The 224,708-nt window shown below is 62.2% G+C and carries 218 protein-coding genes, 1 tRNA gene, 1 pseudogene and 1 riboswitch (2 of these 221 running past the window's edge); of the genes and pseudogenes, 108 read left to right on the top strand and 112 right to left on the bottom strand.

The features are described from left to right. Positions 1-2,673, bottom strand: the 5' portion of a protein-coding gene (locus AC07OE_RS06575; protein WP_495069759.1) for a M48 family metallopeptidase. The gene continues 1,113 nt to the left of window position 1, outside the view; 2,673 of the gene's 3,786 nt are visible here — the first part of the coding sequence; its start codon is at positions 2,671-2,673; the stop codon falls past the left edge of the window. A 314-nt stretch (positions 2,674-2,987) separates the two neighbouring features. Between AC07OE_RS06575 and AC07OE_RS06580 the strand changes: the two genes are divergently transcribed. The 3 genes from AC07OE_RS06580 to AC07OE_RS06590 all read left to right on the top strand — a co-directional run bounded on the left by AC07OE_RS06580 (position 2,988) and on the right by AC07OE_RS06590 (position 4,454). Next, complete coding sequence (locus AC07OE_RS06580; RefSeq protein WP_495069760.1) at positions 2,988-3,239, top strand: hypothetical protein; 252 nt, start codon at positions 2,988-2,990, stop codon at positions 3,237-3,239. A gap of 62 nt (positions 3,240-3,301) precedes the next feature. Continuing rightward, the gene (locus AC07OE_RS06585) at positions 3,302-3,886 is read left to right on the top strand and encodes a TetR/AcrR family transcriptional regulator (protein WP_495069761.1); all 585 of its coding nucleotides are present in this window, start codon (positions 3,302-3,304) and stop codon (positions 3,884-3,886) included. Between the two features lie 73 nt (positions 3,887-3,959). Continuing rightward, positions 3,960-4,454: a hypothetical protein gene (locus AC07OE_RS06590; RefSeq protein WP_495069762.1), complete on the top strand. Its 495-nt coding sequence runs from the start codon at positions 3,960-3,962 to the stop codon at positions 4,452-4,454. 57 nt (positions 4,455-4,511) lie between these two features. On the opposite strand, the gene AC07OE_RS06595 is transcribed toward AC07OE_RS06590, so the two are convergent. The 4 genes from AC07OE_RS06595 to hutU form a co-directional block, all read right to left on the bottom strand. Then, positions 4,512-4,907, bottom strand: a complete 396-nt coding sequence (locus AC07OE_RS06595; RefSeq protein WP_495069763.1) for a DUF1398 domain-containing protein — start codon at positions 4,905-4,907, stop codon at positions 4,512-4,514. Positions 4,908-4,918: 11 nt separating this feature from the next. Then, positions 4,919-5,389: a MarR family winged helix-turn-helix transcriptional regulator gene (locus AC07OE_RS06600; protein WP_495069764.1), complete on the bottom strand. Its 471-nt coding sequence runs from the start codon at positions 5,387-5,389 to the stop codon at positions 4,919-4,921. Positions 5,390-5,533: 144 nt separating this feature from the next. Next, positions 5,534-7,081, bottom strand: a complete 1,548-nt coding sequence (hutH, locus tag AC07OE_RS06605) for a histidine ammonia-lyase (RefSeq protein WP_495069765.1) — start codon at positions 7,079-7,081, stop codon at positions 5,534-5,536. A gap of 25 nt (positions 7,082-7,106) precedes the next feature. Continuing rightward, positions 7,107-8,801: a urocanate hydratase gene (gene hutU, locus AC07OE_RS06610; protein WP_495069766.1), complete on the bottom strand. Its 1,695-nt coding sequence runs from the start codon at positions 8,799-8,801 to the stop codon at positions 7,107-7,109. Between the two features lie 77 nt (positions 8,802-8,878). Here hutU and hutC point away from each other — a divergent pair, with 77 nt between their 5' ends. From hutC to AC07OE_RS06635, 5 genes are read left to right on the top strand one after another with little or no spacing between them, the layout of a single operon-like run. After that, positions 8,879-9,580: a histidine utilization transcriptional repressor HutC gene (gene hutC, locus AC07OE_RS06615; protein WP_495069767.1), complete on the top strand. Its 702-nt coding sequence runs from the start codon at positions 8,879-8,881 to the stop codon at positions 9,578-9,580. Then, positions 9,577-10,167, top strand: a complete 591-nt coding sequence (locus AC07OE_RS06620) for a HutD/Ves family protein (protein WP_495069768.1) — start codon at positions 9,577-9,579, stop codon at positions 10,165-10,167. Before hutC ends, AC07OE_RS06620 begins: the two co-directional genes overlap by 4 nt. Next, a complete protein-coding gene (hutI, locus tag AC07OE_RS06625) occupies positions 10,164-11,381 on the top strand; it encodes an imidazolonepropionase (RefSeq protein ID WP_495069769.1) in 1,218 nt (405 codons plus the stop codon). Before AC07OE_RS06620 ends, hutI begins: the two co-directional genes overlap by 4 nt. Further along, positions 11,378-12,187: an N-formylglutamate deformylase gene (gene hutG, locus AC07OE_RS06630; RefSeq protein ID WP_495069770.1), complete on the top strand. Its 810-nt coding sequence runs from the start codon at positions 11,378-11,380 to the stop codon at positions 12,185-12,187. Before hutI ends, hutG begins: the two co-directional genes overlap by 4 nt. Next, positions 12,184-13,563, top strand: a complete 1,380-nt coding sequence (locus AC07OE_RS06635) for a formimidoylglutamate deiminase (protein WP_495069771.1) — start codon at positions 12,184-12,186, stop codon at positions 13,561-13,563. Before hutG ends, AC07OE_RS06635 begins: the two co-directional genes overlap by 4 nt. 68 nt (positions 13,564-13,631) lie before the next feature. On the opposite strand, the gene AC07OE_RS06640 is transcribed toward AC07OE_RS06635, so the two are convergent. Next, a complete protein-coding gene (locus AC07OE_RS06640) occupies positions 13,632-14,537 on the bottom strand; it encodes a LysR substrate-binding domain-containing protein (RefSeq protein WP_495069772.1) in 906 nt (301 codons plus the stop codon). Positions 14,538-14,676: 139 nt separating this feature from the next. On the opposite strand from AC07OE_RS06640, the gene AC07OE_RS06645 reads away from it, so the two are divergent. Genes AC07OE_RS06645 through AC07OE_RS06655 form a run of 3 tightly spaced genes read left to right on the top strand, consistent with a single transcriptional unit; the run spans position 14,677 to position 16,238 of the window. Further along, positions 14,677-15,225 (top strand): carboxymuconolactone decarboxylase family protein, encoded by a 549-nt coding sequence (locus AC07OE_RS06645; protein ID WP_495069773.1) that lies wholly within the window; start codon positions 14,677-14,679, stop codon positions 15,223-15,225. 13 nt (positions 15,226-15,238) lie between these two features. Further along, on the top strand, positions 15,239-15,592 hold the full coding sequence (locus AC07OE_RS06650) for a CZB domain-containing protein (protein ID WP_495069774.1): 354 nt from the start codon (positions 15,239-15,241) through the stop codon (positions 15,590-15,592). A gap of 19 nt (positions 15,593-15,611) precedes the next feature. Continuing rightward, a complete protein-coding gene (locus AC07OE_RS06655; protein WP_495069775.1) occupies positions 15,612-16,238 on the top strand; it encodes a pyridoxamine 5'-phosphate oxidase family protein in 627 nt (208 codons plus the stop codon). Here AC07OE_RS06655 and AC07OE_RS06660 read toward each other — a convergent pair. The 4 genes and pseudogenes from AC07OE_RS06660 to AC07OE_RS06675 form a co-directional block, all read right to left on the bottom strand. After that, complete coding sequence (locus AC07OE_RS06660) at positions 16,235-16,630, bottom strand: response regulator (protein ID WP_495069776.1); 396 nt, start codon at positions 16,628-16,630, stop codon at positions 16,235-16,237. The two genes, AC07OE_RS06655 and AC07OE_RS06660, sit on opposite strands and share 4 nt — an antisense overlap. Before the next feature lie 11 nt (positions 16,631-16,641). Beyond that, positions 16,642-17,271, bottom strand: coding sequence for a protein phosphatase CheZ (locus AC07OE_RS06665; protein ID WP_495069777.1), 630 nt, complete (start codon positions 17,269-17,271; stop codon positions 16,642-16,644). 53 nt (positions 17,272-17,324) lie between these two features. Beyond that, positions 17,325-18,548: pseudogene (locus tag AC07OE_RS06670) on the bottom strand (HD-GYP domain-containing protein). 45 nt (positions 18,549-18,593) lie between these two features. After that, positions 18,594-20,363 (bottom strand): methyl-accepting chemotaxis protein, encoded by a 1,770-nt coding sequence (locus AC07OE_RS06675; protein WP_495069778.1) that lies wholly within the window; start codon positions 20,361-20,363, stop codon positions 18,594-18,596. 315 nt (positions 20,364-20,678) lie between these two features. Between AC07OE_RS06675 and AC07OE_RS06680 the strand changes: the two genes are divergently transcribed. The 4 genes from AC07OE_RS06680 (at position 20,679) to AC07OE_RS06695 (ending at position 25,123) form a co-directional block, all read left to right on the top strand. After that, complete coding sequence (locus AC07OE_RS06680; RefSeq protein ID WP_495069779.1) at positions 20,679-23,360, top strand: PAS domain S-box protein; 2,682 nt, start codon at positions 20,679-20,681, stop codon at positions 23,358-23,360. Then, on the top strand, positions 23,357-24,010 hold the full coding sequence (locus AC07OE_RS06685; protein ID WP_495069780.1) for a response regulator: 654 nt from the start codon (positions 23,357-23,359) through the stop codon (positions 24,008-24,010). Before AC07OE_RS06680 ends, AC07OE_RS06685 begins: the two co-directional genes overlap by 4 nt. A 97-nt stretch (positions 24,011-24,107) precedes the next feature. Further along, positions 24,108-24,533 (top strand): response regulator transcription factor, encoded by a 426-nt coding sequence (locus AC07OE_RS06690; protein ID WP_495069781.1) that lies wholly within the window; start codon positions 24,108-24,110, stop codon positions 24,531-24,533. Between the two features lie 59 nt (positions 24,534-24,592). Continuing rightward, entirely contained in the window at positions 24,593-25,123 is a 531-nt protein-coding gene (locus tag AC07OE_RS06695) for a chemotaxis protein CheW (RefSeq protein WP_495069782.1), read from the top strand. Between the two features lie 4 nt (positions 25,124-25,127). Here AC07OE_RS06695 and AC07OE_RS06700 read toward each other — a convergent pair whose 3' ends face one another. Both AC07OE_RS06700 and AC07OE_RS06705 read right to left on the bottom strand, forming a co-directional pair. After that, complete coding sequence (locus AC07OE_RS06700; RefSeq protein ID WP_495069783.1) at positions 25,128-25,856, bottom strand: Hpt domain-containing response regulator; 729 nt, start codon at positions 25,854-25,856, stop codon at positions 25,128-25,130. Continuing rightward, a complete protein-coding gene (locus AC07OE_RS06705; protein WP_495069784.1) occupies positions 25,849-26,505 on the bottom strand; it encodes a response regulator in 657 nt (218 codons plus the stop codon). Before AC07OE_RS06705 ends, AC07OE_RS06700 begins: the two co-directional genes overlap by 8 nt. 98 nt (positions 26,506-26,603) lie before the next feature. Between AC07OE_RS06705 and AC07OE_RS06710 the strand changes: the two genes are divergently transcribed. From AC07OE_RS06710 to AC07OE_RS06725, 4 genes are read left to right on the top strand one after another with little or no spacing between them, the layout of a single operon-like run. Beyond that, entirely contained in the window at positions 26,604-26,975 is a 372-nt protein-coding gene (locus AC07OE_RS06710) for a response regulator transcription factor (RefSeq protein WP_495069785.1), read from the top strand. Then, the gene (locus tag AC07OE_RS06715; RefSeq protein ID WP_495069786.1) at positions 26,972-27,745 is read left to right on the top strand and encodes an HD-GYP domain-containing protein; all 774 of its coding nucleotides are present in this window, start codon (positions 26,972-26,974) and stop codon (positions 27,743-27,745) included. Before AC07OE_RS06710 ends, AC07OE_RS06715 begins: the two co-directional genes overlap by 4 nt. Before the next feature lie 31 nt (positions 27,746-27,776). Then, the gene (locus AC07OE_RS06720) at positions 27,777-28,571 is read left to right on the top strand and encodes an ABC transporter substrate-binding protein (protein ID WP_495069787.1); all 795 of its coding nucleotides are present in this window, start codon (positions 27,777-27,779) and stop codon (positions 28,569-28,571) included. A gap of 2 nt (positions 28,572-28,573) precedes the next feature. Further along, on the top strand, positions 28,574-31,111 hold the full coding sequence (locus tag AC07OE_RS06725; RefSeq protein ID WP_495069788.1) for a sensor histidine kinase: 2,538 nt from the start codon (positions 28,574-28,576) through the stop codon (positions 31,109-31,111). A 25-nt stretch (positions 31,112-31,136) separates the two neighbouring features. Here AC07OE_RS06725 and AC07OE_RS06730 read toward each other — a convergent pair whose 3' ends face one another. From AC07OE_RS06730 to AC07OE_RS06745, 4 genes are read right to left on the bottom strand one after another with little or no spacing between them, the layout of a single operon-like run. Then, positions 31,137-32,087: a sterol desaturase family protein gene (locus AC07OE_RS06730; RefSeq protein WP_495069789.1), complete on the bottom strand. Its 951-nt coding sequence runs from the start codon at positions 32,085-32,087 to the stop codon at positions 31,137-31,139. Continuing rightward, positions 32,038-33,708 carry a ShlB/FhaC/HecB family hemolysin secretion/activation protein gene (locus tag AC07OE_RS06735; protein ID WP_495069790.1) on the bottom strand — a complete coding sequence of 557 codons (1,671 nt, stop codon included), beginning with the start codon at positions 33,706-33,708 and terminating at the stop codon, positions 32,038-32,040. Before AC07OE_RS06735 ends, AC07OE_RS06730 begins: the two co-directional genes overlap by 50 nt. Positions 33,709-33,743: 35 nt before the next feature. Continuing rightward, positions 33,744-37,394: a two-partner secretion domain-containing protein gene (locus tag AC07OE_RS06740; protein WP_495069791.1), complete on the bottom strand. Its 3,651-nt coding sequence runs from the start codon at positions 37,392-37,394 to the stop codon at positions 33,744-33,746. 11 nt (positions 37,395-37,405) lie between these two features. Then, positions 37,406-37,693, bottom strand: a complete 288-nt coding sequence (locus AC07OE_RS06745; protein ID WP_495069792.1) for an EF-hand domain-containing protein — start codon at positions 37,691-37,693, stop codon at positions 37,406-37,408. Between the two features lie 273 nt (positions 37,694-37,966). Between AC07OE_RS06745 and AC07OE_RS06750 the strand changes: the two genes are divergently transcribed. Beyond that, positions 37,967-38,689 (top strand): response regulator transcription factor, encoded by a 723-nt coding sequence (locus AC07OE_RS06750; RefSeq protein WP_495069793.1) that lies wholly within the window; start codon positions 37,967-37,969, stop codon positions 38,687-38,689. Beyond that, positions 38,686-39,999 (top strand): sensor histidine kinase, encoded by a 1,314-nt coding sequence (locus AC07OE_RS06755; protein WP_495069794.1) that lies wholly within the window; start codon positions 38,686-38,688, stop codon positions 39,997-39,999. Before AC07OE_RS06750 ends, AC07OE_RS06755 begins: the two co-directional genes overlap by 4 nt. Before the next feature lie 67 nt (positions 40,000-40,066). Here AC07OE_RS06755 and AC07OE_RS06760 read toward each other — a convergent pair whose 3' ends face one another. Continuing rightward, positions 40,067-41,011, bottom strand: coding sequence for a LysR family transcriptional regulator (locus AC07OE_RS06760; RefSeq protein WP_495069795.1), 945 nt, complete (start codon positions 41,009-41,011; stop codon positions 40,067-40,069). A gap of 116 nt (positions 41,012-41,127) precedes the next feature. Between AC07OE_RS06760 and AC07OE_RS06765 the strand changes: the two genes are divergently transcribed. Then, positions 41,128-41,802, top strand: coding sequence for a glutathione S-transferase family protein (locus AC07OE_RS06765; protein WP_495069796.1), 675 nt, complete (start codon positions 41,128-41,130; stop codon positions 41,800-41,802). A 56-nt stretch (positions 41,803-41,858) separates the two neighbouring features. Next, positions 41,859-42,812, top strand: a complete 954-nt coding sequence (locus tag AC07OE_RS06770) for a hypothetical protein (RefSeq protein WP_495069797.1) — start codon at positions 41,859-41,861, stop codon at positions 42,810-42,812. 28 nt (positions 42,813-42,840) lie between these two features. Here the strand turns inward: AC07OE_RS06770 and AC07OE_RS06775 are convergent, their stop codons facing one another. The 4 genes from AC07OE_RS06775 to AC07OE_RS06790 are packed head-to-tail and all read right to left on the bottom strand — an operon-like array spanning position 42,841 to position 45,125. Beyond that, positions 42,841-43,092: a hypothetical protein gene (locus tag AC07OE_RS06775; protein WP_495069798.1), complete on the bottom strand. Its 252-nt coding sequence runs from the start codon at positions 43,090-43,092 to the stop codon at positions 42,841-42,843. A 32-nt stretch (positions 43,093-43,124) separates the two neighbouring features. Further along, complete coding sequence (locus AC07OE_RS06780) at positions 43,125-43,760, bottom strand: DsbA family protein (protein WP_495069799.1); 636 nt, start codon at positions 43,758-43,760, stop codon at positions 43,125-43,127. Between the two features lie 24 nt (positions 43,761-43,784). After that, positions 43,785-44,225 (bottom strand): nuclear transport factor 2 family protein, encoded by a 441-nt coding sequence (locus AC07OE_RS06785; RefSeq protein ID WP_495069800.1) that lies wholly within the window; start codon positions 44,223-44,225, stop codon positions 43,785-43,787. Positions 44,226-44,258: 33 nt separating this feature from the next. Then, positions 44,259-45,125 (bottom strand): MBL fold metallo-hydrolase, encoded by an 867-nt coding sequence (locus AC07OE_RS06790; protein ID WP_495069801.1) that lies wholly within the window; start codon positions 45,123-45,125, stop codon positions 44,259-44,261. 129 nt (positions 45,126-45,254) lie between these two features. On the opposite strand from AC07OE_RS06790, the gene AC07OE_RS06795 reads away from it, so the two are divergent. From AC07OE_RS06795 to AC07OE_RS06810, 4 genes are all read left to right on the top strand, one after another. Beyond that, complete coding sequence (locus AC07OE_RS06795) at positions 45,255-46,145, top strand: LysR family transcriptional regulator (RefSeq protein WP_495069802.1); 891 nt, start codon at positions 45,255-45,257, stop codon at positions 46,143-46,145. Positions 46,146-46,215: 70 nt separating this feature from the next. Then, positions 46,216-47,130, top strand: coding sequence for an RNA polymerase sigma-70 factor (locus AC07OE_RS06800; protein ID WP_495069803.1), 915 nt, complete (start codon positions 46,216-46,218; stop codon positions 47,128-47,130). A 36-nt stretch (positions 47,131-47,166) separates the two neighbouring features. Continuing rightward, positions 47,167-47,625 carry a carboxymuconolactone decarboxylase family protein gene (locus tag AC07OE_RS06805; RefSeq protein ID WP_495069804.1) on the top strand — a complete coding sequence of 153 codons (459 nt, stop codon included), beginning with the start codon at positions 47,167-47,169 and terminating at the stop codon, positions 47,623-47,625. Between the two features lie 108 nt (positions 47,626-47,733). After that, positions 47,734-48,069, top strand: coding sequence for a histone protein (locus tag AC07OE_RS06810; RefSeq protein ID WP_495069805.1), 336 nt, complete (start codon positions 47,734-47,736; stop codon positions 48,067-48,069). A 54-nt stretch (positions 48,070-48,123) separates the two neighbouring features. Here AC07OE_RS06810 and AC07OE_RS06815 read toward each other — a convergent pair whose 3' ends face one another. Next, a complete protein-coding gene (locus AC07OE_RS06815) occupies positions 48,124-49,305 on the bottom strand; it encodes an FAD-dependent monooxygenase (RefSeq protein ID WP_495069806.1) in 1,182 nt (393 codons plus the stop codon). A gap of 86 nt (positions 49,306-49,391) precedes the next feature. Between AC07OE_RS06815 and AC07OE_RS06820 the strand changes: the two genes are divergently transcribed. Further along, the gene (locus tag AC07OE_RS06820; protein ID WP_495069807.1) at positions 49,392-50,849 is read left to right on the top strand and encodes a sensor domain-containing diguanylate cyclase; all 1,458 of its coding nucleotides are present in this window, start codon (positions 49,392-49,394) and stop codon (positions 50,847-50,849) included. 72 nt (positions 50,850-50,921) lie between these two features. After that, positions 50,922-51,113, top strand: a complete 192-nt coding sequence (locus tag AC07OE_RS06825) for a DUF802 domain-containing protein (RefSeq protein WP_495069808.1) — start codon at positions 50,922-50,924, stop codon at positions 51,111-51,113. A gap of 122 nt (positions 51,114-51,235) precedes the next feature. On the opposite strand, the gene AC07OE_RS06830 is transcribed toward AC07OE_RS06825, so the two are convergent. The 7 genes from AC07OE_RS06830 to AC07OE_RS06860 form a co-directional block, all read right to left on the bottom strand. Further along, positions 51,236-51,541, bottom strand: a complete 306-nt coding sequence (locus AC07OE_RS06830; protein ID WP_495069809.1) for a hypothetical protein — start codon at positions 51,539-51,541, stop codon at positions 51,236-51,238. A gap of 116 nt (positions 51,542-51,657) precedes the next feature. Continuing rightward, the gene (locus AC07OE_RS06835; protein WP_495069810.1) at positions 51,658-53,004 is read right to left on the bottom strand and encodes a sigma-54-dependent transcriptional regulator; all 1,347 of its coding nucleotides are present in this window, start codon (positions 53,002-53,004) and stop codon (positions 51,658-51,660) included. Between the two features lie 11 nt (positions 53,005-53,015). After that, positions 53,016-54,821, bottom strand: a complete 1,806-nt coding sequence (locus tag AC07OE_RS06840; protein ID WP_495069811.1) for a sensor histidine kinase — start codon at positions 54,819-54,821, stop codon at positions 53,016-53,018. 5 nt (positions 54,822-54,826) lie between these two features. After that, the gene (locus tag AC07OE_RS06845) at positions 54,827-55,624 is read right to left on the bottom strand and encodes an ABC transporter ATP-binding protein (RefSeq protein WP_495069812.1); all 798 of its coding nucleotides are present in this window, start codon (positions 55,622-55,624) and stop codon (positions 54,827-54,829) included. Between the two features lies 1 nt (position 55,625). After that, positions 55,626-56,447 (bottom strand): ABC transporter permease, encoded by an 822-nt coding sequence (locus tag AC07OE_RS06850; RefSeq protein ID WP_495069813.1) that lies wholly within the window; start codon positions 56,445-56,447, stop codon positions 55,626-55,628. 12 nt (positions 56,448-56,459) lie between these two features. Next, the gene (locus AC07OE_RS06855) at positions 56,460-57,431 is read right to left on the bottom strand and encodes an ABC transporter substrate-binding protein (protein ID WP_495069814.1); all 972 of its coding nucleotides are present in this window, start codon (positions 57,429-57,431) and stop codon (positions 56,460-56,462) included. Between the two features lie 237 nt (positions 57,432-57,668). Then, on the bottom strand, positions 57,669-58,313 hold the full coding sequence (locus tag AC07OE_RS06860; RefSeq protein WP_495069815.1) for an NAD(P)-dependent oxidoreductase: 645 nt from the start codon (positions 58,311-58,313) through the stop codon (positions 57,669-57,671). Positions 58,314-58,438: 125 nt separating this feature from the next. On the opposite strand from AC07OE_RS06860, the gene AC07OE_RS06865 reads away from it, so the two are divergent. After that, positions 58,439-59,341: a LysR family transcriptional regulator gene (locus AC07OE_RS06865; protein WP_495069816.1), complete on the top strand. Its 903-nt coding sequence runs from the start codon at positions 58,439-58,441 to the stop codon at positions 59,339-59,341. Here the strand turns inward: AC07OE_RS06865 and AC07OE_RS06870 are convergent. Next, a complete protein-coding gene (locus tag AC07OE_RS06870) occupies positions 59,338-62,262 on the bottom strand; it encodes an aconitate hydratase (protein ID WP_495069817.1) in 2,925 nt (974 codons plus the stop codon). The genes AC07OE_RS06865 and AC07OE_RS06870 overlap by 4 nt on opposite strands. 167 nt (positions 62,263-62,429) lie before the next feature. On the opposite strand from AC07OE_RS06870, the gene AC07OE_RS06875 reads away from it, so the two are divergent. Beyond that, positions 62,430-64,646 carry a molybdopterin-dependent oxidoreductase gene (locus tag AC07OE_RS06875; protein WP_495069818.1) on the top strand — a complete coding sequence of 739 codons (2,217 nt, stop codon included), beginning with the start codon at positions 62,430-62,432 and terminating at the stop codon, positions 64,644-64,646. Positions 64,647-64,686: 40 nt separating this feature from the next. Beyond that, entirely contained in the window at positions 64,687-65,880 is a 1,194-nt protein-coding gene (locus tag AC07OE_RS06880) for a GGDEF domain-containing protein (RefSeq protein WP_495069819.1), read from the top strand. A 27-nt stretch (positions 65,881-65,907) separates the two neighbouring features. Here the strand turns inward: AC07OE_RS06880 and AC07OE_RS06885 are convergent, their stop codons facing one another. Continuing rightward, positions 65,908-66,693, bottom strand: coding sequence for a flagellar brake protein (locus tag AC07OE_RS06885; protein ID WP_495069820.1), 786 nt, complete (start codon positions 66,691-66,693; stop codon positions 65,908-65,910). A 16-nt stretch (positions 66,694-66,709) separates the two neighbouring features. Further along, positions 66,710-66,940: a hypothetical protein gene (locus AC07OE_RS06890; RefSeq protein ID WP_495069821.1), complete on the bottom strand. Its 231-nt coding sequence runs from the start codon at positions 66,938-66,940 to the stop codon at positions 66,710-66,712. A 102-nt stretch (positions 66,941-67,042) separates the two neighbouring features. Between AC07OE_RS06890 and AC07OE_RS06895 the strand changes: the two genes are divergently transcribed. Next, positions 67,043-67,747 (top strand): hypothetical protein, encoded by a 705-nt coding sequence (locus AC07OE_RS06895; protein WP_495069822.1) that lies wholly within the window; start codon positions 67,043-67,045, stop codon positions 67,745-67,747. Between the two features lie 86 nt (positions 67,748-67,833). Here the strand turns inward: AC07OE_RS06895 and AC07OE_RS06900 are convergent, their stop codons facing one another. Beyond that, positions 67,834-68,469, bottom strand: a complete 636-nt coding sequence (locus AC07OE_RS06900) for a TetR family transcriptional regulator (protein WP_495069823.1) — start codon at positions 68,467-68,469, stop codon at positions 67,834-67,836. A 166-nt stretch (positions 68,470-68,635) separates the two neighbouring features. Here AC07OE_RS06900 and AC07OE_RS06905 point away from each other — a divergent pair, with 166 nt between their 5' ends. The 4 genes from AC07OE_RS06905 to AC07OE_RS06920 all read left to right on the top strand — a co-directional run bounded on the left by AC07OE_RS06905 (position 68,636) and on the right by AC07OE_RS06920 (position 75,701). Then, positions 68,636-69,895, top strand: a complete 1,260-nt coding sequence (locus AC07OE_RS06905) for an efflux RND transporter periplasmic adaptor subunit (protein WP_495069824.1) — start codon at positions 68,636-68,638, stop codon at positions 69,893-69,895. An 18-nt stretch (positions 69,896-69,913) separates the two neighbouring features. Next, the gene (locus AC07OE_RS06910; protein WP_495069825.1) at positions 69,914-73,069 is read left to right on the top strand and encodes an efflux RND transporter permease subunit; all 3,156 of its coding nucleotides are present in this window, start codon (positions 69,914-69,916) and stop codon (positions 73,067-73,069) included. Continuing rightward, a complete protein-coding gene (locus tag AC07OE_RS06915; RefSeq protein ID WP_495069826.1) occupies positions 73,062-74,504 on the top strand; it encodes an efflux transporter outer membrane subunit in 1,443 nt (480 codons plus the stop codon). Before AC07OE_RS06910 ends, AC07OE_RS06915 begins: the two co-directional genes overlap by 8 nt. A gap of 159 nt (positions 74,505-74,663) precedes the next feature. After that, entirely contained in the window at positions 74,664-75,701 is a 1,038-nt protein-coding gene (locus AC07OE_RS06920) for a choice-of-anchor A family protein (RefSeq protein ID WP_495069827.1), read from the top strand. Positions 75,702-75,839: 138 nt separating this feature from the next. Here AC07OE_RS06920 and cadR read toward each other — a convergent pair whose 3' ends face one another. Continuing rightward, positions 75,840-76,271 carry a Cd(II)/Pb(II)-responsive transcriptional regulator gene (gene cadR, locus AC07OE_RS06925; RefSeq protein WP_495069828.1) on the bottom strand — a complete coding sequence of 144 codons (432 nt, stop codon included), beginning with the start codon at positions 76,269-76,271 and terminating at the stop codon, positions 75,840-75,842. A 76-nt stretch (positions 76,272-76,347) separates the two neighbouring features. Between cadR and AC07OE_RS06930 the strand changes: the two genes are divergently transcribed. Continuing rightward, the gene (locus AC07OE_RS06930; protein ID WP_495069829.1) at positions 76,348-78,606 is read left to right on the top strand and encodes a heavy metal translocating P-type ATPase; all 2,259 of its coding nucleotides are present in this window, start codon (positions 76,348-76,350) and stop codon (positions 78,604-78,606) included. An 8-nt stretch (positions 78,607-78,614) separates the two neighbouring features. Here the strand turns inward: AC07OE_RS06930 and parC are convergent, their stop codons facing one another. Genes parC through AC07OE_RS06945 form a run of 3 tightly spaced genes read right to left on the bottom strand, consistent with a single transcriptional unit; the run spans position 78,615 to position 83,854 of the window. Next, positions 78,615-81,002 (bottom strand): DNA topoisomerase IV subunit A, encoded by a 2,388-nt coding sequence (parC, locus tag AC07OE_RS06935; RefSeq protein ID WP_495069830.1) that lies wholly within the window; start codon positions 81,000-81,002, stop codon positions 78,615-78,617. A gap of 6 nt (positions 81,003-81,008) precedes the next feature. Continuing rightward, positions 81,009-81,839, bottom strand: coding sequence for a lytic transglycosylase domain-containing protein (locus AC07OE_RS06940; RefSeq protein WP_495069831.1), 831 nt, complete (start codon positions 81,837-81,839; stop codon positions 81,009-81,011). A gap of 44 nt (positions 81,840-81,883) precedes the next feature. Next, a complete protein-coding gene (locus AC07OE_RS06945) occupies positions 81,884-83,854 on the bottom strand; it encodes a DNA topoisomerase IV subunit B (protein ID WP_495069832.1) in 1,971 nt (656 codons plus the stop codon). Positions 83,855-83,980: 126 nt separating this feature from the next. Between AC07OE_RS06945 and AC07OE_RS06950 the strand changes: the two genes are divergently transcribed. The 6 genes from AC07OE_RS06950 to bamC are packed head-to-tail and all read left to right on the top strand — an operon-like array spanning position 83,981 to position 88,757. Continuing rightward, a complete protein-coding gene (locus AC07OE_RS06950; RefSeq protein WP_495069833.1) occupies positions 83,981-85,195 on the top strand; it encodes an MFS transporter in 1,215 nt (404 codons plus the stop codon). 1 nt (position 85,196) lies between these two features. Then, on the top strand, positions 85,197-85,322 hold the full coding sequence (locus AC07OE_RS06955; RefSeq protein WP_495069834.1) for a hypothetical protein: 126 nt from the start codon (positions 85,197-85,199) through the stop codon (positions 85,320-85,322). Between the two features lie 22 nt (positions 85,323-85,344). Beyond that, positions 85,345-86,157 (top strand): SDR family oxidoreductase, encoded by an 813-nt coding sequence (locus tag AC07OE_RS06960; protein ID WP_495070082.1) that lies wholly within the window; start codon positions 85,345-85,347, stop codon positions 86,155-86,157. Continuing rightward, positions 86,154-86,702 (top strand): class I SAM-dependent methyltransferase, encoded by a 549-nt coding sequence (locus AC07OE_RS06965; protein ID WP_495069835.1) that lies wholly within the window; start codon positions 86,154-86,156, stop codon positions 86,700-86,702. The genes AC07OE_RS06960 and AC07OE_RS06965 overlap by 4 nt, the downstream gene beginning before the upstream one ends. A gap of 34 nt (positions 86,703-86,736) precedes the next feature. After that, positions 86,737-87,633, top strand: a complete 897-nt coding sequence (gene dapA, locus AC07OE_RS06970) for a 4-hydroxy-tetrahydrodipicolinate synthase (RefSeq protein WP_495069836.1) — start codon at positions 86,737-86,739, stop codon at positions 87,631-87,633. A 26-nt stretch (positions 87,634-87,659) separates the two neighbouring features. After that, complete coding sequence (gene bamC, locus AC07OE_RS06975; RefSeq protein WP_495069837.1) at positions 87,660-88,757, top strand: NlpB/DapX family lipoprotein; 1,098 nt, start codon at positions 87,660-87,662, stop codon at positions 88,755-88,757. An 80-nt stretch (positions 88,758-88,837) separates the two neighbouring features. Here the strand turns inward: bamC and AC07OE_RS06980 are convergent, their stop codons facing one another. The 3 genes from AC07OE_RS06980 to AC07OE_RS06990 all read right to left on the bottom strand — a co-directional run bounded on the left by AC07OE_RS06980 (position 88,838) and on the right by AC07OE_RS06990 (position 90,808). After that, positions 88,838-89,032: a hypothetical protein gene (locus AC07OE_RS06980; RefSeq protein ID WP_495069838.1), complete on the bottom strand. Its 195-nt coding sequence runs from the start codon at positions 89,030-89,032 to the stop codon at positions 88,838-88,840. A gap of 155 nt (positions 89,033-89,187) precedes the next feature. Further along, the gene (locus tag AC07OE_RS06985) at positions 89,188-89,685 is read right to left on the bottom strand and encodes a hypothetical protein (RefSeq protein WP_495069839.1); all 498 of its coding nucleotides are present in this window, start codon (positions 89,683-89,685) and stop codon (positions 89,188-89,190) included. After that, on the bottom strand, positions 89,678-90,808 hold the full coding sequence (locus tag AC07OE_RS06990; RefSeq protein WP_495069840.1) for a JmjC domain-containing protein: 1,131 nt from the start codon (positions 90,806-90,808) through the stop codon (positions 89,678-89,680). Before AC07OE_RS06990 ends, AC07OE_RS06985 begins: the two co-directional genes overlap by 8 nt. A 13-nt stretch (positions 90,809-90,821) precedes the next feature. Between AC07OE_RS06990 and AC07OE_RS06995 the strand changes: the two genes are divergently transcribed. Beyond that, the gene (locus AC07OE_RS06995) at positions 90,822-91,355 is read left to right on the top strand and encodes an FKBP-type peptidyl-prolyl cis-trans isomerase (protein ID WP_495069841.1); all 534 of its coding nucleotides are present in this window, start codon (positions 90,822-90,824) and stop codon (positions 91,353-91,355) included. Positions 91,356-91,376: 21 nt separating this feature from the next. Here the strand turns inward: AC07OE_RS06995 and dut are convergent, their stop codons facing one another. Continuing rightward, positions 91,377-91,823, bottom strand: a complete 447-nt coding sequence (gene dut, locus AC07OE_RS07000) for a dUTP diphosphatase (RefSeq protein ID WP_495069842.1) — start codon at positions 91,821-91,823, stop codon at positions 91,377-91,379. A gap of 9 nt (positions 91,824-91,832) precedes the next feature. Next, positions 91,833-93,050: a bifunctional phosphopantothenoylcysteine decarboxylase/phosphopantothenate--cysteine ligase CoaBC gene (gene coaBC, locus AC07OE_RS07005; RefSeq protein ID WP_495069843.1), complete on the bottom strand. Its 1,218-nt coding sequence runs from the start codon at positions 93,048-93,050 to the stop codon at positions 91,833-91,835. Between the two features lie 89 nt (positions 93,051-93,139). Here coaBC and pyrG point away from each other — a divergent pair, with 89 nt between their 5' ends. The 5 genes from pyrG to AC07OE_RS07030 are packed head-to-tail and all read left to right on the top strand — an operon-like array spanning position 93,140 to position 97,964. Beyond that, positions 93,140-94,807 (top strand): CTP synthase, encoded by a 1,668-nt coding sequence (gene pyrG / locus AC07OE_RS07010; RefSeq protein WP_495069844.1) that lies wholly within the window; start codon positions 93,140-93,142, stop codon positions 94,805-94,807. Then, positions 94,807-95,661: a 3-deoxy-8-phosphooctulonate synthase gene (kdsA, locus tag AC07OE_RS07015; RefSeq protein ID WP_495069845.1), complete on the top strand. Its 855-nt coding sequence runs from the start codon at positions 94,807-94,809 to the stop codon at positions 95,659-95,661. The genes pyrG and kdsA overlap by 1 nt, the downstream gene beginning before the upstream one ends. 60 nt (positions 95,662-95,721) lie before the next feature. Beyond that, positions 95,722-97,008, top strand: coding sequence for a phosphopyruvate hydratase (gene eno, locus AC07OE_RS07020; RefSeq protein ID WP_495069846.1), 1,287 nt, complete (start codon positions 95,722-95,724; stop codon positions 97,006-97,008). A 27-nt stretch (positions 97,009-97,035) separates the two neighbouring features. Continuing rightward, a complete protein-coding gene (locus AC07OE_RS07025; protein WP_495069847.1) occupies positions 97,036-97,311 on the top strand; it encodes a septum formation initiator family protein in 276 nt (91 codons plus the stop codon). A 17-nt stretch (positions 97,312-97,328) separates the two neighbouring features. Next, complete coding sequence (locus AC07OE_RS07030) at positions 97,329-97,964, top strand: AAA family ATPase (RefSeq protein WP_495069848.1); 636 nt, start codon at positions 97,329-97,331, stop codon at positions 97,962-97,964. Here the strand turns inward: AC07OE_RS07030 and hslO are convergent. Both hslO and AC07OE_RS07040 read right to left on the bottom strand, forming a co-directional pair. Continuing rightward, a complete protein-coding gene (gene hslO, locus AC07OE_RS07035) occupies positions 97,950-98,939 on the bottom strand; it encodes an Hsp33 family molecular chaperone HslO (RefSeq protein WP_495069849.1) in 990 nt (329 codons plus the stop codon). The genes AC07OE_RS07030 and hslO overlap by 15 nt on opposite strands. Positions 98,940-98,979: 40 nt before the next feature. Continuing rightward, positions 98,980-99,504 carry a gamma carbonic anhydrase family protein gene (locus AC07OE_RS07040; protein ID WP_495069850.1) on the bottom strand — a complete coding sequence of 175 codons (525 nt, stop codon included), beginning with the start codon at positions 99,502-99,504 and terminating at the stop codon, positions 98,980-98,982. A 40-nt stretch (positions 99,505-99,544) separates the two neighbouring features. Between AC07OE_RS07040 and AC07OE_RS07045 the strand changes: the two genes are divergently transcribed. Beyond that, positions 99,545-100,342, top strand: coding sequence for a ferritin-like domain-containing protein (locus AC07OE_RS07045; protein ID WP_495069851.1), 798 nt, complete (start codon positions 99,545-99,547; stop codon positions 100,340-100,342). A 46-nt stretch (positions 100,343-100,388) separates the two neighbouring features. Further along, the gene (locus AC07OE_RS07050) at positions 100,389-101,639 is read left to right on the top strand and encodes an EAL and HDOD domain-containing protein (protein WP_495069852.1); all 1,251 of its coding nucleotides are present in this window, start codon (positions 100,389-100,391) and stop codon (positions 101,637-101,639) included. A 13-nt stretch (positions 101,640-101,652) separates the two neighbouring features. Here the strand turns inward: AC07OE_RS07050 and xerD are convergent, their stop codons facing one another. Then, complete coding sequence (gene xerD / locus AC07OE_RS07055) at positions 101,653-102,561, bottom strand: site-specific tyrosine recombinase XerD (protein ID WP_495069853.1); 909 nt, start codon at positions 102,559-102,561, stop codon at positions 101,653-101,655. Then, on the bottom strand, positions 102,558-103,517 hold the full coding sequence (locus tag AC07OE_RS07060; protein ID WP_495069854.1) for a tripartite tricarboxylate transporter substrate binding protein BugE: 960 nt from the start codon (positions 103,515-103,517) through the stop codon (positions 102,558-102,560). The genes xerD and AC07OE_RS07060 overlap by 4 nt, the downstream gene beginning before the upstream one ends. A gap of 114 nt (positions 103,518-103,631) precedes the next feature. On the opposite strand from AC07OE_RS07060, the gene AC07OE_RS07065 reads away from it, so the two are divergent. After that, entirely contained in the window at positions 103,632-104,543 is a 912-nt protein-coding gene (locus AC07OE_RS07065) for an AEC family transporter (RefSeq protein ID WP_495069855.1), read from the top strand. Positions 104,544-104,547: 4 nt separating this feature from the next. On the opposite strand, the gene AC07OE_RS07070 is transcribed toward AC07OE_RS07065, so the two are convergent. Next, a complete protein-coding gene (locus AC07OE_RS07070; RefSeq protein ID WP_495069856.1) occupies positions 104,548-105,585 on the bottom strand; it encodes a M14 family zinc carboxypeptidase in 1,038 nt (345 codons plus the stop codon). 211 nt (positions 105,586-105,796) lie between these two features. On the opposite strand from AC07OE_RS07070, the gene AC07OE_RS07075 reads away from it, so the two are divergent. Together AC07OE_RS07075 and AC07OE_RS07080 are read left to right on the top strand one after the other, a co-directional pair. Further along, the gene (locus AC07OE_RS07075; protein WP_495069857.1) at positions 105,797-105,925 is read left to right on the top strand and encodes a hypothetical protein; all 129 of its coding nucleotides are present in this window, start codon (positions 105,797-105,799) and stop codon (positions 105,923-105,925) included. Positions 105,926-105,940: 15 nt separating this feature from the next. Then, positions 105,941-106,957 (top strand): MBL fold metallo-hydrolase, encoded by a 1,017-nt coding sequence (locus AC07OE_RS07080; protein ID WP_495069858.1) that lies wholly within the window; start codon positions 105,941-105,943, stop codon positions 106,955-106,957. On the opposite strand, the gene queG is transcribed toward AC07OE_RS07080, so the two are convergent. Further along, positions 106,950-108,014, bottom strand: coding sequence for a tRNA epoxyqueuosine(34) reductase QueG (gene queG / locus AC07OE_RS07085; protein ID WP_495070083.1), 1,065 nt, complete (start codon positions 108,012-108,014; stop codon positions 106,950-106,952). The genes AC07OE_RS07080 and queG overlap by 8 nt on opposite strands. 45 nt (positions 108,015-108,059) lie before the next feature. On the opposite strand from queG, the gene tsaE reads away from it, so the two are divergent. The 3 genes from tsaE to AC07OE_RS07100 all read left to right on the top strand — a co-directional run bounded on the left by tsaE (position 108,060) and on the right by AC07OE_RS07100 (position 110,890). After that, a complete protein-coding gene (gene tsaE / locus AC07OE_RS07090; RefSeq protein ID WP_495069859.1) occupies positions 108,060-108,569 on the top strand; it encodes a tRNA (adenosine(37)-N6)-threonylcarbamoyltransferase complex ATPase subunit type 1 TsaE in 510 nt (169 codons plus the stop codon). After that, a complete protein-coding gene (locus AC07OE_RS07095) occupies positions 108,566-109,978 on the top strand; it encodes an N-acetylmuramoyl-L-alanine amidase (protein WP_495069860.1) in 1,413 nt (470 codons plus the stop codon). Before tsaE ends, AC07OE_RS07095 begins: the two co-directional genes overlap by 4 nt. Before the next feature lie 132 nt (positions 109,979-110,110). Further along, the gene (locus AC07OE_RS07100) at positions 110,111-110,890 is read left to right on the top strand and encodes an N-acyl amino acid synthase FeeM domain-containing protein (protein ID WP_495069861.1); all 780 of its coding nucleotides are present in this window, start codon (positions 110,111-110,113) and stop codon (positions 110,888-110,890) included. 17 nt (positions 110,891-110,907) lie between these two features. Here AC07OE_RS07100 and AC07OE_RS07105 read toward each other — a convergent pair whose 3' ends face one another. The 4 genes from AC07OE_RS07105 to AC07OE_RS07120 form a co-directional block, all read right to left on the bottom strand. Then, positions 110,908-113,847 (bottom strand): putative bifunctional diguanylate cyclase/phosphodiesterase, encoded by a 2,940-nt coding sequence (locus tag AC07OE_RS07105; RefSeq protein WP_495069862.1) that lies wholly within the window; start codon positions 113,845-113,847, stop codon positions 110,908-110,910. Positions 113,848-113,954: 107 nt separating this feature from the next. Continuing rightward, positions 113,955-114,599 carry a VTT domain-containing protein gene (locus AC07OE_RS07110; protein ID WP_495069863.1) on the bottom strand — a complete coding sequence of 215 codons (645 nt, stop codon included), beginning with the start codon at positions 114,597-114,599 and terminating at the stop codon, positions 113,955-113,957. A gap of 70 nt (positions 114,600-114,669) precedes the next feature. Next, on the bottom strand, positions 114,670-115,131 hold the full coding sequence (locus AC07OE_RS07115; RefSeq protein ID WP_495069864.1) for a hypothetical protein: 462 nt from the start codon (positions 115,129-115,131) through the stop codon (positions 114,670-114,672). Between the two features lie 90 nt (positions 115,132-115,221). Further along, a complete protein-coding gene (locus AC07OE_RS07120) occupies positions 115,222-116,034 on the bottom strand; it encodes a sterol desaturase family protein (RefSeq protein ID WP_495069865.1) in 813 nt (270 codons plus the stop codon). Between the two features lie 108 nt (positions 116,035-116,142). Between AC07OE_RS07120 and mutL the strand changes: the two genes are divergently transcribed. From mutL to AC07OE_RS07135, 3 genes are read left to right on the top strand one after another with little or no spacing between them, the layout of a single operon-like run. Beyond that, positions 116,143-118,101, top strand: a complete 1,959-nt coding sequence (mutL, locus tag AC07OE_RS07125) for a DNA mismatch repair endonuclease MutL (protein ID WP_495070084.1) — start codon at positions 116,143-116,145, stop codon at positions 118,099-118,101. Between the two features lie 2 nt (positions 118,102-118,103). Then, positions 118,104-118,841 carry a DNA alkylation repair protein gene (locus AC07OE_RS07130; protein ID WP_495069866.1) on the top strand — a complete coding sequence of 246 codons (738 nt, stop codon included), beginning with the start codon at positions 118,104-118,106 and terminating at the stop codon, positions 118,839-118,841. A 2-nt stretch (positions 118,842-118,843) separates the two neighbouring features. After that, a complete protein-coding gene (locus tag AC07OE_RS07135; protein ID WP_495069867.1) occupies positions 118,844-119,347 on the top strand; it encodes a tetratricopeptide repeat protein in 504 nt (167 codons plus the stop codon). Between the two features lie 21 nt (positions 119,348-119,368). On the opposite strand, the gene AC07OE_RS07140 is transcribed toward AC07OE_RS07135, so the two are convergent. The 3 genes from AC07OE_RS07140 to AC07OE_RS07150 are packed head-to-tail and all read right to left on the bottom strand — an operon-like array spanning position 119,369 to position 122,322. Beyond that, complete coding sequence (locus AC07OE_RS07140; protein ID WP_495069868.1) at positions 119,369-120,418, bottom strand: cytochrome d ubiquinol oxidase subunit II; 1,050 nt, start codon at positions 120,416-120,418, stop codon at positions 119,369-119,371. Continuing rightward, positions 120,411-121,745 carry a cytochrome ubiquinol oxidase subunit I gene (locus tag AC07OE_RS07145; RefSeq protein ID WP_495069869.1) on the bottom strand — a complete coding sequence of 445 codons (1,335 nt, stop codon included), beginning with the start codon at positions 121,743-121,745 and terminating at the stop codon, positions 120,411-120,413. Before AC07OE_RS07145 ends, AC07OE_RS07140 begins: the two co-directional genes overlap by 8 nt. Continuing rightward, positions 121,732-122,322 (bottom strand): GbsR/MarR family transcriptional regulator, encoded by a 591-nt coding sequence (locus AC07OE_RS07150; RefSeq protein WP_495069870.1) that lies wholly within the window; start codon positions 122,320-122,322, stop codon positions 121,732-121,734. Before AC07OE_RS07150 ends, AC07OE_RS07145 begins: the two co-directional genes overlap by 14 nt. A gap of 159 nt (positions 122,323-122,481) precedes the next feature. On the opposite strand from AC07OE_RS07150, the gene AC07OE_RS07155 reads away from it, so the two are divergent. Then, positions 122,482-122,745, top strand: coding sequence for a ParD-like family protein (locus AC07OE_RS07155; protein ID WP_495069871.1), 264 nt, complete (start codon positions 122,482-122,484; stop codon positions 122,743-122,745). Further along, positions 122,745-123,536: a type I methionyl aminopeptidase gene (gene map, locus AC07OE_RS07160; protein WP_495069872.1), complete on the top strand. Its 792-nt coding sequence runs from the start codon at positions 122,745-122,747 to the stop codon at positions 123,534-123,536. Before AC07OE_RS07155 ends, map begins: the two co-directional genes overlap by 1 nt. 79 nt (positions 123,537-123,615) lie before the next feature. Here map and AC07OE_RS07165 read toward each other — a convergent pair whose 3' ends face one another. Continuing rightward, positions 123,616-124,410, bottom strand: a complete 795-nt coding sequence (locus AC07OE_RS07165) for a sigma-70 family RNA polymerase sigma factor (RefSeq protein WP_495069873.1) — start codon at positions 124,408-124,410, stop codon at positions 123,616-123,618. Between the two features lie 98 nt (positions 124,411-124,508). Between AC07OE_RS07165 and AC07OE_RS07170 the strand changes: the two genes are divergently transcribed. Continuing rightward, positions 124,509-125,108: an ATP-dependent Clp protease proteolytic subunit gene (locus AC07OE_RS07170; protein ID WP_495069874.1), complete on the top strand. Its 600-nt coding sequence runs from the start codon at positions 124,509-124,511 to the stop codon at positions 125,106-125,108. Between the two features lie 2 nt (positions 125,109-125,110). On the opposite strand, the gene AC07OE_RS07175 is transcribed toward AC07OE_RS07170, so the two are convergent. The 5 genes from AC07OE_RS07175 to AC07OE_RS07195 all read right to left on the bottom strand — a co-directional run bounded on the left by AC07OE_RS07175 (position 125,111) and on the right by AC07OE_RS07195 (position 129,087). Next, on the bottom strand, positions 125,111-125,428 hold the full coding sequence (locus tag AC07OE_RS07175) for a high-potential iron-sulfur protein (protein WP_495069875.1): 318 nt from the start codon (positions 125,426-125,428) through the stop codon (positions 125,111-125,113). Between the two features lie 63 nt (positions 125,429-125,491). Next, positions 125,492-126,133, bottom strand: a complete 642-nt coding sequence (locus AC07OE_RS07180; protein WP_495069876.1) for an SCO family protein — start codon at positions 126,131-126,133, stop codon at positions 125,492-125,494. 4 nt (positions 126,134-126,137) lie between these two features. Continuing rightward, positions 126,138-126,926, bottom strand: a complete 789-nt coding sequence (locus tag AC07OE_RS07185) for a formylglycine-generating enzyme family protein (protein WP_495070085.1) — start codon at positions 126,924-126,926, stop codon at positions 126,138-126,140. Between the two features lie 41 nt (positions 126,927-126,967). Further along, on the bottom strand, positions 126,968-128,437 hold the full coding sequence (nirK, locus tag AC07OE_RS07190; protein ID WP_495070086.1) for a copper-containing nitrite reductase: 1,470 nt from the start codon (positions 128,435-128,437) through the stop codon (positions 126,968-126,970). Between the two features lie 197 nt (positions 128,438-128,634). Further along, positions 128,635-129,087: an Rrf2 family transcriptional regulator gene (locus AC07OE_RS07195; RefSeq protein ID WP_495069877.1), complete on the bottom strand. Its 453-nt coding sequence runs from the start codon at positions 129,085-129,087 to the stop codon at positions 128,635-128,637. 144 nt (positions 129,088-129,231) lie between these two features. Here AC07OE_RS07195 and ccoG point away from each other — a divergent pair, with 144 nt between their 5' ends. Then, complete coding sequence (gene ccoG, locus AC07OE_RS07200) at positions 129,232-130,662, top strand: cytochrome c oxidase accessory protein CcoG (protein WP_495069878.1); 1,431 nt, start codon at positions 129,232-129,234, stop codon at positions 130,660-130,662. 9 nt (positions 130,663-130,671) lie between these two features. Continuing rightward, positions 130,672-131,880, top strand: a complete 1,209-nt coding sequence (locus AC07OE_RS07205) for an NnrS family protein (protein ID WP_495069879.1) — start codon at positions 130,672-130,674, stop codon at positions 131,878-131,880. A 21-nt stretch (positions 131,881-131,901) separates the two neighbouring features. Here AC07OE_RS07205 and AC07OE_RS07210 read toward each other — a convergent pair whose 3' ends face one another. After that, positions 131,902-134,694, bottom strand: a complete 2,793-nt coding sequence (locus tag AC07OE_RS07210; protein WP_495069880.1) for a bifunctional diguanylate cyclase/phosphodiesterase — start codon at positions 134,692-134,694, stop codon at positions 131,902-131,904. Positions 134,695-134,893: 199 nt separating this feature from the next. Between AC07OE_RS07210 and AC07OE_RS07215 the strand changes: the two genes are divergently transcribed. From AC07OE_RS07215 to AC07OE_RS07230, 4 genes are read left to right on the top strand one after another with little or no spacing between them, the layout of a single operon-like run. After that, complete coding sequence (locus tag AC07OE_RS07215) at positions 134,894-136,303, top strand: MATE family efflux transporter (RefSeq protein ID WP_495069881.1); 1,410 nt, start codon at positions 134,894-134,896, stop codon at positions 136,301-136,303. Further along, on the top strand, positions 136,300-137,271 hold the full coding sequence (gene miaA / locus AC07OE_RS07220) for a tRNA (adenosine(37)-N6)-dimethylallyltransferase MiaA (protein ID WP_495069882.1): 972 nt from the start codon (positions 136,300-136,302) through the stop codon (positions 137,269-137,271). The genes AC07OE_RS07215 and miaA overlap by 4 nt, the downstream gene beginning before the upstream one ends. Further along, complete coding sequence (locus AC07OE_RS07225) at positions 137,268-137,927, top strand: ABC transporter ATP-binding protein (protein WP_495069883.1); 660 nt, start codon at positions 137,268-137,270, stop codon at positions 137,925-137,927. The genes miaA and AC07OE_RS07225 overlap by 4 nt, the downstream gene beginning before the upstream one ends. A 59-nt stretch (positions 137,928-137,986) precedes the next feature. Then, entirely contained in the window at positions 137,987-138,814 is an 828-nt protein-coding gene (locus AC07OE_RS07230) for a substrate-binding periplasmic protein (protein WP_495069884.1), read from the top strand. Positions 138,815-138,873: 59 nt separating this feature from the next. Here AC07OE_RS07230 and AC07OE_RS07235 read toward each other — a convergent pair whose 3' ends face one another. The 10 genes from AC07OE_RS07235 to AC07OE_RS07280 form a co-directional block, all read right to left on the bottom strand. Beyond that, positions 138,874-139,635 (bottom strand): PEP-CTERM sorting domain-containing protein, encoded by a 762-nt coding sequence (locus tag AC07OE_RS07235; RefSeq protein ID WP_495069885.1) that lies wholly within the window; start codon positions 139,633-139,635, stop codon positions 138,874-138,876. Between the two features lie 104 nt (positions 139,636-139,739). Continuing rightward, a complete protein-coding gene (locus AC07OE_RS07240; protein ID WP_495069886.1) occupies positions 139,740-140,408 on the bottom strand; it encodes an ABC transporter ATP-binding protein in 669 nt (222 codons plus the stop codon). Continuing rightward, positions 140,401-141,981 (bottom strand): ABC transporter permease, encoded by a 1,581-nt coding sequence (locus tag AC07OE_RS07245; RefSeq protein ID WP_495069887.1) that lies wholly within the window; start codon positions 141,979-141,981, stop codon positions 140,401-140,403. The genes AC07OE_RS07240 and AC07OE_RS07245 overlap by 8 nt, the downstream gene beginning before the upstream one ends. 16 nt (positions 141,982-141,997) lie before the next feature. Beyond that, positions 141,998-143,092: a thiamine ABC transporter substrate-binding protein gene (locus tag AC07OE_RS07250; RefSeq protein ID WP_495069888.1), complete on the bottom strand. Its 1,095-nt coding sequence runs from the start codon at positions 143,090-143,092 to the stop codon at positions 141,998-142,000. Positions 143,093-143,152: 60 nt separating this feature from the next. Further along, positions 143,153-143,246, bottom strand: a riboswitch (TPP riboswitch). A gap of 41 nt (positions 143,247-143,287) precedes the next feature. Further along, positions 143,288-143,764 (bottom strand): DUF2269 family protein, encoded by a 477-nt coding sequence (locus AC07OE_RS07255; RefSeq protein ID WP_495069889.1) that lies wholly within the window; start codon positions 143,762-143,764, stop codon positions 143,288-143,290. Further along, on the bottom strand, positions 143,761-144,126 hold the full coding sequence (locus tag AC07OE_RS07260; protein WP_495069890.1) for a DoxX-like family protein: 366 nt from the start codon (positions 144,124-144,126) through the stop codon (positions 143,761-143,763). The genes AC07OE_RS07255 and AC07OE_RS07260 overlap by 4 nt, the downstream gene beginning before the upstream one ends. After that, on the bottom strand, positions 144,113-144,592 hold the full coding sequence (locus AC07OE_RS07265; protein ID WP_495069891.1) for an SRPBCC family protein: 480 nt from the start codon (positions 144,590-144,592) through the stop codon (positions 144,113-144,115). The genes AC07OE_RS07260 and AC07OE_RS07265 overlap by 14 nt, the downstream gene beginning before the upstream one ends. 31 nt (positions 144,593-144,623) lie before the next feature. Further along, positions 144,624-145,742 (bottom strand): saccharopine dehydrogenase family protein, encoded by a 1,119-nt coding sequence (locus AC07OE_RS07270; protein ID WP_495069892.1) that lies wholly within the window; start codon positions 145,740-145,742, stop codon positions 144,624-144,626. A gap of 4 nt (positions 145,743-145,746) precedes the next feature. Then, positions 145,747-147,225, bottom strand: coding sequence for a DUF1501 domain-containing protein (locus tag AC07OE_RS07275; protein ID WP_495069893.1), 1,479 nt, complete (start codon positions 147,223-147,225; stop codon positions 145,747-145,749). Positions 147,226-147,234: 9 nt separating this feature from the next. Then, the gene (locus tag AC07OE_RS07280; RefSeq protein ID WP_495069894.1) at positions 147,235-149,058 is read right to left on the bottom strand and encodes a DUF1800 domain-containing protein; all 1,824 of its coding nucleotides are present in this window, start codon (positions 149,056-149,058) and stop codon (positions 147,235-147,237) included. Between the two features lie 104 nt (positions 149,059-149,162). Here AC07OE_RS07280 and AC07OE_RS07285 point away from each other — a divergent pair, with 104 nt between their 5' ends. After that, on the top strand, positions 149,163-151,751 hold the full coding sequence (locus AC07OE_RS07285) for an ABC transporter permease (RefSeq protein WP_495069895.1): 2,589 nt from the start codon (positions 149,163-149,165) through the stop codon (positions 151,749-151,751). Here the strand turns inward: AC07OE_RS07285 and AC07OE_RS07290 are convergent. Then, a complete protein-coding gene (locus AC07OE_RS07290; RefSeq protein WP_495069896.1) occupies positions 151,735-152,943 on the bottom strand; it encodes a GGDEF domain-containing protein in 1,209 nt (402 codons plus the stop codon). The two genes, AC07OE_RS07285 and AC07OE_RS07290, sit on opposite strands and share 17 nt — an antisense overlap. A gap of 105 nt (positions 152,944-153,048) precedes the next feature. Continuing rightward, positions 153,049-153,588 carry a DUF2917 domain-containing protein gene (locus AC07OE_RS07295; RefSeq protein WP_495069897.1) on the bottom strand — a complete coding sequence of 180 codons (540 nt, stop codon included), beginning with the start codon at positions 153,586-153,588 and terminating at the stop codon, positions 153,049-153,051. Between the two features lie 114 nt (positions 153,589-153,702). Here AC07OE_RS07295 and AC07OE_RS07300 point away from each other — a divergent pair, with 114 nt between their 5' ends. The 9 genes from AC07OE_RS07300 (at position 153,703) to AC07OE_RS07340 (ending at position 162,468) form a co-directional block, all read left to right on the top strand. After that, positions 153,703-154,704 carry a LysR substrate-binding domain-containing protein gene (locus AC07OE_RS07300; RefSeq protein ID WP_495069898.1) on the top strand — a complete coding sequence of 334 codons (1,002 nt, stop codon included), beginning with the start codon at positions 153,703-153,705 and terminating at the stop codon, positions 154,702-154,704. A 40-nt stretch (positions 154,705-154,744) separates the two neighbouring features. Further along, positions 154,745-155,341 (top strand): SH3 domain-containing protein, encoded by a 597-nt coding sequence (locus AC07OE_RS07305; RefSeq protein ID WP_495069899.1) that lies wholly within the window; start codon positions 154,745-154,747, stop codon positions 155,339-155,341. Further along, positions 155,338-156,285 (top strand): M48 family metalloprotease, encoded by a 948-nt coding sequence (locus tag AC07OE_RS07310; protein ID WP_495069900.1) that lies wholly within the window; start codon positions 155,338-155,340, stop codon positions 156,283-156,285. The genes AC07OE_RS07305 and AC07OE_RS07310 overlap by 4 nt, the downstream gene beginning before the upstream one ends. A gap of 12 nt (positions 156,286-156,297) precedes the next feature. Continuing rightward, positions 156,298-157,386 (top strand): lipocalin-like domain-containing protein, encoded by a 1,089-nt coding sequence (locus AC07OE_RS07315; protein WP_495069901.1) that lies wholly within the window; start codon positions 156,298-156,300, stop codon positions 157,384-157,386. 145 nt (positions 157,387-157,531) lie between these two features. Further along, on the top strand, positions 157,532-159,310 hold the full coding sequence (locus AC07OE_RS07320; protein ID WP_495069902.1) for an ABC transporter transmembrane domain-containing protein: 1,779 nt from the start codon (positions 157,532-157,534) through the stop codon (positions 159,308-159,310). A 62-nt stretch (positions 159,311-159,372) separates the two neighbouring features. Continuing rightward, positions 159,373-160,332, top strand: a complete 960-nt coding sequence (locus AC07OE_RS07325; protein ID WP_495069903.1) for a bifunctional helix-turn-helix transcriptional regulator/GNAT family N-acetyltransferase — start codon at positions 159,373-159,375, stop codon at positions 160,330-160,332. 64 nt (positions 160,333-160,396) lie between these two features. Further along, a complete protein-coding gene (locus AC07OE_RS07330; protein ID WP_495069904.1) occupies positions 160,397-160,582 on the top strand; it encodes a hypothetical protein in 186 nt (61 codons plus the stop codon). A 42-nt stretch (positions 160,583-160,624) separates the two neighbouring features. Next, positions 160,625-161,038: a hypothetical protein gene (locus tag AC07OE_RS07335; protein WP_495069905.1), complete on the top strand. Its 414-nt coding sequence runs from the start codon at positions 160,625-160,627 to the stop codon at positions 161,036-161,038. Between the two features lie 104 nt (positions 161,039-161,142). Continuing rightward, positions 161,143-162,468 carry a Glu/Leu/Phe/Val family dehydrogenase gene (locus AC07OE_RS07340; protein WP_495069906.1) on the top strand — a complete coding sequence of 442 codons (1,326 nt, stop codon included), beginning with the start codon at positions 161,143-161,145 and terminating at the stop codon, positions 162,466-162,468. 37 nt (positions 162,469-162,505) lie between these two features. Here the strand turns inward: AC07OE_RS07340 and AC07OE_RS07345 are convergent, their stop codons facing one another. The 24 genes from AC07OE_RS07345 to AC07OE_RS07460 all read right to left on the bottom strand — a co-directional run bounded on the left by AC07OE_RS07345 (position 162,506) and on the right by AC07OE_RS07460 (position 184,809). Beyond that, positions 162,506-162,991 (bottom strand): DUF1178 family protein, encoded by a 486-nt coding sequence (locus AC07OE_RS07345; RefSeq protein ID WP_495069907.1) that lies wholly within the window; start codon positions 162,989-162,991, stop codon positions 162,506-162,508. 17 nt (positions 162,992-163,008) lie between these two features. Continuing rightward, positions 163,009-163,608, bottom strand: coding sequence for an NUDIX domain-containing protein (locus tag AC07OE_RS07350; RefSeq protein ID WP_495069908.1), 600 nt, complete (start codon positions 163,606-163,608; stop codon positions 163,009-163,011). Positions 163,609-163,623: 15 nt separating this feature from the next. Continuing rightward, positions 163,624-163,926 (bottom strand): DUF2818 family protein, encoded by a 303-nt coding sequence (locus AC07OE_RS07355; protein ID WP_495069909.1) that lies wholly within the window; start codon positions 163,924-163,926, stop codon positions 163,624-163,626. Between the two features lie 14 nt (positions 163,927-163,940). Further along, positions 163,941-165,428, bottom strand: a complete 1,488-nt coding sequence (nuoN, locus tag AC07OE_RS07360) for an NADH-quinone oxidoreductase subunit NuoN (RefSeq protein ID WP_495069910.1) — start codon at positions 165,426-165,428, stop codon at positions 163,941-163,943. Positions 165,429-165,452: 24 nt separating this feature from the next. After that, positions 165,453-166,928 (bottom strand): NADH-quinone oxidoreductase subunit M, encoded by a 1,476-nt coding sequence (locus tag AC07OE_RS07365; RefSeq protein ID WP_495069911.1) that lies wholly within the window; start codon positions 166,926-166,928, stop codon positions 165,453-165,455. A 13-nt stretch (positions 166,929-166,941) separates the two neighbouring features. Further along, a complete protein-coding gene (gene nuoL, locus AC07OE_RS07370; RefSeq protein ID WP_495069912.1) occupies positions 166,942-168,987 on the bottom strand; it encodes an NADH-quinone oxidoreductase subunit L in 2,046 nt (681 codons plus the stop codon). A gap of 5 nt (positions 168,988-168,992) precedes the next feature. Beyond that, positions 168,993-169,301 carry an NADH-quinone oxidoreductase subunit NuoK gene (gene nuoK / locus AC07OE_RS07375; RefSeq protein WP_138514852.1) on the bottom strand — a complete coding sequence of 103 codons (309 nt, stop codon included), beginning with the start codon at positions 169,299-169,301 and terminating at the stop codon, positions 168,993-168,995. Continuing rightward, on the bottom strand, positions 169,298-169,948 hold the full coding sequence (locus AC07OE_RS07380; RefSeq protein ID WP_495069913.1) for an NADH-quinone oxidoreductase subunit J: 651 nt from the start codon (positions 169,946-169,948) through the stop codon (positions 169,298-169,300). The genes nuoK and AC07OE_RS07380 overlap by 4 nt, the downstream gene beginning before the upstream one ends. A 25-nt stretch (positions 169,949-169,973) precedes the next feature. Further along, positions 169,974-170,498 (bottom strand): NADH-quinone oxidoreductase subunit NuoI, encoded by a 525-nt coding sequence (gene nuoI, locus AC07OE_RS07385; RefSeq protein WP_495069914.1) that lies wholly within the window; start codon positions 170,496-170,498, stop codon positions 169,974-169,976. An 11-nt stretch (positions 170,499-170,509) separates the two neighbouring features. Then, a complete protein-coding gene (gene nuoH, locus AC07OE_RS07390; RefSeq protein WP_495069915.1) occupies positions 170,510-171,586 on the bottom strand; it encodes an NADH-quinone oxidoreductase subunit NuoH in 1,077 nt (358 codons plus the stop codon). Next, the gene (gene nuoG / locus AC07OE_RS07395) at positions 171,583-173,721 is read right to left on the bottom strand and encodes an NADH-quinone oxidoreductase subunit NuoG (RefSeq protein WP_495069916.1); all 2,139 of its coding nucleotides are present in this window, start codon (positions 173,719-173,721) and stop codon (positions 171,583-171,585) included. The genes nuoH and nuoG overlap by 4 nt, the downstream gene beginning before the upstream one ends. A gap of 12 nt (positions 173,722-173,733) precedes the next feature. After that, positions 173,734-175,086 carry an NADH-quinone oxidoreductase subunit NuoF gene (gene nuoF / locus AC07OE_RS07400; protein WP_495069917.1) on the bottom strand — a complete coding sequence of 451 codons (1,353 nt, stop codon included), beginning with the start codon at positions 175,084-175,086 and terminating at the stop codon, positions 173,734-173,736. Then, positions 175,086-175,574, bottom strand: a complete 489-nt coding sequence (gene nuoE / locus AC07OE_RS07405) for an NADH-quinone oxidoreductase subunit NuoE (RefSeq protein ID WP_495069918.1) — start codon at positions 175,572-175,574, stop codon at positions 175,086-175,088. The genes nuoF and nuoE overlap by 1 nt, the downstream gene beginning before the upstream one ends. After that, positions 175,571-176,824: an NADH-quinone oxidoreductase subunit D gene (locus tag AC07OE_RS07410; RefSeq protein ID WP_495069919.1), complete on the bottom strand. Its 1,254-nt coding sequence runs from the start codon at positions 176,822-176,824 to the stop codon at positions 175,571-175,573. Before AC07OE_RS07410 ends, nuoE begins: the two co-directional genes overlap by 4 nt. 12 nt (positions 176,825-176,836) lie before the next feature. Further along, positions 176,837-177,445: an NADH-quinone oxidoreductase subunit C gene (locus AC07OE_RS07415; RefSeq protein ID WP_495069920.1), complete on the bottom strand. Its 609-nt coding sequence runs from the start codon at positions 177,443-177,445 to the stop codon at positions 176,837-176,839. Between the two features lie 8 nt (positions 177,446-177,453). Beyond that, positions 177,454-177,933, bottom strand: coding sequence for a NuoB/complex I 20 kDa subunit family protein (locus AC07OE_RS07420; protein ID WP_294764659.1), 480 nt, complete (start codon positions 177,931-177,933; stop codon positions 177,454-177,456). Between the two features lie 3 nt (positions 177,934-177,936). After that, positions 177,937-178,296, bottom strand: coding sequence for an NADH-quinone oxidoreductase subunit A (locus AC07OE_RS07425; RefSeq protein ID WP_310344383.1), 360 nt, complete (start codon positions 178,294-178,296; stop codon positions 177,937-177,939). A 64-nt stretch (positions 178,297-178,360) separates the two neighbouring features. Further along, a tRNA-Leu gene (locus AC07OE_RS07430) sits at positions 178,361-178,445 on the bottom strand. A gap of 117 nt (positions 178,446-178,562) precedes the next feature. Then, on the bottom strand, positions 178,563-178,925 hold the full coding sequence (secG, locus tag AC07OE_RS07435) for a preprotein translocase subunit SecG (RefSeq protein WP_310344209.1): 363 nt from the start codon (positions 178,923-178,925) through the stop codon (positions 178,563-178,565). A 34-nt stretch (positions 178,926-178,959) separates the two neighbouring features. Further along, positions 178,960-179,703 carry a triose-phosphate isomerase gene (tpiA, locus tag AC07OE_RS07440; protein ID WP_495069921.1) on the bottom strand — a complete coding sequence of 248 codons (744 nt, stop codon included), beginning with the start codon at positions 179,701-179,703 and terminating at the stop codon, positions 178,960-178,962. Beyond that, entirely contained in the window at positions 179,700-180,695 is a 996-nt protein-coding gene (locus AC07OE_RS07445) for an NAD(P)H-quinone oxidoreductase (protein WP_495069922.1), read from the bottom strand. The genes tpiA and AC07OE_RS07445 overlap by 4 nt, the downstream gene beginning before the upstream one ends. A 66-nt stretch (positions 180,696-180,761) precedes the next feature. Next, positions 180,762-182,879 carry a polyribonucleotide nucleotidyltransferase gene (gene pnp / locus AC07OE_RS07450; RefSeq protein ID WP_495069923.1) on the bottom strand — a complete coding sequence of 706 codons (2,118 nt, stop codon included), beginning with the start codon at positions 182,877-182,879 and terminating at the stop codon, positions 180,762-180,764. Positions 182,880-183,099: 220 nt separating this feature from the next. Next, complete coding sequence (gene rpsO, locus AC07OE_RS07455; RefSeq protein ID WP_094478006.1) at positions 183,100-183,366, bottom strand: 30S ribosomal protein S15; 267 nt, start codon at positions 183,364-183,366, stop codon at positions 183,100-183,102. Between the two features lie 129 nt (positions 183,367-183,495). Further along, positions 183,496-184,809, bottom strand: coding sequence for a branched-chain amino acid ABC transporter substrate-binding protein (locus AC07OE_RS07460; protein WP_495069924.1), 1,314 nt, complete (start codon positions 184,807-184,809; stop codon positions 183,496-183,498). 94 nt (positions 184,810-184,903) lie between these two features. Between AC07OE_RS07460 and AC07OE_RS07465 the strand changes: the two genes are divergently transcribed. Further along, positions 184,904-185,293 (top strand): Hsp20/alpha crystallin family protein, encoded by a 390-nt coding sequence (locus AC07OE_RS07465; RefSeq protein WP_495069925.1) that lies wholly within the window; start codon positions 184,904-184,906, stop codon positions 185,291-185,293. 3 nt (positions 185,294-185,296) lie between these two features. Here the strand turns inward: AC07OE_RS07465 and tsaD are convergent, their stop codons facing one another. Then, a complete protein-coding gene (tsaD, locus tag AC07OE_RS07470; protein ID WP_495069926.1) occupies positions 185,297-186,352 on the bottom strand; it encodes a tRNA (adenosine(37)-N6)-threonylcarbamoyltransferase complex transferase subunit TsaD in 1,056 nt (351 codons plus the stop codon). Positions 186,353-186,421: 69 nt separating this feature from the next. On the opposite strand from tsaD, the gene AC07OE_RS07475 reads away from it, so the two are divergent. The 7 genes from AC07OE_RS07475 to AC07OE_RS07505 all read left to right on the top strand — a co-directional run bounded on the left by AC07OE_RS07475 (position 186,422) and on the right by AC07OE_RS07505 (position 193,305). Next, positions 186,422-187,183, top strand: a complete 762-nt coding sequence (locus AC07OE_RS07475; RefSeq protein ID WP_495069927.1) for a GNAT family N-acetyltransferase — start codon at positions 186,422-186,424, stop codon at positions 187,181-187,183. Between the two features lie 7 nt (positions 187,184-187,190). Then, positions 187,191-187,838: an ANTAR domain-containing response regulator gene (locus AC07OE_RS07480; RefSeq protein ID WP_495069928.1), complete on the top strand. Its 648-nt coding sequence runs from the start codon at positions 187,191-187,193 to the stop codon at positions 187,836-187,838. A 65-nt stretch (positions 187,839-187,903) separates the two neighbouring features. After that, positions 187,904-188,353: a hypothetical protein gene (locus tag AC07OE_RS07485; RefSeq protein ID WP_495069929.1), complete on the top strand. Its 450-nt coding sequence runs from the start codon at positions 187,904-187,906 to the stop codon at positions 188,351-188,353. 439 nt (positions 188,354-188,792) lie between these two features. Further along, entirely contained in the window at positions 188,793-190,037 is a 1,245-nt protein-coding gene (locus AC07OE_RS07490; protein WP_495069930.1) for a CmpA/NrtA family ABC transporter substrate-binding protein, read from the top strand. Positions 190,038-190,067: 30 nt separating this feature from the next. Continuing rightward, positions 190,068-191,009 (top strand): nitrate ABC transporter permease, encoded by a 942-nt coding sequence (ntrB, locus tag AC07OE_RS07495; RefSeq protein ID WP_495069931.1) that lies wholly within the window; start codon positions 190,068-190,070, stop codon positions 191,007-191,009. Continuing rightward, complete coding sequence (locus AC07OE_RS07500; protein ID WP_495069932.1) at positions 191,006-191,845, top strand: ABC transporter ATP-binding protein; 840 nt, start codon at positions 191,006-191,008, stop codon at positions 191,843-191,845. Before ntrB ends, AC07OE_RS07500 begins: the two co-directional genes overlap by 4 nt. Before the next feature lie 245 nt (positions 191,846-192,090). Continuing rightward, positions 192,091-193,305 (top strand): MFS transporter, encoded by a 1,215-nt coding sequence (locus tag AC07OE_RS07505; protein ID WP_495069933.1) that lies wholly within the window; start codon positions 192,091-192,093, stop codon positions 193,303-193,305. A gap of 66 nt (positions 193,306-193,371) precedes the next feature. On the opposite strand, the gene AC07OE_RS07510 is transcribed toward AC07OE_RS07505, so the two are convergent. Beyond that, positions 193,372-194,121 (bottom strand): hypothetical protein, encoded by a 750-nt coding sequence (locus AC07OE_RS07510; RefSeq protein WP_495069934.1) that lies wholly within the window; start codon positions 194,119-194,121, stop codon positions 193,372-193,374. Positions 194,122-194,513: 392 nt separating this feature from the next. On the opposite strand from AC07OE_RS07510, the gene AC07OE_RS07515 reads away from it, so the two are divergent. Genes AC07OE_RS07515 through AC07OE_RS07525 form a run of 3 tightly spaced genes read left to right on the top strand, consistent with a single transcriptional unit; the run spans position 194,514 to position 195,800 of the window. Continuing rightward, positions 194,514-194,975, top strand: coding sequence for an SRPBCC family protein (locus AC07OE_RS07515; RefSeq protein ID WP_495069935.1), 462 nt, complete (start codon positions 194,514-194,516; stop codon positions 194,973-194,975). 32 nt (positions 194,976-195,007) lie between these two features. Further along, the gene (locus AC07OE_RS07520) at positions 195,008-195,343 is read left to right on the top strand and encodes an ArsR/SmtB family transcription factor (protein ID WP_495070087.1); all 336 of its coding nucleotides are present in this window, start codon (positions 195,008-195,010) and stop codon (positions 195,341-195,343) included. Continuing rightward, positions 195,318-195,800 carry an SRPBCC family protein gene (locus AC07OE_RS07525; protein WP_495069936.1) on the top strand — a complete coding sequence of 161 codons (483 nt, stop codon included), beginning with the start codon at positions 195,318-195,320 and terminating at the stop codon, positions 195,798-195,800. Before AC07OE_RS07520 ends, AC07OE_RS07525 begins: the two co-directional genes overlap by 26 nt. A 15-nt stretch (positions 195,801-195,815) precedes the next feature. On the opposite strand, the gene AC07OE_RS07530 is transcribed toward AC07OE_RS07525, so the two are convergent. After that, positions 195,816-196,304, bottom strand: a complete 489-nt coding sequence (locus AC07OE_RS07530; RefSeq protein WP_495069937.1) for a MarR family winged helix-turn-helix transcriptional regulator — start codon at positions 196,302-196,304, stop codon at positions 195,816-195,818. A gap of 51 nt (positions 196,305-196,355) precedes the next feature. Continuing rightward, positions 196,356-197,102 carry a 4-hydroxy-tetrahydrodipicolinate reductase gene (locus AC07OE_RS07535; RefSeq protein WP_495069938.1) on the bottom strand — a complete coding sequence of 249 codons (747 nt, stop codon included), beginning with the start codon at positions 197,100-197,102 and terminating at the stop codon, positions 196,356-196,358. Between the two features lie 110 nt (positions 197,103-197,212). Between AC07OE_RS07535 and AC07OE_RS07540 the strand changes: the two genes are divergently transcribed. Then, the gene (locus tag AC07OE_RS07540) at positions 197,213-198,529 is read left to right on the top strand and encodes a chloride channel protein (protein ID WP_495069939.1); all 1,317 of its coding nucleotides are present in this window, start codon (positions 197,213-197,215) and stop codon (positions 198,527-198,529) included. Positions 198,530-198,559: 30 nt separating this feature from the next. Here the strand turns inward: AC07OE_RS07540 and pal are convergent, their stop codons facing one another. From pal to AC07OE_RS07555, 3 genes are all read right to left on the bottom strand, one after another. Further along, positions 198,560-199,108 (bottom strand): peptidoglycan-associated lipoprotein Pal, encoded by a 549-nt coding sequence (gene pal / locus AC07OE_RS07545; protein WP_495069940.1) that lies wholly within the window; start codon positions 199,106-199,108, stop codon positions 198,560-198,562. Positions 199,109-199,272: 164 nt separating this feature from the next. Further along, a complete protein-coding gene (gene cynS / locus AC07OE_RS07550; RefSeq protein ID WP_495069941.1) occupies positions 199,273-199,716 on the bottom strand; it encodes a cyanase in 444 nt (147 codons plus the stop codon). A 56-nt stretch (positions 199,717-199,772) separates the two neighbouring features. After that, entirely contained in the window at positions 199,773-200,240 is a 468-nt protein-coding gene (locus AC07OE_RS07555) for a nuclear transport factor 2 family protein (RefSeq protein ID WP_495069942.1), read from the bottom strand. A gap of 98 nt (positions 200,241-200,338) precedes the next feature. On the opposite strand from AC07OE_RS07555, the gene AC07OE_RS07560 reads away from it, so the two are divergent. Further along, on the top strand, positions 200,339-200,995 hold the full coding sequence (locus tag AC07OE_RS07560; RefSeq protein WP_495069943.1) for a TetR/AcrR family transcriptional regulator: 657 nt from the start codon (positions 200,339-200,341) through the stop codon (positions 200,993-200,995). Here the strand turns inward: AC07OE_RS07560 and AC07OE_RS07565 are convergent. Then, entirely contained in the window at positions 200,916-202,676 is a 1,761-nt protein-coding gene (locus AC07OE_RS07565) for a bifunctional protein-serine/threonine kinase/phosphatase (protein ID WP_495069944.1), read from the bottom strand. The genes AC07OE_RS07560 and AC07OE_RS07565 overlap by 80 nt on opposite strands. A gap of 77 nt (positions 202,677-202,753) precedes the next feature. Then, positions 202,754-204,037, bottom strand: a complete 1,284-nt coding sequence (locus AC07OE_RS07570) for a type IV pili methyl-accepting chemotaxis transducer N-terminal domain-containing protein (protein WP_495069945.1) — start codon at positions 204,035-204,037, stop codon at positions 202,754-202,756. Positions 204,038-204,371: 334 nt separating this feature from the next. Here AC07OE_RS07570 and nirB point away from each other — a divergent pair, with 334 nt between their 5' ends. From nirB to AC07OE_RS07625, 11 genes are all read left to right on the top strand, one after another. After that, positions 204,372-206,810, top strand: coding sequence for a nitrite reductase large subunit NirB (gene nirB / locus AC07OE_RS07575; RefSeq protein WP_495069946.1), 2,439 nt, complete (start codon positions 204,372-204,374; stop codon positions 206,808-206,810). Positions 206,811-206,821: 11 nt separating this feature from the next. Beyond that, complete coding sequence (locus tag AC07OE_RS07580) at positions 206,822-207,613, top strand: type IV pili methyl-accepting chemotaxis transducer N-terminal domain-containing protein (protein WP_495069947.1); 792 nt, start codon at positions 206,822-206,824, stop codon at positions 207,611-207,613. Between the two features lie 78 nt (positions 207,614-207,691). Next, the gene (gene nirD / locus AC07OE_RS07585; RefSeq protein WP_495069948.1) at positions 207,692-208,075 is read left to right on the top strand and encodes a nitrite reductase small subunit NirD; all 384 of its coding nucleotides are present in this window, start codon (positions 207,692-207,694) and stop codon (positions 208,073-208,075) included. A 24-nt stretch (positions 208,076-208,099) separates the two neighbouring features. Beyond that, on the top strand, positions 208,100-210,907 hold the full coding sequence (locus AC07OE_RS07590) for a nitrate reductase (RefSeq protein WP_495069949.1): 2,808 nt from the start codon (positions 208,100-208,102) through the stop codon (positions 210,905-210,907). A gap of 18 nt (positions 210,908-210,925) precedes the next feature. Then, a complete protein-coding gene (ybiB, locus tag AC07OE_RS07595; protein ID WP_495069950.1) occupies positions 210,926-211,831 on the top strand; it encodes a DNA-binding protein YbiB in 906 nt (301 codons plus the stop codon). Beyond that, positions 211,828-212,634, top strand: a complete 807-nt coding sequence (gene cobA / locus AC07OE_RS07600; protein WP_495069951.1) for a uroporphyrinogen-III C-methyltransferase — start codon at positions 211,828-211,830, stop codon at positions 212,632-212,634. Before ybiB ends, cobA begins: the two co-directional genes overlap by 4 nt. 19 nt (positions 212,635-212,653) lie before the next feature. Further along, on the top strand, positions 212,654-213,778 hold the full coding sequence (locus AC07OE_RS07605; protein ID WP_495069952.1) for a sterol desaturase family protein: 1,125 nt from the start codon (positions 212,654-212,656) through the stop codon (positions 213,776-213,778). 71 nt (positions 213,779-213,849) lie between these two features. Then, positions 213,850-214,557, top strand: coding sequence for a methyl-accepting chemotaxis protein (locus AC07OE_RS07610; protein WP_495069953.1), 708 nt, complete (start codon positions 213,850-213,852; stop codon positions 214,555-214,557). Positions 214,558-214,716: 159 nt separating this feature from the next. Then, complete coding sequence (locus AC07OE_RS07615; RefSeq protein ID WP_495069954.1) at positions 214,717-215,961, top strand: BaiN/RdsA family NAD(P)/FAD-dependent oxidoreductase; 1,245 nt, start codon at positions 214,717-214,719, stop codon at positions 215,959-215,961. Between the two features lie 132 nt (positions 215,962-216,093). Then, positions 216,094-216,306: a 30S ribosomal protein S21 gene (gene rpsU / locus AC07OE_RS07620; RefSeq protein ID WP_094477962.1), complete on the top strand. Its 213-nt coding sequence runs from the start codon at positions 216,094-216,096 to the stop codon at positions 216,304-216,306. A gap of 108 nt (positions 216,307-216,414) precedes the next feature. Beyond that, positions 216,415-216,861 carry a GatB/YqeY domain-containing protein gene (locus tag AC07OE_RS07625; protein ID WP_495069955.1) on the top strand — a complete coding sequence of 149 codons (447 nt, stop codon included), beginning with the start codon at positions 216,415-216,417 and terminating at the stop codon, positions 216,859-216,861. A 9-nt stretch (positions 216,862-216,870) separates the two neighbouring features. On the opposite strand, the gene AC07OE_RS07630 is transcribed toward AC07OE_RS07625, so the two are convergent. Together AC07OE_RS07630 and pmbA are read right to left on the bottom strand one after the other, a co-directional pair. Beyond that, entirely contained in the window at positions 216,871-217,677 is an 807-nt protein-coding gene (locus AC07OE_RS07630; protein ID WP_495069956.1) for a DUF4399 domain-containing protein, read from the bottom strand. A gap of 18 nt (positions 217,678-217,695) precedes the next feature. Further along, a complete protein-coding gene (gene pmbA, locus AC07OE_RS07635) occupies positions 217,696-219,117 on the bottom strand; it encodes a metalloprotease PmbA (RefSeq protein ID WP_495069957.1) in 1,422 nt (473 codons plus the stop codon). A 23-nt stretch (positions 219,118-219,140) separates the two neighbouring features. Between pmbA and yjgA the strand changes: the two genes are divergently transcribed. The 3 genes from yjgA to AC07OE_RS07650 are packed head-to-tail and all read left to right on the top strand — an operon-like array spanning position 219,141 to position 221,239. Further along, complete coding sequence (gene yjgA / locus AC07OE_RS07640; RefSeq protein WP_495069958.1) at positions 219,141-219,803, top strand: ribosome biogenesis factor YjgA; 663 nt, start codon at positions 219,141-219,143, stop codon at positions 219,801-219,803. Then, positions 219,800-220,399: a molybdopterin adenylyltransferase gene (mog, locus tag AC07OE_RS07645; RefSeq protein ID WP_495069959.1), complete on the top strand. Its 600-nt coding sequence runs from the start codon at positions 219,800-219,802 to the stop codon at positions 220,397-220,399. The genes yjgA and mog overlap by 4 nt, the downstream gene beginning before the upstream one ends. 21 nt (positions 220,400-220,420) lie before the next feature. Continuing rightward, on the top strand, positions 220,421-221,239 hold the full coding sequence (locus tag AC07OE_RS07650; protein WP_495069960.1) for an alpha/beta fold hydrolase: 819 nt from the start codon (positions 220,421-220,423) through the stop codon (positions 221,237-221,239). A gap of 4 nt (positions 221,240-221,243) precedes the next feature. Here the strand turns inward: AC07OE_RS07650 and cysE are convergent, their stop codons facing one another. After that, on the bottom strand, positions 221,244-222,017 hold the full coding sequence (cysE, locus tag AC07OE_RS07655) for a serine O-acetyltransferase (protein ID WP_495069961.1): 774 nt from the start codon (positions 222,015-222,017) through the stop codon (positions 221,244-221,246). A gap of 10 nt (positions 222,018-222,027) precedes the next feature. Next, entirely contained in the window at positions 222,028-222,858 is an 831-nt protein-coding gene (locus tag AC07OE_RS07660) for an RNA methyltransferase (protein ID WP_495069962.1), read from the bottom strand. Positions 222,859-223,000: 142 nt separating this feature from the next. Here AC07OE_RS07660 and AC07OE_RS07665 point away from each other — a divergent pair, with 142 nt between their 5' ends. After that, positions 223,001-223,909, top strand: coding sequence for an inositol monophosphatase family protein (locus AC07OE_RS07665; protein WP_495069963.1), 909 nt, complete (start codon positions 223,001-223,003; stop codon positions 223,907-223,909). On the opposite strand, the gene AC07OE_RS07670 is transcribed toward AC07OE_RS07665, so the two are convergent. After that, positions 223,910-224,708, bottom strand: the end of a protein-coding gene (locus tag AC07OE_RS07670; RefSeq protein ID WP_495069964.1) for a sensor domain-containing protein. The gene runs 2,165 nt beyond the window's last position; only the last 799 of its 2,964 coding nucleotides appear in the window; its start codon lies off the right edge, out of view; it ends in the stop codon at positions 223,910-223,912.

The raw sequence follows: 224,708 nt of genomic DNA on the forward strand, positions 1-224,708 counted from the left end.
TGTACCGCCGCCGCCCTTGGTCTGGATGCTTTGGGGTGGCTCGGCCAGCACCACTTGCACGGAGGTGGGAAACCACCGCCCGTAGTCGACTTCGTGTGCCGGTGATCCGATGGAGGTGCCGTAGCCCACTGTCCACTCCAACAGAGGGCTGGCCTGGGCAATGTTGTAGACATACTGCCCGCTGATGATGTCGGGGGTCTCCTTGAAGGACTCGATCTCCTTGCCATCCTTGGTGCGGGCAGAAACCAGCAGGGCCTTGTCCAGATCCAGCTGAATACTATCGGTGCCCCCTGCGGGGAGCGACACCGCATGCTCGCCTACGTGTGCAATCACGCTGCGGTCCAGGCCGTTGTGAATCCACAGCGTCGCCGTGCCCACGCTGGCACTCATGCCCATCAAGCCGCCAATGATGCCGCCAGCCACCAGGAATCGGGCCGTCCCGGGGACCCAGCCATCGGCCACCTGGAAGCGCGACCACCAGTCCAGCTTGGTTTGCAGGGGCCGCTCTTGTCCCACCACAAAGGTCGAATAGTTGGCAGGCACACTGGGGGCTGCGGGTGCAGCGCCCAGTTGCTCGCGGTCACCCGCGGCGGCGTGCAGGCGGTTTTCGGTCACCAGCAGTTGGTCCAGCGCGGCGCGGCGCATGCGCCCCAAGGCTGGGTTGTACGATTGCACCCAGCCATCAATGACCTTGATCCACTCGCCGATATTTGTCTCCCCGGGGGCCCCCAGGGTGAAGGTCTCCAGCATGGACGTCCAGTCAGCCACACCTGCCAGCTTCAGAGTGGCTTCGTCCACGATGACGGAGCTACGGCCGTTGTCGATCTCCTGCAACAAGCGGTACAGATCGGCGGCTTTGTCCACGATGCGCTTGCGCTCGTCATCGTTGACCTTGCGTTTGGCCGTGACCATGGCGACCACATTGGCCAGCGCGCCGTGCGCATCAGCAATGTTGGCCTGCAGGTGTTCCGTGTAGTGCACCAGCGACAGCAGTCCGCGCAGGTAGGCATCCCAGTCCTCGCCTGCCTTGCGGGCCTGGGCACGGGCTGCTGCCCGGCACAGGGAGTCGTGGGCCACAAGCCGCGCATTCAGGGCATCTATTTCCTGCCCAATGGTGCGCAAGGTGGCGCTGATGTCTTTGCGCTTGATGGTGTCGCCGCGGAAGCGGATCAAACCGTCCACGCCCTTCGCCGTGCCATCCTTGATGGCAGTCAACTGCGCGCGTTCACCCAGCAGGACATCCAGCTGCCGCAGGTCCGACTGCAGCGAATCGGGATAGATGGCGGAGAAGGTAGCGCCCTCCTCTGCATACAGGTCATACACCTGCGCCGCATGCCGCGTGACGGAGCGGGACAGGTAGCAGCCCCGGTAGATGCGCTGGTAAGACTCACGGCCATATTCCACCTCCAGCGCAGCCAGCGACTCCTCCCGGCTGGCCACCGGCAACGGGGGATCGATGGACGCTGCCATGTCAGAGCACTGCTTCAACTTCAGCGCCTCGGGGTCGCGGAAGAGGCTCCATGCGGATTCTTCGTCCAATGGCACTGGCAGGTAGATCTGCTTGGCATTGGCCTCGCGCTCATGGTTGAGCGGGTGGCTTGCCCACATGCGCGACCCCTGCACGGCTTGCAGCTCGAAGACGCGATGCGCCGCCGGGTCACCGCTGGGGCGGGCAGGTTCACCGTAGGTCGGGTCGTCCAGGATGTCGCGCAACTTGGCGATGATGCGCGTCTGGATGTCGAACAGGTCGGCGGTTACACGGCCAGCTTTCAATTCAGCGTTGGCAAATGCCAAGGCCCTGTCCCACGCCGCATCGGCAGACTGGATTCGGTAGAGGGCGTTGATCAGGGCATCGCTGCCCGTGAGGCTGACCGACACGCGGTCGGCTTGGAATTCCATCTCGCGCGACAGTGCGCGCTCTGCTGCCAGAACCACCTTGAAGAAGGTGTCGACGATGGACCGGATGGCCCACACCACCACCGACAGAACCCAGCCCACCCAGGCAATACGCACATCAATCCTAGACAGGCTGCGAAGGAAATCGTCCAGGCTATCCCGCTTTGCCACCACATGCGCCGCAATCTGCTGGGCGATGTAGACCCAGCGGCCGACTGCCATGGAGCGCTGGGCGAAATGTCCAAATTCATGGGCCAGCACGGCCTTGAACTCCGAAGCATTCAATACGTTCACCAAAGGCAGGCCAATCTCCAGGTTCTTCTGCGACGGGAACACCAGGTTCAACAGGGTGAGGTCATAAAACACCGCTGCATTGACCCGGGACGACAGAAACACCTTGCGTGGCCGGGGGGCGCGCGCCTCATCTGCCAGGCGGTAGAGGAATGCAAACAGCTCAGGCTGTTCGTCCTGCTTGACCTCCGCAAGACCCTCGGTACTGTTGCGTTTGACGAACCAGATGGCCTTGAGCATGAAGAGCGCAACAAAGCCGGCTGCAAGACCGCCCAGAAAAAGCCAGACACCATCATTTGGTGACCGTGCACTGGCGCGTATTAGCGCATAGCACTTCCAGATAAACCAACCGGAGAGTGAAAAGTAAAACACGACAAAGGACAGCAGCGCAAGCAACGCAGCCCAGGCGTGTCGCCGGTAGGCCGGGGTGGCCTTGACCAGTTCTTCTGGATAGGCCTGTGGCCCGGCTGGATAGTTCAACTCCATGAAATCCTCTCCCTGAGTTTTTTATTAATGAATACCCAAAGCTAGTTTAGCCATGTCATCCAGCGGCACCGATGGCTGGCGCACGCCCATAGCAGGAGGGAAATTACGCGCAGCGACTACGAGAGTTTCTTATTGACGAAATGTGCCGTTAGCCCTCTTGGAATAAGCGCGCGCAGCTTCTGTTTTGATAGCAATCGTGCACGGCATCCATGATGCCGTGACCCCATCGCTACCCGGGGGAATCAGCGCCTAATCCGCCCACCGGTGCTGGGCGGACTACTAAAATCAGGCCACACCGACTCTTTAGACCTTTTATGTCTTCCCGCAACAGCTTGCCCCTGTCCGAACACGCAATGCAAATTGCCGAGCGTCGCTTCCCTGAGCTCGCAGCCAAGTCGGGACATGTGGCCTATAAGACTACGCTGCAACGCACCGGTGCCGTCGTCGTGAAGACGAGCCTGGGCCAAATGGTGGAGCGTCGTGCGGATGGCACCTCCATCGTCATCAAAAACCTGCCCTTGGGCAAACGCGTGAAGCCCGGCACTATTCTCAAACGTGCCAAGTAACAAGCTGCTGGTTCCGAGAAAACGCTTGACGTACCAATCTACTAGTTGGTAGACTACGCACCATGGACACCGAACTCTCCCCCAAAGCCGCCGAAATCGTTGCCTGCGCGCGTTCGCTGTTGGCGGCCGGGGGCTACAACGGGTTCAGCTATGCCGATGTGTCTGCGGCCGTCAACATCAGCAAGCCCAGCATCCACCACCACTTTGCCAGCAAGGCAGAACTGGTGCGCGTGGTGCTGGTGCGGTACCGCGCGGAGGTCCGCGCCGGGGTGGCTGCGCTGGAGCAGCAGGTGTCGGCCCCCGTAGCGCAGCTGCAGGCCTACACGGATTACTGGTCGGCCTGCATCCGCGAGGGCAGCCTGCCCTTTTGCGTCTGCGCCATGCTGGCGGCAGAGCTGCCCGCCATTCCGGCCGAAGTGGCGGATGAGGTGCGGGGCCATTTTTCAGAATTGAGCGCCTGGCTCACCGGGGTGCTGACCCGCGGCGCGGCGCAAAAGGCGTTCTTCCTGCAGACCACGCCCGAGGAAGAGGCCAAGACCTTTATGGCCACCGTGCACGGCGCGATGCTGTCGGCCCGCGCGTTTGGCGACCCAGACATGTTTCCCCGCATCGTTCAGCCGTTGCTGCGCCGGCTGACGTCTCCCTGAGCATTTCGCAGTTCTTCGTTCCCTCGTTTTTTTAACCTCTCAATCTACCAACTAATAGATAGGTAAACTCACCATGCCACATCCTCTCTCCGCCCTCGGTATCGCCCACACCGCCATCAGCCTGGTACCCGTGGTGGCCGGCCTCTACAGCTTTGCGCAATACCGCGCGATCCGCCCGTCCACCCGCTCGGGCAAGGTTTACCTGGTGGGGTTGCTGGTTTCGGTGCTGACCGCGTTTGGCCTTTCCAGCACCGGCGGTTTCAACCCCGGGCACGCCCTGGGCATCCTGGCGCTGCTGGCGGTTGGCGGCAGCCTGCTGATTCCCCGCCTTTCCTTTTTGGGCTGGGCGCGGCCTTACCTGGCCACGTTCGGGCTGTCGTTCAGCTTCTTCCTCACGCTGGTGCCGGGCATCAATGAGACGCTGACCCGCCTGCCCGCCTCGCAGCCCTTGGCCACCGGGCCGGAGCATCCGCTGGTGCAAAGCACCTTGCTGGCCTGGGTGGTGATCTTTCTCGCCGGCTTTGTCTTCCAGGCGTGGACGATCCGCACACGTTCACAAGCCAAATAGGCCTCTAGCCCCCGTGGAATGTGTGCTGGCAGCTTCTGTTTTGATAGCAATCAACCGCTAGTCGGGAAAGCGCTCTACGTGCGTCTCGCCGCGGCGGCCCAGGTAGACCACGTGGCGACCTGCGATCCAGACCGTGTAGGCCACGCAGCCTGCGCGCTGTGACAGCGTCTTGAACTCGGGGTACATCACGCGGCCCTGCTGTGCCCCCAGGATGGCGGCGCGCACGGCGTCGCCGTCAAAGGCATCGGCAATGCCGTGCTGCGGACGCTCGAAACTGAAATCTGCAGTGCTGCCGTCTGGCAGGTAGTAGGTGGTGTGGCCGCTGCGGTAGTCCACATGGTAGGACTCCACCCCGGCGCCCACCAGTTGGCCAATGACTTGGCCGAAGTGAATGCTGCCCCCGTTGGAGGCTTCAAAGGTGGACTGGATGGTGGCGCGGGTGGTTTCGTTCATGGGTTTGCTTCCTAGGCCGTGGGGATGTCTTTGAGCTGGTGGTGTTGCACCAGGGCTTGCATGGCCTGCGTCAGCGCATCACGCTCTGCAGCGGGCAGGTGGCCGAAGAAATGAGCGTCATTCGCGTCGGCCAAGGCCGCCAGCCTGGGTACCAGGGCCTTGCCCGCGGCGGTGAGACCCAGGCTTTGCTCGCGGGCGCGGCCATCGGCCAGCTGCCGCCCGGCCAGGCCTTTCTCTTCCAGGCGGGACACCACCTTGGACGCCGCGCCCTTGGTCATGCCCAGCGCGTCGATGAGTGCGGCGTGGGTGGTCTCCTCTTGCGACCAGAGCGTGCGCAGCGCCACCCATTCGGTGACGGTAACGCCCTTCTCTTCCAGCAACTGCTGGAAACGCATGGACACGTGGTTGGAGACAAAGCGCAACCAGAAGCCCAGGTGGGCTTCCAGCGGCGAGGGGGCGGTTTGTTTTTTGCGGTTGCTCATTAGGTTTCCCTGGAAACTACCTTGCAGTTTAGTTTCTAAGGAAACCAATGTCAAGCATCTCGAATGCAGCTGGGCAGCGGATATGAAAAAGGGAGCCAATGGCTCCCTTTTTTGCTGCGCGGCCGTCAACCCAATGCCGGCTGATTAGCCCTGAAACCACAACGTAGGTAATCCACCCAGCGGCTTGAGCAACCTGGCCACCGCGCCCTCGCGCACCAGCTGCGTGGCATGCGCAATGTCGGGCGCCAGGTAGCGGTCCACATGGTGGGCCGGCACGTCCTTGCGCAAGAGCGCATGCACCTCTTCCAACACGGGGGAACTCTTGAGCGGGCGCAGAAATTCAATGCCCTGCGCGGCAGCCAGCAGCTCGATGCCGAGGATGTGCGCGGTGTTGTGGATCATGCCCTGCAGGCGGCGCGCGGCGAAGGTGGCCATGGACACGTGGTCTTCCTGGTTGGCACTGGTGGGCAGGCTGTCCACGCTGGCCGGGTGGGCCATGGACTTGTTCTCCGACGCCAGCGCAGCGGCGGTGACGTGCGCAATCATGAAGCCGCTGTTCAGGCCCGCATCAGCCGTGAGGAAGGGCGGCAAGCGAGACACGCCGCTGTCGATCAGCATGGCAATGCGGCGCTCGGCAATGGCACCCACTTCGGCGATGGCCAGGGCCATGCCGTCGGCAGCCAAAGCCACGGGCTCGGCGTGGAAGTTGCCACCGGAAATCATGGCGCCATCATCGGGGAACACCAAGGGGTTGTCGGTCACCGCATTGGCTTCGATGAGCAACACACGCGCCGCGTGGCGCAGCTGGTCCAGGCAAGCGCCCACCACCTGGGGCTGGCAGCGCAGGCAATACGGGTCTTGCACGCGGTCATCGTTCTCGGCATGGCTGGCGCGGATGGCACTGCCCTTGAGCACCTCGCGGTAGTACTGGGCCACATCGATCTGGCCAGGCTGGCCACGCACGGCGTGGATGCGCGGGTCAAACGGGCCGTCGCTGCCACGCGCGGCGTCCAGCGTGAGCGCGCCGATGAGCAGTGCGGCTTCCAGCACCGGCTCAAACGCCAGCAGGCCATGCAGCGCCAGTGCCGTCGATGTCTGCGTGCCGTTGATCAGGGCCAGGCCCTCCTTGGCTTCCAGCTCCAGCGGCGTGATGCCGGCCTTCTGCAGTGCCTGCAGCGCAGGCACGCGCACGCCATCCACCAGCATATCGCCCTCACCCATCAGCGCCAGCGTCATGTGGGACAGCGGCGCCAAGTCACCCGACGCGCCCACCGAGCCTTGTGCGGGAACAAAGGGCACCAGGCCCGCGTTGTGCACGGCCAAGAGCGTGTCCACCACCAGCTCGCGGCAACCCGAGTAGCCGCGCGCCAGGCTGGCGGCCTTGGTGGCCATCATCAGCCGCATGATGGGAGCGGCCAGCGGCTCGCCCACACCCACGCTGTGGCTGCGAATCAGATTGCGTTGCAAGGTGGCCAGTTGGTCTTTGCTGATGCGCTTGTTGGCCAGCTTGCCAAAGCCGGTGTTTACGCCGTACACCGGTGCGTCGCCATCGGCCGCAGCCTTCACCAGCGCGTGCGACGCCCGCATGGCCACGCGGGCGGACTCGGGCAGGCTGAGCTGGCACACGCCAGCGTGGATCAGGCCCAGTTCGTCCAGCGTGATCTTGCCGGGGTTGAGGATGAGAGAGGTCATGGGGCAGTCTTTCTTGTTGTTGTGATTATTGGGGAATCATGGGCAGGTTCATGCCTTGTTCTTTGGCGCATTGCACTGCAATGTCGTAGCCTGCGTCGGCATGGCGCATCACGCCGGTACCCGGGTCGTTCCACAGCACGCGCTCCAGGCGCTTGGCGGCCGCATCGGTGCCATCCGCCACGATAACGACACCGCTGTGCTGGCTGTAGCCCATGCCCACGCCACCGCCATGGTGCAGGCTGACCCAGGTGGCGCCGCCGGCGGTGTTCAGCAGTGCGTTGAGCAGCGGCCAGTCGCTCACTGCGTCGCTGCCGTCCTGCATGCTCTCTGTTTCGCGGTTGGGGGATGCGACGCTGCCGCTGTCCAGATGGTCCCGGCCAATGACGATGGGGGCTTTCAGCTCGCCACTCTTCACCATCTCGTTAAAGGCCAGGCCAGCGCGGTGGCGCTCGCCCAAACCAATCCAGCAGATGCGCGCGGGCAGGCCCTGGAAGGCAATGCGCTCACCGGCCATGTCCAGCCAGCGGTGCAGGGCTTTGTCTTCGGGGAACAGCTCTTTCATCTTGGCGTCGGTCTTGCGAATGTCTTCCGGGTCGCCACTCAGCGCCACCCAGCGGAATGGGCCCTTGCCGCGGCAAAACAGCGGGCGCACATAGGCGGGCACAAAGCCGGGAAAGTTAAACGCGTTGGCCACGCCCTGGTCCAGCGCCACTTGGCGGATGTTGTTGCCGTAGTCCACCGTAGGAATGCCCATGGCCTGGAAATCCAGCATGGCCTGCACATGCACGGCGCAGCCCTTGGCGGCTGCCAAGCGCAGCGCTGCGTGTTGGGTGTCGTCGGCCTGTGCAGCGCGCCACTGCTCTACCGTCCAGCCGCTGGGCAAGTAGCCGTTGACCAGGTCATGGGCGGAGGTCTGGTCGGTCACGATGTCGGGGCGAATGACACCATTCTTCACACGCTTGACCAGCTCGGGCAGGATGTCTGCCGCATTGCCCAGCAGGGCAATGGACACGGCTTTCTTCTCGGCGGTGTACTTGGCCAGGCGGGCCAATGCGTCATCCAAGTCGGTGGCCTGCTCGTCCACATAGCGGGTCTTGAGGCGGAAGTCGATGCGGCTTTGCTGGCATTCGATGTTGAGGGACGAGGCGCCTGCAAAGCTGGCCGCCAGCGGCTGCGCGCCACCCATGCCGCCCAGGCCTGCGGTCAGGATCCAGCGGCCCGCCAGGCTGCCACCGTAGTGCTGCTTGCCAGCCTCCACAAAGGTCTCGTAGGTGCCTTGCACGATGCCCTGGCTGCCGATGTAGATCCAGCTGCCGGCCGTCATCTGGCCGTACATCATGAGGCCCTTCTTGTCCAGTTCGTGGAAGTGCTCCCAGGTGGCCCACTTGGGCACCAGGTTGGAATTGGCAATCAGCACGCGGGGGGCGTCCGCATGGCTGCGGAATACGCCCACGGGCTTGCCGCTTTGCACCAGCAGGGTTTCGTCTTCGTTCAGCTTGCGCAGGCTTTCCAGAATCGCCTCGTAGCAGTCCCAGTTGCGCGCGGCCTTGCCAATGCCGCCGTACACCACTAGGGCGTCGGGGTTCTCGGCCACCTCGGGATCCAGGTTGTTTTGCAGCATGCGGTAGGCGGCTTCAATGAGCCAGTTCTTGCAATGCAGCTCGGTGCCGCGAGGGGCGCGCACGGGGTGGGCTTGGGCGGGTGTGATGGTGGATGCCATGGTCTTTTCTCACAAACAACAAAGAATGCGGCGAAGTCTACTTGTCTAGACATGTCTATGCAACTAGAATTTACACCATGGCTCAAGCACCCTATACCCGTGTCAAAGATTTTCTGAAGCAAGGACTGGCCGAAGGCCGCTGGACGCCGGGCGCGCAAATGCCGTCCGAATCGGAACTGGTGAGCCAGTTCCAGGTCAGCCGCATGACGGTGGGGCGCGCCATCCGCGAACTGCAGGCCGAAGGCCTGGTCACGCGCATCCAGGGGGTGGGCACCTTTGCCGCACACCTGGCGCGCGTGTCGTCCACGCTCACCATCAAGGACTTGCACGAAGAGATACTGGCCCGCGGCCACCAGCACCAGGCGCGGGTGGTGCTGTCCCGCGAGGAGCCCACGGCCGATGGCCTGGCGCAGCAACTCGGCCTGCCGCTGGGCGCGCCGGTGTTTCACACCCTCATCGTTCATTACGAGAACGGCGTTCCCCTGCAGTGCGAAGACCGTTATGTAAACCCCGCCTGCGCGCCCGACTATTTGAGCGTGGACTTCACCCAGACCACACCCACGCACTACCTGTTGGCCGTGGCCCCGCTGTGGGAGGCACAGTACTCCATCGAGGCTGGCCCGCCCAGCGCACAAGAGGCAGAGCTGCTGGGTATCACCCCGGCCGACCCGTGCCTTGTCATCGTGCGCCGCACCATGAACCGCGATGTGCCCATCACCCTGGCGCGCTTGGTGCACCCCGGTGCGCGCTACCAGATCCACGGGCAATTCAAGCCATGACACCGCTATTGGTTCTCGCCCAGGATTGCGCGCCCCAGCCCTGGCGCAACGGCGGCGGGCAAACGCGTGAGTTGCTGGCCTGGCCGCCGGTGGGCGAATGGCAGCTGCGCATCAGCCGTGCAGACATTGATGCTGATGGCCCGTTCTCGGCCTTCCCCGGCGTGCAGCGCTGGTTTGCCGTATTACAGGGCGCGGGCGTGGCACTAAAGCTGGGCAGCGAACGACGACTGCGGGCGGGCGACACACCACTGTGCTTTGACGGCGCCGCAGCGCCCGACTGCCGACTGCTGGACGGCCCCACCCAGGACCTGAACCTCATGGCGCGCAAGGGCAAGGGCCTGATGCAAGCCGTGAGGTCCGGCCAGGCCTGGTCTGCCACGTTGGGCGCCTGCGGCCTCTACACCTGCCAGGCAGGGCAATGGAGCGATGGCACACAAACCTTGAAACTGGCTGCACACACACTGCTGTGGGACAGCACGCCGCGCAGCGCCACGTGGCAGTTTGTGGCCGAGGACAACGCCCCTGCCCTGTGCGCCTACTGGCTGGGTTTTTCACCGTCCAGCGCCACAATTGGAGGCTACCCATGACCGCCCTCACCCTCTGGCGCAACGCCAAGCTGGCCACGCTGCATGGCAACACCCCTTGGGGGTGGATTGAAGACGGCGCGGTGCTTACGCAGGGTGAGCGCATCGTCTGGGTTGGCGAAGCGGCAGACCTCCTGGCGACCGCCAACAAGCAGGTAGAAGACGAATATGACCTGGGCGGCGCGCTGCTGACACCCGGCCTGGTGGACTGCCACACGCACCTGGTCTACGGCGGTCAGCGCGCTACCGAGTTTGAGCAGCGGCTGCAGGGCGCCAGCTACGAGGAGATCGCCCGCGCGGGCGGCGGTATCCGCTCCACCGTAGCCGCCACGCGCGCCGCGAGCGACGAAGCGCTGCTGGCCAGCGCAACCCGCCGCGCACAAAGCCTCATGGCCGAGGGTGTGACCACGCTGGAAATCAAGTCGGGCTATGGCCTGAGCGCACCCGACGAAGCGCGCTGCCTGCGCGTGGCACGCGCACTGGGCGACACACTCCCCTTGAGCGTGCGCACCACCTACCTGGGCGCACACGCCGTGCCGCCCGAGTTCGCGGGCCGTACCGATGACTATGTGGACGCTGTCTGCGCCTGGATGCCCGCACTGCAGGCCGAGGGCCTGGTGGACGCAGTGGACGCGTTTTGCGAGAACATTGGCTTCACACCCGCGCAAACGCGGCGCGTTTTCGAGGCCGCGCGCGCGCTGGGACTCCCGGTCAAGCTGCATGCCGAGCAATTGAGCGACCAGGGTGGAGCGGCACTGGCCGCCGAGTTTGGCGCCCTGTCATGCGACCACCTGGAGCACCTGAGCGAGTCCGGCATCCGCGCCATGCAAGCTGCCGGCACCGTGGCCGTGCTGCTGCCCGGCGCCTACTACTTTTTGCGCGATACCAAGTTGCCGCCCGTCAACGCCCTGCGCGCGCACGGCGTGCCCATGGCTATTGCCACCGACCACAACCCCGGCACCTCGCCCGGCCTGTCCCTGCTGCTCATGCTCAACATGGCCTGCACGCTGTTCCGTCTGACGCCCGAAGAAGCGCTGCGCGGCGCCACGGTGCACGGCGCACGCGCGCTGGGCCTGCATGACCGCGGCACGCTGGCAGCCGGTCAGCGCGCGGACTTCTGCGTGTGGGACGTGGAACACCCCAATGAGCTGGCCTACTGGTTTGGCCACAACCCTTGCCGCCGCGTCATCCACGGCGGGCTGGAGCGCACCGCATGACGACTTCCATCACAGCCCCCGTCTTCACCCTCACACCCGGCAGCACACCGCTGCTGGTGAGTTTTCCGCATGTGGGCACGGAGATCCCGCCCGGGCTGCAAGACCGCCTGGTGCCGCGCGCCCTGGCCACCGAAGACACCGACTGGCACCTGGAGCCGCTGTACAGTTTTGTGCGCGCCATGGGGGCGGGCACCATCGTGCCGCGCTACGCGCGCTATGTGGTGGACCTGAACCGCCCGCCCGAGAACGCGCCCATGTACCCCGGCGTGAACAACACCGAGCTATGCCCCACGCGCTTTTTTAGCGGCGAGCCGCTGTACCGCGACGGCATGGCCCCCACCGAGCCCGAGGTAGCGGACCGGGTAGCGACCTACTGGCGCCCCTACCACGATGCCTTGAACTCCGAGCTGCAGCGCCTGCGCAGTGCACATGGCCACGCCGTGCTGTTTGATGCGCACAGCATCCGCTCCGTGCTGCCTTGGTTGTTCGATGGCCAGCTGCCGGACCTGAACCTGGGCACCGTCAACGGCAGCAGCGCCGCACCCGCATTGCGCGAGGCGCTATCAAAAGTATTGCAAAGCCAAAGCCATTTCAGCCAGGTGGTGGACGGCCGCTTCAAGGGTGGCCACATCACACGCCACTACGGCCGCCCGGCCGACAACGTGCACGCCATCCAGTTGGAGATGTGCTGGCGCTGCTACATGGCTGAGGAACCGCCCTATGTGATCGACCCCGCGCGCGCCGCCGCCGTGCTGCCCGTACTGCGGGCGCTGGTGCAGACCATGGTGAACTGGAGGCCCGCATGAGCGCGCAACTCTTGTGGACACCGCAGGCCTGGGTCAATGGTCGCTGGGAACACAACGTGTGCCTGGCGGTGGATGCGCAGGGCCACTGGGCCGACATCACACTGGGCATAACCACCCCACCCGCGCACGCCACCGTGCTGCCCGGCCCCGTGTTACCGGGCCTGGTCAATGCGCACAGCCACGCCTTCCAGCGTGCGTTTGCGGGCCTGGCCGAGCGGCGTGAATCGGCGGCGGACGACTTCTGGTCCTGGCGCGACCGCATGTATGGCGTGGCGCTGCGCATCACGCCCGCGCAGTTGCGCGCCGTGGCAGCCCAGCTGTATGTGGAGCTGCTGCAGGGCGGCTACACGCAGGTGTGTGAGTTCCACTACCTGCACCACCAGCCCGATGGCCAGCCCTATGCGGACGAGGCCACCATGGCCTGGGCCGTGGCCGATGCCGCCGCTGATGCCGGCCTGGGCCTGACCGTGCTGCCCGTGCTGTACGAGCGCGCAGGCTTTGCCCAGCCCGCGCTGCGGCCGGACCAGCGCCGCTTTGCCGGCACGCCGGATTTCATCGCCCGGCTGCAGACTACCGTGCAAGCCAGCGGCCGGCCGTTGTTGAATGCGGGCGTGGCCATCCACTCGTTGCGCGCTGCTTCGGCCGAATCCATCGACGCCCTGCTCGCCCAAGTGGGCGATGCGGACGTGCCCATCCACATCCACGTAGCCGAGCAGATGCAGGAGGTGCGCGACTGCTTGGCCTCTACAGGCCAGCACCCCATTGCCTGGCTGGGCCAGCGCTGGGCGATGGACGCACGCTGGCAGTTGGTGCATGCGACACATACCGAGCAGGCCGAGATAGACGCCGTGGCGCGCAGCGGCGCCGGCATCGTCATCTGCCCCAGCACCGAAGGCAACCTGGGCGATGGCTTTGCCGACCTGCCCGACTGGCTGGCTGCGGGCGTGCCCATGGCACTGGGATCAGACAGCCATGTGAGTCGCCACTGGGCAGAAGAACTGCGCTGGCTGGAGTACGGCCAGCGCCTGCGCCTGCAGCAGCGCAATGTGGCGGCAGCGCCCGAGCAGCAACCGGCCACCGCCGCGCGCCTGTTCGACGCCGCCTTGCAGGCCGGGGGACCAGCGGCGGGCCAGACACGATGGGGCCTCACACGTGGCGCACGTGCCGATGCGCTGGTGCTGGATGTGCAAACGCCCGGCTTGTTGGGCGTGCCGGCCAGTCACCAACTGGATGCGCTGGTGTTTGCCACCAACACGTCAGCACTGAGCGAGGTCTACGTGGCGGGCCGCAAAGTGGTGCACGGTGGGCGGCATGTGGACCAGAGCCGCATTGCCAGTGAATTTACGACGATCATGCAGGCGCTCTGGAATATTTGAACAAAATAGGCTGCTAGCCCCCGTATTCATTGCGCCAGCAGCTTCTCTTTTGATAGCAATCCACAACTCTACAAATCGTTCAAAGCCCTGTCTTGCCGCATGCGTTCAATGGCCAGGTCCAGAAAAGCGCGCACGCGCTGTGGGGCTTGGCGACCTTCGCGGTGTACCACGTGCACCGGCAGCGCGGGCGGCTCGTACGCGCTGAGCACCACCTTGAGGCGGCCGGCACGTACATGCTCCGCCACCTGGTAGGACAGCAAGCGCGTGATACCAAAGCCGCTCACGGCGGCGGCCATTGCCGCGTCATTGGTGCTGGTGATCAGGCGAGGCTGCAGCCGCACGGTGCGCGGCTGCCCCTGGTCCAACAGCTTCCACTCGGGGGTGGGCGTGACGCTGGTCGCCGACACCATGGTGTGCCCCTGAAGCGCCTCGGGGGTGGCTGGCACACCGTGCCGGGCCAAGTAGTCTGGCGCGGCGCAGATCACACGGCGCACCTGCCCCACGCGCACGGCCTGCATCGAGGAGTCGGGCAGCTCACCGATGCGCACAGCCACATCCACCCCCTCGTCCAGCAAATGGACCACGCGGTCCAGGAACAAGCACGAGGCGCTGACCTCCGGGTAGCGCGACAGGTACTCGGTAACGATGGGGGTGACATACAGCCCGCCAAAAAGGACGGGCGCCGTGATGGTGAGCCGTCCACGCGGAGAGGCATGCAGTCCGGTCACCGATTCGTCCGCCTCGCGCATCTCCGCCAGGATGCGCCGACAGTCCTGCACATAGCGCTCGCCGGCATCGGTCATGCGCAGTGTGCGCGTGGTGCGTGTCAGCAAGCGCAAGCCCAGGTGCGTCTCCAGCTCGTTGACGGCCCGCGTCACTGCGGGGGGCGACATGTTCAGCTTGCGCGCGGCGCCCGCAAAGCCCTGTGCGTCCACCACGGTGACAAAAACATTGATGAGATGAAACCGGTCCATATTGTTCCGTTAAATGGAATTATCAATTGATTTTATAGACCGTTCTCATATTGCGATGAACTAAATACAGTTCATCCATTCGCCAAACACCGGCGAATACCGGTCCCGAAAACCCATTCCAACCTTGAAGGAAATCACCATGTCCCGCATCAGCATCCCCACCGTCGACAACTCCCTGGAAGCGTCCAAGCCCCTGCTGGCCGCCGTGAACAAGCAACTGGGCATGGTGCCCAACCTGATGAAACTGGTGGGCCACAGCCCCGCTGCGCTGGAAGGCTATCTGTCACTCAGTGGCGCCCTTGGCAAAGGCAAGCTGAATGCCGCGCTGCGCGAACGCATCGCGCTGACGGTGTCCGAGTACAACGGCTGCGACTACTGCCTGTCGGCCCACGACTACCTGGGCCGCAATGTGGCCAAGGTGAGCGGTGCCGAACTGGCAGCCGCACGCGACGGCCACTCGGAAGACGCACGCACACAAGCGGCGCTGCAATTTGCACTGCGTGTGGCACAGTCGCGCGGCCGTGTCAGCGACGCGGACCTCGCTACGCTGCGTCTGGCGGGCTTTGACGAGGCCAGCACCATTGAAATTGTGGCCAACGTTGCCGTAAACGTGTTGACCAACTACATCAACAACGTGGCGCAAACGGACATTGATTTCCCCGTGGTGAACGCCAAGCTGGCTGCCTGAGGCACGACACACCATGAACCTCGACACTGCTGTTCAAACCCATGCGCAGTGGAAGACCAAGCTGCGTTCCGCCATCAGCAAGCGGGAGCAGCTGGACTTGGCAACGCTGTCACGCGACGACTGCTGCGAGCTGGGGCAGTGGCTGCACGGCGAGGGCCGTGCGCGCTACAGTGCATTGGGCGCACATGCAGACTGCGTGCACAAGCATGTGGTGTTCCACAGCGAAGTGACCAAGATTGCCCGCGCGGTGAACGCACAGCAGTTCGCGCAGGCCGAAAGCATGCTGGACGCGGGCACCTCGTACGCCAAGGCATCCAGTGCGCTCAGCGTGTCCTTTTTGCAGCTGCGCAAGGACGCGGGCATCTAACCCACAAGCAGGATTCGCCATGGACCAACACCGGCTCTATTCCAGCGACGTGGCCTTCACCCCTGCGGTGAAGGCCATCCAGCAACGCAAAGGTTCTCGCCACGGCTATGCCCGCATGGAGCAAGGCAGCGGGTGGGAGACGCGTATCACCCTGGAGCTGCGCAAATTCATTGCGGCGCAAACCAGCGTGTACATGGCCACAGCGAATGCCGATGGGCAACCGTACATCCAGCACCGGGGTGGACCAGCAGGTTTTCTGCGTGTGCTGGATGAACGCACGCTGGCGTTTGTGGACTATGCGGGCAACAAGCAGTACATCTCCAGTGGCAATCTGTCGGAGAACCCCAAGGCGCATCTATTCCTGATGGACTACGCGCACCGGCAACGCATCAAGATCTGGGGTGAGGCACGCGTGGTCGAGGGTGATGCCACGCTGGTGAGCCAACTCATGCCGGCGGACTACGCCGCCAAGCCCGAGCAAGTCATTCTGTTCACCGTGAGCGCATGGGACGCCAACTGCCCCCAGCACATCCCCGTGCGCTTTGACGCAGCCGATGTGCAGCAGGCCCTGGACCAGCGCGATGCCCGCATCCGTGAACTGGAGTTGCAGCTGGATCAGCTGCGATCCAAGCTATCCGGTGGCTAGGCCGGCTGCAACCCCATGCGGATGCAGATGGTGTTGACCTTGTCTTCCAGAATCGCCTTGGTAAATGGCTTGACGATGTAGCCGGAAGCTCCCTGCTGGGCGGCCAGCACGATGTCCTCCTTGCGCGCTTCGGCCGTTACCAGCAAGAACGGCAGGTGCTTCAAATTCGGATCCGCGCGTACGGCGGCCAGCAGTGCGAAGCCGTTCATATTGGGCATGTTGATGTCGCTGATGACGAAATCAAACTTGGTATTGCGCAGCCGTTGCAGGGCAATCGCACCGTCCTCGGCCTCATCCGCTTCCGCGTAGCCACTCTCCTTGAGTAAATTGCGGATGATGCGGCGCATCGTCGAAAAGTCGTCCACCACCAAAAATCGCAAGTTATTTGCCACGGACAAACCTTTCAAAATCCCAGGGACGCCAGCAGGTCGTCCACATCACCCTGCTGCATGGCCTCGGACGCGACCTGCGGGCCTTCCAGCTTGTGGGTGTCTACATTGAGTTCCTTGGCGGGCGCGTCCGCCGTGGCCTTCAGTTGCTCAGAACTGTCCACCAGCAAATGCAGCAGTTGCATCTCGGTACGGCTGATGATGTCAATCACCTTCTTGATCACCTGGCCTGAGAGATCCTGAAAATCCTGCGCCATCATGATGTCGCTCAGCACGTTGCGCTGGTGCTCGGAAAACTCGGCCGTGCGGCGGGCAAACGAGCCGCAGACGTTGAGCAGGCCACGGGCCTTCTCCACGCTCATGTCCTCCGCAGAGGCGATGCGTTGCAAGGATTCACCGAGATCCTTGCCGCGGCTCGCCAGGTCATCGCAGGCGGGCTTGGCGTCGTCCACCAGGTTGAGCACCTTGTTGGCGGCATCCTCGGTCATCTTGCCCACGTAGGCCAACCGATCCCGCGCATTCGGGATCTCCTCCACGATGGCGTGCAACTGGTTGCCACCCAACACGGCAAGCGCCTCATGCAGCTCACGCGTAATACCACCCAGTCGGGAAAAGGCTTCTTCTTTGCTAATGGGGGAAGTCATGGAAATTCACTTTCAATCGTCTTGGTTTTATGGGTTCTTGCGGGCCTGCCGACTCAAGTGCCGGGGAATAGCAGCTGGTTCAAATCAGGAAACTTCCATTTCGTTGGATCCTCACGGGCCACAATTTTTTCTGTCTCACCGGGCAGCGACAGGTCAATCACCTCCGGCACGATGCGCAGATTGGATTTGGTGGAAAAGAACACGCGCACGGCAGGCGTGGTCAACGACTTGCCGGTTTGCTCCACCACCACACCCAGGCGCCCCGAGGTCAGACGCACCAGCGAGCCAATGGGATAAATGCCCAAGCTCTTTACAAACGCCTGGAACACCTTGGGGTCGAAATGCCCGGTCCACTCCGCCATCTTGCGCAGCGACTCGGCGGGGTCCCAGCCCGTTTTGTAGGGCCGATTGGAGGTAATGGCGTCGTACACATCACACACTGCGCCCATCTTGGCCAGCAAGCTGATGTCGGGCCCCTTGAGCCCTTTGGGGTAGCCCGAACCATCCACTTTTTCATGGTGGTGCAGGCAAACATCCAGTACACCGGGATCGATATCGTGCCCATCCAGCAGCATGCGGTGGCCAAGCTCCGGGTGCGTCTTGATCACCGCAAACTCTGCATCGGTGAGCTTGCCCGGCTTGTTCAACACCTCCATGGGCATGGACGCTTTGCCCAGGTCATGCATCAACCCTGCCATGCCCGCAACGCGCGTCTGCTCTTCATCCAGGCGCAGCTGCCGGGCCAGCGCAACCATCATGGCGCACACCGCCACCGAGTGCATGTAGGTGTAGTCATCCGCAGACTTCAGGCGCGCCAGGCTGATGAGTGCCCCCGTGTTGCGTGTCACCGAGTCCGAAATCTCCTGCACCAGCGCCTTGGCCGTGCTGGTATCCACGGCTTTGCCCATGCGCGCTTCCTGGAACATGGACATCACCGCCCGGCGCGACTGGGCAAAGATCTTCACGGCCTGTGCCAGTTCATCCTGGGCGGAGACAGGCTCCAGCAAGCGCTCTTCCACGTCGGCCTTTTGCAGCTCTGCGTTGACCTGCTCCTACGACTCCACCTCGGACACCGCGGTCTCGCCACGGGCTACGTCCAAGCCCTTGGAGCAGTCAATCCAGACCTCCCGGATATTGCTGGCCAGAATGGTCTTGATGTCTTTGGGATCTGTGATTACAAACCCCGCACGCCAAAAGGGATGGTCCATCCAGGAACCGCAAAATTCCTTGAGGTGCATACCCACCGTCAACTGCTGAACGCCAATTTTTTTGAGCATGGTCAGCCTAGACTTGGTTGCGCAAGGGGACTGGCATCAATGGCCTCAGAACGTTTCCCAGTCTTCATCTGCGCCTCCGGCCAGGGCCAGTGCTGGCGCGGCGATCCGGGCTTTGGGCTGGGCGGCAGCGGGCGCCTTGGGCGCAGCTACCTGTTTGGTCTGCATGCCTACTTTGCGCAAGGCAGGGCTGGCCAGCTTGGTGGCGGTAAAACTGGGGGTAACCTCACGCACCGGGGCTTTTGTTGGCACCGCCACCGCGTTCTGCTCCAGTTTGAAAATGCTGACGGTTTGCACCAGATCCTGCGCCTGTGCCTTCAAGCTGCTGGCAGCCGCCGCCATCTCTTCCACCAGCGCTGCATTCTGCTGGGTCACCTGGTCCATCTGCACCACGGCTTCACCCACTTGGGACACTCCGGCCGCCTGCTCGTTGCTGGCCGCGCTGATTTCTCCCATCAAGTCAGTAACGCGCTTGATGGAGTCCACCACTTCCGTCATGGTCGCACCGGCTTGGTCCACAAGGGTAGTGCCGAATTCCACGCGCTCCACGCTGGCACCAATCAGGGACTTGATTTCCTTGGCCGCCTCGGCCGAGCGACCGGCGAGGGAGCGCACCTCCGTGGCAACGACGGCAAAACCACGGCCCTGCTCACCCGCACGTGCGGCTTCCACCGCGGCATTGAGCGCCAGGATATTGGTCTGGAACGCAATGCCGTCAATCACGCTGATGATGTCGGCAATCTTGCGCGACGACTCGTTGATGCTTTTCATGGTATCAACCACCTGGCCCACGACCTCACCGCCCTTGACGGCCACGGTAGAGGCTGTGATCGCCAACTGGTTGGCTTGGCGTGCACCATCGGCGTTCTGCTTCACGGTCGCGCTGAGTTGCTCCATGGAGGCTGCTGTCTCCTCCAGAGAACTGGCTTGTTCTTCCGTGCGCGCGCTCAGATCGTGGTTGCCCTGGGCAATTTCGGAGCTGGCGTTGGACACGCCATTGGAACCCTGGCGTACCTTGGTGACTACGTGCACCAGACTGGTTTGCATGCGCTTGAGCTGGACCATCATGCTGTGGTTGTCGTCAGCATGCACGTCAATGTGGAACGTCAGGTCCCCTTCAGCCACAGCCTCGGCCACTCTGGCGGCATGGGCAGGCTCCCCTCCTAGTTGACCCGTGATGGAGCGGGTGACAAGCCAGCCCAAAACTACCGCCGTGGCAATGCTCAAGGCATTGGCAATGAGTAGCAAGGCACGGGCATGGACATAGTCGGCCTCCGCTGTCTCAAACTGCTGTTCGTTCTGCGCCTGCTCAAAGCTGATGTTTTCATCCAATAAGTCTTGCCATTTTTGCGTGGCTGGATTTGCCTCTTTGAACAGCAGCGCAACGGCTTCATCATCCTTATCTGCCATGCCCAACTCAATGACTCGGTTGTTCAGGGGGCGGGCTGCATTTTTAGCCTCTTCGATCTTGGCGTGCAATGCCTTTACACCCTCGCTGGGCGGCAGCTTCTGCAACTCCTCCCAGGCCTTGTCATAGTCTGCCCTGGCCTTGGTGATTTTGATGACCTCCCGGTTCTTCTCGGGCGCATCACTCAACAGCACCACGCTGCGCATTTCGCGTACCACAACATGAATGGCCTCAGCCATGTCATTGCTCAACCTAATCTTGACGTTGTTGTCTTTGACAATATCTCGAAGGTTTTCTTCAATGGTCGCCAGCTTGGAAATGGAAAGCGCCGCCGCGATGACGCTGATGGCCAGGACTGCGCCAAAGGCACTGGCCAGCCTGGCCGCAACGGTCATATTCTTGAAATTCATACATTCCCCTAACAAACAGAGCCCCTCCGTACTATCCGCCGTTGGATGGCGCTAAGTGATAGAAATGTACGGAAAAGGCGGCCTCTGGCACATCAGGCGAATACCTGAGTTGGACTAGGGAAAAAGCTGTATTCAGCTTCGATTGGCGGGCGTCGGTATTCAATCGGCCGTGTTGCAAGCAACACAAATCAGGTTTTCACTAAGCAGGCCGCGCCGTAAAGCCCCCAGAATAGGGACATGCCATTTGAACTGCCAGAGCCCTACACCGCCACGCTAGGCAAAGGTCGAGTTCGCAGAACGGGCCCAAAGCAGCTTTTGTGGTTTGCCCTCGCCGTAATTCTTGTGTCCGGCGGCTTGTTGGTTTGGGCGCTCAACACGTTGCACCACCAGGCCCTGCACACCGGTGAGCAGCTGAGCGAATCATTTGCCCACGTCATCGAAGAGCAGACCTCGCGTACCTTTCAAGCCTTGGACCAACGACTGCAGTTGGTCAACAAGGATTTGCATGAGCTTGGCAAGTCCGGCCCCATCGCCAAGGACCAGGCGCAGTTGCTTTTGCGACAACACCTGAAAGAACAACCTGACATTGCGGCCTTCTGGATTACCGATGCCAAGGGCCGCGTGCAATACGCCACCCAGACGGAGTTGCTGGGCCAGAGCTTGGCCGGGTCTGACACATTCCAGACCTACCAGCGTTCACCCGACACGGTGTTTTCGGTCGCCAACCCGGTCTACAGCCGCGCGACGAACAGTTGGCAAATCCATGCATCGCGCCCCCTGACAAACGACAATGGAAAGTTTGCCGGTCTGGTGGTTGCGTCTCTGGATATCGCCTATTTCGATAAAGTCTGGAACAAGCTGGAGGTCGGTCAACAAGGCTCCATTGCACTGCTGCGCCAGGACGGCACCCTGATGGCACGCAGCCCGGTGGTTGAATCTGCATTGGGCAAGAATTTTTCCCAAATGCCTGTTTTCAACAGCCATGACTCCGGAACTGGCGCGGGAACACTGCATTACGTCAGCCCGATTGACAACACCGAGCGCGTGGTGGCTTACCGGCGACTGTCTTCACCCACAGGCTTTGTCGTTGCAGTGGGGCAATCCACCGAACTGGTGCTGCGGGCCTGGGGACACTTTGCTTCGGTGGCAGCGGGTGTTTGGGCGCTTGCCTCGGCAGCGATTGTGGTGCTCTGCTTCCTGCTGGGGCGCGCCGGGCGCAAACGCATACGGACCGAAGAAGGGCAACTGCGTGTTTTTGAGCGCATCACCGATGCGTTCATGGCCCTGGACATGCAATGGCGCATCATCTACATCAACCACCGCGCGGAGCAGATGCTGTCGCGCCCTAAAGGTACTCTGCTGGGGAAGAACCTTTGGGAAGAATTTCCTCTCGATGTGCGGGACAACATTCGCATGACCTGTGAAACGGCCATGGCAAGCCACCAGCCGGCCCATATGGAAGAGTACTACCCACCTCTGGACCGCTGGTTTGAAACACGCATCTATCCATCACCACAGGGCTTGACCCTGTACTTCCAGGACGTTTCTGTGCGCAAACGCGCGGAGCAGGCCTTGCGCGCCAGTGAGCTGCGCTACCGCCAATTGTTTGAAAACAGCCCTCAGACCATGTGGGTGGCCAATATGGACGACCTGCGCTTTCTTGCGGTCAACGATGCCGCCGTGGCCAACTATGGCTACAGTCGCGAAGAGTTTTTGCAGATGACGCTGCTGGACATTCGCCCCGCAGAGGATGCCCCGGAATGGCTGACATACAACGCCCGCAAACGCACGGGTATTGCCCGCCATGGCCTGTGGCGCCACCAACGCAAAGACGGCAGCCTGATGCTGGTGGAAATCACTGCACATTCGCTGGATTGGGATGGCCAACCAGCGCAACTGGTGTTGGCCAACGATGTCACTGAGCGTGAGAAAGCCCAAGAGGCCCTGCACGTGAGTGACTTGGCCCTCAAGGCGGTCTCACAGGGCGTGCTCATTACCGGCTTGGACCACCGCATCCTGACGGCCAACGAAGCTTTTCTGTCCATCACAGGCTATAGCGAAAAAGATGTCGTCGGCAAGACCTGTAATTTCCTCTGGGGTCCGCTGACGGATCAGGAATCGTTGGCGACGCTGGAGCAATGCATCCAGGAAGAACGGGAGTATTCCGGCGAGTTGATCCACTACAAGAAGAATGGCGAAACCTTCTGGAACGACCTGTCGGTGGCACCGGTGCGCAGCCTGCACGGTGAGCTGAGCCATTTCATTGGCATTACTCGTGACATTTCAGAGCGCAAGCGGGCTGAGTTGGCCATGCGCGAAAACAAGAAACAGTTGAAGGAGCTATCCCGGCGGGTGCTGGAGGCGCAGGAGGTGGAGCGGCGGCGCGTAGCACGTGAGTTGCACGACGAGCTAGGCCAGTCCTTGACGGCGATCAAGATCAACCTGCAGTCGTTTGGACGCTTTTCGAACCAATCGCCAGCGGACCTCGTGGCGGAAAACATCCGCATCGTGAACGATGTCATACAGCAGGTGCGTAGCCTGGCTCTCACCTTGCGCCCCTCGGTGCTGGATGACCTGGGCTTGGTGCCGGCACTGCGCTGGATCACGGAGCAAACGGCCGCGCGAGCCGGTATAGCTGTGGACTTTGAAACGATGGTGGAACCCACACGATTCACCCCGGAGATCGAAACTGCCTGCTTCAGGATTGCACAGGAGGCCCTCACCAATGTGGTCCGCTACGCGGACGCCACCCATGTCACAGTCAGCTTGCAGCGCAATGGTGACATGCTGGTGCTTGCTGTATCCGACGACGGGCGCGGTTTCGACTATGCGGCGATGCGCGCACGTGCACAGGCCGGTGCGAGCCTGGGCGTACTGGGGATGGAGGAACGTGCCACCCTGGTCGGTGGTCAGCTGGAGATTGACTCATCCCCAGGGCGCGGCAGCACCGTGTGCTTGCGCTGCCCCTGGCTGCTACAGACGAAGGAAGAACCATGAAGCCGATCCGAGTGTTATTGGCCGACGACCACACCCTGGTCCGTGCAGGCATGCGAAAACTGTTGGAGTCGATTCCCAATCTGGAAGTCGTGGGTGAGGCCGCCGATGGATTGGCGCTGCTTGCGCTGGTTGAGCAGTTGCACCCGGACCTGGTGTTGATGGATATTGCGATGCCGGGGCTCAATGGCCTGGAAGCGACCGCCCGTGTGACCAAGGCTTGGCCCGATACGCGGGTGGTGATTTTGTCCATGCACCAAAGCGAAGAGTACGTGCGCCAAGCCTTGCGCAACGGGGCGGTAGCCTACTTGCTCAAGGATGCCGCACCCGCAGAGCTGGACATTGCCATCAAGGCTGTGCGGCGCAACGAAACCTACCTGAGCCCCGCCGTGTCCAAGGGCGTGGTCAGCGACTACGTGCAACGGCTGCGCGGCGAGGATGCGCCTTCCACGCAACTCACACCCCGCCAGCGTGAAGTACTCCAACTGATTGCCGAAGGGCAAAGCACCAAGGAAATAGCGCGCCGGCTTGAGCTGTCGGTGAAAACCGTGGACACGCATCGCAGCCAACTCATGCGCCAGCTCGACATCCACGAAGTGGCAGGCTTGGTGCGCCACGCACTGCGCATCGGCCTGATTTCTGCCAGCGACTGACAGGCTTGCCCCATCTCCACTCAGGTGTTTCCCATTCCTGCTCTCAGGTATTGGCCTGATGCCCTTTTATCTGCCCCGCTCTTACATTGGGGTAGATATGACGATTCGAATTCTCCTGGTCGATGACAGCCCCAACCTGCTGATGGCGGTGCGGCAGTTTCTGTCCACCTTGCCCGGAATTGAAGTCTGCGGAGAGGCCCACGATGGACAGGAAGGACTGAGCCAGGTTGCCCAACTCCAACCCGACCTGGTGCTGCTAGACATCTCCATGCCCGTCATGAACGGCCTGGACATGGCGCGCGCCCTGCAGAGCTACCCCCAAGCGCCCAAAGTGGTGTTTCTGTCGCTGCAAGACGGGGCAGCCTATGCATCGGTGGCGCAGAAACTGGGGGCGTTGGCATTGATCCGCAAGTCCGACCTGGTGGAGGGACTGCCTCCGATCTTCCAGAAGCTACGGGCAGACCGTGAGACCGCCGCACCAAGGCTGCATGATGAAACCTCCACATCCCAAAATATCATTTAAACCAAATTTTTCTTCAAAAATGATATAATTGCCAGATCAATCATTTCATTTGTCACACCATGAACACCGCTGAACACCTTATCCCAACCTCCGCCCACGCACTTGGGGCCACCGACACATCGACGGCCGACCAGGAATACCTGAGCTTTTGCCTGGGGGACGAGGAGTACGGCATCGACATCCTGAAAGTGCAGGAAATTCGCGGCTACGAGTCCCCCACCCGCATGGCCGGCACGCCAGCCTTTGTCAAAGGCGTGCTGAACCTGCGCGGCGTGATCGTTCCCATCCTCGATCTGCGGATGCGTTTCGGGCTGCCCGACGCCAACTACGACGCCCTGACAGTGACGGTGATCCTGTGCCTCAAGGACCGGGTGGTGGGCATCGTGGTGGATTCGGTGAGTGATGTGGTCGAACTTTCCGCAGACCAAATCAAACCCGTGCCCGCCTTCAGCGGTCACGTGAACTCTTCCAGCATCCTCGGGTTGGGATCAACCGAACACGCGGGCCAGGAACGCATGCTGATCCTGCTGGACATTGAGCAACTCATGCGCGGCAGCGACATGGGCCTGGTGCCGACGTCCGTGCAATAAAGGCTCAGGATTCGCGTCTGGAGGCCAAGCACGGCCTCAGTTGTTGCCAGCCGTCGGCCATGGCCTGGAGGTCGGCCTTTTCCGCAGCCGTCTCCAGCCTGCGCGCGACTGCGCCAGCCTCCTGAAAACCCAGCGTTTGCAACACCGTTGCAAGGCTGTGTGCCAAGCGCCGCAAGGCCGGCGCGTCCTGCGTGGCCAATGCTTGGTCGCCAGCGAGACGGTCATGGGCAAACTGTGTAAAACAGCTGTCGCGGTACATACGAAACAACACTGCATCCCCTGCAAAATGCGCGGCAACTGCCTGTTGCTCCTCAGGGCTCAAGCCATCTTCACCTTGCGCGGGCACAGGGGCTGCTCCGGCCTCCAACTGCAGGGCATCGCACACACAGGCCTCCAGCGCCACCACAGAAACGGGCTTGGACAGAATCCGCCAGACCTGCAAAGCCTCCAGCTTGTGGCGAATCTCGGGGCTCACGCCCGCGCTGAACGCCACCAGCAAAGCGTCTTGCCGCAGCGCAGGCTGGTCCCGCAGCGCCTCCAGCAAGCTCATGCCGGACTCGCCGGGCAACATCAGATCGGTAATGAGCAAGCGCACAGGCTTCGCGCGCAATGCTTCCAGCGCTGCTGCAACACGGGTGCAGACGACCAGCTCAATGGGCAAGTCCTCCAGCGCCATGGCGACGAAGCGCGCAACCGACGGATCGTCCTCCACCAGCAGCACGCGTTCAGACACGGCGCGCTTCCGTGTCCTGCAAGGCCGCCGACAGCAATGCGGGCAGCTCTTTCACCAGGTTGGGTTTGTGAATGACATCCATGCCCTGTAGTGCAAAGGCATATGGCGCGCGCGCGGCCTCGTCCAGCGAGGTCACTACGATCAAGCGGCTGCGGGCAAATTGCGGCTGTGAACGCAGTGCCGTGATCAGGGTGGCCCCATCAATACCGGGCAACAGGATGTCGATCAGCAACACATCCGGCTGAAACTGCCCATAGATGGCAAGGCCGGTAATGCCGTCATTGGCCACCTGTAATTGAGCCTGCGGGAAATGCTGACGCACTAGCAGAGACACCAGGTTCTGGAAGTGGACAGAGTCCTCGATCAAAAGGATCCTGGGCGCGACATCCGTGGCAGCCTTGGAGGGCGCGGCCACCGCATGCCCGGCCACCGCGTCTGCCTGCGAGGGCGTCCCACGGCCACGAATCCAGCGGTCCAGCGAGGCGCGCGAGATACGGCGATGTCCGCCAGGGGTCTTCCAGGCTTCCAACTCCTGCCTGTCCACCATCAGCTGCACCGAGCGCACCGCCAGCCCCAGGATGCGGGCGGCCTCCATGGTGCTGCAGGTGTCTTGGTCTAGCGCAGACGAGGTTTTTATTTCATTTTTCATGGTTCAAGCATTTTACATAGCAATTACGCTGCGCAAGCGCTTGCAATTAATCAATTTGATTGATATGATACAAACATTAATCAAAAAGATGCCCAGCCATGAAAAAGCTCCTGATTGTTGAAGACCACGCGGACATCCGCAAACTGCTGCGCATGACGCTGGAGTTTGACGAATTCGATATCCATGAGGCGTCGAACGGCGACGTCGGCCTGGCCATGGCACGGGACATCGTTCCCGACGTGGTGCTACTGGACCTGATGATGCCCGGCCACCTCAATGGCCTGGATGTATGCCGCCATATCAAAGCCGACCCAGCCATGCAGCACACCAAAGTCATCATGCTCACCGCGCGCGGCAAAGCCAGCGACCAGGAAGCCGGGGCGCAAGCTGGCGCTGACGCGTACCTGATGAAACCGTTCAGCACGCTGCAGGTGCTGGAAACCATCTACCGCCTGGCAGGTACCCCATGAACAGCGAAGACACCAACTTTTCAACCGGCTTCATCCCTACCGACCGGCGCTTCGATGACGAGGCGGGGGCGCAGATGGAACGCTTTGTGGAGGACTTTGGCCGCATGTACCGCGAGCGCAATGAGGCGCTCAAAGAAGTCACCCGCGCGCACCATGAAGCGCTCATGCAGCTTGCAATAGCGGCAGACCTCAAGGACGACGACACCGGCGTGCACATCATCCGGATTGGCTACCTGGCAGAGGCTTTGGCGTTGTGTTTGGGACAGTCACGCCGGTACGCCAGCATGTTGCGCAAGGCAGCGCCGATGCACGACATCGGGAAGATTGGTATCCCCGACAACGTGCTGAAGAAGGCCGGAGGCCTCAACCCTGAAGAACGGCAGACCATGAACCTGCACGCCCAAATGGGCGCCGATATTCTGGGCCGTTCACGCATCGAAGTTTTCCAGCTGGCGGCCGAAGTGGCGCTCACGCACCATGAGCGCTTCGATGGAAAGGGCTATCCGCACCAACTGGCAGGTACGGACATTCCGCTGTCGGGTCGCATCACGGCTGTGGTGGATTTCTTCGACGCGCTGACCATGGACCGCGTGTACCGCCCCGCCTTCAGCCTGGAGAAAGCACTGGAAATGCTGCGCGCCGAGCGAGGGAGAGCCTTTGACCCCCACGTGGTGGATGTGTTCATGGCCAACATCGCGGATCTGGATCGCATTCGCTGCGACGTCACCGAAAGACGGCCAAATTTTTTGAGTCTCATTGACGCACCCTGATTGCAACCATCAACAAACCAAGGAAACTACCATGATGTCTTTGAAACAACTTGCCCCTTGTCTGCTGCTGGCCGCAAGCTGCGCAACCCAACCCCTGCTGGCCGGCCCTGTACAGGACCGGGTCAAGACGCGCAGCGTGGTCAAGGTCTGCATTTGGCCCGACTACTATGGCGTCACCTACCGGCATCCGCGCACCCAGCAATTGGGTGGCATCGACATTGAGCTGTCGGCCGAACTGGGCAAAGACCTGCGCGCCAAGGTGGAGTATGTGGAGTCGTCGTTTGTGACGCTCATCGACGACCTGAAGAATGACCGCTGTGACGTGGCGATGTTCGCCATCGGCATGTTGCCCCAGCGCATGGAGCATTTGAAGTTCACCAAGCCCTACCTCAGCAGCGACATTTACGCGGTTACCACCAAGAGCAACGCGGTGGTTAAGCAATGGAGCGACATTGACAAACCCGGTGTGCTGGTTGCGGTGCAGGCCGGCACGTTCATGGAGCCGGTGATGGGCGAGCGCCTCAAGCAGGCACAGACCGTGTCCATCAAGCCGCCCATCACCCGCGAGCGGGAGCTGGAGGCTGGTCGTGTGGATGTGTTCATGACGGACTACCCCTACAGCCGGCGACTGCTGGACAACGCGGACTGGGCCAAGCTCATCTCGCCCCCCACTCCGTTTTTCATCCTGCCCTACGCCTATGCGGTCAAGCCTGGAGATGACAGCTGGCTGGCCACCATGGACGACTTTGTGGCCCGTATCAAGCGGGACGGCCGCCTGGACAAGGCCGCGCAAAACAACGGGCTCAGCCCCATCGTGGTGCACTGAGCATGGCAACTGCTGCCTCCCAGACTGTTGGCGCTGCGTCCCCATCCCGATGGAACTGGCGCAGCGGCAGCGTGGCCGCCATCACGGTGGGCATCGTGGTTGCCACCGGCATTCTGGCCGCCACAACCTGGGTCGCATTCAATGACCGCAAATCTGCCGTCGCGGCAGAACAAGGCAAAGCGGAACTGCTGGCACGCGTGCTGGAAGAGCAAACCACCCGCAGCATTGAAACCGGCTACCTCACGCTGGCTTCGTTGAGCGAGTCGCCCTTGCTGAATGCCGCCTCGGTGGACCACACCAAGAGCGATGCGGTGCTAGCCCAGGCACTGCACGGCCTTCCTTTCCTGCGTTCGTTGCTGGTGGTGGATACGCGTGGGCAAGTGATCGCCAGCAGCGGGCGGAGCGAAAGCGGTTTGTCCATAGACCTGACGCGGCTGGGGCCGCTGGCCAAAGAAGGCAGGGACTCGCTGGGGCCCTACATCGCGGGCCGCAACATCGCCATCCTGCGCAAGGACGGGATGGCGCCACCGCCGCCTGCGGGCATTGGTTTTGTCCCGCTGATGCGAGGCTTTTCGAACGACCAGGGCAAGCCTCTGGTGCTGGTGGGTTTGCTGAACCCGGACTCCTTTTCCAACCTGCAGAAGCTGTCCATCGGCGAAGAGCAGTTCCATTCCATCCTGTTGACCTACACCGGCCAGGTGGTTGCCGCTTCGCAACCAGGCAACCCCACTGGTGGCGAGCAGCTGAATGGGTTGCCAGTGTTCCAGGACTACCTGCCTGCGCGCGAGCACGCGAGCTATGTGGGCAAGGGCCTGGACGAAGGGCGCCAGATTGTCGCGTTCCGCGCATCGCGAACGCAGCCCTTGGTGGTGATGGTCGAAGAATCCTACGACGCGGCCGTGAGCCGTTGGCTGCATCAGGCATTTGGCTACATCGCAGTAGGGGCGGCGGCCATCGTTCTGGTACTGGCGGCTTCGGTGGCCGTGTGGCGCAGCTTGCGTGGCCGGGAAATGGCGCGGCGCCAAACCCAGTTGGCCCAGCGGCGCATTGCGGACAGCGAGCGCGAGCTGGCAGTCCTGATGCGCAGCGTCCAGGAATTGATTTTTCGCACCGATGCCCAGGGCACCATCACCTTTGTGAATGCGCGCTGGGCGATCTTGAGTGGCGCCCGCGCCTCATCGGCCATCGGCAAGCCGCTGACCGATGTGGTGGACCCCGCTTGCAGGGACGCCGTGGCCGGACTATTCGCGCCCTCTTTGGCGGGCGTGCGCACTTGCCAGGCCGATGTGAAGGTGGACGGGGCCAAGCCGCTCAAGCTGGAACTGGCCGTTGTGCCCCTGACGGTGAGCGGCGTGGTCACCGGCTATGCCGGCAGTGCGGTTGACATCACCGACAAGGTCATGGCGCAGCGGCAACTGCAAGGCGAGCTGGCGCTGCGCGAGCTGCTGCTGGAGCTCAACCCCCAGCCCATTTCCATGACGGACTCGCATGGGAACATCGTTTTCGTCAACAAGGCTTGGGAAATCTACAAGGGACGACAACGCGCGCGGGTCATTGGCAAGCGGCCCAGTGATTTTCTTCCCGCGGACGAAGTGGTGTTTCACACGCGTGCAGACCAGATGCTGCTCAAAGGGAAGCAGTCCCAAGTCAGCTTTGAAACACCGATTTCGCACAGCGATGGCACCCGGCACGATACACGCGTGATCAAGGCCGTGATCCCCGATGAAACCGGCCAACCCTCCGGGATATTGAGCACGCTTCTGGACATCAGCGAATTTCGGGCGGCCGAGCGCGCCACGCGCGAAGCACGCGATGCGTCGGAAGAGGCCGCGCGCTCCAAGGCCGAGTTTGTGGCCAACATGAGCCATGAACTGCGTACACCACTGCAGTCCATTCTGGGCTTCTCGGAGTTGGGCATGTTGCGCGGCAAGGACGCGCCGCGGCTCGCCGGGATGTTCGGGGACATCCATTCCGCAGGCGCCCATATGCTGGCCCTGGTCAACGACTTGCTGGATGTCGCAAAGATCGAAAGCACGGTGGGAACCTTCCATATGGAGCGCCTGGACCTGCGGGGCATCATTCGGCCGCTGGCGCGTGAGCTGGAGCCTTTGCTGACCAAGCACCAGCTGCACCTGGACGTGCACTTCGCCGAGGAGCCCTTGGTGGCCAAGGCCGACCCCATCCGTTTTCAACAAGCCATTCGCAACGTGGTGGCCAATGCCATTCGTTTCTCGCCTACGGGCTCCGCCATCGAGCTATCGGGGCAAGTCGACACCCAGGGGCAAATCCACATCGTGATCCGGGACCACGGACCGGGTATCCCCGAAGGGGAGCTGGAGACGATTTTTGAAGCGTTTGTGCAGTCCAGCAAAACCAAGGATGGATCTGGCGGCACCGGACTGGGTCTGGCCATTTGCCGCAAGATCATCGAAACCATGGGCGGGCGAATCTATGCCCGCAATGCGAGCCGGGGTGGTGCGGCATTCCATATCCTCATGCCCACCAAACTGTCGGGGGACACGGTGCCAGCATCGCTCTAAGCAACCACCGTACCCTCGACTTCGCTCAGGGGACGTCACCAGGTTTTGAAAAAATGACCCGCGCTCTGTTTCGTACACCCGGAAGTTTGATCAATTTGGACAACAGTTCACTCCAGTTCTTGAACACCACATTGATCGGATTTTTGGACAGATTGGGATGCACCAGTCCGTACTTGATCTCCGACTCGTCACCTTCTTCGGCATAGGTACCAAACAGCCGGTCAAACACGATCAGAAATCCGCCATAGTTCTTGTCCAGAAATTTCTCGTTACTCGCGTGGTGCACACGGTGTGCCGAGGGTGTGTTCAAAATCCCTTCCAGCGGACCCAGCTTTCCAATCAGCCGCGTGTGTAGCCAAAACTGATAGAGCAGGCTGATTGACAACATGTAGAAGACGCTGTGGACGCTGAAGCCAAGCCAGACCATCGGCAGGAAGAACACCCAGCTAAAGGACAAAAAGGGCGTCCACCCCAAGCGCACAGATGCAGTCAGCGTCATTTCATTGGGGGAGTGGTGCGTGCTGTGGGTGGCCCACATCACATTGACCTCATGCGCGGAGCGGTGGTACCAGTAGTAGAAAAACTCCAGCAGCAGAAACAGCACCGCCACAGACCACCAGGTATCCGGCATGGTGAAAGCGCGGTGCGCCCATACATAGGAGCCCATGAGCCCTTGAATGAAAAACAAATTGATGTTGCCGGTCAGTTGGTGCCCCAAGCCGACGCCCAACGACGTCAGACTTTCTCGCCAGGGATAAGGTGTATGGAAGCGACGCACATACAACCGCGCCTCCAGCAGGATCGCCAGAACAGCCAGCGGCAAAAAATAGAGTTGCGGAGTCGATGGTCCAAATTGTTCCATGGTCACAAGCAGGAAATATCCTGTCCAAAATCGTTTATCGAATGCCGAAGTCGCACCATGCGCCTCAGAAAGACCAATTGGCTTGCAGCCAAAAGCGAGGCCCTTGGTTGCCATCGCTGGCCCGCCCCTCGGTAACCCAGGCGGAAGTCAGCGTCACGCTCAGTTTGTCCGTCGCCCAGCCCACGCCCAGCCCGGCACCAGCCAGAGACTTGCTGTTACTGGTATTGCTCCAGGCTTGGTGGTTCACCTGCACCGAACCTGCATCGTAGAAGGCCTGCAACTGCCACCCCAATGCTGGCTGCCAGCGCAGTGCCGCGCTGGCCAACCAGCCTTCATCGCCCAGACCTTCGCCTTGGGCAAAGGCACGCACCCCGCTGCTGCCACCCAGGCTGAACTTCTCCGCAGACGCCAGGTTCTTGTCGGCCATCTGTCCGCTCAGGTTCACCGCGATCGACCAATTGGGGCGCAAAGCCTGCAGTCGCTGCAACTGGTACCCCAGCTTGCTAAAGCTCCCCTCGCTCCGCGCACTGGCTGCGTCCTGCACCTGGCTGGCAGCATCCAGATTCAGCTGGCCGCTGCTCAGGTTCACAGCCAGGCTGTTGCTCGCACCGCCGAGCCAGTTATCGTGCCAGTCACCGTTCACCCCCAGCACGGCATTGTTCAGCCGCTGGGTGTTGTGGGTAGCAGTACTGCCCACCGTGTCTTGCAGGCTCTTGGCGTCGAATTGCAGCTGGGTGTACCAGCTGCTGCTTAGCGTGCGCTGCAGCGGCTGGCGCACATACAGGCTGGCGGTGTCCGCCTGACCACCGGCATCCAACACGGCAAAGTCCTTTCCCAGGTGGTAGTCAACATGAGAGAGCGCCACCCCTGCACGGGTACCAAATGGGCCCAGGGGCAGCTGGTACCCCAGTCGTTCGTAGTTCATGTGGGCGTCGCTGGTTTGCAGCCGCAAGCTCAGCTGGTCACCCCTGTCCAGCGGGTTGTTCCAATACAGATTGGCGCCCACACGATTTTCACCGGTGTAGGTGCTGCCGAAGTTGTCCGCATCCACGCTGCCCTGGAAAGCACCGGTCTTGTTCACCTCCACCAGCAAGTCAGATGCTCCCACCGTGGTGCCAGGACGCAGCGTGGACTGCACATGGGTGCCCGGCAGATCTGCCAAGCTGAGCAGACTGCGGTCCAGGCTTTCGGCCTGCAATGGCGCATTCAAGGGCAGCGCCTTTAGGGGAGCCAGGGCCGAGTCCTTAAGTCCCGCGTTGTTGGTGATACTGACCTGGCCCAAGTTGCCCTCCAGTACAGCGATGTCAAACACACCGTCCTTTACCTCCTGTGCGGGCAGGTAGGCGCGGGCTACCAGATAGCCATGGTCCCGGTAGTGGCGAGTGACACGGGCCACCAGGCGCCCCAGATCCGCAAAGCTCAGGTCCTTGCCCATGGCATCTGCCAGCAGGTCTTGCAGGGCCGCACTGTCGAAGACGGTGTTGCCGCTGAAACGGACGGCCAGCAGGCGCACCTGGGCACCACCTTCAGGCACATTGCTTCCATCCGCATTGTCAATGCGCAGCGCCGGGGCGCCACTGCCTGGCGCTGCAAGCGGCACGCGTGGCTCCTGCAGGATCTGGCCTGCGTCCGGGGTGGCGGCCTGCGCTCCCAGCATTGGGAAAACAGCGGTCGCGGCCAGGGCCAGCACACAGGTGCGCTGGAGGCGGGAGTACGGAAGGTATGGGTTGTGCATGGACATCGCGTTCTTGAAAAGGGTGTTGTCTGCGCTCACTGGCAGGCCATGCCGTCAGGCAGGCGCACACCGCAGGACTGGACATCCAATGTGCGGCTGCTGGCCGCAGCAAAGGTGGTTGGCTGACTGGCTTGCTGGCTTTGCTGTGCCAGCGTCAGCTGTGGTGGGTCGGTGATGGTGGCGGTGCCATTCACGTAGCTGATGTCGTAGCCTTGTTGCGTGGAGTACAAGCCGCTGGTTTGCACGGTATAGCGGCCTGCGTTTTTGCTACTGGTGTTGTAGCTAGCGCTGCCAAGGATGAGGCTGGTGTTGGCGTTGCTGTCGCTCAGCGTGTAGCTATCGCTGACGCTGGTCGTGCCGTCGTAGACCTTGCTGGTGCTGCCGGTGGTGACCGTCAGCGAAGTCAAGAAGCTGCGCAGCAGCGGCATCGCGCTGCCGTCGTAGCTACGCCAGACGGAGGACGAGCCACCCGCGGTAGCCACGTCCCAGCCTGCGGCGCTGTAGGTGCTGGCGCCAAGGGCCTCGTTGGCGCTCAGGCCGCGGGTGTAACCGTCCACGTTGCCGTACTGCCGACCGACTCCTGATGCATTGACGCTGTTTAGCCAAAACGAGGTCGCTAATGTGCCACCGTTGTTGTAGCCGATCAATGCGCCAACCCTGGTGGTCGTGCCCGAAACGGTGCCTGCAAAATAAGCGTTGCTGACAGTACCTAGGTTCAAACCCACCAGCCCGCCGGCACTTTCATACCCTGATAGGTGTGGAGAGTGCTCTACAACGTTTCCAGTGGCATAGGCGTTGCTGACAGTGCCTGTGTTTACGCCTGCCAGTCCGCCAATGCCTCCGTCTCCTGAAACACTCGCGCTGGAGTAAGCGTCGCCAATGCTGCCAACGTTGGAACCAACGAGCCCGCCGACGTAGGCTTGGCCAGTAACGCTGCCGGTGGTATAGGCATTACTGATGCTGCCATAGCTCTTGCCCACCAGTGCACCAACGGTTTGGCCCCCGTTGACACTGCCGCTAACCAAGCCCAGGTTGCTGATGGTGCCAGCGCTACCCATCTGACCGAAAAGGCCGACGTAGTAGCTGCTGCGGTTGATGTAAAGATTCGCAATCGTGTGGTTTTGACCGTCCAGACTGCCCTTGAAATCCACCGTGCTGTTCCCCACCGGCGAAAACCCGCTGGTGGTCCACATACCGCTGGCATTGCTGCCACTGGTTTCACTGGCATCAATGTTGCCGCTCAGCGCGTAGCTGGCACCCAGGTCATAGGCCATCAACTGCAATTGGTGGGCGTTGCGCATGCTGGTGGAATATTCACTGTAGAGGAACGGACGGGTGGAGCCCTCCACCATCACCCACAGCTTGTTGCCGCTGCCATCCTTGGCTACCCATACACCGGAGCCTGCAACCGTTTGGGTCCAGGTGCCCAGGTTGGCATAGCTGCTGTGGTTGTAAGCTGTGCTGCTGGTGACGGCGTTGACATTGTTGGCCGCTCCGCTGTTGGTTCCTATGGCCGAACTGATGCCGGTTGTTGTGGTGTCCCAATAGGCGTTGCTGATGCTGCCAGCGCCGTTGTTCACTCCCACCAGCCCGCCGATGTGGTTGCTCCCTCCCCACACACGGCCGGTGGCATAGGCACCGTTGATGGTGCCGGCGTTGCCGCCAGCTAGCCCGCCGACAGCATCGCTAGCCCCCGAAACGTTGCCGGTGACATACGCGCTGCTGATGCGGCCAGTGCCACCGTTGTAGCCCACAAGACCGCCGTTGTAGTAGGAAGCCCCTGTCACGCTACCGGTGGCATAGGCGTTGTTGATGCTGCCGTAATTTGCACCTGTCAGCCCTCCGACGCTTTGGCCAGCCCCGGAAATGATGCCCGTGGCATACGCATTGATGATGCTGCCTATGTCGTAGTTGTAGCCCACCAGTCCGCCAACTTCGGTGCGGGCTGACACGTTGCCGGTGGCATAGACGTTGCTGATGCTGCCAGAGTTTTGGCCAACCAGTCCACCGACCACATCACGCGCCGACACACTTCCGCCGACCAGCCCTAGATCTCGGATGGTGCCGTTATTAGAAGCAAACAGACCCGCAACATCGGTGTTGGGTGCGTTGATGGTCAGGTTACTGACGGTGTGGCCTAGCCCGGTGAAGGAGCCGGTGAAGGCGTTGATGTCGCTACCCACCAGCGCACTGGTATAGGTAGTGCCACTGGCATCCAGATCCTGCGCCAGCGCATAGCGCCCGCCCAGCCCTGTGCTGTTGATGGCTGCCAGCTGGGCCATGCTGTGGATCAACGTATAGCTCGTGCCGTTCAAGGCCAGCGTGGCACTGGCACCACTCAAGGTGATGGGGGCTGCAATCTTGTAATCCCCACCGTAGTTCAGCGCCAGCCCTGCGCTGGCGCCAGTGGCGGTGATGGCCGCATTGACGTTGATGTTGTTGTAGGCGTTCAGCGTCAGCGTGGTGTTGGCACTCCAGGTCACAGCGGCATTGACGTTGATGTCGCCGCTGTCAGTGCCTGTGCTGTTGTTGGTGGTCAGCGAGATATTGCTGCTGGCCAGATTGTTGGCCAGCGTGGTGGCTCCGATGCCGCTGCTGGTCTGCGCGCCGCTGCCTGCGCTGATCGTGAAGTCGGTAGGGTCGATCAGCCAGGTGCCAGTTTTTCCCGTGCCTGACGAGATGCTGATCTTCGCGCCATCGACCACCTGCAGATGGGCACCGCTGGTTTCGATGAAGCCGCCGTTGTGAGAACCGCTGGCCGATGCATCCAACGTGCCGCCGACCTTGACCGTGCCACCGTTCATGCCGCCGAGCAAGAGAATTCGGCCACCACTGCTCTCAATGCCCCGAGCCTCAATGACACCTTCGTTGTTGACCACGGTACCGAGCAGCGCGTCTTTGGCGCTGGCGGTGAGGATTACCGTGCCATTGTCGGCGCGGATGAGGCCTTTGTTTTGTACCAAGGCGTTGAGCGTGCCTTCATCCACCTGAACGCGCAGCAGCTGGTTGCCGCTGAAGTCCAGCGTGATCTTGTCGCCTGCTGCCATAGCGGCTGTGCCGCCCGCGGTGGTGATGGTGCCGCTGTTGCTGACCTGCTTGCCCAACAGCGCGATGTAGCCGCCGGTGAGGCTGCCCTGGTTGGTGATATTGCCTTGTGAGCCGTCACCCGTGAAGCTGCGCTTGCCGGCCAGGAAGTCGGCATCGCTCATGCTTAGCGTGGAGGCCACCAGGCCGCCCACGTTCACACTGGCCGTACTGCCAAACAGCACGCCGTTGGGATTCAATATCCACACTTGGCCATTGGCGCTCAGGCTACCGTTGAGCAACGAGCTTTGCGAGCCAACGACGCGGTTGAGCACGATGGCGCTGCTGTTGGGCTGCACAAAGTTGACACTCTCGCCCGCCGCGGTGCTGAAGCTGGCCCAGTTGATGGCCAGGTTCTGGCTGTTCTGGGTGATGGTGGTGTTGGCACCACTCTGGCTGATGCTGCCACTGCCGGCACTGACCGTGCCGCCGCTGGGACCGGCTACTGCACCCAGGCTGAGCAGGCTGGTGCCCAGCGCCATGACCACCGCGCTGCGCCGCAAGGCGCGGCCCGTGCACTTGCCAACGCCCTTGGCGGTCTCAGGAGCGGGAACGTAGCGGCTCTGGACTGCGTTCCAGACGAGGCGGTAGGCGTGGTTCATGGCAGTGCGGATTACTTGGACAAGCCGCCTGCTGCCGCCATCTTGCCGCTGGCAATGGCGGCCTTGATGTCATCCAGGGTCACAAAGCCGGTATTGCCTTTGTCAATCTGGGTGAAGTATTTGGCCACCATGGGCATGCCGGCCTTGGCCTCTTCGGGTGTCAACTTGCCATCGTTGTTTTTATCGGCTTGGGCAAACCGCGTCTCCAGCATCTTGACATCTTGCGCGGCGGCAGCGGATTGAGCAGCCAAGCCGATCAGGGCGGCGGCGAGGAATGTAAGTGGGGGTTTGCTGTTCATGGGGACTTTCGTAAGTGCTAGGTTGAGTAGAAAGAAATCGCATCTCATACCCGGCCAGGCAGCCATCCCATCAAGGATTTGCTGTTCACTCCCGCCCCGAGTTGGGTGCGGATTGAGTCTCGTCAAATTCACGTCTTCCATGTGAGACGTGTCGTGACGTTTCATGACATGGCTGTCACATACGTAGTGGTTATGTCGCACCGCCATGGCGGTACATGGCTTACGATTGCCACGCCATGTCGCCTTCACCCAGTCCCCCTCCATCCATTGCCGATGTCTAAAACTGTCGTTTTGATCGTCGATGACGATCTCGAGCTGTCATCCATGCTGGTGCGCTTGTTGGAGGGGGAAGGCTGGGCGACCCAGGCCGCATTCACCGGTGCGCAAGCCGAGCAGGTGTTGGCCAAGGGATTGCCAGACGTCGTCTTGCTCGATGTCATGCTGCCCGACGCCAACGGGATGGAGTTGTGCCGACGCTGGAGAGGCATGTACCCAGGGTTGGGGCTTTTGATGCTGACGGCGCGAGGGGATCCATTTGATTTGGTACTCGGGCTGGAGCTGGGGGCCGACGACTACCTGGCCAAGCCGTTTGAGAAGCGTGAGTTGGTGGCGCGGCTGCGCGCCCTGATTCGTCGTCAGTCAACAGCCATCCAAACGCCCGTCACACAATGGAAGTTTGGCAACCTGACCATCGAATTGTTGCGCCGTGAAGTCTTGGTGGATGGCCGGGTCGCAGAGCTGACCAGCATTGAATTCAAACTGTTGGTGGAGCTGGCCCGCGTCCCGGGACAAGCGGTGTCGCGTCAGCAGCTGAGCGATGCCGTGCAAGCCACTGCCTACCGGCCGCTGGACCGGACCGTGGACGTACAGGTGGGGCGTTTGCGCCGCCGCCTGACGCAAATGACGCCGGGTTGCGAGTGGATCGAAACCGTGCGGGGTGAAGGCTACGCCTTTGTGCCACGGGTCGGGCCGACTGGCTCCACGGTCAGCGGATGAATTTCAAAAAAATTGATTCCCTGTTCTTGCGTCTGGTTCTTGCGCAAGCCGTGTTGCTGTGCAGCTCACTTTTGGTCATCGGTGGCCTATTGGTGATAGAGCGCAACCAGTTATCAGCGCCTGAATTCGCAGTCCTCTTGGCACCGAGCATCAAGACTGCGGTGCATGCGGATTTGATGCAGGTGGTTCAGGTGGAGGGACTGGCAGTAGGCATACGCCGCCATGACGATCTTCCCGATGGTTGGAAGCTGAGGATCTACGGGCGGCCTGCGGTAACTGATTTTCTCGGGGCATTGGCGAAATACGACATCGCTGCTGATGACGTATGGCTCAATCACCAGGACGGGAGTTTCACCTTGTGGGTGCATGTGCTGGTGCCTGGAGAGACCCCAGTTTGGCTCAGCGGCAATATCCCATCGGCGTTTCCGACCTGGGCGCCGCGCATGACGGTTGGCCTGGTGTTGCTGGTGATCGTGAGTGGTTTGGTGAGTTGGGCCTTTGCAAGCCGGGTGACGCGTCCACTGAGCCAACTGAGTCATCGCATGCAACTGCATGCGCACCATGGGGTGGAGCCACCCCTGCCATGGCCCTCCATGCAAAGCAGGAAAGCGCCACCCGAACTCATTGAAATAGAGAACGCCTACCGCCAGCTGGCAGAGCGCTTGCAACGCAACGAGCGGGAACGTGCGCTACTGTTGGCAGGCGTCTCCCACGATCTGCGCAGCCCGCTCAGCCGCATACGGCTAGCGGCCGAGATGTTGCCCGAATCTGCCGACAACGCGGCGGGGGTCGCCAGCATCACGCGCAATGTGGACCACGCAGACCGATTGACCGCGAGCTTTTTGGAATTCATCCGCACCAGCACGGTAGCGATGGATGAAAAGGTGGACCTGGCGGTGGTGGCGCTGGACGCCGTGATCGGTTTTGAACGTCCTGAGCATGAATTGCAGCTCCGCTCGCCCGACAGTGTGTGGCTGCAACGGGCCCATGGGTTGCTGGTTGAGCGTCTGATCGTCAATCTCGTGGACAACGCGCTCAAACATGGTGGCCTGCCGGTGGAAGTGGATATCGTGGAAAAGGATGGTTGGGCCACGATAACGGTGTCCGACACCGGTCCAGGGTTGCCGCAGAACGGAGCAGGACATTTGATGGAAGCCTTTGCCCGCGGTGATGCCAGCAGAGGTTTGCCCGGTTTCGGTTTGGGTCTGGCCATTGCGCAGCAAATTGTGGTGCGGCTGCACGGCGAGCTGGGCTTTACCCAGGAGGGTGTGCGGCACCAAGTGGTGGTGCGCTTGCCTTTGCAGGTTTGAGCATCGGCCTCTCAAAAACCATCTCGCACGGGCGACTTTGAATAAAAATAGCCTCCAGCCCCCGTATTTATTGGGCATACAGCTTCTTTTTTGATAGCAAATTGCGATCCCAATAGGGCGGACTGCCGATGGCGGACTTCAGGTGGTCGATGAATAGCTGAGCCTTGGCGGCGTGCGACCGCCCCTTGAGTCGCACAGCGTGGATGGCACTGACGGATTTGGCAAAACCAGCCTCCTCCAAAGGAAAGAGCTGAACCAACGCGCCGCTGGCCAGTTGGTCGTAGACCAGCCAACTGGCCAGGTGCACCACCCCCAAGCCCCCCACCGCGGCCTGCAACAGCGAGGCCGTGTCGTCCGACTTGAACCGCCCCGTCACCGCCAGCGCATTGCCCTGGTTCACCCCGGCAAACGACCACCAGCCCGTGGGCACGCGGGCCGACGACACCGTGAGACAGCTATGCTGCAGCAAGTCCTCGGGCATTGCGGGCCGGCCGTGGCGGCGCAGGTAGTCCGGGCTGGCGCAGGCCAGGCGATAGATAGGCGCCAACCGCGTGGCTACCAGATCGCTGTCGGGTAGCGTGCCGATGCGTATGGCTACATCGGCGCGCTGGGTGCTCAAGTCCACCCACTGGTCGCTCAGGTGCAGGTCCAGGTCAATGGCCGGATACTTGGCCAGAAAGCTGGTGATGACCGGCGTGACATGCTGACGCCCAAAGGCCGCGGGCACGGTCACCGTGAGCAGGCCCTTGGGCTCGGCCTGCGCGTCCAGCAGGGCGGTGCGTGCGTCTTCCAGCTCGGCCGCAATGTCGGTGGCGCGGGGCAAAAACAGCTCGCCCGCATCGGTCAGCAGCAAGCGGCGTGAGCTGCGCTGGAACAGGCGCACGCCCAGCGAGGCCTCCAGCGTGTCGATCTGCCGCGAGACGGACGACACCGCCACACCGCGCGCCTTGGCCGTGGCGGAAAAGGAGCCATACCGGGCTACATCAATAAAAGCCTGCAGGTTTTCGATCATGGATAGCTTGGTGGTTACTTTGCGTTTTTCGCAATTCTTGATTGCATTGCGACTGATTGTTGCGAATAAAGCTCAAAAGCACAATTGCTCTCGTCATCAATCCTACGAGAGCCCACATGTTCAAGTTCTATTACCACCCCTCCCCCAACCCGGCCAAGGTCGCCCTGCTGCTGGGAGAGCTGGGCCTGCCCTACGAGATGGTGCCCATCGACGTGCGCAAGGGCGAACAGCACCTGCCCGCCTACCTGGCCATCAACCCCAACGGCAAGACGCCGGCCCTGGTCGATGGCGACGCCACCGTGTTCGACAGCAACGCCATCCTGCTGTACCTGGCGGTGAAGACCGGCAAGTTTTTGCCCGTGAACCAACCCGCGTTGCGCGCACAGATGTATTCGTGGCTGATGTTCATTGCCACGGGCATTGGCCCGTTCTCGGGCCAGGCCGTGCACTTTGAACACTTTGCGCCCGAGCCAAAGGCCTATGCCCAGCAGCGCTACAGCTTTGAAGCCTGGCGCCACTGGAAGCTCATCAACGCCCACCTGGCCGAGCGCAACACCATGGTGGGTGATGAGTACACCATCGTCGACATGGCGCTGTGGGGTTGGGCCCGCGCCGTGCCCATGGTGCTGGGCGCCAATGCCTGGGACCAGTTGCCCAACGTCAAGCGCTTTCTGGACCACATGAACCAGCGCCCCGCCGCCCAGCGCGCCGAGGCCCTGGCCGAGCGCCACGCCTTCAAAACCACCATGGACCAGACCGCCATGGACGCCATGTACCCCCACGCCCGGTGATGCAGAGCAGCACCGTTTCATCCACCCTTGTTCAACCCTTTCACTTTTCCACTTCTATGAAAACACCCCACATCCCCTCCTCTTTGCGCCGCCTTCTGCTCTCCACGCTGTTGGCCAGCACCACCGCCTTTGCCGGCGGCAACATCACTTTCAACACCGAACAGGCCTACCCCGAAGGCGTGGCCTGGTCGGCCGCGCAAAAGGTGTTCTTTGTCAGCTCCGTGCACCAGGGCGTGGTCGGTAAGGTCACGCTGGACGGGCGCTACACGCCCTTCATCCGCGACGAAAAACTCATCTCCAGCGTCGGTCTGCACCTGGACACGGCGCGCAACCTGCTGTGGGTCGCCATTGGCGACCTGGGCGCCTCGGTGCGCAGCAAGCCCGAGAACCAGGGCAAGCTGGCCGCCATCGCCGCCTACGACGCGACCACGGGTGAGCGCCGCGCGTACCACGACCTGGGCACACTGATGGAAGGCGCGCACTTTGCCAACGACATCACCACCGACCCGCAGGGCAATGTGTATGTGACGGACAGCTTTGCGCCGGTGATTTACCGCATCGACCCCAAGGGCACGGCCAGCGTGTTTGCCAAGAGTGACCTGTTCAAGGGCGAAGGCTTCAACCTCAACGGTCTGGTCTACCACCCCGATGGCTACCTGCTGGTAGGCAAGTACAACAGCGGCGAGCTGTTCCGCATCAGCACCAAAGACCCAGCCAACATCCACCGCGTGAAGCTCAACGACACGCTGGTGGGCGCCGATGGCCTGTTGCTGCGCGGACGTGACCGCATCACCGTGGTGCAAAACGCGGGCAAGGACCGTGTGCTGGATGTGGTGTCGCACGACGGCTGGGAAACCGCTACGCTGCAGCCCGCCAAGCCCAGCGTGCAGTCCTTCCCCACAGCCGCGGCCGTGGTGGGCAAAGACCTGTATGTGCTGAACGCGCGGCTGGACACGCTGTTCTCGGCCGATGCGCCCAAGGTCAGCGACTTCGTGTTGCAGAAATTCTGATGGGATAGCCCAGAGCCGGCACACCCACTCAGCGTGGTGTGCCAGCTCTGGGCAACTCGGCCTCGAAACGCGTCAGCTCTTCCTGCAGCGTCCCACGGCTGCGGAAATGCCGGTTGGCCCTGTCGTACCAGTACTCGGCGTCTTCCAGGTCACCTTCCTGAATGTGCAAGATGCCGTGCAACCAAGCACCCAATTCCGAGTGGTCCTCCTGCACCAGGTTGTGCGCCTCGCGCCAGCGGCCTGCGTGCAGGTGTGTCAGAACTTCGTGGAGCACAGACATGGAAGACTCCTCATTGGGCTGGTCCGGCCTCTTTAGGCCTCGGCAATGTGGCTGAGCAAACTCTCAAAACTGCCGTACAGCGCGTTGCCACGCAGCAACCGGCTGCCCTTGTCATCTGTGACGATCAGCGTCGGTACCCCTTGGGCGCCAAAGCGTTGCATCAAGCCTTGCGCTGTGTGAACACGTGCCGCATTGGCAGTCAGCAGCTCAGTGTCGCCCGCAACCAGCCGATCCGCAGCGGCACCCAGCCCCATGTCACGCAATAACGCTTCCGCCGCTGGCGGGGCACAGGTGTCCAGCCCATGCACGTAGCGGGCCTCCTGCAAGACTTTCAAAGCATCCAGCTCATGCGCTGGCTCCGTCAACCGCACGGCGGTGAGTGCCAGCGTGGCGGTGGCCGAGTCAAAGCGGCTGCCGAGCTTGCCCAGCACTTGCGTTCGGTAGTCTTGCGTAAAGCGCTGGCCGGTGAGTTTGGCAATGCGCAGGTCGTTGGACCACGCATAGTCCGCAAACGCGGCGTCCATGGTGCGCCCTCCGCCGGAGAAGAGGCCCGTAGGCGCCAGCTCCAGTTGGATAGCAGCGTGCTGACCCAGCTTCTGGATGGCAGGCGAGGCGCCATAGCACCAGCCACACAGCGGGTCGAACAAGTAAGTCACAGTCGTTGGCATGGTGCGCGGTCCTTCAGGGTGCAATCACTTTTGCGGGTTGGAGAACATGGGGTTGCCGCTGACGGTCTTGACGACTTCTTCTTGCAGGATGTCCCAGTGTTCCACAATTTTTCCGTTGCTCAGGCGGAAGATATCCACGCCAATCATGGCCTTGGGGCCCATGCCGGTGTAGCGGCCGTGCATCATGACCAGGTCCCCTTCTGCCACCACCATGCCGGGCTCGTACTTAAAGCTGGGTGGCAGGCTACCGACCCAGCCCTTCAGGACCTCGGAACCATTGGGCACTGCGGGGTTGTGCTGAATGTAGGTGGGAGACCAGTATTTGTCGATAACCGACGCGTCATGGGTGATGAACAGGCCTTTCATGCCGGCCACAACGATCTCTTTGTTGGTCTGGGCAAACGCGCTGGCAGAAAAGAGGGCAACGAGAGATGCTGCTACGAAGAGAGTTTTAACGGGTTTCATGGGAGCTCCTGGGGTTAAGGTTGATGGAATCACTTACCACTTCATCTCGCCAGTGTTGACCTTGGCACCAATGTCCAGCGACAGGGCTCCATCAGTCAAGGCCGGGTAGGCCTGTTGCATGGCGGGGATCAGCGCGGCACTGGTCTTATTGGCAGCCAGGTTCTTCTCGAAAGTCTGTAGGTAGTCGTTGGTGAAGGCAATCGCGCTGGCATCGACTGGGGTACCTGCCTTCATGTGGCCGGGAATTACCAGTGCGGGCTTGAGTGCAGCCATCTCGTCCAGCTGCGCGACCCAGGCGGCGCGCTCGGCGGCAGTCTGCGTGTCGGCAGTCCACACATGCATGTTGCCAAACACACCGATGTTGCCCACCACGGCCTTGATCGAGGGAATCCAGGCATAGGGGCGGTGTGCCAGCGGACCTTGTGTGCCGCGGATCTCAATGGTCTGGCCTTCCAGCGTCAGCGTGTTGCCGTCCAGCGCACGGGGCACCACGAGTTTGCGCGGTGCGTTGGCTCCCATCTTGGGGCCCCAGAACGCGACCTTGCCGGCCGCTTTGGGGGCCAGCTTGGCCAACACCGCAGGCGTGCTCACCACGTCGGCTTGGGGAAATATTTCTTTCAGCGCTTCCACACCGAAGTAGTAGTCAGGGTCGGCCTGGCTCACGTAGATGGTGGTGAGCTGCTTGCCGCTGTCGAGCACGTTGGCCGCAATGCGCAGCGCATCGGCACGGGTGAAGCCGGCGTCGATCACCATGGCGTCCTTCTGGCCGTAGACCAGGGTGGAGTTGACGTTGAAGCTGTTGCCGTCGGCGTTGTAGACCTTGACGGACAGTGGCTGCTGCGCGTGGGCGGCGCCAAAAGCAATGGCGAGGGATGCGGCGATGACGGTGGTGCGGATCATGGAGAACTCCTGAAGGTAGGTGAGGCGCCGTGAGAACATCTCATCAGCGCTGAGGTGAACTTTAGTTTCAATAATCGCGCAGATAAACCCGATAATTCGCGCATTACTGTTTCATTAAGTGAACAAATCATGGACCGACTGACCGCCATGCAGGTGTTTGTGGAGGTTGCCCAGAGCGGCAGCTTCAGTGCCACGGCCGACAAGCTGGACATGTCGCGCGCCATGGTGACGCGCTACGTGGGTGAGCTGGAGCAGTGGTTGGGCGCGCGCCTCTTGCAGCGCACCACGCGCAGCGTGACGCTGACCGACGCCGGCGAGAGCTGCCTGCGCCGCAGCCAGCAAATGCTGGCGCTGGTGGAAAACGTGGAGGAAGAAACCAGCCAGCACGGGAGCGCCCTGCGCGGGCAGCTGCGCATCACCTGCAGCATGTCGTTTGCGGTGGCCCAGTTGGCCGCGGCCGTGGCGGACTTTCTGGCGCTGCACCCGCAGCTCAAGATCGACCTCAACGCCAGCGAGGGCGCGCTCAACCTGGTGGAGGCGCGCATCGACCTGGCTATTCGCATCAGCGCAGAGCCCGACCCCGCGCTCATTGGCCGCATGCTGGCACCCTGCACCTCGGTGCTGGTGGCCTCGCCCCAGTACCTGGCGCAACACGGTACACCGCAGCAGCCCGCTGACCTGGCCGCGCACCGCTGCCTGAGCTACGCCAATTTTGGCAAAAGCGTGTGGAAGCTGCAGCGCGGCGATGTGCATGAGGAGGTGCGCGTGGGCAGCCACTTCAGCGCCAACGAAGCCACGGCGCTCATGTGCGCCGCCCTGGCCGGTGGCGGCGTGGCGATGCAGCCCACGTATCTGGTTAGCCCGCACCTGGTCGATGGCCGCTTGCAGGTGGTGTTGCCCGCATGGAAGCTGCCCGACATGGCGATCTACGCGCTCTACCCCTCGCGCAAGCATCTTTCGCCTGCGGTGCGCGCACTGCTGGATTTTCTGGTGGCGCGGTTTGCCAAGGTCCCCTGGTAAGAATTCGTTGGCGCAGCATATAAAAGCGGACCGTTGTCACACATCCGTGGCGCCAAACGTCTACACGACCATGAACGACACCACCGCCACTTTCCACCGACTGCGCCCGCGCCTGCAGGGCATTGCCTACCGCATGCTGGGCTCGCTAGCGGAAGCGGAGGACGTAGTGCAGGACGCGTGGTTGCGTTGGCACGAAGCCGACACCGACGCCGTTGAGAGCAGCGAGGCCTGGCTGGTGTCGGTCACCACGCGCCTGGCCATTGACCGCTTGCGCTCGGCCAAGATCCGGCGCGAGCACTATGTGGGCACGTGGCTGCCAGAGCCTTTGCCGTCAGACGCTCCCGTCTCTCCCGAGCAGTTGCTGGAGCGAGTGGATGACGTGTCAGTGGCCTTCATGACACTGCTGGAACGGCTTGCACCGGAGGCGCGCGCCGCGTATTTGTTGCGCGAGGTGTTTGATGCCGACTATGGTGAGGTGGCCGAGGCGCTGGGGAAAACCGAACCCGCCTGCCGTCAGCTGGTGCACCGCGCCAAAGTGCAACTGCAGGAACAGCGCCCGCGCTACACCGTTGCGCGCGAGACCCAGCTTCGCTTGCTACGCAGTTTTGCAGATGCGGCTGCACGCGGCAATTTTCATGAGCTCAAGGAAATGCTGGCCGATGATGCGCAACTGATTGCAGACGGCGGCGGAAAGGTTCCCAGCTTTGGTGTGCCACTGATCGGCGGGCCGCGCATTGCGCAGTTGTACCTGGCCACCTTCCTCCGCTTTCCCGGCGCGGTGCGCTTTGAAGTGGTAGTGCTCAACGGCCAATGGGGGTTGCTGCGCTTCATCGACGGAGTGCTGGAGTCCGCACAGTCGCTGGAGACCGACGGCACGCGCATCGTGCGCATCCACTCCCAACGCAACCCAGACAAGCTGGCCCGCCTGGCCGCTGCCCTGGGGCGCGACTTCGTTGTCACACGTGCCCCGCCTGAAACGTCTTGAGTGTGTACATCCCGTACAGCAACCAAGACACACACCATGAACCAACCCCGTCTCCCCTGGACCACACTCGCCCCGAAGTCTTACCAAGCCATGGCGAGCGTCAGCGCCAGCCTTTCCCAGTCTTCGCTCGGCCCCGTGCTTTTCGAGCTGGTGCAAACACGCGTATCGCAAATCAACGGCTGCGCCTTCTGCCTGGACATGCATGTGCGCGACCTGCGCAAGGCCGGTGAAAACTGGCAACGCATCAACAGCTTGCCAACCTGGCGTGAGACAGGCCTGTACAGCCTGCGTGAGCGTGCCGCGCTGAACTGGGCAGAAGTGATGACCCGCCTGGACAACGGCCACAGCAGACGCGATGCCGGCTTTGAAGAGCTCAAGAGCCAATTCAGCGACCAGGAAATCGTGGAGCTGACATGGGCCATCGCACAGATCAATACCTGGAACCGGATGGCGATTGGCATGCACATGCCGGTCCTTGAAAAGGCTTTGGATTGAGCCCTGGATTTCCTTTCTACCTGTGCTTTCAGGGTCCGCGCAAATATTGAGGACAATAGAGGCCTGTTCAAGTTCTTGAGCAGATAACAAAACAGGAAAATAAATCTCATGGCAACTGCAAAAAAAGCGGCCCCCAAAGCTGCAGCGACAAAGAAAAAAGTAACAGCTCCTGCGCAAGCAAAGAAGACTGTGGTGAAGGCTCCCGCCAAGAAGGCGCCCGTCTCCAAAACTGCCAAGGCCATTGAAAAGCTGACCGCAAACATCGCCAAGCTGACCGAACGCAAAAACAAGCTCGGCGCTGAAATCAACGCACTGCGTGACCAACGCACTGCGTTGAAGGCGGCTCCTGTTGCTGTGGCTCCTGCTGCACCCAAGGCAAAAGCCAAGCCTGCAGCCAAAGCTGCTGCGCCTGCAAAGAAGGCCAAGCCTGCTGCAAAGAAGTAAGGCACTCAGGCGACCCTGTCGCCAAATTAAAAAAGGCCCCAGTCGGGGCCTTTTTTATTTCAAAGCCTGGTAGCCATACAGCCAGGGCACATCGAGCACATGTCGACCCAGCAGTTGGAGCGAGATATCGCGCCCCAGGCGCAACGCCCCCCGCAGATGGAAGATCTCTCCATTGCGAATGGCGCGGGCTTGCACCCGCGCATTGCGTTGCCAGCGAGTCTGGGCGTAATGGTTCAGCGCGGCCGGCGTATCCGTGGGCTGTGCCTGCAAGGACATGACAAGTTGTTGCGCATCTTCTATCGCCATGCCAGCACCCTGGGCCAGGTAGGGTCGCATGGGGTGGGCCGCGTCACCCAGCAGCGCAATACGGCCCCGCGCCTGCTGCGCTGCGTCGGTCATGGGTGGCCGGTCGTAAAGCGGCCACAAACGCCAATCGTCAATCGCGTGGACCAGATCCAGCAGGGGTGCTTGTGCATTGGCCAGACGGGCGCGCAACTCGGCCGCGTTGGCGCTGTGGTCCCACGATGTCGGATCGCCTTCGCTGTGCCCCTGCACGATGGCGACCACGTTGAGCCACGTGCCGCCGCGCACCGGGTACTGCACCACGTGGAACTTGGGGCCTAACCAGGCCGTCACCACGCGGCTGCGCAGGACGGCGGGCAAGACATCCTGGCGCACCATCGCCCGGAACGCCAAATGCCCCGTAGAGCGAGGTTGTGCTTGCGGCAGCAGGTGCTGGCGCACCCGGCTCCACAAACCATCCGCCCCCACCAACAACGGCGTGGTCAGCAGCGGCCCCTGCACTGTGTGCAATTGCACGCCCTGCGCACGCTCCTCGACTTGGGTAACCGTCGTGTCCAACTGCAACGGCACACCGTAGGCCTGCACCGCCTGCAGCAGCAGGCCATGCAAATCGGCCCGTGCCAACGTAGCGTAGGCCGCACCGTACCGCGCCAGGGCGTGGGCCCCCAGTGGCAGCACGCCCAGCGTTTTGGCGGTCAGCGCGTTGCGCACTTCCAACTGCGTGGGAAAGGCCGCCACGCTGCGTAGCGTTTCGCCCAGACCCCAGCCCTCCAGCACCTTCACCACATTGGGCCCCAGCTGTACGCCGGCCCCCACCTCGCCAAAGGCCGGTGCCTGCTCCAGCAACCGCACAGCCATGCCAGCGCGCGCCGCCGCCAGCGCGGCGGCCATGCCGCCAATGCCCCCACCCACCACCACCATTGCGTGTTCCATCTTGCCATTCTCCCCTGCTCTGCCTCGCAAGTATTTGACCTTGCGCAGCTACACTGACAGTGCCTGCCCAACCACTGCCTACCACCATGACCGCCAGCACCGACTTTGAACTCCTGTTTGAATCCGCCCCCATCTCCCTCTGGCTGGAAGACTACAGCGCCCTCAAAACACTGTTCACCCAGTGGCGCGCCCAGGGCATTACCGATCTGGGCTCCTACCTGCGCAAGAACCCACTCAGCGCGGCCCAGTGTTCCCAGTGCTACAAGGTCTTGCAAGTCAACCAGCAAACACTGCGTCTGTATGGCGCCGCCAATCAACAGGAACTGGTGACGCGCCTGCCCGATGTATTTCGCGGCGACATGTTTGAACACATGGTGGCCGAGCTGGTGCACCTGTGGAACGGTGAGCTGGAGTTTTCCAGCCAGGGCGTGAACTACACGCTGGACGGACGCCGCATGGATGTGCAAATCCACGTGCGCGTGCTCGAAGGCCATGAGGACACTTGGGACCGCGTGATGGTCTCGCTGCAGGAGGTGACCGCACACACCCTGGCGCGGCTGAAGCTAGAGCAAAGCGAGCAGCACGCACGCAACCTGTTTGACCTGTCCCCCGTGTCGCTGTGGGTGGAAGACTTCAGCGGCGTGAAGCGGCTGATGGACGAGGTGCGGCATTCGGGCATCCAGGATTTCCGCGTGTTCCTCAGCGTGCACCCCGATTTTGTGACGCGCTGCATGGAACAGATTCGCGTGCTGGATGTGAACCAGCACACCCTGCACATGTTCGCGGCCACTGACCGCTCAGACCTTCTGGGCAAGCTGGACCTGGTGTTCAAGGATGAAATGAGCGATTCGTTCGCAGACCAGCTGCTGGACCTGTGGAATGGCAAGACCATGCAAACGCGAGAGGTGGTGAACTACTCCCTCAGCGGAGAGCTCATCAACATCCACATGCAGTTTGCCGTGATGCCCGGTCACGAAGCCGACTGGGATCTGGTGCTGGTGTCGCTGGTGGACATTACGGCGCGAAAAAAGGCCGAGGCCTACCTCGAATACCTGGGCAAGCACGACGCACTGACACGCCTGCGCAACCGGGCTTTCTATGTGGAAGAGCTCAACCGCATTTCACGCAAAGGCCCATGGCCCTTGAGCATTGTGGCGATGGACCTGAACGGTTTGAAATCCGTGAACGACAACCAGGGCCACGCAGCGGGCGACGCCATGCTGCGCCGCGCGGGCGAAGTACTGGCCAAGGCTGCGGGTGACCAACAGCCACTGTGTGTGGCACGCATTGGCGGTGACGAGTTTGTGGCCCTGATGCCCGGCAGCGACGAACGTGCTGCCCTGGGGCTCAAGGAACGCATCGAGTCCATTCTGGAACTCAACAACCAGTTCTACCCCGGCCAGAAGCTCAGCCTGGCGCTGGGCATTGCGACCTGCAACAACGCATCCGAAGTGGAAGCCACCATCCACGCCGCAGACCAGTCCATGTTTGAGGCCAAGAAGCGCTTTTACGAAGACGCATCGCTGGAACGCCGCCGCGGCTAAGACACTCGGCAGTCAACGCCGGAACTTGTCAGTGGGCCCAATGATGGAAAGGTCGGCGAAGTGCAACCCAGTATGGCTAGTGCTGCTATAGCTTCTCACCCTACCGCCCAGGACAAACTTCTGCAAGCCCTTCGGGGCAGTCTGCATGCGTTCGCGAGTGGATTTGGCGCCCGCGCGGCGCAGTGCTTCCACCAACACCTTGGCCGATGCAAACCCCTCCAGCATGGCCTGGCTGACCTCGTCGATCTGGTGCGCCTCGGCTAGGCGTGCGGCCTCGCGCACCAGAGGTAATCCCATGGACTTGGGGAACACCTGACTCACAATGAATCCCTTTACGTCGGTACCCAGCAACTGGACAAAGCCATCTGAGGCGTTGTTGGACAAGGTCATGCCAGCCCTGCGCCCACGACCAGCACGGACAGCACGGGTGTCTTGCTGAGTGTCTGCCCAATGGCGCTGAAGTCCGGTGTGTTGCGGTCAAATTTGGCAACCAATACCGGCGCCAGGTGCGCTCCACTCAATTCCTTATGCGCGCCCTGCAGACCGTCTTGGCCAAAACTGTCGTCCACATGCAGGATGGCGATGTGCTCGATGCCAATGGAGGTCAGGTGGGCAAAGGCCTTCTCGGCTTCGCGCTGATAGGCAGCACGAAGATTGAACACAAATTTGCGTACCAGCGTATGGAGCACCATGGTTCCAGGTTTTGTAAGCCCTTGTCTTTACTGAATATTTCTGAAAGTGCTTCACGCCGCCGTGCAGATGATCGGAATCCGGGGACACTGAATTCCCGATATCCGCATAGCCACCGCTAGGGGCGGCCAACCGGAATGTTGTGCTTTTTGAGCTTGTCGTACAGCGTCTTCTTGGGAATGCCCAGGCTTTCAGCGGCCAGGGCCACATTGAAGTCACTGGCACGCAGGGCGGCGTGGATGAGCGAGGCCTCATAAGCGTCCACGCGCCGGGGCAGCCCGTCGGAGTCCACTGTCGCGCTGAGTCCGTTGGGCGCTGCTTCGTCGGAGCCGCCCAGGTCGGACACACCAAGCACCAGCTGGTCGGCAAAGTTGCGCAGCTCCCGCACATTGCCCGGCCAATCGCGCCGCTGCCACTGGGCCATTTCAAGTGCGCTCCAGGTGGGCGCGGGCTTCTGATAGCGCAGCGCCGCACGCTGTACAAAATGCGCCAGCAGCAGCGGTATGTCTTCGCGCCTGTCGTTCAGTCGGGGCAGATGCACACTGACCACGCCCAGGCGGTAGTACAGGTCCTCGCGGAACTTGCCCTCCGTGCTGAGCTGGCGCAGGTCAAACTTTGTGGCGGCGATGACGCGGCAGTCCAGTGCGATAGTGGCGTTGCCGCCCAAGCGCTCCAGCTGGCGCTCTTGCAGCACCCGCAGCAGCTTGGCCTGCAGTGGCAGGGGCATGCTCTCTATTTCATCCAGAAAGACTGTGCCGCCCTGTGCATACTCCAGCTTGCCGATGCGCCGCTTTTGCGCACCGGTGAAGGCACCGGCCTCATTGCCGAATATCTCGCTCTCGAACATCGACTCCGGCAGGGCCGCGCAGTTGATGGCCACAAACTCGCCCTCGCGTCCGCTGGCAACGTGCAACTGACGTGCCACCACCTCCTTGCCGCAACCGGTGGCGCCGTTGATCAACACATCGGCCTGCGTCGGCCCTATGTTCTGAATGAATTTACGCAGCTTTTCAATGGCTGGCGATTGGCCTACCAGTTCCGGCATGGACGGGTGGGCGGCCCAAGCCTTTTCCAGGCGGCGGTTCTCCAGCACTAGGCTGCGCTTTTCCTGCGCCCGAAGGCAGCTTTCTACCAAACGCTCGGCGGCAAACGGCTTCTCGATAAAGTCGTAGGCTCCGCTACGCATGGCCTGTACTGCCATGACCACGTCACCATGGCCGGTGACCACGATCACGGGCAAGTCTGCATCCATCTGGTGGGTATGCGCCAGCAGATCCAGGCCTGACGCGTTAGGCAAGCGCACGTCGCTGACAACGATGCCCGCATAGTCGGCATGCAGCAGCACATAGGCCTGCTCGGCACTGCCGCAGGCCTGCACGGCAAAACCGCCCAGTTCTAGGGTCTGCGCGGTGGCCAGGCGCACGGTCTGCTCATCTTCCACCAGGATGGCTTGGTACTTGGACATCGCGGTTTTCCTTATGCATTCTCTCGGGCACAACGCGGTATGCGGACTACGAACTCGGCCCCACCCGCAGGGTTGTTTCTGGCCTCCAACTGGCCATTCATCGCCTGCACAATCGACGAAGAGATAGCCAAACCCAGGCCCAGGCCATGACCTGTGGCCTTGGTGGTGAAGAAGGGCTCAAACAAATGCTTGACCACCTCTTGCGGCAAACCGCTCCCCGAGTCCAGGATGCGAATGTGCACCTGCTGGGCGTCGGCCACCAGCATAACCCGCACCTGCTTCTGCGGCGAGTGCTCCACCGCGTCCAGCGCATTGCGCAGCAGGTTGATCAGCACCTGCTCAATGCGCACCGTGTCACCCAGTACATACAGTGTGTCCGGCAAGTCCAGTTCCAACTGCACGCCATGCCGCACAAATTCACTGTCCAGCAGCAGCGCCGCACCCTGGATGGCCTGGTTGACCTCCACCACGGCGACAGCCTCCGGGCTCTTGCGGGCAAAACCCTTGAGCTGCCCCACGATGCTTCCCATGCGGGCGCTGGCGGCGCTGATGTAACGCAGGTTGTCATCCGCCTGAGTGGTCTGGCCACGGGCCAGAAATGTGCTGGCATTGTCAGCAAAGGCGCGTATCGCCGTCAGCGGTTGGTTCAGCTCGTGCGTGATGCCGGCCGCCATCTGCCCCAGCATGGCCAGCTTGCCAGCCTGAACCATTTCTGTACGGGTGGAGCGCAGCAGGTTTTCGGTTTGCTGCAGTTTGTCGTACTTGGTGGCCAACTGCGTATTGGCCGACAAAATCTCCTGGGTGCGCAGCGCGATTTTTTGCTCCAGGTCATCGGCGGCTTCTTTCAGCGCCTGCTGCGCAGCTCTGCGTTCCTCCATACGCCGGCGGCGCTGGTAATTTGCCCCGGCAATGGCGGCAGCCACCACTAAAAGCAACAGCACGGTAGCTGCGGATTGCAGGCCGGTGCGCACCACCTTGGCCTGCGCCGGAAAGAGCATCAGTTGCCACCCCAGGCGCCCGACCGGACGCGAAACATATTCACCAAACCCTTGGCGCGCCGACTTTTGCAGGCTGGCAATTGGCTCGATGCGTTTGCCCACGTACTGCAGCGTTTGCTCAATCTCCTGCTGCACCCGCGGGTCCAGCGTATGCAGGCTGTGGTAGTTCCATTCGCTGCGGTTGCTGAGAAAGACCACCCCGTGGCTGTCCGCCAGCCCAATCGGATCTTCGTTGCTGCGCCAGGTTTTCTCAAAAGCCTCCAGTGTGATTTTGACGGCTATGACACCGATGGGCGCCACTGAGCCGCGCTTGGCGCCGGCCGGGTACACCGCCTGCGAGATGAAGTAGCCCGGAATGCTGGTGGTATTGCCGATGGCGTAAAAATAACCAGGCTTGCCCTGGATGGCATCGCGGAAGTACGGCCTGAACCCAAAATTCTGCGCAATGAAACTCTGCGGCGAGTCCCAGTTGCTGGTCGCAATGGTCTTGCCATTCTTGTCCATGAGGTAGATGGCCGACACCTTTGCCTGCAGCGCCAAGTCTTGCAGTGTGTCGTTCAATTCCCGCTGCAGCACAGCACTGCCGGGGGTAGCAAGCAGCTGGGCAGCCAGCGGCAAATGGGCCACTGAATAGGGCAGCGTGTCAAAGCGGTCCAGCACGGCTTCCAGATCAAGCGCAATGATCTGGAGTTGGCGCTCGCCGCTTTGCTGGATGGAGTCCGACGCATTGCGTGCACCGAGCCCATACGCCGACAGCACCAGCCCCACCGCAAGCGCCAGAGCGCCAGACAGCAGGACGATGCGTCGCGATAGGTGCATGGAGGCTAGTCTACTGCCGCCATTTTGAGTTCATCGTTGTGGTGGCGCTGCTGCTCTTCCATGACCAACTGACCCAGCTCGCGCTTGAGCGCATTGAAGGCTGCCGAAGACGGGTCGCGCAGGCGCGGCAGGTCCACCAGGATGTCGCGCTTGACGGTGCCGGGGCGGTAGGTCATGACCACAATGCGGTCAGCCAGGTAAATGGCTTCTTCGATGCTGTGCGTGACGAAGATGATGGTCTTCTTCAGCTCGGCCCAGAGGCGCAGCAGCTCATCTTGCAGATTGCGCCGGGTCAGTGCATCCAGCGCGCCAAAAGGTTCGTCCATCAGCATGGTGGGCGAATCCAGCGCCAGCACGCGGGCAATGGCCACCCGCTGACGCATGCCACCCGACAGATCTTTCGGAAAGCGTGCGCGGAAGTCCACCAGGCCCAGCATGTTCAGCAACGCGTCCACCCTCTGCCGGATTTCGGCTAGGGCCATGCCCTTGATCTGCAACCCGAAGCCAATGTTTTGCTCCACCGTCATCCACGGGAAGAGCGCGTACTCCTGGAACACCATGCCGCGGTCCGGGCCGGGGCCGGTGACAGTGGCGCTGTCCACGGTGATGGCGCCCGAACTGGGGAGCGCAAAACCCGCCACCGCGTTGAGCAGTGTGGACTTTCCGCAGCCCGAGGGACCCAGCAAACACACGAATTGGCCTTCGGGAATCTCCAGATTGATATCGCGCAGAGCCACGACCTCTTTGCCGCCAGTCTTGAAAACCTTGTTGACGGCCTTGACTTGGATATGTGTCGTGTTCATGTCAGCTCTCCAGGCCACGGTGCCAGCGCAGCAGATAGTTGTTGAGTTTGTTCATGCCAATGTCCAGTGCCAGACCGATCAGGCCGATGGTGAACATGCCAGCCATGACCTTGTCAGTCCACGAATACTCCCGGGCCTCGTTGATGCGAAAGCCCAGGCCATCCGGTACGGCGATCAGCTCCGAGACGATCACGATCATGAAGGCCGCGCCAATGGCAATGCGCACACCGGCAAGGATGTAAGGGGTGGCCGCCGGCAGCATGACGCGCAGGAACAACGTGCTCTGGCTGGCGCCCAGGTTGCGCGCTGCACGCAGGTAGATGCTGTCCACTTGGCGCACACCGACGATGGTGTTGATCAGTACCGGAAAGAAAGCCGCGATGGCGATCATGAAGACGGCAGGCGGGTTGCCCAGGCCAAACCACAGCATAGCCAGCGGGGTGTAGGCGCTGGGCGGGATCGGCCGCAACACCTGCACCAGGATGTACATCTTGTCGTAAACGCGCTGGTTGGCGCCCATCAGAATACCGATCGGCAGGGCCAGGCCTCCACCAATCAGAAAGCCGATCAACACCCGGTACATGCTGCCCACGGCGTCGCGCAGCAGCTCGCCCGACACGGCCCACGCTATCCAGCTACCGGCCCCTGGTGCATAGGCCTCGACCGGCGAGGCGTATTGCACCCAGCGCAGCGCCACCGCCAAGGGTGAAGGAAGCTTCAAGGGGCTGACCCAACCCAGCACGCACACCATTTGCCACAGGGCGACAAGGGCTACGGGCACGATGAGCCCGGACGCGATGGCGCGCCAATTGATTTTGCTCATACCAGTCGCCCCTTACTTGATGGCCAGGCTCTTCTTGGCCTGGTCGAGCAGATCGGTACGCACCCAGTCCATTGCCACGGGCGGCTTGGCCATCTTGCCTACGCCGTACTTGGACATGGTGTCGGTCGTGGTCTGGATGTGCGCTGCGGTCACGTCGTAGGAATACGGCGAGTTGGCAATCGCATCCTGAAAGTCATCAGAGGTGATTTGGCCTTTGAAGATGGTTTCGCGTACATATTTTTCCGCCTGGCCCTTAGTCTCGATGAAGCCCTTGGTGGCCTCGACAAAACAGCGCATGAATTTTTCCGCCACGGGGCGGCGTTCGGTGTAGAACTTTTCGGTCATGACCAGCGTGCGCACGGGCTCGCCAATCGGTGTGTCGTAGGGCTTCATGACTTCCACGCCAAAACCCTTGTTGATGGCTTGCGACGATTGCGGCTCGCTTTGCATGATGGCGTCCAGGTTCTTGCCCAGCAGCGCCTGGTTCAGGTCCGCAAAGGCCAGGTAGACCACCTGCACGTCCTTGCCTGGCTGGTCGGACATGGTCAACCCGTTCTGGCCCAACTCGGCGGCCAGCAATACTTCGTGGATGCCGCCACGGGTCACGCCCACGCGTTTGCCCTTGAGGTCCTTGATCGATTTGATGCCAGCGTCGGGGCGCGCCACCAGACGCGCGCCGCCCTTGGCAAAGCCGGCTACAACATAGATGGGCGCACCGTTGGCCCGGCCGGATATAGCACCTTCGGACGCGGTGGCACCCACGTCGAGTTCCCCGGCCAAGATGGCCTGCATGACATCGGGGCCCTTGGCGAACACATGCTCTTCCACCTTGATACCGCACTTGGGAGCGATTTCCTTGATGTAGGAAATGGCGCCGTAGTGGGCGAATTTCAGATTGCCCAAGCGGACCACGTCTTGCGCCTGCGCTGCGCCAGCGGCCAGGGTTGACAGTGCCAAAACACGGATCAGATTTTTTATCAACATTGTTGTCTCCAATAAATTACGGTGCGGATAGCGAGTGCCATTAAGCATGCTTCATGCCAAATCCGAACGCTGCGTAAGTCATTGATTAATAACGAATATTCGACAAAAAAAATGCCGCCATTTTTCTGGATTTCCAGAAAAATGGCGGCATTCGATTCCGGCTTTCCGCGTGAACCAACGCTGCCTGCTGGCCAAGCAGCATCAATGCGTCTGCGAGTCTTTCAGCGCCCTCTTCTCTTAATTCGCCACCGTAAACCGCTTCTGGATGTGCTTCGGGCTCTCGATCTCGTCCACAATGGCCACGGCCATGTCTTGCACCGAGATGCTGCCGGGGCCACCGCCTTCAGCCCACAGCGGCGCATCAGCACCCACGCGGTACTTGCCGGTACGCACGCCGGGGTTCAACAGGATGGCGGGGGACAGGAAAGTCCAGTCCAGCGAGGTTTCTTTCTGGATCAGGTTCAGCGCATCGCGCGCCGCACCGGCTGCCACCTTGTATTCCGCGGGGAACTCTGGTGTATCCACCAGTTGCACGCCCGGCGCCACAAACAAGCTGCCCGCACCGCCCACCATCAGGAAGCGCTTGACGCCCGATTGCTTCACACCCGCAAAGATGGCGTGCGTGGCCTGCAGAAAAATCTCTGCAATCTTGGGTTCGGTCCAGCCGGGGTTGTAGGCACTGATCACAGCGTCGTGACCGGCAGCGGCCTTGGCCACCTGGGCTGCGTCCAATGCATCGGCCGCCACCACGGTCAGGCCGGTTTGAGGTGCCAGCTTGGCCGGATTGCGGGCCAGCACGGTGACCTGGTGGCCACGGCTGAGCAGTTCTGCCAATACGGGGGTGCCCACAAAACCGGTAGCACCAATCAAAGCGATTTTCATAACAAAACTCCTGTGAAAAACAAACAAGAAACCGAAGCCGCAAGTTTGATTGCTTCACAAGCATCTGAATAGACGGTAAATTCTGCTTTCACTGTGAAGTAAAACTAATAAATAAGACCTATCCCATGGATCAACTCAAACGCATGGCCGTGTTTGCCGAGGTGGTGGCCGCTGGCAGCCTGAGCGCGGCGGCGCGGCACCTGGGCATGACGCCTTCCGCGGTGAGCCAGCATCTGCGCCAGCTCGAGGCGGCCTTGGGCCTGGCACTGTTGCACCGCTCCACCCGCAAACTGACGCTGACCGAGGCCGGAGCGCGCTATGTGGAGGGCTGCACGGCCATGGTGGCAGCAGCCCGCTCGGCCGACCAAGCCCTGGAACGCCACCGGGACGAGCCCGAGGGTGAGCTGCGCATTGCGGCGCCCATTGGCTTTGGCGGCCTGCTGGCCGCGGCCCTGGCACCGCTGCGCAACTTCCCCAAGCTGAGCCTGCGGCTGCTGATGGACGATGCGCTGGTCGATGTGATCGCGGAGCGGGTGGACATTGCCGTGCGCGTGGGCGGTTTGCCCGACTCCAGCCTGGTGGCCCGCAAATTGGGCACACTGCGAGCGCAGCTGTGTGCGTCACCCGCCTACCTGGCTGCGCGCGGCTGGCCCCAGCAGCCCGCCGATCTGGCCCGCCACGACTGGCTGGGTGGACGGCCGCAGGCCGCGGGGCAAGAGCTGTTGCAACTGCACAGCAGCGATGGGCAGGTGGCCCGGGTGCAAGTCACCTCCCGGGCGTCCGCCACCCAGGTCACGGCGCTGCACTCCTTGTGCGTGGCGGGCTGGGGCATCAGCATTGTGCTCAGCGACGACGACCGCCGGGCCTTGGCCGACGGGCGCCTGGTGCCGGTGTTACCCGACTGGAGCCCGCCGGACTACGAGGCCTATGCCCTCACAGTGCGCCGCGGCGAGCAACCCGCCAAGGTACGCCACGCGCTGGACCTGCTGGCCCAGCACTTTGCGGCCCTGGAATCCAGAATCGCCTAGCCCTGCAGCAACTGGCGCAGCACAAAGGGCAGGATGCCGCCCGCGCGGTAGTAGTCCACCTCGATGGGCGTGTCCACGCGCAGGGTCAGCGTCACCTCTTGCGTGGTGCCGTCGGCACGCGTGATGCGCAACGTGGCATCGCTCTGCGGCGTCAAGTTGGCATCGGGAATCACGTCGATGCGTTCATTGCCCTTGAGGCCCAGCGACTGCCAAGAATCAGAGCCCTTGAACTGCAGGGGCAGCACGCCCATGCCCACCAGGTTGCTGCGGTGAATACGCTCAAAGCTCTTGGCCACCACGGCCTTGATGCCCAGCAGCTGCGTGCCTTTGGCCGCCCAGTCGCGGCTGGAGCCGGTGCCGTATTCCTCGCCCGCAAATATCACGGTGGGCACGCCGTCTGCGATGTACTGCATGGCGGCGTCAAAAATGAACATCTTGTTGCCAAGGTCCGGACCGTCATGCTGGTAAATGGTCACGCCACCCTCTTCGCGCGAACCGGCAGCGTCGGGCGGAATCATCAGGTTCTTGATACGCACATTGGCAAAGGTGCCGCGCATCATCACATCATGGTTGCCGCGGCGCGCACCGTAGCTGTTGAAGTCCGCCTTTTGCACACCGTGCGCCAGCAGCCACTGGCCCGCGGGTGAACTCTCCTTGATGGAACCGGCCGGCGAGATGTGGTCGGTGGTGATGGAGTCGCCAAACAGCGCCATGATGCGGGCGCCTTGCACCGAATTTTCCACCGAGGATTCAGAGCCATTTTGACCTGTAGCCCCCGTGGAACCTGAGCGGGCAGCTATGGAATCCATAGCAAAGTCCGCGAAGAACGGCGGCTCGGCAATGTAAGTGCTGGTGGGCCAGGTGTAGGCCTGGCCGGCCACGCCCTTGATCTTGTCCCATAGCAGGCCGGGCTCGGTTTTCACCTTGGCGTAGTTCTCGCGGAAGGCTTTGCCCTTCATCGCAAACTTCAGCAGCTTGTGGATCTCGTCACTGGTGGGCCAGATGTCTCCCAGGTACACATCCTTGCCGCCCTTGCCCTTGCCGACTGGCTCGGTCATCAGGTCGCGCGTCACCGTGCCGGCAATCGCGTAGGCCACGACCAGCGGCGGGCTGGCCAGGAAGTTGGCCTTCAGGTTGGGGTGAATACGCGCCTCGAAGTTGCGGTTGCCAGACAGCACGGCCGCGCACACGAGGTCGTTGGTGGTGATGACTTCGTTGAGTTCGGGCGTCAGATCCCCGGCATTGCCAATACAGGTGGTGCAACCATAGCCCGCCAACGCGAAACCCAGTTTTTCCAGATAGGGCAGCAGGCCGGTTTCGGACAGGTATTCGGTGACGATGCGCGAGCCGGGTGCCAAGCTGGTCTTGATGTGCGGCTTGACCTTGAGCCCGGCTTCCACTGCCTTCTTGGCCAGCAGACCCGCGGCCAGCAGCACACTGGGGTTGGAGGTGTTGGTGCAGCTGGTGATGGCGGCAATCAACACGTCACCATTGCCAATGGTCACGTCCGAGCCACTGCCTGCAGCCACCGCGATCGTGGTGGTGTTGGGCGCATGGTGGGCCGCCAGCGTGGGTTTGCTGCTTTCCATCTCCACCAGCTGGCGTGGTGCGCCCAGCGGCGTGGGCGGTGCCTTGGGCACCTTGGTCGTCAGCGGCTCGTCCCAGCTGCGCGCCAGGTGCCTGGTTTTAAACACTGCCGCGTTCTGGTTGAAGCCGTTTTCGGCATTGGGTTTGGAGAACAGCGACTCAAACTGGCTGGCCACCTTGCCCAGCTCAATACGGTCTTGCGGGCGCTTGGGGCCGGCCAGGCTGGGCGTCACATTGCCCAGGTCCAGCTTCACCACTTGTGAGTAATCAATGTCGCCCGACTTGGGCACGCCAAACAGGCCCTGCGCCTTGAAGTAGGCCTCAAAGGCTTCCATCTCGGGCTTGGTGCGGCCGGTACCGGCAAAGTACTCCATGGTCTTTTCGTCCACGGGGAAGAAGCCCATGGTGGCGCCGTATTCGGGTGCCATGTTGGCAATCGTCGCGCGGTCCGGCAGGCTCAGTGTGCGCGTGCCTTCGCCATAAAACTCGACAAACTTGCCCACCACTTTGTGCTTGCGCAAGATCTCGGTCACGGTCAACACCAGGTCGGTAGCGGTCACACCTTCGCGCAGGCGGCCCGTCAGTTCGAAACCTACGACGTCAGGCGTCAAAAAGTACACCGGCTGGCCCAGCATCGCCGCCTCGGCCTCAATGCCGCCGCAGCCCCAGGCCACCACGCCAATGCCGTTGATCATGGTGGTGTGGCTGTCGGTGCCCACCAGCGTGTCGGGGTAATACACGCCATCCGCCGTCTTGTGTACACCGCGCGCTAGGTACTCCAGATTGACCTGGTGCACGATGCCAAAGCCCGGGGGCACTACGCGGAAGGTATCAAACGCCTGCATGCCCCATTTCATGAACTCGTAGCGCTCGCGGTTGCGCTGGAATTCCAGCTTCATGTTCAGGTCCAGCGAATTCTTCTTGCCGTAGTGGTCCACCATCACCGAGTGGTCCACCACCAGGTCCACGGGCACCAGCGGCTCGATGCGCTTGGGGTTCTTGCCCAGCTTGACGGCGACGCTGCGCATGGCGGCGAGATCAGCCAGCAGCGGCACGCCCGTAAAGTCCTGCAGCACCACGCGGGAGACCACGAACGGAATCTCGTTGGTGCGGTGGCCCGTGGGGCTCCAGTTGGCGACCTCGGCCACATGCTCGGCGGTGACCTTCTTGCCATCGCAGTTGCGCAGCACGCTTTCCAGCACGATGCGCATGGACACCGGCAGGCGATGGACATTGGGGAATTGCTTGGCCAGTGCCGGCAGCGAATAGAACTTGCCGGTTTTGCCAGACGCGGTCTTGAAGTTTTTGAGGGTGGACGCAAAGGCGTGGGGCATGGGTTCTCCTCCGGGGGTGTTCAAGGGGTTGCTGGGTCCATTGTGGCGCTATTGCGTGGCAACTGCATGGCACTGGGGCGTACCCTTGCTTGTCGCCTGTGTTATCGACAAGCCGCCACCGCCATGCGTAAATGCCGCCCAAAGTGAACCCAATGTGAGGCACCCCCATGAGCGAGACCACCCACCACCGTATCTGCCCCCTGTGCGAGGCCTGCTGCGGCCTGGAAATCAAAGTGCGCGACCAGCAGATCATCAGCATCCGTGGGGATGACGCCGACGTGCTGAGCCGCGGCTACATCTGTCCCAAGGCCATTGCCCTCAAAGACCTGCACGAAGACCCCGACCGCCTGCGCACCCCGCGCATCAAACGCAACGGCGTGCATGTGGAAGCCTCCTGGGAAGAAGCCTTTGCCGAGATTGAAAAGCGCCTGCCCCCCATCATCGCGGCCCACGGGCGCAACGCTACGGGCGTGGTGGTGGGCAACCCTTCCGCCCACAAGATTGGCCTGCTCACCTACTTTGGAAAGCTGGCGCGCACGCTGGGCACCAAAAACGTGTTCTCCGCCTCCACGCTGGACCAAATGCCCAAGCAGCTGGCCAGCGGCCTGATGTTTGGCCACTGGCTCTCCACCGCCCTGCCCGACATCAGCCGCACCGACCTCATGCTGGTGATAGGCGCCAACCCGCTGGCCAGCAATGGCAGCATGTGGACCGTGCCCGATTTCAAGGGCAAGGCCAAGGCCCTGCAGGCCCGCGGCGGCCAGCTCATCGTGATTGACCCGCGCCGCACCGAGACGGCAGCCGTGGCCGACGCCCACCACTTCATCCGCCCCGGGGCCGATGTGTTTTTGCTGGCCGCGCTGGTGCACAGCGTGTTTGCCGAGCAGCGGGTGACGCTGGGCCGCGTGGCAGAGTGGGTGCAGGGGGTGGACGAGGTATGGGCCGCCGTGGCGCCGTTTTCTGCCGACGCCGTGTCCGAGCGCTGCGGCATGCCGGCCGACACCATCCGGGCCCTGGCCCGCCAGCTGGCCACCACCCCGCGCGCTGCGGTGTACGCGCGCATTGGCACCTGCACGCAGGAGTACGGCACGCTGGCCAGCTGGCTGATGGATGTGCTCAACACCGTGACCGGCCACCTCGACATGGAAGGCGGCATGCTGTTTGCCAAGTCCGCCGCATTTGCCAACAACACGGCCGGCAAACCCGGCGTGGGCAAGGGCGTGACCACCGGCCGCCACCATGCCCGTGTGAGCGGCGCGCCCGAGGTGTATGGCGAGCTGCCGCTGACCTGCATGGCCGAAGAAATTGAAACCCCGGGCGAAGGCCAGCTGCGCGCCCTCATCACCGTGGCGACCAATCCCGTGCTTTCCAGCCCCAACGGGCCGCGCCTATCGGCCGCGCTGGAGTCGTTGGACTTCATGGTCAGCCTGGACATTTACCTCAACGAGACCACGCGCCATGCCGACGTGATCCTGCCCGGCCCTTCGCCGCTGGAAGACTGGCACTACGACGTGGCCTTCCCCCAGCTGTCGTGGCGCAACCATGCGCGCTACAGCCCCCGCGTGCTGCCCCCACCCACGGGTCAGCCCGAGGAATGGCAGACCCTGCTGAAGCTTGCTGCCATCGTCCAGGGTAAAGGCGCGCAGACCGATGCGAATGCACTGGACGATGCCCAGTTTGCCGAGGACGCCAAGCGCCTGTTTGGCGCCCACGCCGACGCCGTCATCGCCGCTACGCAGGGCCTGCGCGGCCCGCAGCGCACGTTGGAAGTGGCGCTGCGCACCGGCCCCTACGGCGATGGCTTTGGCACCAAGCCCGGCGGCCTGACCTTGCAAAAGGTAATGGACGCCAACCCCAGCGGCGGTCTCGATCTGGGCGAACTGCAGCCTCGCATTCCTGAAATGCTGCGCACGCCCAGCGGCAAGGTGGAGCTGGCCCCGCCCGTGTTGCTACAAGATTTGCAGCGCGCTGCGCAGGATTTACGCCGGCCAGCACCCGATCTGGTCATCATCGGCCGGCGGGACGTACGCACCAACAACAGCTGGATGCACAACCTGCCCACGTTGGCCAAGGGCCCGTTCCGCTGTACCGCGTTGGTTCACCCCTTGGATGCCGCACGCCACGGGGTGACTGATGGCGCCATGGCCACGCTGCGCAACGGAGAGCGCAGTGTGCAGGCCCAGGTGCATGTCAGCGACCAGATGATGCCCGGCGTGGTGAGCCTGCCGCACGGCTGGGGTCACAACCTGGCCGGCGCCCAGCTGCGCGTGGCCGCCGAGCGCCCCGGTGCCAACATCAACGCGCTGCTGGACGACCAGCTGCGTGACCCGCTATCGGGCAATGCGGTGCTGGGCGGCGTGGCCATCACGATGGAGGCGGCGTAGGTCACTCAAAAAGCCCCGCCAGCGTGACATACTTAGTGCCATGCGGTGGAAATCTGACTCCCTGTGGGAAGGCCTTGGACTGATTGTTGCCGCGCACGGCGGCTTGCTCATCACCGCCGTGGCTACTGCGCGATGGTTCACTCCCAGCCTGCCAGTGTTGGCCACCGTCGTGGTGGTCAGCTTGGCAAGCCTGTGGACGGGCTTGTGGCTGGTGTACCGGTATTTTCAGCAGCTCAAAGAGTCCTCGCGCCGCTTGAACCTGCTCGCGGAAATGAACGTGCGGGTCAACCGGGAAATCTTGCTGAACGAAGATATCGAGCTGATCTACCGCACAATCCTCAACTACCTGTTCAGTGTTTTCAACACAGCCAGCACCGGCTCGGTACTGATCCTGGGAACCGATGGCTACCTCACCTTCGCCGCATCGCGCGGGTTTACCGAAGAGTTTGTCAGCAAGTTCCACCTGAAGCTGGAAGACTGCTTCCTCTACCAATTGACCGGAGGCGATATCCGGGAAACCCGGCTGATCACCAGCGAAGACTTCCGGCGTATTGAAACCGTTTTCAAGCCGGGACAGTGGGAGTACAAGTCTGTGATCAGCGCACCCCTCTTCATTGGCGAGCGCCTGTTTGGAATCCTGAATCTCGACTCTGCAGTGTCGGACACCTACAACGCGCAGGACGTGCTGATCGTGGAGCAGTTCAGGACGCAAATCGAGATTGGGCTGCTCGCCCGCGAACGCTACACCGCCAATATCAAGCGTTACCAAGTGGACGCCCTGACGGGCTTGTTCACGCGCCGCTACTTTGAAGACCTGCTCAAGGTGTCGCTGGACCGGGCGCAGCGCCAGAAGGAGTCGTTTGTGGTAGCGCTGTTTGATGTGGACAACCTCAAAGATATCAACGACACCCTGGGCCATCTGGCGGGTGACCAGTTATTGCTGGCCATTGCCAATGAACTGCGCGCGTCGTGCCGCTACTCGGACATCATTGCACGGCTGGGCGGCGATGAATTCATCGCGTGCTACTTTCAAAGCGAGATACCGGTGATGGAAAAAGCCATTGCCGGCATCCGCGCCAAGCTGCGCGCCAAACCCACGCGGCTGGGTGACGGGGACTACCGGCTTTCCTTCAGCTATGGGCTTGCCACCTTTCCAGAAGACGGCACCAACCAGGACGCCTTGATTGCGGCGGCCGACAAGCGCCTCTACGCCATGAAGACGGCCGAAAAGTAGCCGGAGGAAAACCGCGCAGGGCGGCTCTCAGACCAGCGACTGGGGCCGCTCAATCATGTGCTGGTAGACCATGCTTTGCAGCAGCATCTGGTCGTTGGGGTCCAGATCTATGAACTGCAGGCCAAAGTGCGCCAGCGAGGTACCGCTTTGTTTGAGTGTCTCGTCGTCAAAGACGGTGCGGACGATGGCGTTGATCGACAGCTCGGCTTCGATGTTGTGCAGCTTGAGCTTGAAGCCGAGTTGAATGGTGTCCCCGGTTTCGGCCATGGCGCGCCGCCCGTCCAGCAGGGCCCCGTTGGCACTCAGGTTGGAGATCACGGCCGTGTGCTCGGCCACCTCACCATGCGCGGTGCGCACTTTCACGATGATCTTGGTTTTAACGCGCACTGCCTTGCGGATCACGGTGCCCTGAATCTTCTTGGGGAAAGAGATATGCAGGTAGCCATACGGCAGCTTGCAGACCCGCTGCACGTCGCAGGCAAAGCCAAACGCGTTCTGGCCAGAGAACACCCGCATGATCAACTGGTCACTCGGCATGAGCTGCAGCGGCGCACCGCCTGCAGTGGCCGGCGCCGTGATCAGCAAGCTCTGCTCGGGCAAGTAGCCAATCAAGCGCACGGGGCTGCGCTCAGTGGACACTTTGGCGGGAGGCTGTACCTGCAGCCGGTCCCCCACCTTGAGGTTCATGGCTTCGAACGGAAACGTCTCCTGGGCGGTGTTGCTGCCGGAATCGTTGCTGGCCTGCGTCTCATCGCGTTGGTCAGACGCGGTGTCTGCCTCCCTATCGCGGGACTCCACTTGTAAGCTGTTCATCGTGGGGGGTTGTGGTTCAGTCGCGCAGGTACTGCTCTACGGCCTCTTTGGCTTGTGCCATATCCGAAAAAAAACGCGTGCCCTGCGGGGCAGCTTTTGGCATATGGCTGGGGGGAGCCCACAGCCGCTCGCCCACCCAACTGGCAGCCACGCCACCGATGTCCTTGACTTTGAGGGTGCACACCGGAACATCGTCCAGCAGTGCCGTGCACAAAGAGGGCGAATCTTGCCAAGTGATGTGAGCCATAGCCGCCCGGGGTCTGTATTGTTGGAAACCAATTCTATGACGGCCCATCCGGAAAAAGTGGCACATTGCCGCGGTGGTGGTCGGCCATTACCATCTCCCCCCATGAAAAAAGCGATCCTCTCCCTACTCGCCCTGATACTTCTTGCCGCTCTGGGTGGTGCCTATTGGTTGCATGGCAACCTGGACCACCTGGTCAAGAGCGCGATTGGCAGCTACGGAAGCGCGATGACAGGAGCCAAGGTGCAGGTGGAGAAGGTGGACATCCACCCCACGGACGGCCGGGGTGTGCTCAACGGCTTGCAGATCGGCAACCCTGCGGGCTTCAAGTCGCCCTATGCGCTGAAGGTGGGCACGGTGGAGCTGGAGGTGGAACTGTCCTCACTGACGCAGGACGTCGTGGTGATCAAGAAGATTGCCGTGGTATCGCCGGACGTGATCTACGAGAAGGGCGATGCAATGACCAACTTCGATGCGATTCAGAAGAACATCGCCAAGTACCTGGGGCCTGCGTCCAAGGACTCCAAAGGCAAAAAACTCATCGTGAACGAATTCATCATCCGCAGCGCCAAGGCCCACGCCACCGCGCCGTTTGTGGGCGACAAGACCGTAGATGCCGAGCTGCCCGACTTGCACCTGCGCGACCTGGGCAAGGCACAGGGTGGCCTGACACCCGGCGAGCTGGGCCAGGAAGTCACCAACGCACTGGAGCAACGGCTGATGGCCTCGCTGAGTTTTGACCGGCTGCTGAAGTCCATTGGCAGTGCGCTAGAGAAAACCGGCAAGACCATCGAGGGTTGGTTCAAGTAGCGCTCTTGCCCCACCACACCTTTACAGTGAAATAGGCCGCCAGCCCCCGCCAAATATGCATAAGCAGCTCCTGAAAAAGGAGCAAATCAGCGCAAGGTGGTTGACCATTTTGGAGCCAGCCCATGCAGGTAGGCGTCCAGCGTGGCCTGCCCCACGGCCTCCAGGTCGAAGGCATCAGGCGACAGCAGCCAGTTGAACTTGAGCCCGCCGATCAATGCAAACAGGCCCAACGTAGCGCTGCGCAAGTCCATGTCACCGCGGACCTGCCCTTTGTCGCGTGCCAGTTGCATCAGGCGATGCATGTCGTCGATGCATTCGTTGCGCCCGGCAATGTGACGCTCGCGCATGCTTTGCAACTCGTCCACATACTCCACCTTCTGGGTGGCGATCTCGAACACACGGCGCACCTGCTCGTCGTGGGCAATCTGGTGGAGCGCCGATGCCGTGTTGCGGCGAATCTTGTCCAGCGGCTGCTCTTCGTCGGCAGGCTCCATCTCCGTCATGCGCGCCATCATGGGCAGGGTCACGCGCTCCATCATGGCGTGGAACAGCTCGCCCTTGTTCTCGAAGTGCCAGTAAATCGCGCCCCGGGTCACGCCCGCGGCCTGGGCGATCTCCTGCAACGTGGTGCGCGACACCCCACGCTGGTGAAACACGCGTTCAGCGGCATCCAGAATCTGCTCGCGGGTGGCGAGCGCGTCTTCCTTGGTTTTGCGGGCCATGGTTTACAACGGTTTCACAAAAAGTTCAAACATACATTCAGGCATGTATGTATACTAATCCAAATTGCTGCATTTGCAAAGACCGTTTGCCGGGTGTTTGCCCTAGGTCAACAATGCGGCAACCCCCTTCCGCTTTCCGATCCATTTTTGTAACAAAGGGATTCCTATGTCTCCGTTCCGCCAGACCGTGGGTTTTGCACCCGCCACCCTGTCTTTGGGCCGCTTTGCCCTGCTCTCGATTCCCCTGGCTGTGGCATTGGTCGCCTGCGGCGCCAAGGACGGCGCCGCCGGTGCCGGCGGCCCTGGCGGCGGCATGCCCCCGGCCGAGGTAGGTGTAGTCACCGTGGCGCCCCAATCGGTCGCCCTGCAGTCCGAATTGCCCGGTCGCGTGAGTGCCGCCCGCATCGCGCAGGTCCGCGCCCGTGTCAACGGGGTGGTGCTGCAACGCCTGTTCCGCGAAGGCAGTGAGGTCAAGGCTGGCCAGGTGCTGTACCAGATCGACGCCGCGCCCTACCGCGCCGCACTGGAGAGCGCCCAGGCCAGCGTGGCCAAGGCCCAGGCCAACCTGGCCCAAGCCACGGCCCAGGTCGAACGCAATAAACCGCTGATGGAAGCCAACGCCATCAGCAAGCAGGAATACACCACCCTGGTTACCACGCAGCGCCAGGCCGAAGCCGACCTGGGCACGGCCAAAGCCGCCGTTGAGACCGCCCGCATCAGCCTGGCCTATGCCACGGTGACCGCGCCCATCTCCGGTCGCATCGGCCAATCGTTGGTGACCGAAGGCGCGCTAGTCAGTGCCACCGAAGCCACCCAGCTGGCCACCATCCAGCAAACCGCCTCGGTGTATGTGAACTTCACCCAGAGCAGCACCGACGTACTGCGCCTGCGCAATGCGATTGCCAGCAAGCAGCTGCGCGCCGCAGGCGACGGCTCCGTGCCAGTACGCATTGTTCTGGAAGACGGCAGCGAGTTGCCCAAGCCCGGCAAGCTGCTGTTCAGTGACCTGACGGTGGATGCCACCAGCGGCCAGATCACGCTGCGTGCCGAAGTGCCCAATGCCGACGGTCTGCTGTTGCCCGGCCAGTACGTGCGCGTGCGCCTGTCGCAGGCGGAGCTGCCCTCGGGCATCCTGCTACCCCAGCAAGCCGTGACCCGCACCAACCAGGGCGACACCGTGCTGGTGGTGGGTGAAGGCGGCAAGCCCGGCCCCCGCCCCGTAAAGGTCGGCAACGCCCAGGACAACCAGTGGGTGATCCTGGACGGCCTGAAAGAAGGCGACCAGGTGATCGTGGATGGCTTTCAGAAAATGATGGTGCCAGGTGCGCCGGTCAAACCCGTGCCATGGACTGGCGGTGCGCCGGCCACTGCGGCCCCGGGTGCCGCTGCATCTGCCCCCGCCGCTGCGGCTTCCGCAGCCAAGTAAACCGACGAGGCATCTCTCATGGCCCAGTTTTTTATCGACCGCCCCATCTTTGCGTGGGTGATAGCGCTTTTCATCCTGGTGATGGGCGGCGTTGCCATCACGCAACTCCCCATCTCCCAATACCCACCGGTGGCACCTCCGTCCATCGTGATCAATGCGGCCTACCCCGGTGCATCCGCCCAGACGCTGGAGGACAGCGTGCTGTCCGTGATCGAACGGGAAATGAACGGCTCGCCCGGCCTGATCTACATGGAATCGGTGGCGCAAGCCGACGGCTCCGGCAGCATCACGTTGAGCTTCGAGACCGGCACCAACCCCGACCTGGCCCAGGTCGACGTGCAGAACCGCCTGTCGCGCGCCAGCCCGCGCCTGCCCGCTGCGGTGACGCAGCAGGGTGTGCGCGTGGACAAGTCGCGCTCCAACTTCCTGCTGTTCACCATGCTGTCCTCGGACAACCCGGACATCGACCCGATTGCACTGGGCGACTACGCCTCACGCAACGTGGTGCCGGAAATCCAGCGCCTGCCCGGCATTGGCCAGGCCCAGCTGTTCGGTACCGAGCGCGCCATGCGCATCTGGATTGACCCGGCCAAGCTGGCCAGCTTCAACCTGTCGGCCGCCGACGTCAGCGCCGCCATCAAGGCACAGAATGCCCAGGTGTCCTCCGGCGCCATTGGCGACCTGCCCAACATCACGGGCCAGAGCATTGCCGCCACCGTGGTGGTGAATGGCCAGCTCAGCAGCGTGGCGCAGTTCGGCAACATTGCCCTGCGCTCCAATGCCGATGGCTCGGCTGTGCGCCTGAAGGATGTGGCCCGCATCGAACTCGGTGCCCAGGGCTACGCCACCTCGGCACGCCTGAACGGCAAGCCTGCCGTGGGTATCGGCGTGCAGCTGTCCCCCAGCGGCAACGCCATGGCCGCGGCCAAGGCGGTGCGCGAGCGCATGGAGCAGCTGCAGCCCTACTTCCCCACGGGCGTGAAGTGGACCATTCCCTACGACAGTTCGCGCTTCGTGAAGATCTCCATCTCGCAAGTGGCCGAAACACTGGTCGAGGCCGTGGTGCTGGTGTTCCTGGTGATGTTCCTGTTCCTGCAAAACTGGCGCTACACCATCATCCCCACCATCGTGGTGCCCATTGCACTGCTGGGAACCTTTGCCACACTGCTGGCACTGGGCATGTCCATCAACGTGCTGACCATGTTCGGCATGGTGCTGGTGATCGGTATTGTGGTGGACGACGCCATCGTGGTGGTGGAGAACGTCGAGCGCATCATGAGCGAGGAAGGCCTGCCACCACTGCAGGCCACCAAGAAAGCCATGGGCCAGATCTCGGGCGCCATCATCGGGGTGACCGTGGTGCTGGTGGCCGTGTTCGTGCCGCTGGCGTTCTTCTCCGGCTCGGTGGGCAACATCTACCGCCAGTTCTCGGCGGTGATGGTTAGCTCCATCGGCTTCTCGGCCTTCATGGCGCTGTCGCTCACGCCCGCGCTGTGCGCCACGCTGCTCAAACCCGTGGAGGCTGGCCATGCACATGCCAAGACCGGCTTTTTCGGCTGGTTCAACCGCGGCTTCAGCAGTACCGCCAAAGGTTATGAAAGCTTTGTTGGTCGCCTGCTCAAAAAGGCCGGCCGTTACCTGGTGATCTACGCGGCCATCATCGCCGCCGTGGCCGTGGTCTACCTGCGCCTGCCCACGTCCTTCCTGCCCGGCGAAGACCAGGGCAACATCATCGTGAACGTGCAACTGCCCCCAGGCGCCACGCAGCAGCGCACGCTGAGCGTGATGCAGCAGGTGGAAGGCTTCATCCTCAAGCAGCCTGAAGTGCAAAGCATGGTGGGCGTGTTGGGCTTCAGCTTCTCGGGTCAAGGACAAAACGCGGCGCTGGCCTTCGTGACGCTGAAAGACTGGGCAGACCGCCCAGGCCCCGAGCATTCGGCACAGGCGCTGGCAGGCCGTGCGTTTGGCGCGCTCATGGGCATCCGTGATGCGTTCATATTCCCGCTGAGCCCGCCCCCCATCCCGGAACTGGGCAATGCCACGGGCTTCACCTTCCGCCTGCAGGACCGCGGCGGCAAAGGCCACGATGCGCTCATCGACGCACGCAACCAGCTGCTGGGCATGGCGTCCAAGAGCACGGTGCTCACCCAGGTGCGCCCTGACGGCCTGGAAGACGCACCGCAGCTGCAGATTGACATTGACCGTGACAAGGCCAGTGCCCTGGGCGTGAGCTTTGATTCGATCAACAGCACCATCTCCACGGCGCTGGGTTCGGCCTATATCAACGACTTCCCGAACCAGGGCCGCCTGCAACGTGTGGTGGTGCAAGCCGACTCCACCGCCCGCATGCAGCCCGAGGACATCCTGAAGTTCAATGCCAGCAACGCACAGGGCAAGCCCGTGCCACTGTCGGCCTTTGCCAGCACCCGCTGGATCAAGGGCGCCATGCAGACCGTGCGCTACAACGGCTACCCCGCGGTGCGCATCAGCGGCGCTGCAGCGCCTGGTTTCAGCACGGGCGCGGCCATGGCCGAGATGGAGAAACTCGCCGGGCAACTGCCGGCCGGCTTTGGCTTTGAGTGGACGGGCCAGTCTCGCCAGGAAAAACTGGCAGGCTCGCAGGCCACGGTGCTCTATGGCTTCGCCATCCTGGCCGTGTTCCTGTGTCTGGCTGCGCTGTACGAGAGCTGGTCCATTCCGCTGGCGGTGATTCTGGTGGTGCCGCTGGGCGTGCTGGGCGTGCTGCTGGCCACCTTGCTGCGCGGCTATGCCAACGACGTGTACTTCCAGGTGGGTTTGATCACCATCATCGGCCTGTCCGCCAAGAACGCGATTCTGATCATTGAATTTGCCAAGGACCTGCAGGCCCAGGGCAAGGGACTGATCGAATCGGCGTTGGCCGCGGCACACCTGCGCTTCCGCCCCATCGTCATGACCTCCATGGCCTTCATGCTGGGCGTGTTGCCTCTGGCGATTGCCAGCGGCGCGGGCTCGGCCAGCCAGCGTGCCATTGGCACCGGCGTGATGGGTGGCATGGTGGTGGGAACTTTCCTGGCCGTGTTCTTTGTGCCCATCTTCTTTGTGGTGGTGCGCGGCATTTTCAAAGGCAGCGAGCGCCAGCACCAGTTTGACGCCGCCCACGGACACCACATCGGAGTTGAATCCCATGAGTAAGCATTTCTCCCCCAGCCGCCCTGCCCTGCGCCTGGCCACACTGTCTGCCGCACTGTGGCTGGCGGGCTGCAGCTTCATTCCCACCTTCCAGCGCCCTGCGGCGCCGGTGGCGGCGAGCTTCCCGGCCGTGAAGGCCGAGACTGCAGCCGAGGCGTCGGCGCGCACCGCAGCCGACATCGAATGGCAAACCTTCTTTCAGGATGCGCGCCTCAAGCGCCTGATCGAGCTGGCCCTGCAGAACAACCGCGATCTGCGCGTCGCAGTGCTCAACATCGACCAGACCCGCGCCAAGCTGCAGGTGGCCCGTGCCGACGAGCTGCCCACCGTGAACGCGGGCATCAACGGCAGCCGCGGCCCCGCGTCCAACGGCGCGGTGGTGAGCAGCTACACCGCAGGCCTGAGCGTCACCGCGTATGAGCTGGACTTTTTCGGCCGCGTGCGGGCATTGAGCCAGGCCGCCCAGGCCCAGCTGCTGGGCACTGAAGAGGCGCGCAAGACGGTGCAGATCAGCTTGATCGCCTCGGTGGCCAATACCTACCTGAACCTGCTGGCCGATGATGAACTGCTGCGCAGCACGCGCGAGACGCTGAAGACGCGCCAGGACTCCCTGCGCCTGATGCAGCTGAAGTTTGACAACGAAGCCGCCTCCAAGCTGGACCTGAGCAGCTCGCAGTCGCTGCTGGAAGGCGCCAAGGCCTCGCTGGCCCAGCTGACCCGCCAGCGCGCGCAGGACGAGAACGCCTTGGTGCTGCTGATCGGCCAGCCGCTGCCCACGGACCTGCCGGCCGGGCTGGACATGGCGCAGCAAGGCCTGGTGGCTGACCTGCCCGCCGGTGTGCCCTCAGAACTGCTGACCCGCCGCCCCGATGTGCGCCAGGCCGAGCAAAACCTGCTGTCCCTGAACGCCAACATCGGCGCTGCGCGCGCCGCCTTCTTCCCGCGCATCACGCTGACCGCCAGCGCGGGTGTGGCCAGCAACGACCTGGAGCAGCTGTTCAGCAACGGCACGTCGGTCTGGACCTTTGTGCCCCAGCTGCTGGTCCCCATCTTTGATGCGGGCCGCAACAAGGCCAATCTGGAAGCCGCCAAGGTGAACAAGGAAATTGCCGTGGCGCAGTACGAGAAGGCCATCCAGACCGGCTTCAAGGAAGTGGCCGACGCCCTGGCCGGCCGCGCCACGCTGGGCGACCAGCTGCAGGCGCAGACTGCGCAGTTGGAAGCTGAAAAGACCCGCATGGACCTGACTGATCTGCGCTTCAAGAACGGCGCCGCCAACTCGTTTGACGTGCTGGACGCCCAGCGCTCGTTGTTCACCGCGCAGCAGGCGGTGGTGCAAGTGCAGTTGCAGCAACTGCAAAACCTGGTCACCCTGTACAAGGTGCTGGGCGGCGGTTGGACGGAGCCGCCGGCGCAACAGAAAACGGCGCAGCAGTAACCCCCAAAACCGGCGCAAGCGCCGGTTTTTTATTGGGGCGAATTTTGCCAACTAGTCCACATTTCCGAGTGACGATTAGCCCCTTTGGACTATGCGGGCACAGCGCATTGCCCGATAAACTCCTTCGTAACATTTGGCTACATTTTCAAGGTTTTGCACATGCGTCATCCGTGGACTTTCACCATTGCCCTTGGGGCCGCCCTGCTGGGCGCGTCATGGAGTTCCCACGCCGCGTTAACCGCAGATCAGGCGTTGCAGCAGTTCAACCTGGTGGTACTGGGGAATGCGCAGTCGTACTCGCACGTCGATGGTCGGACCTTCGTTGGGGGCAACCTGAGCGGTGGCGACTACGCGCAACACGCCAACCAAGTCCCAGCCTCCAGCTTTGCCGGGCTCACGGTCTTGGGCAACGTCGCTGGAGTCAACGTCAATGGCTTGGGCGCCTATGTGGGCGGCAATCTGTCATCTGCCAATATCAACAGTGGCGCCGCGCGCGTGGCGGGCAACGCCAGCAACACCAACTTCAATGGCGGCGGCCCCACAGCCGTAGGTGGCATCACATCGGGCGTCAACTTCAACAGCGGCCGCCTGACAGGCACCAACGCCACCAGCGCACTTGCAGACGCTGCAGCCAACGCGGCTTCCGTGAATTTCAGCACCCTGTTCAACCAGACCTCCAGTTCTCTGAGCACCTTGGCCAACACCAGCAGCGTGGTGTTCTCCGGCAACAAGGCCACGTTCAACGCAGTGGCCAACCACGGCGTAGCCGTGTTCGACATCACCGCCATTGATGACGCAGTGTTCAGCAAAGGTGAATATGCGTTCAACCTGAATGGCGCAACCACGGTCATCTTCAACAGCGACAACACCAACATCCATATCTCGGCCAACTTCCTGGGCGGCTCCGCCCAGACTTATGGCCAGAACTTCGTCTGGAATTTCTACAACGCTACGGACGTGACCCTGGGCAGCCAGTTCGGCGGCAGCATTCTGGCCACCAAAGCGAAGGTCACCAACTACAACAACATCGAAGGCACACTGGTGGCCAGCAGCCTGGATCAGCGTGGCGAGATCCATCTGCAACCCTTTGCGGGCCACATCCCGATAACGCCCGTGCCAGAGCCAGAAACCTACGCGATGTTGATTGCCGGGCTGGGTCTGTTGGCCGCCAAACGCTACACGCGCCACCGCCGCTAACCTGCTGCATCGGATTTCAGCAAAAGCGGGCGGGCTGAAGAACCCAGAGAAATTTTTGAAGAAATAGGGCGCTAGCCCCCGTGGATATTGCGCGAACAGCTCCTAATTCAGGAGCTGTTTTTTTGGTGCCTGGCCGGCTCAGCCCAGATGGGTATGGCGTTCGGGCTTGGCTTCCGTCTCCATGGAGGCCAGGCCCTGCATGATTCCGCAGGCGTCGACCGCCTGCTCAGAGACGCAGCGCTGCCGAAGCGTGCCCAACTGCTTTTTGAGATGCGTGAGCTCACGGATACGCTCGTTCACATGGGCGATGTGCTGGTCGAATACCGCGTTGATGGCGCCACAGCCTTCTGCGGGTTGGTCCGCCAGATTGAGCAGCGTGTGAATCTCTTCCTGGCTCATGTCGAGTGCGCGGCAGTTGCGGATGAAACGCAGGCGTTCCACGTGTTCAGGCCCATAAACCCGAAAATTCCCCGTCGTGCGCGCCGGCTCGGGCAGCAGGCCGGCCTTCTCGTAATAGCGCACCGTTTCCACCGTGCACTGGGCCACCTGGGCCAATTCACCGATTTTCATGACGGCCTCCAGAAATGTCTTGACTCTATAGTAACTTCAGGTTGTGTAATGGGTGCAACCTCACTGGAAAGCCCCCATGCCTGACGCCCATTCACACGATTCCCATGGCCACGCGCATGACCATGGTCATGACCACTCGCACCCTCACGCGCATGGCGGTGATGCCTGCTGTGGCGCCACGGAATCGCGTACGGTCCAGCCCTTGGCCCCATTGGGTCAGGCAGCCGCGGGCGCGGATGGGGTTCAGACCCCTATACGCATCATGCAAATGGACTGCCCGACCGAAGAAGGCCTGCTGCGCAAGAAGCTGGGCGGCATGCCAGGTGTGACAGGGCTGGAGTTCAACCTGATGCAGCGGGTGCTGACGGTGACCCATGCCCCCAAGGAGATCGAACCGATTCTGGCCGCCGTGCGCGCGCTGGGCTTCACGCCCGAGTTGGCCGGCAGCACCTCGGCGCAGGAGGCCCCCACGCCCGAACCCGCCAAACCCTGGTGGCCTTTGGCGCTGGCCGGGGTCGCGGCCCTGGCCTCGGAGGCGGTGGAGTGGACCGGCTTGCCCACCTGGATGGCGGCGGCGCTGGCGCTGATCGCGGTCTTCACCTGCGGCATCACCACCTATAAAAAAGGCTGGATTGCCATTCGCAACCGCAACCTGAATATCAATGCCTTGATGAGCATCGCGGTGACAGGTGCGCTTCTCTTGGGGCAATGGCCCGAAGCGGCGATGGTGATGGTGCTGTTCACGATTGCAGAACTGATCGAGGCCAAGTCGTTGGACCGGGCGCGCAACGCCATCCGCGGCCTGATGCAGCTCGCGCCCGAACGCGCCACCGTACAGCAGGTAGATGGACGCTGGCAGGATGTTGCCGCCCAATCGGTGGCCGTGGGCATGCGGGTTCGGATCAAGCCCGGCGAACGTATCGCGCTGGATGGCACCGTTGTCAGTGGCCGGTCCACGGTCAACCAAGCCCCCATTACCGGGGAAAGCCTGCCAGTGGAAAAAGCCGAGGGGGACCCAGTGTTTGCCGGCACCATCAACGCGTCCGGCTCCTTCGAATTCAGCGTCACTGCAGCCGCCGACGACAGCACGTTGGCGCGCATCATCCACGCGGTGGAAGAAGCGCAAGGCGCGCGTGCGCCCACACAGCGCTTTGTTGACCAATTTGCGCGCGTCTACACCCCGGTGGTGTTTGCCATTGCCTTGGCAGTGGCCATCTTGCCGCCACTGCTGGTGGGTGGCGATTGGCTCAGCTGGATTTACAAAGCCTTGGTGTTGCTGGTGATTGCCTGCCCGTGTGCCTTGGTCATCTCCACGCCGGTGACCATCGTCAGCGGGCTGGCGGCTGCGGCACGCCAGGGCATTCTGGTGAAAGGCGGCGTCTATCTGGAAGAGGGGCGCAAGCTGAAATGGCTGGCACTCGACAAGACAGGCACCATCACGCACGGCAAGCCCGCGCAGACGGATTTTGTGGTGCTCGGCGGGGTGGAAGCGACGGAAGTGCGCAGTCTGGCGGCGAGCCTGGCGGGTCGCTCGGACCACCCCGTATCCAAAGCACTGACGGAAGCCGCCCGACGCGATGGCGTGGCGTTACGCAGTGTGGAAGCGTTTGAAGCCCTGCCCGGCCGCGGCACCCAAGGCGTCATCGACGGGAAGCTGTTCTATTTGGGCAATCACCGCCTCATCCACGAACAAGGCCGTTGCTCCGATGCGCTGGAAGCCCGTTTGTCAGCCTTGGAAGAACAAGGAAAGACCGTCATATTGCTGGCAGACGAACAGACCGTGCATGCCATGTTTGCGGTGGCCGACACTGTCAAGGAGAGCAGCCAGCAAGCCGTTGCCGAACTGCACGCTCTGGGCATTCAGACGGTCATGCTGACCGGCGACAACGCCCATACGGCCCGAGCCATTGCTGCACAGGTGGGTATCGACGAGGCACGTGGCGACTTGTTGCCCGAAGACAAGCTCAAGGTGATCGAAAGAAAAATCGCTCAGGGTGGCGCCGTGGGCATGGTTGGCGACGGCATCAACGATGCCCCTGCGTTGGCACGCGCAGATATTGGGTTTGCGATGGGCGCTGCGGGCACGGGCACAGCCATTGAAACCGCCGACGTGGCCCTGATGAACGATGACCTGCGCAAGCTGCCCCGGTTTGTACGCCTGTCACGCAGCACCCATGCCCTGCTGGTGCAAAACATGGTGCTGGCCTTGGGCATCAAGGCCGTATTTTTGGCCTTGACACTGGTGGGCACGGGCACCATGTGGATGGCGGTTTTTGCGGACGTCGGAGCCAGCCTGCTGGTGGTCGGCAACGGGTTGCGCCTGCTGCGCAAGTAGCAGGCCGCTTACTCCACCCGTGCAATGCCCGTGGGCTTGAAGCCCAGATCCGCCGCCTTGCCCTTGCGACCGCGTGCGGCGCGCGCATTGTTCAGACTGCGGATTTCCAGCGTCTCGTCGCGCTCCTTGCCACCGCGGCCAATGCCGTCAATGCGGATGCTGCGCGTGTAGGCCGCGGCACCGGCCAAGGTGTCCTTGGCTTCCAGGTCGATCAGCATCAGGCCGCGGCCGCCCTTCTCCATGGTCTTGAGTTCCGTGATCTCAAATGTGAGGATGCGGCCCAGCGTGGATGCGCAGGCCACATGGGTGGCGGGTGCCACCACCGCGGCAGCGGTACCCGCCACGGTGACCTTGCCTTGCGCACCGGCCACCAAGGATGGTGCGCACAGGGTTTCGCCCTCACCCACGCCCACAAAGGCCTTGCCGGCCTTCTGGCGCGAAACCATGTTGTCCACACTGGCGATGAAGCCGTAGCCACCTGAGCTGGACAACAGCAGCGTAGCCGCAGCGGGTCCGGCAAAGTAATGCAGGATTTGCGTGCCGCTTTCCAGTTCGATGAGCGTGGTGACGGGCTGGCCGTCACCACGGCCGCCCGGCAGCAGCGACACGGCCACCGAGTAGATACGCCCGTTGGAACCAAACACCAGGAGCGTATCGACACTGCGGCATTCAAACGTGCCGTAGAGGCCGTCACCGGCCTTGAACGCGAAGGTGGAGGCCTCATGGCCATGGCCCGTGCGTGCACGTACCCAGCCTTTTTCAGACACCACAACCGTGACGGGCTCGTCCACCACCTTGACTTCGGCCACGGCCTTTTTCTCGGCCTGGATGAGGGTGCGGCGTGCGTCGGCAAACACCTTGACGTCGGCCTCTATCTCTTTCACCATGAGGCGGCGCAGTGCCGCAGGACTGCCCAGAATTTCTTCCAGCTTGCCTTGTTCGGTACGCAACTCGGACAGCTCCTGCTCGATCTTGATGGCTTCGAGCCGCGCGAGTTGGCGCAGGCGGATTTCCAGGATGTCTTCGGCCTGACGGTCACTGAGTTTGAAGCGCTCAATCAATGCGGCCTTGGGCTCGTCCGACTGGCGAATGATGGCAATCACTTCGTCAATGTTCAGCAGAACGGTCTGGCGGCCTTCCAAAATATGGATGCGGTCCAGTACCTTGCCCAAGCGGTGGCGACTGCGCTTCTCGATGGTGGTCTGGCGGAAGCTGATCCATTCGTTGAGCATCTGGCGCAGCGACTTCTGCGTCGGCTTGCCATCCAGCCCCACCATGGTGAGGTTGATGGGCGAAGAAGTTTCCAGGCTGGTGTGCGCCAGGAGCGCGGTGATCAACTCCTGCTGTTCGATGCGGCTGGTCTTGGGCTCGAACACCAGGCGCACCATGGCGTCCTTGTTCGATTCGTCGCGCACTACGTCGAGCACGCTGAGGATGCTGGCTTTCAGCTGCGTTTGCTCCTGGCTCAGCGCCTTCTTGCCGGCCTTGACCTTGGGGTTGGTCAGCTCTTCGATTTCTTCCAGCACGCGCTGGCTGCTCACACCGGGCGGCAGCTCGGTCACCACCAGTTGCCACTGGCCACGGGCCAGGTCTTCAATCTTCCAGCGCGCACGCACCTTGAGTGAACCGCGACCGGTGCGGTAGGCATCGGCAATATCTTGCGCCGGGCTGATGATCTGGCCGCCACCAGGGAAATCGGGGCCGGGGATCAGCGTGTACAGATCGGCATCCGACAACGCGGGAGTCTTGATCAACGCCACACAGGCATCGGCAATCTCGCGCAGGTTGTGGCTGGGAATTTCGGTGGCCAGGCCGACTGCGATGCCGCTGGCGCCGTTGAGCAAGCTGAACGGCAGACGCGCGGGCAGCTGACAAGGCTCTTCAGTCGAACCGTCGTAGTTGGGCTGGAAGTCCACGGTGCCCTGGTCGATTTCTTCGAGCAGCAGCGTGGTGATCTTGGCCAGGCGCGCCTCGGTGTAACGCATAGCTGCGGCGCCGTCACCATCACGGCTGCCGAAATTACCTTGGCCATCGACCAGCGGGTAGCGCTGCGAAAAATCCTGTGCCATGCGTACCAGCGCGTCGTAGGCGGACTGGTCGCCGTGGGGGTGGAAGCGGCCCAGCACATCGCCTACCACGCGCGCGCTTTTGACCGGCTTGGCACCGGCGTTGCCATTGGCACCGCCAAAACCCAAGCCCATGCGCGACATGCTGTACAGAATGCGGCGCTGCACGGGCTTCAAGCCATCGCACACATCGGGCAACGCGCGGCCCTTGACCACAGAGAGTGCGTATTCGAGGTAGGCGCGCTGGGCGTAGGTGGCCAGGTTCAGTTCGCTGTCATCGCCGGGGGCGGCGGGTTCGGGGATCAGATCAAGCGTGGTTTGGTCAGTCATGTTTCGTCAGTCAGCTATTCGGGTATCGGACGCGGGCAGGCGCTGCAGAGGCGCCACCATGTTGCCGCGGCCAACGGCGCCGCCCAGGGCGACACCCTGTGCGCCGGGCGATTTCAAAATATAGGGATCACGGGCGCCGGCCAGTACATAGCCTTCGCCGTAGGTGGCTTTCACGCGGCCACCGGGTGTCTTACTCACCTGGGCCACGGGCAGGGGTTTGAGCGCGGTGTACAGCTCGCCCACGGTGGCCACGTAGTTCTGGGTTTCCTTGAAGTTGGGCACCTTGTTGCCCGCGCGCTGAACCGCGCCTTCGCCGGCGTTGTACGAAGCCAGCGCCAGATCCAGCTTGCCGGGGAACATGTCGATCAGCAGCCGCAGGTAACGCGCGCCCAGGTTGATATTGGTCTTGGGGTCGGTCAGCTTGGACTCCACCGAGCGCCGGCGGTCGCCATCCACGCCAAAGCGGCGCGCAGTGTCCGGCATCACCTGCATGAGACCCACGGCGCCCTTGGGCGACACGGCGTCGGCGTCAAAGCCGGATTCGGTGGCCACCAGGGCCTGCAGCAGCTCGTAGTCGACACGGTAGCGCGCCGCCGCGTCCTTGAGCAGTGGCTGGATCTTGCGGTAGCGCGGGGACGATTCAAAAAAATCGGCCAGCTTGGGGTTGAGCCCGGGTGCGGCGGGGGCCGCAGGCTCGGCCACACCGGGCACAGCAGGCTGGACGGGCGCCCGATAAAACAGGCTGTAGCGGGCGTCCATTTGCTCGGCAGCAAAGTGGCTGTGTCCCTGCTCATCCACCCATACCCACACGTCTGCCTGGGCATAAAATGAGGCCATAGCCCCCATCAACAGTGCGCAAGCAGCTATTCTTTTCATAGCAATCAGACGTCGATCTCCACCGAATCGCCATGCAGCTCCATGAGCTCACGCCGTGCTGCAGCCTCGCCCTTGCCCATGAGCTTGGTAATCAACGACTCCGTGGCGCCAAAGTCGATGGCGCCCAGCGTCACTGGCAGCAGACGGCGGGTATCGGGGTTGAGCGTGGTGTCCCACAGCTGCTCGGCGTTCATCTCACCCAGGCCCTTGAAGCGGCTGATGCTCCATGCGCCCTCGCGCACCCCTTCCTTGCGCAACTTGTCCAAGATGGCGGTGAGTTCACCTTCGTCCAGCGCATAGGCCTTGCTCGCGGGCTTTTTGCCGCGCGCCGGCGCGTCCACACGGAACAGCGGCGGGCGTGCCACGAACACATGACCCGTCTCGATGAGCTTGGGGAAATGGCGGAAGAACAGGGTCAGCAGCAGCACCTGGATGTGCGAGCCGTCGACGTCCGCATCGGACAGGATGCAGACCTTGCCGTAGCGCAGGCCGCTCAGGTCCGGTGTGTCGTTGGGGCCATGCGGGTCGACGCCAATAGCGACCGAGATGTCGTGGATTTCAGTATTCGCAAACAGGCGGTCGCGGTCCACCTCCCAAGTGTTGAGCACCTTGCCGCGCAGGGGCAGGATGGCCTGGTTTTCCTTGTCGCGCCCCATCTTGGCGCTGCCGCCGGCGGAGTCACCCTCGACCAGAAACACTTCGTTGTAGGCAATGTCGCGGCTCTCACAGTCGGTGAGCTTGCCGGGCAACACGGCCACGCCGCTGCTCTTGCGCTTCTCGACCTTCTGGCCGGCCTTTTGCCGGGTCTGTGCGGCCTTGATGGCCAGTTCTGCCAGCTTTTTACCGTAGTCCACGTGCTGGTTCAGCCACAGCTCCAGCGTGGGGCGGACAAAGCTGCTGACCAGACGCACCGCATCGCGCGAGTTCAGACGCTCCTTGATCTGCCCCTGGAATTGCGGGTCCAGCACTTTGGCGGATAGCACATAGCTGGCACGGGCGAACACGTCTTCAGGCATGAGCTTCACACCCTTGGGCAAGAGGCTGTGCAGCTCGATAAAGCCCTTGACCGCGGTGAACAGGCCGTCGCGCAGGCCGCTTTCGTGCGTGCCACCGGCGCTGGTGGGGATCAGGTTGACGTAGCTTTCGCGCACCGGGTTGCCTTCTTCAGTGAAGGCCACGCACCAGCTGGCGCCCTCGCCTTCGGCAAAGTTGTCGCTCTGGCTGTCGGCAAAGCCCTCGCCGTCAAACAGCGGAATGACCGGGTCGCCATTCAGGGTCTGCATCAAATAGTCTTTGAGGCCACCCTTGTAGAGCCAGTTCTGGCTTTCCTTGGTTTTCTCGTTCACCAGCGTAACGCTGACGCCGGGCATGAGTACCGCCTTGCTGCGCAGCAGGTGGGTGAGCTCGCCCATGGGCAGTGCAGCGGACTCGAAGTATTTGGCGTCCGGCCAGACGCGCACCGAGGTGCCCTGCTTGCGGTCACCGGCGGCCTGCGCACGGGCCTGCAAGGGCTCAATCACGTCCCCGCCTGAAAACGCCAGCGCGGCCACCTTGCCCTCACGGTAAGTGCTCACCTGCAGGCGCTTGGCCAGCGCATTCGTCACCGACACACCCACGCCGTGCAGACCGCCCGAGAAGCTGTAAGCACCGCCCGAGCCCTTGTCGAACTTGCCACCTGCGTGCAGCCGGGTGTAGACCAGTTCGATCACGGGCGCCTTTTCTTCGGGGTGCATGCCAAACGGGATGCCGCGACCATCGTCATCAATGCTCACCGAGCCATCGGCGTGCAGGGTCACGGCAATCTTCTTGCCGTAGCCGGCCAGCGCCTCATCGGCCGCGTTGTCCAGCACTTCCTGAATGATGTGCAGGGGGTTGTCGGTGCGGGTGTACATGCCCGGGCGCTGCTTGACGGGCTCCAGGCCCTTGAGCACACGGATCGACGCTTCGGAATATTCGGGGGTAGGTTTCACAGCCATAGCGGCGCATTGTAGTGGTGGCAAAAGAAACAACTGTATGGACATACAGAAATTCGCTACCTATCCACCCATCGGCCTGTCGCCCGGGCTCCAGCGCAGGGCTGGCAAACGGGCTACATTTGCAGGATGACTGCCCCCCGCCCATCGCTCTCTATCGCGCAGGTTCTGGCCTGCGGTGCCACCATCGTCACCCTGTCCATGGGCATCCGCCATGGCTTCGGGCTGTGGCTGCAGCCCATCACCCAAGCCCAGGGCTGGACCCGCGAAACTTTTGCCTTCGCCATCGCCATTCAGAACCTGACTTGGGGCGTAGCCGGCATCTTTGCCGGTATGGCAGCCGACCGGTTTGGCGCGTTCCGGGTGATTGTGGTGGGCTCGGTCTTGTATGCGCTGGGGTTGGTGGGCATGGCCCACGCCAACAGCCCGCTGCTGTTCACCCTGGCCAGCGGCCTGCTGATTGGCACGGCCCAGGCCGGCACCACCTATGCGGTGATTTACGGGGTGATCGGGCGCAATGTGTCACTGGAAAAGCGCTCGTGGGCCATGGGTGTGGCCGCAGCGGCGGGCTCCTTCGGGCAGTTTTTGATGGTGCCGACCGAGGGATTTCTGATCAGTAACCTGGGCTGGCAAGAGGCCCTGGTGGTGCTGGGCACGGCGGCGCTCTTGATGATTCCGCTGGCCTGGGGCCTGCGGGAGCCCGGTTTTGGCGGTGCTACGGCACCCAAACGCGAACAATCCATCGCGCAAGCCCTGCGCGAGGCCTTCAAGTACCCCAGCTTCCAATTGCTGATGGCGGGCTACTTTGTTTGCGGCTTTCAGGTGGTGTTCATTGGCGTGCACATGCCCAGCTATCTGAAGGACAAGGGCTTGTCGCCCCAGGTAGCCAGCTACGCGCTGGCGCTGATTGGCCTGTTCAATGTGTTTGGCACTTACGCCGCGGGGGTGTTGGGGCAGAAAATGCCCAAGAAGAACATCCTCGCCTTTATCTACTTCGCGCGGGCCATTGCGATTAGCCTGTTCCTGATTGCCCCGCTGTCCCCCACCAGCGTGTATGTGTTCTCCGCTGTCATGGGCACGCTGTGGCTGTCCACGGTGCCGCCGACCAATGCCACCGTGGCGCAGATCTTTGGCGTGGCCCATTTGTCGATGCTGGGCGGTTTTGTGTTCTTCAGCCACCAGATCGGTTCTTTCATGGGCGTCTGGCTGGGTGGTTTCCTGTACGACAAGACCGGCAGCTACGACATCGTCTGGTACATCGCCATTGCGCTGGGCGTGCTGGCTGCGCTGGTGAATTTGCCCGTGCGTGAAGCGCCTATCCAGCGCACCGCGCTGGCCCACTGACATGGGCAAGCGACAGCGCTTGGCTATCTGGAGCGCCACGGCAATGGCGTTGCTGGGCGTGTTTTACCTCTATACCCAACCGGACTTTCTGGTCCAACTGGCCAACCAGGTGTGGGCCTGCTTTTAATGGATAGCACATGACCGATCGCCTGAACACCACCATCATCACCGGCGCCTCCGACGGCATAGGCGCCGAAATGGCGCGCCAGCTGGCCCGCCAACACGGTGCCAAGGCGGCGCTGGTGCTGGCAGCGCGCAATGCCGAGCTGCTCCATGCGGTAGCAGCCCAATGCACCGCGCTAAGCGCCCAGGTGCTGGTAGTGCCGACCGATGTGTCGGTAGAGCCCCAGTGTCGCGCCCTGGTGGCCCAGACGGTGCAGCGATTTGGCCGGGTGGACGCGCTGATCAACAACGCGGGCATCTCGGCGCAGGCTTTGTTCAGTGATGTGAAGGCAGAAGACTTGGCCTGGTACGAGCAGCTCATGCGCATCAACCTCTGGGGCAGCGTGTGGTGCACCCACGCCGCCCTACCCCACCTCAAGGCCAGCAGGGGCCACATCGTGGCCGTGTCGTCACTGGCCGGGCTAGTGGGCGTGCCCGGGCGCACGGCCTACAGCGCGTCCAAATTCGCCATGGCCGGCTTCTTTGAAGCGCTGCGCACCGAGCTGCGCGGTGCAGGTGTGAGCGTAACCACGGCTTACCCCGGCGTGGTGCTCACCAACATCCGCAGCCGCGGGCTCAACGCGGCGGGCCAGGCTGCCGGCTCCAGCGGCTTGAAAGAAGACAATGCCATGACGGTGGAGGAATGCGCGCGGCTGATTCTGGACGGCATGGCCCGCCGGGAACGCGAGGTGGTGATGACCACCAAGGGCAAGCTGGGCCGCTTCATCAAGCTGCTGCTTCCCGGCGTGGTGGAAAAGATGGCGCTGGCCGCGCTCAAAAACCACGTCAAGCCGCAATGAGTGCATCCCCCTGGGTGCAGCGCTGGAGCCATCTGCTGACACCGGATGCCACCGTGCTGGACGTGGCCTGCGGCTCGGGCCGGCACCTGCAATGGTTTGCCGCACGTGGCCATGCGGTCACCGGTGTGGACCAGGACACTACGACGGCCGCACAACAGGTCCCCGGCGCCACGCTGGTCACGGCCGATATTGAAGCCGGCCCCTGGCCGCTCACGGAGGCCGACGTACCCCGCCAGTTTGGTGCCGTGGTCGTCACCAACTACCTGTGGCGCCCGCTATTCCCCACGCTGGTGGCCAGCGTGGGGCCCGGCGGTGTGTTGCTGTACGAAACCTTTGCCGCCGGCAATGAAACCGTGGGGCGGCCCAGCCGGCCTGACTTCCTGCTGCAACCCGGCGAATTGCTCAGCGCCTGCGCGGGTTTGCAGGTCATGGCCTATGAAAACGGGTTTCTGGACCACCCGCCACGTTTCGTGCAGCGTATCGCCGCCTTACACAGCTTTACCCCCGATACATCCGGGGCTCTGCCGGGCCGCTACACACTCTAGTTAAAATGCCTGTTTACCGAACAATCCACTCGACATGAACGCTTCTAAAGGTCCGATCCGGGGCAGCATCGTAGCCCTCATTACCCCGATGCTCGACGATGGCTCCGTGGACTACCCCGCGCTGCGCAAGCTGATCGACTGGCACATTGCCGAAGGCACCGACTGCATTGGCGTGGTTGGCACCACGGGCGAGTCCCCCACCGTCAGCGTGGAAGAGCATTGCGAGATCATCCGCGTGTCTGTGGAACAGGCAGCGGGCCGCGTACCCATCATGGCCGGCTGCGGCGGCAACTCCACCCGTGAAGCCATTGCCCTGGCCAAGTTCGCCAAGGGCGTGGGCGCCGACTGCCAGCTGCAGGTCGTGCCCTATTACAACAAGCCCACGCAAGAAGGCCAGTTCCAGCATTTCAAGGCGATTGCCGAAGCCACAGGCGATCTACCCATTGTTCTGTACAACGTGCCAGGCCGCTCGGTTGCCGATATGGCCCACGACACCGTGCTGCGTCTGGCCGAAGTGCCTGGCATCATCGGTATTAAGGAAGCTACCGGCAATATCGAACGCGCGCAGTGGCTGATCAAGGAAGCTCCCAAGCACTTCTCGATCTACTCCGGCGATGACCCCACCGCGGTGGCCCTGATGCTGTGCGGTGGCCACGGCAACGTGAGCGTGACAGCGAATGTGGCGCCGCGCCTCATGCATGAGCTGTGTGTGGCCGCCATTGCCGGCAATGTGGCGCGCGCCATGGAAATTCAGCTGCAACTGCTGCCCCTGCACAAGGCATTGTTTGTCGAATCCAACCCCATCCCCGTGAAGTGGGCCGTGGCCCGCATGGGACACTCCAAGCAGGCCTTGCGCCTGCCTTTGACCCAGCTCACGGCGGCCAACCAGCCTATCGTCGAGAAGGTGCTCAAAGCCGCCGGACTGATTTAAGTCTCCCCTACCGTTCTAGGACATCCGTGAATTCCACTTCCAAAGTTTTTCTGCTGGCTGCGGCCGTCGCGCTGGGGGGCTGCTCGGCCCTGGAATCCGACAAGGTTGATTACCGCAGCACAGCCAAAGCCCCGTCGCTGGACATTCCACCGGACCTGACCCAGCTGTCCAAGGACACGCGCTACACCGTGGTGGGGGGAGCTGTATCGGCCTCTGGCTACCAAGCCAACCTGGCTGCTGCCAGCAAGGCACCCATTGCGGCGCTGGCTTTGGGCGATGTTCGGATTGAGCGTGACGGCAATCAGCGTTGGCTGGTCGTCAACCGTCCTGCAGAAAAACTGTGGGAACCAGTGAAAGACTTTTGGCAAGAAAACGGTTTCCTGTTGGCCATGGACCAGAGCAACTTGGGCATCATGGAAACAGATTGGGCAGAGAACCGCGCCAAGATCCCGCAAGACCTGATTCGCTCCACGCTGGGCAAATTGCTCGACTCTCTCTACTCCACCGGCGAACGCGACAAATTCCGCACCCGTATTGAACGAGATGCCAATGGCAATAGCGAGATTTTTATCAGCCATCGCGGCATGCAAGAGGTTTACACCAACACAGGCGTCACCGCTACAGGTGAGAAGCAGACGATGTGGCAACCGCGCCCAGCCGACCCGGAACTGGAAGCGGAGTTTCTGCGTCGGCTCATGGTCAAACTCGGCATGACGCCAGAACAAGCAAAAACCCAAGTCGCGGCCAGCGCAGCCAAACCCAGCGCTACCGTGAGTACGGTGAATGGGCAACCCGCAGTCTTGCTGGAAGAAGGTTTTGACCGAGCTTGGCGTCGGGTGGGTCTGGCACTGGACCGCACCGGTTTCACCGTCGAGGACCGGGACCGCAAACAGGGCATCTACTTTGTCCGCTACGTGGCGACCACTTCAGAAAATTCGGAACCCGGGTTCTTCAGCAAGCTGTTCAGTGGCTCCAGCAAAGCAGCTCCTCCCGTGAAATACCAGATCGCTGTGCGCAGCCAGGGCGAACGTTCCACCGTGAATGTGCTGGATGCTGCGGGAGCACCGGAAACCTCTGCGATTGCACAACGCATCGTCAAAGTGATTACGGACGACATCAAATAATCCTGTCTACCTGTGTTGCCTCGGCAATGCAGGGACGAAAAAAAACCACCTTGCGGTGGTTTTTTTTCGTCTGCAAGCAATTATTGCTTGGCTGGCTCGGAAGCAGCAGCTGCGGGAGCAGCAGCAGGAGCTTCAGTAGCGGGTGCAGCAGCTGCGGGAGCAGCAGCAGGGGCTTCAGCAGCGGCAGGAGCAGCAGCGGGAGCTTCTTCTTTCTTACCGCAAGCAGCCAGGGCAGCGGCAGCGATCACGGCTGCCAAAACGAGAGATTTGTTCATTTTTAAAAACTAAGTGAGTTAACGAAACAATTTCCGGAAATTGTCTAACCAGCAAGCCGGCCAGCCCTGACAAAAAGCGTTCGATTTCTTTTCACCAGAGCTTTCGATTATACAAGACCCAAATTGGTGCCTGCGGGTAAACCCTCTTGCCCCATTCAGAGGCCCAAAATAGTCGCCGGAAAACCCGGCGAACTCTGCCTCCGGCACTCTTCCAGCTCCTCGCGCAACAGCACCCGGCGCTGCGGTTCTGTGCCCGCAACGCCAACGCTGCGGGTGACGTCGAGCCGACGCATGGCCCATGCAGGACTCCACAATGCACTGGGAAATTCGCTGGCATCCAGATGCCTGCAAACCCGGCACTCCACCAGGTGGTCCCAGAGTCCACGCCACTGCACAAACCGGTGCTGGTTGCGCTGGACCGTGTCGTAACTGCGTGCAAGCAAGACCAAACGGCCACCTTGGCGGGACCACGCGTGCAAAGACTCCACCACGGCCTTTTCCCGCAGCGGCCAATCGTCAAAATCGGCATCACTCCAAACCATGGTGAGCCATCCATCTTGCGCGGCTCGCGCCAAAGCATTGCGCACGACCTGCGCGAATTCCGTAGGTCCGGAGAAGGGGCCTTCCAACAGCGGTGCCGCGGCGTCAGTCATCGGGATGCAACCAACCTGAAGCGCACCAGTCTTCCAGCAGTGCACGTGCGCCCGCACTCAGCCGTTTCACCTGCGCCGACCCCAGGCCTCGGGTGTCGGCAAGCTCCTGCATCAGCCGGGCATCCTTGCCACCGGCATTGAAACTTTCGCCATTGATGAACACATGGTCCGCGTCGTAGAGCATGCGGGTCTTGCGGTCCAGGCGCACAGCGCCATGCGCTTCGGACTCGCCACCATCGAACCAAACGTTGGCTTTGGGTTCGCTGAGATACTCGCCCAACGCACGGGCCACGGCCTTGGGGTCTCCTAGCGCTGCATGCAAGGCGTCTTGGGCAAACTCCAGCAGCGAGGAAGGCATGGCGCCGCTACTGGTTACCGCAGCCTGTTTGGGGTCGCGGTACAGGCTGGGAGCGACTTCATCCATGGCCTGCTCGGCCAGTCGTTGCAAGATCTCCTGCGCCAACTCGGCCCGGTCTGGTGAGCGAAATCCGATGGAGTAGGTCATGCACTCGCCGTCCGCAATACCATCGTGTGCGTATTTGGGCGGCAGGTAGAGCATGTCACCCGGCTCCAGCACAAACTCCTCTTCGGGCTCAAAGTTCGCCAGAATTTTGAGCGGCATATCGGATTGCAGGCTCAGGTCTTTTTGGCGGCCAATCCGCCAGCGCCGGCGGCCGTGGGCCTGCAGCAAGAAGACATCGTAGCTGTCGAAGTGCGGTCCGACGCCGCCGCCTTCGGTGGCGTAGCTGATCATCAAGTCATCCAGCCGCGCATCCGGCACAAAGCGGAACTGGTTGATCAGGGCATGCATGCGTTCGTCGTGCAAATCAACACCCTGCACCAACAAGGTCCACCCGGCTTGCTTGAATGGTGGCAATGCCTTGCGGGCAAATGGCCCATGTTTGAAGCGCCATTGCGCACCAGCCTTGGCCGAGGCTTGAACCACCAGACGGGACTCCACGTCCTCCTGTGCCGCAAGGTCCAGCAGCTCCGAGCGGTCCAGCACGGGCGCAAAGCCAGGGATCGCTTGGCGAATCACCAAAGGCTTCTTCTGCCAATGGCGTTGCATAAAGGTGTGTGGCGACAAACCGCCCAGAAGTTGCAAGGGTTCTTGGATGTTCATGGGACAATTCTGCATGGAAATTACTCAACAATGCGTCGTTGCCCTGACCTGGACGCTGAAAGACACCTTGGGCGAAGAACTGGACGTTTTGGACGAGCCAGTGGATTTTTTGCTGGGCGGCAACGACCTCTTGCCCCCCATCGAAGCGGCACTGCAAGGCCATGGAGCAGGCGACACACTGGACCTGCAGATTGAGCCCGAACAGGCTTTTGGCGATTTCAACGACCAGTTGCTGTTTCTGGAGCCACGCGCCCTGTTCCCCGCGGAACTGGAAGAAGGCCTGACCATGGAAGGCCATGCCCTGCCCCCTGGCTGCAACCCCAACGCCCCCAAGGACGCGCTCTACACCATCACCGATATTTACCCTGAGCACGTAGTGCTGGACGGCAACCACCCGTTGGCGGGCATTGCCATCCGCATCAGCCTCAAGGTGGAATCGGTACGCGAAGCGACCGAGGAAGAAATTGGACGCGGTACCGCTGGCACCGGCTTCTTCCGCATCCAGCCCGTGCACGCCTCTGCACCCGGCAGCGATACGCTGCACTGAAGCAGCGGGTTTCGCTACGGCTCAGGCCTTGCCTGTAGAGCCGTAGCCGCCCTCCCCGCGCTGGGAAGCGGGGAATTCGCTCACCACATTGAACTGCGCCTGCACCACTGGCACGATCATGAGCTGCGCAATGCGCTCCATGGGCTGGATGGTGAATTCCACAGCGCTGCGGTTCCAGGCGCTCACCATGAGCTGGCCCTGGTAGTCGCTGTCAATCAGGCCCACCAGATTGCCCAGCACAATGCCGTGCTTGTGGCCCAGGCCCGAGCGCGGCAGGATGAGTGCGGCATAGGCCGGGTCTTCCAGGTAAATCGCCATGCCCGTAGGCACCAGTTGCCAGGCATTGGGCGCCAGCGTCAGCGGCGCGTCCAGGCAAGCCCGCAAGTCCAGCCCCGCGCTGCCCGGTGTGGCATAGGTGGGCAGGTTGTCGTGCAGGCGGCTGTCGAGGATCTTGACGTCAATTTTCATGGTTTGGGTTCAGTGGGTGGCACGCTGGCGCTTGGCAATCTCGGCAACGAGTTGCCGGGCCAAAGCCAGTTTGGAGTTGTGGGGAAGTTCTTGCGCACCCTGGGCATCGACCAACAGCAGCGCGTTGTCGTCTTGCCCGAAGGTGGCGGGCCCGATGTTACCGACCAGCAGCGGCACGCCCTTGCGTGCGCGCTTGGCTGTGGCGTGCGCCAGCAGGTCGTGACTCTCTGCGGCAAAGCCTACGCAGAACAGTGCACCACTGGTCGCGCGCGGGGAATGGGCAATTTCAGACAGGATGTCTACGTTTTCGACAAAGCTCAGCACGGGCGTGCTGCCGGAGCCGTCTTTCTTGATCTTCTGGTCCGACGTCTGGGCCGGGCGCCAATCGGCCACGGCGGCAGTAGCTACAAAAACAGTAGCAAGCTTCGTAGATTCCACGAGGGCTGTATGCATATTTTTTGCAGACTTCACATCGACACGCTGCACGCCACGCGGTGTGGGCTGCGCTACCGGCCCCGCCACCAGCGTCACGTCAGCACCCGCCTCGCGTGCCGCACGGGCAATGGCAAAACCCATCTTGCCGCTGGACAGATTGGTGATGCCGCGCACGGGATCAATGGCCTCGAAAGTGGGCCCCGCCGATACCACCACGCGCTGCCCCGCCAGCACCTTGGGCTGGAAGAAGGCAATCACGTCTTCGAGTAGTTCCTGCGGCTCCAGCATGCGACCATCACCCGTCTCGCCACAGGCTTGGAAGCCGCTGCCCACGCCCAGCAACGTCGCGCCATCGGCCTGCAGTTGTGCTAGGTTGCGCTGTGTGGCGGGGTGTGCCCACATCTCGCGGTTCATGGCGGGCGCAATCAACAAAGGCACAGAATCGATGGGACGCGCCAGGCACATGAGGCTGAGCAAATCGTCCGCGCGGCCGTGCAACAGCTTGGCCATGAAATCAGCACTGCATGGCGCGATCAAGATGGCATCGGCCTCGCGGCTCAGGTTGATGTGGGGCATGTTGTTGCGCTCACGCGCATCCCACTGTGAATCAAACACCGGACGATTGCTCAAAGCCTGCATGGTCACGGGTGTGATGAATTGCGCGGCCGCATCGGTCATCACTACCTGCACTGTGGCGCCCTGCTTGATCAACGCACGGCAGAGTTCGGCCGCCTTGTAGCAAGCGATGCCGCCGGTAAGCCCCAGAACAATGTGTTTGCCCGATAAATCCATGGTGTGCCTCTAGAGCCGAGGACCGCAATGTAGCAGACGCCTATAATCTCGCTTTACCACCTCATCGAACCCATAGGTTCGCCCCTGACATGACCAAATTTGTCTTCGTCACCGGCGGTGTGGTGTCTTCCCTTGGCAAGGGAATCGCCTCAGCCTCCTTAGCTGCGATTCTGGAATCGCGGGGCCTGACAGTCACCCTCATCAAGCTTGACCCCTACCTCAACGTAGACCCCGGCACCATGTCGCCCCTGCAGCACGGCGAGGTGTTTGTGACCGACGACGGCGCAGAAACCGACCTGGACCTGGGCCACTACGAGCGTTTCATCGAAACGCGCATGCGCAAGACCAACAACTTCACCACCGGCCAGATCTACAAGAGCGTGCTGGACAAGGAACGCCGTGGCGACTACCTGGGCAAGACCGTGCAGGTCATCCCCCACGTCACCAACGAAATCCAGGAGTTTGTGAAACGCGGCGCGCGTTTTGGCGAGCCTGATGCGGTAGATGTGGCGATTGTGGAAATCGGTGGCACCGTGGGTGACATCGAATCCCTGCCCTTCCTCGAAGCCGTGCGCCAGATGAGCCTCAAGCTCGGCCCCAACAACAGCGCCTTTGTGCACCTGAGCTACCTGCCCTGGATTGCGGCTGCCGGCGAATTGAAGACCAAGCCCACCCAGCACACGGCCAAGCAACTGCGCGAGATCGGCATACAGGCCGACGCCCTGCTGTGCCGCGCGGACCGCCCGATTCCTGACGAAGAGCGCGCCAAGATTTCGTTGTTCTCCAACGTGCCCGAGTGGGGTGTGATCTCCATGTGGGACGTGGACACGATTTACAAAGTGCCACGCATGCTGCACGAGCAGGGCCTGGATGGCCTGATCTGCGACAAGCTGCGCCTGAACACGCCACCCGCCAACCTGAAACGCTGGGACGATTTGGTCTATGAAACCGAACACCCCCAAGGCGAAGTCACCATCGCCATGGTCGGCAAGTACGTGGATCTGACAGACAGTTACAAATCCGTCAACGAGGCCCTGCGTCACGCCGGCATGAAGAACCATGTGCGCGTGAAGATCGAGCACGTGGACTCGGAAACCATCGACACCGCCAGCGTGAACCAGCTGGCCAAGTACGACGCCATCCTGGTGCCCGGCGGCTTCGGCAAGCGCGGCATTGAAGGCAAGATCAGCACGGCCCGCTTCGCCCGTGAAAACAAGGTGCCCTACCTGGGCATCTGCCTGGGCATGCAGGTCGCCACCATCGAGTTCGCCCGCCACGTGGCCGGCCTCAAGGAAGCCAACAGCACCGAATTTGAACCCGACAGCCCCAACCCGGTCATCGCCTTGATCACCGAATGGAAAGACGCCGACGGCACCATCAAGACGCGCAATGAGAACTCCGACCTGGGCGGCACCATGCGCCTGGGTGCACAAAGTTCCGATGTGGCCAAGGGCACGCTGGCCCACAAAATCTACGGCAACGTGGTGACCGAACGCCATCGCCACCGGTACGAGGCCAACGTCAACTACCTGGACCAACTGCGCCAGGCGGGCTTGGTGATCTCTGCGCTTACGCAGCGTGAGCAGCTCACCGAAATCGTGGAGTTGCCGCAAGCCGTGCACCCCTGGTTTGTGGGCGTGCAGTTCCACCCTGAATTCAAGTCCACCCCCTGGAATGGTCACCCCCTGTTCAATGCCTTCATCAAGGCGGCGGTGGACCATCAGCTGGATGGCAAGAACCTGAAAGCGGTTGCCTGATGAAACTGTGCGGATTTGACGTTGGTCTGGAGCATCGCTTCTTCCTGATCGCGGGCACCTGCTCCATCGAAGGGCTGGAAATGTCCATCGATGTGGCGGGCCAATTGAAGGAAGCCTGCACCGCACTGAACATTCCCCTGATCTACAAGGGCTCGTTCGACAAGGCCAACCGTTCCTCCGGCACCAGCAAGCGTGGTGTCGGCTTGGACGCCGGCCTGAAGATTCTGGACGAAGTGCGCCGCCAGCTGCAATTGCCCATCCTGACCGATGTGCATGACGAGTCCCATATCGCCGAAGTTGCCAGTGTGGTGGACGTATTGCAGACACCCGCCTTTCTATGCCGCCAGACCGATTTCATCCGCGCGGTGGCCCAGTCTGGCAAGCCGGTGAACATCAAGAAGGGCCAGTTCCTCGCGCCCTGGGACATGAAGAACGTGGTGGACAAGGCCCGTGCCGCCGCTGAGGAAGTGGGGCTCTCGCCCGACCGCTTCCTGGCCTGCGAACGCGGCGTGAGCTTTGGCTACAACAACCTCGTGGCCGACATGACCAGCCTGGCCGAGATGCGCAAGTCGGGCGCACCCGTGGTGTTCGACGTGACGCACTCGGTACAAAAGCCCGGTGGCCTGGGCGGCACCAGCGGTGGCGCACGCGAGATGGTGCCCGTGCTGGCCCGTGCCGGTGTGGCCGCTGGCGTTGCCGGGCTTTTCATGGAAACCCATCCTCGCCCTGCTGAAGCCTGGTCCGACGGTCCCAATGCGGTGCCACTGCGCCACATGAAGGCCTTGCTGGAAACCCTGGTTGCGTTAGATTCCGTAACCAAAAAAACCTCGTTCCTGGAGAACAGCTTCGAGTAGTCGCGAGCATGATTCGGTCTGCTGTTTTTGTTTGTGTGTTTTTGAACTTGAAAGAAACCAATGAGCGCTATTGTTGATATCGTCGGTCGTGAAATTCTGGACTCCCGCGGCAACCCCACTGTCGAATGCGACGTGTTGCTGGAATCCGGCACCATGGGCCGCGCTGCCGTTCCCAGCGGTGCCTCCACCGGTTCGCGTGAAGCCATCGAGCTGCGCGACGGCGACAAGAAGCGCTACCTCGGCAAGGGCGTGCTCAAGGCCGTGGAACACATCAACACCGAAATCTCCGAAGCCGTGTTGGGCCTGGACGCTTCTGAACAAGCCTTCCTGGACAAGACCCTGATCGACCTGGACGGTACCGAAAACAAGTCCCGCCTGGGCGCCAACGCCATGCTGGCAGTTTCCATGGCTGTGGCCCGTGCCGCTGCCGAAGAAGCCGGTCTGCCCCTGTACCGCTATTTCGGCGGCATGCGCAGCGTGCAAATGCCCGTGCCCATGATGAACGTGATCAACGGCGGCGAGCACGCCAACAACAACCTCGACCTGCAAGAGCTGATGATCATCCCCGTCGGCGCGCCGAGCTTCCGTGAAGCGCTGCGCTGGGGTGCCGAGGTCTTCCACGCGCTCAAGAAGATCCTGCACGACAAGCACATCAGCACCGCCGTGGGCGACGAAGGCGGCTTCGCGCCCAGCGTGGAGAACCATGAGGCCGCGATCCAGATGATTCTGGAAGCCATCGACAAGGCTGGCTATGTGGCCGGTGAGCAAATCGCCCTGGGCCTGGACTGCGCAGCCTCCGAGTTCTACAAGGACGGCAAGTACGTGCTCGAAGGCGAAGGCGGCATAAAGCTGTCCTCCCAAGAATGGACCGATATGCTGGCCACCTGGGTCGACAAGTACCCCATCATCAGCATCGAAGACGGCATGGCCGAAGGCGACTGGGAAGGCTGGAAGATCCTGACGGACCGCCTGGGCAAGAACGTGCAGATCGTGGGTGACGACCTGTTCGTGACCAACACCAAGATCCTGAAAGAAGGCATCGAGAAAGGCATCGCCAACTCGATCCTGATCAAGATCAACCAGATCGGCACGCTGACCGAAACCTTCGCCGCCATTGAAATGGCCAAGTGCGCCGGTTACACCGCGGTGATCAGCCACCGCTCGGGCGAAACCGAAGACTCCACCATCTCCGACATCGCCGTGGGCACCAACGCGGGCCAGATCAAGACCGGCTCCCTGAGCCGTTCGGACCGCATGGCCAAGTACAACCAGCTGCTGCGCATCGAAGAAGACCTGGGCGATGTGGCTGTGTACCCCGGCCGCGCTGCGTTCTACAACCTGCGCTAAACGCCAGGCCTGCCGCCCCGCCATCGCATGAGCACCCGACTTGTTCCAGCTGCGTTGATCGCGTTGTTGGTCATCTTGCATGCCCAGCTGTGGTTCGGGCGCGGCAGCGTTCCCAATGTGTCCCGGCTGACCAGCCAGTTGGACGCCCAGAAGCAGCACAACGCCCAGGCCGCCCTGGCCAACGACAGGTTGGCTGCCGAAATCCATGACCTGCGCGAAGGCCTGGAGATCGTGGAAGAAAAAGCCCGCTCCGAACTGGGCATGGTGAAAGCCAACGAAATTTACGTGCAAGTGGCGCGTTGAGCGGCTTTGATGGCTGCATGAAAATTGCCATCCTGGGCGCTGAATGCAGTGGCAAGTCCACGCTCAGCCATGCACTGGCGGCACCGCTGGCCACCCTCTACCCCAACGTCACCGTCATTGACGAATACCTGCGCAGCTGGTGCGACACCCATGGCCGCCCGCCCCAGGCGCATGAACAGGCCCATGTGGCCCAGACACAGGCACAACGCATCCATGAAGCGTCTGCCGCCTGCGTAATCGCCGACACCACGCCGCTGGTGACCGCGGTGTACAGCGACGTACTGTTCAACGACCCCACGCTGTACCCCGAAGCCATCGCCTTCCAGCGCACGCTGGATGCGACGCTGGTGATGGGACTGGATGTGGAATGGGTGGCCGACGGCATCCAGCGCGATGGACTGGCCATCCGGCAACGCATTGACACACGCTTGCGCGAGATCTTGCTGGCGCACCATTTGCCCTTTGCCAGTGTTTACGGCCAGGGCCCGCAGCGCACCGAGGCGGCCTTGGCGGCCCTGACCCACACGGACACCAAGCACCACGCGCGACAAGATGCCGGCCAGCCTTGGGTATGGGTGTGCGACACCTGCTCCGATGCCGACTGCGAACACCGGCTGTTCAGCCGGTTGACGCAAAGTTCAGTGGGGCGTTGAACCGCCAGCCACGCGCTGCACCGGCTCGGCAAACAGCTCTGCCGCGTCCACCGGGTCAAACCGGTACTGCACGCCGCAGAACTCGCAGGCCACTTCAATGTTCTCGCGCTCGGTCAGGATGGTTTCCACCTCTTCGCGCCCCAGCCCCCCAATCATTCGGGCCACGCGCTCGCGGCTGCAACTGCACACAAAGCGCGGCGCAGTCTCCCCTGTCAAAGGCTCAAAGCGGGCCAGCTGCTCTTCCCAGAACAGGCGGCGCAGGATGGTGTCCACATCCAGGTTCAGCAACTCCTCACGCTTAAGGCTGCTGGCCAGTGTGGCGATGCGGTTGTAGTGCTCGTTCACACCAATCGCATCTTCGTTGTCCTTGGACACCATGCTGCCCGACAGATTGCCCTCGCCGGCCATGGGCAGCCGCTGGATCAGCAGCCCCGCTGCCACCTTGTCGTTGGCCGCAAGCACCAGTGTGGTGTCCAGCTGCTCGCTCTGCAGCATGTAGTGTTCCAGCACCTCGCTCAGCTTTTCAATGGGGCGGCCATGGTCGTCAAACAGGGGCACCACGCCTTGGTAGGGCTGTTGCCCAGGAAATTTGGTTTTGGGATCCAGCGTGATCGCGCAACGCCCCTGGTTGTTGGCATTCACCATCTGGCTCAGCGTCAGGTCAGCCGGCATGTCGCCCGCCACGGTAGCCGTGGCGCGCAGGGTCAGGTCCGACTGCACCTCCACCACGGCCACCTGCACCGGGCCATCGCCAAAAATCTGCAGCACCAGGGCACCATCGAACTTGATGTTGGACTGCATCAGCGTGGCCGCTGCAGTCATCTCGCCCAGCATCTCCTGCACCGGCACCGGGTAGGCTCCAGTCACCGAGTTCGACGCCCGGCGCCGCAGGATTTCCACCCAGGCGTCGGTCAGGCGCACGATGGCACCGCGCACGGGTAAACCTTCAAACAAAAACTTGTGCAATTCAGACATGCACGTCTCCAGTCAAGCCAGGCCTTGGCAGCCCGGCGGGTTAAGCAATTTTCTTCAGTCCGTTTTTGAAACGCAGGGCGTTTTCCACGTAATGCAGCGCGCTGAGACGCAGGCCGGCTTGCTGTTCGGGGGAGAGCTCGCGCACCGCCTTGGCAGGGCTGCCGAGGATCATGGAGCCATCAGGGAATTCCTTGCCCTCGGTCACCAGCGCTCCGGCGCCCACGATGCAGCCCTTGCCGATCTTCGCGCCGTTGAGCACGATGGCGCCAATGCCAATCAACGAGCAATCGCCCACGGTGCAGCCATGCAGCATGACCTTGTGGCCCACGGTTACGTTCTCACCGATGGTCAGTGGCTTGCCGATGTCAGCGTGCAGCACGCTCGCGTCCTGGATGTTAGAGCCCTTGCCGATGCGGATGGTCTCGGTATCCCCGCGCACGACGGCACCGAACCAGACGCTGGCGTCGTCCGCCAGCTCCACATTGCCCATGACCTGGGCGCTGTCGGCCACCCAGGCCGATGCGGCTATGCGGGGTGCTGCACCATCGAGTTCGTAAATGGCCATGTTGTACTTTCAGATGCCTGCAAAACCTAGAATTGTAGAGATGGAACTCCGACGCCGCGCGCTGCACGCCTTTTGCCTCACCGATCCGCTGGAGAAAGCAGTGGCAACGCACGCGCTTTGGGCAAGCGCTTCCACGCTGCCCCTGGACACTGCAGCCACCCTGCCTGCGCCCGAGCAACCCGGGCGGCCGGCCCATCCGCACCTGGTACACCCGCAGGACGTGCCCCGCCGCACGCCGTTTACGGCAGAGGGGCACGCCGCCCTCATGCACTCCATCGCCCACATCGAATTCAACGCCATCAACCTGGCGCTGGATGCAGTCTGGCGCTTTGCCGCCATGCCTCCCGCGTACTACACAGACTGGCTTCGCGTCGCCCAGGAAGAGGCCAAACACTTCCAGTTGCTGCACGCCCACCTCCAGTCCTGCGGCTACCACTATGGGAGCTTTCCGGCCCACGACGGGCTATGGACCATTTGCGACCATACCCGCCACGATGTGGTGGCGCGCATGGCATTGGTGCCGCGCACGATGGAGGCTCGCGGGCTCGACGCGACGCCCCTGATACAAGCCAAACTGCGGAAGGTGGGAAGCCCCTTGGCCCTGCAGGCAACGGCCATTCTGGAGGTGATTCTGGAGGAAGAGGTGGGGCATGTCGCCACGGGCAATCGGTGGTACCACTGGCTTTGTGAACGCCATGCACTGGAACCCGGCGCGTTCTATGCGCAAGCTGCTATCAAACATGCAGCACCCCGTCCTCGCCCGCCATTCAACCTGGATGCCCGCAAGCGGGCAGGCTTCACGGAAGCAGAGATGCGCGCCCTGCAGAACGCGGCATGAGCGCGGACGCCACGTCTAGAATGCGCTGAACATCGCTCTGTGCACCATGCCCGACTCCGCTCTCCCCCCATCCAGCGCTTCCGCCACAGCCTCTATCGCCATAGCGCGCCAGGCAATCCTGGACGCCCAGCGCATGGTGTTTGGCTACGAGCTGTTCGACCGGTCCGTAAAGGTTGACCAACATACGGCGTCAAGTGATGCACAGCTGCTCTTCAACCTGCTGTCCATGGCGGACAACGAGCCGTTGATGGACCGCAAAACCCTGTTCATCAACTGCACCCATGACAGCCTGGCCGGCGGCCACCTGGAACTCGTCGCTCCTGACCACATCGTGTTGGAGATACCCCCGCTGTCCATCTCACAGGTCGACCAGATCAAGACCCGTTTTCCCACATTGCAAACCATACGAAACCGCGGTTTCCGGCTGGCGTTTGACTACTCGATACTCACGCGCTCCTATGAAGACTGGCTGCCCTTGGCCTCCTTCATCAAATTCGACGTCTCCGTGCTCAAGCCACAGGCCGTGGCCTCCTTTATCAAGCTGGCCCAAGCCAAATCAGGCGCGACGCTGATTGCGGAAAAAGTGGAGACCGCGCAGCAGCACGAAATGTTGCAGGAGTTGGGCATTACCCTTTTCCAGGGCTACTGGTTTGCCAAACCGGTACTGGTGGAGGGCCAAACCATACGTCCAGCCCAAGCCACCATCCTGCAGCTCATCAATCTGGTGCGCAAACAGGCCAGCACCAACGAGATCGAGGAAGTACTCAAACGCGATCCCACACTCTCGTTCAACCTGCTGCGCTTCATCAATTCCGCGGGCTTCGGGCTGCGCACCGAAGTCACCTCGTTCAAGCATGCAGTCATGCTGCTGGGACTTAAAAAACTGTTCAAGTGGGCCGCCTTGCTGCTGACCACCTCGCAGGCCGGTGAGACGCCGCCAGCGGTGGGTACCACTGCCGTGGTGCGCGGTCGACTCATGGAACTGCTAGCGGGTGAAACTCTGCCAGCCGAGGAATGTGACAATGCCTTTGTGGTCGGGGTGTTCTCGCTCTTGGACACCCTGCTGGGCATCCCCATGCCTGCGGCGCTGGCCACACTGACGTTGCCCGAGTCCGTCACCAACGCCCTGCTCTACCGTACCGGCCCCTTGGCGGCTTACCTGGCCTTGACCGAAGCCTGCGAGAACGGGGACGATGCCACATTCGCCCAAACCACCGCGGCGCTGGGCCTGAGCAGCAACCAGGTGAACTGGGCCCACCTGCAGGCGCTGGCCTGGGCAGAAACACTGATGGACTGAATCGCTCGCAGCACTAGCCTCGCGGATGGTGCTGCGCGTGCAACGTGGCGAGGCGTTCGCGGGCCACGTGGGTGTAGATGGTGGTCGTGGAAATATCTGCGTGCCCCAACAGCATCTGTACCGAACGCAAATCCGCCCCGTGGTTCAACAAATGGGTGGCAAATGCGTGGCGCAAAGTATGCGGCGACAGGGGCACCCGAATGCCTGCAGCCAACGCATGCTTTTTCACAATGCCCCAAAACATCACCCGTGACATGGCACTCCCCGCCTGCGCGCCCCGCGATGTCACAAACAAATCCTGGGTCTGTTTGGGACCCAGCAGTTCCAGGCGCGCCTGACCCAGGTAGCGCTGCAGCCATTGTGCAGCCACTTCACCAAACGGCACCAGTCGCTCCTTGGACCCCTTGCCCAGCACGCGCAATACCCCCTCGTTCAAGCCCAGGTTCAGCGTACGCAGCGTCACCAGTTCGCTGACGCGCAACCCGCTGGCGTACATCAACTCCAGCATGGTGCGGTCGCGCACGCCCAATGCCGTGCTGGTATCGGGCGCCGCCAGTAGCGCTTCCACCTGGGCTTCGGTCAGTGTCTTGGGTACGCGCAGGGCCTGCTTGGCAGCCTGCAGCTTGAGCGTGGGGTCGGCGACTACCAGCCCCTCGCGCAGAGCCCAACGGAAGTAGCGCCTGAACACGGTCAGGCGCCGATTGGCCGTGGTGGCCTTGGTCTGCGCATGCTGCGCAGCAAAGTAAGCCTGGATGTCGTGCTCCTGCGCCTGTGGCAGGCTGCGCGCCTGCAGCCATTGGGCGAACAGGGTCAGGTCGCGCCGGTAGGCTTGCAACGTATTTTTGGACAGCCCCTCTTCCAGCCACAGAGCGTCGATGAAGGCATCCACCGACGCCGTATCGGCGCTAGCGGGTTCCGTCATTCCAGCTTCAGCTTGGAGGTCTCCACCACTTTCTTGTAGACCTCGTACTCGGCCTTGATCTGGGCCGTGAATTGCTCAGGCGTATTGCCCACGACCAGGGAGCCCGTCTCTTCGATGCGTTTTTTCACGGCTGGGTCCTCCAGCACCTTGCGCACAGCGGCATTGACCTTGTCCACCACGTCCTTGGGCAGGCCTTTGGGGCCGTAAATGCCGTAAAACGCCATGCGGTTCACCGGCTCCAGCCCCACTTCCTTGAAGGTGGGCACATTAGGCAACTGCGACAGACGCTGGGGCGCCGCCACCACGATAGGCACCAGCTTGTTGCTCTGGATGAAAGGCAAAGCCGACGGCAGGTTGTCAAATATCAGCGGGACCTGGCCGCCCACCGTGTCGTTCAGCGCCGGGCCCGCGCCCCGGTAGGGGATATGCGTGATGAACACACCGGCCAGGTTCTTGAAGAGTTCAGTCTGCATGTGGCCAATGCCGCCCGTGCCCGACGAAGCGTACGAATATTGTCCAGGGTGGCTTTTCAGTTCAGCCATAAAGCCTTTGTAGTCCTTGGCCGGAAAGCTGGGGTGGACCGCAATCACATTGGGCGTAGCCGCAATGTTGATGATGGGGGTGAAGTCGGTGAGCGGGTTGTAGGGATTCTTGGGGTTGATGGCCGGGTTGGCAGCCACGGTAGACACTGTGGCAATGCCCAGCGAATACCCATCGGGCACCGCTTTGGCGGTTTCATTTGCGCCGACCACACCACCGCCGCCCGCCTTGTTCTCCACGATCACACTCTGTCCCAGCACCTTGCCCAGCGGGTCGGCAATCACGCGGGCGATGATGTCTGTGGTGCCGCCTGGGGCAAACGGCACCTGCAGCTTGATGATTTTGCTCGGGTAAGCCTGTGCCAGCGCGGCACTTGAGGCAGCCACCAGACCCATGGCGAACAGCAGACGGCGCATGTGATTTCTCCTGTGGAATTTGTCGAATGGTACCCCGCGCAGTTGCCTTCACCATGCTGATTTGCGCCTACGTGGAAACCCGGGTGGCCCCTCCCTGGCTGCTATCCTTGGCCCGTGAATTACGCCCAACTCCTGTTCCCCGATTTCTCCCTGATCCTGTGCGGCTACCTGGTATGCCGCTACACCGCACTGAACCGGCCCGTGTGGGAGCAGGTGGAGTCGCTGGTCTACTACTTCCTGTTCCCGGTGCTGCTGTTCCAGTCCATCGTGAAGAGTCCTTTGGACCTGGGTGCGGCTTCCAGCCTGATTGGTGCGGGCTGGGCCAGCGGACTGGTGGGTATTGGCCTGGCCTATGCCATTCCGCACCTGCCGTGGCTGCGCACCCATGTCGATGCGCGTGACCACGCCTCCAGCGCGCAGATAGCCTTTCGTTTCAACTCCTTCATCGGCCTTGCCATTGCCGACCGCCTCGCGGGCCCCCAGGGCTTGCAACTGATTGCTGTGTTGATTGGTGTGTGCGTGCCGGTATTCAATGTGGCCGCGGTCTGGCCTATGGCGCGACACGCCCAGCGTGGCTTTGCACGCGAACTGCTGCGCAACCCCTTGATCATTGCCACCGCCACAGGCCTGGTGGCAAATCTGTTGGGTTTTTCTGTCCCCACTTGGCTGGAACCCACCGTCAACCGCCTGGGCGCTGCCTCGTTGGCCTTGGGGCTGATGGCCGCCGGGGCCGGAATGCAGCTGGGTGCGCTGGCGCGCGGCAAGGTCCTGGCTGTGGCGGTGATTGCCATCCGCCACCTGCTGACACCGGTGGTGGCCTGGGCCATTGCGCGGACCTTGGGTTTGAGTCCCACACAAACCACCATCCTGCTGGCCTTTTCGGCCCTGCCGACCGCTTCCAGCTGCTATGTGCTGGCGGCACGCATGGGCTATGACGGTGCCTATGTGGCGGCTTTGGTGACCGTGTCAACCATCATGGGCATGGTCAGCCTGCCCTTTGCGCTGGGCGTGCTGCAACGCCTTTGACGCACTAGTACCAGTGCTGCAGCGCCTCGGCGTGCAGCACATGGCGCTGCCCATCCTGAGGCGCCCAGGACTCTGCGCTGCAGGCAGCGCGGGTCAGAAAATCCAGCATCCACAAATGCCGGCGCAACACACGCTGTTGGCGGTGCCCGATGAGCGGGTTGAAGATGCCGTGGCGGCTGAACAGCTGGCGTGGGTTCTTCTTAATCCACAGCCACGAGCCCATTTCCAGCGTGAGCGGCAGAAACACCCGCTGCGGCACCTCACGCGACTGCAGGTACAGGTGGTCCCACAGATCACCATGTGTCAGGTACTGCAGGCTCTGCGGCTCAAACACATAGGGGTGGTGGTTGTAGGTCTGGCGAAAAATTACCTGCAACGCAAACATTTCAGCCAGGTGGTGCAGCGGCTGGCGCGTATGGGCAAACGGGAACCATAGCCGGTCGCTGAGCCCAAAGCCCGAGTGGCAGTCCACTGACATGCTGAAGGCCCGTGGCAGTAGCTCCTGTGCCACCACCTCGCACACGGCCTGGCTTTCCTCCTCCATGGCCGCCCCTGCCACTCCGCGGTACCAGGGTAGCCGGGAACTCAGGCGCTGGCCGCCCACCCAGGTGGGCACGGGCTCCAGCGCGTCCACCGGAGCGTTGCGCATCAGGTCCACACCGCGCGGATTGGCGCGCGTACCCAGTGCCATGCCACCGGGGTTCACCAACGGCATGAACACCAGGCGCAACGATTCCAGCTGGCGGTGCAGCGTGTGGTCCCAGTTCAGGCGCATGACGATGCTGAGCAGGTAGGCCATGACCACCTCCGCGCCAATGCGCTCCAAGCCATGCACACCGCCGAAGAAACCGATGGCCGGCACCTGCGGATCCGGATTGCCCAGCGCAACGGCATACACCGGCAGGCTGGCCCCGCGACAGTCCACCTGCCGCACCACGCGGGTATCCACACGGTCCCCCGCTAGTTGGAGAATCCGCTCCAGTTCGGTCAATGCAGCGAGTGCGCGGTGTTGCAAAACCAGCTCCTTGTTGGGCGCCAGCATAGCCGCGCAACGCCGTTTTCCGGCATCCAGAATACGCCTGATGCCAGCACACCACACTGCCATGAAACCGTCACACTGGCCTCCTAGAGTGGCTGCATCTGCAACCTACCGGGAGCCCACCATGATCCTCAAGCTACTTGGACTGCAACGTCTGCTGGACGAGCTCTTCGAAGACAACTGGCTGGAGCCAGTGGCCTTGATCGAGGTCTGAATGCGCAAACGCACCGCGCCCTCGCGCCCCTTTCTGCTGCCCTGGCTGGCCGTCACGCTGGCGTTGGTGCAGGGCGTGGGTGAACTGCTGGCTTTGCAACGCACCCACCTTCCCCGCAAGCGCCGCTGACCCTACACTGCCCGCATGAAAATATTCAAGCGGCTGGTTCTGGGTTTGCTGGTTGTGGTGGTGCTCGCCGTAGCGGCCCTCACCTGGATGCTGGGCCACCCTCCCAGCCTGAGCGGTCTGGACGCCTTGCGCTGGTCCGCTGCGCCGCCGGCGCCCCATGCGCCGCTGCGTGTCAGTTTTCTGGGCGTGGCCACCGTACTGCTGGACGACGGTGAAACCGCCCTGCTGACCGACGGATTTTTTTCCCGCCCCGACAAACTCACCACCTTCGTGCGCAAGGTAGAGCCTGATGTACTCGGCATTGCCGCCGGATTGCAGCGCGCTGGCATCCCCCAACACACCGGCAAACTCGCTGCAGTGATTCCCCTGCACTCGCACTATGACCACGCCATGGACGCGCCCGAGGTGGCCAAGCGTACCGGTGCCTTGCTCCTGGGCTCGTCCTCCACCGCCATGGTGGGCCGCGGCTGGGGCCTGCCGGAAGCGCAGATCCGCACCGCGCAACTGCGCACGCCCTATACCTTTGGCCGCTTCACGGTGACGCTGTACCCCGCGCTGCACACACCTACGGGGTTTACGGGCGGCGAGATCACCGCACCGCTAGTTCCGCCCGTGCGCGCCACCGAGTACAAGGAAGGCCAGAGCTATGTGGCCCGTATTGAGCACGATGGCCGCACATTGCTGATCACCAGCACGGCGGGTTTTGTGCCCGACGCGCTCCAGGGCGTGCAGGCCGATGTGGTGATGCTGGGTATCGGTGCCATGGGCCCGCGCAGCGAAGAGCACAAAGAAGCTTATTGGCGCGAGACCGTAACGACCGTGGGCGCACGCCGGGTCATCCCCATCCACTGGGACGACTTCTGGATTCCCTCCACCCTGCCCATGCAGCCCATGCCGCCGCCGCTGGACGATTTTGATGCGTCCATCGCTTTTCTGCAGCGCAAGGGCGCGCACGACGGGGTAGAGATACGCCTGCCGCTAGAGTGGAAAGCGATGGATGTGTTTGCGGGGCTACCGCCGCGGGTCAAGTAAGCGCTGGTTGCAGGGCCCACTGCACGTGCTCTTGAACCAGTGGGTCGGGATGGTCGGTGCGGCGCTGCAAGGACTGGACCATGGCGGTGCGTTGCGCTGCGCTCAGGCCCGTGCCATGCAGCGCATTGCCCAGCGCCACGGCCACATTGCGCAGCCAGCGGGCGTGGCCAATGCGGCGAATGGGGCTGCCCTCGGTGTGGCGCAGAAATGTGTCCTCGGTCCAGTCCAGCAGCGTGGCCAGTTGCTCACCAGCCAAGCCTTCGCGGGCGTCGAAGTCGGGCAGGCTGCTGCGCTGGGCAAATTTGTTCCACGGACAGACCAGCTGGCAGTCGTCACAGCCATAGATGCGGTTACCGATCAACGGCCGTAGCTCCAGCGGGATCGGCCCCGCGTGCTCAATCGTCAGGTAGGAGATGCAGCGCCGCGCGTCCAGCCGGTGCGGCGCGATGATGGCCTGTGTGGGGCACACGCTGATGCAGGCGCTGCAGCTGCCGCAGTGCGGCTGCACGGGCGCGCTGTCGGGCAGGGCCATGTCCACATAAATCTCGCCCAAAAAAAACATGGAGCCTGCTTCACGGTTCAGCAGCAATGTGTGCTTGCCGCGCCAGCCCTGGCCGCTGCGCGCGGCCAGCTCGGCCTCCAGCACGGGCGCACTGTCGGTGAACACGCGGTAGCCCAGCGGTCCCATGTGCGCAGCCATAGTGTCGGCCAGCTTTTGCAGGCGGCTGCGCAGCACCTTGTGGTAGTCCCGCCCGCGGGCGTAGAGCGACACAATGCCTTCGCCGGGGCGCTGCAGACGCGCCAGCTCGGTGTCCTGCCAGTCAGGCGCGGTGTCGCGCGGCAGGTAGTCCATGCGCGCGGTGATCACACTCACCGTGCCGGGCACCAGCTCGGCCGGGCGGGCACGTTTGAGGCCGTGGTGGGCCATATAGGCCATATCACCGTGGAATCCTTGCGACAACCAAGCCAATAAACCGGGCTCTGCGGACGACAAATCCACACCGGCCACGCCAATTTGGGAGAATCCAAGTTCCCGGGCCCAGGCCTGGACCTGCACAACCCACGGGTTGCCCTCTTGCCCACTGTCTGATTGAGCGTTGATTTGAGTGCTGTTGATCGTCACCACCCCATTGTAGAAAGCAGCCTGAGCCTGGCATGGGCGGATGAATCGGCCACCCACGCGTTTGCCGCCCACTGGGCCGCGCAGCCCGCGCTGGCCAACGCCTTCATTGCTTTGCATGGCGATCTGGGTGCGGGTAAAACCACCTTGGTGCGCCACCTGCTGCAGGCGCTGGGCGTGACCGGTCGCATCAAGAGCCCCACCTACGCCGTGGTGGAGCCGTATGAACTGGACACGCTCAACATCTGGCACTTTGACTTCTACCGCTTCAGCGACCCACGGGAGTGGGAGGAAGCCGGATTCCGTGACATCTTTGCCAGCCCCGGCCTGAAGCTGGCCGAGTGGCCCGAGAAGGCCGCCGGCATGCTGCCCGTAGCCGATGTAGACCTGCACATCCGCACGCTGGATGACGCCAGCCGCCTGGTGACCCTTACGACGCACACCGCCACGGGTGCGGCCCTGGTGCACCACTTGCCCAAGGTCGCGGCATGAAGCGCCGCACCCTGTTGCAGGCAGGCAGCATCGTGCTGACCCTGGGCGCAGCCGAGCTGGCCCGCGGCGCCACCATCATGACCGTGCGGGTCTGGCCCGCGCCCGAATACTCGCGCGTCACCATCGAGTCCGATGCCTCGCTGGTGACCAAACAGACCTTTGTGCCCAGCCCGCCACGGCTGGCGGTGGACATCGAGGGCATCACACTGAATCCGGCGCTCAAGGAGCTGGTTGCCAAGGTGCAGGCCGACGACCCCAACATCGCCGGCATCCGCGTGGGCCAGTTCACGCCCACCGTGGTGCGCCTGGTGGTAGACCTGAAGCACCCCATCCGGCCGCAAGTGTTTTCGCTGAGCCCGGTGGCGGCCTACCAGCACCGGCTGGTGCTGGACCTGTACCCGGTGAACGAGGTGGACCCGCTGGAGGCCCTGATAGCCGAACGCCTCACCGACAACGCCAAAGCTGCGGCGGCCGCCCCACCCAAGCCCGCCGCCAGCAACGACCCACTGGACGCGCTGATTGCACAGCACACGCAGCGCCCGGCCTCCAGCCCCGTGGCGCCAGGTACCACCACCGCCCAAAACGCTCCTAAAACAGGAGCTGCCCGCGCAGATTCCACGGGGGCTAGTGGCCAAAATAGTTCCAAACCACCAGTCGCGACAGCTCCGGCAGCCTCCGCCACGGAACGCCTGATCATCATCGCGCTGGACCCCGGCCACGGCGGCGAAGATCCCGGCGCCATCGGCCCCGGTGGCACGCGGGAAAAGGACGTGGTGCTGAAGCTGGCACACCTGCTGCGCGAGCGCATCAACAACGCCAGCGTCAACGGCAACGCCATGCGCGCCTACCTCACGCGCGATGCCGACTTCTTCGTGCCGCTGGGCACGCGCGTGCAAAAGGCGCGCCGCGTGCAGGCCGACCTGTTTGTGAGCCTGCATGCCGATGCCTTCTTCACGCCTGACCCGCAGGGAGCCAGCGTGTTCGCGCTGAGCCAGGGTGGCGCCTCCAGCAGCGCGGCGCGCTGGATGGCGGCCAAGGAGAACAAGGCCGACCTGATTGGTGGCCTGAACGTGAAGGCCAAGGACGCTACGGTGCTGCGCGCGCTGCTGGACATGAGCACCACCGCCCAGATCAACGACAGCCTCAAGCTGGGCAGCAACCTGCTGGGCGAAATCAGGCGCGTGGGCAAGTTGCACAAACCCAAGGTGGAACAAGCCGCGTTTGCCGTGCTCAAGGCGCCTGACATTCCCAGCGTGCTGGTGGAGGCCGCCTTCATCAGCAACCCCAGCGAAGAGGTCAAGCTCAACAGCGAGGACTACCAGAACCAGCTGGCCGATGCGCTGATGCGCGGCATTGAGAGCTACTTTGCCAAGAACCCTCCCCTGGCCCGCAATCGCACGACCAGCTAACCCTTCAGCGTGCACCGCAACGGGGTGTATCAGGCCCGAAAAGGCGGCCAAATCACCGCTTAATTCGGCTATTACAACTAGGTGCTAACCCTAGACTGACTCCCTCAATAACGTTACCGAAGGGAGGTTGTCATGGTTCAGGCAAGCTGCGTTTCAACGCTGGGGGTTCCGTCGGAGATTTTGCCGTTCAAGGTGGAGATCGCGTCCCAGGCCCAGATGGAAGGTGTGATCCAACTGCGCGCTGCCTCCTATGGCAAACACCTCCCCGAACTGGGCGCCAAGCTGCGTGAACCCGAAGCCGCCGACTTTGAGCCGGGCTGCGAAGTCTTCATTGCCACCTCCAAGCTGGATGGCTCCATGCTCGGCACCCTGCGCACGCATGCCAACGTGGTCAAGCCCCTGCCCCTGCAGCATTCGCTGAAATTGCCCATCCGCTTCCGTGGCAGCCGCATGGTGGAGACCACCCGCCTCTGCGTGAAGGGCAACCCCAATTCATCGTTGGTCCGCACCGCCCTCTTCAAGGCGCTGCACAGCTACTGCCTGGCGCACAACGTGGACTGGATGATGGCCACCGGCCGCAAGCCCGTGGACCGCATCTACGACAGCCTGTATTTTTCCGATGTGGGCGACGCGGGAGTTTTCTATCCCATGACGTTCACGGGCGGTGTGCCGCACCGGGTCATGCACCTGGCGCCCCAAGCGGTCAAACCGCTGTGGCACGCCGCGCAGCACAGCCTGCACCGCTTCTTCTTTGAAACCCATCACCCGGATATCGATCTTTCCGCCGCCAAGCCCTTGGCACCTGCCTGGCATTGCCCGGAGATGGATGCGCCACAAGCCGCAGCCGAAGACAGACTGGTGGCCGCTGACAGCCACGCCGACTGGAAGGTTTCTGCCGCCATGGCCCTGTAAAGCCACAGCGTCCCAGGTCAGTGCAGGGTACCCAGCGTGGATTCCTGAAACAGGGACATGGTGGCATCTGCATTGGTCTGCAGTAGCTTCACGAAGGCAAGGATCTCGGCGTCCTCGATGAAATCGGCACCGCTGCGAGCCGCCAGGATGTTCTCGGGCATCACGGGTTTGCTGATCCCGTAGCCCTGCGCGTAGTCAATGCCCGCGTCCACCAGCGCCCGGATGGTGGCCAGGTCTTCAGCAAACTCACCCACGGACTTCATGCCCAGGCTGCTCACCAACCCGCCAATAGCCACGATGATGGCCATGCCCGACTGGCTGCGTGCCGCGTCGCGCACCAGCGAGCCATCGAGCTTGAGCGCGTCTACCGACAGCCCCTTGAGGTAGCCAAACGAGGAATACCCGGCGCCGAAGTCATCCAGCCCCACCTTGGCGCCCATGGCACGCACGCGGTCGATGAAGCGCTGCATGTTGCGCATGTCGGTGATGGCCACGGTCTCGGTGATTTCGATGCAGATCTTGGACAAGGCCTGCGGGTGTTGCTCGAACAGTGCAAACAGCTCCGCGGTGAACGACTCGTCATTGAGCGAGCCACCCGACAGGTTGACTCCCACAAAGTGGGTGTGCCGCAGTGCCTGCGCGTGGCGCTCCAGCCAGTCGATGGCCGTGGTCACCACCCAGCGATCGATGATGGCGGTTTTGCCATGGGCCTCCGCCGCTTCGATGATGGTGCCCGCCCCCACCACGCTGCCATCGGGCTTGCGCAGACGTACCAGCACCTCAAAGTTCAACGAATCAAAGGGCCTGCTTAGCGACAACTCCGGCTGCATCATCAGGAACAGGCCCTGGGGCGTTTCGCCACGCTCCAGACAGTTGATGAGGTCCAGCTCGTCCTGGTGCTGCTGGAAGAATCGGTCGCCCGATTCCATCACCACCAGCCGCTGGTTGCTGCGCTTCTTGGCCATGCGGCACAGCGTGTCGGCCGCCGACACAATGTCTTTCAGCGAGGACTGGCCAAACTGAGCGGTCTCCACCAGCCCGCCAGAAACATCCAGCGAAAAACTCTGGTTGTCGATCTGGAACGGTGCCGAGCCGATCAGCATGGCAATGCTGTTGCAACTGGCTTCGCTCTCGGCCATGCTGGCGCGGGAAAACACCACGACGAATTCGTCCCCGCCCACGCGGGCCAGCATGTCATGGCGCTGCAGCACGCTGCCCATGCGCTCGGCCACCTGCACCAGCACATTGTCACCAGCCGTGTGGCCGTACAGATCGTTGATCAGCTTGAAGCGGTCCAGGTCAAAGTAGGCCAGCGCGGTGGATTCGTAGCCCACCTTGGCCGTTTCCATGGCCAGGCCTCGCAGGTTCAGGCAACCGGTCAACGGGTCGTGGCTGGCCAGGTACTCCAGCCGCTCGGTGACCTGCACGCGCTCGGTAATGTCTTGCAGTGAGCACTCGATGGTGTTGCCATCCACCGTGGAGGCCTTGATGGCAAACCAGCTGTTGCCCGAGGCACGGGGCAAGAGGGTCTGGGTTTGCAGCTCGATGGAGGTGCTACCGCGGGCACTGTGCAGTGCCACGATCTGCTGCACCACGGTTGCATCAAACAGCTGCTGCAAGGACAAGGGCCCATCCACCGCAATGCGCCGCACCATGGCGTGGAATGCCGGGTTGGCCTTCATGATCTGCGCACCCGCCCCGATGGTGAACAGGCCGATGGGCGAATCCTGGTACGCCGCTTCCAGCAGCTTTTGGGCGCGCAGGTTCTGCAGGCGGTGCGAACGCATGTGCTCAGCCACCGCCGCAGAGGCCAGCAGTGCAGACGCAATGGCGGCAGTCACGCTGTTGAGCCCGGCCAACAACAGACGTTGGCCGGTGGCGGCCGCCACCACTTCGTTCATGCTTGCCACCAGCGTGACAATGATGGATGCCGCGTACCAGGCAGCCACGCGGGAGTGCGTATGGCGCAGGATCTTGGCCAAGTACACGATCATCAATACCACCACCGAGGCTGTGGCAACCCAGAGAATCGGCAAGGTGTGCTCGTACGACAGGAACGGGCAGGCCACGATGACGGCCACTGCACTGAGCTGGTGCAGCCGTAGCAGCCAGCCCGCCTTGACATCCTGCAGCTCGGCCTTGAACAGGGCGCTGAACAGGCCGATGGTCATGGCGTAGTACATGCACAGGGTCCATTGGCGCATGGGCGTGAACCAAGCCGGGTCGATGGCCCCGCCCAGCAGCTCTACATCGGTGCCGGCGGACAGGCCCGCCATCCGCATATTGAGCAGCAGCCACCCCACAAAGGTCCAGTACAGGGCACTGCGGTTCACCACTGCCGTCAGCAACATGAAGATCGCCAGCACGCCGATGCCGGCCTCCAGCATCACACCGGTTTTCTGGTGCGAGACCTGGGCCTGGTCCAACGCATGGGGCTCCCAGGCATCCACCGAAATCTTGGCGGGCCCCCGGTAGGCCGCACGGCACAGCAAATCCCAGGGGGCAGCGGTGTCAGCGGGCTGCAGCGAGAACCCGGCCCGGCTGCGCTGCAAGCCACCGGAGACCGCGAAACGGTTGGCATCCCCCAACGACAAACCGGTCTGCAGGTTCCAGCAGCTCAGCGCAGTGGCATGGCGGGAGGGGAAATCAATCTCCCACGGGTGGTCTACGGGGCTTTGCGGCACATGCACCGAGAACCAGAAACTGTTGGTCGAGAGGTGGGTCTCTGCGGAAGCAACCACGGGGGCAGCCCGCAGCTGCTGTTGGACACGGTCGAGGGCCGCCACATCCACGGGCTCGGTTTCCTCCCACACCTGAATCGGCAGAGCGACGCCGCTTGCCATGTCTGCATGCCCCAATTGCCACAACAACGCCAGACCGGCCAACGTGACGAGTACAGCCGGAAACACCAGTGTGGTTAATCGGATCAGCAGGGTTTCAACGACTTTTCCCGCCATGCCTTTGTTCTATGCTCCGTGTGTCTGACCCAAAGCCAGACCCGAAATGGTTTCGTGGAAGTGGCGTGCGACTGCACGCGTCTTCTACTATGCCATGAGAACGGAGCTCAACTAGCGGTCTTGAAACGTGACTTGAGTGCGCCGGCGCAGATCACCAAGCCGGGAATCAGGATCATCGCCCAGATGATCTTGTCCAGGTGGGCCTTGACCCAAGGGAAATTGCCAAAAAAGTAACCGATGGTGACGATCCCGCCCACCCACAGCGTCCCACCCACGACGTCGAACAACGTGAACTTGGAGCGTGTCATCTGCGCCACACCCGCCACGAACGGCGCAAAGGTACGCAGAAATGGCATGAAGCGCGCAGCAATGATGGTGACACCGCCGTACTTTTCGTAGAACGCATGGGCCTGGTTGAAAGCCTGCTTGTTGAAGAAGCGCGAGTCTTCCCACTGGAACACCTTGGGGCCAATGAAACGACCGATCGCGTAGTTGCTCTGGTTGCCCAGAACGGCCGCCGCCAGCAGCAGCCCCACAGACATGGTGTAGTCCATCAAGCCCGCGCCGCACATGGCCCCCACCACAAACAGCAGTGAATCGCCGGGCAAAAACGGCATGACCACGACGCCGGTTTCCACAAAGATGATGGCAAACAGCAGCGCGTAGACCCACAGGCCGTAGTTCTGGACGAACACCTCCAGGTATTTGTCTACATGCAGGATGAAGTCGAGAAGCGAGGCAATGAGTTCCATGGGCGTGGATTATCCCCGCCCGCCACGGCCAGGCCGTGACACCCCAGAATCTGTGGGGCCTCCTGCCGGATCAGGCGAAGACGTTGAGTTTGGCGACCGCCTGCTTGAAACCGCCAAAGCGGCTTGCGGGTAATGTTTGCGTGGCAGTGCTGGCGCCGGAAGCGCCCCCCATGCCTGCCTTGGTCACATCAAAGTCCCGCAGGATGTTGACTGCCGAGGCTACAAACTGCTCGGCCGGTGTCTGGTCCACTGCGGCGCTGGCGCGGCGCGCAATCACGCCGTCGCGCGTGTAAACGCCGCTGGCCGCCGCCTTTTGGCCACTGTCCAGCGCCAGGGTCACGCCCGCCGGGGCCGCTGCGGGCTCCGTGGGCGGAGTGGACTCTACCGCCGCAGCCTTGCGTGCCGGCGCGACAGCTGGCCCCGCTGCAGGCGCACGCGCCCTGCCCGTGTCCTGCTGCGACAGGGCATCCGGTGCGGCCGATGCGCCGGGCGTGGTGGGTGGAAAAATAAGGTTCAGGCGGTTGATGTGCATGGCGGGCCCCACAAGGGATGTGCTTCCCCACAGTGTCGCCATGGCTGCGGCCGCCCAGCCGCAAAATAAAGCCCAAAAAGCGCTGTTTTTCTATCCCTTGGCCTGCGATGTCACCTGCGCAAAGCGCTGCAGGTAGTGCGGGTTCTCGGTCTTGAAGACGCGGTCCCACCAGGTGAACCACAGGCCGTAGTTGCCCTGGGCGGTTTCGTGGTGCAGATGGTGATGGGTGGTGGTCGTGAAACGCCCGCCCAGCCAGTGGGTGGCAAAGCCGCGCGGCATCGTCTCCACCGCCGCATGGCCATGGGCATTGCGCGTGATCTGGTGCACCGCAAAAGCGAGCAGCACCCCCACATGCAAGGGAACGACCAGCAGCGCCAGCGGTGTCACCAGCGCATTCACCAGCGCCTCCAGCGGATGAAAGGCATAGGCCGCCCAGGGCGAGGGGTTGCGCGAGCGGTGGTGCAAACCATGTACATGGCGAAACAGCCAGCGGGTGTGCAACACGCGGTGGGTGACATAAAAGTAGAAGTCGTGCCACAGCAGCATGGCCGGAAAGCTCAGGACCAGCCACCAGATACCGTATTCGGTGGGGCGAAAGTACACCGTCACCTTGCCGCGCAGCACGGCGGAGGTGATCGCCATGGCCAGGGCCGAGAAGATCAACAGCGTCGTGACCGAATAGCGCATCTCACGGCGAATATCCTGCCGGGCCGGCCATTTTGCAATCAGGCGGTGGCCCAAGCGCTTGCGCAGCAACACATGCAGCAATAACCACACACCCAGTACGGCCGTCAGGTAGAAAGCGCCTTCGTGGATCAGGGCTTGGCCATAGACGTTGGCCAGCCAGGCCAGCGCCTCGGGGTTTTGCCAGTGGCTGAAATCAAGAAGCTGCCCAAACTGCATGCTGCGCCTTTGAGGTCACCACAACGCTGTGGCCGGCGGATGCTAACGCACTTCGCCCCCTAAAATGAGGCGGTGAACGCTTCGTTACCTTCTTCTGTCGCCCAGGCCATGCGCCGCCCCATCCGTGAACTCCCGGACGAACTGATCAGCCAGATTGCGGCCGGTGAAGTGGTGGAGCGTCCGGCCAGCGTAGTACGCGAGCTGGTGGACAACGCGCTGGACGCGGGCGCCACACAAGTGACGCTGCGCCTGTTGGCCGGCGGTGTGCGCCTCATCAGCGTGGAAGACGACGGCCAGGGCATCTTGCGCGACGAGCTTCCCATTGCGTTCAAACGCCACGCCACCAGCAAGATCGGCAGCCTGCACGACCTGGAGAGCGTAGCCACCATGGGCTTTCGCGGCGAGGCGTTGGCCGCTATCAATTCCATAGCTGATTGCGCAATATTGTCGCGGGCTAGTGGCCTGAATGATGCCTATCTGCTGGACGGGCGCACCGGTGAACTCAAACCCGTGGCGCGCAGCCAGGGCACCACGGTCGAGGTGAAAGAACTCTTCTACAGTACCCCCGCCCGCCGCAAGTTCCTCAAGACCGATGCCACCGAGCTGGCCCACTGCATCGAGGCTGTGCGCCGCCACGCGCTGGCCCGCCCCGACGTGGGCTTTGCCATCTGGCATGAAGGCAAGCTCATTGAGCAGTGGCGAAAATGTGTTGTGGAGGGCGAACACACCGACCCGCTGGCCGCGCTGGACCAGCGCCTCTCTGATGTGCTGGGCCCCGAGTTTCTGGCCCAAAGCGTGCGCGTGGACTGGCACAGTAGCCAAGCCAATGAATACGGCCAGCCCGCGCTGCGCGTGTGGGGCCGCGCCGGCGTGCCCGACGCTGCGCGCTCGCGCGCTGACCAGCAGTTCTGTTACGTGAACGGCCGCTTTGTGCGCGACAAGGTGCTCACCCACGCCGCACGCAGCGCCTATGAAGACGTGCTGCACGGCAACCGCCAGCCGGTCTATGCGCTGTACGTGGCCATGGACCCCACGCGCGTGGACGTGAACGTGCACCCCACCAAGATCGAGGTGCGCTTCCGCGACAGCCGCGAAGTGCACCAGGCCGTGCGCCACGCCGTGGAAGACACCCTGGCCGCCCCGCGCGCCGCTGCTGCGGCAGGTGCCATAGACGGCCAAGCCCAGGCCCCCTCATTGCTGGCCCAGCCCGGCACTTATGTGCCTAAAGTGCCTGTAGCCCCAATGTACAGTGCGCAACCAGCTATCAAATTTGAAGCAGATACAGGTTTGATCGGCCACCGCGTCAGCGACGTAGGCGCCCTATGGCAACGCAGCACAGCGCCGACGCAAGAAGGCTGGGCGGCGGAGGGCTTTGCGCAGGTCAAGGGGGAGCCCGCAAAGCGGGCGGAGGACACGGAGCAAAACCCTCTGCCGCCCAGCCGCCCCGCGGACGAAGGGGAAGCCTGGCCCCTAGGCCGCGCGATTGCCCAGTTGCAAGGCGTCTACATCCTGGCCGAAAACAACCAGGGCCTGGTCATCGTGGACATGCACGCCGCCCACGAACGCATCGTCTACGAACGGCTCAAAACCCAAATCAGCCTCACCGCCCCCGATGGCTCGGTACATCCGCTGGCCAGCCAGCCCCTGCTCATCCCCGCCACATTCGCGGCCACACCCGACGAAGTGGCCACGGCCGAAGCCCATGTGGCCACGCTCAACACCCTGGGCCTGGAGATCAGCCCCTTCTCGCCCAAAACCCTGGCCGTGCGCGCCGTGCCCACCACGCTGGCGCAGGGCGACGCGGTGGAGCTGGCGCGCAGTGTGCTGGCCGAACTGGCGCAACACGACGCCAGCACCGTCATCCAGCGCGCGCAAAACGAAATTCTGGGCACCATGGCATGCCACGGCGCCGTGCGCGCCAACCGCAAACTCACCCTCGAAGAGATGAACGCCCTGCTGCGCGATATGGAAGCCACCGAGCGCAGCGACCAATGCAACCACGGCCGCCCCACCTGGCGCCAGCTCACGCTCAAGGAGCTGGACACGCTGTTTCTGCGCGGCCGCTAGCCATGCAGTCGGTGCCCGGCCTGAGCCCCGAGGCCCGCGCGGCCGAAGCCGCCCTGTTCGCACTGGCCGACGCCGGCAAGGCCAAGACGGCGGCACGCTATTTCCAGAGCGCACCAGGCCAATATGGCGAGGGTGATCTGTTCCTGGGCATCCGCGTGCCGGTGATCCGCGAGACTGCGCGCCAGTTCAACACGCTCACGCTGGACGACTGCGCCGCACTGCTGCAATCCCCCTACAACGAGGTGCGCGTCTTGGCGTTGGACGTGATGGTGCGACGCTTTGCCAAGGGCAAGGAAGCGGTACAGACCGCTGTGTACGACTGCTTCATGACACACCGCAACCGCGTGAACAACTGGAACCTGGTGGACGGCTCGGCGCCCTACATCAGCGGCCCCTACCTGTTAAAGCGCGACCGCAGCGTCATCTGGCAGTTGGCGAAATCTCCCGTGCTGTGGGACCGACGCATCGCCGTACTCAGCACCTTCGCCTTCATCCGCGCAGGCGACTTTGACGATGCACTCAAGCTCTATGGCCAGCTGCTTACCGACCCGCACGACCTCATGCACAAGGCCTGCGGCTGGATGCTGCGCGAACTGGGCAAGCGCGACGAGGCGCGGCTGCTGGCGTTTCTGCAAACCCACTACACCGCCCTGCCCCGCACCACGCTACGCTATGCGATTGAGAAGTTCACGCCGGCGCAGCGCAACGCAATGTTGAAGGGCGACTTCGCCTCACACTGAATATGCAAGCTTGGAGACCCAAAGTCCGCCTGACGCTGCTCGCAGCCCTGGCTCTTTGCAGCCTGCTGGCCCATGCCCAAACGCCCAGCTACTCCCAGGCGCAGCAGGCGCTGCAATCCGGCCAGTACAGTGCCGCATTCGATGCTTTCCAGACCCTGGCCAAACAGGGCGATGCTGCCAGCCAGTTCCAACTCAGCCTGCTGTACCGCACGGGCCGGGGCACGGCAGCCAACGCGCAGCAGGCCCTGCAGTGGCTGCAACGGGCGGCGCAAGGGCGGAACGGTGAAGCGCTGTCCAACCTGGGCGGTGAATACGCCAAAGGACAGGCGCTGCGCCAGGACAAGGTGAAAGCGCTGGCGCTGTTTCTGCTGGCCCAAACCCAGGGGGTGGATGTGGCCGGCACCAATGCGCAAACGGTGGCACGCACCCTGAGTGCACCCCAGGTTGAACAGGCCAAAGCACTCGCGCAAGCCTGCGCACAGGGCAGCATGCAGCCCTGCCTCTGACCTCGTTGCGCCCCGGCAATCTCAGTACTTCAGCGCCGTGCTCTTGCCCCAGAACACGCGGTACGCAAACACCGTGTAACCAATGATGACCGGCAGCACCACCACCACGCCGTAGAAGATGACTTGCAGCGCCTCGGGCGCGCTGGCGGCTTGCCAGAGGGTGAGCTTGTCCACCACCAACCAGGGGAACAGGCTGTAGGCCAAGCCGTAAAACGCCAAGAGGAAGATGCCCACGGTGCTGGCAAAGGGCACCGCAGCCCCGTATTGGTTGGTCTGCGCCAGGCGCGTGGGCAGGCGCTTGAGGCTGCGCGCAATCACCACAAACAACGCCACCGTCATGGCAGGAATCGGCAACAGCATTACCACGTTGGGGAAGCTGAACCACTTGTCAAAAATATGCTGGCTGACCCAGGGCGTGGCCAGAGAGATGGCCGCCACACCCAGCCCGGTGAACCACAAGCTACCTTGCGCCCAGCGTACCGCCTTCAGTTGCAGCGCACCTTCCGTTTTCATGATCAACCATCCTGCACCCAGCAGGCAATAGGCCGCAACCAGGCACAGGCCAATCAGCGCATTGAACAGCTGGCTGCCCCAGTCCGTCGCAAAGCCGGTGACCAAGCCGCCGAGCATGAAACCCTGCGACCAACCTGCCAAGAGCGAGCCCGCATAGAACGCGCGGTCCCACAGCGGCTTGTGCTTGTCGCGCGCCTTCACACGGAAATCGAAGGCCACACCACGCAAGGTAAGTGCTACCAGCATCAGCGCCACGGGCAGGTACAACGACCCGAGGATGACGCCATGCGCCATGGGAAAGGCCACCAGCAGCACGCCCACGCCTAGAACCAACCAGGTCTCGTTGGCGTCCCAGAAGGGGCCGATGCTGGCAATCATGGTGTCCTTCTGCTCGGCATCGTCCGCCCGGCGCAGCAGCACGCCCACACCCAGGTCGTAGCCATCCAGAATCACATAGGCCAGCATGGCCAGGGCCATCACGAGCGCAAACACCAGCGGCAGCCAGCCTGAAGGCTGGGTCAGGTCGGGCAGGGTCAGAACATGTGTTGCATCAAGCATGGGCCACCTCCGGCAGGTTGGACGCAGGCGCGCTGGCCTTGCGCGCCAGATAAAACAGCACACTCACATAGGATGTGAGCAATACGGCGTACAGACTCAGGTACATCACCAGCGTGAAGGCGATGTTGCGGGCCGGCACCTTGGATGCCGCCTGCGCTGCCGTCAGCACGCCCTGCACCAGCCAGGGCTGCCGGCCAATTTCGGTTACGTACCAACCGGCGACCAGCGCCACCCAACCGGCAAAGGTCATCCCCACCAGCACCCGCGCCAACCAGGGTTGCAGCGCGTCCTTGCGCATCTGCCAGCTGCCCAGCCAGCTCACCGCCAGCATCAGCAGGCCCACACCCACCATGGTGCGGAAGGCCCAGAACACGGGCGCCACGGGTGGGTGCTGGTCGCCGAACTCCTTGATGCCCTTGATCTCGCCATCCCAATCGTGCGTGAGGTACAGCGACGCGAGCTTGGGGATCGCGATCTCATATCGGTTGGTTTGTGTGGCCTTGTCTGGCATGGCAAACAGCACAGCGGGCGCGCCCTTTTGTGTTTCCCAAATGCCCTCCATCGCGGCGATCTTGGCGGGCTGGTGGTGCAAGGTGTTCAGTCCATGCTGGTCTCCCACCACGATTTGCAGCGGAATCAGCGCAGCCGCCACAAACAGGCCGGTGCGCAGCGAGGCCTGCACGGCTTTGCCCTTGTCGCCCTTGAGCCAGCGATAGGCACTCAACCCCGCCAGCAGAAAGGCGACTGTCAGACCCGAGGCCAGCAGCATGTGGGTCAACCGGTACGGAAACGAGGAATTGAAGATCACCCCCAGCCAGCTCGTCACATGCGCCTTGCCGTCGATCATCACAAAGCCGGCGGGCGTGTGCATCCAGGAGTTCAGCGCCAGAATCCAGAAGGCCGACATGGTGGTGCCAAATGCCACGAGAAAGGTCGCCGCCGTATGCACCCGTTCGCTCACACGCCCGCGGCCAAACAGCATGATGCCCAGCATCGTGGCTTCCAGGAAGAAGGCGGTCAGCACCTCATACGCCAGCAGTGGCCCGGCCACATTGCCCACGGTGTTCATGAAACCCGGCCAGTTGGTGCCGAACTGGAAACTCATGGTGATACCGCTGACCACGCCCAGCGCAAAGGTCAGCGCAAACACCTTCACCCAGAACTGGTAAGCGTCCATCCAATGCTGCTGGCCCGTGCGCACAAAGCGGGTCTTGAAAAACAGCAGCACCCAGCCCATGGCGATGCTGATGGTGGGGAACAGGATGTGGAAGGTCATGTTGGCCGCAAACTGGATGCGGGCCAGGACGACGGGATCAAAGCTGTCCATGGTCGGCTCCTTCCGTGCTGGGCTTGGCGGGGGTGAACACGCTCTTCACCCGGTCTTTCATCTCCAGCAGCTTTTGCACCTTGGCGCCCATCTGCATGAGGCTCACCAGCGTGTCCGAGTCCATCTTCTGCACGTCATCCAGCCAGTCGGTCATCAGCTCGATGAAGGCGTGCATCTGCTTCATGCGCTCCTGTGCATGGATGTCTTCGGCCACGCTGGGCTGCTCCATCAGCGCATCGCGCAGCATCGAGAGCGTGGGGTCAATCTCCCGCTTGCGCCGCTCGTTGGCCAGCGTGCGGAAGATGGCCCACACATCCTCGGGCGCCTGAAAGTACTCGCGCCGGTCGTTGGGCTGGTGGATCAGCCGCACCAGGTTCCACGACTGCAATTCTTTCAGCCCCATGCTCACGTTGGACCGGGAAAACGCCAGCGCCTCCCCAATCTCGTCCGCATTCAGCGGCTTTGCCGACACATAGAGCAGCGCGTAAATCTGGCCCACCGTACGGTTGATGCCCCAGCGGCTGCCCATTTCGCCAAAGTGCAGCACAAAGCGCTGCGTGAGCGGAGGAAGGTTCATGGTTCTGGTCTTTCCTGAGTTTTCAGTATTTTCTGAAAACTCAGGAATTCGTGAATCCCGGTACCACAACCTTGACTTGGCTCAAGGGTTATTGGCGCATTCACCTTGCAACCATACGAAACATATACAATTCGTATACGTTTTATATGGGGTTAGACCATGGGTATTGTCAAAATTTCGGACCAGATGCACGAGAACCTGCGGGTGGCGGGGACTGCCCTGAGCCGGTCCATCAACGCGCAGGCCGAGCACTGGATGCGGGTGGGCATGCTGATTGAGATGCACCCCGAGCTGAACCACCGGGAAATCTGCCAACTGCTCATTCGGGCTGAACTCGCAGGAGGGCTGGACATCGTCGGGGCTGTCAGCGCCCAGCTGGGCCAGCCCGCCACTGCGGCGCCCGCGGCGGTGGGCAAACACTGATGGTGCACGACGTTCCTCTCAAATCCACCGAAGAACTCGCGCAGTCGCGACGGGCCGCACAGCTTGCGGCCGATGTGCTCGCGATGATCGAGTCCCATGTGGTGCCCGGCGTCAGCACCGAGGCGCTGGACCGCATCTGCCACGATTACATCGTCAATGTCCAGGGCGCCATTCCCGCCAACGTGGGCTACCAGGGCTACCCCAAGACCATCCTTACCTCGGTCAACCAGGTGGTATGCCACGGCATCCCCTCGCCGACCAAGATTCTCAAAAAGGGCGACATCGTCAACATTGATGTGGCCGTCAACAAGGACGGCTGGTTTGGTGACACCAGCCGCATGTTCTTTGTGGGTGAGCCCAGCGTGTTGGCGCGCCGCCTGGTGGAGGCGACGTACGAGGCGCTGCGCGCCGGCATCCAGCAGGTGCGACCCGGCGCGACGCTGGGCGATGTGGGCCACGCCATCCAGTCAGTGGCCCACCGCGAAAACTTCAGTGTGGTGCGCGAATACTGCGGCCACGGCATCGGCCAGATCTACCACGACGAACCTCAGGTGCTGCACTATGGCCAGCGCGGCCATGGCCTGAGGCTGGAGCCCGGCATGGTCTTCACCATCGAACCCATGCTGAACGCCGGCAAGCGTGACACCCAACAGCTAGCCGACGGCTGGACCGTGGTGACCAAGGACCGTTCCCTCTCCGCCCAGTGGGAGCACATGGTGGCGGTGACGGAGGATGGGTACGAAGTGCTGACGGCTTGGCCGGGCGGGACGGGGGCCTATCCCGCCATGTGAAGAATTTTCTGCCCTCAGCTTGCTATCAAAAGTGAAGCTGCTTGCGCATATTTCATGGGGGCTAGAGGCCAATTCTCTATTAAATTGAGGCTGTTTCTGCCTCGCACCGGGCATGCACGCCCAGCGGCACCACACATAGCCGCACACCGTCCAGCGTCAGCACCAGGCCCAGCCGTCCCCCCACTTGCACTACGCCGCTGGCGATGGTGTGGGGTGCCGGGGCGGATCCGACGTGCGCCACTGGTATGCCCGCTGCCGCGCTGATCGGCGGATGCCGCAGCATGGCCCACAAGATGTGGGGATCGCGCAGTTGCAAAGACTGCAGGTAAACACGAAACACGGCTTCTTCGCCGGGCTCACGCTCCGGCGCTTGTCTAGCCTCTGGCTGGCCCCGCGCCTGCCGCAACCGCAACAGCGCCCGCCGCAATTGCTGCCGGCTGGTGGCCTCCGCCCGCCCGATGGCGTCTGCAATTTCGGCGTGGCCGACTTCAAATACCTCATGCAACAGCAGCGCGGCGCCATCTTCTGGTGCCAGGTGCCTGGCCAGCAGGCGCAGGGCGCGGCTGGCCTCCTGGGCCAAGGCGGCGTCGCTCTCGGCAGAAGGCGATGCATGTTCCGCCTCAGTGGTTCCCATTGCGTCCAGCCATTGCTGCATCCAGCTGCGGCGGCGCAGGCGGTCGATGGCGAGGTTGCGCACCACCGTCAGCAGCCAGGCTTGGGTGGAGTTGAGTACCGGCCGTTCGCCCTCCAGTGCACGCACATAGGCGTCCTGCACCGCGTCTTCGGCATCTGCCGGACCCAGCAGGCGGGTGGCGGCCCGCACCAGGCGGCGGTGGTCGGCGTCGGGCAAGGCAAGGGGATGTTCGTCGTACATGGCTGGATGGTGCCATAGGCGCGATGACCCGGTGGGCGGCGCGGTGTCACGCAATGCACGTCTCATTCGTCAAGGCAGTTCAACCAACAGGAAACCCCATGGAAGCTCCAGACAAAACCGACGCCCCCGCCCTTGCCGCCGAACCACGCACCTCCTACCTGGAGGAAAAAGCTTTCAAGTCCCGCACATTGCTGATCTACGGCAGCGTGACCGACACCATGGCCGCCGACGTGACGCGCCGCCTTATCGCGCTGGACGCAGACAGTGACCAGCCCATCGACGTGCTGGTCAGCTCGCCGGGCGGGCATCTGGAGTCGGGTGACGCGATCCACGACATCGTGCGCTTTATTGCTGCGCCGGTGAACATGATTGGCACCGGCTGGGTGGGCAGTGCGGCCACGCACCTTTACCTATCTGCCCCAAAAGAGCGCCGCTTCTGCACGCCCAACACGCGCTTTCTGATCCACCAGCCCAGCGGCGGCTCCGGTGGGCCGGCCAGCGACATTGCCATCCAGGCGCGCGAGATCGTGAAAGCGCGCGAGCGCATTGCCCGCACCATCGCCCGCAAAACCGGCAAGTCACTGGAAGTGGTTCTCGCCGATATCGAGCGCGACTACTGGATGTCGGCGGAAGAGGCTGTGGCGTACGGGCTGGTGTCGCGCATCATTGCGCGCAAGACCGAGCTGCGAGAAGCTTGATATCAGGCTTTCTTGGCCCAGGCGCTACACCAGCCTTTGGCAGCCACGGACTTACCCGCAAACAGCGGACACCCACCGGACGTGTCTGTGGGCTTGCCTTGGTACAGCGCACAACTCGCGCATTGCTGGCCTGCGGCGTATTTGGGAAATTTGGTTTTATCGGCCTTCGTGGCGTCTGCTTTGTAGCCCAGTGCAATGGCAGTGGCATCTGACTCCTGCAACACAGCTTGGGCATGCGCCAATGGGAGGCAAGCTGCGCCTCCGATCAAGCCTGCGCCTGCGAGGGAATGGATCACAAAAGTTCTACGGCTGGTTTGCATGGTAAGTCTCCAAGTTTCAAAAAGGGAAAGGGAATTGGATCGGGTCGGACGTGTCCGCCGACCTCATGAACCGGCGGGGACAGAGGTCTGCAATGTCTGCTTCACAAGTTTGATGAATGCCGGGTCTGCGGTGCCGATGCGCTTGGTGCGCCCGACAATCCGTCCCTCGCCATCAAGCAACAGCAGTACGGTGGTGTGGTTGTACTCGCCATCCTGAAGCAATCGGTACTGAATCCCGAGGGTGGCAGCGATCTTGCGCACGCTGGTGGCATCAGTGCGCGCCAGCGTCCACTGGGTGCGGTCCAATTCACGCGCCTCGGCAATCGACTTCAAGGCCGCAACATCATCCCGGGCGGGGTCAAAAGTGATGAGCAGCAACCCAAGCTGTGCGCGCTCCTTGGCGGTGAGTCCCTGCTGGGTCAGCTGCATGGTGTCAATCAGCATGGGACAGACGAACTTGCAGGAGTTGTAAAACATGCTGACCAGCAAAGGCTTGCCGCGTTGGTCCTGCAGCTTGAACGCTCGGTCACTTTGGTCTGTCAACGTTGCTGTCAGCTGGTAAACCGAGTCTCCGGGCAGCGTCTGGGCCGAAGGCGGTGCGACCGTCGTGGTCTGCGCCATGGCGCCAGACAGGAAGACGGTCGCGCTGACCGAGGCAAAACTGCGTAAAAACCGGGAGATTGAATGGTGCATGACGGTTTTCATGGATTTATTTCTCTGCATTGCGGGCGCACCGGAAGCCCAGGTTGTTGGTGGAGTCCGAACCGCCAAGCGATGACAACAAGGCCACGCGCATCAGAACGGCGTAATTGGCGCGGTCTTGCAGGCTGATGGCGCCTGCACCGCAGTACTGGAGTTGGTCTGGGTCACCCTGGTTGCGGCTGTCAGCGCTCACCAAGAGGGCGTTGAAGTCATCGACCCATTCCCAGATCAATCCGTGCATATTCTCGACACCGTAGAAGTTGGCGTCTCCCCCCACATTGCGCGGCGGCATGCTGGACGTCTGGGAGTACCAACCCAGAATTTTGGAGCGCCAAGCCGGGTCTTTGCGCGCATCGGGGCGCGTGGCGTCGGCAGCGGCCACATACTCCCACTCGTACCAGGTGGGCAGCCGCGCGTTCTCACTCTCGCAATACGCTTGCGCCGCGAACCAGCTGACGCTGGTGATGGGCTGGTCAGCGGTTTGCGGGGAGACCGATTGCGCGCTCCATTGATGAAGGTAGCTGCCGTCCGCAAAGACCGCCGGCACACGGCCCCGCTTCCACTGGGGTTGGATCTGCGTGAACCTCAGGTACTCCCCCACCGTGACCGGTCGGGAGCGCATCGCAAAGGCAGGAACCTTCACGGGCACGTCGTCACCGTTTCCACCCGAGAGAACACTGGACACCGTTCCGGCCGGCACCGGCACGTAGCGCCCCTCAGCGGTAGCGGCAAGGCAGAGCTGCAGAGATGCGCACACCAGCCCCGCTGCAGCCCACCCGAAGCAGTTCTTCCACATGGCAGCGGTCGGTATGGCGCAGGGGCCGCACAGGCGCATGGTCAATGCTCGGCAACCGGCTTGGCCACGGTATTGGCGCGCTCGGCTTTCACATCGCTAGCCTTGATTTGCCCCCCCTTGTTGTCCCAGGCGTTCAGCACATAGGTCAGGATGTTGGCCACCTCGTCGTCATTCAGCTGGTTCATGGGTGGCATCACCGAGTCGTATTCCTTGCCATTCACAACGACCTTCCCACTCAGCCCATGGACCACAACGCCCACGGCCCGCTTGGGGTCTGCATGGAGATAGTCTGACTTTGCCAACGGCGGAAATACGCCGGGCAACCCAGCTCCATTGCCTTGGTGACACACCGAGCAAGTGCCATTGAAAAGTGCTTTGCCAGCGTTGACCTGATCCATCAGTGTCAGCGTGCCGCTGGCGGCATTGGCAGTGGCAGTTGCTACCGAAGCGAGGTTGGGCGCATCCCGGTCACCGAGGTACACAGAGTCCACCTCTTTACCGGAATAGATGGCCTTGTTTTCGGGCCCCTCGACCTTCATGATCGCCAGAGCCCCCTTGTTGAATGCCCGGAAGATCGAGTGATCAACCATCACATAGCTTCCGGGAACCTTGGTCTGATACTCCACCACGGCAGCGCCACCGGCGGGTATCAAGGTGGTTTGCACATTGGTCTGGATATTGGAGCCGCCCTCAAAGCGCACCTTATCGAAGATGGCGCCAATCACGTGGAAGCTGGACACCAGGTTGGGCCCACCATTCCCAATGAACAGACGGATTTTTTCGTTGGTCTTGGCCCTGAGCGCCTTGTCTCCCGTCAGCGCACCCTCGGATCCATTGAACAGCACATACGTGGGTTTCTCGTCGATGGCCTTTTCCATGTCGAAGGGTTGAGCCCCCTTCTCCCGGTATTTGCCAGTGGTGTAGAAGTCACCCTGCATGACGTAGTACTCGTGATCCACCGGGGCAAGACCTTGGGGCGGCTCCACCAGGATCAGACCGTACATGCCATTGGCGACATGCATGCCCACAGGGGCCGTGGCGCAGTGGTAGACATAGACGCCTTCATTCAGGGCTTTGAAGGTGAATTGCGATTCATGACCCGGTGCGGTAAAGCTGGAAGCAGCTCCGCCCCCCGGACCCGTGACGCCATGCAAGTCGATGTTGTGCGGCATCTTGCTGCTGGGGTGGTTTTTCAGGTGGAACTCCACTGTGTCGCCCTGTCGCACGCGGATAAAGCTGCCAGGCACGGTTCCGCCAAATGTCCAGAACGTGTAGGTCACGCCCTCGGAAATTGGCATTTCTTTCTCTACCACCTCAAGCTCCACAATGACCTTGACCGGTACCTTGCGGTTGGTAGGTGGCGGCACATTGGGCGGACTGGTTAGCACCGCATGGACCGGCGCACCTTGGGGAGGGCCAAAGTCGCCGGTGTACTTGATGGGGCTTGTTTTCGCGGGTGCCTGCGCAGCCGCCGCGGCAGATCCATACCCGCCGGCAAACGCTATGGCCACGATGGCGCCGGATATCCAGTTCTTCAGTTTCTTGTTCACGGAAGTCTCCTCGGGTTGAAACCCTCAATCTCACTCGGATAAATATGCATGTGAAATACATCTTTATCGTAGTGACAAGGCTGTACCGAAACTTGCGCTAGATCAAATGAACCGTTTTCCCGAACCCGATCTTCCCGATAACCGCCGCCAAATGCGGATCAGCGCACCAGCGTTATGGGCTGAATCTGGAGTGCCTTGCCCAACATCGCGCGGTTTTGCACCAGGTCGGCCAACGTGTAGCCGTCCAGAACCGCGTAGAACGCGTTGACAGCCTCATTGAGCACGCCCCGCAGGCGACAAATCCGCGCAATCGGACAGTTGTCGGGCTCCGAACTGAAGCATTCGGCCGGAATATCACCCGCCTCCGCGATGCGCACAACCTTGCCAACCACAATCTCCCCGGGTGCCAATGCCAGGGCCATGCCGCCACCTTTGCCCCGTACGTTGGAAAGCCAGCCCTGCTGCCCCAGGAAATGGGCCACTTTCATGAGATGGTTTTCAGATATGTCAAATGCGGAGGCGACTTCCGCGATGGTGGCGCGGCGGGAAGGATCCGTTCCCAGGTAAATGAGAACGCGTAGGCTGTAGTCGGTGAAGCTGGTGAGTTTCATGCAGGGCGTCCAATCTGTTTCTAGGTTTTCGCGTATTTTGCCCCGTGACAAGCGCAGGAATACAATACATGTATTTTAAATACATCTAATAAACGACAGCGCTCCGACGGAAATCTTCCCGGGAAGCGCCTTCCTGCCAAACCCATGATCCCCATCATTCCCATTGCCCATTCGGCCCAGTCAGATGAGCTTGTCTCACTGTATGAGAAGCAGATCAAGATTTACCCACGCTCTGTCGGCGGCTGGTACGCCAATTGGCGGTGGGCCATGGTGTGGCTGACCCAGTTGGTGTTCTACGGTCTGCCCTGGTTGCAGTGGAACGGGCGCCAAGCCATTCTGTTCAATCTGTCAGAACGCCGTTTCTATGTACTGGGATTGGTGCTGCATCCACAGGACTTCATCTACCTCGCGGCACTGTTGATCCTCTCGGCACTCGCGCTCTTTTTCTTCACGGCGGTGGCCGGTCGGCTGTGGTGTGGCTATGCGTGCCCGCAAACGGTCTACACCGAAATCTTTATGTGGGCGGAACGCCATACCGAAGGCGACCGCATTGCCCGGATGCGACTCGATGCGGCCCCCTGGGGCTGGGAAAAGATCTGGCGCAAGAGTGCCAAACAGCTTGCGTGGATCAGTATTGGATTGCTGACTGGCTTCACGTTCGTCGGCTACTTCACGCCCGTGCGCGCGCTGCTGGGCGAGCTGCGGGCGATGTCGTTCTCGCCCTGGGAATGGTTCTGGGTGCTTTTCTACGCCTTTGCCACCTATGGCAACGCAGGCTACATGCGCGAGCAGATTTGCAAATACATGTGTCCCTACGCCCGGTTTCAAAGCGCCTTGATCGATATGGACTCTATGGTCATTGCCTACGACACGGAGCGCGGTGAATCACGGGGGTCTCGGCCTCGCAGCGCAGACCCCAAGGCACGGGGGCTGGGGGACTGCATCGATTGCACACTTTGCGTCCAGGTCTGCCCCACAGGCATTGACATTCGCAACGGCCTGCAAAACGAATGCATTGCCTGTGCTGCATGCATCGATGTCTGCGACAGCGTCATGGAGAAGATGGACTACCCCAAGGGCCTGATTCGCTATTCATCTGGCCATGGAATTCAGCAAAAGTTGACCACGTCCGAGATGGTGCGACGCGTCTGGCGACCCCGGGTCTGGATTTATGGAGCCTTGCTGCTCTTGGTGGGAGGCATTTTTGTCGCCAGCTTGGCAACGCGCAAGGGCTTTTCTGTGGATGTCATGAAGGATCGCGGAACCCTGGCGCGCGAGATTTCCAGTGGCACCATTGAAAACGTATACCGCTTGCAGGTGATGAACGGATTGGAGCGTCCCCAGCAGTTCGTCGTAAGGGCGGAAGGCCCCGCTGGAATGGCCATTGCCACTGACACCCGTTTGACGGTCGACTCCACCGCCATTGGAACGCTCACCACGCGGCTCACGCTCCCCCCGGATGCGGCACAGGCCTACCGTGGGCAGTCCTTGCCCATCACCTTCATCGTCCAAGCCACAGACAACGACAGTCGGCCAACGGTGACTGAAAAATCCGTGTTTTACGTACCCCGCTAAGGAACGGCCATGAGCAAGCCCCTGCGCCCATCGACGCTGCGTATCCTGGAACCTGGTTCGCAGGCGTTACGTGGTCTGCCGATGTTTCGTCTGGGCTTTCGCCCTTTCTACCTTTGCGCTGCGTTTTTGGGTACCTTGGCAGTACCGGTCTGGGTCCTCACCTTTCTGGGCTACCTTCCATGGGCACCTGACATGCCCGCTTTTTTATGGCATGCCCATGAAATGCTCTTTGGTTTTGCCAGCGCAGTCGTCATTGGATTTCTGCTCACTGCCGGAAAGGCCTGGACCGGATTGGCAACGCCGCGCGGTCCACTACTTGCGGCGCTGGTCGCACTGTGGGTCGTGGCCCGGTTGGCGGCGGTGCTTGCACCCTATGCCTGGTTTGCCTTGCTGGACGTTGCGCTACTGCCTATCGTGGCCACCATTCTTGTTCGGCTATTTGTGCGGGCAGGCAATACGCGCAATCTGCCCATGGCAGGCATTCTCGCGTTGCTGGGCTTTGCCAATGGCGCCTTCCATTTGGGGGTGCTGGGCGTGCTCGACGTGCCACCAATCACCGCTTTGCATGCGGGATTGGCTCTGCTGGTCATGTTGGAATGTGTGATTGCCGGACGAGTGATTCCTGGCTTTACCATGAGCGCCCATCCCGGTTTGACCCTTCGAGCGCAACCGGTTCTGGAGGCGTTCACCTTGGGAAGCACTCTGGCAGGCTTGGCACTGTGGACTTTTCTGCCGCTCCAGGCGCTCACCCCCTGCGTATTGCTGTTGGCCTGCGCTTGCCATGTCGTGCGCCAGGGGCGCTGGAACCCCATAGTCACTCGGCAGCGCCCTATCATCTGGATCCTGCATGCAGCCTACGCCTGGATTCCCCTGGCGCTGGGCCTTATGGCCTTGGGCCTATGGGGCTGGGTCTCGCCATCGGCAGGTATGCACGGGCTGACCGTAGGTGCCACAGGCGGCCTCATCATCGCGATGATCACCCGGACTGCGCGTGGCCATACGGGGCGCGTGATCAAGGCGTCCCGCGCCGAGGTGGCGGCCTACGTATTGGTGATGCTGGCCGCTGTGGCCCGCGTCATACTGCCTCTGCTAGCTCCGGCTTACACCGCACGGTGGTTATTGATGGCTGCCGCCTGCTGGGCTGCAGCTTTTAGTCTGTACTGCGTGGTCTACGCACCGTGGCTGTCACAGACCAGGGTGGACGGTCGCGACGGTTGAGACAGCGACGGATAAGGGCAACTAGTCCCGCGCCGCCACCAGTACCGAAGCCTCAAACGCCGCCACCTCCATCGGCCGGCCAAAGAGGTAGCCCTGATACGCCAAACAGCCTTGCGCCGCCAGAAACTCGCGCTGGGCTACTGTCTCGACCCCTTCGGCGATCACGTTGAGGTTCAGGCTGTCGGCCAGTGCGATGACCATCTTGGCAATGGCCGCGTCATTGCTGTCCACCAATATGTCGCGCACAAAACCTTGGTCGATCTTCAGCTGGTCCAGCGGCAACAGCTTCAGGAAGGACAACGAGGAATAGCCGGTGCCGAAATCGTCCATGGAAAAACGGATGCCATGCGCCTGCAGCGCGTTCATCTTGGCGATGGTGTTGTCCACATCGGACACGAGCACGCTTTCGGTCAATTCCAGCTTGAGCCGTTTGGGATCTGCGCCGGTCGAAGTCAGCACCGCCAGCACGCCGGCCACAAAGTCGGTCCGCATGAGCTGGCGCGCGCTCACATTGACTGACACGGTGAGCTGCTGCAGGCGTGGGTGCTGCGACCATGCCGCAATCTGTCGGCACGCCGTCTCCAGGATCCAGCGCCCCAGCGGCACGATGATGCCCGTGTCCTCGGCCAGCGGGATGAATTCGGCAGGCGGCACCATGCCGCGCTGCGGGTGCTGCCAGCGGACCAGCACTTCTGCCCCGGTGACGCTGGCGTCGGCATCCACTTGCGCCTGGTAGTGCAGCAAAAATTGGCCTTGTGCCAATGCTTCGTGCAGGGCAGCCTCAAGGCTCGCCCGGTGCGACACCGCGGTTTGCATATGGGCATCAAAAAACCGCAAGGTGTTGCGACCAGCAGCCTTCGCCTGGTACATGGCCAGATCCGCACGTTTGAGCAACTCATCCAATGGTTCGTGCTTGTCGCCAAACAGCGTGATGCCGATGCTGGGCGTGCTGCGGTAGCCGATCTCGGTGAGCACATACGGTTCGTTGAGCAGCTCCAGCACTTTCTCTGCCACGTGCTCGGCCTGGGTGGCGGCAGCGAAGCTGTCGTCGCTCAGGTCTTGCAACATCACCACAAACTCATCCCCGCCAAGCCGAGCCACGGTGTCGCCCTCGCGCACACAGGTGAGCAGGCGCTGCGCGACCTGTTTGAGCAGTTGGTCGCCCTTGTCGTGCCCCAACGTATCGTTCAAGTCCTTGAAGTTGTCGAGGTCCAGAAACAGCAATGCCCCTTTGGACCGGTGGCGCGTGCTGTGGGTCAGCGCGCGGCCCAGGCGGTCCATGAGCAGGCGCCGGTTGGGTAGGCCCGTGAGCGGGTCATAAAACGCGAGGTTGCGGATTTCGTCCTCGGCCGCCTTGCGCTCGGTGATATCCATCATGGTGACCACGTAGTGGGTCACCGCCCCTTGTCCATCGCGCAGCGCTGTGAGGATCAGCCAGATCGGGAACACCACACCGTCTTTACGGCGGTCCCACACCTCCCCTTGCCAACTGCCTTCGCTCTCCAGGCTGCTGGTCATGGCGGCGTAAAAGCTTTCGTCCTGCCGGTTGGAGCCCAGCAGGGTTTGGGGGCGTTGGCCCAGTGCCTCTTCGGGGGCATAGCCCGTGAGCTGGGTGAAAGCGCGGTTCACCTTGAGGATGATCCAGTCCGCGTCGGTCACAAAAATACCCTCTTGCGACTCGAACGCTGCTGCGGCAATGCGGAGCTCCGCTTCACGCTCTTTCAGCGTAGCCAGCAAAACGTTGAAACCCTTGATCAGGTCGCCAATCTCATCGTCCGACTCCACGGGCAATGCGCGCGTAGGCACATCGGCCCGGTTTTGCTGTGCCAGGCTGCTGGAGGCAGCCAGCAAAGGCGCGAGCTGGCGGCGCAACAGTTGCCAGGTCAGCACTCCCGCTACGGCAGAGAGCAGCAGCGTAGCCAGCAGCATGTGCTGCCGCACCGCATCCACCAGCGCAAAAGCTTCATGGGCTGGCATGCTCACCACCACGTACCAATCCGCCGCAGTCAGGCCTTTGGCCGACAGCAGCACGTCCTGGCCCAAGCCGTTCACGGTCAGCCCTGCGCCTTCACCACCCGCCATGAAATGGTCAATCAAGGGACTAACGCCAGGAGCAGCCGCAGGCGTCATCACGCGCGTCCTGTCCGTGGCCGCAACCACCATCCGGTTCTGCCGCGAAATCAACAGATACCCGCCGGTCTCGCCATAGCGGTTTTTCATGATCTGGTCCAAAAAACTGGATTCCCCCAGATTCACCACGCCCACCAACACCCCCAGCACCACGCCCTTAGGGCTTCGGATCGCCATCGCCATGGTGATCACGGGCGCATTCAGGCGTCGGCCCATCATGGGGTCAGCCACCACAGGCGCATCAGAGCGCAAGGCACGCTGAAAGTAATCCCGGTCTTGGTAGGACACGCCCACGCGCTGGGCCGAATCGGGCAGCGACGCCAGTGTCATGCCCCGCGCATCTGTGATGAAAATGCCGCCATTGAACTGGCTTTGGAATACCGGGCGCTGCACCAACAAACGCTGCAAACCCGGTATGTCATCCAGGCGCCCTTCCCCCAGCTCTGCGGACACCAATTGCAATGAATGTTTGCGATCCTCGATTTGTTCGTTCAGCTCGTTGGCCACCAGCCTGGCAATGGAGGTTTGCTGGTCCGTGGCCTGCGTCTGCAAGCTGTCATGCATTACCTGGGTGACATACCACGACAGCGCCCACAGGCTCAACAGAAAGCAGGCCAGCGTGGACAACGTGACACGCGTGCGAACCGAACGCCACAAATGAAGTACTGCTTTCAATCCGACCATGGACCTTCCAGAAAAATGCACCCCTACACCGTAACCTATTTGTACCCGCCCCAAACGTACCCGGCTTGTCATTTTGCTGTCAGATTCTGCTGGCTCGGATGGCGCGCTCACCACAGGCATGTACCCCTGACAACGCTGGCTGGATTTGCGCGACACCGCACCCAGCACGCACCCGGGGCACTCGTAGAATGGCATGCCGATGACCGCTGCCTCCCCCCTCGCCTCCCCCAACCGCGCAGCCCGCGCTGGCACTGAACTCCGCGCCTTGTGGCAGCTGGCCTGGCCCATCCTGATCGGGCAGCTGGCCAATGTGGGCATGTCGGTGGTGGATGTGGCCATGGCTGGCCACGCCTCGGCGCATGACCTGGCCGGCATTTCGCTGGGCGTGTCCGTCTGGAACATCACCATCATCACCCTCATGGGGCTGATGATGTCGGTCGCTCCTCTGGTGGCCCACCACGTGGGTGCAAAAGAATTTGACAAGGTGCCACACCTGGTGCGCCAGGGGCTGTGGAAGGCGTTGGGCGTGGGCTTGTGCGCCATGGTGCTGGTCAATGTCGCGCGGCAAGTGTTTGACCACATGGACATCGAGCCCCATGTGCGCGAGGTTGCCAGCGGCTTTGTCTTCATCATCAGCTTTGGTCTGCCGGCCTTCACCTGCTACCGCGTGCTCTACGGCTACAGCGCCAGCCTGAACCAGACCAAACCCATCATGGTGATGTCGCTCTTGGCGCTGGCACTCAATGTGCTGGTGAACTGGCTGCTGGTGTTTGGCGTCGGCCCGTTCCCGCGCCTGGGCGGGTTGGGTTGCGCCTGGGCCACGCTGCTGTGCGTATGGCTCAATTTTCTGGGCCTGCTGGTGTGGATGCGCTGGGCACCGGCCTACCGCAGCACCTGGCCGTTTGCCCACTGGGAATGGCCGCACCCCGAGAAGCTGGGTGCGCTCTGGAAACTGGGCTTTCCCATCGGCGTGACCTACTTTGCCGAGACCAGTGCGTTTGGCCTCATCGCGCTGCTGATTGCCGAGTTTGGCAGCCGCGAAGTGGCCTCGCACCAGATCGCACTGAACTTCACCTCACTGGTCTTCATGGTGCCGTTGAGCATGGGCATTGCCTTGCTCACGCGCGTGGGCCAGTCGCTGGGCGCGGGCGACCCGGTGGCGGCGCGCTTTCGGGCCTGGGTGGGGGTCAACGCCGGGTTGGGCTTTGGCGTGGTGTCGGCCACCGCCATGGCACTGTGCGCGCACCAGATTGCCGGTGCCTATACCAATGACCCGGCCGTGGCCGCACTGGCGGCCAATCTGTTGTTCCTGGCCGCGGTGTTCCAGCTGTCGGACTCGGCCCAGGTGGTCACCAGCAGCGCCATCCGCGGCTACAAGGTCACCCGAAGCCCCATGGTGATTCATCTCACGGCGTTCTGGGGTTTCTCGTTGCCGCTGGGCTGTGTGCTGGGCTTGGCGCCGCATTGGCTGCCTTGGCGCCCGGCCCAGGCCATGGGCGCGCGGGGCTTCTGGATCGCGCTGGTGGTGGGCCTGACCGTGGCGGCCGTGGGCCTGGTGCTGCTCTTGCGCAAGGTGGCGCTGGAGCATCTGCCGGGGCGGGCTGCATGAGCACGCTCCCTTTTCATCTCTGCCTGGCCGGCCCCACCGCAAGCGGCAAGACGGCCGCCGCGCTGGCCATTGCCGAACACCACCCCTGCGAAATCATCAGCGTGGACTCGGCCTTGGTCTTCCGCGGCATGGACATTGGCACCGCCAAGCCCAGCGCCGCCGAACTGGCTGCTGTGCCACACCACCTCATCAACATCCGCGACCCGCTGAATGCCTACAGTGCGGCCGAATTTGTGCGCGACGCACAGGCCCTGATCGTGGACATTGCCGCACGCGGCAAGCTGCCGCTGCTGGTAGGTGGCACCATGCTGTACTTCAAGGCCCTGTTCGACGGGCTGGACGACATGCCTGCCGCCAACCCTGAAGTGCGCGCCGTACTGGATGCGGAGGCTGCCAAGAAAGGCTGGCCCGCCATGCACGCCCAGCTGGCCCAGGTGGACCCCGTCACCGCCGCCCGCCTGGCCCCGGCCGACAGCCAGCGCATCCAGCGCGCGCTGGAGGTGTACCGCATCTCCGGCCTGCCGCTGTCGTACTTCCACGCCGCCAGCGCTGCTATCAAAACAGAAGCTGCTCGCGCAGATTCCACGGGGGCTAGAGCCCTTATTTCCCTGGAGCCGGTGGACCGCGCTTGGCTGCACGCCCGCATCGCCCAGCGCTTTGACGCCATGCTGGCCCAGGGCTTTCTGGACGAAGTGAACACACTGCGCGCACGTGGCGACCTGCACCTGGACCTGCCCAGCGTGCGCTGCGTGGGCTACCGCCAAGCTTGGGAGGCATTGGACGGCCTATGGCCCATGGCCGAGCTGCGCGACAAGGGTATCTTCGCCACGCGCCAGCTCGCCAAGCGCCAGATCACTTGGCTACGCTCCATGCCGCAGCGGCAGGTGGTGGCAGCGGATGCACCCGATGCGCTGGCGCAAGTGCTGACGCTGGTCGACACCGTCTTGACCCAACGCCCCGCCCCATGACCCTGCGCGTCCAGGCCCTGAGCAAGCACTACGGCAACACACCCGTGTTTGCCAACGTGTCGCTGGACGTGGCGCCGGGTGAGTTCGTCGCCATCGTGGGGGAATCGGGCGTGGGCAAGTCCACGCTGCTCAACTGCATGGCCGGGCTGGATCACTGGGACAGCGGCAGCGTGCAGCTGGCCGGGCACGACCTGGCCACATTGAACGACGATGCCCGCGCCCTGCTGCGCCGCGAGGCCGTGGGCTTTGTGTTCCAGGCCTTCCACGTGCTGCCGCACTTGGATGTAGCGCAGAACGTGGCGCTGCCCCTGCTGCTGCTGAACCGGCCAAATCCAGCCCGGGTGGAAGCGCTGCTGGACGCCGTGGGCCTGGGTGGCCTGGGCGCGCGCCTGCCGCAGCAGCTCAGCGGCGGACAGCTGCAGCGCGTGGCCATCGCCCGCGCGCTGGTGCACCAGCCCGCCCTGCTGCTAGCCGACGAGCCTACCGGCAACCTGGACCCCACCACCGCAGCCAAGGTCATGGAGGCGCTGGTGGCGCAAACCCGCCAGCACGGCACCGCGCTGGTGCTGGTCACCCACTCATTGGCCGCCACCGCACAGGCTGACCGTGTGCTGCACCTGCGTGCCGATGGCATGGCGCCACACCTCACCGGTTAAACCCCTGGCACGGGACGGTTGGCAACACGGCGCCCAGAGCTTGCGCTAGACTGGCTCGCATGGTGACAAAACGCATCGCCCCTGCACTATTGATACCCGCCCTCTGCGCACTCGCGGCTGGCGTTGCTCAGGCAGGATGCAGCCGCCCCATGAATGTGCCGCTCTCCGCAACGGGCCAGAGCGTCATCATCAGCGACGGGGAGTTCAGCGGCATCTACCCCGAGTTGCTGCGCTCCCTGGGAGGCAAGGATGGCTGCGAATTCGTGCTGACGCCTGTGCCGCGCGCGCGCCAGGAATTGTTGTTTGAAACCGGCAAGGCAGATCTGCTGGTGCCAGCAACCCGAACACCGAAACGGGACGAATCCGGCGTATTTGTCACGCTCACGCGCAGCCGCGCAGCCGTCATCAGCTTTGACCCCAAGCGCCCCGTGTTCAAAACCGCCTATGACGTCCTGGAACGCAAAGATGCGCGGGTGGTACTGGTGCGGGGCTTCGACTACGGCCAACCGTACCAGGAGTTGATTGACGCTTTGCAAAAGCAGAATCGGCTGGTGTTCGAATCTGACCCGGTGGCGGTGGCCCGCGTGCTCAAGGCCAATCCGGGCGACATCTCCATCATGGCGCCTGTGATCTTTTTTGGTGCCATCCAGGATGACCCGCGCGTAGCGGACCTGATGGACAAGCTGCGTTTTGACCCCATTGCAGAATTGCCGTGGGGAGAAAACGGGCTCTACATCTCCAAGACCTCACTCAGCAAAGACGACGCGGCGACGCTGCTGGCACTGTTGAACCGTCCTGCCGTGGCCAGTACGCTCTGGAAGAGTTTTCAGAACTACTACCCTGCCAGCGTGCTCAAGGAAAGCATCCGTCCGCGCGACGGCAAATAAAAAAGGCCCTCGCAAGGGCCTTTTTCAGGATTGGCGCCAGACGCACTGGCTGACAGGTGTCACGCGCGCTTCTTGCGGCGCGCCACCACACCGATGGCCGCCAGGCCCGCCAGCATCAGGGCATAGGTTTCTGGCTCAGGTACAGCGCTCACGCTGATCAGCGTGTAGTCAGACTGGTTGGTTGCTGGGCCGCCAGCCCTACCTTTGACACCTGGTGCAGCCCCAAAGGCAATGGACTTGACCAAAGCGTTGCCGAACGGATTGCTCACCTTCCAGGCGCCGCCTTTTCCGTCAGTTGCAGGACTCAGGTTCAGCACCGAACCGTTGGCACCCGACCAGACAGCGGTGGTCGCGCCCTTGGCCGTGAGTGTGAAGCTGGCCACCGAGTTGTTGGCGAAGGTGACGCTGATCTTGGCCACTTCGTTCACGTCGTTGTATTCAGGACCGTCAAACAACAGACCCAGTGTGAAACTGGTGACCTTGATGCCGCTGGAGAAGCTGCCCACGATGGATTCGCCAATGTCGATCTCACCGGGAGTACGCTCGCTGCCCGAGAAAGGCGACACGCCGATGCCCTGGTAGCCGCCCTGGCCAGCCTTGGTGCTGAACTTGGCGGCCACATTGCTGTTACCCACTGCGACCAGCGCGTTGAAATTGGCGGTTACGCCGCCCAAAAAGGTGGTGCTGTAGCTGTTGCCAGTACCGAAGTTCACACCGTACAGCGTGTTGTTGGTGTTGGCGGGGTTGGAAGCCGCTGCGCTGAAGCTCATGCCTGCGGCCAGCAGTGCCAAGGCGGCAGATTTAACAAAAGAAGTATTCATGGGTCCCTGGTACCAATTTTTATGGGGTCTAACTGTTACAGGAGGTTACAGAAAACCACCATCGTTGGCGATAGCCCAATCGGACTAGGCCGCCACCGCCGCAGCTACCACTGGACCGCCAACACCCCATCCACCAGCCGATACCCCCGTGTCCCCATGGCGCGCGCCTCGGTCTCGTCGTGCGTCACCAAAATGGTGGCCATCTGGAACTCCGCAATACGTTCACTGAATTCCTGGCGCAGCTGCAACCGCAGCTCAGCGTCCAGGGCGGAGAACGGCTCGTCCAGCAGCAGCACGCGTGGCCGGGTGATCAGCGCACGGGCCAGCGCCACGCGTTGCTGCTCGCCCCCGGAGAGTTGCCACACCTTGGACTTGGCATAGGCCTGCAGACCAAAGCGCTCGAGCATGCCCTGGGCCTGCGCGCGGGCATCCACCTTGCGCTGGCCCTGCTCCACCAGACCAAAGGCCACGTTGTCCTGCACGTTGAGGTGCGGGAACAGCGCAAAGTCCTGAAACATGAGTGCAAAGCCACGCCGCTCGGGCGGGGTGTGGGTGATGTCCTGGCCGGCAAACAGCACGCGCCCGCGCTCGGGCGGCTCCAGCCCGGCCACTATCTTGAGTAGCGTGCTCTTGCCGCTGCCCGAGGGCCCCAAGAGCGCCGCCGTTTCACCAGGGCGCACCTGCAGCGCCAGGTCTTGCAACAGCGGGCGTGGTGCGGCATGCCGGGGGGCATAGGGCTGCCAGTGTTTGCAGATGGCCTGCAGCTCAAGCATGGTCGCGGTCCTCAGAGGGCTTGGTTTCAATCAGCACAAAGGCCAGCAGCGCCAGCCCCATGAGCACGCAGGCCAGCACCAGCGCGGCGCTGCGGTTGGCCGCACCAGGGCGGCCCAGGTGCTGGTAGATCAGGGTGGTGAGTGTGGCCCATTCGGGGCGCGACAGAAACAGCGTGACCGCAAACTCGCCCACGGCCGTAGCCGCCGCAAACGCCATGCCGCGGCGCAGTGCGGGCGCCAGCAGCGGCAGCGTGACGCGCACAAATGCGCGCCACGGGCTGGCACCCAGGCTTCGTGCGGCGTCCAGGTAGTGCTCGGGCAGGCTGTCCAGCGCGGAAGCGATGGACTTGGCTACGAACGGGTAGGCCAGCAAGGCGTAGGCCGCCACCAGCAGGGTGAAGCTGCCGGTCCATGCGGGGTACAGCAGCAACAGGCCGAAGGCCACCATCACCGGTGAGACCATGAAGGGCAAAAACACCAGCGTGCGCAGCCACAGCACACGCCGCGCCGCCAGCGCATGGGCCAAGCCCAGCGCCGTGGCCAGCGACAGGGACAGTGCGGTGAAACGCGCCGTGTTGTAGAGCGCGGCCAGCGTGTCGTCTTCCAGCAGCACGGCCCAGGCTTCCGCTCCTGAATTTATAGCATCCTGCGTAATGGCGACGAGGGGTAGCGCACAAATCAACATATAAATGCCAGCCATGGCCAGCACGGCGGCCCACTGCGCCGCGCCGCGGGGTGGCACGCGCGGCACGCGGTCGGCGCGGCCCGGTGCGGCCAGGCGGCGCTCGATGACAGCGTAGGCCAGGGCCGCCAGCGCGGTCAGCAGCAGCATCCACACGGCCAGCACACCGGCCTGCTGCAACTGCAGCTCGTGCGCCACCAGCGTGTAAATCTCCACTTCGGCCGTGGCGTAGTCCTGCCCGCCCAGCACCAGCGCTAGGCCAAAGCCGGCAAAGCAGTACAGGAATACCAAACACAATGCCGAGGCCAACCACGGCGCAATGGCCGGCCATTCCACACGCCAGAACGCACGCCAGGGCGTAGCGCCCAGCGTGCGCGCCGCGGCCACGCGCGAGGCACTCACCTGCCCCAGCGCATCGGTGCCCGCGCGCACCACCACGCAGAGGTTGAAAAACAGATTGCCGTAAAGCAGCAGCCAGGGCGTGTCCTGCAAATCGGGTCCACCCAGGCGTACCAGCAAGCCCTGCGGCCCCAGCAGCGCCAGCACACCCATGGCGGCCACCAGCGTGGGCACCACAAAGGGCAGCATGAGACCGCGCAGGATCAGCGTGCGGCCGGGGAAGTCAAACCGCGCCAGCACCCAAGCCATGGGCAGCCCGAGGATGAGCGCGGCGACGCAGGTGATGGTGGCCTGCCAGAACGACCAGGCCATGCGCCAGCGCAGATACGGGTCCAGCCACGGTGCCAGCAAGGCCGCAGCACCGGCATCGCCCCGCCAACCTTCCACCAGCAGGCGCAGCGCAGGCGCCACCAGCACCACCAACAAAAACGCCAGTGGCAGCACAGGCAGCACCCAGCCCGCCCAGGGTTGCGCCGGGTTGCGGTGGCGCATGGTCAAACCTGGCGAATTACTTCAGCACCACCTTGGTCCAGCGCGCCACCCAGTCGGCGCCCTTGGCGGCAATGTCGGCATCGCTGGGTGCATGGAAGGCGGTGGGCTCCGGCGCAAACTTGAAGGCATCGGACTTGGCCACGCCGGCTTCGGTGGGATACATCCACATCTCGGTCTGCATGCCCTGCTGCACGGCGGGCGAACGCAAGAACTCGACAAACTTTTCCGCCGCCGCGCGCTCCTTGCCGCCCTTCACCAGCGCCACGCCCTCCACCTGGCGGAACACGGCGCCGGGCAGGCTCAGCGAGCCTGTGGGCGGCTCGGCCAGCTTGGTCTTGGCATAGAACACTTCGGCTGCCGGGCTGGTGGCATAGCTCACCACGATGGGATGCTTGCCACCGTTCTGGCTGAACTCGGTGTAGTAGGCCTCGGTCCAGCCTTTGGCCACCTTCAGGCCGTTGGCGCGCAACTTGGCCCAGAAGTCAAAGGCCTTGTCCTCGCCCAGCGCGCCAATGGTGGCCAGCAGGAAGGCGTAACCGGGGCTGCTGGTGGCAGGGTTTTGCACGACCAGCAATTTGGCGTAGGCGGGCTGGGTCAGGTCTTCCAGCGCCTTGGGCACGGCCACACCGTTCTTGGCAAACCAGGCCTTGTCGTAGTTCAGCGTCACGTATCCGTAGTCCACCGGCACCAGCGGTGCGGGCAGCTCGGCGGCTGGCTTGCGGCTGGCGGCGGCACCGGCATAACTGTCGAGCACGTCGGCGGCCAGCGCCTTGGGCGCCAGCGCGTTGTCGATGCCGTAGACCACATCGGCAATCGGATTGGCCTTGGTGAGGATGAGCTTGTTGAGCATCTCGCCGGCGTCACCGGCCTTGGTGATGCGCAGCTTCACGCCATTGTCTTTTTCAAACTTTGCCAGCAAGGGCTTGGGCACGGTGAAAGAGCTGTGCGTCAGCACGCGCAGATCGCCAGCACGGGCCAAAACTTCTGACCGATTTGGTTGAGTGTCAGCTACCGGAGCTTTTTGATCCGCCGCTTGGACGGCGGTGAAGCCAGCGGCCAACAGGGCCGCGCCCAATGTGGTCTTCAGAAACGAAAAAATCCCGTGTTGCATGGTGTGCTCGCTTTCAATGCGCCAGCCATCGGTCGCATCAAAAACCGGCACCCGCAAGACGGGACAGGCTTCTCACACTTCCTACGCTGGCATGATCCAGATCAGGTACATGGGGTATTTCTCAGTCCTGTGACGGACACCCCCGGTGGAAGCGTGGATTGTAGGCTTTTGTGCCTGCGGGCCGCCTGTGCAGGCCTATGCCCACAAGGCCGGCTTGGCCACCATCAGGTAGAACACCGCCAGCATGGCGATGAACGCGGGATAACCCAGCGCCTCCCAGCGGCGCGCGTAGTGCCAGTACAACGGTGGCAAGGGCCCGTTTTTTTCATGGGCCGCTTTCGCCATAGCCGCCATGCGCAGCTGCAGCGCCACCACGGGCGTCCAGCAGGCTCCAGTGAACAGGTAGAGCGCCACCGTCAGCAGCAACCACGGCGTGGTCCAGGGGTAACCAGCCAGGTAAGCCATCCACAGCCCCGTGATGGGTTGGATCACCACCGCGGGCGAGGTGAACCATGTGTCGGCCCGCACCACCAGGCGCGCCACCACGGCCTGCGCGGCCACCACGCCGCTGCGGTTAGCGTAGAAGAAGAAAAACGCCGTGCCAAACCCGGTCCCCACCAGCACCACGCTGGACAGGATGTGCACCCACTTTAGGAACAAGTACAGACTCACGGTGACCTCCGCATCAGGATCCACAACACCACGGCAATCGGCACGTTCTTCGTCAGCGGCCCCAGCGGGTGCAGCCACAGGGCGGGCTGCATGAAGGTAGCCACCAACGTCATGCCCAGCATCACCAGCAAGGCCAGGCCATAGACGCGCCGGACCGGCCACACCAAGAGCAGCAATCCCAGCATCGCGTCCGTTGCAGCCCCTGCCCACACCAGGGCATCGGCCACACGCGGATCAGTCACACCACTGGACACCAGCAGCGCCCGGCTCTGCCCATGCAACTCCTGCACACTGACCAGCGCCGTGACCAGCCACACAAAGACCAGGCTGTAACGCAGCCAGCGCGATTCAGTGTGTGCCATGGTTTTCCGGTGATTTTTGCCAGGTGATGACTTCATGCACATGACCCGCCAGAAAATCCTGCAAGCGGCGGAAGCGCTTGCGTGTCTGGCGGGTAAATGCCACATCCACCGCAGGCCTCAGCAACCAAGCCAGCCAGCCCGGCGCAACGTCAAGGGTATAGGTATAAATCAAGATGGACTCATTCGGCCCCACATCGGCGTGTCGCATGGAAGCTGCCCAGCGCGAGAAAGGAAAAGAAGTCCCCACCATGGTGGCTGCTGCCAGGCGGGGGCGATCGAAGCTCACAAATCGGGTTTGCATGGACAGCCCTCGCAACAACCCGCCTCCTGCATTCTGCGTGATGGCCCCCACATAGGGGCAAGGCGCTCCACCCACTACCACCGTCGCGCCAACCAGCGAATCCCAGCGGTGGCGCCACTGGTGGTAGTGAAAGGCATCAAACACCACAGCGGCAGGCGCAGGCATGGTGAATTCCAATTTGCGGTGAATCACAGAATCAACCCTCTTCCACCACATCCGTCGCCATGCCCCACTTTGCGAATTCGGGACTGAATTCGCTGAGGGCATGCAGACCTACGCAGGCGCGTGCGCCGGATGGCATGGCCTCGCCCGCAGCCAAACGGCGGGCCAGCAGAATGGCGGCCATGCAAGGGATTTCGGGGCCATGGTCGTTGTCCGCGGCGATGTGCCAGGCGCGCTGAACGGGCACGCCCTCAGCGTTCACGCCCGCCACGCGCACCACCATGCCACCCAGCGCAGAACCCAGGGGATCGAACACCTTGGCCCCGGCATTGAGCAACCTCGCCAGCGATGCAGGGCTCTTGAGAGCACCCCGTTGCCGCAACCATGCCAGCACCGCAAACGCGCGCTGAGACAGGCCAACTTCCAGCGCTGCGCGGAACTCCACGCGGTCTTGCACCTGGTAGTGCGCGGGGAAAAGCTCCAGGTCAGGGATGTCGCACACCGCGCCCAACCGGGACTGCAGGCGACGAAACTCCACGCGTTGCGGGTTCGCCCAGCCGATCTCCGCCTGCCACTGCCCACCACGCCACACATGCAGCGGTACACCGCAGTAGCTCAGTACGGCTTCCAGTGTGGCGACACCGCGGGGCGCAGTTTGGGCCGGGGCAATGCACGCGTCGATAGCGTCAATGCGCTGCCAGCCGTGACACAAAAAATCCACCACTGCCGACGACAGCGCTGGCACGGTGCTTGCACCGCTGATGGCCACGCGGTTGGCGTCAGCGAACGGCGCCTGCATCGCCTGCGCAAAGTCACACACAAACCGCCGGCCGTCCGCGAGATCGATGTAGTGCACCCCCGCCTGCACACAGGCCCGGGCCACCGCGTAGTCCTGCCCCTGAAATGGGCCGGCAGTGTGGATCAGCAGTTCAACGCCGTGGGCGCGCAGCGCTTGCGTAAAGTGCGATCCCTGCGCGTCCACCGCCACACCTGCGGCCCGGCCTCCGTGGGTCCGGTTCAGCGCTGCGGCGAAGGCGGACGCGCGTGTCGCATCGCGCCCGCCTACCAGCAATTCAATAGAAGCATCCGCAGCCAACGCACGGGAGATACGTGCACCAAAATTTCCATACCCGCCCAGCACCAACACCCGCATGCAGTCAGCCCAGAAAACCGAGGTTCAGAGGGTAGTCCGGCCGCTTGGCCATGTCGCCGAAGTGTTTGAGATTGGGCAGGATGGTGTGCAGATCCTTGTTGCCCACACCAAACCAGCGCGCCAGCGTGGCGGCGTACTGGTCCACCGAGGTGCTGGGCAGCAGCCGACCTTGGCCCACATGCCACTGGTCTTGCGGCGCCCCCGTGTTACCCACGCTGACCGGCGGCGGTGCGCCATAGAACGCCTGGCCCTTGACCGCACCGCCCACCACGATGTGGTGGCCACCCCAGCCATGGTCAGAGCCATCTCCGTTGGAGGTGAGCGTGCGGCCAAAGTCGGACGCAGTGAAGGTGGTCACGCTGTCGCTCAAACCCAGCTCCTCCGTGGCCTTGTAGAACGCCGCCATGGCGTCGCTCACACGACCCAGCAACACAGGCTGTTGGGCAATCAGGTTGTCATGCAAATCGAACCCGCCCAGTGACACCAGAAACACCTGGCGTTTGCTGCCCAACACCGATCGGCCTTTGATGAGGCGCGCCACCATCTTGAGCTGGTCCGCCAGGGGGTTCTGCGCGGGAAACTCGGTGGCCAGCGGGCTGCCCGTGGCGCCGGCCTGGCTTTCGGCCAGCGCCGAGGTGATGTGCACCTCGGCCTCACGCGCGCGTTGGGTGATGCGCACATATTCGTTTTCCAGCATGTGGCTACTGGGTTGCGAGATCATGCTAGAGAGCAGGTTCTTCACGGCCGACGAGCCATACACCGCACCGTCCGTCGCTCCACGCACGCGCACTGCGCCGCCGGTACTTACCTGGTACTGCAGGGCCGCATCGCCCGACAGGAACACCGCATTGCCCGTGACCGACACACAGGTGAACAGCGACTTCTGGTTGGCCGCCATGGCCATATCACCCAGGTGGCCGCCCCAGCCCACGGTGGAGCCCTCGGGCGAAGACGACTGCCAGATGGACTGCTGGTCGTTGTGCGAGAACAGCTTGGGCGGCAGCGGGTAGGTCTTGCGGTCCGGGCTGTTGTACTGCTCGCGCGTGAGCGGCACTACCAGCGGGCCCACGTTGAACTGCACTGCGGCCTTGCCCGTATTGAACAGGTCAGCCAGCCCGGTCATCGCGGGGTGCAGCGCGTACTGCCGGCCACCGGCCAGCGGGGTGCGCGGCTTGAGCAGCGTGCGCTCCAGGTCGGCGCGCGCAATGGCAATGCCGCCACCGGCCTCGCCCGCGCCGCCACGCACCGTGGCGTACTGCGCATAGCTGGGTTCGTCAAACGTGACCACGGTGTTCGCGTAGTCGTTGCCGCCGTAGAGGAACACGCACACCAGGGCCTTGTAGTCATTGGCGCCCGCCGCAGCGGCTTCGCCCATGGCGGCCAGGTTCATGGCCACGGGCAAGGCGGTGCCCGACAAGGCCAGCTGGCCCGCGCGCTTGAGGAAGCTGCGGCGGCTGTGGGGAGAAAGTTGCATGAAGTCCATGGGGTGCCCCTATTTTTGAACCAGGTACTGTGGTGCGGCCATGGCCAGAAACACCGCCGCGGCCACGCGGTCCAGCCGCTTGTCGGGCGGGCTGGCAGCGGTCAGCGGTGTGGCGTTCAGCGCCGTCACCATCTGCCCTTGCAGCGCCGCGGGCAACTGCCCCGCGCACAGCAGCAGGTTCATGCGCGACACCAGGGCCTTGGCATCGGTGGCCAGTGCGAGCTCGGTGGTGTAGCTGGCCTTGATGTCAAAACCGTTCTTGGGGTTCTTGGAGTTGTTCACGTTGTTGGGCAAGTCCGGGTCGTTCACGTAGATGCCATTGCGGATGACGTTCTGCATAAAGTTCAGGTAGCCCGCCACGCTGCTTTCGGTCACGATCTGGAACTCCGGTGCCATCGCGCCAGTGCTGGCCATCTGCGTGGACGGCGGCACATAGCCGGGACGAAAGAAGTTAAACACCGAAGGCGAACGCAGTGGGCTTTGGCCGAGCTGGGTAGCAGGGTTGCTCAGGTCGTTGATCTTCCAGCTGCCCTGGGCCGAGGTAATGCCAAAGGTGCGCCCCCACTGCACCAGGCGCAGCATGGGCTCTCGCAGACGGCCAAACTGGGCCTGCTGCAGGCCCGCCGGGTCACGCGCTTCGTCGTCCAGCAGGATGGCGGCAAACACCGCGCGCAGGTCGCCGCGCACCCCGTGGCCGTTGTCGGCAAATGCGGCCGACACCCGCGCCACATAGGCCGGGCTGGGGTTGCTGGTCACCAGCCTCTGGATCATCTGGCGGCCAAAGAAGGGGCCCACATTGGGGTGATTGAACAGCGTGTCCAACGCAATCTTCAGGGCCTGCGGACCCGGCGTGTTGGCCGGAATGCTGGTGCCCAGAAACTGCGCCGGCAGATCGGAGTGCCGGTTGGGCGTGAGTGACATGCGCTGTTTGGCAAAGTTGGTGTTGCCCACCTTGCGCTTGCCCTCGGGGTCGAACGGCACGACCACGTTTTGCCGCTGGTCAAAGTCATAGCCGGTGAACACGCGGGCCAACTGAACCACGTCGTTCTGTACATAGGTCTCGGTGCGGTTACCCGCGGCGTTGAGCTTGTCTGTGCCATCCGGGTTGAGCTGGTACAGGCCGATGGAGAACAGCTGCATCACCTCACGCGCGTAGTTCTCGTCGGGCACGCGGCCCGTGGCGGGGTTTTCTTTCTGGTTGCCCTTGGTGTTGAGGTAGTGGCCCATGGCGGGGTTCAGCGTCACCTCTTCCAGCAGATCGCGGTAGTTACCCAGCGCGTGCTGGACCAGCGTGTCCCAGTAGTGCGCGATCACATGGCTGCGCCACGCCAAATCCAGCCCGGTAAGTGACACCACAAAAAACTCCGACAGCGCCAGCGCCAACCGCTTGCGCACGGCATCGGGCGCCGTCATGAGCTGGTTCCAGATCATGTAGTCGCCCGGGTAGAAGTGGTCGAAATAGCGTGTGTCGTTCGCGATCTGGCCATATCCGCGTGCATTGAGCCAGTCCCAGCCGGTTTGACCCAAAGGTGCGTCGAATTGCTGCGCCAGCCAGTCGGCATAGCCCTGCTTTTGCACTGCAGCAATCTCGGCATCCGAGGCCGAAAACTGCGCCTGCAGCAGAAAACGTGCTGCCGCCTCCGGCGTGGTGGCGTCGGTGTAGTGCTGGCTGGGTCGCTGCAAGGGTGCGCCACGGCCATAGCGCGCGCCCGGCGCGGCACAGGCTGCCAGCAAGGCACTGAGCCCCGCCAGCGCGGCATGCTTGGCCCATTGGGGAGCGTTGGTATCGGCCGGGGCAACGGCGGTGGAATCGTCAAACGCGTCTTCGGTCATGGTGCATTCCAGGGCAGCCGGTGGCCGCACAACCGCGCCATGGTAACCAAGCTTATGTCAACGCATTGTGAAGTTTGCATGGCGGATGCGCTAGGCTCAGGCGCATGTTGATGGCTTTGTTCACCACTTTTTCCTGGCAAGAGCTGCGCCATCACCCCTGGCGCAATGCGGCGGCCGTGGTGTCTGTGATGTTGGGGGTGGCGCTGGCGTTTGCGGTGCACCTGATCAATGCCTCCGCGCTGGACGAGTTCTCGCAAGCCGTGCGGTCCGTGGGTGGCCAACCCGACCTGGAGCTGCGCAACGCAGGCGCCGGTAACGCTGGTGTGGGTCTGGCCCTCTGGGGCCGGCTGCTGAACCACCCGGACGTGGCCGTGGCCTCCCCAGTGCTGGAACTCAGTACCTATGCCGTGCAGGATGGCAAGAAAGTGCTGTTGCGCGTGGTGGGCGTGGATGCCCTGCAGGTGGCAGGCGTGGCACCGGACCTGATGCCCCGCCCCGAAGCCGGCGCAGAACGACTCGCGCTGTTCGCGCCCGACGCGGTGTTTTTGAACCCGCTGGCACGCCAGGCTCTCAAAGGTAACAGTTTGCAACTGCAGCAGGGGCTGCAGTTGCGCACGGTGCAGGTGGCGGGTGACGTGCGGGCCGGCGGCGCCCCGCTGGTGGTGATGGACATTGCGGCGGTGCAAGAGTTGTTTGGCGTGGACGAGCGCATCACACGGGTGGACCTGCGCCTGCGCCCCGGGGTGGACCGCGCCGCTTTTGTGCGCGCCATGCAAGCCGCTCCCGACTGGCCCGCCGGCGCCACGCTGCGCGAGCCGGGTGATGCCGTGGCGCGCATCGGCAATCTGTCGCGCGCTTATCGCGTGAACCTCACGGTCTTGGCGCTGGTGGCACTGTTTACTGGCGGCTTTCTGGTCTTCTCGGTGTTGGCTCTCAGTGTGGCACGGCGTGCCCAGCAGTTTGCGTTGTTGGGCGTGCTGGGCCTGACCGGCCGACAGCGCCTGCAGTTGGTGCTGCTGGAGGCCGCGGCCCTGGGTGCCGTGGGCAGTGCGCTGGGCCTGGCCTTGGGCGCAAGCCTGGCCACACTGGCGCTTCGCCTTCTGGGGGGTGACCTGGGGGGCGGCTTCTTCGCCGGTAGCGCACCGGCGTTGCAATGGAGCCCGATGGCGGCCCTAGTGTTCGGGCTGCTGGGCGTGGCCGCAGCACTGGTGGGTGCCTGGACACCCGCACGGCTGGCGCAGCAGTTGCCCCCCGCACAGACGCTCAAAGGCCTGGGCAGCCTGTCCGGCCGACGCAGCCAGGCCTGGTTGGGTGTGCTTTTGCTGGTGAGCGGTGGCCTGCTGGCGCTATTGCCACCGGTAGGTGGCATTCCGCTGGCAGCGTATGTGAGCGTGGCGTTGTTGCTGCTGGGCGGCATCACCGCCTTGCCGGCCGCCGTGGGTGGGGTGCTGAATGCTGTCGCCCCGCTGGTGGCGCGCCGTGCATTGCCATTGCTGGCGGTGGAGCGTGCCCGGCGCGTGCGCGAGAGTGCGGCCGTGGCTGTGAGCGGTGTGGTGGCCTCGCTGAGTCTGGCCGTGGCACTCACGGTGATGGTGGCCAGTTTTCGCCACTCCGTGACCCAATGGCTGGATACCGTGCTGCCCGCTGCGCTGTACGTGCGCAGCGCGGGCAGCGGCAGCGCTTTGGATACCGCCTACTTTGACCCTGCCTTTGTACAGGGCGCGGCCCAGCTTGCCGGAGTGGAGCGCCTGACCACACAGCGCAGCCTGGCGCTGACGCTGGACCCGGCCCAGCCCGCCGTGCTGCTGCTGGTGCGCCCACTGCACGATGCGCAGACCGGCGCACTCGCCCTGCCACTGGTGGGCAGCGCGCTGCCGGTTCCTCCGGGGCGCACCGGGGTGTATGTGAGCGAAGCCATGCTGGACCTGTACGGCGCCCGCCCGGGGCAGGACCTGCCGGCACTTACAGCATCCATTCGTTCCCTAGCCCCTGAGAAAACTGCGCCAGTAGCTCCTGTTTTTGTAGCAGGCGTATGGCGGGACTACGCCCGTCAGTTTGGCACCGTGGCCCTGGAGCAAGCCGACTTTGCGCGCATCAGCCGCGATACCCGGGTCAACGACATCGCCTTTTGGCTGGCACCCGAAGCCAACGTGGTCCAGGTACAAGACCACCTGCGTGACCTGGCCAACCAGTTGGCCCACACGCCCGGGGGCGAGGCGGGCAACTTGCTGGAATTTGGCTCGGCCGCCGAGATACGCACCACCAGCCTGAAGATTTTTGACCGCAGCTTTGCCGTGACCTACTGGCTGCAGGCTGTGGCCATTGGCATAGGGCTGTTTGGCGTGGCCGCCAGTTTCAGTGCGCAGGTACTGGCGCGGCGCAAGGAGTTTGGGCTGCTGGTGCACCTGGGCCTCACGCGCCGCCAGATCTTGCGCGTCGTGGCACTGGAGGGCGCAGCCTGGACCACGCTGGGCGCACTGGCTGGCGTGGGGCTGGGCCTGGCCGTGGCCGTGGTGCTGGTGCACGTGGTGAACCCACAGAGCTTTCACTGGACCATGGAGCTTGCCCTGCCCTGGGGTCGGCTGGCGGCGCTGGGCGCTTCGGTCATTGCCGCGGGCACCCTCACCGCGTGGCTATCGGGCCAGGCCGCGGCAGACCGCGACGCGGTAATGGCCGTCAAAGAGGACTGGTAGGGCTGGGCGAGCTGACGGAGGGGCTGCTCAGCGCCTCTTCCACGCGGTTGCGCCCTAACTGCTTGGCGCGGTACAGGCCGGTGTCTGCCCGGTCAATCAACGCGGTGAGGTTGTCGGACGCCGCGTGGTTGAAGATGGCCACGCCAATGCTGACCTGGCACACGGGCAAGTCCGGGTTGGCAGTCACGCTTTGGCGAATGCGCTCTGCCACCAGCAGCGCCTGTTCGCGTGAGGTGTCGGGCAACAGCGCCACAAACTCCTCACCGCCATAGCGTCCCAAGATGGCGGGGCGGCGCAGCAGGGTTTGGATGCGCTGGACAAAATCGCTGATCACCAGATCGCCCACATGGTGGCCATGCTTGTCATTGATGTTTTTGAAATGGTCCAGGTCCAGCATCAGTGCGGCCAGTGAGGTACCCAGGCGCTGGCTGCGGGCCACCTCGTTTTCCCCCAGCTCAAACAATGCACGCCGGGTGTAGGCCCCCGTCAGGCTGTCATTGCTAACCAGGTATTCCAGCTCGCCGCGCATGCGCTCGGTGGCCATCAGCACGCCCCCTATGGACAGCAGCAGTAGCCCGAAACTGTAGCTGGCGAAATACACCACCTGGATAACCGAGGCTGCAAAAATGCTGGAGGCCGGTGGGTCTATCCACGCTGTCACCCCGCGCACCAGCATCACAATGGTAAGCAGCACCGACACGGTCAGCAGAACACGGCAAGCCAGGGAGCCATTGCCATACTCGCCAATGACCGCAGCATGGGCAGCGAACAGCACTGCCATGGTGCCGCAAATGAACAGCAACCGGTAGAGGTACGGCGCATCGCCGGCAATGAGTCCGACCATAGCGACCACGGCGTACACCGCCATGGCAGGCACAAAGTAGCGCGGCAGCGCCACGTCCAAGTGACGGCAAGTACCCACCAGCAGATACACCCCGGACAGCACCAACAACACATTGCCCATACCGGCAAAGACCAGCGTTTGCACCAGGCCATGCAAACCGAACAACAGGGTGGAGAAGAAGGCCAATAGCTGACTAATGGCCCAGTGGTTCAAACCACGGATGGAGCGAGGGTAGGTGCGGGCCTGGAAGAAAAGTAGCAGCGCCATCAACAAGGCCATGAGGCCATTGATCAGGATGAAGATGCGCAGATCGGGAGCGGACACTGGCAGGCTCACAGCAGTTGGCACGCAGCCATGATAGTGGCTGGGGGCCTGCCGGGCATTGTTTCCCCGAAAAAACAACGCCCATGCGGTGAGGCATGGGCGCGGGACGTCAGAGGAACTGACGGCGCATCAGGGCGCGTTGGACTCCAGGCCGCATAACACCCGTCCCCGGCCCGCGGCGAACACATTCGCATAACCGGCCAGACCCGCCACCAGACGGCCCAGGGCGCGCGCCACCAGCGCCAGGCCATGGCCCACGTCACGCAGGGGCTCCACCACCTTGGCTTGCCAACGGGTGGCCATGCACGGCTCCGGCTGCGCCACCCACTGCAGCTTGATCTCGTCCTGCCCCTTGTGTGGCCATGCTTCCACCACCACACGCTGCCCGGCGCGCAGCTGCAAGTCGTGGCCCAACGCCACGAAATGGTCACCGGTTTCCAGCAGGGGCGTGTGGCGGGACACATCCAGCGTGGCCCAGGCACGGCCCGACACCACCCGCAGCACACCGGCCGTGCGCGGACGCAGGGTCACCGCCTTGCCCTTGGCCAGCACCCAGGGGGCGTCGGCGGACAGGGAGAACGCACCGTACTGGCCTTCAGCAGCGGGGCGTTGCAGCAGGGAGGTTTGTTGGGACTGTTGTAGCGAGGGACTTTGGCTTTGGACTTGCATGGTGGACTCCGTTTTGGTGGTTGGGCAATGAATGATCGCGCTGCGCCGCCACACCGTCCAATGAAATCGGGCTATGCTATTCATTCCATTCACGCATGAATCGACCTTGCCGCCATGTCCTCTGCCGTCCCCTCCAGCACCGAGATCCGACTGCGCACCCGGCCCATTGCGGTGGGCCACCTGCGCGCCCTGGAGGCGGTCGCTCGCCACCTGAACTTCCGGGCTGCGGCCGAAGAGCTGTCGCTGACGCAGAGTGCGGTGAGCCGCCAGGTGCAATCGCTGGAAGAAGAGGTGGGCGTGCCTCTGTTTTTGCGCCACACGCGCGCCGTGGAGCTGACCAGCGCAGGCGCCCAATTGTTGCGCGCCGTGGTGCCTTCGCTGGAGCGCGTGGACAGCGCGGTGCGCCTGATCCGCCGCACCGCGGGGCGCAAGAGCGTGGCCATTTCCACCTGGGCCTCCTTTGCGTCGATGTGGTTGATTCCGCGGCTCGAGGCCTTCCAGGCCGAGTACCCCGACATTGACATCCGCCTGGATGCCACCGACAACCCGGTCGACCTGGACACCAGCGATGTGGACCTCGCCATCCGCTATACCCGGCCCAGCAATGCGGGGCCTGACGCGGTGCGCCTGTTTGGCGAACAACTGACCCCCGTGGCCAGCCCGTGGCTGCTAAAAAGCGGGCCGCCGCTGCGCAAGCCGGCCGACCTGAACCGCTTTGCCCTGCTGGAGGCCAGCGACAGCCACCGCCACCAGAACCTGGAGTGGTTGACCTGGCGGCGCTGGCTGGACGACAACCAGTTGCCCAAGCTCGAGCCCAAGCGCTGGATGTATTTCAACTACGCGCACCAGATCGTCCAGGCCGCGCTGACCGGCCAGGGCGTGGCGCTGGCGCGCATGCCACTGGTGGCCGACAGCCTGGCCAGCGGCGACCTGGTGGAGGTGTTGCCCAACGGCCGCATCGACACCCCGCTGGTGTACTTTCTGCTGGTGGGGCCGCGCAGCGGTGCACGGCCCGAAATTCAGGCGTTTTGCGCCTGGCTGATGGCGCAGGCTGCGGTCACGCGCAAGGCCATTGGCGAGGTGCCTGACCCGGAAACCAACGCCCACCCCGACTGAGCCATTGCCCAGCTGCACACCTTCCATGACAATGGCACGCATGCGTACACCCCATCGCCTTTTTACCCACAGCCTGGTGGCCATGGCCGCGCTGTCTGCGCTGGCTGGCGCCCCGGCGCAGGCGCAAGAAGCCCTGGTCACCAAGCGCGCGTCCGCGCTGCGCGATGGCCCGGCCGATAGCGCCAATACCCTGGTCGCCCTGCCCGCCCAAACCCCGCTGACCCGCCTGCCTACGCGCCAGGGGCCATGGATCCAGGTGAAAACCGCAGCGGGTGCCAGCGGCTGGATCCACCTGTTTGATGTGGGTACTGCAACAGAACAAGGCACCGTGGCCAATGCGGCCACCGGCGCGCTGCGTGGTCTGTCCAACCTGTTCAACCGCGGCAGTGCGCAAAACCAGAACACGGGCGGGCCCACAGCCACCGTCGGCATACGCGGCCTGGGCGCCGAAGACATTGCCAATGCGCAACCCAACATGGCCGCGCTGACCCAGGCCGAAGGCCAGCGCCAGGACGCGGCCCAAGCCAAACGCTTCGCGGCTGATGCCAGCCTGACGGCCCGCGCGGTGGACCCTTTGCCCGTCCCGGCACCCCCTGCGCCCGTCCCGCCCCCCAACATCAAGGGAGCCTTCCCATGAAGCGCACCATCCTGAGCCTGTGCCTGGCCGCTGGCTGTGCCGCGATACCAGTGTCGCTGCAGGCGCAAGACGCCGGCAAGGCGCTGGGCGGCCTGTTCCAGAACCTGCTCAAACCCAACCAGGGCGGCGGTGGCAGCGGCTTGGGACTTTCGCTGGGGGGCAACAACAATGCCGCCAACGCCGGCAATGCGCTGGACCTGGTGGGCTTGCTGTCGCAGTCGTTGGAACAAATAGACGAGCCCAAGGAAATCGAAATCGGCCGGCAACTGTCGGCAGTGCTGCTGGGCACCAAGCCGCTGCACAAAGACATGGCGCTGCAGCGCTACGTAAACCGTCTGGGGCGCTGGATCAGCCTGCAATCGGCCAGGCCTGACCTGCCCTGGACCTTTGCCGTGCTGGACGACACAGGCTTCAATGCCTTTGCCGCGCCGGGTGGCTATATCTTCATCACCAAGGGCCTGGTGGACTCCGTGGCCGATGAGTCGGAGCTGGCCGGCATCCTGGCGCACGAAATCCACCACGTGGTGGGCAAGCACCATCTCAAGGCCATGCGCAAGACCGCGCAGGCGGGCCTGCTGACCAAGGCGATTGCCTCGCAGCTGGGCAGCAACGCGCAGGGCGTGGTGTCGGCCCAACTGCTGGCGCTGGGCAAAGACTTGTACTCCAAGGGGCTGGACCAGGAAGACGAGCTGGAAGCCGACCGCAGCGGCGTGGCACTGGCGGCCCGCGCAGGCTTTGACCCGTATGGCCTGGTGGCTGTACTACAACAACTGCGCACCGCCAAGCCCGACAACCCGGTCTTCACGCTGACCCTGAGCACCCACCCGCCCACCCAGGTACGGCTGGACCAGTTGGAGACCGCCATGGGCCAGCGCCTGGACGCACTGGCAGGCCAGCCCTCGCCCACCATCCCGCAGCGCCTGGCGCGTGCCGGTAACCGCTAAGCGCTCGGCCCCTTGCTAAGCCGCCGCGCCCTGCTGGCTGCACCCGCGCTGGCGGGGCTCCCCCCCCCAAGCTGGGCACTGCCGCAGAAGACGTTGGGCTTCCCCCGCGATGCGGGCAGCCACAACGACTTTGCCACCGAGTGGTGGTACCTCACGGGCTACGCCAATGTGGCGGGGCAGACGGCGGCACTGGGCTTCCAGGTCACGTTCTTCCGCAGCCGCGTGGCCGCGACCCAGGGCATGCAGTCGCGCTTGGCAGCCAGGCAACTCCTGTTTGCCCACGCGGCCGTCACCGATGTGGCGGGTAAAAAGCTCTGGCACGACCAGCGCATCGCCCGCTGGTCCGGCGAGCCCGCTGGCAGCAACCCGGCGGACGCGGCCTCAGCCAGCCTGCAGGACACGGGCGTGCTGCTGCGTGACTGGTCCTTGCAACGCCAGGGCACGGACCTGCAGGCCCATGTGGCGGCGGGCGACTTCGCGCTGAACCTGAACTTCAAAAGCACGCAGCCGGTGCTGCTGCAGGGCAAAGACGGTCTGTCCCGCAAGGGGCCCGACGAGAAACAGGCCAGCTACTACTACAGCCTGCCGCAGTTGCAGGTCAGCGGCAGCATCGCGCTGCAGGGCCAAACGCGCCCTCTGGAGGCTGGCAGCACCGCCTGGCTGGACCACGAATGGAGTCAGGAGGTGTTGCACCCGCAGGCCCAGGGCTGGGACTGGATCGGCATCAACCTGTTCGACGGCAGCGCACTCACAGCGTTCCAGCTGCGCGACCAGCAAGGCAACGCGCTGTGGGACGGCGGCTCGTTCCGCAGCGCGGCCGGCGCCCGCTACGCGTTCTCGCGCGGCGAGGTGCTGTTCAAACCCACGCGTAGCTGGCGCAGCCCCCTGAGCAAAGCCAGCTACCCCGTGGAATGGGTGGTGCGCACCCCGGCCGACTTCTACACGGTGAAGGCCGTCATCGACAACCAGGAACTCGACAGCCGCGGCTCCACTGGCGCCATCTACTGGGAAGGCCTGAGCGAGGTCTGGGACAGCAACGGCAAACTGGTCGGGCGCGGCTACCTGGAGATGACGGGGTATGCGGCGGCGCTGAAGCTGTAGCGCTGCAACAAACCGCAACAAACCGAAAACCAGCCGCTACAAATTCAATAGCTGCTCGCGCAATAATCACGGGGGCTAGGGGCTTGTTTCGTTATATTTCTCCCGCCACCATGCCTCCACCGCTCTCGCCCCCACCTAGGCTGCCATGACCTCCTCCGACCGCCCCAAAGCCACCAACCCCAAATCCCTCTCCGGCCTGCTGCCGTTTCTGCGGCCCTACCGGGGCCGCATTGGCATGGCGCTGGTGTTTCTGGTGCTGGCGGCGGGCGCCACGCTGGCGTTTCCGATTGCGCTGCGCAGCCTGATCGACGGCGGGCTGGTGCAGGCCGATAAGGGCGCGCAGGTGATGGCGCTGCGCGAACACTTTGCCGCACTGTTTGCGGTGGCGGTGGCGCTGGGCCTGTTTTCGGCCGGGCGCTTCTACATGGTGAGCTGGCTGGGCGAGCGCGTCACGGCCGACCTGCGCAACGCGGTATACAGCCATGTGCTCAAGCAGAGCCCCGAGTTTTTTGAAACCACGCAAACCGGCGAGGTGCTCTCGCGCCTTTCGGCCGACACCACGCTGGTGCAAACCGTGGTGGGCTCGTCGCTCAGCATGGGCCTGCGCAATGCGGTGATGGGCATTGGCGCCCTGGGCGTGCTGGTGTGGACCAACCCGGTGGTGATGCTGCAGGTGCTGGTGGTGCTGGTTCTGGTGGTGGTACCCAGCCTGTGGTTTGGCCGGCGCGTGCGCAAGCTCTCGCGTGCCAGCCAGGACCGTATCGCCGATTCCAGCGCCATCGCCGCCGAGGTGCTGAACGCGATTCCCGTGGTGCAAAGCTACACGGCCGAGGGCCGCGAGACCGCGCGCTTTGTCACCTCCACGGACAACGCCTTCGAGACCGCCACCAAGCGTAGCCGCATGCGCTCCATGCTGGTCGCCTTCATCATCATTGCCACCAGTGCCGCGCTGCTGTGGGGCCTTTACCAGGGCACGCAGGCCGTGGCCGAAGGCCGCATCACGGCGGGCCATTTGGGGCAGACCGTGGTGTACGTGATCATTCTGGCCAGCGCGTTTGCGGTACTGGGCGAGGTCTATGGCGACCTGCTGCGCGCCGCTGGCGCCACGGAGCGGCTCATGGAGCTGCTGGGCACCCAGTCGCCCATCACTTCCCCATCAAATCCGCTGCTAGCCCCCATGCCTTCTGCGGGAAGCGCTATCAAATTCGAAGCGATCGACTTCCACTACACATCGCGCCCGCTGCAACCGGCGCTGCAAAACTTCAGCCTGAACGTGCAGCCCGGCCAGACTGTGGCCATCGTCGGGCCCAGCGGGGCCGGCAAGAGCACGGTGTTCCAGCTGCTGCTGCGCTACTACGACCCGCAAAGCGGCGGCATTGTGCTGGACGGCGTGGGCACGCGCGACATGGCGCTGGATGCGCTGCGCCAGCGCGTGGGCATCGTCCCGCAAGACGCGGTGATCTTCTCCAGCAGCGCGCTGGAAAACATCCGCTACGGCAAGCCGGATGCGACGGACGCCGAGGTGAAAGCCGCCGCCCAGGCCGCATTTGCCCACGAGTTCATCAGCGCCCTGCCCCAGGGCTACGACACCTTCCTGGGCGAGCGCGGTGTGCGCCTGTCGGGCGGGCAGCGTCAGCGCATTGCCATCGCACGCGCCATGCTCAAAAACCCACCCCTGCTGCTGCTGGACGAAGCCACCAGCGCGCTGGACGCCGAAAGCGAACGCATGGTGCAGGCGGCGCTGGAATCGGCCATGCGCGACCGCACCACACTGGTCATCGCCCACCGCCTGGCCACAGTGCAAAAGGCCGACCTGATCGTGGTGCTGGACCACGGCAAGCTGGTGGAACAGGGCACGCACGCCGAGCTGGTGGCGCGCGGCGGCGTCTACGCCGGGCTGGCAGCGCTGCAGTTCAACGCCTGACCACCTCAGAATAAGACAAGCAACTGCTTGCCAAAAGCAAGCAGTTGACGCACTATTGCGGTATGGACAACATCAACCGCATCGAGGCTGTGCGCCGCTTCAACCGCTTCTACACCCGCCGTATTGGCGTGCTGCACGAAGGCCTGCTGGACTCCCCTTTTTCGCTGACGGAAAGTCGCATCCTGTGGGAGTTGGCGCATGTGGACGAAGGCACGGGCATCACCGCCACCGACCTGGGCCGCTTGCTGGACCTGGATGGGGGCTACCTGAGCCGGTTGTTGAAATCGCTGAAAGAGCGGGGTTTGGTGACCGCGGCCCCCAGCAGCGCCGATGCGCGCCAGTCCTTGCTGCAACTGAGTACAGCTGGCCGGACCGCCTTTGAGCCATTGGATCGCCGTTCGCAGCAGGACATCGACGCGCTGCTTGGCAAACTCAGCGATACGCAGCAGGTGGAGTTGCTGCAAGCCTTCCAGCGCGTCCAACGGCTCATGGACGAACCCGCCACTAAATCCGCAAGCGGCAGCTTTGTCCTGCGCCCCCACCGGCCAGGCGACATCGGCTGGGTGGTGTCGCGCCATGGTGCGCTGTATGCCCGCGAGTACCAATGGGACATGCGCTTTGAAGCCATGGTGGCACGCATTGCCGCAGATTTCATTGACCACTTTGACGCCCGACGTGAAGCCTGCTGGATCGCAGAGCGGGATGGCATCAACATCGGTTGTGTGTGCCTGGTTCAGGCCCGTGAGGAGAGCACCCAGGCGCCCATTGAAGGCGTCGCGCAGCTTCGGCTCTTGCTGGTGGAACCCAGCGCACGCGGGCTGGGATTGGGGGAACGGCTGGCCGCCGAATGCCAACGCTTCGCGCTGGAAGTGGGGTACCAGCGCATCCGGCTCTGGACCAATAGCCAATTGGCGGCCGCCAAACATATCTATCGCAAGGCTGGCTACAGGCTGGTAGCCAGCGAGCCTTTCCAGGGCTTTGGGCACGACCTGGTCGGGGAGACCTGGGAGCTGGATCTCTGAGGTGATCCATTGAAAAGAGGGGCTTAGACCCCTAAAATCAAGGGATCACCCTCAGGAGAACTCTATGGACGTCAGCAAAGCCAAGCCCGCCCCTGTGCAACCGGCCCAGGCGCTCAAGCGCACCGAGGAGTCCCAGCGACGCGAAACCCAGGCTAAAGAGCAACCAGCAAAAAAGGCAGAAGCTCCCAAGCGTCCCGTGGTGAACGCGCAGGGCCACACGACTGGGCGCCTGCTCAACGTCAGCGCCTGAACGCGACCCGCCCCTCACTCTCCGGGTTCCAGGTAGACGGCCATGGTTGCCATCACCGCCACCAACAGCGCGACACCGTCCTTGCAGGCGTCGCTGAGCATGGTGCGCCTGGAGCAAGCGAAGCGGGAGGCGGACACCGCCGAAGCCAAGGCGGAAGACTTGCGGGCGCAGGCTGACGATGCTGAGCGTGAGGCGCAAGACCGCAAAGACAATGTCCATGAGTTGAGCACCCGCAAGGCCACCGATCCCCTGGCCAGCAGTACCTACAGCGCGCCCGGCAAAGCCAACGCTGTCGCCGTACCCGCGGCCACCCAGGAGTTTCTGGTGCGCATGTACAAAGCCACCAGCCCACAGTTTGCCGCCAGCGGCAATGCGCTCAAAGACGACAGCAAGGCAGCTCCAGCCGTCAATACGCTGGGCCAGGCCACGGGGCGCATTCTCAATCTCCGCGTCTGACATAGTTATTATTTTTTTGCATAGTTTGCAAATGAAGTGGCCTTGGACAGGTCGACGTTGCCCGCCTACATTGCGGGCCATGACGACAACTACAAGGAGCTTTCATGTCGCAACACCACGCTAATCCGGCGTCTCCCGCGAACCCCGCAGCCACCACCCATGCGCTGCCTTCCTACCTGCAGGCCGACCACCTGGGCCCCTGGGGCATCTACCTGCAACAGGTCGACCGTGTCACCCCCTACCTTGGCCACCTGGCGCGTTGGGCCGAGACCCTGAAACGCCCCAAGCGTGCGCTGATCGTGGATGTGCCGATCCAGCTAGACAACGGCACCGTGGCCCACTTCGAGGGCTACCGCGTGCAGCACAACACCTCGCGCGGCCCCGGCAAGGGCGGCGTGCGTTTTCACCAGGATGTGACGCTGTCCGAAGTGATGGCGCTGTCGGCCTGGATGTCCATCAAGAACGCTGCGGTGAACGTGCCCTACGGCGGCGCCAAGGGCGGCATCCGTGTCGACCCCAAGACCCTGTCACGCGGCGAACTGGAGCGCCTGACGCGCCGCTACACCAGCGAGATCGGCATCATCATCGGGCCCACCAAGGACATCCCCGCGCCTGACGTGAACACGAACGAACAAATCATGGCCTGGATGATGGACACCTATTCCATGAACGAAGGTGCCACGGCCACTGGCGTGGTGACCGGCAAGCCCATCGACCTGGGCGGCTCCCTGGGCCGGCGCGAGGCCACGGGCCGCGGCGTATACACCGTAGGCGTAGAAGCGGCACAGCACATCGGTCTGGACGTGAGCAAGGCCCGCGTGGCGGTGCAAGGCTTTGGCAATGTAGGCGGCATCGCTGGCAAGCTGTTTGCCCAAGCCGGTGCCCGCGTCGTCGCCGTGCAAGACCACGGCGGCACCATCTACAAAGAGTCAGGCCTCGACGTGCCGGCCCTGCTGGCCCACGTGGCAGCACACGGAACGGTGGCAGGATTCACTCCTGCGGAGACGATTGCCAACGACGCGTTTTGGGACGTGGATTGCGACATCCTGATTCCCGCTGCGCTGGAACAGCAAATCACCGCTGCCAATGCGGGACGTATCAAGGCCAAGCTCGTGATCGAAGGCGCCAACGGCCCCACCACGCCGGACGCTGACGATATCCTGCAAGAGCGCAACATCCTGGTTCTGCCCGACGTGATTGCCAACGCGGGGGGCGTGACCGTGAGCTACTTTGAGTGGGTGCAGGACTTCTCCAGCTTCTTCTGGAGTGAAGACGAGATCAACGCCCGCCTGGTGCGCATCATGAAGGAAGCGTTTGCCGGCGTGTGGAACGTGGCGCAGGACCACAAGGTGAGTTTGCGCACCGCCACCTTCATCGTGGCTTGCAAGCGCATCCTGCATGCGCGCGAGCTGCGCGGTTTATACCCCTGAACGGCATTCCACGCCTTGGCTGGGCGTAGCAGCTGCGTTACTGGAGGGGCTCTTTGAGCGCTTCCGGCAGGACAAAGGGCATCACATCGATGCCCTCCTCTGCCAGCTCGCGGGCTTCCTTTTCCGTGGTACGTCCGCGGATCCCGCGTTCTTCGGTCTCGCCGTAATGCATCTTGCGGGCTTCTTCGGCGAACTGCGTGCCCACATCCGTGGTGGTAGCCACCACGTGGCGAGCCACAGCCATCCATGCCGCGGCCAAGGCGGCGTTGTGGGGCAAAGCCGCCATCTCGCCAGCATGGGGCGCAGAGCTTGGCGTCGAGGCATCCCCCCCTTGTTCGACTGTAGGCGCACGAGCACCCGACAGGTTCAGCCTGGGCGCACTGAGCTTTTTGACCACAGAGGGATCGCCGCATACAGGGCATTGCACCAGCGCACGCGCGCATTGGGACACAAAATCATCTTCCGAGGCAAACCACCCTTCAAACGGGTGTCCTTGGGCACAGTGAAGGTCCAGAACTTTCATGGGCGTATTGTCCGCCGTCAGACCATGGGAAGCGCTGGCCCCCACTGCAAAGGCCAGCTGCCTTGCAGGGCTTGTTGCAGCCAAAGGGCGCCTGCGAGGGTTTTCGCATCGGTCACCCGGCCCTGCTGGCACCACTGCAGCAGTTCTTCGAGGGTGGCGGTAAACACTTCGAGAAACTCGCCAGCATCCAGCTTCGCTGGACCCGCTGTCAGACCGCGGGCAAACCAGATGTCAATGAACTCGGTGGAGTACGCAATCACGGGGTGCATTTGCCCGGCCCGCGCCCATTCGGTTGCCGTGTAACCGGTTTCTTCCAGCAACTCCCGCTGGGCACAAAACTGCACACTCTCACCGGCATCCAGCTTGCCCGCTGGAAACTCCACCATGACTTGGCCAATGGGATAACGGAATTGGCGCTCCAGCACGACGCGGATCTGGCCCGAATCGTCCTGCAACAAAGGAATCACCATCACAGCACCGGGATGGACAACATATTCGCGGGTTGCGGAAGCACCATCGGGCAAGGTGACGGTGTCACGAAAGGCGTGGAGAAATGTGCCCTTCAGGATTTCTTCACTGGAGTGCGTGTGCTCACGCAGATGGCTGTCGTCTTCCATGGCAGGAACGCCTGATCAACCGTGCCGCTTGAGCAAGTAACGGTAGACAAAGCCGGGAAAGGCAAAGGTCATGAACAAGGCCCAGGTGATGGCAAAAAATTCCCAGCCCTGTGGCGTGATTTGCCCGGCATGCTTCTCCAAACCCGCGCCGACCATGCCGGTCACGCCGTACCAGAGCACGAGCTCCAGCAGACGCAAGCCCAGCGACTTGCGCTGTGCCACCGGCAACACACCCATGAGTTTTTCGGTGAAGAACGGCAGGTTGGCACCCAACAGTGCCAACACGACCAAAACCGCTACCGCGAAAGAATTGCCCATCCGCCGATACGACCTCAGGTGCCCAGCATCTGCTTGATGGATGCTGCACACAGTGCCATCAGCCCGCTGGGGAACAGACCCAGTACCAGCACCAGGGCGCCATTGACGCACAACACCACGCGCACATCGGCCGGAGCACTCACGGTAGTCGCGGTAATGGGTTCGTCAAAGTACATGACCTTGATGAGGCGCAGGTAGTAGAAAGCTCCGACCAGCGATGTCAACATCGCGAAGACTGCCAAAGCCAAGTAGAACGAATCACCCGAGGCGATCAAAGCTTGCAGGACCGACAGCTTGGCATAGAAGCCCACCATGGGGGGAATGCCTGCCAGCGAGAACAAGGAAATGGCCATGATGGCGGCGTACAGCGGGCTGCGTTGGTTCAATCCCGCAAAATCAGCGATCTCTTCGCTCTCAAAACCTTCACGGGAGAGCAGCAAAATCACGCCGAAGCTGGCCAAGGTGGTCAGCACATAGCTGATCACGTAGAACATGGCTGAGCTGTAGGCGTTGGCAGCAGAAGCAATATTGCCGTTGACCACACCGGACATCAGGCCCAGCAGCACAAAACCGATTTGGGCAATGGTTGAGAACGCCAGCATGCGCTTGACGTTGGTCTGTGCAATGGCGGCAAAGTTTCCGATCAATAGCGAGCCCACAGCCAGCACCATCAACATCTGCTGCCAGTCACCCGCCAAGGGCAACATGCCTTCCACCAACAAGCGCATGACGATGGCAAAGGCAGCCAACTTGGGCGCAGCACCGATCATCAGCGTCACCGCTGTGGGAGCACCTTGGTAGACGTCGGGAATCCACATATGGAACGGAACAGCCCCGAGCTTGAATGCCAATCCGGCCACAATAAAGACCAAACCGAACACCAGCACGCCATGCTGGTACTTGCCGGACGAAATAGCCCGGAACACTTCATTCACATCCAGAGAGCCGGTAGCGCCATAGAACATGGACATGCCATACAGCAGAAAACCCGACGCCATGGCGCCCAGTACAAAGTACTTCATCGCGGCTTCAGTCGCAGTGGCGTTGTCACGGCGCAGCGCCACAAGCGCATAGCTGGACAGCGTCAGCAACTCCAACCCCAGATAGGTCACCAGGAAGTTGTTGCCGGAGATCATGACGAACATACCCAGCAGGGAAAACAGGCTGAGCGTGAACATCTCGCCACCGCGCAACATGTCACGCTGGCTCGCATAGGGGCGGCCGTACACCAGGGTCACCATCACGGCCAAGGTGGCAAAGCACTTGAGCCAGTTGCCCATGGAGTCGCTGACCACCATGTTGCCAAAGCCGTAGTACGTGGCCCCGCCTGAAGCGTAGGCCGCTTGCAGCAACGCCACAACAGCCAACGTCAACAAGGTGAGCAGGTAGGTAGCACTGCGCAATGGCGTTTTGACGCCCAAATCGGCTATGGCAATGACGCAGGCCATCACCATGAGCACGATCTCGGGATACACCGTGATCCAACTGAGTTTGTCAATCATCATTCGTCTCTCAATTCAGTCTGATCAGTTCAACTTGGACACTGCCACGTGCTTGAGCAGCTGCGCCACCGAAGCATCCATGACATCGGTGAAGGGCTTGGGGTACAGGCCCATGTACAACACAGCAGCAGCCAGCAGCGCCAGCATCAGGAATTCACGGGCATTGATGTCCACCAGAGACTTCACATCGTCGTTGACCACAGGACCCAGGTACACACGCTTGAACATCCACAATGTGTACGCCGCACCAAAAATCAACGCACTGGCAGCGGCAAAGCCGATCCAGAAGTTGAATTTAACGGCGCCCAGAATCACCATCCACTCGCCCACGAAGCCCGCAGTTCCAGGCAAGCCGCAATTGGCCATGGAGAACAAAAGTGCAAACGCCGCAAATTTGGGCATGGTGTTGACCACACCGCCGTAGCTGGCGATTTCACGCGAATGCACCCGGTCGTACAGCACGCCAATAGAAAGGAACATGGCGCCCGACACAAAGCCGTGGGCGATCATTTGCACCAAGCCGCCGGACACACCCAAATCATTGAAGATGAAGAATCCCAGGGTCACAAAGCCCATGTGCGCAACCGACGAATACGCAACCAACTTCTTCATGTCTTGCTGCACCATTGCCACAAGGCCCACGTACACCACCGCAATCAACGACAGGGCAATCATGGTGGCGCCCCACTCATGCGCCGCATCAGGCGCAATCGGCATGGAGAAGCGCAGGAAACCATAGGCACCCAACTTCAGCATGATCGCAGCCAGCACAGCAGAACCGCCAGTCGGCGCTTCCACGTGCACATCCGGCAACCAAGTATGCACAGGCCACATCGGTACCTTGACTGCAAATGCCGCAAAGAAAGCGAAGAACAGCAGCGTCTGGGGCGCACGCGCCAAAGGCAGCGCGTGCCATGTGGCCAGATCAAAGCTGCCACCTGATTTGGTGTACAGGTAGATCAACGCCACCAGCATCAGCAGCGAGCCCAGCAAGGTGTACAGGAAGAACTTGAAGGCCGCATAGATCTTGTTGGGGCCACCCCAGATACCAATGATCAAGTACATCGGTATCAGTGTCGCTTCGAAGAACACGTAGAACAACAGACCGTCAAGCGCTGTGAACACGCCAATCATCAATCCGCTGAGGATCAGGAACGCGCCCATGTACTGGTTGACACGCTGGGTAATGACTTCCCAGCCCGCAATCACCACCACCACATTGATGAAGGCCGTGAGCAGCACAAACCAGAAGGAAATGCCATCCACGCCCAGGTGGTAATTCACATTGAAGCGCTCAATCCAGCGCGCATTCTCCACAAACTGCATGGCAGCCGAGGCAGTGTCAAACTGACCATACATAGGCAAGGTCACCAGCAAGCTGACCACGGCTCCAACCAACGCGATCCAGCGCACCACACCTGCATGCTCATCGCGTCCAAACGCCAGCAGCACTAGGCCAAAGGCGATGGGAGTCCAAATTGCAAGGCTCAACAAACCCATATTATTTTTCTCCTTAGCGGCCAAGCCATTGAACAACCATGGGCCATGTCACAAAGTAGGACATGATCAAGAACACGCCCAAAATCATGACCAGCGCGTAGTGGTACAGGTACCCCGATTGCACCTGACGCACCAAGCCGGACAGCCAGCCCACCAGCTTCCAAGACCCATTGACCACAGCTCCGTCAATGATGGTCTGGTCACCCACCTTCCACAGCCCCGTACCCAATCCACGTGCGCCACGCGCCAGGATGTTTTCGTTGATCCAGTCGAGGTAGTACTTGTTTTCCAACAGGGTGAAAACCGGCATTACGTTGCGCTTGATGGTGGCCGGTACGGACGGGAACACCATGTACATCAGATAGGCGGTTACAACACCGGCCAAAGCCAGCCAGAACGGCAGGGTAGTAAAGGCGTGCATGGCCATTTGCAGCGGACCATGGAAGGCGTGCGCCAGCTCGTCCATTGCAGGGTGCTTCTCCAGATTGATCGCAATCACGTCCTTGAAGAAATCGCCAAACAGCATGGGCTGAATGGTCAGGAACCCGATCAATACGGAGGGGATTGCCAGCAATACCAGTGGCACCGTTACCACCCAAGGGGATTCGTGCGGATGGTGGTCGTGGTGATCGCCATGGTCGCCGTGGTGGTCGTCATGGTGTGCATCCGGGTTCTGGTCAAAGCGCTCTTTGCCATGGAACACCAGGAAATACATACGGAAGGAATAAAAAGCCGTGACAAACACGCCGGCAAGTACGGCGAACGATGCAAAACCGGCACCTGGCAGATGGCTCTCGTGCACCGCTTCAATGATGCTGTCCTTCGAGTAAAAACCTGCGAACAATGGCGTACCGATCAGGGCCAACGAGCCCAGCAAAGAGGTGATCCAGGTGATGGGCATGTATTTGCGCAGGCCACCCATCCAGCGGATGTCCTGGTTGTGGTGCACACCCATGATCACCGAGCCAGCCGCAAGGAACAGCAAAGCCTTGAAGAAAGCGTGCGTCATCAAGTGGAACACCGCCACCGAATAGGCGGAAGCACCGAGTGCCACTGTCATGTAACCCAGCTGCGACAGCGTGGAATACGCCACCACACGCTTGATGTCGTTCTGGATGATGCCCAGAAAGCCCATGAAAAGTGCGGTGATGGCACCGATCACCAGAATGAAGTTCAGGGCAGTGTCACTCAACTCAAACAGGGGCGACATGCGCGCCACCATGAAAATACCCGCAGTCACCATGGTCGCCGCGTGGATCAGCGCGGAGATCGGCGTAGGACCTTCCATGGAGTCAGGCAGCCACACGTGCAGAGGAAACTGGGCCGACTTGCCCATGGCACCAATAAACAGGCAGATACAGATCACCGTGATCAGCATCCAATCGGTTCCCGGGAACGTCAGTTGGGCCAAGGCATCTGCCTTGGAGAACACTTCTGCGTAATTCAGCGTGCCACCAAATGCAACGATGAGACCAATGCCCAGAATGAAACCGAAGTCACCCACTCGGTTGACCAGGAAGGCCTTCATGTTGGCGAAGATGGCGGTGGGCTTGTTGAACCAGAATCCGATCAGCAGGTAGGACACGAGACCCACAGCTTCCCAGCCAAAGAACAATTGCAGCAGGTTGTTGCTCATGACGAGCATCAACATGGCAAAGGTGAACAGGGAAATATAGGCAAAGAATCGGTTATAGCCTTCGTCCTCCTCCATGTAGCCCACGGTGTAGAGGTGCACCATCAGCGACACAAAGGTCACAACACACATCATCATGGCAGTCAGGCTATCCACGAGGAAGCCCACTTCCATTTTCAATCCACCCACCGTCATCCAGGTGTAAAGGGTTTCATTGAAACGGGCGCCATCCAGCGCCACCGACTTCAGCGTGGACGCGGACAACACGAATGCCACCAGCACGCCCAAAATGGTCAGCGTATGGCTCAGCTTGCGACCGATCCAGTTGCCACCAAAGCGGGTACCAAACACGCCAGCCAGCAAGGATCCCACCAGGGGCGCCAAAGGAACGGCCAACAGCGTAGAAGCAGAAAGGGTTTGACTCATTTCGGTTAGCCCTTCAGCGTATTGAGTTCGTCGACGCTGATGCTGGACTTGTTGCGGAACAACAGAACCAGAATGGCCAGGCCAATGGCAGACTCGGCCGCCGCCACTGTCAAAATGAAGAACACGAAGATTTGTCCGTGCATGTCATGCAGGTAATGCGAGAACGCCACAAAGTTGGTATTCACGGCGAGCAGCATCAATTCGATGGCCATCAACAACACAATCAGGTTGCGACGGTTCAAGAAAATGCCGACTACCGACAGGGCGAACAGCATCGCACCCAGCGACAGAAAATGTCCTAAGGTCAAGGTCATACTTTGGTCTCCGCTTGCGACTCGCCCGCTTCAGGAGCTTGCGCAGCTTGTGTTGCAGCCATCTTCACCACGGTCATGCGATCGCGTGACATCACACGCACCTGATCGCCGGGGCTCACATATTTGCTGTCCTTGCGGGTACGCAGGGTCAGGGCGATAGCCGCGATCACGGCGACCAGCAAAATGGCAGCCGCAACTTCCAGCGGCAGCAGGTACTGGGTGTACAGCAGCTTGCCCAGTTCTTTGGTATTGGACGCGCCAGCCACCGCTGCCGCATTCGCTACCTGCGGATCATCGACCACGCGAAAGCCACCCATCAGTACAGCGGCCATTTCGAGGGAAATTACCACCCCCACCAGAGCGGCAAGAGGAAAATGTTTCCAGAAGCCAATGCGGAGGTTCTCCACATTGATATCCATCATCATCACCACAAACAGGAACAGCACCATCACCGCACCAACGTATACCAACACCAGCGTAATGGACAGAAACTCCGCCTTCAACAACATCCACACCATGGCAGCCTGGAAGAAGGTCAACACCAGAAACAGCGCTGCATGGACAGGGTTGCGTGCCGTGATCACCCGAAATGCTGCAAACAGCAGCACGGCTGAGAACACATAAAAAAGACCGGTCGTAACACTCATGATTCAAACACTTTCTTGCGACGGATCAGCGGTACTTGGCATCTGCCTGTTTGGCAGCGGCAATTTCGTTTTCGTAACGATCGCCCACCGCCAGAAGCATCTCTTTGGTGAAGTACAGATCACCACGCTTCTCACCGTGGTATTCCAGAATGTGTGTTTCCACAATCGAATCCACAGGGCAGCTTTCTTCGCAAAAACCACAAAAGATGCACTTGGTGAGGTCGATGTCGTAGCGGGTGGTACGCCGTGAGCCATCACTGCGCACATCAGATTCGATGGTGATCGCCATGGCGGGGCATACCGCTTCGCACAACTTGCAGGCAATGCAGCGTTCTTCGCCATTTTCATAGCGGCGCAGCGCGTGAAGACCGCGGAAGCGGGGAGACAGCGGTGTCTTCTCCTCAGGAAACTGCACCGTAATCTTGCGTCTGAACAGATAGCGCCCTGTCAGGGCCAAGCCCTTGAACAGCTCGATCAAAAGAAAACTGGACAGAAAATCCCACAAGGAAAAGGCGGGCGACGGTGTACGGGTCAAAGCAGGCGTTGTCATGTGTGGTTCCTTCAGGGCCAAATGTTGAAGGACGTTTGCATCCAGGCGCCGACTACCAGCAGCCAGACCAGCGTGACGGGGATAAACACCTTCCAACCCAGACGCATGATCTGGTCATAACGGAAACGGGGGAATGTGGCGCGAATCCAGATAAACAGGCTGACCACGGCAAAAGTCTTGAGACCCAACCAGATCCAGCCGGGGATGAAATCCAACGCAGCCAGCGGCGACAACCAGCCGCCGAGGAACATCACCGTGGCGAGTATGGAGATGAGCCACATGTTGACGTATTCAGCCAGATAGAACATCGCGAACGACATGCCAGAGTACTCGACCATGTGACCGGCCACAATTTCGGCCTCGCCTTCGACCACATCAAATGGGTGACGATTGGTCTCGGCCAGTCCCGAGATGAAATAGACAACGAAGACAGGCAGCAACGGCAACCAGTTCCACGAGAGGATGCCCAAGCCCTTTTCGGCCATCATGCCCTTGCCTTGGCCAAGCACAATGTCTGTCATGTTCATGCTGCCGGAAATCATCAGCACGATCACCAAACAAAATCCCATGGAAATTTCATAGCTGACCATCTGCGCCGAAGCACGCATGGCACCCAGGAACGAATACTTGGAGTTGGAGGCCCAGCCAGCGACGACAACCCCATACACTTCCAAGGAAGTAATGGCCATCAGAAACAGTAGACCTGCATTGATATTTGCCAGCACTGCATCCGGGCCAAACGGCACCACCGCCCAAGCCGCCAGAGCCGGCATGATCGTCAAAATGGGGCCGATGAAAAACAAACCCTTGCTGGCGTTAGTGGGCGTAAGAATCTCTTTCGTCAGCAGCTTGAGCGCGTCGGCAATTGGTTGAAGCAGGCCCAAAGGCCCGACGCGGTTAGGGCCAACACGGACCTGCATCCAGCCCAGGAACTTGCGCTCCCACAAGGTCAGGTACGCCACAAGCCCCATGAGCGGCAGCAACACCACAACAATCTTGATCAGTACCCACAGAACAGGCCATGCCACGCCAGTCCACCATGTCGCAGCCAGCAAGCCCAGGCCAGCGTTGTAAATCGTGTCGATCATGACAAAACCTCTTCCACAGATGGGGCTGCAGAGCGGGCATCGGCCGTGAGCTGCAACGATGTTGCGCGACGCACTGTGCCGTCCAATTGGTAAATCGAGGCAACCACAGGGGCTGCACCCTGCGATGACACGTCCACTGGACCGCGGTAGGCATTGCTCAAGCGATCGGCCGGTACGAATTCTGGTATTGCCGCAGCCCCGGAATGCAAACTCTTCAACACATCTTGCGAAGACTCAAAGTCAAATCCGGGCAGGCCCAGGAGGTTGGCCAATACGCGCAAGACCTTCCAGGCTGGACGCGCTTCGCCCAGAGGCTTGACCACAGCATGGAAACTTTGAACCCGTCCCTCTGCATTGACGAATGTCCCTGAGGTTTCAGTGAATGGCGCAATCGGCAACAGCACGTCGCTGAAAGCCATATTGGCCTTGAAAGGACTCAAAGTGACAACCATTTCGGCCTTGTTGAGACCTTGCACAGCTGCAGCACCAGCGGCACTGTCGTACACAGGCTCGGTGTTGAGCAGCAGCGCTGCCTTCAGTCCACCTGCCAACATCTGGCCGGCATGTGCACCGTTGCCTTGCGGCATGGCGCCAGCGATCTGGGCACCCACCGTATTGGCAGCTTCCGTCAGGTAGCCCACGCTTGCACCGACCTGCTCGCCAATCCAGTTGGCAAGGCTCAACAAGCTGCTAGCCTTGGCATGGTGTGCCGCGGCATTGCCCAACAAGATGGCTTTACGTTCACCCGACAGCAAAGACCAGGCAATCGCCTTGGCTTGCACGCTGGCGGTACCCGATGCGGGCGCAGGAACGCCCCTTTCAGCCGCCACTGCAGTTGCGATATCTGCCAGCGACTGCACCCAAGCGGACGCCTGCACTTGCACGCTATGGGTGACCGGCAACGCCCAGTCAGGGTTGCCTGTCGTGATAGCGCTCACCACGCCACCCACCTTGGCGGCTTGGCGAATGCGCTGGGCAAACAGGGGGTGGTCTTTGCGCAGATTGGAACCTACGACCAGAATGCGCTGCAACTGCGACAGGGAGGCAATGCTGGTACCAAGGTAGCGCACGCCTTCGGTGGCAACAAACTCGGCGTTGCGCAGACGGTAGTCGATGCTGTCACTACCCAAACCACGCACCAAGGCACCCGCCAGATGCAGCTCTTCCAGCGTACTGTGAGGGCTCACCAAGGCACCAATGGACGCCACACCGTGGTTAGCCTTGATTTGCTTCAAACCGTTGGCTACGTACTCGAGGGCCGTTTGCCAATCGACGCTCTTCCATTCACCACCCTGCTTGAGCATGGGCGTAGTCAAGCGCTCATCGCTATTGAGGGCTTCATAGGAGAAACGGTCGCGATCGGCAATCCAGCATTCGTTCACGGCTTCGTTCTCCAGCGGCACCACGCGCAACACCTTGTGGTTCTTCACCTGGACGATCAGGTTCGCGCCTGTGGAATCATGGGGACTCACGGACTTGCGGCGCGACAGCTCCCAGGTACGGGCGCTGTAACGGAAGGGCTTGCTGGTCAGAGCACCGACGGGGCAAATGTCAATCATGTTGCCCGACAGCTCCGAGTCCACCGAATCGCCGATGAAGGTCTCGATCTCCGCATGCTCGCCGCGGTGCGACATGCCCAGCTCCATCACACCCGCTACTTCCTGGCCGAAACGCACACAGCGTGTGCAGTGAATACAACGGCTCATCTCCTCCATGGAGATCAGCGGCCCTACGTCCTTGTGGAACACCACACGTTTTTCTTCTTCATAGCGGGATGACGAACCGCCATAGCCCACAGCCAAGTCCTGCAACTGGCACTCGCCCCCCTGATCGCAAATCGGGCAATCCAGCGGGTGATTGATGAGCAGAAACTCCATGACCGACTTCTGGGCCTTGATGGCCTTGTCGCTCTTGGTACGCACAATCATGCCCTGGGTCACCGGGGTGGCGCAGGCAGGCATGGGCTTGGGCATCTTCTCCACATCCACCAAGCACATCCGGCAATTCGCCGCAATGCTCAGCTTCTTGTGATAACAGAAATGGGGAATGTAGGTGCCCGCCTTATCGGCCGCATGCATCACCATGCTGCCTTCGGCGATCTCTACCTTCTTGCCGTCGAGTTCGATTTCAATCATCTTGTGACTCGCTCAAACGTGGGCCGCAACCATGCTGGTCTTGTGCTCTACGAGGTACTCAAATTCGTGCCGGAAGTGCTTGATCATGGCTCGCACTGGCATCGCAGCAGCATCGCCCAAGGCGCAAATCGTGCGCCCCATGATGTTTTCGGCCACGTTATCCAGCAGTGCCATATCGCTGGGACGACCTTGGCCATCCACGATACGGTCCACCATGCGTGACAGCCAGCCCGTACCTTCGCGGCACGGGGTGCATTGGCCGCAGGACTCGTGCATATAAAAGTAGCTCAGACGCTGCAGGGCCGTGACCATGCAACGGGTTTCATCCATGACGATCACAGCGCCAGAGCCCAGCATGGAGCCTGCCTTGGCAATCGAGTCGTAGTCCATGGTGCATTCCATCATGATGGAAGCAGGCAGCACGGGAGAAGACGATCCACCGGGAATCACGGCCTTCAAGGCCTTGCCGCCACGCACGCCGCCCGCAAGCTCCAGCAGCTTGGAGAACGGTGTGCCCATGGGGATCTCGTAGTTGCCGGGGCGTTCCACGTCGCCGCTGATGGAGTAGATCTTGGTGCCACCGTTGTTGGGCTTGCCGCACTCCAAGTAAGCCTGACCGCCGTTGCGAATGATCCAGGGAACTGCAGCAAAGGTTTCCGTGTTGTTGATCGTGGTGGGCTTGCCATACAGACCAAAGCTGGCCGGAAATGGCGGCTTGAAGCGAGGTTGGCCTTTCTTGCCTTCCAGCGACTCCAGCAAAGCGGTCTCTTCACCACAGATGTAGGCACCAAAACCGTGGGCGGCATGCAGCTGGAAGTTGAATCCGCTGCCCATGATGGCGTTGCCCAGATAGCCGGCCGCACGCGCCTCTTCCAGCGCCTCTTCGAAGCGTTCGTAGGCCGAAAAGATTTCACCGTGGATGTAGTTGTAGCCCACACTAATGCCCATGGCATAGGCGGCAATGGCCATGCCTTCGATCACGATGTGCGGATTGAACTGCAAGATGTCCCGGTCCTTGCAAGTACCGGGCTCGCCTTCGTCCGAGTTGCAGACCAGGTACTTTTGTCCCGGAAACTGTCGGGGCATGAAGCTCCATTTCAGTCCCGTGGGAAAGCCAGCGCCACCGCGCCCGCGCAAAGAAGACTCTTTGACCGTCGCAATCACCTGATCCTGGGTCAGACCTTCTCCACCGTCTTTGCCGACGATTTTGCGCAGCGCCTGGTACCCGCCGCGGGCCTCATAGTCCTTCAGACGCCAATTGCTGCCATTCAGACCTGCGTAGATCTGGGGATTGATGTGGCGATCATGAAAACAGGTTTGAACGCCTGTGGCGCGAAACTGGGAAAGTATGTTCTCAACGGTCATCACTTGCCCTCCGCGGCACGCAGGCCATCAACCAACTGGTCCAGCTTGTCGTTGGTCATGAAGCTGCACATGGAGCGGTCATTCACCAACATGACCGGGGAATCCGCACAAGCGCCCAGGCATTCGCTCTGCTGGAGGGTGAAAAGGCCATCGGCCGTCGTCTCTCCCATGTGGATGCCCAGCTTTTGTTCCAGATGGTGCAAGGCCTTCTGGCCGTCCCGCAACTGGCATGGCAGGTTGGTGCACACGTTCAGCTTGAATTTGCCGACCGGACGCTGGTTGTACATGTTGTAGAAGGTGGTGACCTCATGCACCGCCATGGGCGCCATGCCCAGATGCTCGGCAATCGCCTTCTCACTCTCAGCACTCACGAAGCCCTGCTCTTGCTGCACGACAGCAAGGCAGGCCATCACGGCAGACTGCTTCTGATCAGCAGGGTATTTGGCCACTTCACGGTCGAAGCGGGCCTTGGTCGCGTCAGAGATCATCGGTCAATCTCTCCAAAAACAATGTCCATGGTGCCGATGATGGACACCGCATCAGCGATCATGTGACCGCTGGCCATTTCGTTCAACCCCGCCAAATGGGCGAAGCCAGGCGGACGAATCTTCAAACGGTAAGGCTTGTTGGCCCCATCGCTGACGATATAGATGCCGAACTCGCCCTTGGGGTGCTCCACAGCTGCATAAGCCTCGCCTTCTGGTACACGGAAACCTTCGGTGAATAGCTTGAAATGGTGGATCAACTCCTCCATGCTGCTCTTCATGGATTTACGCGAAGGCGGCGCCACCTTGTGGTTATCCGTAATGACGGGGCCTGGATTGGCCTTGAGCCAGTCCACACACTGCTTGATGATGCGGTTGGACTGCTTCATCTCCTCCATGCGTACCAGGTAACGGTCGTACACGTCACCAGTCTTGCCAACGGGAATATCAAAGTCCAGCTGGTCATAGACATCGTAGGGCTGCTTCTTCCGCAAATCCCAGGCAATGCCGGATCCACGCAACATGGGGCCGGTAAAGCCCATGTTCAGTGCACGCTCAGGCGTCACCACACCGATGTTCACCGTGCGCTGTTTCCAGATGCGGTTTTCGGTCAGCAGCGTGTGGTATTCCGCCAAGCAGGCAGGAAAGCGCTGCGTAAAGTCCTCAATGAAGTCCAGCAAGGACCCTTGGCGGTTTTTGTTAAGCTCTGCAACACCCTTGGCATTGCGCACCTTGCTCGCCTTGAACTGCGGCATGGTATCGGGCAGGTCGCGGTAGACACCGCCCGGACGGAAATAGGCCGCATGCATACGGGCGCCGCTGGCGGCCTCGTACATGTCGAACAAGTCCTCACGCTCGCGGAAGGTGTAAATAAGGATCGTGGAACTGCCGCAGTCGTTACCGTGCGAACCCAGCCACATCAGATGGTTAAGCAGGCGGGTGATCTCTGCAAACATCACGCGGATGTACTGCGCACGTACCGGCACTTCAATACCCAGCAGCTTCTCGATGGCCAGGCAGTAGGCGTGCTCATTGCACATCATGGACACATAGTCCAAGCGATCCATGTAGGGCAAGGCTTGGATGTAGGTCTTGGTCTCGGCCAGCTTTTCGGTGGCGCGGTGCAACAAACCAATGTGCGGATCCGCGCGCTGGATGACCTCACCGTCCAGCTCCAGCACCAGGCGCAAAACGCCGTGCGCCGCAGGGTGCTGCGGACCAAAGTTCAGGGTGTAGTTCTTGATTTCAGCCATGCATTCAACTGCTTATTGCAGGCCTCCGTAATTGTCTTCCCGGATGATGCGCGGTGTGATCTCACGCGTCTCAATCGTGACGGGCTGGTACACCACACGTGCCTGTTCGGCGTCGAAGCGCATCTCCACATGTCCGGTGGTGGGAAAGTCTTTGCGGAACGGGTGACCAATAAAACCGTAATCGGTCAGAATGCGGCGCAGGTCGTTATGGCCTTCAAAAACAATACCAAACAGGTCAAACGCTTCGCGCTCAAACCAGTTGGCAGAGTTCCAGATGTCGGTGACCGACGCCACTGCGGGCATATCGTCATCGGACGCAAACACTTTCAAGCGCACACGTTGGTTCAGGCTCACGGAGAGCAGGTGACTCACAACGGCGTAGCGCGGGCCATCGTAAGCACCGTCCTTGTACTCGGAGTAGTCCACGCCACAGAGGTCCATCAATTGCTCAAACTTGCAGCCGGGGGCGTCACGCAATGCCAGCGCGGCGGCGTGGTAATCGGCCGCAGACACCACGACCTGAACTTCGTCCAGCGCAATAGAAATGTGTTTGGCCTTGTCACCCAACGCTGCCTGAACAGCGGCCTGAATCGTTTCAGGACGAACGGAATAAACGGTCATGGTGCTCCTCAGGCGCGCGCAATGGTTTCGGTGCGGCGGATCTTTTGCTGCAATTGCAAAATGCCGTAGACCAGCGCCTCGGCCGTAGGCGGGCAGCCCGGCACATAGACATCAACCGGCACAATGCGGTCGCAGCCGCGCACTACCGAGTAGCTGTAGTGGTAGTACCCACCACCATTGGCACACGATCCCATGCTGATCACCCAACGCGGCTCGGACATCTGGTCGTATACCTTGCGCAAGGCGGGCGCCATCTTGTTGCACAAGGTACCGGCCACAATCATCAGGTCGGACTGCCGGGGACTGGCGCGAAAGACTTCAGAGCCGAAGCGACTCAGGTCATAGCGCGCTGCTGCAGCATGCATCATTTCCACGGCGCAGCAGGCCAGACCGAAAGTCATGGGCCAGATAGAGCCAGTTTTGGCCCAATTCACCACGGAGTCATAGCTCGTGGTGACAAAACCCTCTTTCAAAACACCTTCAATCATTGCTTACTCCCAGTCCAAGGCGCCTTTTTTCCACATGTACACGAAGCCAATGGTCAAAACAGCCACAAACTCCGCGCCAATCAAGAACCCGAAGAATCCGATCTCTTTGAGAGATACAGCCCACGGGAACAGGAAAGCGGTTTCCAAGTCGAACAAAATGAACAGGATGGCTACCAAGTAGTAGCGCACGTCGAACTTCATACGGGCATCTTCAAATGCCTCGAAGCCACACTCGTAGGGGGAGTTCTTCGCGGGGTCGGGGCGGTTGGGGCCGAGGATATAGCCCAGCACCTGGGGCACTACACCGACACCAATACCGACCAAGATGAACAGGAGAACGGGGAGATATTGATCGAGGTTCATCTTGAGATTCTGATCACCGTGATTGACGCATCCGAGGATATCTCTGAACGCGCTGATTTTTTGCTGGTGCCTTCGGCGAGACTCGAACTCGCACAGCTTTCGCCACTACCACCTCAAGATAGCGTGTCTACCAATTTCACCACGAAGGCGGCTCTCAGTTGGTGAATTTGCGTGAGGAACCTTGCGGCATTTGCTTATTCACCAGCACTAGAGTTTACCCTGAATTTTCCCTGCCACTGGCAGGGACAAGGCATTTAAAAGGCCAATTACTTGGCTGGAATCTGCGCAGCGCCAGAGGCGGGTGCAGCGGGCGCAGATTCAGCAGCGGCGGGCGCGGCCGCAGGAGCCACCACAGCAGCGCCTTCGAGCACAGAGCCCGAGCTGGCGGGACGCAGATTGCCGAAATACGCCAGCGCCAAAGTGCAAACAAAAAACACCGTGGCCAGTACCGCCGTGGTACGCGACAGGAAGTTGGCACTGCCGCTGGCGCCGAACAGGCTACCCGAACCGCCACTGCCAAACGCGGCGCCCATGTCAGCGCCCTTGCCGTGCTGCACCAAAATCAGACCAATCATGCCCAAGGCCGACAACATTTGAACCGTCAAAATAATCGTGACTACGATGTTCATAACTAACTCCTCAATTTAAACAATCTGTGCAGCGTCAAACCGCTGCGGCAATGATGGACAGGAAGTCGGGCGCCTTCAGCGAAGCCCCCCCCACCAATCCACCGTCAATATCTGGCTGACCCAACAGCTGCGCCGCATTGGCAGCATTCATGCTGCCGCCGTACAAGATCTGAACACGGTCCGAATGCTCGGTTGCGGCGTGCAGCTGCGCACGCAACACCGCATGCACCTGCTGCGCCTGCTCGGGACTGGCGGTTTTGCCGGTACCAATGGCCCACACGGGCTCATACGCCACCACGATCTCGCTGATGCAATGACCGTTGGTGTGGATGACAGCCGCCAGTTGACGTTTCACCACGTCTTCAGTCAATCCGGCTTCACGTTCCTGCAGGGTCTCGCCCACGCAGACGATGGGCGTGATGCCTGCTGCCAAGGTCTTCTGAGCCTTGCTGGCTACAACGGCATCGGTCTCACCGTGGTACTGGCGACGCTCCGAGTGCCCCACGATGGCATAGCGTACCGCCAGATCGCGGAGCATGCTGGCAGACACTTCACCCGTGTAGGCACCGGCATCGTGCGCGGACACGTCTTGCGCACCCACCGCAATCGCAGAGCCTTTGACCAAGACACCCACTTCTGCCAGGTACGGTGCGGGCACGCAGACAGCAATGTCACATGCAGCCTGCCCCACACCAGCCAACAATTGCTGGACCAACGCAGTATTGGCGGCCGTGGAGCCGTTCATCTTCCAGTTGCCCGCAATCAATTTCTTTTTCATGCTGCATCCCACTTCAAAACAATTTTGCCAACGTGCTGGTTGCTCTCCATCAGCGCATGGGCTTTTGCGGCATCCACCGGCGCAAACACGCTGTGGATCACCGCCTTGACGCGCCCGGCGACCAACAAGGGCCAGACCACGCGCAAGCACGAAGCTGCAATCGCCGCCTTGAATGCCACAGGCCGCGCACGCAAGGTGGAACCGGTGATGGTCAACCGCTTGCGCAGCACCAGCCCGGCATTGATCTCGCTCTGCACACCACCCTGCACTGCGATGATGACCAAACGACCATCGTCTGCAAGGCATTGCACTTCCTTGGCCACATAGGCACCCGCCACCATGTCCAGCACCACATCCACACCACGCCCCTGCGTGAGGCGCAAGGCCTCCGCCTGGAAATCCTGGGTTTTGTAGTTGATGGCATGGTCAGCGCCCAGTGCAAGACACGCCGCACATTTCTCGTCGCTACCCGCCGTCGCAATCACGGTGGCGCCCATGGCCTTGGCCAGCTGGATGGCGGTGACGCCAATGCCACTGGTACCACCCTGCACCAGCAAGGTTTCCCCCGCTTGCAGACGCCCCCGATCGAACACATTGCTCCACACGGTGAACAGCGTCTCGGGCAGGCTCGCCGCTTCAACATCGGTCCACCCTTCAGGCACCGGCAGGCATTGGCCCACAGGCGCCACGCAGAGCTCTGCATAGCCACCGCCAGCAACCAACGCGCAAACACGATCGCCCAACTTGAAGCCAGCCGCCTGCATGGCTGCCGCATCACCATCCACGATGGTGCCTGCGACTTCCAGCCCCGGAAGGTCAGAAGCACCGGCGGGCGCCGGGTAGTGCCCGGCACGCTGCAGCAAATCAGGACGGTTAATACCACTGGCCGCCACGCGAATGCACACCTCCCCCGCACCTGCCACAGGCGCAGGACGGTCCACCAGACGCAAAACGTCTGGCGGACCGAAGGACGAGATTTCGACAGCGTTCATAGCCAAATCAACCGGTAGCCCCCGCACTTATTGCGCGAGCAGCTACCAATTCAATAGCAAGGTGAATTAACCCTGCTCACCGTTTTGGGCGGGACGGTCCAGCAGCGCCTTCATGGACAGCTTGATGCGGCCCTTTTCGTCGGTTTCCATGACCTTGACCTTGACGAGCTGGCCTTCGGACAGGTAGTCCGTGACCTTCTCGACGCGCTCGTGGGCGATCTGGCTGATGTGCAGCAGACCGTCTTTACCAGGCAACAGGTTGACCAGGGCACCGAAGTCCAAGATCTTGGTGATGGGGCCTTCGTAGACCTTGCCGATTTCGACTTCGGCCGTGATCTGCTCGATACGGCGCTTGGCTTCTTCAGCCTTGGCTCCGTCGGTGGCAGCGATGGTGATGGTGCCGTCTTCCTCGATGTTGATCTGGCAACCGGTTTCTTCAGTCAGTGCGCGGATCACGGCGCCGCCCTTGCCGATCACGTCACGGATCTTCTCGGGATTGATCTTCATGGAGTACAGCTTGGGTGCGAAGCTGGACACTTCGGTCTTGGCTTCGCCCATGGCTTTCTGCATTTCACCCAGGATGTGCATACGGGCTTCCTTGGCCTGGGCCAGAGCGACTTGCATGATTTCCTTGGTAATGCCCTGGATCTTGATGTCCATTTGCAGCGCGGTAATGCCGTTGGTAGTGCCGGCCACCTTGAAGTCCATATCTCCCAGGTGGTCTTCGTCACCCAGGATGTCGGTCAACACGGCGAAACGGTTGTCGTCCTTGATCAGGCCCATGGCGATACCGGCCACGTGGGCTTTCAAAGGCACACCAGCGTCCATCAGCGACAGGCAGCCACCGCAGACGGAAGCCATGGAAGACGAACCATTGGATTCGGTGATTTCAGACACCACGCGCATGGTGTAGGGGAACTCTTCCTTGGTGGGCAATACGGCAACCAGTGCGCGTTTGGCCAGACGGCCGTGGCCGATTTCGCGGCGCTTGGGTGTGCCCACGCGACCGGTTTCGCCCGTGGCGAACGGAGGCATGTTGTAGTGCAGCATGAAGCGATCTTCATAGTCGCCGCTCAAAGCGTCGATACGTTGGGCGTCGCGCTCGGTACCCAAGGTGGCAATCACCAGAGCCTGGGTTTCGCCGCGTGTAAACAGGGCGGAACCGTGGGTGCGGGGCAGCACGCCGTTGCGGATTTCAATAGCACGGACGGTGCGGGTGTCGCGACCGTCGATACGGGGCTCGCCCGCCAGAATCTGGCCGCGCACAATCTTGGCTTCGATTTCGAACAGCAGGCCTTCGACTGCGACGGAGTCAAACGCTGCGCCGTCGGCCTTCAGGGCGGCCATAACTTCGGAGTAGGCAGCGCGGCAAGCCTGCGTACGGGCTTGCTTGTTGCGGATTTGGTAAGCAGCTTCCAGCTTGGCTTTGGCCAGGCCGTCGATCTTGGCGATCAGGGCCTCGTCCTTCGCAGGAGCCTTCCAGTCCCACACGGGCTTGCCAGCATCGCGCACCAGTTCGTGGATCGCGTTGATGGCGATGTTGCCTTGTTGGTGACCGAACACAACGGCACCCAGCATGATTTCTTCGGACAGTTGTTGTGCTTCGGACTCGACCATCAGCACAGCGGCTTCGGTACCGGCAACAACCAGATCCATGATGGAGTCTTTGCGGGCGGTTTGTCCGGGGTTCAGCACGTATTCACCGTTGACGTAACCCACGCGGGCTGCGCCGATGGGGCCGTTGAACGGCACGCCGGAGACGGACAGCGCGGCGCTGACTGCGATCATGGCGGCGATGTCGGCGTCGACTTCAGGGTTCAAGGACACGGTGTGGATCACCACGTGCACTTCGTTGAAGAAGCCTTCGGGGAACAGGGGGCGGATCGGGCGGTCGATCAGGCGGGAGGTCAGCGTTTCAAATTCGCTGGGGCGGCCTTCGCGCTTGAAGAAGGAACCGGGGATCTTGCCCGCGGCGTAGGACTTTTCCAGGTAGTCCACGGTCAGGGGGAAGAAGTCTTGACCGGGCTTGCCTTCAGTCTTGGCGACCACAGTGGCCAGCACCACGGTACCGTCCATGTCCAGCAGCACAGCGCCGGTGGACTGGCGTGCGATTTCGCCGGTTTCCATGGTGACCGTGTGTTGGCCCCATTGGAAGGTCTTGGTAACTTTGTTGAAAATACTCATGTCTTATCTCCTGTGAGTTAGGGGTCATGTTTGGGAGGTTTTGGCCACCTCACCCGAGCCCGGAGCCAACATCACAGTCCACGATGCCATTCCAGAAAAACTCCGGCCGGCGCCGGAATTGCTTTGGAATGACACAGCTTCGCTCTGTTTTTGTCGTCTCCGAAGTAAAAAACGCCTGAGCTAGTGACCTAACTCAGGCGCTTCTCATTCGTTGAATCGCTTACTTGCGCAGACCCAGCTTGGCGATCAGGGCAACGTAGCGGTCCGCGTCCTTGGACTTCAGGTAGTCCAGCAGCTTGCGGCGACGGGAAACCATGCGCAGCAGACCGCGGCGACCGTGGTGGTCCTTGGCGTGGGTCTTGAAGTGGGGGGTCAGTTCGTTGATACGGGCGGTCAGCAAAGCCACTTGGACTTCGGGGCTGCCGGTATCGCCAGCTTGACGGGCGTTGTCTTTGACAACAGCGGCTTTGATGCTAGATGCAATCATGGAATTTCCTGGTTTTTAGGACGGCGCGCTGCGCGCTATCCCGGTTTGTACAACTTGCGCCAGGGGCTGGAACTGCGCCTGGCGTGCGCCCTGCCGAATGCAAAGCCGCTCGATTATAACCCGGCCGCGTCAGGGACGCACCATCTTGCAGCTGCTGGCCTGCTCGGCCGCCGCAGCGGGCACAGTTTTCACCACACGAAATCCGTAGCCCGAGCCTTCCACGTCAAATTTGACGCCCGACGTTCCCTGGCGCTCCATTAGTCCCACCACCAGCGGCTGCTGGAACTGGTGGTCGGCGGCACGCATGGTGCCGGTTTGACCACTGAAAGTGACACTAGCCCTCTCCAGTTGTGCAGCAACCGCTACCATATCGATAGCACCACCGGCGGCGACTCCACCCTGCTTGCCGGCGGCCTCTACGCTTTGGGCCAGCGCCTCAACCAGCAGTTGCATGCGCATGTGCACGTAGTCGTCCTCGGGCTTGGGGTAGCGCACGCGGAAAGACTTGTAGAACGCCTCGCTGGCGGCGGTCTGTACATTGGGCAGCCAATCGGCCACCGCCACCACCTTGCCAATGCCCGCATCGCCAATCGCGGCGGGAGCGCCCAGGGCGTTGCCATAGAAGGTGTAGAACTTGCCATCAAAGCCCACGTCCTTGGCCGCCTTGATGAGCAGGCTCAGGTCATTGCCAAAGTTGCCGGTAATGACAGCGCCCGCGCCGCTGGCCTTGATCTTGTTGGCATAAGGCAAAAAGTCTTTCACACGTCCCAGCGGATGCAGCTCGTCACCCACCACCTGTACATCGGGGCGCAGCACGCCCAACTGGCGCCGGGCTTCACGCGCCACAGCCTGGCCGAAGCTGTAGTCCTGGCCAATGATGTAAACGCTCTTGAGCGCCTTGTCGTCCTTGAGCACGTCCATGAGCGCGGCCATGCGCATGTCGGAGTGGGCGTCAAAACGGAAATGCCAGAAGCTGCATTTCTCGTTGGTCAGCTCGGGCAGCACGGCCGCATAGTTGAGAAACAGCACCCGGCGTGCGGGGTCTCGCTCGTTGTGCTTGTTGATAGCGTCAATCAGCGAAGCTGCCACGCCCGAGGAATTGCCCTGCAGGATGACGCGCGCGCCGCCGTCGATGGCCGAGCGCAGCGCCGACAAAGCCTCTTCGGTCTGGCCCTTGCTGTCAAAGCGTTCCAGCTGCAGCGCCTGGTTGCCACCCACGTTGGCAGGCAGCTTCATGCCGCCGCGAGCGTTGACGCGCTCTACGGCCCAGACGAAATTGCGAAAGGCTGCTTCGCCACCGTTGGCGTTGGGACCACTAAAGCCTTCGATGACGGCGATCTTCAGTGCGGCGGGGGCTTGGGCCAAGGCGCTGGCCACCGAGAAAGCGGAGGCAAATAGCGCCGTCGCGCCCAATTTCAAGGCCTTGCGGTAAAGAATAAACATGGGGAATTTCTCTTGAAATGAGAGGGAAAGCGCTCAGCTTGGGAACATGCGGCGCTCGCTGTGAGAGCCGCGCAGTGTACTAGGAGTCCACACCATGTTTTTTGCCTCTGCACCTTCCACTTTCCAGTCTGCCGTGCGCCGTCCGGTGTACGCACATGCAGGTCGCTCCGTAGACCGTTTTCTGGAAGACGCGCTGTTTTCCGCTCGCCAGAATGGCGCCGCCTACACGCAGGATGAAACTGCCTTCACGCTGACATTGGACATGCCCGGCATCACCAAGGAACAGCTAGGCATCTCGATCGACGGCGCCGTGGTGCGCATCCAGAGCAAGGACGATGCGCCCCGCCGCTACCGCGCCGCCTATGAGTTCCCGCAGGATGTGGACAGTGCCTTGAGCGAAGCCAAGCTGGAAAACGGCGTGCTGACGCTCAAGCTGGCCAAGAAGGTGCCGGTCAACACCGCCACCGAACTGACGATCCAGTAAGACCTACAGCGTGTGCAGCGGCCAGCGGGGCTTGACGTCAAAAGCGTAAGCCTTGCTGGCGGTCTGCAAACCACTTTGCAGACGCATCGCCGCGGCCATGGCAATCATGGCGCCGTTGTCGGTGCACAGGTGCAGCTCGGGGTAGTGCACGCGCACGCCGCGTTTGGCGCACTCGGCATTCAGCAGCTCACGCAGCTTGCGGTTGGCGCCCACGCCACCGGCCACCACCAGGCGCTTCAGGCCTGTTTGTTTGATGGCCGCCATTGATTTCTTCAGCAGCACGTCCACAATCGCCGCCTGCGTAGATGCGGCCAAATCGGCCTGCTGCTGGAGCGGCAAGGCGTCGAATACGGTGACCGCACCCGCAGCCACCATGCGCTGGCTTTGCACCAACACGGCAGTCTTCAGGCCGGCGAATGAAAAGTCCAGGTTGCCGCTGTGCAGCAGCGGCCGCGGCAACTGGTAGGCCGTGGGATTGCCCTCCTCCGCCAGCTTGGACAGCAACGGCCCGCCAGGATAGGCCAGGCCCATGAGCTTGGCGGACTTGTCAAAGGCCTCGCCCGCCGCATCGTCAATCGTTTCGCCCAGCAGCTCGTAGCGGCCCACGCCGTCCACACGCATGAGCTGCGTGTGGCCACCGGACACCAGCAGCGCCACAAAGGGAAATTCGGGAGGATCTGCGCTGAGGAACGGGGATAGCAAATGCCCTTCCAGGTGGTGCACACCGAGCACCGGCTTGTCCAGCGCCGCGCCCAGTGCGCAGGCCACGCCCGCGCCCACCAGCAGGGCACCTGCCAGTCCGGGGCCGCGTGTGTAGGCCACCACATCCACGTCCTGCAGGCTGCGGCCACTGTCATGCAGCACCTGCTCGGTCAGCGGCAGCACGCGGCGGATGTGGTCGCGACTGGCGAGTTCGGGCACCACACCGCCGTAAGCCTGGTGCATCTCGATCTGGCTGTGCAGCGCGTGGGCCAGCAGCGTGGGCACGGCACTTCCCTGCGACTCCACCATGGCCACGCCTGTTTCGTCACACGACGACTCGATTCCCAACACCAGCATGCTTGTTTCCTTCAGAGCCGCCGAGTTTAGAGGATGGGACCAGCGCCGACGCCCCGGCACAATGGCGCCATGGACCTGCCTTTGACCGGTGACGCCATTGCCCGGCTGGAATACGCCACCCGGGACGCCGTGGCCCCGCCGCACTGCGAAACCCTGGACGGCTGGCTGCTGTCGTATGACACCTCCACCATCGGGCGCGCCAAAAGCGCTGTGCCGCTGCGTCACCACAGCCTGAGCCCCGCAGCCCTGTCCGACATCTGCACCCGCTACACCGCGCGTGGGCTGAAACCCATGTTTCGGCTGGCCGATGTCGCGGGCCTGGCCGATGTGCAGGATGAACTGCGGCGGCTGGGCTTTGCGCCGACACAGCCCACACTGGTGCAGGTGGCCCCCACCGCCACGTTGGCAGGTCTGAGCACCGCCACCACCGCCACGTTGTCGTCTACACCCACTGCCCAATGGGCGGCGGTGTACACCGCGCCGGGCTTTGACCCGGTGGATGGCCAGCACCGCGTGCAGGCTTTGAGCCGCGGCCAGCATGGCGTGTATGCCAGCCTGCTGGAAGACGGCCGCGCACTGTGCGCAGGCACCGCGGTGTACAGCCAGGGCTGGGCCAGCCTGCACGGTCTGCGTACCGTGGAGGACGCACGTGGCCGGGGGCTGGCTGCGCAACTGATGGCTTGCCTGGCCCAGGAGGCGCTGCGGCGCGGACTGACGCAAACGTTTTTGCAAGTGGAAGCAGAAAACGCAGCGGCACTGTCGCTCTACCGGCGGGCCGGCTTTGCCACCGCATGGTGCTACCACTACTGGCGCGAAATTTGCGTGCCATGATGTGCCTATGACCGAGCCGCTTCGCATCGTCGTGATCAACTCAGACTTGCTGGTCGATGACCCGCAGGATGCACACGCGTTCAGCCAGGCCGAGCGCTCACGCAGCCTGCGCATCGGTTTGCTGGAAAACGGATTCAACCTGGTGGCATCACTGCCCGCCGATGTGTACTTGACCGAGCGCCTGGCGCAACTGCAGCCCGACCTGATCATCGTGGACGCCGAGAGCGACGCGCGCGACGCGCTGGAGCACGTGGTGATGGCCACGCGCGACGAACGCCGCCCCATCGTCATGTTCACCAACGACAACGACAGCGGCAACGCACGGGCCGCGGTGGCCGCCGGTGTGTCGGCCTACATCGTGGCGGGCCTGCAGACCGAGCGCATCCGCCCCATTCTGGACGTGGCCATGGCCCGCTTCCAGCACGAGCAGGCCCTGCGCCAGGAACTGGCCGCCACGCGCACCGAACTCAACGAGCTCTCCGCCGCCCTGCAAGACCGCAAGGTCATCGACCGCGCCAAGGCCCTGCTGATACAGCGCCAACAGCTCAGCGAGGAAGCCGCCTACGCCAAGCTGCGCAAGACCGCCATGGACAAGAATCTGAAGATTGTGGAAGTGGCCCAGCGCATGCTGGACGTGGCCGACCTGCTCTCCTGACAGAGGCAAACAACTGGTTACGTGTGGTTCACACAATTGGCACAAATCAGAACTAAGCTGTACCCATGCAACCCGAAATCCCTATCGAACAACTGGCCGCCGAGGTGTACGACGCCGCGCCCGCTGCAGAGCAGGAGCGCATGGTGTCGCAACTGGTAGGCAAGATCTACGAAACTGCGCCGGTTTCCGTGCGCAGCAATCTCATCCTGACGCTGATGAAGCCACTGGGCGTTCTGTCCCTCGTGGCCGTGGCCGACGGCATCTTCGCCAAAATCCGCTTTCGCGGTGGCTGGCCCGACGTGCAGGTACTTCCTGACGACGTGAAAAACGTGGAACCCCAGGACGTTGTAGCCTTGGCGCACTACGCGCAGCAGGTGAGCCTGCATGTGCTGGATGGCCTGGCCCGCGTGGTCACAGCCTCCCCGGTCATGGCCACGTCGGCCGCCGCCGCACTGCTGATCCACATCCTGATGCAACGCAAAGGCATCGAGCGCCGCGCACAAAGCCGCGGCTAGGCCCATTCCCCGGTCAACGGGCGGTGCCACCGGCCACCTTGGCGCTTGGACAAACAGCGCCCCAAACCACGTCGCAAACACTCGGCACGCGCCAGAAAAGGCCAATCCCCAGGCCGATTTTCCCGGTTTGGTGCAGTGCACAAAACCGGTGCGCCACGCCCCATCTTGAGATAAATAGGCTCCTAGCCCCCGTATTCATTGCGCAAGCAGCTCCTTAATTCATAGCAAGTCACAGCACAAACGACCTGGCACAGACATTGCATTAAACCCTGCGAGACCGGCAACGGTCATGCACTGCACCCCACCTAACGGCGGGTAGGGCGCAGGGCAAACAGGACAAAGGCGTCCCCACGGGTTGACTCGCGCACTGCGCAGTCAACCCAGTGCGGACGCCTTTTTTGTTTTTCGTTTTGTGTTTTTCACTTCTGGAGCGTGTGCCATGACTGATCTTCTGAAAGCCAAACTCAGCCGCCGTGCTGTTCTGCAAACCGCAGCCGTGGGCGTGGTGGGCATCAACCCAGCGCTGCGCGCCGCGGTGTACGCCGGTGGCTCGGACGCCCCGGAAAAAACCGAAGTCAAGATCGGCTTCATCCCGCTGACCGACTGCGCCAGCGTGGTCATGGCCTCGGTGCTGGGCATCGACAAGAAGTATGGCGTCACCATCGTGCCCAGCAAGGAAGCCAGTTGGGCCGGTGTGCGCGACAAGCTGGTGAACGGCGAGCTGGACTTTGCCCATGTGCTGTACGGCCTGGTCTACGGCGTACACCTGGGCGTGGGTGGCCCCAAGAAAGACATGGCCGTGTTGGCCACGCTGAACAACAACGGCCAGGCCATCACCCTGTCCAAAAAGCTGGCCGACAAAGGCGCAGTGGACGGCCCTGGCTTGGCCAAGCTGATGGCTGCCGAGAAGCGTGAATACACCTTCGCCCAGACCTTCCCCACCGGCACGCACGCCATGTGGCTGTACTACTGGCTGGCCGCCAACGGCATCAACCCCTTGGCAGACGCCAAGGTCATTACCGTGCCACCGCCCCAGATGGTCGCGAACATGCGTGTGGGCAACATGGACGGCTTTTGCGTGGGCGAGCCCTGGAACCACCGTGCCATCATCGACGGCATTGGCGTGACGGCCACCACCACACAAGACATCTGGAAGGACCACCCCGAAAAGGTGCTGGGCACCACGGGCGATTTCGTCAAGAAGTACCCCAACACGGCGCGTGCCGTGACCGCCGCCATCCTGGAAGCCGGCCGTTGGATCGACGCCAGTCTGTCCAACAAAAACAAGATGGCCGAAACCATTGCCGACAAGAGCTATGTGAACACCAGCGTGGACGCGATCAACCAGCGCATCCTGGGCCGCTACCAAAACGGCATGGGCAAGACCTGGGATGACCCCAACTACATGAAGTTCTACAACGACGGTGCAGTGAACTTCCCCTACCTGTCCGACGGCATGTGGTTCCTGACGCAGCACAAGCGCTGGGGCATTTTGAAAGAGCACCCCGACTACCTGGCCGTGGCCAAGCAGATCAACCAGATCGACATCTACAAGCAGGCGGCCACCGCCAGCAAGACCCCCGTGCCCAAGGACGTCATGCGCAGCAGCAAGTTGATGGACAGCACGGTGTGGGATGGCAAGGACCCCAAGAAATACGCCGACAGCTTCAAGGTCAAGGCCTGAGCCGCGCCCTTCACCGAACAGGAGATTCTTATGGTCAGTGCTGTTTTTCACTCCCCCTTGGCCCCAGCGGCCGACGGGTCTGCTATCAAAAAGGAAGCTGCCAGCGCAGTGTCCACGGGGGCTGGCATGCAAAAAACCACCAAACCCGCAGCTGTGGTGGCAACGCCCGCCGTTGCCAAACCCGGCTACGACTGGCGCGGCCTGGCCCTGATGGTGCTGCCCCCCGTCATGGGTCTGGCACTGCTGGTGGGCATCTGGGCCTTGGTGAGCATTGGCACCAAGAGCAGCATTCCCAGCCCCTGGGAAACGCTGCAGCAGGCCATCACCATCTTCAGCGACCCGTTCTACCGCAAGGGCCCCAACGACCAGGGCGTGGGCTGGAACGTGCTGAACTCGCTGCAACGTGTGGCACTGGGCTTCGGCCTGGCCGCTGCGGTGGGCATTCCAGCGGGTTTCATGATCGGACGCTTCGAGTTTTTAAGCCGCATGTTCAACCCGCTCATCAGCCTGCTGCGCCCGGTGTCTCCGTTGGCCTGGTTGCCCATTGGCCTCTTGGTATTCAAGGGTGCGAACCCCGCCGCCATCTGGACCATCTTCATCTGCTCGATCTGGCCCATGGTCATCAACACGGCAGTGGGCGTGCAACGCGTACCGCAGGACTACATGAACGTGGCCCGCGTGCTGAACCTCTCTGAATGGAAGATCGTCACCAAGATCCTCTTCCCCTCGGTGCTGCCCTACATGCTGACCGGCGTGCGCCTGGCCGTGGGCACGGCATGGCTGGTGATCGTCGCGGCCGAGATGCTGACCGGTGGCGTGGGCATCGGCTTCTGGGTGTGGGACGAGTGGAACAACCTGAACGTCAAGAACATCATCATCGCGATCTTCGTGATCGGCATCGTCGGGCTGATTCTGGAATACGCCCTGATCAAGATCGCAACCGCATTCACATTCGAAGAGGTGAAGTCATGAGCACTGTGTCTGCCAACCCCAAGTACATCGAAATCCAGGGCGTGGCCCAGACCTTCAAGACCAAGAAGGGCCTGTTCCCCGCGCTGCGCGACATCAACCTCACCGTGGCCAAGGGCGAGTTTGTGGCCCTGATCGGTCACAGCGGCTGTGGCAAGTCCACGCTGCTGAACCTGATTGCCGGGCTGACCACGCCCACCGAGGGCTCGCTGATCTGCGCCAACCGCGAGATCAACGGCCCCGGCCCCGAGCGTGCCGTGGTGTTCCAGAACCACTCGCTGCTGCCCTGGCTCACTTGCTTTGAGAACGTCTACCTGGGCGTGGAGCGCGTGTTTGGTGCGGGCGCCAAGAGCACCGGTGCTGCATCGGAAAACAAAACCCAGCTGAAAGAACGCACCGATGCCGCCCTGGCCCTGGTGGGCCTGACGGCCGCTGCGCACAAGCGCCCTGGCGAGATCAGCGGCGGCATGAAGCAGCGCGTAGGCATTGCCCGCGCGCTGGCCATGGAGCCCAAAGTGCTGCTGATGGATGAGCCCTTTGGTGCACTGGACGCGCTGACACGCGCCAAGCTGCAGGACGAGTTGCTGGAGATCGTGGCGCGTACCCAAAGCACGGTGGTGATGGTGACGCACGATGTGGACGAGGCCGTGCTGCTGTCCGACAAGATCGTGATGATGACCAACGGCCCGGCAGCCACTATTGGCGAAGTGCTCAGCGTGGACCTTCCCCGCCCGCGCAACCGCGTGGCGCTGGCAGACAGCCCCGAGTACCTGCACTACCGCAAGGCCGTCATCGACTTCTTGTACACGCGCCAGGCCCACGTGGAGAAAGCCGCCTAGGTACGCGCACCACGTGTGCAGTCAAGGGCGCCCTGCGGGGCGCCCTTTTTTTGTGCGCAGATCGCACTCAAATCAGGCACAGATCGTGCATGTATTTAGGCACGACCAACGAAGGTCTAGCAGTCTTGCGGTGGAATGCATGCCATTCTGGTAGTGGCAACTCGCATTCGGTATCTGGTGCCTGAACGGCAGCAGTCTCTTCCGCACGCCCCCTCCTCCCCACAGCCTCTATACGGAGCCCACTCATGGCCGGATTTCGTCAATTTCTAAAAAGCGGACACACCCCGACGTTGTTTGCAGCATTTTTTTATCTGATGTTCTCGTTCGTCATCTGGGTGATGAACGGGGCCATGGCGCCCTTCATCAGCGAGCAATTTCAACTAACGGCAGCGCAAAAAGGTCTCTTGCTATCGATCCCCATCGTGGCAGGCGCCATCATGCGTTTCCCCCTGGGCCTGCTGGCGCAGTACGTCGGCCGCAAGACGGCAACGATGGTGGAGCTGACCCTGATCACCTGCACCATGTCCTTCGGCTACTTTTTTGTGCACACCTACGACGACCTCCTGAAGATGGCCCTGTTGTTGGGCGTGGCCGGGGCCAGCTTTGGCGTCGCCATGTCGCTCGGCTCGGGTTGGTACCCACCCAAGTACAAAGGCCTCGCCATGGGCCTGGTGGGTGCAGGCAATGCAGGCACCGCGCTGGCTGCGCTGTTGGCGCCCCCCTTGGCACAAGCCTATGGCTGGCAAACCGTGTACGGCTTTGCGGCCATCGCATCGCTGCTGCCCATGGCCGTGGTGTTGTTCATGGCCAAAGAACCACCGGACCGTGACGAGCACGCCAGCATGCGTGACCATCTGGCCTGCCTGCTGGAGAGTGACGGTTGGGTGTTCAGCCTGATCTACGTGGTGACCTTCGGCGGCTTTATCGGCATCGTGACCTTCTTGCCCACCTACTACTACGACCAGTTCGGCGTGAGCAAGGTGCAGGCAGGGCAGCTGACCATGCTGGCCGCGCTGATGGGGGCCGTGGTGCGCGTCGCCGGTGGCTGGATCTCCGACCACTGGGGCGGCGTCAACACGCTGACGGTAGTGTTGGTGGTGGTCGCGCTGGCGCTGATCGGCGTTGGGCTGTCTGCAGGCTCGCTGGCCATGACCACCCTGTTGCTGATCATCTGCTTTGCCGCACTGGGAGCGGGCAATGGCGCACTGTTCCAACTGGTGCCGCTGCGTTGGCCCGCCTCCACGGCGGTGGCGGGTTCCATGATCGGTGAGATCGGCGCCTTGGGTGGCGGCACCATCCCTGCCTTGATGGGACAGTCCAAACAGCACACGGGCAGCTTTATGTCCGGCTTCATCGTCTTGGCGGTCTTCTCGCTGCTGATGCTGGTCGTCATGCGCGCCATGCAAGTCCGCTGGACGCGGACCTGGGCCGAAAAGGGAGGTCGTGCGCGTAGCGCCTAAAGGCAATCACGCTACTAAAACAGTAGCTGGCCGCGCAGATTCCACGGGGGCTGCGCGGCTTTTTTTCTACACATTCATCGTGTTGGCAGGAACACTGATGTGTGCAATAGGCGGCCTGTGCGCCATGCAGAACAGGAGGTGAATGGGGACATAGACAGGGGCGAAGCGGTAGATGGCATGTTGAAATGCATCCACCGAGAACGCGCTACTTAGATTCAATCTGGCCTCGGCTGAATATCGCACAGCGTGAAGAAACACGACGGGGAAGAACGTAAGTTCTTGCAACACGGCCCAACCCAAGCCACCGCCAAAAGCTGCCACCCAAAACCAACCTCCGGTGAGCCTCCTGGAAGAATAGGCTCCGAGTGCCGACATGCCCAACGCAAGCCCCAAGGCGCATAACCAATACAAGGTGAAGGCGAAAACCTGGTTGGAAGGAAGGTGTCCATCAGCAAGCTGAAACCCCACCAAGCACGCAGCCCCGAAAAACAAAATGGGGCTTGTGTAGACGATGCGCCAAGGTAGCTTTTGGGGGGGTCTCTTTTGTAACTGACTATGGACCCATTTCAACCCCAGGATCGCCAGAGCCGGCAGCAAAAGGGCAAAGGCAATCACTTTCCCAACCATATCCAGCCATGAGTTCATGCTGCTTGCAAGAGTCACAGCGAAAGCCAAAACAACGCTGATCGGAATACTCACAAAGAAAAACATTCGCGTTGCACGCGCGTTGAAGTGGTCCACAACGGTCACCAATAGAACACAGAGCACCAAGGGTCCGAGTTCTTGCACAAAAGAGAAGTCCAGAATCCAATTCAACAGGAACAGTCCGCTAGGCGCCATGTAAATTGGCGCGCAAACACATGCATAAATGAGCCCGAGGACACTTGCCACTGCACGCACCCATACTAAATTCATTTGATTCACAGCCCCATCAATCACGCTTACGCCACGGGTTGAACTTGCATTGGCTGACTCAAAACCAGCCGCCAACCGATTATGTGGGCGCAAAAACTACACGTAGATCGGGAAACGCCGCCCCACGCCCGCACAGCCTCAACCACCAACGCTACTAAAACAGTAGCTGGCCGCGCAGATCCCACGGGGGCTGCGCGGCTTTTTTATATCTCTTCACCATCCTGGCCAATTCATTGTTTGACATGCAAGTATTTACTTGCATATAATTTTCGAACACTTCAAGGAGAACTGTCATGGTGGATATCCTGCACAGGGTCGGTATCAAGTCGTCGGTAGATGCCGTCTACCAGGCGTTGACCACGCGCGAAGGCCTGGCGGCCTGGTGGACGAGCAGCACGCAAGGCGACGCCGCGGCGGGCGGTGCCCTCACCTTCCGCTTCAGCGTGGACGGCGTCGAGATCGGGGGCTTTGACATGAAGGTGCTGGAACTGGAGCCGGCGCGCAGCGTGCTGTGGCAGGTGGTGGATGGCCCCGCGGAATGGATAGGCACGCGCATTCGTTTCGACCTGCAGCAATCCGGCGAACACGCCATCGTTCTCTTCAAGCACCAGGGGTGGAAGGCGCCGGTGGAATTCATGCACCATTGCAGTACCAAGTGGGCGATCTATCTGATGAGCCTGAAATCGCTGGTGGAAACCGGCAAAGGTACCCCGAACCCGAACGACCCGCATATCAGCGGTGACGGCGCGGACTGAGGTGCCACCGATGACGAAAGCACGTTTTGGATATCGACAAAGTTTTCAAGGCACTGGCCGACCCGACGCGCAGGCGCCTGCTCGACCAACTGCACGGCGAGAGCGGCCAGACGCTGGGTGCGTTGTGCGAACACATGGACATGACGCGCCAGGCCGTCACTCAGCATTTGCAACTGCTGGAGGCCGCCAACCTGGTGGCCGTGGTGTGGCAGGGACGCGAGAAGCTGCACTACATCAACCCCGTGCCGTTGCATGAAATTCACACGCGGTGGATCGCCAAGTTCGAGCACGGTCGGCTGGACGCACTGCACAACCTGAAACAAACACTGGAAGGATCCCAAGATGACAACGCCAACAACAAAACCTAGCTTTGTGTACGTGACCTACATCCAGACCACGCCCGAAAAAGTGTGGCAAGCCTTCATGGACACGGACGTGATGGCGCAGTACTGGGTGGGCCCCACATCCGAGTGCGCCCGTGTCAACGTGTCGGACTGGAAGCCCGGCTCGACATGGGAACACCAGCGGCTGGACGCTGCGCGCACAGTGGACATCTGCGGCAAGGTGGTGGAATGCACCCCACCCAAGCGCCTGGTCTACACCTGGGCGCGCCCCAGCGAAGCCGATGATGCATCCAAACACTCCCGTGTGGAAATCGATATCGAGCAGCGCATTGATGGCCTGGTGCGACTGACCGTTAGCCACATCGACCTGGACGCACAGATGCTGGCGGGCATATCAGGCGGCTGGCCGGCCGTGCTGTCGAACCTCAAGACGCTGCTGGAAACCGGGCATGTGCTGCCGAGGGTGGCGGCAGCGGCCTGATTCCACCCGCCCCAGTCAGAGCTGGGCCAAGGGAATACCTGCTGCTGCTTCGTCCGCTTGCAGAACTTGCGCAAGTGTCTCCAGGTCGGCATTCAACCGGGCAAGGGTTTGGGCATCGAGTTTCCCCAGAGCCTCTGGCAAGACGCCTTCGAAGGGACCAGGAATTTTTCGCAAGATTTTTCGGCCCTCTGGTGTCACTTTCAACTCCACGGCCCGCTTGTCGCCGCTGGACTTCACCATGGTGATGAGTTCTTTACGCACCAGCACTTTGACGAGGTTGCTGGCCGTGGATTGGTGGATGTCCATGTTCTGCGCAATGTCGCCAACGCCAATGCCTGGTGTATCTCGAATGAGGTTCAAAGCCCACGCCTGTGCGCCGCCTAGCCCGGTTTCTTTTTCCATCAGACGGAAATGGGTGCGGACCGCATTGAAAACCACCCGGAAACGGCGCAGGACCTGCGTGGCGTTGTCGGTTGGGTTGGCAGCGAATTGGGAGGTTTTCATGAGCACTGAGCCGGGACAATGTGGCCTGCTGATGATACGAGGAAGGCCTGATCAAGTCGTCATCAAGATTTGTTGGCGCACCCGCTTCATCAGCAAATCATCAAAGGTGTAGAAGCCATTGCCACACGCCTGAAGTTCGTTCAAAGCAAAGGCGGCTCCCGTGCCAAAAGCCTCGCGCCTGATGGAATCGTGGATCAAGCGCACCGTCTGGTAGGGGAATCCGAAGATCACCTCATGGTGTCCCACGATCCCGCCCAAGCGCATTGAGGTGATTTTTTCGCCTCCCACCTCCAGGCTCTCTGCGATCTTCTTCGCAGTTCCTGACACCTCAGGCTTGTCACGGAAATGCTGCTCCAGGATTTCAACGTCTGCGAAGGGCGCGATCTCCCGGAGCAGTCGCGCCGCCATGATCAAGAAATTGATGCCCACGGTGATGTTGGGCGAACACAGGACCCGTGCGTCCTGTCCCAGTGTGCGGACGTAAGCCAGCTGTTTCGCGTCATACGAAGAAATCGCTGTCAACAGTATCAGGCCCAAACGACGGACATGCTCACCGTAGAGGTGCACGGAGGATGCATGGGAAAAGTCAACCAACGCGTCCACAGGATGCACTGAAAGCCACCGGCCCAAGTTCTCACCGTCCAGGGAAACCATGGGTACAGATCGACCCGCCACGTGCACGGAACCGGGAGTGCCTGAGCGGTTGACGATCCACTGAAGTGCGTAGCGTGGATCTTCCTCCAGCACCTGCGCCACGGCGCTTCCGGCCTTGCCGTATCCAATCAGTCCCACTTTCATTCAGTCCTCCTTGGTGAAAAAGGGTTCGCTCCACGAGCGCGGCTGGCAAATGTACCAAATTACATTTGTACCAATGTAAAATTGCGCAACATTACCCACCCACGAAGTTCATGCGACAGCATCCCCACATTTCCTCTGCATTCAAAGATGCGCTGTATGACGCCCACCTGTGGAGAGGACGCGTGTTCTTCATCGCGTTTGCCGCTTTGGCTGGCTGGTCCATCGTGGCGTTCACATGGCTTGCTGAACACGCCCTGGCAACTTTCTTCTTGGTGCAGGGGAAATACTGGTGGATGCCTTTGCTGTGGACCCCCTTGAGTGCGGCCGGAATCGTTTGGACGACCCGACGTTTCGCTCCCGGTGCGGCAGGCTCTGGCATTCCGCAGGTCATGGCGGCCCAAGACTCCATGGTGCACGGCCATGTTCGTGGCATCTTTGTTTCGTTACGGCTGAGTCTTGCCAAGATGGCGCTGACCGCGTGGGGGCTGTTGGCAGGGCTCTCATTGGGGCGCGAAGGCCCTTCCGTCCAGATTGCGGCGGGCATCATGCACAGCGTGCGGCGTTGGCTCCCCAGCCGCTCCCAAATCAGTGAACAAAGCCTTCTGGTAGCGGGAGGGGCCGCCGGCATTGCCGCTGCCTTCAACACCCCCCTGGGGGGTGTCATGTTTGCCATCGAAGAACTCACCCGCAAGCCTGAGCACCGGAACCACGGCCTGATCATGGCGGCCATCGTGCTAGCCGGGCTGATGGGCGTTTCTGCCTACGGAAACTCCAGCTATTTCGGGGTGATCCACGTAGTGGGCTTCGGCTGGAATGTGCTGGTCCCGGCCATCCTGATTTCCGCGGGTTGCGGATTGCTAGGTGGCTTGTTCTCCAGGCTGTTGGTGGTGTCCCAGGCGGGGAGCTCTGCCGATTGGTTCAGCCTGCAACGCAAAACCCGTCCAGTGGTGTTCGCTGCCGGTTGTGGGCTTGTGATCGCATGTATCGGCATCGTCAGTTCAGGGGACACCTTTGGCAGCGGGTACGCCCATACCAAGGCCTCGCTGGACAATACTGCGGACACCCATGGAATTTACGTGTGGCTCAAATTTGTGGCTACCTGGCTGACGACTTGGTCGGGTGTACCAGGCGGCATATTTGCCCCCTCACTGGCCATCGGTGGCGCCCTGGGTGCAGATGTCGCCCAGTGGACGGCGTACACCAACCCGCCGACCCTGATTGCTTTGGGCATGGCCGCCTTTTTGGCGGCTGCCACCCAAGCGCCGCTGACTGCATTCATCATCGTCATGGAGATGGTGGACGGCCACGCATTGGTGCTAAGCCTGATGGCCAGTGCCTTGCTTGCCAGCGGGATATCACGGCTGATCAGCGCGCCGCTGTACCCCGCATTGGCCGACCTGCAACTCGGCCGACTGCCCAAGACATGAGGGACCAGTGCATTGGCAATGCACCGGGGCTCACTTGGCCGGGTAGACCAAATCTACGCGGCGGTTTTGGGCGTAGGCAGCTTCGTCATGCCCAGCGGCTTTGGGCTTCTCCTTGCCCCAGCTGACCGCCTCCATTTGGGAAGTGTCCACACCGTAGGTTTTCAAAGTCTTCAATACGGCTTCGGCACGCTTCTGACCCAAGGCCAGGTTGTACTCGGCGCTGCCGCGCTCATCGGCGTTGCCCTCCACGCGGATCGACAGCTTGGGATTTCGCACCAGATATTTGCCATGCAGGTCCAGGACGGCTTGGTACTCCGGCTTGATCAGGAAATTGTCGTAGTCAAAGTAGACACTGCGGTTGGTGAACAGGGCACTGGCCGGGTCCAGGTGGGGCGCCAGCACCACGCTTTGAACCTTGGACTGTGCAACAGGCGCGTTGGACTCCGTGGCAGCCGTCGTGGTTTGCATGGGAGGGGCGGCAGAGGCGTCGGACGCCATGTTTGATTTGGGGCTGCTGCCACACGCCACCAGCGCCAAAGCGCTGGAGAACACAAACGCCATTGAACAGATTTTTTTCATGACTTTTCGTCGCCTCTTTCTGAAAATTGGATAACCCATGAATCGCGCCCAGAATCAATATCCGGGCTCGGGAAATTATACATTTGTTACAATGTAAACGGATAATGTTTCAGAGTAGGCGACGCCTGCGCAGTGGCACACGTCTTGGTGTCGCTGGCCCTTTTTCAGTACTGCTTGTACGGAAGGAACTTGCCGGACAGCACCACATTCACGCGGTCGCCCTTGGGGTCGGGTTGGCGCACGATGTCCATGCTGAAATCGATCGCGCTCATGATGCCGTCGCCAAATTCCTCGTGGATGAGTTCCTTGATGGTCGTACCGTACACGTTGACCAGCTCGTACCAACGGTAGATCAGCGGGTCGGTAGGAACCGCCGTGGGGAGTGAGCCTTTGTAGGGCACCACCTGCAGCCATTTGATCTCTTCGGCGCTGAGGCCGAAGATCTTGCCAACGACCTTGGCCTGCTTTTCGTCGAAGGTCATTTGGCCCAGGCAACCGGCGGTAACCCACTCCTTGCTGAGCCCCACCTTCTTGGCCACACTCTCCCACTTCAGCCCTTTGCTGACTTTGGCGGCGATGATTTTTTCGGTGACGTCATTGCGATTCATAGATGCTCCTGATCAGCAGTGGTTGGAAAGTGCATGCAGGTTGCAAGAATCACGCCTTACAACCCCAGATCGCTCAGCCCCGGATGGTCATCAGGGCGACGGCCCAGGGGCCAGAAGAATTTGCGGTCGGTCGCCTGGATCGGTTGGTCATTGATGCTGGCGTGGCGATGGGTCATCAGGCCGTTGGCATCGAACTCCCAGTTTTCGTTGCCGTAGCTGCGAAACCAGTTGCCCGCGTCGTCATGCCACTCGTAGGCGAAACGCACGGCGATGCGGTTGTCCGCATGGGCCCAAATTTCCTTGATCAACCGATAGTCCAACTCGCGCATCCATTTGCGCTCCAGCAGTGCCTGTGCGGCCTCTCTGCCCACAGGGAATTCGACGCGGTTGCGCCAGCGTGTATCCGTGCTGTAGGCAAGCACCACACGCGCCGGGTCACGCGAGTTCCAGGCATCTTCAGCCAGGCGAACCTTCTGTATGGCGGTGGCAAGGGTAAATGGGGGCAGTGGCGGGCGGGGTTCCATGGGTAGCAGACCTTTTCAAAAGTAATGGAAGGCATGTAGACAGACTTGTCTACATACAAATGCTAATCGATGTAGACAGACTTGTCTACAATATTGGCATGTCGTTATTCCCCACCCCCGCATTGAAAGACCTGCCACCCCGTGAGCGAATCTTGCTGACAGCGCACCAGCTTTTCTACAGCGAGGGCATTCGGGCCACGGGTATCGACCGCGTGATTGCAGAGTCGGGCGTGGCCAAGGTGACCTTCTACCGCTGCTTCCCCAGCAAGAATGAGTTGATCCAGGCCTTCCTCACCTACCGACATGAAATGTGGATGGGTTGGTTTACGGATGCCCTGCACCGCTATGGGACCAAATATGCAGGCACGGATGCCCTGGTGCCTGCGCTGCGCGAGTGGTTTGAAGACGAGGGTTTTCGGGGCTGCGCGTTTATCAACAGCGTGGCGGAGCTGGGCGCAACGCAGCCAGAGGTGATAGACATTGCACGTATGCACAAAGAAAGCATGACGGCAGCCGTGGCCACACTGCTTCCTCCCTCCAGGCATCGACAGAAGGACGCACAAGCGGTGGCACTGGCCATTGACGGTGCGATTGTGCAGGCCCAAGGCGCGCAAAGCCCGGAGGCGGCGTTGACCAACCTTGCGCACCTCTTGCGTGCGCTTCGGGCTACGCGGACTACTTTGGCAAGAACAGCAGCCAGTACACCAGCAGAAAATTCAGCAGCACCGACACGCCCAGCGCGACCTTCCAGATAGCCGTGGGGTCGCGCTGCATCAGCGGTGTGGCCATGGGTGCATTTAGCGGGCGGCTGGCGCCGCGCTCCAGCGCCAGCAGGAATTCTTCCGCTGTCTCGAAGCGCTGACGCTGGTCGCGGGCCACGGCCTTTTGCAGCACGTGGTCCAGCCAGATGGGCACCTCGGGGTTGTGGCGGCTGGGGGGCGTGGGGTCGCGGTAGTAGCGACCCACCTGGTAGGGCAGCACATCGCCATAGGGCAGCTTGCCGGTAAGTAGTTGGTAAAGCGTCACGCCCAGCGCAAACAAATCACTCTGTGCATTGGGAAGTTGGGCTTCGCCGTCCTCCGCTTCCGTCTTGCCATTACCAGCCTTGGTGCGAAAGCCCCACTGCTCGGGGTTCACGTAGCTGGGCGTGCCCGCGTGCAGCGCCCGCATGGCGGCGGGTTCACGCCCGCTCAGGGCGACACCCAGGTCCAGCACGCGCAGCACGCCGTCGTCACCCAGGTGCAGGTTGGCGGGCTTGATGTCACGGTGCACCACGCCCTGCCGGTGCAGGCGCGCCAGCCCCTTGAGCGCCTGCATGGTGTAGCCCAGCGCCACGGCCGGTGCCACGCGTGTGTGGTGGTCCAGCTGCTGCTGCAGGGTCTCACCGCCATGCCAGTCATACAGCACATAAAACGCCGAACGCTCACGGCCATTGGGCAAGCGCTCGTGCACGGCCACCAGGTGGTCCGCTGCGCGGGATGAATGCATGCGCAGCGCCAGCCACGCCTCATGGGCCAGCATGGCGCGTTCTTCCTGGTCGTGGGCGCGGGCGGTGTTCAGGGTCTTGAGGGCGTACAGCGTCTGCGTCGCTGGGTCACGCACCTGGTACAGCACATTGATGCCGTTGTCGGCAATGGGCGCCGTCACGACAAAACCGTCCAGCGTGTCGCCGACTTTCAGCTTTGCGGGTATGGGCAAGGCCTCGGCCCGGCGGTTGGCATCGGCCAGCGTGGCCTCCAGAAGCCCCTGCACGCGCACCACCATGGCGGACACGTTGTCGTTGCTGCCCCGGGTCAGCGCCAGGTCCACCAGCTTCTGGGCGGCGTCACGCGCGTCCGCCATGGCCGCATATTCGGGCAGACGGCGGGCCGCCACTTCGCCGTGCACACCGTCGGTGAGCAGAATGAACACATCGCCCACCTGCAGGTCACCCTGGAGGTAGTCCACCACCAGGTGGTCTTCGGCCCCGACGGAACGCAGCAGCTGGTGTTTAAGGTCCGGGTGGTTGACCACATGGTCTTGCGTGAGCTGGGTAGCCTTGCCGTCGCGCACCAGGTAGCAGCGCGCGTCCCCCACATGGGCCAGCGTGTACGAGTGGCCGCGCAGCACCAGCGCGGTCAGCGTGGTCAGGCCCATGGCGGGTTGGCGCCGCCGGTTGATGCCACACAGCCAGGCGTTTTGCGCAGCGATGATGCGGTCCAGGGCGACGGTTGTGTCCCAGGTCTCGGGGGTGCCAAAGTAGTCGCGCACCAGGCTGGTCACCGTGGTCTGCGCAGCCTCGCGGCCCATGCCGCCAGCGCTCACGCCGTCGGCCATGGCGACGATGGAGCCCATGTCTTCCTGCCCCTGGGTGGGCAGCATGGCGGCGCAGAAGTCTTCGTTAAGAGGTTTGCGCCCGGCCTGGGATGCAAAGCCAATGTCTATGTCAAAAGCCATGCACCAAGATAAGCAATTTCAGTGCCGAATTCTGCTGCAACGCACCAAAATCGTGCGGGTTAACCCTTGGTCCAGCCTCATCCCACTAGCATTTGCATGCTGTGTTCGTAGTGGCCCGACAGCTGTTCGAACAGGCCCAGCAAGGTCTCGCTGCCAGCCGCCAGGTCTTCCAGGCGAGCGCCGCGCTTGGCGGGACTGAGGCGTTGGGCGTCTTGGGCCGCGGCCACCATCTGCAGCCACGCCACGCCCGCAGCGCCCAGAGCCTCGTGGATGGCGGGGGTGCTCAGGGGCAGGCCATTCAGGTAAGTGAGCGCTTTTTCGAAATCTTGCTGGGCAGCGCGCATACTGGCCTGGGCCAGCTCCACAGCAATGCCCTGGCTCACCAGCGCCAGCAACGCGTATTTGCCATAGCGCTGCGACAGCATGCGCTGGCGTCCGGCCAGGTTCAGCACTTGCAGCGGTGCGGCCGCGCCCGAGCTCTCCAGGCTGGCGGTCAGGCGCTCGGCGCCCATCAGCAGGGCCTCGGCCTCGCGCTCCACCACATCCGTGCCACCTGCGGTTAACGCGGCCTTCAGCAGCTCCCAGGTTTGGGCCACCTGCCCCAGCAGATCGCCATAGGTGGGCTGCGACAGGTTTTTGCGTAGCAGCGCAAAGTTGCTATCCACCCACTGCACCGAGTCCTGCAACAGGGCAGCATGGTGCACGGTCTGCACCTGCATGGCCTGCAGCAGGTGCAACTTGACCAGGCGCTGCGACAACATGCGCAACTGGCCCGACCGGTTCACCGCTTCGGCAAAGTGGGCCGACTGGATGATGTGCTGCGACAACTGGCCCATGCGCTGGTTGGAACTCATGGCGGCCGAGCGCAGCGTGCGGAAGGCGTCGTCGTCCGACAGGCTTTGGGCCCGCATCAGAATGCCCTTGGCCCGGTCCACCGCCTTGCGCTCCTCGAAGCGGGTGGCCAGTTCTTCATAGGCTTGGCGCTGTTGCTCGGCCTTTTGAAACCGTGCCTGTGCCAGATGGATAAGCGGGCGCAGCCGGTTAGCCCCATAGCCATTCACCACATAGGCATGCACGCCGCACTCGGTGGCCTGCTCGATATGGCTGGCATCACTGTCATTCGTGAACACGATCAACGGGCGTGGCACGGTTTGCCTCACCACTTGCAGCGCCTGGAACCACGCGCTGGTGGGCAACGGCACATCGCAAATCACCACATCTGGTGCGTGCAGCACCACGCCCTGCACCAACTTGCTGCAATCATCGACCGTGGCCAGCACCGAAATGCCCACCGCCTGCAGGTCAGCAGCCAGCGTGGGCGCGGTCTTTTGGCGGGCGGAACACAGCAGGGCGGAGGTCATGAAAATTCAGTTTCAGCTAGGAATAACGGGGCTTGCGGGGCCTTGGGTGCCACGCAATTCGCACACCACCCACACCGGCAGAGCGGGTGACCGCGAACAGGTGCCGATCATATGGCACAGCTCTTGCATTGGCTGAGCCGGGCGCAACGACGCGCTCAAACGAGATGACAGCCATGCCGGTTCTGCGCACAACGACGTCGCGCAGTCGCAGTCTGTCCAACGCCAGTGCTTGCTGGTGCGCCTTTGCAGAAGGCGCAGATCTCCTCTACCCCCTATTTTTGGCATGTGGCACCGCCGCATCCCGCAAAGTCTTCTCGTCCTTGGAGTGGCTACTATGAAAAAATCGAAACTGGTAATGATTGGCAACGGCATGGCCGGTGTGCGCACCCTTGAGGAACTGCTCAAGGTAGCCCCGGACCTGTACGACATCACCGTCTTTGGTGCCGAGCCCCACCCCAACTACAACCGTATCCTGCTCTCCCCCGTGCTGGCCGGCGAGCAGACGCTGGACGAGATCGTGCTGAACTCCTTCGAGTGGTACGCCGAAAACAACATCACGCTGCACGCCGGCAAAAAAGTGGTGGAAGTGGACCGCGTGAAGCGCATCGTCAAAGCCTCTGACGGCACCGAGGCCGAGTACGACCGCCTGCTGATCTGCACCGGCTCCAACCCCTTCATCCTGCCCATTCCCGGCAAAGACCTGCAAGGCGTGATCGCCTACCGCGACATTGCCGACACCAACGCCATGATCGAGGCGGCCACCAAGTACAAACACGCCGTCGTCATCGGCGGAGGCCTGCTGGGCCTGGAGGCCGCCAACGGCCTGATGCTGCGCGGCATGACGGTGAGCGTGGTGCACGTGATGCCCACGCTGATGGAACGCCAACTGGACACCGTGGCCGGCGGCCTGCTGCGCAAGTCACTGGAAGAGCGTGGCCTGAACTTCCTGATGGGCGCACAAACCCAGGAATTGGTGGGTGGCGACGATGGCCGCGTGAAGGCCATCAAGTTCAAAGATGGTTCTGAGGTGCCAGCCGACCTGGTGGTGATGGCCGTGGGCATTCGCCCCAACACCGAGCTGGCCGCCAGCATGCGCTTGCATGTGGACCGCGGCATTGTGGTGACCGACACCATGCAGACCGTGACCGACGCCCGCATCTACAGCGTGGGCGAATGCGCGGCCCACCGCGGCATCGCCTATGGCCTGGTGGCCCCCCTGTTTGAGCAAGCCAAGGTGGCCGCCAACCACCTGGCCATGTACGGCATTGGCCGCTACACCGGCTCGCTGACCTCCACCAAGCTGAAGGTCACTGGCATCGACCTGTTCTCGGCCGGCGACTTCACCGGCGGCGAAGGCACCGAAGAGATCGTGATGAGTGACCCCTTTGGCGGCGTGTACAAAAAGCTGGTCATCAAGAACGACAAGCTGGTGGGCGCCTGCATGTACGGCGACACCGTGGACGGCAGCTGGTACTTCAAGATGCTGCGTGACGGCCGCAGCATTGCCGACATCCGCGACAAGCTGATGTTTGGCGAAAGCGGCTCCAACATCGGTGACGTGGGCCACCAGGGGCAGAACAAGGCCGCTGCCATGGCGGACAGCGACGAGGTCTGTGGCTGCAACGGCGTGAGCAAGGGCACCATCTGCAAGGCCATCAAGGAAAAAGGCCTGTTCACCCTGGACGAGGTGAAAAAGCACACCAAGGCCAGCGCGTCGTGCGGTTCCTGCACCGGACTGGTGGAACAGATCATCATGTTCACGGCCGGTGGCGACTACTCCGCCACGCCCAAGAAGAAGGCCATGTGCAGCTGCACCGAGCACAGCCACCAGGAAGTGCGCGACGCTATCTTCAAGGAAAAATTTCTCACCATCGCCCAGGTGCAACAAGGCATGGGCTGGAAGACGCCCAACGGCTGCTCCAGCTGCCGCCCTGCGCTGAACTACTACCTGATCAGCAGCTGGCCCAAGGAAGCCAAGGACGATCCGCAAAGCCGCTTCATCAACGAGCGCAGCCACGCCAACATCCAGAAGGACGGCACCTACTCCGTCATCCCGCGCATGTGGGGCGGTGAGACCACGGCCAACGAGCTGCGCAAGATTGCCGACGCGGTGGACAAGTACAAGATTCCCACCGTCAAGGTGACCGGTGGCCAGCGTATCGACTTGCTGGGCGTGAAGAAGGAAGACCTGGTAAGCGTGTGGAAGGACATTGGCATGCCCAGCGGCCACGCCTACGCCAAGGCCTTGCGCACGGTGAAGACCTGCGTGGGCAGCGAATGGTGCCGCATGGGCACGCAGGACAGCACGCAAATGGGCAAGGACCTGGAGCGCGCCCACTGGCGCATGTATGCACCGCACAAGGTCAAGTACGCCGTCTCCGGCTGCCCCCGCAACTGTGCCGAAGCCGGCATCAAGGACGTGGGCATCATTGGCGTGGACAGCGGCTGGGAGATGTACATCGCCGGCAACGGTGGCATCAAGACCGAGGTCGCGCATTTCTTCGTCAAGCTCAAGACGACTGAAGAAGTGCTGGAGTACACCGGTGCCTTCATGCAGCTCTACCGCAAGGAAGGCTGGTACCTGGAACGCACGGTGCACTTTGTCAGCCGCGTGGGCCTGGACTATGTGAAGAAGCGCATCCTGGAAGACGCCGAGGGCCGCAAGGCCTTGAACGAAGAGCTGCTGTTCGCGCTGGACGGCGAGCCCGATCCCTGGTTTGACTTCCAGGACGCGCAGGTCGACACCCGCCAGTTCGAAGCCGTGAAAGCCTGAGGGCCACTGCCATGCAACGCAGAACCCTGATTGCTGTGGCCGCCGCCGGTGGGCTGGGTCTGGCACTGCCAGCCCAGGCCCAGGTGGTGGACCTGAGCGACGCCATCAACAAGGCGGGGCGCCAGCGCATGCTGAGCCAGCGCATGGGCAAAGCCTGGCTGGCCCTGCTGCAAAACGTGGAGAAGACCAGTGCGCAGTTGGTGCTGGACAAGTCCATGGCGCTGTTTGACCGCCAGCTGGCCGAGCTCAAGGGCTTTGCCCCCACACCTGACGTGCAGGCTACCTACGGCAAGCTCGACGCGGCCTGGTCCGAATACAAGACCGCGCTGGTGGGCAAAGCCCCCACGCGCGAAAACGCCGGCAGCCTGCTGCAGCTGGACGCCAAGGTGCTGGCCCTGGCCCACCAGGGCACGGTGCAGTACGAGGCGGCCTTCGCCAAACCGGTGGGCAAGCTGGTGAACGTCGCCGGGCGCCAGCGCATGCTGAGCCAGCGCATGGCCAAGTTCTACCTGGCCGCCACGTTGCCGGTGGATGCCAGCGCGGCCACGGCTGAGATTGCCAAGGCACGCAACGAGTTCACCGCCGCCATGGAGCTGCTGCGCAACGCGCCCGAAGCCACCGCCCGCATCAAGGACGAACTGATGCTGGCCGATGCACAGTGGGTGTTCTTCGACATGGCGCTGCAGAAACTGCAAGAAGGCGCGCAGCGACCCAAGCCCATGGCCGATGTGTTTATCAGCAGCGAAAACCTGCTGGCGGTGATGGACCGGGTGACCGGCATGTACTCCGGCCTCAAAGCATAAACATCAACGAAACAGGCCTCTAGCCCCCGTATTTATTGCGCTAGCAGCTCTCAAAACAATAGCATTAGGAAGAACGAAATGACCGAATGGACCCTGATCTGCAAGATCGACGACATCCCCGTGCTGGGCTCGCGCCGTGTAGAACGTGCCAGCGGGTTGGACGTGGCGGTGTTCCGCAACACGCAGGACGAAGTGTTTGCGCTGCTGGACCGCTGCCCCCACAAGGGCGGGCCGCTCTCGCAAGGCATCGTGTTTGGCACCAGCGTGGCATGCCCCTTGCACAACTGGACCATTGGCCTGTGCGATGGACAGGCCAGCGCACCTGATGAAGGCTGTACGCCCAAGTTCGAAGTGAAGCTCGACGGCGGCCAGGTTTTCCTCAAGTCTGCTGAGCTGCAAGGCCATGCCACCGACCTGGTGCGCCCCATCGCCGGCCCCCTGCGCCGCAACGCCACCGCCTGACCCTACAAAGAAGGACACGTAAGCATGACCGAAACGCGCTCCACCTGCCCGTACTGTGGTGTGGGCTGTGGCGTCATCATCGAGTCGCAGGGCGCGCAAATCACCGGCGTGCGGGGCGACCCGGACCACCCGGCCAACTTCGGTCGCCTGTGCTCCAAGGGCTCCACGCTGCACCTCACCGCCAGCGAACCCGTCACCCTGCAAACCCGGCTGCTGCAGCCATTGCAGCGCCTGGAGCGCGGCGCCGCACCCCAGCCGGTCTCCTGGGGCAGCGCGCTCTCCCTGGCCACCGACCAGTTCGCCAGCGTGGTGCGCGACCACGGGCCCGACGCCGTGGGCTTCTATGTCAGCGGCCAGCTGCTGACCGAGGACTACTACGTCTTCAACAAGCTGGCCAAGGGCCTGATCGGCACCAACAACATCGACACCAACTCGCGCCTGTGCATGAGCAGCGCCGTGGCCGGCTACAAGAAGACGCTGGGCGCCGACGCCCCGCCCGCCTGCTACGACGATGTGAACCACGCGCAGACGATCTTCATCGTCGGCTCCAACACCGCGTTCGCCCACCCCATCCTGTTCCGCCGCATCGAAGACGCCAAGCGCAAGAACCCCGCGCTCAAGATCGTGGTGGCCGATGTACGCCGCACCGACACGGTGGAGCTGGCCGATCTGTTCCTGCAAATCCAGCCCGGCACCGATGTGATGCTGTTCCACGGCATGCTGCACCTCATGCTGTGGGAAGGCTGGACCAACCCCGCCTTCATCGCCGAGCACACCACTGGCTTTGAAGACCTCAAGGCCACAGTGCGCGACTACACGCCAGAGGCCGTGGCCCAGACCTGCGGCATCCGCAAGGAAGACCTGCTGGAAGCCGCGCGCCTGTTCGCCCAAAGCCCAGCCACGCTGAGCCTGTACTGCCAGGGCCTGAACCAGTCCAGCGCCGGCACCGCAAAAAACACCGCCCTCATCAACCTGCACCTGGCCACCGGCCAGATCGGCATGCCGGGCGCCGGCCCCTTCTCGCTGACCGGCCAACCCAACGCCATGGGCGGACGCGAAGTGGGCGGCCTGGCCAACCTGCTCTCCGCCCACCGCGACCTGGCCAACCCCGCGCACCGGGCCGAAGTGGCCGCGCTGTGGGGCGTGCCCGATGTGCCTGCCACACCGGGCAAGACCGCCGTGGAAATGTTCCAGGCAGCAGCTGATGGCGAAATCAAAGCGCTGTGGATTGCGTGCACCAACCCCGCGCAAAGCATGCCCGACCAGGCCACGGTGCGCCGCGCGCTGGAGCGTGCCGAGTTTGTGGTGGTGCAAGAGGCCTTTGCCACCACGGCCACCGCGCGCTACGCCGACCTGCTGCTGCCCGCCACCACCTGGGGCGAAAAAGAAGGCACGGTCACCAACAGCGAACGCCGCATCTCCCGCGTGCGCGCCGCCGTGCCCGCACCTGGTGCGGCCGACACCGCCCCGCGCCACGACTGGGCCATTGCCACCGACTTTGCGCAGCGCCTGGAACGTGCGCTGGGGCGCGACACCGCCAAGGGCACGCTGTTCCCCTACCCTACGGCCGAATCGGTGTGGAACGAGCATCGCGAATCCACCCGCGGCCGCGACCTGGACATCACCGGCATGGACTACGCCCAGCTGGACGCCAAGCCCCTGCAGTGGCCCATGCCCGAGGGCGCCAGCGCTGGCAAGGCACGGCTGTACGAAGACGGCGTGTTCCCCACCCCCGATGGCCGCGCGCGTTTTGCCAATGTGGACTACAAACCCGTGGCCGAACCGCGCGAGGCGCGCTACCCCTTCAGCCTGACCACGGGCCGCCTGCGCGACCAGTGGCATGGCATGAGCCGCACCGGCACGCTGGGGCGCTTGTTCGGCCATGTGCGCGAGCCTTCGATCCAGATGCATCCGCAGGACATGGCGCGCCGCCTGCTCAACGAGAACGACTTGGTGCACGTCACCTCTCGGCGCGGCTCCATCCTGGTACCGGTGCAGGCCAGTTCCGAGGTGGGCTTGAGCCAGGTGTTCATGGCCATGCACTGGGGTGAAGAATATTTGAGCGGCGTGAGCGCCACAGGCACCCGCCTGGCCGGGGTCAATGCACTCACCACCTCAGCCTACTGCCCGGACTCCAAACAGCCCGAGTTCAAGCATGCAGCCGTCAAGGTGCTTAAGGCCGACATGCCCTGGACCCTACTGGCCATTGCCTGGCTGCCCGCCGACAAGGTGCTGGCCGTGCGTGGCGCACTGCAAACGCTGATGGGCCGCTTTGCCTACGCCAGCTGCGTGCCGTTTGGCGGCGCAGGAGATTCCAAGGGCCATGAGCGCAGCGGCGTGTTGTTCCGCGCGGCCCACACAGAGGCCGCTTCCGACGAGGTGCTGCAAGAGATCGAAGCCCTGCTGCAACTCAACGGCCCTGATGTGGTGCGCTACGCGGACAAGAAACGCGGCCAGCGCCGCGCCGTGCGCCTGCAGCGCGCCACGGTGAATGCCACGCTGGAAGCCTTCATGCTGGCCGGTGATACGCGCGCCCAAAGCTGGATGACCACGCTGCTGCAGGACGAGCAGCCCGCACAGAACTACGGACGTGCCTTGTTGGCGCCCGGTGCCACGCCGCCCCTGCCCGTGCAGTCACGCGGCAAGGTGGTGTGCACCTGCTTCAACGTGACCGACAGCGCCATCGACGCCACGCTGGCCAATTGCACCGGTTTTGCGGCCGACCGACTGGCCACGCTGCAAGGCGCGCTGAAGTGCGGCACCAACTGCGGCTCGTGCGTGCCCCAGCTGCAACGCATGGTGCGCGCCAGCATGGAGCCGAGCACCGCCTGAGTCACGGACAATCGCCCCATGGCTATTGGCAACTACATCAAAGAAATCGGGCGCGGCAAAGACGGCGCCCGTCCCCTCACCCGCGCACAGGCAGACGATTTGTTCGGCCAGGTGCTGGACGGCACGGTCACTGACCTGGAGATAGGCGCCTTCTGCCTGGCCATGCGCATCAAGGGCGAGACGGCCGACGAGATGGCTGGTTTTCTGGACGCCACGCGCCGCCGCATGGCCCTGCTGCCCGCCAGCGCCCAGCCCGTGGTCGTCATTCCCAGCTACAACGGTGCGCGCAAGCTGCCGCTGCTCACGCCGCTGCTGGCGCTGCTGCTGGCACGTGAAGGTTTGCCCGTACTCCTCCACGGCGCAGCCACCGAAGACCGCAGGGTTTTTATCTCCGAAGTGCTCGCAGCCCTCGACATACCTGCGCAAGCAGCTATCAAATCCGTAGCACCTGGCACGGTGGACTTTGTGCCCACCGCACTGCTCTGCCCCGGCCTGCAGCGCTTGCTGGACGTGCGCCGCGTGGTGAATCTGCGCAACCCAGCGCACAGTCTGGTCAAGCTCATGAATCCGGTGGATGGCCCCGCGCTGCTGGTCAGCAGCTACACGCATCCCGAGTACGCCATCTCCATGGCTGAGACGCTGGCCCTGATGCAATCCAACGCGCTGCTGATCCGCGGCACCGAGGGCGAGGCCGTGGCCGACCCGCGCCGCACGCCCAAGATGCAGGCCTTTGTGAACGGCCAGTCCACCGACCTGCAGGCCTACCAGGCCGGCTCACTCACCGAGTTGCCTGAACTCCCCACCAGCACCGATGCGGCGACGACGGCCGCGTACATCCGCGCCGTATTGGCCGGCGGCCAACCTGTGCCAGCCCCCATTGCGCACCAGGTGGCGCACATTTTGCAAATACACCGCAACCTATGACACACGATCTCTCCAGCACCCCCTCCAGCGGCCATGTCACCCTCGTGGGGGCCGGCCCTGGCGACCCTGAACTGCTCACGCTCAAGGCTCTCAAGGCCATCCAGCAGGCCACGGTGCTGCTGGTGGACGACCTGGTGAACGAGGCCATCGTGGCCCATGCACAACCCGGCGCACGCATCATCCACGTGGGCAAGCGCGGGGGCTGCAAGTCCACACCGCAATCCTTCATCGAACGCCTCATGATCACCGCCGCACAAGAGGGCGAGAACGTGGTGCGCCTCAAGGGTGGCGACCCCTTCATCTTCGGCCGCGGTGGGGAAGAGGTGGAGCATCTGCAAGACGCCGGAGTCCGCGTCTCGGTGATCAACGGCATCACCGCGGGCCTGGCCGCCGTCACCTCACTCAACGTGCCGCTCACCCACCGCGAGCACGCGCACGGCGTGGTGTTTGTCACCGGCCATGCCAAGCCGGGCGACGCTGGCACCGACTGGCCCGCACTGGCCGCCGCCGCCCACCAGGCCAAGCTCACGCTGGTGATCTACATGGGTGTGAGTGGCGCCGCCGATATTCAGCATGGCCTGCTGCAGGGCCTGCCTGCCGATACGCCTGTGGCCATCATCCAGAACGCCAGCCTACCCACGCAGCGCCATGCGGTGTGCGCACTGCACGCGTTGCAAGCCACCATTACCCATGAACAACTGGCCAGCCCCAGCGTCATCGTGGTGGGTGATGTGGTGTGCGGCATCCAGGCCGCGGGTGCTTTAGAAACCTCCCGGGAGTTGACTAAACTGCAGGCCTATTGATAACAAGGGGAGGCTCTGCATGCTGGAGAAATTGAACGAACTCACGGAGAGCCACGGCTCCCTGAAACGCGGCCACGGATTGGTGTCCGGTGTGATCGCGCTGTCGCTGGGGATTCTGTGTTTTCTGGGCGTGCTGGCCTTCCACTTTCCGCAGTACCTCACCACCCCCATGCTGCGCCAGAGCTACGACGTAGACATGATTCGCAAGGTCATGTTCGCCGCCATGGTGATCGCCGGCGGCATGTCGTTGGTGAACGTGCTGTTCAACCGTGCACGCTGGCTGTCGGGTTTTGCATTTCTGCTGGTGGCCCTGACCGCCGTGCTCGGCGGCAGCAAGGTGCCGGTGAATGACTTTGCCGACAACACGCCCTACATCGGGCTGGACTGGTTCATTCTGGACTTGCTGGGCTCCTCGCTGATCTTCATCTTCGTGGAAAAGCTGTTTGCGCTGCGCAAGCAGCAGCCCGTGTTCCGCCCCGAGTGGCAGACCGACTTCCACCACTTCATCGTGAACCACATGGTGGTGGGCTTCATCATGCTGGCCACCAATTTGCTGGTGCACAAGCTGTTTGGCTGGGCCGCCAAGGATGGCATCCAGGCCTGGGTGCGCGACCTGCCTTTTCTCGCCGGCGTATTGCTCATCATCCTGGTGGCCGATCTGGTGCAGTACTGGACACACCGCGCCTACCACGAGGTGCCCTTGCTGTGGCGCCTGCATGCCGTGCACCACAGCACCAAACACATGGACTGGCTGGCCGGTTCGCGCCAGCACATCGTCGAATTGCTGATCACACGCACGCTGGTGCTCGCACCCATCTTCGTGCTGGGTTTTTCCAAGGATGTCATTGACACCTACATCGTCATCGTCGGTTTCCAGGCGGTGTTCAACCACGCCAACGTCAGCGTGCGCCTGGGGCCGCTGCGCTACCTCATCGTCACGCCCAACTTCCACCACTGGCACCACTCCCAAGATGACGAGGCCATCGACAAAAACTACGCCGCGCACTACGCCTTCATCGACTACCTGTTCGGCACCGCCGTGAAATCGGACCGCAAGTGGCCAGACCAGTACGGCGTGGTGGGCGACTACGTGCCCAATGGCTTCATCAAGCAGTTCAAATTTCCCTTTGTGTGGAAGGGCTAGAAAATATTAGGGTTAATACTTAGTTCGGGCATCGTTTTTGCTTGAGGAACTCCACGCAAAAGGAGTTCCCCATGATGACCACCAGCCTTGCCACGTCCCCTGCGTCCACCGTACTTCCCGCCCGCGCGACACCCTACCGGGCACCGGCCACGGGCCCGATTTCCGACCTGAACCTCGCGGCGCGCCAGCGCATGCTGTCACAGCGCATGGTGATGCAGACCTTGCTCGCCGCCAACGGAGACACCCGCCAGCTGGACGCCGCGCGCAGCACCTTCCAGCTGTTCTGCGACAGCCATGCACGGTTGCTGGGCACCATCCAGAACTACGACGCCCCCAGCGCACAGCGCCTGCGCAACGCCTATGAAGGCGCACAGGGCGTGAACGCCACCATCCAGGCGTTCATCGACCTGATGCGCACCGCACTGGACCACATCGCGCGCCAGTCGCGCCAGACCACGGTGATTCTTGAAAACATCGTCGACTCCACCGACGGTGTACTCGAAGCCCTCAACGCAGCGACCACCGCGTTTGACGTGGTGACCAAGGCCAAGGCCGACCTGCTGTTCAAGGAACTCACGGGCATCGTCTCCGACATCCACACCATCGCCCGCGAGGCCAAGGTAGTGAGCTTCAACGCCCAGGTGATGGCCGCACGCGCCGGACAGCAAGGCCGCGAGTTCGCCGTAGTGGCCAATGTGCTCTCGGGCATCAGCACCGAGATCGACGGCCTGTCGCGCAAGGCGATTGATCTGGCCGACCGCAACCGCCAACACGCATGACTTTTCACCCCTAGTCCTTCGCCGGCCCGCGACCGGCGCGCGGATGCCCGCTGACCGGCGCGATTTCGCGAACGCAGAGAGTATGAGCGCCGGACTGCGGGCATCTGCGTGCCGCGGCGTACCCAGATAGTTTTGCCACGCGTCCTCTACACTGCCGCCATGCACAGTTTTGACGTGGTGATCGTGGGTGCCGGGGCTGCCGGTTTGTTTTGCGCCGGGGTGGCGGGCCAGCTGGGCCTGAAGGTGCTGGTGGTCGACCACGGCGAGAAAGTGGCCGAGAAAATCCGCATCTCGGGCGGTGGCCGCAGCAACTTCACCAATGTGGATGTCAGCGCAGCCAACTTCCTCAGCGAGAACCCGCGCTTTGCCAAGTCGGCGCTGTCCCGCTACACGCCAGCCGACTTCATCACCCTGGTAAAGAAGCACGGCATCGCTTTCCACGAAAAACACAAGGGCCAGCTGTTTTGTGACCGCTCGGCCGAAGACCTCATCGCCATGCTGCTGGCCGAGTGCGCTGCGGGCGGTGTGGAACGCTGGCAGCCCTGCAACGTCAAGTCCATACGATTTTCAGCCACCAGCCCCCATGGACATTGCCCGAGCAGCTATGAAGTTGAGAGCGACCGTGGAGCCATCCATTGCGGCGCAGTGGTCATCGCAACAGGCGGCCTGTCCATTCCCAAGATCGGTGCCAGCGACTTTGGCTACCGTGTGGCCAAACAGTTCGACCTGCCCGTGGTCACGCCCCGCCCGGCCTTGGTGCCACTGACCTTTGACGAGGCCGCCTGGGCCCCGTTCGCCCAGCTCTCGGGTCTGTCGCTGCCCGTGGACATCGCCACCGGAACCAAAAAGGCCAGCATGGCGTTCCGGGAAGACCTGCTGTTCACCCACCGCGGTCTCAGCGGCCCGGGCGTGTTACAGATCTCCAGTTACTGGGCGGAGGGCACCCCCATTCGCCTGAATCTGGCGCCCGGCACCGATCTGGCCAAGCACCTGGCCGAGGCCAAAGCCACCTCGCGCAAACGCATTGCCAACGAGCTGGCAGGCCTGGTGCCCAGCCGCCTGGCCGATACCTGGGTGGAACAAGGCAAGAGCTGGGGCCACGACTGGCAGCGCCCGGTGAACGAGGCCAGCGACAAGGCCCTGAACGCGCTGGCCGAGCACCTGAGCCGCTGGGAAATCACCCCCACGGGCACCGAGGGCTACCGCAAGGCCGAGGTGACGGCGGGCGGCGTGGACACCAAGGTGCTGTCCAGCCAGACCCTGGAAAGCCGCCAGCCGGGCCTGTTTTTCATTGGCGAGGTGGTCGATGTGACCGGCTGGCTGGGCGGTTACAACTTCCAGTGGGCCTGGTCCAGCGCCTATGCCTGCGCATATGGGTTGGCAGCGCGCCATAAAACGCTATAATTGCAGGCTAATCTGGCAGTCTCCTCATCGGCCAATACTAGTTATAGATGAGGAAATACCGCTGAACGTGGCGTGTGGGGCCCGATCTTCCCCCCATGACTGGCGACAGCACATTTTGGAATTCATTACGTAATGACAACGATCCGTGTAAAAGAAAACGAGCCCTTTGACGTCGCCCTGCGTCGCTTCAAGCGCACCATCGAAAAATTGGGTTTGCTGACCGACTTGCGCGCCCGCGAGTTCTACGAAAAGCCCACTGCAGAGCGCAAGCGCAAGAAGGCTGCCGCCGTGAAGCGCAACTACAAGCGCATCCGCAGCATGCAACTTCCCAAGAAGATGTACTGATCTTCAGGCTGCGGAACTCCTCCGAGTTTCCAAGCCGACAAAAAGCTCGCCTGGGGACGCTCCGGCGGGCTTTTTTCATTCTGTAACCCTTTTTTCAGGAGCCACCCAATGTCCCTCAAAGACCAGATCACCGAAGACATGAAGACCGCCATGCGCGCCAAGGACAGCGAGCGCCTGGGCACCATCCGCCTGCTGCTGGCCGCCTTGAAACAAAAGGAAGTGGACGAGCGCGTGGTGCTGGACGACGCGGCCGTGGTGGCCATCGTGGACAAGCTGATCAAGCAACGCAAGGACTCCATCGAAGCGTTCGTCAAGGCCGAGCGCCAGGAGCTGGCCGACAAGGAAGCCGCCGAAATGAAGGTGTTGCAGGCCTACCTGCCCCAGCGCATGTCGGCCGACGAAGTGCTGGCCGAGGTGAAAGCCATCGTGGCCGAGCTGGGCGCTGCGGGCCCGGGCGACATGGGCAAGGTCATGGGCGTGGTGAAGACCCGCCTGGCCGGCAAGGCCGAAATGGGTACCGTGTCGGCCGCGGTCAAAACCGCGCTGGCGGGCTAAGCCCCTGCGCTAGGGCAGGACCTTCACGGCTGTGGTCACCGCTGTGGCCAGCGGCTCGCCAGGACTTAGGTTGTCCAGAAACTCCAGCTTGAGCGTGTAGTCGCCCGCGGGCGGCGACAGCCAGGCTTCGGTCTGCCCGTCCACAAACTCCATTTCAGCCGGGGCACCGGTTTTGCCGGTCACCGTGAGCTTGAAATGGCCCGTGTCCTTCTCCTGCTGCACCACGTGGGCCACATTCAGGCCCGAGGCATGGAACTGCACGCGGAACGGCACTTTCACCTCCGGGCTGGCCACATGCACCTCCAGGCCCTTTTTCACCAGGCTCTTGGGGTCGGTGTCGTTCTTCTTGGTGACGGTGATCTTTAGCGGCTTGCTGTACACGAAGTGCGGCAAATGCTTGTCGTCGGCCAGCAGCATGCGCAGTGTGTAGCTGCCTGGTGCCAGCGTCAGCACAGTCTCCATCTGGCCCTTGCCAAAGTGGATGTACTGGTCGTTGAAGGGCAGAGCCGCCTTGAAGTCCAGCGGCAGGTCCCGGTTCACCAGCAGGTGGTGGTGCCCGCTTTTTCCGCCCAGCGGTTTGGCAATGGGCGCCAGGCCCCAGCCCCCGGACAGGCCAAACTTCAGCACAAACGGGGTTTCTATGCGGTCGCCCGACTTCAGGTTGGTGAAATAGGCCTCGGCCTCACCACGCGGCAAGGCCGCTTGCCAGGGGTGCGTTGGCCGCGCCGGCGGAGGCACCGGGGATGCGGTTTGGGCCAGCACCGCAGCGCTGGCGGCAAATGCCCCCACGCCCACCATCCACGCAAGAGCACGCATAAGCAGCCTCCCTGGTTTTTAGCTACCGGCGACCTTCATTTTGTTGATCAGCACCGAACCCACGGTCTTTGCACCGTAATTGTAGGTATCTGCGCCCACAGCCTCAATACCGCGCAACATGTCCTTCATGTTTCCGGCAATCGTGATTTCGTGCACCGGGTAGGCAATGCGGCCCTTCTCCACCCAGAAACCGCTGGCACCGCGCGAGTAATCGCCCGTCACGTAGTTCACGCCCTGCCCCATGAGCTCGGTCACCAGCAGGCCCGTGCCCAGTTTTTGCAGCATGGCGTCCAAGTCGTCACCGGCCTGGGTCAGACGCGAGGTGAAAGTCAGGTTGTGCGAACCGCCTGAGTTACCGGTAGTGCGCATGCCCAGTTTGCGGGCCGAGTAGCTGCTCAGGAAGTAGCCTTGCACGCGACCGGCGTCCACCACCTTGCGGGCCTGCACACGCACACCTTCGTCGTCAAACGGGGAACTGCCCTTACCGCGCAGCACAAACGGGTCTTCCTGAATATCGATGTGCTTGGGTAGCACCTGTTTGCCCAGCGAGTCCAGCAAAAAGCTGCTCTTGCGGTACAGCGCGCCGCCGCTCACGGCCTGCACAAAAGCACCCACCAGACCGGCCGCCAGTGGCGACTCGAACAGCACGGGGCATTCCACCGTGGCAATCTTGCGGGCCTTCAGGCGGCTCAGCGCACGCTCGGCGGCGTAGCGACCCACGGCCTGGGGCGAGGCCAGTTCGTCGGCTGAGCGCATGGAGCTGTACCAAGCGTCGCGCTGCATGTCATTGCCCTTGCCCGCAATGGGCGACACCGACAGCGAATGGCGCGAGGAGGCATAGCCGCCACGGAAACCGCGCGTGTGGGCGCTGAAAAAGTGCGATTGCTGGGCCGACACAGCCGCGCCTTCGCTGTTGGTGATGCGCTTGCTCACGCCCAGAGCGGCGGCTTCGCACTCCAGCGCCAGCTTGGCGGCTTCCTCGCTGGTGATGGCCCAGGGGTAGAACAGGTCCAGATTACGGCTGCGGTCGGCAACGGGCACGATGTCATCGGCGTCGGGCAGGCTGGCAAAGGGGTCTTCGGCCGTGAAGCGCGCAATGTCGTAGGCCGCACGCACGGTTTGTTCGATGGCCGCGTCCGAAAAATCGGAGGTGCTGGCGTTGCCACGGCGGTTGCCCACATACACGGTCACGCCCAGCGATTTGTCGCGGTTACGCTCCACGTTTTCCAGTTCGCCATTGCGCACGGATACGCTCAACCCACAGCCCTCGGACACCTCGGCACCTGCGTCCGTCGCGCCCAGTTTCTTGGCTTGGGCGAGCGCGGCGTCCACACGGGATTCAAAAAAATCACGCGTGTAGGCAAAACCGCTGTCAGCGGGCTTGGCCTTGGGAGTGGAAGATGGGGAGGTGCGCCCAGAGGCGGAGGTGGGTTTCTTCATGGCGACGGCTATGATACTTGGCTATGTCACGCAAACTAAAAAAGGGCTATTACGTCAAGGGCCAGTTCGTCGCCGAAGGCAGCGCATTGGACCTGGAGTACAAGCGCGAACTCAAGGGCACGGATGAGCCGACCCGCACCGACCTCAAAAAGGAAAGCACCGAGCTGCAAAAGCTGGGTGAAGACCTGCTGACGCTGCGCGCCGACCTCATGACCAAGTTGGACCTGCCCGACAAACTGGTGGAAGGCGTGGCGGAAGCCAAGCGCATCACCAACTTTGAAGGCAAACGCCGCCAGATGCAGTTCATCGGCAAGCTGATGCGCAAACTGGAACCCACCAAATGGGATGAAATCCGTGCCGCTCTCGAAGAGCAGCACATGCCATCGGCCAAAGAAACGATGGTGCTGCACCAGGCCGAACAATGGCGCGACCGACTGATTGCCGACGACGATGCCGTGGGCCAGTGGCTGAACCTCAGCCCCGACACTGACAGCCAGAACCTGCGTTCCCTGGTACGCCAGGCCCGCAAGGACGCCAAGCCCGAGAAACCGGGTGAGGCCCTGCGCCATGGCCGCGCCTACCGCGACATCTTTCAGCTGGTACGCGAAGCCCTGCTGGCCCATGCGGAAGGCCCTGCCGCGGAGGATGCCGACGATGAGGCGAACTACGATGGAGACGAAGCGTGAGTGTTGCAGGATATGAGCCTGTCAAGATCGGCATCGTCTCCATCAGCGACCGTGCTTCCAGCGGCGTTTACGAGGACAAAGGCCTGCCCGCCCTGCAGGACTGGCTGGGCCGTGCACTGCACAACCCCATCCACTTCGAAGCGCGGCTGATTGCCGACGAACAAAAAACCATTGAAGACACCCTGATTGCGCTGGTGGACGCCAAATGCGCACTGGTGCTCACCACGGGCGGCACCGGCCCTGCCCTGCGCGATGTAACGCCTGAGGCCACGCTGGCCATTGCGGACAAGGAAATGCCGGGCTTTGGAGAGCAGATGCGGGCCATCAGCCTGCACTTTGTGCCCACGGCCATCCTGTCGCGCCAGGTGGCGGTGATCCGCAAGCAGACGCTGATCGTCAACCTGCCAGGCCAGCCCAAGGCGATTGCCGAGACACTGGAAGGCCTGAAGGATGTGGATGGCAGGCAGATCGTGCCCGGCATCTTTGCCGCTGTGCCCTATTGCGTGGACCTGATTGGCGGGCCCTACCTGGAAACTGTGGATACCATCTGCAAAGCGTTTCGGCCCAAAAGCGCCATACGCCCTTCACCCGCCTGAACCAGTCAAACGGGGGCTCTGATGGCTTTTATTGATTTGTCAAAAGGCCGCGTGCATTACGAGCTTGCAGGCCCTGCAGCGGGCCAAGCCATTGTGCTGGTGCATGGCATTTCCATCCCCATGTACAGCTGGGACGGCATCGCCCCCGCCCTGGCCCAGCGCGGCTTTCGCGTATTACGGTTTGACACGTATGGACGCGGACAATCGGCGTATCCCCGCGGCCCCTACGACCGGGCCTTGCTGGTGCAGCAAATGGCGGAACTGGTCGATGCCGTCGGACTGGCGGGCCGCTTCAACCTCGTCGGCTTTTCCTTTGGTGGCGCCATGGCCGCCCAGTTCGCCAGCCAACACGCATCCCGGGTGCGCAAGCTGGCGCTGATCGCACCCTACTCCCGCCGCAAGAACCCTGATCCCGCGCGCAGCCTGCGCATTCCACTGCTGGGTGAACTGCTGTTTCACTTCAAGGCCCGCAACGCCCTGATCACACGCGCCCAACTGCTGATGCACAGCGCAGGGTTGCCAGCAAGCCATATGCAGGCATTTCGTGCCCAGGCCCAGTCCGGCGACTTTGCACGGGCCTTTGTGTCGCTGACGCGCACCAATGCACTCGACGGTTATGGTCCCACACTGGCAGCCATATCGTCAGCGGGCATCCCATCCAGGGTGTATTGGGGCAATGCAGACGAAGACATCCTGCGTGACAGCATCGACTACTTGCGGGAGCATTTGCAGCCCGAGCAATTCGTGGAAATCGCCGGTGCCAACCATGGCGCCATGCTCCACCCCAGCACAGGCATGGTCGATTACCTCTCCACGTTCCTTCAGGAACCCGCAGAGTAACGGCCTACTTGCCAATCAGCGCGTTGAGTTTGGCCGCCTCAAAGCATTCCTTGCGCGCCGCGTCCTTGGGTACGCAGTCGCTGTCGGCCAGGCGTGCGGAGAGCTGTTCCACTGCCTTCCACAACATGGCAATTTGGTGGTCCTGGCCGGAGGCACTGTCCACCAGGCCGCGCAGGGCCTGGCTCACTGGGTCGTCTTCCTGGGTGATGCCGTAGGCGGTGAACTTGCGGTCCGCCGTGGTCACATCGGCACTCACGCCCGCCTTGCTGGGCAGAATGCGCGCCGGAATGCCCACGGCCGTGGCCCCCGCCGGCACGGGTTTGACCACAACGGCATTGCTGCCGATCTTGGCACCGTCGCCTACTTCAAAGCCACCCAGCACCTTGGCGCCGGCGCTTACCACCACGTCCCTACCCAGGGTGGGGTGGCGCTTGGAGCCCTTGTACAGGCTGGTACCGCCCAGGGTCACGCCTTGGTAGATCGTGCATCCGTCACCAATCTCGGCGGTCTCGCCCACCACGGTCCCCATGGCGTGGTCAAAGAACACGCGCTCACCCAGCTTGGCGCCGGGGTGGATTTCGATGCCGGTGAAGAAACGCGACAGGTGCGAGATAAAGCGCCCCAGCCATTTGAAGCCATGGTTCCAGAACCAGTGCGCCGGGCGGTGCAACACCACGGCGTGCAACCCCGGGTAACAGGTGATGACCTCCCAGGTGCTGCGCGCAGCGGGGTCACGGTCAAGAATGCACTGGATGTCGGAGCGTATGCGGGAAAACATGCGAAAGAGTCTACCCGTTCAGGTCCGGTTTGCCGTCTATCGCCACCAATCCCCCACCGGTAGCCGGTGCTTGGGCGCTGCGCTGCAGGACGGCTTTGGCAATGCCACGCAGGATGTGGATTTCCTCTTGCGTCACCTGGGCACGGTTGAACAGCGCATTCAGGCGCGGCATGAGCTTCTTGGGTGCGGCGGGGTCCAGAAAACCCAGCGCCACCAAGGACTGCTCCAAGTGACCCAGCATGCCGGCCACTTGGGCGGCATCGGCCAGCAAGCTGGGCGCAGCGGCGGCCTCCACGCCAAAGCCCCCCAGCGCCAGCCGCCATTCATAGGCAATGACCTGCAGGGCCGCGCCGATATTGAGCGAGCCAAACTGCGGGTTGCTGGGGATGCTGAGACACACGTGGCAGCGGTAGACGTCTTCGTTGCGCATGCCAAAACGTTCGGAGCCAAAGAGAAAGCCCACACCCGACTGGGCGGGTCTTGGCATCAAATCACCGTCCAGCCCCCGTGATTCCTGCGCGAGCAGCTCACCTTTTGATAGCGCCGCGAAATGTTCGCGCGGCGTGGTGGTGGGCGGGCCAAAGTCGCGCGGCGTCATGGCGGTGGCGCACAAATGGGAAATGCCGTCCAGCGCTTCGTCCAGGGTGTCCACGATGCGGCACTTGTCCAGCACGTCCAGCGCCCCGCTGGCGCGCTGGATGGTTTCCTCACGGCGCAGTACGTTGGCCCAGCGCGGCGCCACCAGCACTAGGTCGTCAAAACCCATGGTTTTCATGGCGCGGGCGGCGGCGCCCACATTGCCGGCGTGGCTGGTGTTGATCAGGATGAAGCGGGTGTGCATACGGTCGGTATCGGGGAAGACGGGGCTGAAAGGGGCTGTTTTGGGGTCTTAGGGTGCGCAACCCAAGCCCTGCCGTTAAAATACGCCTATTGTCGCCGCCTGCATCGCCAGCCGGTCCTCCCAGTTCTTCCCCCAACAATCTATGACGCTCAATCTGCACCCCATGGTCAATGTGGCCATCAAGGCCGCCCGCACCGCCGGAAACATCATTAACCGCGCTGCGCTGGACATCGAATCCGTTCGGGTTTCTCAAAAGAAGGCCAACGACTTCGTGACCGAAGTGGACCATGCTGCAGAGCAAGCGATCATCGAAACCCTGCTGACGGCCTACCCCGGCCACGGCATCTGGGCCGAAGAGTCTGGCAAAGAGCACGGTGCCCGTGACTCTGAATTCGTCTGGATCATCGATCCGCTGGACGGCACCACCAACTTCATCCACGGCCTGCCCGTGTACTGCGTGAGTATCGCTTTGGCCGTGCGCGGCAAGGTTGAGCAAGCCGTGATCTATGACCCTACACGCAATGACCTGTTCACCGCCACCAAGGGGCGTGGCGCTTACCTGAACGACCGCCGCATCCGTGTTTCCAAGCGCACCCAGCTGAACGAATCGCTCATCTCCACCGGCTTTCCCTTCCGCCAAGGCGACAACTTCAACCAATACCTGCAGATGATGGGCGACGTGATGCAGCGCACCGCCGGCCTGCGCCGCCCTGGCTCTGCCGCGCTGGACCTGGCCTATGTGGCTGCAGGCTTTACCGAGGGCTTCTTCGAACTGGGCCTGCAGCCCTGGGACGTGGCGGCTGGCTCGCTGCTGGTCACCGAAGCCGGTGGCCTGGTGGGCAATTTCACAGGCGAAGCCGAGTTTCTGGACCAGCAGGAAATCCTCGCTGGCACACCCCGTGTGTATGGCCAGCTGGTCAGCCTGCTGGGCAAGTACAGCAAGTTTGCCCCCGCGGGTGAGAAAGCTGCGTTGCGCCAAGCCGCTGCCGCCCAGACGGAGGCCACCCGAATCCCCGCAGACGACAGCGCTGCGGGCGACGCCCCGCTGTAATCACAGCCCTCTGTCCCATTCGGGCAGGGGAAGTTCCTCCACCGGACAGGGACGACCAAACAGGTAGCCCTGGAACAGGGTGCAGCCGTTTTGCAGCAGGAAATCGCGCTGCCCTTCGGTTTCCACGCCTTCGGCCACCACACCAAACGCCAGGCTCTTGCCCAGCGCCAGCACGGTGCGGGCAATGGCCGCGTCATTGGGGTCGGTCAACACATCGCGCACGAACGACTGGTCGATCTTGAGCTGCTGCAACGGCAGCAGCTTGAGGTAGGACAGCGACGAGTAGCCCGTGCCAAAGTCGTCCAGCGAAAAGCCCACGCCGGTCTTCTGCAGCTCGGTCATCTTCAAAATGGCGTCCTGCGTGTCGCTGAGCAACAGGCTCTCGGTCAGCTCCAGCTTCAGGCGCTGGGGGTTGGCGCCCGTCTTGCGCAGCAGCGCCTGCACCTGGTGTGCAAACTCAGGGTGGCGAAACTGGCGTGCACTTACGTTCACCGCCATGGTCAGCTGCGCCGTGGCAGGGCTTTCGGCCCACTGCGCAAGCTGTCGGCACGCCACTTCCAGCACCCAATGGCCCAAGGGAATGATCAATCCAGTCTGCTCGGCCATGGGAATGAAATCCGTGGGCGACACCAGGCCACGCTGCGGGTGCTGCCAGCGCACCAGCGCCTCCACCCCCACGGTACGCCACTGCACATCCACCACCCGCTGGTAGTACACCACCAGCTCGTGGCGCTGCAGGCCGTGGCGCAGATCCTGTTCCAGCGCCGTGCGTTCGGCGACTTGGGCCTGCATGGCAGGG

The sequence above is a fragment of the Rhodoferax sp. GW821-FHT09E07 genome, assembly GCF_059416145.1.

Bases quoted from the DNA above. Each gene is read 5' to 3' on its own strand.
- AC07OE_RS06580 (WP_495069760.1), top strand. From the start codon at position 2,988: ATGTCTTCCCGCAACAGCTTGCCCCTGTCCGAACACGCAATGCAAATT.
- AC07OE_RS06585 (WP_495069761.1), top strand. From the start codon at position 3,302: ATGGACACCGAACTCTCCCCCAAAGCCGCCGAAATCGTTGCCTGCGCG.
- AC07OE_RS06590 (WP_495069762.1), top strand. From the start codon at position 3,960: ATGCCACATCCTCTCTCCGCCCTCGGTATCGCCCACACCGCCATCAGC.
- AC07OE_RS06595 (WP_495069763.1), bottom strand. From the start codon at position 4,907: ATGAACGAAACCACCCGCGCCACCATCCAGTCCACCTTTGAAGCCTCC.
- AC07OE_RS06600 (WP_495069764.1), bottom strand. From the start codon at position 5,389: ATGAGCAACCGCAAAAAACAAACCGCCCCCTCGCCGCTGGAAGCCCAC.
- hutH (WP_495069765.1), bottom strand. From the start codon at position 7,081: ATGACCTCTCTCATCCTCAACCCCGGCAAGATCACGCTGGACGAACTG.
- hutU (WP_495069766.1), bottom strand. From the start codon at position 8,801: ATGGCATCCACCATCACACCCGCCCAAGCCCACCCCGTGCGCGCCCCT.
- hutC (WP_495069767.1), top strand. From the start codon at position 8,879: ATGGCTCAAGCACCCTATACCCGTGTCAAAGATTTTCTGAAGCAAGGA.
- AC07OE_RS06620 (WP_495069768.1), top strand. From the start codon at position 9,577: ATGACACCGCTATTGGTTCTCGCCCAGGATTGCGCGCCCCAGCCCTGG.
- hutI (WP_495069769.1), top strand. From the start codon at position 10,164: ATGACCGCCCTCACCCTCTGGCGCAACGCCAAGCTGGCCACGCTGCAT.
- hutG (WP_495069770.1), top strand. From the start codon at position 11,378: ATGACGACTTCCATCACAGCCCCCGTCTTCACCCTCACACCCGGCAGC.
- AC07OE_RS06635 (WP_495069771.1), top strand. From the start codon at position 12,184: ATGAGCGCGCAACTCTTGTGGACACCGCAGGCCTGGGTCAATGGTCGC.
- AC07OE_RS06640 (WP_495069772.1), bottom strand. From the start codon at position 14,537: ATGGACCGGTTTCATCTCATCAATGTTTTTGTCACCGTGGTGGACGCA.
- AC07OE_RS06645 (WP_495069773.1), top strand. From the start codon at position 14,677: ATGTCCCGCATCAGCATCCCCACCGTCGACAACTCCCTGGAAGCGTCC.
- AC07OE_RS06650 (WP_495069774.1), top strand. From the start codon at position 15,239: ATGAACCTCGACACTGCTGTTCAAACCCATGCGCAGTGGAAGACCAAG.
- AC07OE_RS06655 (WP_495069775.1), top strand. From the start codon at position 15,612: ATGGACCAACACCGGCTCTATTCCAGCGACGTGGCCTTCACCCCTGCG.
- AC07OE_RS06665 (WP_495069777.1), bottom strand. From the start codon at position 17,271: ATGACTTCCCCCATTAGCAAAGAAGAAGCCTTTTCCCGACTGGGTGGT.
- AC07OE_RS06675 (WP_495069778.1), bottom strand. From the start codon at position 20,363: ATGAATTTCAAGAATATGACCGTTGCGGCCAGGCTGGCCAGTGCCTTT.
- AC07OE_RS06685 (WP_495069780.1), top strand. From the start codon at position 23,357: ATGAAGCCGATCCGAGTGTTATTGGCCGACGACCACACCCTGGTCCGT.
- AC07OE_RS06690 (WP_495069781.1), top strand. From the start codon at position 24,108: ATGACGATTCGAATTCTCCTGGTCGATGACAGCCCCAACCTGCTGATG.
- AC07OE_RS06695 (WP_495069782.1), top strand. From the start codon at position 24,593: ATGAACACCGCTGAACACCTTATCCCAACCTCCGCCCACGCACTTGGG.
- AC07OE_RS06705 (WP_495069784.1), bottom strand. From the start codon at position 26,505: ATGAAAAATGAAATAAAAACCTCGTCTGCGCTAGACCAAGACACCTGC.
- AC07OE_RS06710 (WP_495069785.1), top strand. From the start codon at position 26,604: ATGAAAAAGCTCCTGATTGTTGAAGACCACGCGGACATCCGCAAACTG.
- AC07OE_RS06715 (WP_495069786.1), top strand. From the start codon at position 26,972: ATGAACAGCGAAGACACCAACTTTTCAACCGGCTTCATCCCTACCGAC.
- AC07OE_RS06720 (WP_495069787.1), top strand. From the start codon at position 27,777: ATGATGTCTTTGAAACAACTTGCCCCTTGTCTGCTGCTGGCCGCAAGC.
- AC07OE_RS06725 (WP_495069788.1), top strand. From the start codon at position 28,574: ATGGCAACTGCTGCCTCCCAGACTGTTGGCGCTGCGTCCCCATCCCGA.
- AC07OE_RS06730 (WP_495069789.1), bottom strand. From the start codon at position 32,087: ATGGCAACCAAGGGCCTCGCTTTTGGCTGCAAGCCAATTGGTCTTTCT.
- AC07OE_RS06735 (WP_495069790.1), bottom strand. From the start codon at position 33,708: ATGCACAACCCATACCTTCCGTACTCCCGCCTCCAGCGCACCTGTGTG.
- AC07OE_RS06740 (WP_495069791.1), bottom strand. From the start codon at position 37,394: ATGAACCACGCCTACCGCCTCGTCTGGAACGCAGTCCAGAGCCGCTAC.
- AC07OE_RS06745 (WP_495069792.1), bottom strand. From the start codon at position 37,693: ATGAACAGCAAACCCCCACTTACATTCCTCGCCGCCGCCCTGATCGGC.
- AC07OE_RS06750 (WP_495069793.1), top strand. From the start codon at position 37,967: ATGTCTAAAACTGTCGTTTTGATCGTCGATGACGATCTCGAGCTGTCA.
- AC07OE_RS06755 (WP_495069794.1), top strand. From the start codon at position 38,686: ATGAATTTCAAAAAAATTGATTCCCTGTTCTTGCGTCTGGTTCTTGCG.
- AC07OE_RS06760 (WP_495069795.1), bottom strand. From the start codon at position 41,011: ATGATCGAAAACCTGCAGGCTTTTATTGATGTAGCCCGGTATGGCTCC.
- AC07OE_RS06765 (WP_495069796.1), top strand. From the start codon at position 41,128: ATGTTCAAGTTCTATTACCACCCCTCCCCCAACCCGGCCAAGGTCGCC.
- AC07OE_RS06770 (WP_495069797.1), top strand. From the start codon at position 41,859: ATGAAAACACCCCACATCCCCTCCTCTTTGCGCCGCCTTCTGCTCTCC.
- AC07OE_RS06775 (WP_495069798.1), bottom strand. From the start codon at position 43,092: ATGTCTGTGCTCCACGAAGTTCTGACACACCTGCACGCAGGCCGCTGG.
- AC07OE_RS06780 (WP_495069799.1), bottom strand. From the start codon at position 43,760: ATGCCAACGACTGTGACTTACTTGTTCGACCCGCTGTGTGGCTGGTGC.
- AC07OE_RS06785 (WP_495069800.1), bottom strand. From the start codon at position 44,225: ATGAAACCCGTTAAAACTCTCTTCGTAGCAGCATCTCTCGTTGCCCTC.
- AC07OE_RS06790 (WP_495069801.1), bottom strand. From the start codon at position 45,125: ATGATCCGCACCACCGTCATCGCCGCATCCCTCGCCATTGCTTTTGGC.
- AC07OE_RS06795 (WP_495069802.1), top strand. From the start codon at position 45,255: ATGGACCGACTGACCGCCATGCAGGTGTTTGTGGAGGTTGCCCAGAGC.
- AC07OE_RS06800 (WP_495069803.1), top strand. From the start codon at position 46,216: ATGAACGACACCACCGCCACTTTCCACCGACTGCGCCCGCGCCTGCAG.
- AC07OE_RS06805 (WP_495069804.1), top strand. From the start codon at position 47,167: ATGAACCAACCCCGTCTCCCCTGGACCACACTCGCCCCGAAGTCTTAC.
- AC07OE_RS06810 (WP_495069805.1), top strand. From the start codon at position 47,734: ATGGCAACTGCAAAAAAAGCGGCCCCCAAAGCTGCAGCGACAAAGAAA.
- AC07OE_RS06815 (WP_495069806.1), bottom strand. From the start codon at position 49,305: ATGGAACACGCAATGGTGGTGGTGGGTGGGGGCATTGGCGGCATGGCC.
- AC07OE_RS06820 (WP_495069807.1), top strand. From the start codon at position 49,392: ATGACCGCCAGCACCGACTTTGAACTCCTGTTTGAATCCGCCCCCATC.
- AC07OE_RS06825 (WP_495069808.1), top strand. From the start codon at position 50,922: ATGGCTAGTGCTGCTATAGCTTCTCACCCTACCGCCCAGGACAAACTT.
- AC07OE_RS06830 (WP_495069809.1), bottom strand. From the start codon at position 51,541: ATGGTGCTCCATACGCTGGTACGCAAATTTGTGTTCAATCTTCGTGCT.
- AC07OE_RS06835 (WP_495069810.1), bottom strand. From the start codon at position 53,004: ATGTCCAAGTACCAAGCCATCCTGGTGGAAGATGAGCAGACCGTGCGC.
- AC07OE_RS06840 (WP_495069811.1), bottom strand. From the start codon at position 54,821: ATGCACCTATCGCGACGCATCGTCCTGCTGTCTGGCGCTCTGGCGCTT.
- AC07OE_RS06845 (WP_495069812.1), bottom strand. From the start codon at position 55,624: ATGAACACGACACATATCCAAGTCAAGGCCGTCAACAAGGTTTTCAAG.
- AC07OE_RS06850 (WP_495069813.1), bottom strand. From the start codon at position 56,447: ATGAGCAAAATCAATTGGCGCGCCATCGCGTCCGGGCTCATCGTGCCC.
- AC07OE_RS06855 (WP_495069814.1), bottom strand. From the start codon at position 57,431: ATGTTGATAAAAAATCTGATCCGTGTTTTGGCACTGTCAACCCTGGCC.
- AC07OE_RS06860 (WP_495069815.1), bottom strand. From the start codon at position 58,313: ATGAAAATCGCTTTGATTGGTGCTACCGGTTTTGTGGGCACCCCCGTA.
- AC07OE_RS06865 (WP_495069816.1), top strand. From the start codon at position 58,439: ATGGATCAACTCAAACGCATGGCCGTGTTTGCCGAGGTGGTGGCCGCT.
- AC07OE_RS06870 (WP_495069817.1), bottom strand. From the start codon at position 62,262: ATGCCCCACGCCTTTGCGTCCACCCTCAAAAACTTCAAGACCGCGTCT.
- AC07OE_RS06875 (WP_495069818.1), top strand. From the start codon at position 62,430: ATGAGCGAGACCACCCACCACCGTATCTGCCCCCTGTGCGAGGCCTGC.
- AC07OE_RS06880 (WP_495069819.1), top strand. From the start codon at position 64,687: ATGCGGTGGAAATCTGACTCCCTGTGGGAAGGCCTTGGACTGATTGTT.
- AC07OE_RS06885 (WP_495069820.1), bottom strand. From the start codon at position 66,693: ATGAACAGCTTACAAGTGGAGTCCCGCGATAGGGAGGCAGACACCGCG.
- AC07OE_RS06890 (WP_495069821.1), bottom strand. From the start codon at position 66,940: ATGGCTCACATCACTTGGCAAGATTCGCCCTCTTTGTGCACGGCACTG.
- AC07OE_RS06895 (WP_495069822.1), top strand. From the start codon at position 67,043: ATGAAAAAAGCGATCCTCTCCCTACTCGCCCTGATACTTCTTGCCGCT.
- AC07OE_RS06900 (WP_495069823.1), bottom strand. From the start codon at position 68,469: ATGGCCCGCAAAACCAAGGAAGACGCGCTCGCCACCCGCGAGCAGATT.
- AC07OE_RS06905 (WP_495069824.1), top strand. From the start codon at position 68,636: ATGTCTCCGTTCCGCCAGACCGTGGGTTTTGCACCCGCCACCCTGTCT.
- AC07OE_RS06910 (WP_495069825.1), top strand. From the start codon at position 69,914: ATGGCCCAGTTTTTTATCGACCGCCCCATCTTTGCGTGGGTGATAGCG.
- AC07OE_RS06915 (WP_495069826.1), top strand. From the start codon at position 73,062: ATGAGTAAGCATTTCTCCCCCAGCCGCCCTGCCCTGCGCCTGGCCACA.
- AC07OE_RS06920 (WP_495069827.1), top strand. From the start codon at position 74,664: ATGCGTCATCCGTGGACTTTCACCATTGCCCTTGGGGCCGCCCTGCTG.
- cadR (WP_495069828.1), bottom strand. From the start codon at position 76,271: ATGAAAATCGGTGAATTGGCCCAGGTGGCCCAGTGCACGGTGGAAACG.
- AC07OE_RS06930 (WP_495069829.1), top strand. From the start codon at position 76,348: ATGCCTGACGCCCATTCACACGATTCCCATGGCCACGCGCATGACCAT.
- parC (WP_495069830.1), bottom strand. From the start codon at position 81,002: ATGACTGACCAAACCACGCTTGATCTGATCCCCGAACCCGCCGCCCCC.
- AC07OE_RS06940 (WP_495069831.1), bottom strand. From the start codon at position 81,839: ATGGCCTCATTTTATGCCCAGGCAGACGTGTGGGTATGGGTGGATGAG.
- AC07OE_RS06945 (WP_495069832.1), bottom strand. From the start codon at position 83,854: ATGGCTGTGAAACCTACCCCCGAATATTCCGAAGCGTCGATCCGTGTG.
- AC07OE_RS06950 (WP_495069833.1), top strand. From the start codon at position 83,981: ATGACTGCCCCCCGCCCATCGCTCTCTATCGCGCAGGTTCTGGCCTGC.
- AC07OE_RS06955 (WP_495069834.1), top strand. From the start codon at position 85,197: ATGGGCAAGCGACAGCGCTTGGCTATCTGGAGCGCCACGGCAATGGCG.
- AC07OE_RS06965 (WP_495069835.1), top strand. From the start codon at position 86,154: ATGAGTGCATCCCCCTGGGTGCAGCGCTGGAGCCATCTGCTGACACCG.
- dapA (WP_495069836.1), top strand. From the start codon at position 86,737: ATGAACGCTTCTAAAGGTCCGATCCGGGGCAGCATCGTAGCCCTCATT.
- AC07OE_RS06980 (WP_495069838.1), bottom strand. From the start codon at position 89,032: ATGAACAAATCTCTCGTTTTGGCAGCCGTGATCGCTGCCGCTGCCCTG.
- AC07OE_RS06985 (WP_495069839.1), bottom strand. From the start codon at position 89,685: ATGACTGACGCCGCGGCACCGCTGTTGGAAGGCCCCTTCTCCGGACCT.
- AC07OE_RS06990 (WP_495069840.1), bottom strand. From the start codon at position 90,808: ATGAACATCCAAGAACCCTTGCAACTTCTGGGCGGTTTGTCGCCACAC.
- AC07OE_RS06995 (WP_495069841.1), top strand. From the start codon at position 90,822: ATGGAAATTACTCAACAATGCGTCGTTGCCCTGACCTGGACGCTGAAA.
- dut (WP_495069842.1), bottom strand. From the start codon at position 91,823: ATGAAAATTGACGTCAAGATCCTCGACAGCCGCCTGCACGACAACCTG.
- coaBC (WP_495069843.1), bottom strand. From the start codon at position 93,050: ATGGATTTATCGGGCAAACACATTGTTCTGGGGCTTACCGGCGGCATC.
- pyrG (WP_495069844.1), top strand. From the start codon at position 93,140: ATGACCAAATTTGTCTTCGTCACCGGCGGTGTGGTGTCTTCCCTTGGC.
- kdsA (WP_495069845.1), top strand. From the start codon at position 94,807: ATGAAACTGTGCGGATTTGACGTTGGTCTGGAGCATCGCTTCTTCCTG.
- eno (WP_495069846.1), top strand. From the start codon at position 95,722: ATGAGCGCTATTGTTGATATCGTCGGTCGTGAAATTCTGGACTCCCGC.
- AC07OE_RS07025 (WP_495069847.1), top strand. From the start codon at position 97,036: ATGAGCACCCGACTTGTTCCAGCTGCGTTGATCGCGTTGTTGGTCATC.
- AC07OE_RS07030 (WP_495069848.1), top strand. From the start codon at position 97,329: ATGAAAATTGCCATCCTGGGCGCTGAATGCAGTGGCAAGTCCACGCTC.
- hslO (WP_495069849.1), bottom strand. From the start codon at position 98,939: ATGTCTGAATTGCACAAGTTTTTGTTTGAAGGTTTACCCGTGCGCGGT.
- AC07OE_RS07040 (WP_495069850.1), bottom strand. From the start codon at position 99,504: ATGGCCATTTACGAACTCGATGGTGCAGCACCCCGCATAGCCGCATCG.
- AC07OE_RS07045 (WP_495069851.1), top strand. From the start codon at position 99,545: ATGGAACTCCGACGCCGCGCGCTGCACGCCTTTTGCCTCACCGATCCG.
- AC07OE_RS07050 (WP_495069852.1), top strand. From the start codon at position 100,389: ATGCCCGACTCCGCTCTCCCCCCATCCAGCGCTTCCGCCACAGCCTCT.
- xerD (WP_495069853.1), bottom strand. From the start codon at position 102,561: ATGACGGAACCCGCTAGCGCCGATACGGCGTCGGTGGATGCCTTCATC.
- AC07OE_RS07060 (WP_495069854.1), bottom strand. From the start codon at position 103,517: ATGCGCCGTCTGCTGTTCGCCATGGGTCTGGTGGCTGCCTCAAGTGCC.
- AC07OE_RS07070 (WP_495069856.1), bottom strand. From the start codon at position 105,585: ATGCTGGCGCCCAACAAGGAGCTGGTTTTGCAACACCGCGCACTCGCT.
- AC07OE_RS07075 (WP_495069857.1), top strand. From the start codon at position 105,797: ATGCGCAAACGCACCGCGCCCTCGCGCCCCTTTCTGCTGCCCTGGCTG.
- AC07OE_RS07080 (WP_495069858.1), top strand. From the start codon at position 105,941: ATGAAAATATTCAAGCGGCTGGTTCTGGGTTTGCTGGTTGTGGTGGTG.
- AC07OE_RS07095 (WP_495069860.1), top strand. From the start codon at position 108,566: ATGAAGCGCCGCACCCTGTTGCAGGCAGGCAGCATCGTGCTGACCCTG.
- AC07OE_RS07100 (WP_495069861.1), top strand. From the start codon at position 110,111: ATGGTTCAGGCAAGCTGCGTTTCAACGCTGGGGGTTCCGTCGGAGATT.
- AC07OE_RS07105 (WP_495069862.1), bottom strand. From the start codon at position 113,847: ATGGCGGGAAAAGTCGTTGAAACCCTGCTGATCCGATTAACCACACTG.
- AC07OE_RS07110 (WP_495069863.1), bottom strand. From the start codon at position 114,599: ATGGAACTCATTGCCTCGCTTCTCGACTTCATCCTGCATGTAGACAAA.
- AC07OE_RS07115 (WP_495069864.1), bottom strand. From the start codon at position 115,131: ATGCACATCAACCGCCTGAACCTTATTTTTCCACCCACCACGCCCGGC.
- AC07OE_RS07120 (WP_495069865.1), bottom strand. From the start codon at position 116,034: ATGCAGTTTGGGCAGCTTCTTGATTTCAGCCACTGGCAAAACCCCGAG.
- mutL (WP_495070084.1), top strand. From the start codon at position 116,143: ATGCGCCGCCCCATCCGTGAACTCCCGGACGAACTGATCAGCCAGATT.
- AC07OE_RS07130 (WP_495069866.1), top strand. From the start codon at position 118,104: ATGCAGTCGGTGCCCGGCCTGAGCCCCGAGGCCCGCGCGGCCGAAGCC.
- AC07OE_RS07135 (WP_495069867.1), top strand. From the start codon at position 118,844: ATGCAAGCTTGGAGACCCAAAGTCCGCCTGACGCTGCTCGCAGCCCTG.
- AC07OE_RS07140 (WP_495069868.1), bottom strand. From the start codon at position 120,418: ATGCTTGATGCAACACATGTTCTGACCCTGCCCGACCTGACCCAGCCT.
- AC07OE_RS07145 (WP_495069869.1), bottom strand. From the start codon at position 121,745: ATGGACAGCTTTGATCCCGTCGTCCTGGCCCGCATCCAGTTTGCGGCC.
- AC07OE_RS07150 (WP_495069870.1), bottom strand. From the start codon at position 122,322: ATGAACCTTCCTCCGCTCACGCAGCGCTTTGTGCTGCACTTTGGCGAA.
- AC07OE_RS07155 (WP_495069871.1), top strand. From the start codon at position 122,482: ATGGGTATTGTCAAAATTTCGGACCAGATGCACGAGAACCTGCGGGTG.
- map (WP_495069872.1), top strand. From the start codon at position 122,745: ATGGTGCACGACGTTCCTCTCAAATCCACCGAAGAACTCGCGCAGTCG.
- AC07OE_RS07165 (WP_495069873.1), bottom strand. From the start codon at position 124,410: ATGTACGACGAACATCCCCTTGCCTTGCCCGACGCCGACCACCGCCGC.
- AC07OE_RS07170 (WP_495069874.1), top strand. From the start codon at position 124,509: ATGGAAGCTCCAGACAAAACCGACGCCCCCGCCCTTGCCGCCGAACCA.
- AC07OE_RS07175 (WP_495069875.1), bottom strand. From the start codon at position 125,428: ATGCAAACCAGCCGTAGAACTTTTGTGATCCATTCCCTCGCAGGCGCA.
- AC07OE_RS07180 (WP_495069876.1), bottom strand. From the start codon at position 126,133: ATGAAAACCGTCATGCACCATTCAATCTCCCGGTTTTTACGCAGTTTT.
- AC07OE_RS07185 (WP_495070085.1), bottom strand. From the start codon at position 126,926: ATGTGGAAGAACTGCTTCGGGTGGGCTGCAGCGGGGCTGGTGTGCGCA.
- AC07OE_RS07195 (WP_495069877.1), bottom strand. From the start codon at position 129,087: ATGAAACTCACCAGCTTCACCGACTACAGCCTACGCGTTCTCATTTAC.
- ccoG (WP_495069878.1), top strand. From the start codon at position 129,232: ATGATCCCCATCATTCCCATTGCCCATTCGGCCCAGTCAGATGAGCTT.
- AC07OE_RS07205 (WP_495069879.1), top strand. From the start codon at position 130,672: ATGAGCAAGCCCCTGCGCCCATCGACGCTGCGTATCCTGGAACCTGGT.
- AC07OE_RS07210 (WP_495069880.1), bottom strand. From the start codon at position 134,694: ATGGTCGGATTGAAAGCAGTACTTCATTTGTGGCGTTCGGTTCGCACG.
- AC07OE_RS07215 (WP_495069881.1), top strand. From the start codon at position 134,894: ATGACCGCTGCCTCCCCCCTCGCCTCCCCCAACCGCGCAGCCCGCGCT.
- miaA (WP_495069882.1), top strand. From the start codon at position 136,300: ATGAGCACGCTCCCTTTTCATCTCTGCCTGGCCGGCCCCACCGCAAGC.
- AC07OE_RS07225 (WP_495069883.1), top strand. From the start codon at position 137,268: ATGACCCTGCGCGTCCAGGCCCTGAGCAAGCACTACGGCAACACACCC.
- AC07OE_RS07230 (WP_495069884.1), top strand. From the start codon at position 137,987: ATGGTGACAAAACGCATCGCCCCTGCACTATTGATACCCGCCCTCTGC.
- AC07OE_RS07235 (WP_495069885.1), bottom strand. From the start codon at position 139,635: ATGAATACTTCTTTTGTTAAATCTGCCGCCTTGGCACTGCTGGCCGCA.
- AC07OE_RS07240 (WP_495069886.1), bottom strand. From the start codon at position 140,408: ATGCTTGAGCTGCAGGCCATCTGCAAACACTGGCAGCCCTATGCCCCC.
- AC07OE_RS07245 (WP_495069887.1), bottom strand. From the start codon at position 141,981: ATGCGCCACCGCAACCCGGCGCAACCCTGGGCGGGCTGGGTGCTGCCT.
- AC07OE_RS07250 (WP_495069888.1), bottom strand. From the start codon at position 143,092: ATGCAACACGGGATTTTTTCGTTTCTGAAGACCACATTGGGCGCGGCC.
- AC07OE_RS07260 (WP_495069890.1), bottom strand. From the start codon at position 144,126: ATGGCACACACTGAATCGCGCTGGCTGCGTTACAGCCTGGTCTTTGTG.
- AC07OE_RS07265 (WP_495069891.1), bottom strand. From the start codon at position 144,592: ATGCCTGCGCCTGCCGCTGTGGTGTTTGATGCCTTTCACTACCACCAG.
- AC07OE_RS07270 (WP_495069892.1), bottom strand. From the start codon at position 145,742: ATGCGGGTGTTGGTGCTGGGCGGGTATGGAAATTTTGGTGCACGTATC.
- AC07OE_RS07275 (WP_495069893.1), bottom strand. From the start codon at position 147,225: ATGGACTTCATGCAACTTTCTCCCCACAGCCGCCGCAGCTTCCTCAAG.
- AC07OE_RS07280 (WP_495069894.1), bottom strand. From the start codon at position 149,058: ATGACCGAAGACGCGTTTGACGATTCCACCGCCGTTGCCCCGGCCGAT.
- AC07OE_RS07285 (WP_495069895.1), top strand. From the start codon at position 149,163: ATGTTGATGGCTTTGTTCACCACTTTTTCCTGGCAAGAGCTGCGCCAT.
- AC07OE_RS07295 (WP_495069897.1), bottom strand. From the start codon at position 153,588: ATGCAAGTCCAAAGCCAAAGTCCCTCGCTACAACAGTCCCAACAAACC.
- AC07OE_RS07300 (WP_495069898.1), top strand. From the start codon at position 153,703: ATGTCCTCTGCCGTCCCCTCCAGCACCGAGATCCGACTGCGCACCCGG.
- AC07OE_RS07305 (WP_495069899.1), top strand. From the start codon at position 154,745: ATGCGTACACCCCATCGCCTTTTTACCCACAGCCTGGTGGCCATGGCC.
- AC07OE_RS07310 (WP_495069900.1), top strand. From the start codon at position 155,338: ATGAAGCGCACCATCCTGAGCCTGTGCCTGGCCGCTGGCTGTGCCGCG.
- AC07OE_RS07320 (WP_495069902.1), top strand. From the start codon at position 157,532: ATGACCTCCTCCGACCGCCCCAAAGCCACCAACCCCAAATCCCTCTCC.
- AC07OE_RS07325 (WP_495069903.1), top strand. From the start codon at position 159,373: ATGGACAACATCAACCGCATCGAGGCTGTGCGCCGCTTCAACCGCTTC.
- AC07OE_RS07330 (WP_495069904.1), top strand. From the start codon at position 160,397: ATGGACGTCAGCAAAGCCAAGCCCGCCCCTGTGCAACCGGCCCAGGCG.
- AC07OE_RS07335 (WP_495069905.1), top strand. From the start codon at position 160,625: ATGGTTGCCATCACCGCCACCAACAGCGCGACACCGTCCTTGCAGGCG.
- AC07OE_RS07340 (WP_495069906.1), top strand. From the start codon at position 161,143: ATGTCGCAACACCACGCTAATCCGGCGTCTCCCGCGAACCCCGCAGCC.
- AC07OE_RS07345 (WP_495069907.1), bottom strand. From the start codon at position 162,991: ATGAAAGTTCTGGACCTTCACTGTGCCCAAGGACACCCGTTTGAAGGG.
- AC07OE_RS07350 (WP_495069908.1), bottom strand. From the start codon at position 163,608: ATGGAAGACGACAGCCATCTGCGTGAGCACACGCACTCCAGTGAAGAA.
- AC07OE_RS07355 (WP_495069909.1), bottom strand. From the start codon at position 163,926: ATGGGCAATTCTTTCGCGGTAGCGGTTTTGGTCGTGTTGGCACTGTTG.
- nuoN (WP_495069910.1), bottom strand. From the start codon at position 165,428: ATGATTGACAAACTCAGTTGGATCACGGTGTATCCCGAGATCGTGCTC.
- AC07OE_RS07365 (WP_495069911.1), bottom strand. From the start codon at position 166,928: ATGGGTTTGTTGAGCCTTGCAATTTGGACTCCCATCGCCTTTGGCCTA.
- nuoL (WP_495069912.1), bottom strand. From the start codon at position 168,987: ATGAGTCAAACCCTTTCTGCTTCTACGCTGTTGGCCGTTCCTTTGGCG.
- nuoK (WP_138514852.1), bottom strand. From the start codon at position 169,301: ATGACCTTGACCTTAGGACATTTTCTGTCGCTGGGTGCGATGCTGTTC.
- AC07OE_RS07380 (WP_495069913.1), bottom strand. From the start codon at position 169,948: ATGAGTGTTACGACCGGTCTTTTTTATGTGTTCTCAGCCGTGCTGCTG.
- nuoI (WP_495069914.1), bottom strand. From the start codon at position 170,498: ATGACAACGCCTGCTTTGACCCGTACACCGTCGCCCGCCTTTTCCTTG.
- nuoH (WP_495069915.1), bottom strand. From the start codon at position 171,586: ATGATCGACACGATTTACAACGCTGGCCTGGGCTTGCTGGCTGCGACA.
- nuoG (WP_495069916.1), bottom strand. From the start codon at position 173,721: ATGATTGAAATCGAACTCGACGGCAAGAAGGTAGAGATCGCCGAAGGC.
- nuoF (WP_495069917.1), bottom strand. From the start codon at position 175,086: ATGACCGTTGAGAACATACTTTCCCAGTTTCGCGCCACAGGCGTTCAA.
- nuoE (WP_495069918.1), bottom strand. From the start codon at position 175,574: ATGATCTCTGACGCGACCAAGGCCCGCTTCGACCGTGAAGTGGCCAAA.
- AC07OE_RS07410 (WP_495069919.1), bottom strand. From the start codon at position 176,824: ATGGCTGAAATCAAGAACTACACCCTGAACTTTGGTCCGCAGCACCCT.
- AC07OE_RS07415 (WP_495069920.1), bottom strand. From the start codon at position 177,445: ATGACCGTTTATTCCGTTCGTCCTGAAACGATTCAGGCCGCTGTTCAG.
- AC07OE_RS07420 (WP_294764659.1), bottom strand. From the start codon at position 177,933: ATGATTGAAGGTGTTTTGAAAGAGGGTTTTGTCACCACGAGCTATGAC.
- AC07OE_RS07425 (WP_310344383.1), bottom strand. From the start codon at position 178,296: ATGAACCTCGATCAATATCTCCCCGTTCTCCTGTTCATCTTGGTCGGT.
- secG (WP_310344209.1), bottom strand. From the start codon at position 178,925: ATGAACATCGTAGTCACGATTATTTTGACGGTTCAAATGTTGTCGGCC.
- tpiA (WP_495069921.1), bottom strand. From the start codon at position 179,703: ATGAAAAAGAAATTGATTGCGGGCAACTGGAAGATGAACGGCTCCACG.
- AC07OE_RS07445 (WP_495069922.1), bottom strand. From the start codon at position 180,695: ATGAACGCTGTCGAAATCTCGTCCTTCGGTCCGCCAGACGTTTTGCGT.
- pnp (WP_495069923.1), bottom strand. From the start codon at position 182,879: ATGAGTATTTTCAACAAAGTTACCAAGACCTTCCAATGGGGCCAACAC.
- rpsO (WP_094478006.1), bottom strand. From the start codon at position 183,366: ATGATTGCATCTAGCATCAAAGCCGCTGTTGTCAAAGACAACGCCCGT.
- AC07OE_RS07460 (WP_495069924.1), bottom strand. From the start codon at position 184,809: ATGTTTATTCTTTACCGCAAGGCCTTGAAATTGGGCGCGACGGCGCTA.
- AC07OE_RS07465 (WP_495069925.1), top strand. From the start codon at position 184,904: ATGTTTTTTGCCTCTGCACCTTCCACTTTCCAGTCTGCCGTGCGCCGT.
- tsaD (WP_495069926.1), bottom strand. From the start codon at position 186,352: ATGCTGGTGTTGGGAATCGAGTCGTCGTGTGACGAAACAGGCGTGGCC.
- AC07OE_RS07475 (WP_495069927.1), top strand. From the start codon at position 186,422: ATGGACCTGCCTTTGACCGGTGACGCCATTGCCCGGCTGGAATACGCC.
- AC07OE_RS07480 (WP_495069928.1), top strand. From the start codon at position 187,191: ATGACCGAGCCGCTTCGCATCGTCGTGATCAACTCAGACTTGCTGGTC.
- AC07OE_RS07485 (WP_495069929.1), top strand. From the start codon at position 187,904: ATGCAACCCGAAATCCCTATCGAACAACTGGCCGCCGAGGTGTACGAC.
- AC07OE_RS07490 (WP_495069930.1), top strand. From the start codon at position 188,793: ATGACTGATCTTCTGAAAGCCAAACTCAGCCGCCGTGCTGTTCTGCAA.
- ntrB (WP_495069931.1), top strand. From the start codon at position 190,068: ATGGTCAGTGCTGTTTTTCACTCCCCCTTGGCCCCAGCGGCCGACGGG.
- AC07OE_RS07500 (WP_495069932.1), top strand. From the start codon at position 191,006: ATGAGCACTGTGTCTGCCAACCCCAAGTACATCGAAATCCAGGGCGTG.
- AC07OE_RS07505 (WP_495069933.1), top strand. From the start codon at position 192,091: ATGGCCGGATTTCGTCAATTTCTAAAAAGCGGACACACCCCGACGTTG.
- AC07OE_RS07515 (WP_495069935.1), top strand. From the start codon at position 194,514: ATGGTGGATATCCTGCACAGGGTCGGTATCAAGTCGTCGGTAGATGCC.
- AC07OE_RS07525 (WP_495069936.1), top strand. From the start codon at position 195,318: ATGACAACGCCAACAACAAAACCTAGCTTTGTGTACGTGACCTACATC.
- AC07OE_RS07530 (WP_495069937.1), bottom strand. From the start codon at position 196,304: ATGAAAACCTCCCAATTCGCTGCCAACCCAACCGACAACGCCACGCAG.
- AC07OE_RS07535 (WP_495069938.1), bottom strand. From the start codon at position 197,102: ATGAAAGTGGGACTGATTGGATACGGCAAGGCCGGAAGCGCCGTGGCG.
- AC07OE_RS07540 (WP_495069939.1), top strand. From the start codon at position 197,213: ATGCGACAGCATCCCCACATTTCCTCTGCATTCAAAGATGCGCTGTAT.
- pal (WP_495069940.1), bottom strand. From the start codon at position 199,108: ATGAAAAAAATCTGTTCAATGGCGTTTGTGTTCTCCAGCGCTTTGGCG.
- cynS (WP_495069941.1), bottom strand. From the start codon at position 199,716: ATGAATCGCAATGACGTCACCGAAAAAATCATCGCCGCCAAAGTCAGC.
- AC07OE_RS07555 (WP_495069942.1), bottom strand. From the start codon at position 200,240: ATGGAACCCCGCCCGCCACTGCCCCCATTTACCCTTGCCACCGCCATA.
- AC07OE_RS07560 (WP_495069943.1), top strand. From the start codon at position 200,339: ATGTCGTTATTCCCCACCCCCGCATTGAAAGACCTGCCACCCCGTGAG.
- AC07OE_RS07565 (WP_495069944.1), bottom strand. From the start codon at position 202,676: ATGGCTTTTGACATAGACATTGGCTTTGCATCCCAGGCCGGGCGCAAA.
- AC07OE_RS07570 (WP_495069945.1), bottom strand. From the start codon at position 204,037: ATGACCTCCGCCCTGCTGTGTTCCGCCCGCCAAAAGACCGCGCCCACG.
- nirB (WP_495069946.1), top strand. From the start codon at position 204,372: ATGAAAAAATCGAAACTGGTAATGATTGGCAACGGCATGGCCGGTGTG.
- AC07OE_RS07580 (WP_495069947.1), top strand. From the start codon at position 206,822: ATGCAACGCAGAACCCTGATTGCTGTGGCCGCCGCCGGTGGGCTGGGT.
- nirD (WP_495069948.1), top strand. From the start codon at position 207,692: ATGACCGAATGGACCCTGATCTGCAAGATCGACGACATCCCCGTGCTG.
- AC07OE_RS07590 (WP_495069949.1), top strand. From the start codon at position 208,100: ATGACCGAAACGCGCTCCACCTGCCCGTACTGTGGTGTGGGCTGTGGC.
- ybiB (WP_495069950.1), top strand. From the start codon at position 210,926: ATGGCTATTGGCAACTACATCAAAGAAATCGGGCGCGGCAAAGACGGC.
- cobA (WP_495069951.1), top strand. From the start codon at position 211,828: ATGACACACGATCTCTCCAGCACCCCCTCCAGCGGCCATGTCACCCTC.
- AC07OE_RS07605 (WP_495069952.1), top strand. From the start codon at position 212,654: ATGCTGGAGAAATTGAACGAACTCACGGAGAGCCACGGCTCCCTGAAA.
- AC07OE_RS07610 (WP_495069953.1), top strand. From the start codon at position 213,850: ATGATGACCACCAGCCTTGCCACGTCCCCTGCGTCCACCGTACTTCCC.
- AC07OE_RS07615 (WP_495069954.1), top strand. From the start codon at position 214,717: ATGCACAGTTTTGACGTGGTGATCGTGGGTGCCGGGGCTGCCGGTTTG.
- rpsU (WP_094477962.1), top strand. From the start codon at position 216,094: ATGACAACGATCCGTGTAAAAGAAAACGAGCCCTTTGACGTCGCCCTG.
- AC07OE_RS07625 (WP_495069955.1), top strand. From the start codon at position 216,415: ATGTCCCTCAAAGACCAGATCACCGAAGACATGAAGACCGCCATGCGC.
- AC07OE_RS07630 (WP_495069956.1), bottom strand. From the start codon at position 217,677: ATGCGTGCTCTTGCGTGGATGGTGGGCGTGGGGGCATTTGCCGCCAGC.
- pmbA (WP_495069957.1), bottom strand. From the start codon at position 219,117: ATGAAGAAACCCACCTCCGCCTCTGGGCGCACCTCCCCATCTTCCACT.
- yjgA (WP_495069958.1), top strand. From the start codon at position 219,141: ATGTCACGCAAACTAAAAAAGGGCTATTACGTCAAGGGCCAGTTCGTC.
- AC07OE_RS07650 (WP_495069960.1), top strand. From the start codon at position 220,421: ATGGCTTTTATTGATTTGTCAAAAGGCCGCGTGCATTACGAGCTTGCA.
- cysE (WP_495069961.1), bottom strand. From the start codon at position 222,017: ATGTTTTCCCGCATACGCTCCGACATCCAGTGCATTCTTGACCGTGAC.
- AC07OE_RS07660 (WP_495069962.1), bottom strand. From the start codon at position 222,858: ATGCACACCCGCTTCATCCTGATCAACACCAGCCACGCCGGCAATGTG.
- AC07OE_RS07665 (WP_495069963.1), top strand. From the start codon at position 223,001: ATGACGCTCAATCTGCACCCCATGGTCAATGTGGCCATCAAGGCCGCC.